The organism is Streptosporangium brasiliense, from assembly GCF_030811595.1.
GTDB lineage: Bacteria > Actinomycetota > Actinomycetes > Streptosporangiales > Streptosporangiaceae > Streptosporangium > Streptosporangium brasiliense.
The window spans coordinates 3579256-3807011 of the sequence record NZ_JAUSRB010000002.1 but is presented as its reverse complement, the minus strand read 5'-3'; the positions used below and the strand labels follow the sequence as shown (position 1 = coordinate 3807011).

The window sequence follows — 227756 nt, the reverse complement described above, 5'->3', positions numbered from 1 at the left end:
CGGGCGCTGCTCAACGGGGTACGGCTGGGCGAGGAGGAGCTGGCCCCCGGCTGGACCGACTACGGCCACCGGACGCGCTATCGGCTGCTGGAGCTCACGGAGCTGCTCGTACCCGGCGGGAACGAGCTGGAGCTGTGGCTCGCTCCCGGCTGGTACGCGGGTCACGTCGCCGGCGGAGGCCCGCGTCGCTACGGCGACCGGCCCGCCGCCAGCGCCCAGGTGCTCGTGCGGGACGACGACGGGGTCCGCCGCGTGCTCGCCACGGACGCGGCCTGGACCCGGCGGGATCTCGGCCGCCCGCGCGCCGACCTGGTGATGGGCGAGACCGTCCAGGCCCCTTCCCCGCAGGTCGGACCCGCCGGGACGACGGCCGCCCCGGAGATCCTGGTGGAGGCCGACCCCGCTCCCCCGGTGCGGGTGATCGGTACGGTGCCCGCCGTGTCCGTGACCGAACCCGCGCCGGGCGTCCAGGTGGCCGACTTCGGGCGGAACGTCGTCGGGCGCGTACGGCTGCGCGTCGACGCGCCGGGCCCGGTACGGATCGTGGTGCGGCACGGGGAGGAGCTGACCGCGACCGGGCGGCTCTACACCGACAACCTGCGCACCGCGGACCAGCGTGACGAGTTCGTCCTCGGCCCCGGCCCGCACGTCGTGGAACCCGCGTTCACCCTGCACGGATTCCGCTACGCGGAGGTCACCGGCTGGCCGGGCGCGCTGACACCGGACGACCTGGAGGCGGTGCTGCTGTCCTCCGCGCTCGCCGTCACCGGCTCGCTGACCGTGAGCGATCCCGCCGTACGGCAGCTCGTCGCCAACATCGGCGCGTCGGCGGACGGCAACCTGGTGAGCGTGCCGACCGACTGCCCGCAGCGCGACGAGCGGACCGGCTGGACGGCCGACATCTCGGTGTTCGGCTCGACGCTCAGCTTCCTGCGGCACACGCAGGCGTTCCTGTCCGGTTGGGTGACGACGCTGATCGACGGGCAGCGGGCCGACGGCGCGGTCCCGCATGTCGCGCCGGTCCTGCCCGAGTACGGATACGACTCCCCCGTGTGGTCCGACGCGCTGGTCGAGGTGCCGTGGCTGCTGTGGCGGCGCTACGGCGACGACCGCACGCTGCTCCGCGCCTACGACCCGATGCGGCGGTGGGCCGACTACTGCCTGGCCCAGACCGAGGACGGCATCAGACCGGGCAGGGCCCTGGGCGACTGGCTGGCCCCCGGCACGGTCGAGACGCCCAAGAGCCTCATCGCCACCGCCGCCCTCGCCCGCAGCCTCCGCCTGGTCGCACACGTGGCCGACGTGCTCGGCGAGCCGCACGCGCCGGAGTACGGCGAGGCGTTCACCCGCGTGTCGGGCGCCTTCCAGCGGGCCTTCCTCAGCGGGCCGAGGCTGCACACCGAGACGCAGACCGGCTACGCCGTCGCCCTCGCCTGGGACCTGGTACCGCCCGAGGACCGGGCCGCGTCGGCGCAGGCGCTGGCCGAGCTGGTCCGCGCCGACGGGCACCGGCTCATGACGGGCTTCGTCGGCACCCCCCTGCTGCTGCCCGTGCTGTCGGAGACCGGCCACCACGACCTGGCGTGCCGGATCTTCAACCAGGAGGGCTATCCGTCCTGGCGCTACCAGCTCCGCGCCGGGGCGACGACCATGTGGGAGCGCTGGGACGCCTGGCACCACCGGCACGGCCTGCAGACGCCGGCCATGAACTCCTTCAACCACTACGCCTACGGCTGCGTGGGCGACTGGCTGTTCCGGCACGTGGCGGGCCTGGGCGACGACCCGCGCGGGACGGGTGGCGGCTTCGGCGAGCTGCTGCTGCGTCCCGGCCCCGTCCCGCTGCTGCGCCAGGCGCACGCCCGCTACGAGAGCGCGTCGGGGACCGTCGAGTCGGGCTGGCGGGCCGGGCCCGACGGGGTCCAGTTCACGTTCGCCGTCCCGGAGGGCGTGACCGCCCGAGCGGTGCTGCCCGTGCGCGGCGCGTGGGACGGGATGACCGTCAACGGCACCTTCCTCATGGGCCTCAGCGAGCAGTTGCCGACCACCAGGCTGGCCGACGGGGGCTGTGCCCTGAACCTGCCGCCGGGCCGCTGGTCGTTCACGGCCCCTGCGGCGGCCACGGCCCACCTGCTCCAGGGGTGGGACGACCTGGGCCGGTGAGCCGGTTGTGAGGCTCGCGGTCACCACTCGTGTCGCTCTCCATCATCGAGTGGTGACTTCGGGTGTGGTGTGTGTCGGCGGGACGGGTGACAGCAGGCCGCCTCCGTCGGTGGTGACCGAGGGTGAACGTGTGGCCTTGGTGGGTGGGCGTCGCGGCGAAGTACCGCGCGGGGCTTGGCGTTGTGAGCGCGGGTGTCCTTGTCGCTCCCGGCGAGCTTCGGAAGTCCTTTTTCGCTCGTCCCGGCCGCCTTTCACGTCGCCGGGACTTCCGTCCGGCGCGCACCGTACGATATCCCGATCCTGCCACTTCTTCCCGCCGCTTCCCATTTGACCTTTTACGCCTCTCGGCGATATTTCAGGAGGGCCGCAAAAGGGGGATGAATGGCGGCCCGCTCTCCTTTCCGCCGGGCCTGGCTAACGTCTTCCCCCGGGTTTGGTGAACCTCCAGCCGCCGGCGCGGTCCGGGCACGGGGCCGCGGACCGGGTGCGGTCCGTCGGGCAGGGGCGGCGGTGGAGATGATCACCGCAGACGTGCGGGTCCTTGCAGGTGTGTGGGCCCCTGTAAGGGTGCGGGTCCTTGCAGGCGTGCGGGCCCTCGCAGCCGTGCCGGTGGCGGAGCCGCCGCGCTCCGATTTTCAGCGAACCAATAACGCTTTTATGCCCGTTAACAACTCCCCGGCCCGCCGACCCGAATTTCGAGTACGACAAAAATGGTCAGCGATATTGTAAGTCCGGCCGCGGCGGCACACACTCGGTGGCAAGGAGGCCTGCCCCAAATTTTGGAGCCACAATGGACCGATCCGTAACTGAAATTCACGGGCGTAGAAAATCGACGCTCCGGCGCCTCGCATCCGCCGCCGTCGCGATGCTCGCCGTGGCGTTCCTCTGCGTACCGCCCGCCAGCGCCCTCGCGCTGCCGACGCCGAAGGATCTGACCGCCTTCCTCGATCTTGAATGCTTCAGGACCAGCCCGTACCAGCCTCCGGCCGCCACGCTCACGCTACGGCACATCAACCCCGTGCTCAGCACCCTGCCGATCGAGACCGTCACCCTCGGCCAGCGTGAGCAGCTGTGCGTGCCGGTCGCCAAGAACACCCAGGTCCCGCCGTCGCCCGCGATCGACTTCATCAAATACATCGACCTGGCCTGCTACAAGATCTCCGGCACCACGGTGACCACGGGCCTCGTGCTCAGCCACCTCAACCCGCTGTTCCAGACCCTGCCGCGCACGCAGATCTCCATGAACACCCCGCAGCAACTGTGCGTGCCGGTCATCAAGAACAACGTGGCCCCACCCCCCGAGGTGCTGTCGCTCGTCCGCCACATCGACCTCAAGTGCTACGGCATCACACCCAACACCCCGTTGAACCAGCAGCTGTCCCTGCGCCAGCTCAACCCCGTCCTGACCCCGATGATCCCCACGCACGGCGCGCAGGTCCTCTACGCCCGCCAGCTGTGCGTCCCGGTGCAGAAGGCCGGCGACAACATCCCGAGTGAGGTGTTCAACATCGTCCGGTGGATCGACCTGGAGAAGTTCGACCTCGCCACCCCGGCCCTGCCCACGGTCTCGCTGACGCTGCGGCACATCAACCCCGTCCTCGCCGGACTCCCGATCGAGCAGGCCGTCCTCAGCGGCGCCAGCCAGCTGGCCCTGCCGGTCGCCAAGAACGGCAACTTCCCCCCGGGCTGACCCCCTGGCCCAGGGCCCTTCCACCGGTGTGACCCGGAGCATGTGACCCGGAGCCCTTCCACCCGTGCCGGTGGAAGGGCTCCGCCGTTCCCACCGACCGTCGGAAGGCGCCCGGTGAGCCGCCCTACCCCGCCGCTACGCCCGGACCCACCGGTTCACCAAGGACACCACCACCACCTGCTGGGACCGGACGGCTTCCAGGTCCGGGAGCGTGACGACAGCACGGTCAGGCGCGAGCCACGTCATCAGACCCGTTGGATCCTGGAAGGCGAACTCGGCGCCGTCGGCCCGGACCTTCGCCCCACGGTGGAAGACGAGTTGCAGCCGATTCCCCGGCTGGAGCCGGAAGGTCACCCGGTCCTCCCCGTCATGGCGGAAGCTCGGGGCGTTCCATTTCACATGCTCGGAAATGTCGCTGTTCGACGCCAAGATCGCCGATCTGAGCTGTTCGACACCCGCCTTCAACGGGTGATCGAGGGCCGCCATGAAGCGGTCGACATCGCCAGATCTGTTCTGCACCTGCCGTTCCTCCCATACAACGTCAAAGATCATGATGCCGCATGCGGCGGCTGTCGGGGGCTCCGGCGGCGTGGTCCAGCGCCGGCGGCGATCTCCGGCGGTGTGGTTCAGCGCCGGCCGCGGAAGGTGCGGCGCAGGTCGTCGACCCAGCCGTCGGGGATCTCCCATGGGATGAAGTGGCCGCCGCTCTCGTGGGTGGTGAGGTTGACGTGGTTGTACCAGTCGGCGCGGTCGCTGGAGAGCCAGCTCTGGATCCGCTGCTCGGCGGTGGTGACGCCGGGCGGGTTCTCGTAGCCGACGAAGGTGATGCCGGTGGGGGCCTCGATGACCGGCCGGTGACGGTGGACCGGGATCCGGACCCGGGTCCGGCGGGACCTCAGGCCCCCTCCGGGGTCAGGGGCTGCGGCGCAGGCGCGCCTTCGGCATCCGGCGGATGACGGCCACTCCGGGCCGCTCTTCCGGGAGTGCCGCGGCCCGGCCCGCGGCCCGCTTCCGGCGCTGGGCGGTGAGCGCGTCCAGCGCCCAGGGGCCGCCGCCGAGCACGGCCAGCATCAGGAACGACCAGGCGAACAGCGCCGCGGGCTCGCCTCCGTTGACGATCGGGAACAGCCCTTTCGGCTGATGGACGACGAAGTAGGCGTAGGCCATCGTCCCGGAGCAGAGCAGCGCGGCGACGCGGGTGGCCAGGCCGAGCAGCACGAGGCTCCCGCCGCCGAATTCGATCACCGCTGCCCACCATCCCGGCCACGCCCCGAACTCCGGCGGCCTGCCGCCGTTCGGACCACCGAGGACGCCGAACAGGCTCGCCGCCCCATGGCAGGCGAACAGCAGTCCGATCACGGTTCGGAACAACGACAGCACGGCGCCACGGACCTGGTCGTGATTCATCGATCTCCTTCGGGCATGAGCTCCTGTGATTGACAACCGTCCGGTCCGGGCGACATCCGGGTCACGTGACCACGCCGACGCGGCGGGACGCAGATCGGCGAGGTCTGTCAGCGCCCGACCGGGCGGCGCGGCACTCCTTTGCTGGGAGGTTGCCAAAAATATAAAGGAAACTTTCCTAACAGTAAACGGTCCGTATGACGATTTTCCGCGACCCCTGTCAGGCCCGCGGGCTCATTCCCGGGAGTGACGCCGGTGATCCCTCCGGCGGCTGACGCGCGCACCGCGGCGCCGTCGTAGGCTCGGCGGACCAACCGGCCGCGGGGCCGGCGGACCGACGTCAGGAGTCCCACAGTGGCGCAGTGGCTGCGGGAGTCGCCGCCGGCCCGGATCGACCTCGCCATCACCATGGCCGTCACCGCGGCGACCGTCGTCCCCCTGCTGCTGCCCGCACCGCGCGCGTGGTGGGTCGTGGCGCTGGCCGTGCTCGCCTCGGTGCCCATACTGTGGCGGCGCAGGGCTCCGATGGCGACGGGGCTGGTGGTCGCGCTGGCCATGAGCGCGATGGTGATGTGGGAGAAGCCGCTGCTGCCGTACGGGCCGATGGTGAGCCTCTACACCATCGCGGCGCTGGGCACGCCCCGGCAGCGCCTGCTGTCGATCCCGGTCGCCGGGCTGATCGCGGCCTTCTCCCTCGTCCTGCCGCAGGAGGGGCCGGAGACCTACCGCTTCCTGGGCACGGCGCTCGTCGCCGCCTACGCCCTGGGGACCGGTGCCCGCGCCCGTCGCGCGCAGGCCGCCGAGCTGGAGGAGCGCGCCCGCAGGCTCGCCCAGGAGCGCGACGCGGCGGCCGCGCGGGAGCGCACCCGCATCGCGCGCGACATGCACGACATCGTGACCCACTCCGTCGGCCTCATGGTGGTGCAGGCCGAGGCGGGACCCGTGGCGATGCGCTCGGACCCGGCGCGCGCCGAGGCGGCCTTCGACGCGATCGGCGAGATCGGCCGCGGGGCGCTGGTACAGCTGCGCGACCTGCTCGGCACGCTGCGCTCGGGAGAGGACGCGGGCAGGGGGCCGCGCCCGGGGGTCGACTCCCTGCCCGAGCTCGTCGACCGGACCGGGCGGACCGGGCTGAAGGTGACGCTGGCCCGCGAGGGTGAGCCGCGCCGGATCTCCGCCGAGGTCGACGTCGCCGCCTACCGGATCGTCCAGGAGGCGCTGACGAACGTGCTGCGCCACTCGGACGCGGGTGCCGTACGGGTCCGGCTGACCTGGACGCGGGCGTCACTGGAGGTCGTGATCGCCGACGACGGCGGCGGCGCCGGGGGCACCGGGGACGGTCACGGGCTGACCGGCATGCGGGAGCGGGCGGCGGCCTGCGGCGGGACCCTGCACGCCGGGCCGGGCCCCGGGGGGTTCGTCGTGTCCGCGGTGCTTCCGGTTAGATGAAGCCCATGCTGCGCGTCCTCATCGTCGACGACCAGGATCTGTTCCGCGGCGGCTTCTCCCTGATCCTCGACGCCCAGCCGGACATCACGGTCGTCGGCGAGGCGGCCGACGGCCTCGCGGCCGTCGCGGCGGCGGCGGAGCTCCAGCCGGACGTCGTGCTCATGGACATCCAGATGCCGGTCATGGACGGGGTGGAGGCGACCGGGCGCATCTGCGCGACGACGTCCGCGAAAGTGCTGGTGCTGACGATGTTCGACCTGGACGAATACGTCTACGACGCGCTGCGGGCCGGGGCGAGCGGCTTCATCCTCAAGGACATCCGCCGCGACGAGCTGGCCCACGCCGTGCGCGTGGTCGCCGCCGGAGAGTCCCTGCTGGCTCCGACGATCACCAGGCGGCTGGTCCAGGACCTGGTCCGGCGGCCCGGCCACGGCGTGGCGCCGCGGCTGGCCGGCCGGCTCGGGGCGCTGACCGAGCGCGAGATCGAGACGCTGCGGCTGGTGGCGGCCGGCAGGTCCAACGCCGAGATCGCCGCCGAGCTGGTCGTCAGCGAGCACACCGTCAAGACACACATCAGCCGCATCCTCACCAAGCTCGACCTGCGCGACCGGGTGCAGGCCGTCGTCTTCGCCTACGAGGCGGGCCTCGTCGTGCCCGGCGCGTAGTCCGCACGGGTGATCCGCCGGATCGATCGCGGCGGCGATGCCCCGCCGCCCACGCCAGGCGGAGCATCGGAGCATGCACTCGAAGACCTGGAGATCCGCCGCCGCGATCGCGGCGGCCGCGCTGTCGGCGCTTCTGTTCTGCTCCGGCAGCGGACTGCACCCCGTGCCGTGGTGCACCTGGCTCGCCCCGCTGCCGGTGCTGGCACTCGCGCCCCGAGTCGGCGCGGGCACGGCTTTCGCCGCCGGGACCGCCGCGTGGCTGGGCGGCACGGCGCCGCTGTGGGACTACGCGCTGAACTCGATCGAGCTACCGCTGCCGGTGGTGGCGGTCTCCTTCGTGGGGACGGCGTCGCTGTTCGGGCTGGCGTCGGTCGCCTTCCGCGCCCTGACGTCGCGCGGCCGCCCGCTGTCGGCGGCCCTCGTCGTCCCCGCGGCCTGGGTCACGGTGGAGTACGCCCTGTCGGTGATCACACCGCACGGCGCGTGGTCGAGCCTGGCCTACACCCAGGCCGACGTCCTGCCCGTGCTGCAGACGGCCTCGGCCGCCGGCGTCTGGGGCATCACGTTCCTCCTCATGGCCGTACCGTCGGGGATCGCCGCGCTGCTCGCCCCGGCCGCGGCCGGACGGCTGCGCCTCGTGGCCGTCCTCGGCTCGGTCCTCGCGGTGGCGCTGGGCTACGGCGGCTGGCAGCTGCGCACCCCGCCCCCCGCGCAGCGGGACACCGTGGCGCTGCTGGCGACCGACCACCCGAACGATTTGATCAGGCTCGGCACGCCGCAGGGCCGTGACCTGGTCCGGCGCTACACGGCCCGCATCGAGGCCCTCGCGGCGGCGGGGGCGCGCGTCGTGGTCACTCCGGAGAAGACGTTCCTCGCCGACGGCGCGGACCTGCGGACCCTGGCCGCTCCGCTGTCCGCGATCACCGCCAGGCACCGGGTCGACGTCATCGCCGGGCTGGTCGTGTCCCGTGGCGGAGAGCTGTACAACGTGGCGCTCGACTTCCCCGCGGGCGGCGGCGCGCCGGTCGAGTACGTCAAGCACCACCTCATCCCGGGTCTGGAGGACGGGCTGCGCACCGGCACCCGGCCGGCCTTCGTCCCCGGCAAGCCGTGGGGCCTGATCATCTGCAAGGACCTGGACTACCCCGGCCTGGTCCGCGACTACCGCAACCGGGGCGCTACCGCCCTGTACGCGCCCGCCTGGGACTTCGACCGTGACGGGTGGCTGCACAGCCGGATGGCGGTCACCCGCGGGGTCGAGAGCGGGCTCAGCGTGGCCCGCGCGCCCCGCGCCGGCCTGCTGGTCCTCAGCGACCCCCAGGGCCGGATCGTGGCCGAGGCGCCGACCGCGGACACGCCGTTCGCGTCGGTCACCGCCGCCCTCCCCGCGCCGGCCGCGCCGACCCTGTACGCCAGATGGGGTGACTGGGCCGCCTGGAGCTGCGCCGTGCTGCTCCTGCTCCTGCTCGGCGCCCTGCTGCGCCGCCCGGCCACCCCGTCCTCAGGTCACGGCAGGCCGGTGGCGGGGTCGACGGCGGCCAGGAACAGGTCGCCGTTGCCGAGCGCGGCGCCGCCGGTGGGTGCGCCATAGGTCAGCCCGGCCACCAGCACCTTCCCTGCCGGGGCCGACGTCGCGTACAGGTCCGGCTCGGCGAACGGGTCGACGCCGTCGTCGCGCGCCGTGCCGAACTGGGCGGCCGCCTGCCGCACGCCGCCGGCCGACAGGCGTACGGCCAGCACGTCGGCGCCGCCCGCCGCCACCCCGATCCGGCCGCGGGTGTAGCCGATCACCTCGACGGCGCCGCCGGGCAGCGCGACCACGGCGGCGCCGGCGTCCGGGGCCGCCGTGGCGACGACCGTGCGCCACTTGCGCCGGTTGCCGGAGGTGTAGGCCACGGCCAGGAGGTCGCCGCCGCTCTCGCCGGTGGCCACCGTGAGCCCGTCCGTGGTGACCGTCACCGCGGCGAGCCGGTCGTCGCCGGTGCCGCCCTCGGCGGACACCCACTGCGGGGTGCCGTCGGTGCCGTATCTGGCGATCCAGCCGTCCAGCCCGCCGAGCGCCGGCGCGCCGGGCAGTCCCGCCGTGGCGCTGCCGACCACGGAGACGCCGGTGCCGTCGGCGGCCACGCCGGTGGCCTTGTCCTCGCCGGCGCCGCCGAGCTGGCGGGTCCAGGTGATCTGCCCGTCGGCGGCGACCCGGACCAGGACGGCGTCCTTGTCACCGCTGTTCGGGCCGGCGAGCGCGCCCTTGGTGTAGCCGGCCAGGTACGCGCCGCCGTCCGGGGCGGCGGCGAGCCCGTAGACGCGGTCGGCGGTGCCGGCCGCGCCGAACTGGGTCAGCCACCGGACGGCGCCGTCGGCGTCCAGCCGCGCCACGAACGCGTCGTCGGTGGTGTTGCCGGGATGGCGGCCGTCCAGGTCGCCCTTGGTGTAGCCGGCGGCCAGCACGCCGCCGTCGGGCAGGGCCGCGACGCCGTACAGGCGCTCGTCGGAGGCGGTGCCGAGCTGTCTCGTCCACCGCGTGGCGCCGTCCGGGCCCCGGCGGATCAGGACCGCGTCCAGCTTGCCCGCGTGCGGCTGCCCGTCGACGGGACCGCCGGCCGCCAGCCCCAGGGTCACCGAGCCGTCGGCCTGCGCCGCGACGCCGCCCGCCCAGTCGGTGCCGGCGGTGCCGTACAGCGGCGCGGGCAGGCCGGTCGGTGGGACGACGCTCAGCGCGGGTCCGAGGTCGGCCATGCCCTGCTCGAAGGCGGGCGCCCAGACGCTCCAGTCGTGGCCGCCGTCCAGGATGCGCATCTGCGCCGAGACGCCCGGCGCCCGCCGTGCCGCGTTGTAGAGCGCTTCGGACTCGAAGTCGAGGTCGTGGCGGGCGTCGGCGGGCCGCGGGTTGGCGTACTCGTCGTCGCCCACCGCGACGAACAGCCGCACGGGCAGCTCGGGGTCCGTGCCGGCCAGCAGGTCGGGGTAGTTGAGCTTGCGATACACCTCGTCGACGAACTTCTCCTCGCCGAGGCCGAACGCGCCGTGGTCGCGGGCCGAGGAGTCGGCCGGCGGCAGCGGCGTGTAGACGGCGGGGCTGAGGACGAGCGCGCCGCCGAAGAGGTCCGGGTGGGCCAGGGTGAGGCGCAGCGCGCCGTAGCCGCCCATGGAGTAGCCGCCGACCATCCGCGCGCCGCGGATCGGCGCGGTGCGGTAGGTGGAGTCGACGTGGCCCACCAGGTCACGGGTCAGCGCGGTCTCCACCGGCCGGCCGGGCTCGTCGGCGCCGGTGTACCGGGAGTCCACGTACCAGCTGCCGCGTCCGCTCCAGGGCGCGTCCGGCATGACCGCGATGAGGGCGGGGATCCGCCCGTCCCGGATCAGCTGGTCCAGCGCGCCCTTGACCCGGGTCCACGCCTGCATCGTGTCGCCCCTGCCGTGCAGCAGGTAGAGCACCGGGTAGCGCCGCGCGCCGTCGCCGTAGCCGTAGGGCAGGTAGACGTTGTACGGGATGGGCCCGCCCATCGCGGCGGAGTACGCGGAGCCCTCGGTGATCGTGCCCGCCCGCTCCTTGCCGACCTGCGCCTGACCAGGAACGGCCAGCAGGGCGACGAGGGCCAGGGCCGTCAGGACACCGAGCCCGCGCCATCGCGTAACGGCCATCGGGTCACTCCTCGATAGTGCTGTAAACGTTTACAACAAGCCGGTCCGGATACGCGGACCCTGAGCTCGTTTCCGGCGAGTGTCTTGGGCCCGCTCCGGCCGTGTCAATAGGGGCGCCCGCGACCCAACCGGCCCGCACCGCCTCCCGGTCCCGGAAACAGCCCGTCCGTGCCACTTGCTGATCCCGCCTTGAAACGATCTGCGTGCACTCCATGGCAGTTGACCTGCGACGTCTCAACATGCGGACAGGCTTTTTCCTACTCTTCAGGTAGGATATTGTGGTTTTTATGACCGGCAGCACCAACCACCGCATGGCGGCGGAGCGCAGAGCGCGTCCGCTCCCGGCGCGGGACGACACCAGCATGCGGCGCCGCCGCACCACGAGCTGTCGGGGCTCCTCCTGTAGCTGAGGCCCCGCGGGTCCCGGAGTCCGGCAGACCGCCGGCCGTCCGCTGCCGCCGCGCCCCTCTCCTCTTCTCGCTTCCCTTCTCTTGTTGCCTGTCTTGCCGCTTCTCTTCTCTCGCTTCTCTTCTCACTCCCACCTCCGATCCCCCTCCCCTCGCGTCCCCGGCACCGCCGGCCGCCGCGTGGCGGTGCCGTACGGCCGACCGCCCGCCCCCGTTCACAAAGGTCTCCTGCTCATGAAGGGCGATAACCCCATGCCATCATCCAGACTGCGGTCCACAGCGATGGCGAGCGCCGCCGTGCTCGCCGCCGTGGGGCTCCTCGGCGCCTGCGGCGGGGAGAGCGCGCCCAGCGGCGCGAAGGCCTCCGGCGGACCGGTGTACGGGGGCACGCTGACATACCTGGAGCACCAGGCACCGACCTGCCTCTACCTGCCGGCCGCGGGCTTCTACCCGAACGGCGGCGTGCTCAACCAGCTCACCGACAAGCTCACCTGGCAGAACCCCAAGACGCTGGAGATCGAGCCGTGGATCGCCACCTCCTGGGAGGTCAACGCCGACGCCACCGAATACACCTTCCACCTCCGCGAGGGCGTGACCTTCAGTGACGGCAGCCCGCTCGACGCGTCGGCCGTCGCCGCGAACTTCGACGTCTACGGCCTCGGCGACCCGGACCTGAAGCTGCCGCCGGCCGAGTTCGTGAACAACTACGACCGCAGCCAGGTCGTCGACCCGCGCACCGTGAAGTTCTTCTTCAAGCAGCCCTCCCCCGGCTTCCTCCAGGGCACCTCGGTCGTCGGCGCCGGCCTCGTGGCCAAGTCGACGATCTCGCGCCCCTACGAGGAGCAGTGCCAGCTCAAGAACATCGTCGGCTCCGGGCCGTTCACCGTGGCCCGCCAGGTCGTCGACAAGGAGATCGACCTGGCCGTCCGTAAGGACTACGACTGGGCGCCGGCGTCCTCGGCGCACCAAGGGCGCGCCTACCTCGACGCGGTCAAGATGATCGTGACGCCGGAGGACAACGTGCGTGTCGGCGCACTGACCTCCGGGCAGGCCGACTATGTGCGCTACGTGCAGGCGTACGACGAGGAGACGGTGAAGAACGCCGGTTTCACCGTCTACGCGGAACCGACCCGGGGCGTCAACAACGGCCTCTACCTGCGGCCGGCCAACAGCATCCTGAGTGACGTCAAGGTCCGCAGGGCGCTGCAGGCCGGCACCGACGCCAAGGAGGTCGTGGACACCCTGTTCACCCCGGGCTACCCGGTCGCGACCTCCGTGCTCAGCCATCTGGCGCAGGGCTACGTCGACCTGTCCGGGAAGCTGGCCTACGACCCGGACAGGGCCAACGCGCTGCTGGAGGAGGCCGGCTGGGCCCGCGGCGCCGGCGGCGTCCGCCGGAAGGACGGGCGGGAGCTGACGCTGGGCGTCTTCGTCTCCGGCCCGCAGCCGCTGTCGAAGCAGACGCTCGAACTGGTCGCCCAGCAGTGGGCCAAGATCGGCGTGAAGCTGGAGATCCGGCCCGCCGACGCCGGCACGCAGGCGGTGGACATCAAGAACGCGGAGAAGACGGCCATCGCGCACTCCATGGTCGGCCGTGCCGACCAGGACGTGATCAAGAGCCACTTCCACACCAAGAACCGCGACGTCATCCTCTCCGACGACCCCAAACTGGACCGCCTGCTGGAGCAGGAGTCCGCGGCCGCCGACAGGACCGCGCGCAACGCGAAGGTCGCCGAGATCCAGCGCTACGTGGTCGACCAGGGCTACGCGATCCCGCTGTTCGAGGAGCCGCAGGTGTACGGCGCCGCGCCGTACGTGCGGGGCGTCACCTTCGAGGCGGTCGCCCGGCCGGTCTTCTACTCGGTCTGGCTGTCGGATCAGACAGGCCGATGACCAGATATCTCCTGCTGCGGACAGGACAGGCGGTCCTGGTGCTGTGGGCCGCCTTCACCGTCAGCTACGTGCTGCTGCAGATCCTGCCGGGCGACTCGATCCTGATCAAGTTCCAGAACCCCGAGCTGGGCCTGTCCCCCGCGCAGATCGCCGAGATCCGCGCCTACTACGGCGACGACGCGCCCGCGATCACCGGCTACCTGCACACGATGCTCGGCTTCCTGCGCGGCGGCTTCGGCTACTCCGTCGACACGGGCACGCCGGTGGTCGAGCGGCTGGCCGAGGCGCTGCCGGAGACGGCCGGGCTGGCCACCGCCGGGTTCACCCTGGCCGTGCTGATCGCCGTGCTGATCGCGTTCGCCGCGAGCCACACCCGGCTGGACTGGGTCCGCGGCGCGCTGCTGGCCGTACCGTCGCTGTGCGTCTCGATCCCCGCCTTCTGGCTCGGCATCCTCCTGATCCAGGTGTTCTCCTTCCGGCTCAAGCTGGTGCCGGTCATCGGGGGCGACGGGGTGCAGCAGCTCATCCTGCCGGTCCTGACCCTGGCCATACCGATCTCGGCGCCGATCGCGCAGGTGCTGGCCCGCAGCCTCGACCAGGTCCAGAGCCAGCCGTTCGTCCCGGTCGTCGCGGCCAAGGGGGCCTCGCGCCGGTGGATCCTGTGGCGGCACGTGGCGCGCAACGCGCTGCCGCCGACGCTGACGATCGCCGGCCTGACCTTCGGCGAGCTCATCGCCGGGTCGGTCGTCACCGAGACGGTCTTCGGCCGCAACGGCGTCGGCCGCCTCACCGAGCAGGCGGTCAACGCGCAGGACACGCCGGTGATGCTGGCCGTCGTCGTGCTCGCGACCGCCGTCTTCGTGCTGGTCAACCTGGTGGTCGACCTGCTCTTCCCGGTGCTCAACCCGCGGCTCAAGGCGAAGGTCGGTGCGGCCGCATGAGGATCGCATCCCGCCGTCCGGACGTGGGCCTGGTGCTCGCCTGGCTCGTGATCGCCGTCGTCGTGCTCTGGGCCGTCGTGCCCGGACTGTTCACCGCGGACGACCCGATCGCGGGCGTCCCGGCGGAGAAACTGCGGGGCCCCGGCCCGGACCACCTGTTCGGCACCGACGCCGTGGGCCGCGACCTGTTCACCCGCGTGGTGTACGGGGCCGTCCACTCCCTGTCCGGGGCGTCTGTCGCGGTCGGGGTCGGCCTGGTGCTGGGCACGCTGCTCGGCCTGCTCGCCGGGTCGACGGGCGGCGTGCTCGACGCGCTCATCATGCGCGGGATCGACGTGCTGCTCTCGGTGCCGGGCCTGCTCCTCGCCCTCACCATGATCATCCTGCTCGGCCCCGGCACCGTCAACGTCGCGATCGCGGTGGGTGTCGGCTCGGTCGCGGCCTTCGCCCGCCTGGTCCGCTCGGAGGTCGTCCGGGTCCGGCGGACCGACTACGTCGAGGCCGCGTTCGGCAGCGGCGGCCGGTTCGCGGCCGTCCTGGGACGCCACGTGCTGCCCAACTCGCTCGGCCCCGTCATCGCGCTCGCCGCCCTGCAGTTCGGCACCGCGATCCTGGCCATCTCCACCCTCGGGTTCCTCGGCTACGGCGCCGAGCCGCCCACCCCTGAGTGGGGACTGCTCGTCTCGGAGGGGCGCAACTACCTGGCGACCTCCTGGTGGCTGACCTCGCTGCCGGGCGCCGTCGTGGTGTCGGTGGTGCTGGCCGCCAGCCGGATCAGCCGATCGATGGGACGGGAGAACCCATGAGCCTGCTCGACGTGCGCGACCTCGCGGTCTCCTACCGGACCGGCCCGCGCGCGCTCCAGGCGGTCGAGGGGATCTCCTTCACCGTCGAACCCGGTGAGGTGGTGGCGGTCGTCGGCGAGTCCGGGTCCGGCAAGTCGACCACGGCGCACGCGATCCTCGGGCTGCTGCCGCCGAACGGGTCCGTCGACTCCGGGCGGATCCTGCTGGACGGCACGGACATCGCCGGCTGGCCGTCGCGCCGGCTGGAGTCGGTGCGGGGCGCCCAGATCGGGCTGATCCCGCAGGATCCGTCCAACTCCCTGAACCCGGTCAAGACCGTCGGCGCCCAGATCGGTGAGGCCCTGCGCATCCACCGGCGCGGCGACCGGCGGGCGATCTCGCGCCGGGTCGTCGAGCTGCTCGCCCGCGTCGGGCTGTCCGATCCGGAGACGCGCGCCCGGCAGTTCCCGCACGAGCTGTCCGGCGGCATGCGCCAGCGGGTGCTCATCGCCATCGCCATCGCGCTCGAACCGCGGCTCATCATCGCCGACGAGCCGACGAGCGCGCTGGACGCCACCGTGCAGCGGCGCATCCTCGACCTCATCGACGGGCTCCGCGCGGAGTCCGGCACGGCGGTGCTGCTGGTGACCCACGACCTCGGTGTCGCGGCGGACCGGTCGGACCGGCTCATCGTCATGAAGGACGGGCGGATCGAGGAGCAGGGCGCGACGGGGGCTGTGACAGCGGCCCCGGAGGCCGGATACACGAGACGGTTGCTGAGCGACGCCCCCGCGCTGTCGGTGCGGGAGTTCCGGGCCCCGCCCCCGGAGACCTCCCCCCGGGAGGCCGCCGTCGTCGTCCGCGACCTGGTCAAGGAGTTCCGCGTCCGGAGACGGCCCTTCCGCGCGGTCGACGGGGTGTCGTTCGAGGTGCCGCGCGGCACGACGCACGCGCTCGTCGGGGAGTCGGGGTCCGGCAAGACGACCACGGCCCGCATGGTCGTGCGGTTCGCCGACCCCACCTCCGGGTCGGTGACGGTCGGCGGGATCGAGACGGCCGGCCTGCGCGGCGACGCGCTGCGCGGGCTCCGCCGCCGCGTCCAGCTCGTCTACCAGAACCCGACCGGCTCGCTCGACCCGCGGCAGCCGGTCGCCGAGATCGTGGAGGAGCCGCTGCGCAACTTCCGGATCGGCGACCGGGCCTCGCGCGGCATCCGGGTGCGCGACCTCCTCGACCGGGTCGCCCTGCCGTCGAGCGTGCTCACCCGCAGGCCGCGGGAGCTGTCCGGCGGCCAGCGGCAGCGCGTGGCCATCGCCCGCGCGCTGGCCGTCGACCCGGAGGTGGTCGTGCTCGACGAGGCGGTCTCCGCGCTCGACGTGAGCGTGCAGGCGCAGATCCTCGACCTGCTCGGAGCGCTCCAGCGCGACCTCGGGCTCACCTACCTGTTCATCTCTCACGACCTGTCCGTGGTGCGGCAGATCTCGCACACCGTGTCGGTCATGAACAAAGGACGCATTGTGGAATCCGGAAACACGCGACAGGTCTTCACCGGCCCGCGGCACGACTACACCCGCGAGCTGCTGGCGGCCATCCCGGGCGCGACCGCGGAGGCGGCAGGATGATCGGCCGCCGGCTCGGTTTCTTCACCCGCCTGCTCGACGACGTGCCGGCCGGTGAGCGCTACCGGCTCGCCGCCGAGCAGATCAGGCACGCCGAGGCCGTCGGGTTCGACACGGCCTGGGTGGCCCAGCACCACTTCGACGAGGCCGAGGGAGGGCTGCCGGCGCCGCTGGTGTTCCTCGCCGACGTGGCGGCGCGGACCAGCCGCATCCGCCTCGGCACCGGCATCATCACGCTGCCCCTGGAGAATCCGGTCCGCGTCGCCGAGGACACGGCCGTGCTCGACCTGCTCTCGGGCGGCCGGCTGGAGGTGGGGGTGGGCAGCGGCGGCACGCCGTCGTCGTTCGCCGCCTTCGGACAGGACAGCGCGGCCCGTTCGGCCACCTACGCCGAACATCTCGCGGTGCTCCTCGACGCCTGGTCGGGGCGTGCCCTCGGCGGGGGCAGCAGGCTCTACCCGCCGGCACCGCGCCTTCCCGGCGCCGTCTGGGAGGCGACCTTCTCGGTGAGCGGCGGGGCCCGCGCCGGCCGGGCCGGCAACGGCCTCATGCTCTCGCGCACCCAGCCGCGCCCCGAGGACGCTCCGCACGCGACACTCGCGGAGATCCAGCGGCCCATCGTGGACGCCTACTACGAGAACCTGCCGTCCGGGGCGACGCCGCGGGTCATGGCCTCGCGGACGGCCTTCGTGGCCGACAGCCGCGCGGAGGCGCTGCGCCACGCCGAGATCGGGCTGGCCCGCGCCGCCCGCCAGTTCAGGGCGGCGGGTTTCCCGGTGCCCGACGGCGGGCTCGACGAGCTCATCCCCGCCTTCGACGTCCATCTGGGGACGCCGCAGGAGGTCATCGCGGGCCTCGGCGCCGACCCGACGCTCGACCGGGTGACCGATCTGGTCTTCCAGGTGCACTCGGTCGACCCGCCGCATCCGCTCATCCTCCGCTCCATCGAGCTGCTCGCGACCGAGGTCGCGCCCGCGCTCGGCTGGGCACCGCATCCCACCACCGCCATCCAGACCGAACCGAGCAGGACATGAGCACCCACACCACCCCGACCGGACCGAGCAGGACATGAGCACCCACACCACCCCGACCGGACCGAGCAGGACATGAGCACCGACATCATCGACCGCCTGGCCGGCATCGCGCCGGGCTCCCCCGTCGACCACCTGCGCGGCCGGCGGCCGGCCGCCCGCGAGAACGCCCAGCGCAGCTACCTCGCGCTCTTCTCCCCGGACTCCCCCGGTGAGGTCACCCAGGCCGAGCGCCACGCGGTCGCGGCGTTCGTGACCGGGCTCCACCGGGACGCCGTGGTCGCGCGCTTCTACGCCGACCGGCTCGCCGAGCACTCGGCGGAGCTGCCGGCCGCGGTCGCGCGGGAGGTCGAGGCCGCCCGGACCACCGGTCCCTACGGCGCCTACCCCGCCGGGGGCCCGCCGGCCGCCGAGAGCGTCGAGGGCCTCGACTACCGGGTGCGCGACCACGCCGCGCTGGGCGGCCGGCTCGCCGCGGCCCTCGAACACGCGCACCTGCTGGTGTTCCGTCCGCGCGAGTCCAGCCCCCAGGCGCTGCGGCGGCTCGTCGACGCCGGCTGGAGCACCTCGGCGATCGTGACGCTCTCGCAGCTCGTCGCCTTCCTCAGCTTCCAGGTGCGCGTGATCGCGGGCCTGCGGCTGCTCGACATCGCCCGGAAGGGACCGAAGCCATGACCGACGCCGTGCTCCAGCACCCCGACATCGACCGCCCGCACGCCTTCACGCAGGAGGAGCTCGGCTGGGTGCCGTGGCTGGCGCCGCTCACCGAGGAGGAGCTGAGCGAGCGCCACTGGGAGGCGCTCGTCGACCGCAGGCGCGCCGCGTCGCCGTACTTCCTGCTGCTCGCCCGCGATCCGGAGATCCTGCGGGCGCGCACGGAGACCGACAACGACATCTTCTACAACACCGACGCCGGGCTGCCCCGCGCGGAGCGCGAACTCGCCGCCGCCGCGACCTCGCGCCACAACGGCTGCGTCTTCTGCGCCTCGGTGCACGCGCGGTTCGCCTCGCACCACTCCAAGCGTCTCGACGACGTGCAGCGCCTGCTGGACGACGGGGTCGACGCCCCCCAGGAGGCGCGCTGGCGCGCCGTCATCGACGCCTCGGTGGCACTGGCGGAGACCCCGGGCGGGCTCACCGCCGAACACCTCGACGCGCTCCGCGCGGCCGGCCTCGACGACCTCGCCATCAGCGACGCGCTCCACGCGGCCGCGTTCTTCAACTGGGCCAACCGGCTCATGCTCTCGCTGGGAGAACCCACCTCGCCCGCGCCGCGGGCCGGCCGGAAGGCGGAACAGTGACCGATCCACACCTGGACCATCTCGTCTACGCGGTGCCCGACCTCCTGGCCGGGGTCGCCGAGTTCGCGGCACGCACCGGGGTCACCCCGGCCGCCGGGGGCAGCCACCCCGGCGGGACCGCCAACTACCTCGTCGGCCTCGGCCCGGACTCCTACCTGGAGATCATCGGCCCGGACCCGGCGGCGGACCCCGCCGGGCGGCCCCGCGCCTTCGGCCTGGAGACCCTCACCGAGGCCCGGCTCGCGGCCTGGGCCGTGCACCCGGACGGCATCGAGGAGACCGTACGGCAGGCGCGCGAGCGCGGGTACGACCCGGGCGAGGTGCAGCCGCTGTCCCGGCTCACCCCGGACGGCACCCTGCTGGCCTGGCGGCTCACCCGCCGGGCGGAGCCGGCGGCGGACGGGCTGGTGCCCTTCCTCATCGACTGGGGCCGTACGTCGCACCCCGCCACGTCCGGCCTGCCGCAGCTCGGTCTCGTCTCCTTCACCGCGACGCATCCCGACCCGGCCGCCGTGCGGCGGGACCTGGCCGCGCTCGGCGTCAGCCTCGACGTGACCGCCGGGCCCGCGGCGACGTTGCAGGCGCGGCTCGACACTCCGCGCGGCCCGCTGACGCTGCGCTGAACCCATCCGCCACGAGAAAGCAGACCATGAGCACTCTCCGCGAATACCTGTCCCACAAGCGCGCGGCGCTGCTGGCCCGGCGGGCGGCGCCCGGGGCCGGCCCGGTGCCGCTGCGCGCCCACGTCACGGCCGAGGGCCGCAGCGGGGTGCGGCGCATCCGGATCCGGGACTTCCAGATCATCAGCGACAGCGGCCCGGACTTCGCCGGGTACGACCTCGGGCCCGGGTCCCCGGAGCTGCAGGCCGGCGTGCTGGGGAGCTGTGTGACGCACATCTTCCTGATCAAGGCGGCCGAGCTGGACGTCCCCATCGACTCGCTCGCGGTCGACGTGCAGGCCGAGTACGATCCCCGCGCCCAGCAGCCGGACAGCACGGACATCCCGGTGTATCCGCAGAACTTCCGCTACGAGGTGCGGCTCTCCTCGCCCGCCTCCGACGAGGAGCTGGCGCGGCTGCACGCCGAGGTGGAACGGGTGTGCCCCATCCTCAACCTGATCCGCAACCCGCAGGAGATCAGCGGCTCGGTGACCCGGGTCGACGCGGCGCCCCGCTGAGCGCCGCGGGAGCGACCGGATGCGGCCGGGGCGCCCCGGCCGCCCGTCGATCTCCCGGGCGGGTGGCCTATCGGCTGCGCCGCAGGAGCATGGGGCCGATGTGCCGGCGGGCGTTCCTCGCGAAGTTCGCGGTGTCGTTGACCCGCGGGAAGGGCTCGTCGGGCACCGGGACCCCGAGGAACCCGCACAGCGGCTCCCACCCCTGGCGGACCTCGAAGACAAGCAGCCGGTCGCCCGGGATCACCGACTTGACCTCCTCGACGTGCGCCTGGAAGGTCTTCAGCGCGTGTCCGGGGTCGCTGCCGTGGCCGCCGAAGACCCGCTTCTCGACCGTCAGGCGGGTCATCTTGGCGAACGCGGCGAAGTCGGTGCCCAGCAGGGACGAAAGCCCCAGCGCCGCCCTGCCGGAGAGCGTGGCGCCCCGGTCGCGCTGCTTGAAGATGGTGGCGTTCATGCTGTCCAGCCAGCGCTCGGGGTCCCGCACGGTGAGGACGACCTTCGCCGCGGGGTAGTGCTCGGCGAGCTCGCGCCAGTAGGCGGCGGACGGCCAGTCCACGCAGGAGTCGTAGCCGTCCAGCAGGTCGTCCCAGCCGACCGGCCGCCCCTCGGCCAGGGCGAGCCACCGGCGGATCTGCTCCGGCCTGCCCATCACCTCCATCATGTGATGGCACGGCCCGAAGCCGAGCCGCTCCAGGGCCGCCTTGAGAGAGAGTGTTCCCGTACGGCCGAAGCCCGCCCCGATGACCCGCATAATCCCTACCTTGTCGGTCGGAAAGTGCTTGATGGCTACACGGGCAATGTTTCACCGACAGCCCGGTCCGGCAAGGGCATCCCCGCCGCCGGCTCCACGGCCCGACGGGGTCCTGGAACGTGGAAACTCCAGGCGCGCGACGTCGGCTCCTACGGCATCGGCACCGCCGACCCCTGGCCGACCGCCTTCCGGTCCGGCCGTCCCACCGGCCGGAGCCCGTGCCGCGGCCCCCGGGTCGCGGCACGGACAGCGGCGACGGCGGCGCGCTCCTGGTGCGACGGCCGGCGGCCGGCCTAGGCGTCGGGGTCGCGACGGCCGGCGGCCGGTGGCCGCCCTCAGACGTCGGGGTCGCGCAGGCCGACGGCGTCGTGCCGCCAGAACGTGTCGGGGTAGACCATGGTCCCGGTCATCCACGGCTCGTAGGCGGGCAGGCGGACCGCCTGGAAGGCGGCTTCGGGGATGCGGAGGGAGGGCCTGCGGAAGCCCAGCCCGGCGCCGGGGCCGAATCCGAAGCGTGCGTAGTAGGCGGGCGGGCCCTCCAGGAACACCACGGGGACCCCCTGCTCGGCCATGATCTCCAGGCCGCGGCGGACCAGGACGGAGCCGATGCCCTGCCCCTGGTGTCCGGGCAGCACGGCGAGCGGGCTGAGCGACTGCGCCTCCACCAGGCGGCGAGGGGCGTCGAGCCAGACGCGGGTGAACATCACGTGGCCGACGATCTCGCCCCCGTGCTCCGCGACAAGCGAGAGTCCCTGGAGCGGGGTGACGGCCGCCCGCAGCGAATCCACCAGTTCGGTCACCACCTTCCCGTGGTCGCCGAAGGCCTGGAGGTGGACATGCCGTACGGCCTGCTGGTCGGCTGCCTGCTCGGTGCGGAGATTCACGCCGGAAGGATAGACAGGCGGCCCTGCCTCCCGCATCCCATTTTGCGCGCCTTGCGGGAGGATCGTCCCGCCGGCCTGCCCCGGGTGTCCGCCGGCCTCTCGGGATCGGAGGAGGCCAGGTCCGGAGGGCGCGGGCCGGGTCCGCGCCCTCCCCGGCCCGCCCGTTCCCGGCGGGCCTGTGAAACAATGTGGTGGATGCGGTTCCATGCCGATCTGCACATCCACTCGAAATACTCCAGGGCCTGCAGCGGTGACAGCGATCTGGAGCACCTGACGTGGTGGGCGCGGCGCAAGGGCGTCACGCTGATGGGCACCGGCGACTTCACCCATCCGCTCTGGTCCGAGCAGTTGCGCGACAAGCTCGTGCCGGCGGAGCCGGGGCTGTTCCGGCTCCGCGAGGACCTGGACCGCGACATCCTCCGCACGCTGCCGTCCGGCCTGGCCTCCGGTCAGGTGCGGTTCATGCTGTCGGTGGAGATCTCGACGGTCTACAAGAGCGGCGGGCGCACCCGCAAGATCCATCACCTGGTCTACATGCCGGACTTCGACGCGGCCGCGGCCTTCAACCGCAGGCTCGGGCAGGTCGGCAACCTGAGCTCGGACGGCCGGCCCATCCTCGGCCTGCACTCCCGCGACCTGCTGGAGATCACCCTGAACAGCGGCGAGGGCGCCTACCTGGTGGCCGCCCACGCCTGGACGCCGTGGTTCGGGGTGTTCGGCTCCAAGTCCGGGTTCGACACGATCGAGGAGTGCTACGGCGACCTCGCCGACCACGTCTTCGCGGTGGAGACCGGGCTGTCCAGCGATCCGGCCATGAACTGGCGGGTCTCCGCCCTCGACCGCTACCGGCTGGTCAGCCACTCCGACGCGCACTCGCCGCCCATGGTCGGCCGCGAGGCCACGGTGTTCGAGACCGACCTTGACTACTTCGCGGTGCTGCGGGCGCTGCGGACCGGCGCCGGGCACGCGGGCACGGTGGAGCTCTTCCCGGAGGAGGGCAGGTATCACGCCGACGGGCACCGCGGGTGCGGCGTCCGGATGGAGCCGCAGGAGACCCGCGAGCACGGCGGGATCTGCCCCGTGTGCGGGAAACCGCTCACGGTCGGCGTGCTGAGCCGGGTCGAGGACCTGGCCGACCGGCCGGAAGGCGTCCGGCCGGCCGGCGCCGCCGGCTTCCGCCGCCTCGTCCCGCTGCCGGAGATCGTGAGCGAGATCCTCGGTGTGGGGCCGAAGAGCAAGAAGGTCCTGCGGGAGATCGACAGGCTCACCGCCGCCCTGGGACCCGAGCTGGCGATACTGGAGGACGTGCCCGTCGACGACATCCGGATCCGCTCGCCGCTGCTCGGCGAGGCCGTCGACCGGCTGCGCCGCGGCGAGGTGATCCGGGAGGCCGGATACGACGGCGAGTACGGGGTGATCCGGCTCTTCGAACCCGGCGAGCTGGAACGGCTGAGCGCGGCCGCCGCCCCCGCGCTCTTCTGACGCCCGGCCCGGCATGGCGTCCTCCGCATGACGATCGTCGATCTCGCCTGCGTGGAACGGGGCGCGCCCGGCGAGCCCCCTCTAATGTTTCGTGGAGATGCAATAGCATTAGCACAATGGACGTCCTGACCGGTGAGCCCCTCGCTCTGGATCTGCTCAACACCCGGGCCAACATGCCCGACGGCGAGTTCGACGTGCTCGCCTCTCCAGACACCTTCCGAGAGTGGCTGCTCGCCCAGGACGGGCGGCTGTCACCGGTGGAGACGGCCGACGACGCCGACCTGGCGGCGGTGCGGGCGCTCCGCGGCCACATCGCCGAGGCCGTCGAGCACGCCCGGCAGGGCGCCGCTCCGCCTCAGACCGCTCTGGACGCGCTCCACGAGGCCCAGCGCGCGGCTCCGCCGTACCGGAGGCTGACGTGGGACGGCGCCGCGCTGACCGCCACCGTGATCAGGGCCGGAGACTCCCGCGCCCGGCTCCTGGCCGAGCTCGCCGAGGCCGCCGTCGACCTTCTCGCCGGTCCGGCGGTCACCAAGGTCCGCGGCTGCGAGGGACCCGGCTGCCGCATGCTGTTCCTCCCGGCCCATCCGCGCCGCCGCTGGTGCTCACCCGCGCTGTGCGGCAACCGCGTCCGCGTCGCCCGTTACTACCAGCGGCACAAGGACTAGCCGGACGGGTGCCCCGCCCCTCACAGGGACGCGCGGCGCATGCCGCGGGTCCCGACGGCGAGACCGGCCAGGGCGACCACCACGGCCGCGGCCACGCCGTAGGGCACCGAGGGGTGAGCGAGGTCCCCGGCGAACAGGGCCCGCTCCGCCTCGACCACGTAGGTCACCGGGTTGGCGCGGGCCATGCCGTACAGCCAGGAGGGGGCGTTCTCCACGGGCAGCAGCACGCCGGACAGGAGCATGAGCGGGAACAGCAGTGTCTGCTGCACGCCGTAGAAGATCGACGGCTGCCTGCGGGCGGCGAGGGCCAGCGCGAAGGAGAACGAGCCCAGCCCGACGCCGAGCACGGCCAGCACGAGCAGCCCGGCCACGGTGCCGAGGAGGTGGGGGCGGAAGCCGAACGGCAGCACCACCACGATGATCAGGGCGGCCTGGGCGAGCAGGGTGACGATCTCCTTCATCGTCCGGCCGACCAGCATCGCGGTCCTGTTCAGCGGGGTGACCAGCATCCGTTCCAGAGAACCGCCCCCGCCCTCTACCAGGAGGTAGTAACCGGCCGACCCCGTGCCGGACAGGCCGAGCATGACCACGATGCCCGGCACGAACCACTGCCAGGGCGAGGTCTGCCCGCCCCCGGGCGTGCCCGGCAGGAGGGGGCCGAACAGGGCGAGGAAGATGAGCGGCTGGATCATGCCGAAGAGGAGGCCGATGGGGTTGCGCAGCTCGGGACGGATCTCCCGGGCGAACACGACGCCGGTGTCGCTGACGATGTTCACCTTCAGGCTCCTTCGGGGGTGTGGGCGCTCTCGCGCAGGCTGCGGCCGGTGAGCGCGAGGAAGACGTCGTCGAGGGTGGGGCGCCCGACCTCGGCGGTGAGCGCCTTCACCCCGGCGGCCTCCAGGGACCGGAGGAACTCCGGCAGTACGGCGGTGCCGCGCCTGACCCGCAGGGACACCGTGTCCCCCTCGGCGGTGACCTCGTGCGCCGTCGGGACCAGCCGGGCGATCCGGCCCGCCCGCTCGGCGTCCGCCCCGTCGCCGGTGGTGACGGTGATGCGGTCGCCGGCCAGGTCGGCCTTCAGGTTCTCCGGGGAGTCGTCGGCGATCACCCGCCCGTGATCGATGATCATTACCCGCTCGGCCATGGAGTCGGCCTCGTCCAGGTAGTGGGTGGTCAGGAAGATCGTCATGCCGGACTCCTCGCGCAGCCGCAGGATGTGCTCCCAGAGGTTGGCGCGGCTGTGCGGGTCCAGGCCGGTGGAGGGCTCGTCCAGGAAGAGCAGTTCGGGCCGGTGGACCAGTCCGAGCGCGACATCGAGACGGCGCCGCTGCCCGCCCGAGAGCGTGCCCGCGGGACGCTTGGCCAGCGTTTCGAGGTTCAGCGCGGCGAGCAGCTCGCCGGCCCGCCGGTGCGACTCCGCCCGGGGCAGCCCGTAGCAGCGCCCCTGGGTCACCAGCTCGTCGTGGACACGGAAGTTCTCCCCCGCGCCGTTGCCCTGGCCGATGTATCCGATCCGCCGGCGCGTCCCGGCCGGATCGGTGAGCACGTCGCATCCGGCGACGGTCGCGCTGCCCGCGCTCGGGGGGAGCAGCGTGGTCAGCATGCGCAGGCTGGTCGACTTGCCCGCGCCGTTCGGGCCGAGGAAGGCGACCAGCTCTCCTTTCTCGACGTCGAGGTCGAGGTCGCGCACGGCCTCGACGGTCTCTCCTTTGACCCGGAAACGCCGGGCCAGTCCACGGGCGTGGATCATCTCTCCTCCAGTGCTCGGATCCGTGTGCGGGCATGCCGAAGACAGGCGCTGCCGCGGGATTGGGTGGGCGCCACGGCCGGAGCCGGGCGCGAAGCTCGAAAAGCTTAGATTCGAATTACGTTAATCTGTCAGGGACCCTGACAATTGGTCCCGCGCCTAGGGTTGGGACGTGCACCCGCCGACCAAGCCGCCCATCCCCTACCTGCTGGCCTACGCCTTCACGCTGGCCTCCCGCCGGGCGGAGGAGGAGCTGCGGCCCCACGAGCTCACCCTGCGGCAGTACGGACTGCTCACGCAGCTCCAGCTCGAACCGGAGCTCACCATGTCCGAGCTGGCCCGCCAGCTGGGCGTCTCGCGCCAGTCCCTGCACGAGATGGTCGGCGAGCTGGAACGGGCCGGTCACCTGGGCCGCCTGCCGGGCTCCTCCGGCCGCACCCGCAGGCTCGCACTGGCCCCGGGCACCGAGCGCCTGCTCGCCCGGACGCGGGAGTCGCTGACCCGGGCGGAGGCCGGCTTCCTCGGCGACATGAGCCCTCCCGAGATCGAGACCCTGCGGGAGCTGTTGCAGCGCCTGCTCGCCCATGCCACCGACGACGAGAGCTGGCTGGCGGGGATGTAGGACACCTTCACCGCCGTGTACCGACGCCCGGGTGAGGAACTCGGTACGGCAGGCCGGCGCCTGGGGCGGGGAGCCCAGTACGGCGGGCCGACGCACGGGGCTGGGAACCCGGTACGGCGGGCCGGTCACGCCGCCACCCGGGCACCGACGCGGGGCCGTGGCCAGGAACGTCGCGGGAGCTCCCCATGATCGACTCCACCCCCGTTGGTTAGTGTTGTGGGGGTGGAGAAACTCGTCCGACGGCCGCTGGGCCGCACTCACCTGACGGTGACGCCGCTCGGTCTCGGCCTGGCCGCGCTCGGCCGCCCCGCCTACATCACGCTCGGACGCGAGGAGGACCTCGGCGACGACCGCGGCGTCGCCACGATGCGGTCGCGGACGTGGGCCGTGCTCGACGCGGCGTGGGCGGAGGGCGTGCGCTACTTCGACACGGCGCGTTCGTACGGCCGCGCGGAGGAGTTCCTCGCCGGTTGGCTGCGCGAGCGGGGGATCGCCCCGGGAGCGGTGACCGTCGGCTCGAAATGGGGATACGCCTATGTGGGCGGCTGGCGGATGGACGCCGAGCACCACGAGGTGAAGGACCTCTCGGCCGAGCAGCTCCGCCGCCAGCTCGACCAGACGCGCGAGCTGCTCGGAGAGCACCTGTCGCTCTACCAGATCCATTCGGCGACGGTGGAGAGCGGGGTGCTCGAGGACGAGGGCGTGCTGGACCGGCTGCGCGCGCTGCGGGCCGAGGGCGTCGCGATCGGGCTCAGCACGACGGGGCCGCGCCAGGCGGACACGGTCACGCGGGCGGTCGAGATCGGGGCGTTCGACACCGTGCAGTCCACCTGGAACCTGCTCGAACGTTCGGCCGGCGCGGCGCTCGCCCGGGCGCACGGGGCGGGGATGGGCGTGATCGTCAAGGAGGGGGTGGCGAACGGGCGGCTGACCGCCCGCGCGGCGCCCGCCGAGCTGGCGTCGGCCGCGCGCGATCGGGGGGTAACGCCCGACGCGCTCGCCCTCGCGGCCGTGCTGGCACAGCCGTGGGCCGGGGTGGTGCTGAGCGGCGCGGTCTCGGCCGGGCAGCTCCGCAGCAACCTGGGCGCGGCCGAGGTGGGCTGGGACGCCGAGCTCGACGGGCGGCTGGCCGGCCTGGCCGAGGACCCCGAGACCTACTGGGCCGGGCGCGGCACACTGGCCTGGGGCTGAACACCCGGGGCCGGAGCGTGCCGGGCACGGCACACCGGCCCGAGGCCGGAGCGTGCGGGACCGGAGCGTGCCGGGCGGGTACACCGAACTGGGGCTGAACGCCCGGGGCCGGAGCGTGCGGGGCGGAGGGCGTGCGGCGGTGCGGCTCGCATAGGGTCGAAACATGCGGGGCAGGACAGGGCACGCGACGCCCTGCCTTCTTGCCGAACACGCCTGCAGGTGAAACGTTCGGAAGTGGCCCTGCCGTCGAGCCTTGGGGGTGCCTCCCGGCCATGGACAACCAGATCACCCACCACAGCGACCACACCGGCGACGATCTGCCGAGGCTGCCGTTCGCGCGGAACAACCCGCTGGAGGTGCCGCGGATGTACCGCGCGCTGCGGGCCGTCAGGCCGGTGACCCGGGTCCGCACCCAGGCGGGCGACATCGCCTGGCTGGTCTCCGGCTACGAGGAGGCCAGGCAGGCCTTCGCCGACCCGCGTCTCGGCCGCTCGGCCCCCGACCCGGAACGCGCCGCCCGGATCTCCGGCTCGGTGCTGCTCGGCGGCCCGCGCGGCGACATCGAGACCGAGAAGGCCGAGCACGACCGGATGCGCCGGATGCTCGCCCCGGCCTTCTCCGCCCGCCGGATGAGCGCCCTCGAACCACACGTCCAGCAGCTCGTCGACGGCCTGCTGGACCACATGGCCGAGCTGCCGCCCCCGGTGGACCTGCGCCAGGAGTTCTCCCTGCCGCTGCCCGTGCTGGTGATCTGCGAGCTGCTCGGCGTGCCGTACGGCGACCGCGGGCACTTCAGGAAGCTGGCCGACGAGATGACGGATCTGAGCGATCCGGACCGCGCGGAGGCGGCGCTGAACGAGCTGGCCGACTACACCCGCGGCATCCTGGTCGAGAAGCGGGCCAACCCCGCCGACGACGTGTTCTCCGACATGGCCACCATGGAGGCGCCCGATGAGGAGATCGCCACCCTCGCCGCGGGGCTGCTGTTCGCCGGCCACGAGACGACGGTCAACCGGATCGACTACGGCGTGCTGCTGCTGCTGGCCAACCCGGCGCAGCGCGACGCCCTGATCGCCGATCCGTCGCTGACGGCCCCGGCCGTCGAGGAGATCCTGCGGATGGCGGCGCCGGGCAACCACGGCCTGCCGCGTTACGCCCACGAGGACCTGAGCATCGGCGGCGTGGCGATCAAGCGCGGCGAGGCGGTGCTCATCGCCACGACGGCGGCCAACCGCGACGAGCGGACCTTCCCCGACCCCGACCGTTTCGACATCGGCCGTCCGCTCGGCGACCCGCAGCTCGCCTTCGGCTACGCGGCCCGCTACTGCATCGGGGCGAGCCTCGCCCGGGTGGAGCTCCGGTCGGTGTTCGGCACCCTGTTCCGGCGCTTCCCCACCCTGGCGCTCGCCGTCCCCGCCGAGGAGCTGGTCGAGCGCGAGGCCTCCCTCACCGGGGGGTTCACCCGCATCCCGGTCACGTGGTAGCGGCCGGGTGAGCCCACCGCCCCGGCCGGACGTCCTTCCGGCCGGGGCGCGACCGGACGTCCTTGCCGGGGCGCGACCGGCCGTCCTTCCGGGTGGGGCACGGCCGGGCGCCCGGACGTGGTGGGAGCCGGCGCCCCCGGTCAGGCGTTGCTGGCCGCCCTCCTGGTGTTCAGCTGGTCGAAGCCGACCGCGACGAGGATGAGCACGCCGATGGCGATCTGGAGGTAGAAGGCGTTGATCGCCAGGAGGTTCCCACCGTTGTTGAGGACTCCCATGATCAACGCTCCGGTGGCCGCGCCGAGGGCGCTGCCCTTGGCGCCGAACAGGCTGGCACCGCCGATGACGCAGGCGGCGATCGCGTTGAGCTCGAAGCCCGTCCCGGCGGTGGGGATGCCCGCGCCCAGCCTGGACGCCAGCAGCACTCCACCGAGACCCGCGAGCATGCCCGAGATCGCGTAGACCGAGATCGTGACCATGCGCACCGGCACACCCGCGAGGCGGGCGGACTCGGGGTTGGAGCCGACCGCGTAGATGTACCGGCCGAAGACGGTCCGGGAGAGCACGAACCACATCACACCCGTCACCAGGGCGGCGATGAGGAGGAGGTTGGGGATGCCCAGGATCGTGCCGTTGGCGATCTCCTGGAATCCGGCCGGCAGGCCCTGGATGGTCTGGGCGTCGGTGGTGACCAGGACGATCCCTCGGGCGATGCCGAGCATGCCCAGGGTCGCGATGAACGGTGGCAGCTTCGCGTAGGTCACCAGCAGGCCGTTGACGATCCCGAGCGCGGTGCCGATCGCGACCCCGACCAGGAACGCCGGCCAGATCGGCATGCCGGCGACCAGGAGCTGCGCGGTGGTCGCGCCGGACAGGCCGAGGACCGAACCGACCGACAGGTCGATCCCGGCCGTCAGGATGACCACGAGCTGGCCGACCGCGATGATCCCGAAGATGGCGACCTGCCGGGCGAGGTTGGCCAGGTTGTTGGCGGTGAGGAACTCGTCGCTGGCGAGGGTGAGGGCGCCGACCGCCACGAGCAGCACGACGAGTCCGCCGCTCTCCCGTCCCGCGATGTCCCCCAGCGTGATGACCCGTCGTGGGGGCTCGACCTCCGGCTTCCGTCCCGGTTCCGGCTCCCTGGCCCTGGGCACCGCCTCCGGCCCCAGCCCCTCACCGGTCGGCGGCCGGCTGGTGATCGTGGTGGTGGCGATCGGTTCCCGCCAGATCAGCTTGGGCATCTCGGCTCACCTCTCCTGTCCTGGATCGTCTGGGGCCGGCGGGCCCGTGGCTCCCGCGCCCTCCGAGGTCGTCGGGGCCGTCGCCCCCGGCCTCGGAGTCCCTTCACCGGAGGCCGGGGCCCCCTCGCGGGGCGCCGGACCCGCCGCCCCGATCACCGGAGCCCCCTCAGGCCCGGCCGGAGCCTCACCACCCCGGGACACCGGAGCCGTCTCCCCCGGCCGCGGGGCCCCCTCGCGGGGCGCCGGGGCCCCCGTGCGGGGCGCCGGGATCTCCTCCCGGAGCAGCGGCTCGGCGCCTCTGCCGCCGCCGCTCGCCAGGCGGAGCACGTCCTCCTCGGTGGCTGTCCCGGGAAGCTCGCCCGCGACCGCGCCGTCTCGCAGCACGAGGATGCGGTCGGCGAGGCCGAGCAGCTCCGGGAGGTACGACGAGACCACGATGATGCCCAGCCCCTTGGCGGCCAGGTCCCCGATCACCGTGTAGAGCTCGCCCTTGGCGCCGACGTCGATCCCCTTGGTCGGCTCGTCGAAGATCAGTACCTTCGGCTTGGTGAGCAGCCAGCGGGCGAGCAGGACCTTCTGCTGATTGCCGCCCGACAGCGTCGAGACCGGCTGCTCGTAGGAACCGGCTCGCAGCCGCAGGCTGTCGAGCAGCCGGTCGGCCTCCTCGACCTGCTCCTGGCCGGGGAGCAGGCCGCGCCGGGAGCCGCTGCGCAGGCTGGCGATGGTGACGTTCTCCCGGATCGACAATTCCGGCAGCAGCCCGAGCACCTTGCGGTCCTCGGTGAGCAGCCCCACCCCGGCGTTCATCATCGTGCGCGGCCCGGACGGTTTCACGGGCTTGCCCATCACCTCCAGCTCCCCCGCCACGATGGGGGCGGCGCCGAAGATGGACAGCAGCAGCCCGCTGCGCCCCGATCCCAGCAGGCCCCCGATGCCGAGGATCTCCCCGGCTCCGACGTGTAGGTCGATGCTCGGCGAGTTCTCGAAGCGGCGCAGTCCCCGCACCCGCAGCGCGGGCGTCCCGGCCTTGCGGTGGGTCTCCGGGTAGAGCGAGCTGATCTCCCGCCCGACCATCGCGGTGATCAGCTTGTCCTCGTCGTAGTCGCTGATCGGCCCCGCCTCGGACAGGCTCCCGTCCCGCAGGACGGTCACCCAGTCGCCGATCTCGAACATCTCCTCAAGCCGGTGGGTCACGTAGAGCATCGCTATGCCGCGCTCGCGCAGCCGCAGGATGTGTTCGAGCAGCCGCTCCGACTCCGCCTCGGTCAGCGCCGTGGTCGGCTCGTCGAACACGATCACCTTGACGGAGTCCGCGGTCAGCACTTTGGCGATCTCCACGAGCTGGCGGGTGGCCGCCGGGAGCCGTTCCACGATGGCCTCCGGGCTGAGGTCCGCCAGGCCGACCTCGTCGAGGGCCTCCCGGGCGCGGACGCGCAGCCGGTTCCTGGCGATGACCCCGCTACGTGCCGGGAGACGGCCCATGAACAGGTTCTCCGCGACCGACAGGTGCGGCAGGAGGCTGAGCTCCTGGTAGACGGCCTGGACGCCGGCCGCGCGCACCGAGGCCGGCGTCGGGGCGGTGACCGACCGGCCGTCGATCTCGTAGGAGCCGCTGTCGCGACGCAGCGCGCCCGTCAGCACCCGGATCAGGGTCGACTTCCCCGCGCCGTTCTCCCCGGCCAGGCAGTTCACCTGACCGGGGACCAGGCGGAGCGATACGTCGGTGAGCGCCTGCACGGGGCCGAAGGCCTTGGAGACGCCGTGCAGTTCGACGACGGGCTCTTTCATCATTCCGCCTTCATCTCCGTCACTCCGCCTTCATCGTCGGCGGGTTGAGCAGCAGCTTCACGTCGGGCTCGTTCATGTTCCGCTTGTCCGCGACGACCGCTCCGGGGTCGATGTCACGCGGCGGGACGCGGCCGACCGTGGCCATTCCGGCCGCCAGGACACCCTGGTATCCGAAGAAGTAGGGGTTCTGCACCACCAGCGCGTCGATGGTGCCGGCGGCCAGCGCGGCGTTCTCCTGCGGGTCGGAGTCGAACGCCACGACGGGCACGGTGTCGGTGACCTTGTTGTCCTGGATCGCCCGGGCCGCGCCGACCCCCGAGGTGTTGTTGTCGGCGAACACTCCCGCCAGCTCAGGGTTGGCGGTCAGCGCGTCGTTGACCTGGGAGGCGGCGGTGTTGATGTCGTTGTTGTTGTAGCGCTGCAGTGCCACCTTGACCTGTGGGCAGTTGTTCGCCAACCCCTGCTTGAAGCCGGAGTCCCGGGCGACCAGCGACTGGATGCCCGCCACGGAGGACTCGATCATGACACTGCCGCTCGTCTTGTTCTGCGCCTTGAGCAGCTCGCACATGCGCTTGCCGGCCTGTGTCCCGGCCTTGACGTTGTCGGTGCCGATGAACCCCTCCGAGGGGGTGGTCACGCGGCTGTCCACGGTGATGACCTTGAGGCCCGCCTTGCGCGCCCGGTCGATCGCCGAGTTCAGGGCGCTGGAGGAGTTGGGCGCGATGACGAGACCGTCGACGCCCCGGGAGATGGAGTTCTCGACCAGTTGCACCTGCTGGTCGATGTTCGTCTCCGAGGTGGGACCGAAGGTGCTCACCTTGAGGCCGAAGTCCCCGCCGGACTGCTTCGCCCCGGCGATCATCGTCTGCCAGAACGAGGAGTCGCTGGCCTTGATGATCACGTCGATCTTCTTGCCGCCGGCCGCTCCGGCCGCACCTCCGCCCGACGCCTGGCTGGCCGAGCTCGTCGCCCGGCCTCCCACCACTCCGAGCACCAGCGCCACCAGCGCGATGGCCGCGACGAGCGAGAGGGAGAAGACGATGCGTGAGCGAGCCATAACGACCTCCTGAAAACCACTCAGGGGGGATGCCGGCAGGCGTCTCAGGCGGCTGCCGCTATAGATCTACGGATGACGGACGGGTGCCGACGGCGCTGGGGGGAGGCACCTGAAGGATTTTTTCGTTCAGTAGAGACACGTGATGGTCGGTTGCTTCCAGCAAAGCCCCGGAAGTGTTGCGCTGGAAACTAACAGGGGGAAAAGAAGTCATTACCTTCCCGCCCGTGCTCGACGAGTCCGCCTCCGGGCGACGGCGCCGGACAGGAGATAACGTCAGGGATGACAGAACCACGGGAATCGGGCCCGCCGTTCTCCGGACGGACCGTATGGACGCAGGGTCTCAGCACTCCGCTCCGCGAGTTCCTGCGCACCGAGACCGGCAGCGCCATGGTCCTGCTCGTCGCCACGCTGGCCGCCCTGGCCTGGGCCAACATCGGCCCGGCGTCGTACGGGACTGTCTGGCGGATGCCGGTCTCCATCCACCTCGGCGGCTTCGAGGTGTCGCAGGACCTGCGCGGATGGGTGAACAGCGGGCTGATGACGTTCTTCTTCTTCGTCGTCGGGCTTGAGGCGCGCCGCGAGTTCGACATGGGAGAGCTGCGCGACCGGCGGCGGCTCGTGCTGCCGCTCGCCGCCGGCGTCGGCGGGATGGCCGTGCCCGTCGCGATCTATCTCACCGTCAACGCGGGCAGCCCCTCCGCGCACGGTTGGGGTGCGGCGATGTCGACGGACACGGCGTTCGCCCTCGGCATGCTCGCGCTGTTCGGGTCCCGCTTCCCGGCACGGCTGCGCACCTACCTGCTCACGGTCACCGTCGTCGACGACCTCGTCGCGCTCGGAGTCATCACGATCTTCTACAGCGAGCGGATCACGCTGCCGGCGCTGCTGGCCGCGATCGGGATCTTCGGCGTGATCCTGCTCGTCCGCGCCGCCGGCGTGCGCCGCGGCCTCCCCTACGCGCTGCTCGGCGTGGCGGCGTGGGCCGCGCTCTTCAAGTCCGGTGTCGAGCCCATCGTCATCGGCCTGGCCATGGGGCTGCTGACCTACGCCTCGCCGGTCGCGCGCGGCGACCTGGAGCACGCGACGGACCTCTTCCGGCTCTTCCGGGAGCAGCCGACACCGGAGCTGGCGCGCTCGGCCAGCATGGGGCTCGCCTCGACGATCTCACCGAACGAGCGTCTGCAGCAGCTCTACCACCCGGGGGTGAGCTATCTGGTCGTACCGCTCTTCGCGCTGTCGAACGCGGGGGTCACGATCAGCGGCGACTTCCTGGCGCGGGCGCTCACCTCGCCGATCACCATCGGGATCCTGCTGGCCTACCTGGTGGGCAAGCCGGTCGGGATCATCGGATCCTCGTGGCTGGTGACGTGGCTGAGCCGCGGCCGCGTGCGCCCGCCCGTCGGCTGGGCCTCCGTCACGGCCGCCGGCACGATCGCCGGCATCGGCTTCACCGTGTCCCTGCTGATCGCCACTCTCGCCTTCGACGGTCCGCAGCTGGAGGAGGCGAAGCTCGGCATCCTCACCGCGGCGCTCTGCGCGCCCCTCATGACATGGGTCGTCTACCGCGTGACCGCGCTGCTGCCCAAACGGCGCCGGATCCGGGCACTGCTGGGCACCTCCGAGAGCATCGTCGACCTCGCCGCGCCCGTCGACCCGGACCGCGACCACCTGCGCGGCCCCAGGCAGGCGCCGGTGACCGTGGTCGAGTACGGGGACTTCGAGTGCCCCTACTGCGGCCAGGCGGAGCCGGTCATCCGCGAGCTGCTCACCGACCTCGGCGACGTCCGTTACGTCTGGCGGCATCTCCCGCTGCGCGACGTGCACCCCGGTGCCCAGCTCGCCGCGGAGGCGGCGGAGGCCGCGGCCGAGCAGGGGGCGTTCTGGGAGATGCACGACCTCCTGCTCGGCAACCAGAACGACCTCCGGGTCCGCGACCTGATCCGCTACGCCGAGGAGCTCGGCCTCGACGTCGAGCGGTTCCGCGACAGCCTCCGCGGCCACGCCGGCGCCGGCCGGGTCGCCGAGGACATCGACTCCGCCGACCTGAGCGGCGTGTCGGGCACGCCGACGTTCTTCATCAACGGACGGCGGCACCACGGCGCCTACGACATCGCCACCCTCACCTCCGCCGTGCGGGCCGCCCGTGCGCGCGCGGCCCTGAAGTCGTGACCCCAGGGCCGCGCGCCCCTCTCCTCAGGGCCCGGCCGGCCCGTCCTTCTCAGGACAGGTCGACCCAGTCGAGGGTCCGGTTGACCGCCTTCTTCCAGCCGGCGTAGCCGACGGCCCGCTGCTCGTCGGACCACTCCGGCTGCCAGCGCCGGTCCTCGTTCCAGTTCTGCTTGAGCTCGTCGGTCGACTTCCAGAAGCCGACGGCCAGCCCCGCCGCGTAGGCGGCGCCCAGCGCGGTCGTCTCGGCCACGACCGGCTTGGACACCGGCACCCCCAGGACGTCGGCCTGGATCTGCATGCACAGGTCGTTGGCGGTGACGCCGCCGTCGACCCGCAGGACGTCGAGGGCGACGCCGGAATCCTGCCGCATCGCCTCGACGACGTCGCGGCTCTGGTAGCAGATCGCCTCCAGGGTGGCCCGCGCGATGTGGGCGTTGGTGTTGAACCGCGACAGCCCGACGATCGCGCCCCGCGCGTCCGAACGCCAGTAGGGAGCGAACAGCCCCGAGAAGGCCGGCACGAAATACACCCCGCCGTTGTCGTCGACCTGCCGGGCCAGCGCCTCGCTCTCGGCCGCGCCGGAGATGATGCCGAGCTGGTCACGGAGCCACTGCACCGCCGAGCCGGTCACCGCGATCGACCCCTCCAGCGCGTACACCGGTCGGTCGGCGCCGAACTGGTAGCAGACCGTGGTCAGCAGGCCGTTCTTCGACCGCACCAGCTCATGACCGGTGTTCAGCAGCAGGAAGTTACCGGTGCCGTAGGTGTTCTTGGCCTCCCCCACCTCGAAGCAGACCTGCCCCACGGTCGCCGCCTGCTGGTCGCCGAGGTCACCGGAGATCGCGACCTCTCCGCCCAGCGGGCCGGTGCGCCTGGTCGTGCCGTACAGATCCGGGTTGGAGGAGGGTTTGATGGCCGGCAGCATCCGGCGGGGGATGCCGAAGAAGGACAGCAGTTCATCGTCCCAGTCGAGGGTCTCCAGGTTCATCAGCATGGTGCGGCTGGCGTTGGTCGGGTCGGTGACGTGCACGCCGCCGTCGGTCCCCCCGGTGAAGTTCCACAGCAGCCAGGTGTCGGTGTTGCCGAAGATCGCCTCGCCGTCCTCGGCGGCCCGGCGCACCCCCTCGACGTTCTCCAGGATCCATTGGATCTTGCCGGCCGAGAAGTAGGTCGCCGGCGGCAGCCCGGCCTTGCGGCGGATGACGTCGCCCCGGCCGTCGCGGTCCAGCGCGGCGGCGATCCGGTCGGTGCGGGTGTCCTGCCAGACGATGGCGTTGTAGTAGGGCCGGCCGGTGACCCGGTTCCACACCACCGTGGTCTCGCGCTGGTTGGTGATGCCCAGCGCCACCAGGTCGGCGGCGGTCAGGTCGGCCCTGGCCATCGTCGTCTCGATCACCGCCCGGGTCCGCTCCCAGATCTCCAGCGGGTTGTGCTCCACCCAGCCGGCCTGCGGCAGGATCTGCTCGTGTTCGAGCTGGTAGCGGGCGATCTCGTTGCCACCGTGATCGAAGATCATGAAACGGGTGCTCGTGGTTCCCTGGTCGACGGCTCCGACGAAGTCAGCCATGGAGTGATGTCTCCTTCAAGGATCTGCTCTGGGGGGCGGCTTTCAGGCGGTCTCGTAGTCGGCCGGCGACGGCACCCGGCCCGCCTCGGGCTCCTCCGCGGGCGGCAGGAAGCGGGCCACCACGGCCTGGTAGAGTCCCGCGCCGATCAGTCCGCCGATCACCGGTGCCACGATAGGCACCCAGAAGTAGAGCTGGCCATACTGATCGCGCCAGGCCGTCCCGTAGCCGGTGAGGAAGGAGGCCAGGCGGGGTCCGAAGTCACGGGCCGGGTTGATGGCGTAGCCGGCGTTGGTGCCCCAGGCCATGCCGATCGCCACGACGATCAGGCCGACCACGAAGGGCGCCAGGTTCGCCGCCGGCGGCGAGTTGCGCACGTCGGAGACGGCGAGGATGAGCAGGAGCAGGATCGCGGTGCCGATCACCTGGTCGCGGAAGGCGCCCCAGGTGCCGACGGGCAGGGTCCCGTTGCCGGGCAGGGTGGAGAAGACGCCCTGGGTCTTGATGGTGAGCCCGGGGTCGGCCGCGGTGAGCACCTCGGAGTAGTTCCACCGCACGATCAGCGCCGCCACGAACGCGCCCGCGGTCTGCGCCAGCGAGTAGGGCAGGACCTTGCGCCAGGGGAAGCCCTTGAAGGCCGCCAGCGCGACCGTGACGGCCGGGTTGAGGTGCGCCCCGCTGATCCGGGCCGCCACGTAGACGCCCAGGGTGACGCCCAGGCCCCAGGCCCACGCGATGCTGTCGTGATCGCCGATGCCGGCCGCGACGACCTGCGCCACGACGCCCACCCCGAACAGGATCAGGATCAGCGTGCCCGCGAACTCGGCGGCCAGTTCGCCGAGCAGTCCCCTGGCTTTCAGTCGTTCCGCCATGTGTCCTCCTCACGGTGCCGTGTTACGTCACAAGCCCGCGTCCGGTCCCCGTGGGGGCCGGGCTGCCGACGGACGGCTCCCCGTGGGGGCCGGACCGCCGGCGGACGGCCGCGGAGGGAGTCGCCAGGAAGGGGCGGTCCTCTCGGCTGATCGGGACGCTAGGCGCGGAACGGGACCGGGTCAACGGCAGGCTGACGACAATGTCGAACACTGGTCAGGAATGCGAGTCGATAGTAATATCGGCGGGCTGCGCGCAGCGCTCGATGCCCGGCGGCGCCGGGAGAGCGGAGACCGTCTCTCGATGGGGGCCGACATTGCCGAACGACAGCCGTCCCGCCCGTCACCGATCACATGCCCGGCTCAGTCCAGTCGATTGAGCGCGGGGCGGCCATCCTGCGGCTGCTCGCCCGGAGCCCCGGCCGGCTGGGCATCGGCGAGATCGCCAGTTCCCTGGGCCTGGCCAGGAGCACCGCCCACGGCATCGTGCGCACCCTCCAGCGCGTCGGCTTCGTGGAGCAGGACGAGGCGACGGCCAAATACCAGCTCGGCGCGGCCCTGCTCCATCTCGGCACCAGCTACCTCGACGTCAACGAGCTGCGCTCGCGCGCGATCAACTGGGCCGACGCCCTGGCCGCGCGGAGCGGTGAGGCGGTCAGGATCGGGACGGTCCTCGACGGCCAGGTCCTGGTGGTGCACCACGTCTTCCGCCCCGACGACACCCTCCAGACGCTCGACGTCGGGTCGCTGCTGCCCATGCACGCCACGGCACTGGGCAAGGTGCTGCTCGCCTACGACGCCGGGGTGGCCTCGGCCCTGCAGGCCGGCGGCCTGGAGGCCCGCACCCGCCGGACCATCACCACGCCCCGGGCGCTGTCCCGGGCGCTGTCCCGGACGCGGGAGGTGGGCTGGGTCACCGAGGTCGAGGAGATGACCGTGGGAGAGGCGGGTGTCGCGGCGCCGATCCGGGGTTACGGCGGCCTGGTGGTGGGGGCCATCGGGATCTCCGGCGCGGTGGAGCGGATCTGCGACACCAAGGGGCAGCCGAACCCGGTTCTGGTGACTTATGTTCGAGACGCGGCCCGTGCCGTGTCCCGGGATCTCGGGGCGTCCCGGTGCTGACCGCCCCGCAGCCACCGAGGTTCAGGTGAGGACCCCATGGTCACGCGCTACGTGATGTCCATCGATCAGGGCACGACGTCGACGCGGTGCATCCTCTTCGACCAGCGGGGCCATCTCGTCTCGGTGACCCAGCGCGAGCACCGGCAGCACTTCCCCCGGCCGGGCTGGGTCGAGCACGACGCCGTCGAGATCTGGCGCAATCTGGAGCGCATCGGGCCCGAGGCGCTCGCCCAGGCCGGCGTCGGTCCGGAGCAGGTGGTGGCCGTCGGCATCGCCAACCAGCGGGAGACGACCGTCCTGTGGGACAGGCGGACCGGCGTCCCCGTCGGCCGGGCCGTCGTGTGGCAGGACACGCGGACCGACGCCCTGGTGGAGGAGTTCTCCCGCCGGCCGGGCGCGGAGGCCGTGCCGGAGCGCTGCGGCCTGCCGCTCGCCGCCTACTTCTCCGCGCCGCGCATCCGCTGGCTCCTCGACCGCACGCCGGGCCTGCGGGAGCGCGCCGAGCGCGGCGAGGTGCTCTTCGGGACGATGGAGAGCTGGCTCATCTGGAACCTGACCGGCGGGCCCGACGGCGGTGTCCACGTCACCGACGTCACCAACGCCAGCCGCACCCTGCTGATGGACCTGACCACCCTGGAGTGGGACGACGGGCTCCTGGCCTTCTTCGGCGTCCCGCGCCGGATGCTGCCGCGGATCCGGCCCTCGACGGAGACGTACGGCACCGCCCGGCGGGTGTTCCCCGGCGTGCGGATCGCCGCCGCGCTCGGCGACCAGCAGGCGGCGCTGTTCGGGCAGACCTGCTTCGCCTCCGGCGAGGCCAAGTGCACCTACGGCACGGGCGGCTTCCTGCTGCTCAACACCGGCACCGTGCCGGTCCGCTCGGGCCACGGCCTGCTGACGACCGTCGGCTACCAGATCGGCGGAGAGCCGGCGGTGTACGCACTGGAGGGGCCGATCGCGGTGACCGGCGCGCTCGTGCAGTGGTTCCGCGACGGGCTCGGCCTCATCAGCAGCGCGCCGGAGATCGAGACCCTGGCCCGGAGCGTGCAGGACAACGGGGGCTGCTACATCGTCCCGGCGTTCGCCGGGCTCTTCGCGCCGCACTGGCGCAGCGAGGCCCGGGGGGTCATCGTGGGGCTGACCTCCTACGTCACCAAGGGGCACCTGGCACGGGCCGTGCTGGAGGCGACCGCGTGGCAGACCCGCGAGGTGGTCGACGCCATGAACGCCGACTCGGGCCTGACGTTGCGGGCGCTCAAGGTCGACGGCGGCATGACCACCGACAACCTTCTCATGCAGATCATCGCCAACGTGCTGGACGTGCCCGTCGTGCGTCCCATGGCGGTGGAGACGGTCTCCCTCGGCGCGGCCTACGCGGCCGGTCTCGCCGTCGGATACTGGGCGGACCTCGAAGGGCTCCGGCGCAACTGGCACCGGGCCGGGCAGTGGAGCCCGCGCATGGATCCGCGGCTGCGCACCATGGAGCACGACAACTGGCGGCGCGCCGTCGAACGCGCCCTGGGCTGGGTCAGGCCGGTGCCCGGCCACCGCTGACCGCCCCGGCCCCCGGCAGCGGGACACGTCGCCGACCGCCGCGGGACTTTCCACCTGCCCCCCTGCGCCACCGGCCCGCGGCCGCGCCCCGCCGGCCTCGGGGCCCGCGGGCTCCGTGGTCCGGCAGGGCGCGGCCCGGCAAGGGGACGTCGGGCCCTGGGTGAGGGGACGCCGTGGCCCTACAGGAGGACGCGGGCCGCGTAGGTGACCTCGGCGAGCGTCTGCTGGCCGGAGGTGTTGGGGTGGAAGTAGTCCCAGCGGCTCAGCTGGGACAGCGTGAACGGGTGGCCGAAGACGGCGCCGCCGTCGTAGCGGCAGGTGATCTGCTCGGCGCAGACCCTGGCCAGCGCCGCGTTGTAGTCGGCCACCCGCTGGCGCACCCGGTCACGCCTGTCGATGTCGGCCTGGTCGGTGGAGCGGGGCCTGGCCAGCATCGACTGGCAGATACCGAAGGTGGACCAGGCGGTGCGGGCCGAGGAGCTGTCCTTGCCGACCTCCCAGAGCCGCTTGATGTCGGGGATGCTGGAGACGAAGATCGCCGCTTCGGGCAGGCCGGTGGCGAGCGTCTGCAGCGCCGTACGGAACCTGGCCTCGAAATCGGCCACCGAGGTCATCCCCGCCTCCGACGACGTGCAGGCGTCGTTGGCCCCGATCAGGATCGTGACGTAGTCGACTCCCTGGGAGACCGCCTGCTGGGCCTGTCCCGCCATGTCGGCGACCTTGGCGCCCGACCGGCCGTCGTTGTGGGCGACCAGGTCGGGGCTGTCGGCCCGCAGGCGCCGGTAGTGGCTGTTGACGGCCGAGTCGGACCCGGTGGACCAGGACCTGGAGGGACAGTCGAGGTAGAAGCCGCAGGCGTTGAAGCCGCGGGTGATGGAGTCGCCCATCGAGGCCATGGCGCCGGGGACCGTCGAGGTGTCGGCCAGGGCCGTCGCCGGGAGGGAGACGAGGGTGAGCGCTGCGATGAGGGCGAGGATTCGGCGGGGGACCTTCAAGCTTGCCTCCAGGGGTTGTCCCCCGATCGGCTCCGTTGCTCAGAATGTCGGCCCGTTCCGCCGCATTTACAAGAACGCATTACACGTTAATGACTCAATGGTAAGGATCACCCCCGCCGGGGTCACTCCCCCCGCATCTCCGCGAGCGCCGTCTCGAAGGCGTCCATCTCCCGCTCGATGCGGCCGGGCCCCGCCGAGGGCAGCCACGGCAGCACGGCGGCGACTCCGGCCTTCTCGCACTCCTCCAGCACCGCGGGGTCGGAGGGGACCGACATCATCACCACCCGCACCGCCCGGCCGGCCTCCTCCGCCCGCTGGAACAGCTCCCGTACGCGCTCCAGGACGCCGGGCCCGTAGTTCGGCAGCCAGCCGTCGCCGTAGGACAGCACCCGGTCGAAGACCCGGGGGCCGGTGCCGCCGACCAGCACCGGCGGGCCGGGCCGCTGGGCCGGCTTGGGCCATGACCAGATCGGGTCGAACGACATGAAATCGCCGTGGTAGTCGGCCTCGTCGCGGGCCCAGATCTCCCGCACCGCCTCGACGTGCTCCTTCATCACCGCGAACCGGCGCGCCGGGTCGACCCCGTGGTTACGGATCTCCGGCTCCAGCCAGCCCGCCCCCACGCCGAAGACGAACCGCCCACCGGTGAGGGCGTCGACGCTCGCCACCGACTTCGCGAGGCTGATCGGGTGGTGCTGGGGGACCAGGCAGACCCCGGTCCCCACGCGCAGCCGCGTCGTGGCCAGGCCGGCGGCGGTGCACGCCACGAACGGGTCGTAGGTGTGCCAGTACTTGCGGGGCAGCGTGCCCCCGTCGGGGCGTTCGGGCGGCGGACCCGCCGGGATGTGGGTGTGCTCGCTGAACAGCAGCATCGAGTGGCCACGCTGCTCGATCAGCAGGGCGAGCCGGGCCGGGTCGACCGCGTCATGTGTCGCGAAGTAGCCAAAGCCGGTGTCCATCGCCCCAACATATCCCGGCGTGACCGCGCGTCCCGGACGACACTCGGTCCCCTCCGCACCCCCGGTGACCTGGCGTCACACGGCCGCGCCGGAGGTCCGCGGAGCGGCGTCGTGGGCAGTCCGATGCTGGGACCGCCCGCCGGACGACCTGGTGCTCTATTAGGGTCTTTGGGCATTTGTCCCCTCATCATGGAGCCTCTCCCCCATGACCACCGCGCTCCGGGCCGCACTGGCCTTCGCTCTGCTCGCCGGTTTCTACGTGCTGGTCGGGCTCGTCCTGGCGGCCGCCGTGCTCTTCGACGTCTGGCTGTTCATCGACTTCCACGCCGCCGGACTGAAGGTCGCCGCGCTGCTGACCCTCGCGGCCGGCGCGCTCGTCCAGGCGCTGTGGATGGTCAGCCGCAGGAAGGAGGACGAGCAGCCCGGCGTGGCGGTCGCCCGGGAGCACGAGCCCGAGCTGTGGCGGACGGTCGAGGAGCTGGCCCGGCGCGTGCAGACCTCCCCGCCCGACGAGATCCGCCTCGTCGCCGAGGTGAACGCCGCGGTCTCCGAGGACACCCGCCTCCTCGGCCTGCGCGCGACCAGGCGCCGCATGTACATCGGCCTGCCGCTGCTGCAGACCCTCACCGTCGACGAGACGCGGGCGGTGCTCGGCCACGAGCTGGGCCACTACAGCGGCGCCCACACCCGTCTCGGCGCGCCCGTCTACCGCGGCCGGGTCGCGCTGGTCGCGGCCGTCCAGGGGCTGGGCAGGCACCCCTTCGTGCAGCGGCTGTTCTCCTTCTACGCCAAGCTCTACCTGCGCGTCTCACAGGCCGTCTCGCGCCGCCAGGAGCTGGAGGCCGACGAGTTCGCGGTCGCGATCGCGGGCCGGGAGGCGATGTCGGGCGCGCTGCACAAGATCCACAGAACGGCGCTGGCCTGGGACCTGTTCATGGAGCGCTACATGTCCCTCGCGGGGGCGGGCGGGAACCGTCCCGGCGAGGTGCTGGCGGGTTTCCGGGCGCTGCTCGACGACCCGGCCAGGCAGGCCGAGCTGGCCAGGGCCGGCGAGCAGCCCGAGGAGACCTCCCCCTACGACTCCCACCCCAGCCTGCGGGAGCGCCTGGCGGCGATCGCCCTGCTGCCCGAGCCGGGGCACCCGGCCGACCCCAGGCCGGCGACGGCACTCCTGCTCGACCCGGCGGTCGCCACGGGCGCCGTCGAGCGGACCATCTGGAGCCCCGAGGCGCTGTCCGCGCTGCGGCCGGTGTCCTGGGAGGAGCTGGTCGCGCACGGGATGTACACCGTCCGCAACGCCGAGGCGCTGCACGACCTGTCCGTCGCCGGCCAGCGGGTCATGGGGACTCCCCGGCCCTACCTCGACGCCGCCTTCGAGGCGCTCGCCCGGGGACGGCACGCCGAGCTGGAGGCCGAGCTGCGGCGGCTCGGCTGGAACCCCTCGGACACGCTGCTGGCGGGGGTGCTGGGGCAGGCCCTGGAGGCGACGCTGATCCAGCACGGCCAGGCCCGGTGGACGCTCTCCTGGTCGTCCCCCTCACGGCTGCTGTTCGAGGACGGCGAGGAGGTCACGGTGACCCGGTACGCGGCCAAGGTGGTCTCCGACCCCTCGGAGGTGCCCGGCATGCGCGCGTGGCTGGCGGAGCAGGGCGTCACCCCGGACTACGCCCCCGCCTGACGGCACACCGACTTGAACAATCGTCTTAAACACTTGTGTTGCACAAGCGTCTCATGCTGATGTACCGTCATGCTCGGACACGGGACCGAACACCTGCCGAGGAGCCCCCATGCGGAACAAGAACGTCCTGATCTCAGGCGCCGGCGTCGCGGGCGTCACGCTGGCCTACTGGCTGCGCCGCCACGGCTTCACGCCCACGGTGGTGGAGCGGGCTCCCGCGCTCCGGGAGGGCGGCTACAAGATCGACATTCGCGGTGCGGCGCTGGAGGTGGTCGAGCGCATGGGCGTCATGGACGAGATCCGGCGCGAGCGCACCGACGTGCGGGGCGGATCGATCGTCACCGCCACCGGCAGGCGGGTGGCGAGCATGGACGGCGACACGTTCGGCGGGCGCGAGGGTGAGGACGCCGAGATCCTGCGCGGCGACCTGACCCGCATCCTGGCCGACCTGACCGACGGCGGGGTCGAATACCTCTTCGGCGACTCCATCGCCTCGGTCACCGACACCGGCGACGGGGTCGAGGTCACCTTCGACAGCGGCCTCAGGCGCGCCTTCGACCTGGTGGTGGGCGCCGACGGGCTGCACTCCACCACCCGCGCGCTGGTCTTCGGCCCCGAGGAGCGGTTCGTCCGCGACCTCGGCTACTACATCTCGATCTTCAGTGTCCCCAACCACCTGGACCTCGACCGCTGGGAGCTCACCTACGTCGCCCCCCGCCGGACCGCGCTGACCTACAGCACGGCCAAGGACGCCGGGGCCAAGGCCATGTTCCTGTTCGCCTCCGAGCCGCTGGAGCACGACCACCGCGACCGCGCCGGGCAGCAGCGGCTCGTGGCCGAGGCCTACGCCGGGCAGGGCTGGGAGGTCCCGCGCCTGATCGACGGCATGGACCAGGCGCCCGACTTCTACTTCGACTCGCTCAGCCAGGTCCACATGGACCGTTGGTCCAAGGGACGGACGGCCCTGGTCGGGGACGCCGCCTACTGCGCCTCTCCCGCCTCGGGGCAGGGCACGAGCCTGGCCCTGGTCGGCGCCTACGTCCTGGCGGGCGAGCTGGCCGCGGCCGGCGGCGACCACCGGGCCGGATTCGACGGCTACGAGCGGCGGATGCGGCACTTCGCCGAGCAGAACCAGAACCTCGGGCCGGCCAACGTCAAGCGGATGGTGATGGGGAGCAGGGCCCAGGTCTGGCTGTCGCTGAAGATGCTCTCGCTGATGAACCGGATGCCGGGCAAGGAGCGCATGATGGCCAAGGTCGTCGAGCCGATCCACCGGGCGGCCACCGCCATCACCCTTGAGGACTACTGACGGCTTGAGGACTACTGACGGCGCCGTCGAGGCCCCGCGGGGTGCCGCCCGCCGCCGAAGGGCCACGGCGGGAACGGCCACGGGCCCGGAGACCACGGCGGGACCGGCTGCGGAGACGGAGCCCGACGGGGCCCGGCCGTGGGCACGGAGGCCGTAGCAAGGGCGGCGACAGGCACGGATGCCGCAGCAAGGTCGGCCACAGAAGTGTAAACAGCCACCAATCATCACAAATACGGTCGATACACTCGGCCCCGTGAGGGATGATCATTCAGTGCCCGCCGGCATCGACACCACCACTCCGCATGCGGCGCGCGTATACGACTACGTCCTGGGCGGCAAGAACAACTACGCCACCGACCGCGAGTACGCGGACATGCTCGTGGCCCAGGCCCCCGACTATCCTCCGCTGGCCCGGGCGAACCGGCTGTTCCTGAGCCGGGTGGTCGAGTTCATGGCCCGGTCCGGCATCCGCCAGTTCATCGATCTGGGCACCGGCATCCCGACCTCGCCCAACGTTCACGAGATCGCCCGCGGGATCGACCCGGCGGCGCGGGTGGTCTACGTCGACAACGACCCCATCGTGTCGGTGCACAACGACGCGCTCCTGGCCACCGACGACCGTGTGGTCTCCATCCGCGCGGACCTGCGGGACACCGATGACATCATCGCCCACCCGGAGCTCGGCCGGCTCATCGACTTCGCCGAGCCGGTCGGGGTGCTGTTCGTGGCGGTGCTCCAGTTCTTCCCCGGCCCGGAGGAGCCGGTGAGGATCGTCGGCCGCTTCCGCGAGCGCATGGCGGAGGGGAGCATGCTGGCCATCTCCCAGCCGAGCGCCGAGGGGGACCCCCAGGCCGTCGCGCGGGCGCGGGCGGCGATGGCGGGCGGCCCGCTCACGATCGACTTCCGGCGCCACGAGGAGATCCTGCCGTTCTTCGACGGATTCGACCTGGTCGAGCCTGGCCTGGTCGACGTGACGCGGTGGCGGCCCCGCATGGACGCGCCGTCCACGCGGATGATCGTGCTCGGCGGCGTCGGCAGCAGGACGGCCTGACGCCCCGCCCGGCCCGGCGGCCCGGCTCGGCCCGGCGGCCCCGCCCCGTTTCGCCCGGCCCGGCTCAGCCCAGGGGCCCAGCAGCCCGGCGGCCGGCTGGGCCCGGGGGCCAGCAGCCCGGGGGCCGGCGGCCCGGCTCAGCCCGGCAGCTCCGCGCGCAGGTCGCGCAGGAACCTCTTGCTGTCGGAGACGGAGTACGCCTGGACGCACAGGCGGTCCATGACCTGCATGTAGTGGTCGGTCTCCTCAAGCTTGTCGACGTAGAGGGCGCTGGTGAGCTGCTCCATGTAGACGACGTCGGGCAGGTCGCGTTCGGGGAAGCGCAGGATGGAGAACGGCCCGCCCGCCGCCGCGTGACCGCCCCGGTGGAACGGCATGATCTGCAGTCTCACGTTGGGCAGCTCGGTGAGCTCCAGCAGGTGGTCGACCTGCGCGCGCAGCACCTGCTCGCCGCCGATGGGGCGGCGCAGCACGGCCTCGTCCATCACGGCCCAGAGCGTCGGCGCGTCCGGCCGGGTGAGGCGCTCCTGCCGGGCCATCCGGAGGGCGACACGGCGGTCGACCTCCTCGGCCGACGCGCCGCCGTGCACGAGCATGATGACCGCCCGGGCGTAGCCGGGGCTCTGCATGAGACCGGGGACGAACTGGACCTCGTAGGTCCGCACGATCGAGGCGGCCTCCTCCAGTCCGACGTAGACCTCGAACCAGCTCGGGAGCAGGTCGCCGTATCTGTGCCACCAGCCCGGGGCGTTGGCCTGGCGGGCCAGGTCGAGCATCGGCTCCCGGTCGCCGGGGGCGGTCACCCCGTACAGGGTCAGCAGGTCGGCGACATCGCGCTCCTTGAAGCCGACCCGCCCCAGCTCCAGCCTGCTGATCTTGGCGTGAGAGGCGCGGATGGCGTATCCGGCGTCCTCCCGGGAGATGCCCCGGGCCGTGCGCAGCCGCCGGAGCTGGGCACCCAGCAGGATCCGCAGGATGGTGGGGCCGCCACCGGGCCCGCCACCGACTCCGGTGAGGACGCCACCACGCGCCACGCCGCCTTCGGCATGCTCCGTGCTCATGCTCACTCCCCGATGGCCTGTCGAACAGCTCGGCCGTTCCGCGTTTCTCGCTGATAATCCGGACAATTACCTTCTAACGCACACGTTGGGCGGTCACTCCCGTGAGCACGTGAGGCGAATTCAGCATTTTACGACAGCCGTCCGCGTCAGAGGAACGCCCTCCCGGCGGCCCCACACCTCCCACCGGGTGTTCCGGCCGGACCGCGCAACCGGGACACCCGCAGGCGTCCCGCGATCGACGGGAATCCAGGATTCCCGCAAACAAATTTAAGCATATTTATGGGTGAAAACCAGAGCGAAATAACTGTCACTGACTTGGCAGACCGGAAAACTACCTGTCATTGACGGCAGTCATGGGCGATCCTGTCGCCAGGCGGCGCAGCGCACCATGGCCGGAAGGGGAACTCGCGTGGAAATTCATTCGGGTGAGAGAGCCCTTCTGCGCGACATCGTGATCGCCGGACTCAGGCGGGCGGGGGCTCATGGCTGGTCGGTCGACGACGGGGAATTCTGGTGCGGGGTCACCCCGGACGGTTATCCGATGCCTCCGCAGGGGTGGAAGCTGCACCTGTCGGCGACGATGCTCTCCGCCCCCGTCGTGCTGTCCCGCGCCGCCCCGGTGCTCATCGAGGCGGGCTGCGCGTTCAAGTTCCCCACGCGCCTGAGCGGTTACTGGGACCTCCTCACCCCGCACTGCCCCCGCGCCCACGCGGGGAAGTTCGTCACCGCCTATCCGCTCGACGACGACGGGTCGGCACGGCTGGCCGCCCTCCTCGACGAGGCCACCTTGGGGCTCCCCGGCCCGGCGATCCTCACCGACCGTCCCTACCGGGTGGGGGGAATCGTGCACTACCGCTACGGCGCCTTCGGCGGGCACCGGGTGCTCGGCAACGACGGGTTCTACGAGGTCCGTCTGCGCGCGCCGGGCGGCGAACTGGTCCGCGACGAGCGGCTGCCGCGGTTCTCGCCGCCGCCCTTCGCGACCTCCCCTTTCGCGACGCCCGCTCCTTCCGCGACGTCCGCTCCTTTGACGGCGGCCCCTCCTTCCGCGACGCCCGCTCCTTCTGCGTTGCCCGCTTCTTTGACGGCGGCCCTTCCTTTTGCGGCGCCCTCTCCTTTGACGGCGGCCGCGCCCGCGACGCCCCCTTCCGAGCCGTCCCCTCCCTCGGCGCGGCCGTCCGCCGTCGTGCTGAAGGGCCGCTACGTCGTCCGCGAGGCCGTACGGCACGCCAACCGGGGCGGCGTCTACCTCGCAGAGGACACCGAGACCGGCGCGGAGGTCGTCGTCAAGGAGGGACGTCCCCACGCCTGCTCCGACCTGAGCGGCAGGGACGCCCGGGACCGCGTGGCGGCCGAGCGGTCCTGCCTGGAGGCCCTCGCCGTCACGGGCGTCGTGCCGGCCGTGGTCGACCTCTTCGAGCAGGGAGGACACGTCTTCCTCGCCGAGGAGCTCGTGCCCGGGATCACGCTGCGGCGGTGGTCGCAGGAGCGCGCCAGCCCCCTGGGCCGGAGCGGTTTCGGGAACGGGGCGGCGGAGGTCCTGCCCGTCGTCCGCCGCCTCGTCGAGGGGGTCCGGGCCGTTCACCGCCATGGCTACGTCCTGAGCGACCTCTCACCGGACAACGTGATGCTCCTGCCCGGCGGCGACATCCGCCTCGTCGACCTCGAACACGCGGTCCCGCCGGGGAGCGTCGTCATGGTGGGCGGGACCCCTGGCTACCTGGCGCCGGAGCTGTCGCCCCACAGCGGCAGGTTCCGGCCCGCTCCGGACGGCTCCGCCGATCTCTACGCCCTCGGCGCGACGGCATACTTCCTCGCGGTCGGCGCCGACCCGGCGCTCGCGGAGGACGACGTCACGGGACCGGCACGCGGACGGCGCGTCCTGTGCCACGTCGCCGAGGCCGCCGCCGCCAACCCCACGCTGGCCCTGCTGCGCCCGCTCGTGGCGGGGCTGATGGGCGAGCCGGAGCGGCGCTGGTCACTCGACAGGTGCGAGGAGTTCCTGGACGCGCTGGAGCCCGGCCGCCCGCCCGCCCCCACCGAAGAACCTGGCGGCCCGCCCGCCCCCGCCCCCGCGCCGGAGCCGGGCGGCCCGTCCGACCCCGCCGAGGAGCCGGACCGGGTGCCGTCGAGGTCCGGCGACCTCGTCGCCGGCGGACTCGCGCGCCTGGTGGAGACGGCCGACACCCGCGACGGCAGCCCCTCTCCGTGGCCGAACGTCGTCGACGGGGTCGAGGCGGACCCGTGTTCGGTGAACGGGGGCGCGGCGGGGATCCTCGCCGTCCTGACGCTCGCCTCGCTCACCGGGCACGGCGCCTCGCCCACCGGAGCCGGGAGCGGGGGCGGGGGCGGGAACGGCCTCGACCGTACGGCCGCCGCCGCCGCCCGATGGCTCCGCGACCGCCTCACCGGCGAGGACCTCTGGCCTCCCGGCCTGTATTTCGGCCGGTCGGGGGCCGTCTGGGCGCTCTACGACGCGGCGGAGGCCGGCGGCGACGACGGGATGAGGGAGTTCGCCCTGTGGGCGGCGGGCCGGCTGCCGACGGATCACCCGAACCCCGACGTGACGCACGGCCTGGCCGGCTGCGGCATGGCGCTTCTCCACCTCGCGCTCCGGTCCGGGGAGCCCGCGCTCCGAGAGCGGGCCGCGGAGGCGTTCGAGAACCTCCACCGCGCGCGGTCCTACCGGGACGGGCGCCCCAGGTGGACCACCCCGGAGTCGTTCGACTCCGGCCTCGTCGGTGCGGGCCACCTCGGCTTCGCGCACGGCATCGCGGGCGTCGGCACGGCGCTGCTCTACGCGGGCGCCGCCCTGGGCCGCCCGGAGTGGACGGCGAGCGCGCGCGAGGTCGCCGACACCCTTTACGAGCACGCCGACCTCGACGGCGACACCGCGTGGTGGCCGGTCTTGTCGGACGCGCCGGAGACGGTCCGCCCGCGCCGGCCCCACTGGTGCAGCGGGTCGTCGGGGATCGGCTCCTTCCTCATCCGCTACTGGAGCGTCACCGGTGACCCGGTCGCGCTGCTGCTGGCGGAGAGGGCCGCGGTCGCGGTCCACCGCACCCGGTGGCAGACGGGTCCGGTGCCGTGCCACGGCCTCCCCGGCGAGGGGGAGTTCCTTCTCGACATGGCCGACTTCACGGCCGACGACCGCTACCACCGGTGGGCGGAGGACCTGGCCGGTTGCCTGGAGGCCAGGGCCGTGCACCGCTTCGGCAGGCTCCTGGTCCCCGGCCCGGGTTCCACGGTCACCCCCACGTTCCTCGGCGGTACGGCGGGCGTCGTCGCCTTCCTCATCCGGCTCCGTCACCGGCGCGCGCGGCTGTGGATGCTCGACGACGTCATGGCGGCCGGCCGGGATCACCCCTCCCGGACCCGCCGCCCTCCCCCGGGAGGCGGCGGCTCCACCGCGACGGTGCCGCGCCCGGCGCGGCCGTGGAACCCGTGAAGGGAGGTGAGAGACCATGTCCTTCGACGTTCAGGACCTCCAGGGCCTGGAGGAGCGTGAGCCGGCCGCCACCGAGGCGGCCCGGCTGACGAACTGCCGTATCCATCTCTTCTGCACCGACAACTGAGACGCTTCCGCACCGACAACCGAGATCAGGGCCCTGCCCGCCCGCACCGGACGGGCAGGGCTCCCCGTGATCGCTCCCGGCCGCGCCGGAGACCAGATCACGGTCAAGGCGGCCGCCGGAGTTTTTAGCATCCTTATGAGGACGGCACGCAACGTCCATAGGAGAATGGGAGCGGATGTCCTGTATGGGCGGAATGTCGGTTCCTGCCCACACATCGAGAGGATGCACCGATGGTTGCCATCGACATTCCGACCTGGGCCGCCCGCATGCGCGCCTGGCGGCGTGGCCGCCTGTGGAGCCGGCAGGACCTCAGCAGGCAGCTGACCGACGTCGCCGACGACACGGCCCGGGACCGGCTGCCCAGCCAGGAGAGGCTCACGGAGATGATCCGCGCCTGGGAGGCCGGAGAGCAGCGGCCCGACGAGCTGTACTCGGAGCTGTTCTGCCGGGCGTTCGGCATGAACGAGGCGGAGCTGTTCAGCGGCGAGGCGGCGGGCACGACCCTCTGGCACCACCTGACCGGCATCCCGCTGATGGCGGGGACGTTCTCGGCCGAGGACGAGGAGCGCACCGGCCGGGCGATCGAGGACCCCCGGCGGACCGACGAGCAGACCGCGGCCTACTTCCGGACCGTCCTGCGCGCGTACTCGCGGCCGGACCTGCGCCCGGCCCGCACGATCAACGCCCTGTCCCCTGTCTTCGCCACGATCGACGCGCTGCACCGCGAGGCCAGGTCGGACATCCGCCAGTCGCTGCTCCTGCTCAGCTCACAGGACGCCGAACTGATCAGCCGCATGCACTACGAGGGCGGCAACCTCGCCGAGGCGCTGGCCTGGTCGGACCGCGCCCTGCTGGCGGCGCACCAGGCCGGGGACGAACGGCTGGTGGCCTACACGCTCGCCCGCCGGGCCGGCCTGCAAGACACCCGGGGCAACCCCGAGCAGGTGATCGACCTCGCCGTCGCCGCCCGCGAGCACGTGCTCTCCCCGCCGCCGCTGGAGGCGATGGCCCGCCGGCACGAGGCGCAGGGCCACGCCATGGCCGGGGCCGAGGACATGTGTCACCGCCGCCTGGAGGAGTCGGCGGAGGCGCCCCAGGAGAGTCCGAAGGACGACGTTCCCATCACGTTCGACTACCCCGCCTGGGTCCACAACGCCCTGGCCGCCGGATGCCTCATCCAGCTCCACCATCCGGCCGACGCGATAGAGATCCTGGAGCGGGACCTCTCGGAGGCTCCGTCGAACTACCTCACGGCCTACAACATGGCCTGTCTCGCCCACGCCTACGCCGACGCGCACGAGGGCGAGCGCTCGGCCGGAGTCGCCCGCCAGGCCCTGACCATGTCGCGTCAGACCGGTGCGGGCCGGGCCCTTGAGGAGCTCCGCCTCATCCGGGACGACCTCTACCGGTGGTCGCACCCGCACCGCACCCACACCCGCGCCCGCGTGGGTGTCGGCGGCTGAGGGGGACGCGTCCCGCCGTCCCGCCCGCCACCCCGTGACGGCGGCCGGACGCCCGGACCGCGCGGGCGGGCGCGGACCAGGACCGTAGAGGCGCGCGGGGCCAGGTCGTAAGTGTACAAATGAGCAGGGGCGAAGATCCGTCCCCGCGGGAGCCCGGTGCCGCCGGGCCCGCGGGCTCGCGCGAGTCCGCGGGCTCCCGCGCGAGCCCGCCGCCGCTCGACGCCGAAGGAGCATGAGTGCCCGCGCACTACTCACTCACCGAGACCGAACACGCGGTCAACCAACGCCTCGGACCGATCCCCGTCCACCGCGAAGCCCTCGCCGCCGTCTCCAACCTCTACCGCGCCGCCACCGCCGTCCGCCAGCACCTCGAGAACTCCGCCCTCCGCACCGCCGACCTCACCTGGAGCGCCTTCGTCGTCCTCTGGGTCATCTGGATCTGGGAGGAGATCGAAACCCGCCACGCCGCCGCCGAGGCCGGCATCTCCAAAGGCACCCTCACCGGCATCATCAAAACCCTCGAATCCCGCGGCCTCGCCCAACGCAGTCAGCACCCCGGCGACGGCCGCCTCGCCCTCCTACGCCTCACCCCTCAGGGCCGCGCCCTCATGGAAACCCTCTTCCCCGCCTTCAACGACGAAGAAGCCTTCGTCGTCGCCCCCCTCGACCCCGGCGAGACCCGCCACCTCGCCGACACCCTCCGCCGCGTCATCACCCACCTCGAACAGCACGGCGGACAACGCCGCGACACCCTCCACGCCCAGACCCCCCTCCCCCCACGCCGCGGCGGCCGCCGCCGCGCCCGATAACCCCACCGACCCCGACGGCCCGGCCCGGAGGCGGGGCGGGCGGGCCCGGGGGCCGGTACGGGTTCAGTACGACTGGAGTTCGAGGAGGTTGCCGTCCGGGTCCCGTAGATGCGCGGTCCGCATGCCAGGGCCCCATTCCGGGCGGTCGGCGGGCGGCGCGACCGAGTGCCCGCCGTGGCGCAGGCACAGGTCGAAGCCGGCGTCCACATCGCCGACGCGGCTGACCAGCATGGCCCGGTCCTGGACCGCCGCCTCGGCCGGCAGGCCGGCGGTGCCGGTCACCGCGGCCATCGCCGCGCGGTCGAACAGCATGAGCACGCCCTCGGCGCCGACGTCCCAGCTCGCGTACGGCCCGCTCTCGGCACCCCGCGTGCGCCTGGCCCCGATCAGCTCCGGCAGCACCGCGTCGTAGAACCGGAAGCAGTCGGCGAACCGGCCCACCAGCAGGCGCGGGTGAAGCGCGTCCATCACGTCCCCCTATTCATGGGTGATAACCAATCATTGGTTTGACCCTACAATAAGGGTATGGACGAGACACCGCCCACCCTGACCGCGCTGACGACCTACCTGCTGTCGAAGGTGGGCAAAGCCGCGCGGACCCGGCTCACCGGGCAGCTCGGGGACAGGGGCCTGCGCCTGTGGCACATGGCGGTGCTAGCCGCGCTGGCGGACTTCGGCCCGCACGTCCAGCGCGACCTCGCCGCACGGCTGGACATCGACCCCAGCGACGTGGTCAAGGTGATCGACGAGCTGACCGCGGCCGGCTACGCCGAGCGGACCCGCGACCCCGCGGACCGCAGGCGCGTCCGCGTGACGGTCACCCCCGCCGGCCGCGCCGCGCTGACCTCGCTCACCGCCGAGGCCACCGCCGTCCGCGACACCGTGCTGGCACCTCTCGACGAGCGGGAGCGCGCCCTGCTGCACGACCTGCTGCTGCGCGTGTACGCGGACCTGACGGAGCGACCTGACCCGGCCACGCGCCGATGACCTCCGGACCGGGCGGACCATCATGCGCACCGCCGCGGCCAATTCGAAGACCCTGTCGGGGGCCGGGCTCGGGGGCCGGGGGCCGGGCTCCGGGGGCCGGGAGTCAGGGGCTCTGGGGCGGCCGGAACACCCCGGCGCGGGCGGCGGCCAGGGCCGCGGCGGCGGCGCGGTCGGCGACGGCCTCGTCCACCGGCTCGCCGCTGACGAACAGCCGGTAGTACAGCGGCGCGACGGCGGTGCGGACCAGGTCGGCGGCGTCGATGCCCCCGGGCAGTTCGCCGCGCTCGACCGCCCGGGTGACGATGACCGCCGACTGCTCGTGGCGGGCGGCGAAGAACGCGCACAGCGCCCCGGCCACGACCGGGTTGCGCGCGGAGGCCGTGATGAACGCGGTGGAGACCGGCCCCGTCTCGGGATCGGCGAACCCGGTCAGCACCAGGCGGGCGAGCTCCCGCAGGTCCCCTTCGATCGTGCCGGTGTCGGGGACCGGCCACGGCTCCCCGCCCGCCAGGTCGAGGGCGTCGGCGGCGAGCCCCTCCACGCTGCCCCAGCGCCGGTAGACCGTGGTCTTGTGCACGCCGGCGCGCAGGGCGACGCCCTCCACGGTCAGCCCCTCGTATCCCTTCTCCGCCAGCTCGGCGAGGGTGGCTCCGCGCACGGCCTCGCGCACCCGCGCGGTGCGCCCGCCGGGCCGTACGTTCCCGGCCGAGGTCATGGCCGCCTCCAGTTGCGTTGGTTCGGGGGCATCGGGCATACTCCAGCTTAATACAACTCAGTAGCATTAAGAATGAGATGAGGGAGCGCAGCAGTCATGGGCCTGCCACCGAGCACCGCGACGACCTGTTCACACCATGTTTCGGAGGCCCGTTCTGTCCACCCAGCTCACCCTTCGGGGAGTTTCCAAGGCGTACGGCGAGCAGCCGGTTCTTGACCACGTCTCCTTCACCGTCAGGCCCGGCGAGCGCGTCGGGATCGTCGGGGAGAACGGTTCGGGCAAGTCCACCCTGCTACGGCTGATCGCCGGCGTCGAGAAGGCCGACGACGGCGAGGTCACCGTCTCCGCCGCCGGCGGGGTCGGGCACCTCGGCCAGACCCTCGGCCTGCCCGCCGGCCAGACCGTCCGGCATGCCGTCGACGCCGCCCTCACGGAGTTGCGCGCCATGGAACGGCGGATGCGCGCCCTGGAGGACGACCTCACCGAGGACCGGCTCGCCGAGTACGGCGAGCTGCTGAGCGCCTACGAGGCGCGCGGCGGCTACGAGGCGGACGCCCGCGTGGACAAGGCGCTGCACGGCCTCGGGCTCGGCCACATCGGCCGCGACCGCCCGCTGGGCAGCCTGTCCGGCGGCGAGCAGGCCCGGCTCGGCCTGGCCTGCCTGCTGGCTGCCTCCCCCGAGATCCTGCTGCTCGACGAGCCGACCAACCACCTCGACGGGGCCTCGACGGCCTGGCTGGAGGAGCGGCTGCGGGCGCACCGGGGCACGGTGGTCGCGGTGTCGCACGACCGGTTCTTCCTCGACCGGGTGGTCACCTCGATCCTGGAGGTCGAAGGCGGCGGGATCACCCGGTTCGGCGGCGGTTACCGCGGGTTCCTGGCCGAGCAGGCCGCGGCCCGGCGGCGCTGGGAGCAGGCCTACGCCGACTGGTGCGAGGAGATCAAGGAGGTGGAGACCTTCGCGGCGACCACCGCGCACCGCGTCGCGCACGGCCGGGCCATGAAGGACGGCAACAAGATGGCCTACGACCGCGCCGGGGGCCGGGTGCAGAGCTCGGTCGCCGGCCGGGTCCGCCAGGCCCAGGAACGCCTGCGCCGGCTCCGGGACAGCCCGGTGCCCCAGCCGCCGGAGCCCCTGCGCTTCACGGGCCTGTTCCGGCGCGGCACGGCCGCCGGACCGGTCGCCGAGCTGCGGGCCGTACGGGTGGGAGCGCGGCTGGCCGTCGAGTCCTTCGACGTCGGGCCGGGGCAGCGGCTGCTGGTCCACGGCGTCAACGGCGCGGGCAAGTCCACCTTCCTGCGCGTCCTCGCCGGCGACCTCCGCCCCGACGGCGGCACCGTACGGCACTGCGGGCGGATCGGCTACCTACCGCAGGAGTCGTCCCTGACGCGCCCGGAGCGGAGCGTCCTGGCCGCGTTCGCCGAGGGCCGGCCGGGCTGTCCCGAGGAGCACCGCGCGCGGCTGCTGTCGATGGGCCTGTTCCGGCCCGAGGACCTCCGGACGCCGGCCGGGGCGCTGTCGGTCGGCCAGCGGCGGCGGCTCGCCCTGGCCAGGCTGCTGACCACCGAGGCCGACCTGCTGCTGCTCGACGAGCCGACCAACCACCTCTCACTCACCCTGGTGGAGGAGCTGGAGGAGGCCCTCGCCGGCTACCGGGGAGCCCTCGTCGTCGTCTCCCACGACCGGGCGCTGCGCGGCCGCTTCACCGGCACCGAGATCGAGATGCGCGACGGCCGCCTGCTCTGACGCGTACCGGCCCCACCGTCCGGCCCGGCGGGATCCCCCCGGGCGGCCCCGGCCTCCGGCGCCGGGACGAAGACCAGAAAACGAAGGAGAACCCCATGTCACGCAGCTCGACCTTCTCCGTCGAGGAGCTCCAGGTGTCCGGCCGAGACGCCGGGCCGTACGGGATCACCGCCGGGCCGGACGGAGCCCTGTGGTTCACGATGGTCCATCACGGCCGGATCGGCCGGATGACCCCCGGCGGGGAGCTCACCTCCCACCAGCTCGACCCGGCCTCGTGCGGGCCGACGGTCATCGCCTCCGGCCCCGACGGCGCCCTGTGGTTCACCGAGTACCAGAGCCACCGGATCGGCCGGATCACCACCGACGGGCGGATCGGCTCGTACCCACTGCCGTCGCCGGACGCCGGGCCGTTCGGGATCGCGGCGGGGACCGACGGCGCGATGTGGTTCACCGAGACCAACGCCGGCCGGATCGGCCGGATCACCACCGACGGGGCGGTCACGGAGTTCCCGCTCCCGGTCTCCGGGGCGTTCCCGTCCGCGATCGCGGCCGGAGCCGACGGCGCGATGTGGTTCACGATGAACCAGGCGGACGCGATCGGCCGGATCGGCATGGACGGCGGCGTCACGGTCCACCCGCTGCCGACCGCCGGCGCCGCCCCCGTGGGCATCGCCGCCGGAGCCGGCGGCACGATGTGGTTCGTCGAGATCGGCGCCGGCCAGATCGGGCGGATCGGGCCGGACGGGCGGATCGACGAGTTCCCGCTCCCCGACCGCGGGGCGCGCCCCCACGCCGTCGCCGTCGACCGGCACGGCGACTGCTGGTTCACCGAGTGGGGCGCCAACCGCATCGGGCGGATCACCGCCGACGGCCGGATCGACGGGTACGACCTGCCGACCCCGGCGTCGGAGCCGCACGGCATCGCGGTCGGGCCGGACGGGGCCGTGTGGGCGGCGCTGGAGATCGGCGCACTCGCCCGGCTCACCGCCTCCGTCACGGACTGAGGCGCGTTCCCCACCGGGCCGGGGCGCCGTCGGCCCCGGGCCGGCGCGCCCCCGGCCTCAGCCCCGCCAGCGCCGCCGCCCCCGCGACCGCGAGCGCCGCGGCGCTCACCGCCAGGAGAGCCCCGGAGGTCACGGTGAGGTCGGCCGGCGCGAGCCCCCGCGCGGCCTGGAGCACGCTCACCGCGACGAGCCCGCCGTACCCGGCCGTGGCCAGGGCGACCAGCCGGGTCCGGACCTGTTCCGTCCAGGCGGTCCGCGCCAGCAGCGCGGCGAGCACGGGCAGCACCTGAAGGGCGTGCAGGGTGACCGCGTGCGGCACCTTGAGCTGTCCCGCCGCGCCGAAGACGGACAGGTCGGTCGCCTGGGGCGGCAGCCCGATGGCCCTTCCGTTGGCGATCAGCGCCGCGCCGGACAGCAGGCTGAGCAGCAGGACGGCCAGGCCCGCGCGGATCGCCAGGCGCATGCTCGGCGGCGCGTCCAGACCGCGGAAGGCGAGGACGGCGATGACGAGGATCGGCGGGATCAGGCCCACGATCGCGAATCCGGCGAGGGCGGCGGAGACCGCCGTGTCGGCCGGGGTGGTGAAGTTCAGGTGGGAGGGCACGCCGCGCCAGCGCTGGAGGGAGATCAGCGCGACCTCGGCGAAGCTGGCCGCGGCGAGCACGCCGAGCAGCGCCCCGGCCCTGCGGGGGACGGGCCGGAGTCTGCCGGTGACCCAGACCAGCGCGGCCAGCGTCACCCCGAAGGAGAACCCGAACAGGATCGGCTTGCGCCACGAGACAGGCCCCGTCCAGCCGCCGCCGTCGACGGCGTAGACGGCCAGATGGACGGCGCTGCCGGCGAGCAGCAGCGCCGCGACGGCGTAACCGGACCGTTGATGAGCACGCATGGCTCCAAGCCTCCGGCACGGACGCCGGCCGGCCATCCTCCACCGGAAGGCCGTCGGCCTACATCGGGCGGAGTAGCGGCCGGGAACCGGCGCTTGCGGCGGGGCGGAGCGGCCGGGGACCGGCGCTTCTGGAGTCGGGGCCCACTGCCGGGGTATGGACACCGGATGAGCATTCAAGACGAACTCCACCAGGTCGAAGAGGAGATAGCGAGGCTGCGCGCCGAGGCCGCCGAGCTGCGCAGACAGGTCGGCGAGATCGGTCCGACGGACGCCGCCGAGCGGTCGGCGATGATCAACATGGCCGACGAGCAGGAGGGCCTGGCCGACGAGCTGGAGGGCCGGCGCGAGGGTCTGCTGAAACAGGCCGGCGGCACGGCCACGTAGACCCCGGGCCGGAGGGCCGGGGCCGCGCCCCCACGGGTCCGGGCCGCGTACCCGGGCCCGTCCTGCCGCCGGTCCGAGGTGAGACGGCGGCCTGCTTTTACGACATTCGGTTACACACAACACCAAGGGGTAACGATAGGAACGAACCATCATCAGGGGGGATGAAATGATCAGCATGCTTCACAAGATGGGCGTCCGGTCGGGCATGATGTACACGGCCGGCCTCGCGTCGATCGGCCTGTCCTTCGCGACGTGGCTGACCTCCAGGGAAGTCGAGAGTGCCGGCCTGGACCGGGCGGACCGGTGGGGGATCTTCATCGGCCAGTGGGCACCGACCTTCTTCGCGCTGGGCATCGCGCTGCGGATCGAGGAGACGCACGCCACCGACACCCGGGCGGTGGGCGGGGAGACGCTCGAGGAGACCTACGGCGAGACCAGGATGCCCTCGCGCGCCGGGGTCTAGCCGGCGGGCGGGTGGCCCGGGGACCGACCGGGAAGCAGGCAGGTGAGTGCGGGCCGCGTTCCGGGGGGACGCGGCCCGCCCGCGTACCGGGCGACGGCACACGCCTCCGACCGGACCGGCTCCCGGCCGGACCGCTCCTGCCCGGCCGGTCTCACGGGCGCCTGACGATCGCCGGATGCCGCGGGTCGTCGACGCGGACGACGACGTCGGCGACACCGCCCGGCCCGACCTCCCGCTCGTAGCGCGCGTAGGCGGGCAGTGTCCACCGCCATTCCGGGGCGGTCCGCCGGGCGAGCGCGCCCGGTGAGAGCCACAGGTGCACGGCCAGGTCGAACGGCAGCCCCCGGCCCAGCAGCAGGGCACCGTCCAGCAGGAGCACCCCGCCCCGCGGCACGGTGACGTAGGAGGCGCGGGTGGCCCGGTCGGCGGCGCTGTCCCAGAGCGTGGGCAGGACCTTCCCCGAGCGGCCGGGATCGAGCGGGCCGAGCACCTCTCGGACCAGGGCTCCGTGGTCGAGCCAGTCACCGTAGAAGGCGTCCGGGTCGGTCCGGCCGTACTCCAGGCGCAGTGACGCCGGACGCAGGAAGTCACCGGAGGACACCCGGAGGACCTCGCGACCACGGAGGCGGAGCGGATCCACCAGCGCGTCCCCGAGCCACTCGGGCCGCGCCGCCGGAGCACCGTCGAGCGCCACCCGCACCCATGAGTCCGGAGGGGCCGAGGCGATCCGGCCGGCGAGCTCCTCGACCAGCAGCGGCGGCGAGATAGGCCGTATGTCCATACGGACATCCTTCACCGGAGCGCGGGTCGACCGCGCGGGCTCCCCGGCCTCCGGTGCGTCCGGGGACGGCACGGCACCGCCACGATCCAGTCAAAGTCAGTCGTTATCCACCCCAAAAGTTCGCACACCGTGTTGTCGTCTTGTCACTGGCGGTAACGATCCATGTGGATCGTACCGGCTTGACCGTGACTGGGCACCGGCCTCCCGATCGTGCCCGTCCGGGAGGACGCGCGCTCGGGGAGCAGACGTGACCTTCGCGTCTCGTCGTCACCACGATCACGGCAGGCCACCTATGGAGACAGTGCGTCAGGAGAACTTCGATGATCAAACGCGGTAAACCCACCAAGAACGGCCAGGTCAAGCTCACCTTCACCGTGCCGGCCGATCAGCCCCTGGGCGGGATCTCGCTGGTCGGGGACTTCAACGACTGGGACCCCTACGCCCACCCGATGCAGCGCAAGGACAACGGCACCTACCAGGTGAGCCTCACCGTCCCGTCGCAGCAGCCCATCCGCTTCCGCTACCTCGCCGACGGCGGAGTGTGGTTCGACGACGCCGACGCCGACCACCACGACGAGCACGGCGGACGCCTGCACCCGGCGGGTGGAAACCTCGCGACGCCCATCATGTAGAACACGGCGGCACGACCGCTCGCGGCCCCGCGGGCCGCGTCACAGGAAGGAGTCCCGCCGTCGCCACGAGCGCCATCCGCTGGGGCGGCCTCCCCCCTCCTGTCCCGCCCCGGCCCGGCCCTCCGCCCGGCGGGCCCCGCGATCCTGTACGGGCCCCGGCGGAGAGCCGCCGGGCCGATCCCCGATCTCCGGTCACCGGCCGTCACCGGCGGTGCCGAGACCGTTCACCACAAGGGCGAGCACGGCGCCGTAGACCGCGTGGCCGGCGGCCATGACCGCCGGGCGCCCCGGCCTGTCACCGGAGATCGGCGGCAGAATGCCCAGGCGCGGCACCCACCCCTGGTAGCTGACGAGCCAGATGGCCAGCCCGTAGGCGACGCCGAGGGCGACCGGCGGGCGCCGCCGCCCGCAGGTCAGGGCGTACAGGGCACCGCAGGCCGCGCCGAAGCCGAAGTGGGTGATCGCGCCCAGCGCCCCCTCACCCCGCTTGGGCCGGTGCCTGTGGCCGGGCAGGAAGGCGCGGGCGATCCGTTTGGGCGGCTGGTCCGGCATCAGGCCGGCCCGGTCTCCGGCGAGCATCACCGCGCTCATCACCGCGGTGGCGAGCACGCCGCCGGCGGCTCCGTTCACGAGGTCACGTGTCACGATCTCACCTCCTGTACGGATTTCCGTACCCGGTTACCGGGATATATGCGCGGCGGGCGCCGCCTACCGGGCGTCGCCGAGCGCACCGAGGGTGTCGCGGGCGAGCTGCAGCTCCTCGCGCGGCCGCACCACCAGCACGGGCACCGCGGCCCCCCGCGCGCTCACCGCCCCGTCGGCGTCCAGGTCGGCCCGGACGGGCGGCTCGACGCCGAGGAGCCCGAGCCTGCGGCAGACGGCCTCGCGGACCTCCGGCTGGTCCCAGCCGATCTCCCCGGTGAACACCAGCGCGTCGAGCCGGCCCAGGCTCGTCGCGGCGGCGGCGATCTCGCGGGCCACCCGGTGGGCGAACACCTCCAGGGCCAGGGCGGAGGCGTGGTCCCCGGCGTTCACCAGGTCTCTCGTGTCACCGGACCTGCCGTCCGAGAGCCCGAGCAGCCCGGAGCGGTGTTCCAGCCCCTCACGCAGCTCTTCGAGGGAGAGCCGGGAGCCCGACAGCAGCCACAGCAGCATGCCGGGATCGACGCTGCCCGACCGCTTGCTCATCGGGACGCCCTCAAGCGGCGTGAACCCCATGGAGGTGTCCACGCTGCGGCCCTGCCGGACCGCGCACACCGAGGAGCCCCCGCCGAGATGGGTGAGCACCAGGTGCAAGGTCTCGGCGGGCCGCCCCAGCAGCCGCGACGCCCGGCCCAGGGTCCAGGCGTAGGACAGCCCGTGGAAGCCGTAGCGCCGCAGGCCGTACCGGCTCCTCCACTCCGGCGGCAGCGGGTAGGTGGCGGCCGGCTCGGGCAGGTCGGCGTGGAAGGCGGTGTCCGGGCAGAGCACGTGCGGGATCCCCGGCAGCCGCCGCCGGCAGATCTCGACGAGCGCGAGCGCGGGCGGCACGTGCAGCGGGGCGAGGTCGGCGCACTCGCGCACCGCGGCCAGGACCTCGTCGTCGACGACCGCCGGGCGCCGTACGGCGTCGCCGCCGTGCACGAGGCGGTGTCCGGCCGCCACCGGCCCGTGCTCGGGCGCGGCGTCGAGGAAGTCCGACAGCGTCCGTTCGGCCTCGGCCGGGTCGGGGCTCTTCTCACTGTGCGAGGTGCGCAGGACCCGGCCGTTCTGGACGAGGTGGAGCTGGAGGCTCGACGACCCCGCGTTGACGGTGAGCACCGCCGGATCGGTGGTTCCCATGGTCTCCCGGTGCCCCCGGTGACATGGGGCAAACGGCCCGCCCGGCCAGGGATCCCCGGCGGCCCGCCGGCCTCCCGGCCGGCGCGGGGCCCGACCGTCCCGGATTGAACTATATAAGTTCTCGCTCATACAATGGCGCCATGCACGCGTTCGACGTTCTCGGCGATCCGGTGCGGCGCCGGATCCTGGAGCTGCTCGCCGACGGCGAGCTGTCGGCCGGCGAGATCGGCGCCGTCGTGCAGGAGGAGTTCGGGATCTCCCAGCCGGGGGTCTCACAGCACCTGCGCGTGCTGCGCGACAACGGGTTCGCGACCGTCCGCGCCCAGGGCACCCGGCGCCTGTACGCCGTCGACCCCGCCCCCTTGCGGGAGGTCGACCTCTGGCTGGAGCGCTACCGCCGGTTCTGGGAGCGGAGCCTGGACGCCCTCGGCACCGAGCTCGCCCGGGGAAGGCGCGAGCGCCGGACGCGGAGCGCCGCGGAGGCGGGCCCCCCGGACGGCACACCCAGGACGGAGGACCGGGAAGACATGTGACCGGCGTCGCCGGCTTCCGCAACGGGACCCACCGCGAGATCGACGGCCGCCGGATCCCGGCGGGCGAGGCCCGCACCGCGGTGATACGGCGCAGCTACGACGCGCCGATCGAGGATGTCCGGGACGCCCGCACCGATCCGGACCGGCTGATCCGGGCCGCGTCCCCTGACCCCGGCGTTCACGCCGACCCGTTGAACTGTCCTGAGCCACGGGCGTACGGTGGTGATAGTGGTTTCCGTCTTTGCACGGCTCCCCACAAGGGCGCTGTCTCCAACAGCCGTAGACAGCGGGGCAACATGACTCGACTTTCCGTCACGGTGAGCGACCATCCACATTTCTCCGTGGTCTCGCTCGCCGGTGATCTAGACAAATTATCGGCCCCACAGCTTGAGGAGGCACTCGCGGGACTGCTGACGCGAGGACACGTCCGGATCATCATCGACACGGCGGACCTGGGTTTCTGCGACTCCACAGGGGTCTGGGCGCTGCTGACGAGCATGCGTCGCACCTACGAGCAGAACGGCTGGCTCCGGCTGGCCGGCGTCCACGGATTCCTGGCCCGCCTCCTGGAGCTGACCCGGCTGAGCGAGGCGTTCCCCATCGACCCGGATGTGAGCGAGTCCCTGCGGCGGGCCTCCGAGGGGAGCCTGTCGGCCTTCCGGTGAGCGCCGGCGGGCCCCGCCTCCCCCGGAGATCCGCCGAGGCGGCACGGCGCCCCGCCGCCCGGCGGGGGGTGGCGTCGGCCGCCCGCGCCGCCCCCGCCGGCGCGTCCTCCTCACGGTCCCGGCGCTCCGGCGTCACGCGGACCGCAGGCCGCCCTCACCCTCCGTGCGGGTACGGCTGCGCACGATAGAGCACGGCGTTGATCCCGAGTGCCGCCGCGGCGTCGATGTTGTCGGCCCGGTCGTCGAGGAAGGTGACCTCGCCGGGGGCCGCGCCGAGCCCGTCGAGGACTTTCTCGAAGATGGCGGCGTCGGGCTTGGCCAGGGCCAGGCGGCAGCTGTAGAAGCGGTGGGCGAACATCGTGGCCCAGGGGGCGTGGTCGATGGCCGCCGCCAGCGGCTCGGGGGCGTTGGACAGCAGCGCGAGCCGGTGGCGGCCGGTGAGCTCGCCGAGCATGTCGAGGCTGGCGGGGTTGAGGTGGGACCAACTCGCGACGTCGGCCGCGTTGAGCTCGGCCACGACGGGGTCGGCGGCGGCCAGCTCCCGGCCGAGGACGTTCCCCCAGTAGAGGTGGGGGTCCTGGCCGCGGTCGTAGAGGTCCCGGTGACGCCAGTAGCGGTCGCGGAAGGCCTCGGGGTCCTGGCCCGCGACGGCGGCCATCGCCGCCACCTCCTCGGCCGGCTGCGCCAGGGAGATCACCTCGCCGTAGTCCAGCAGCATCCAGGTGGTCACGGATTCCTCCAGGTCGGTCCGGTGCGGGGCGGTCACGGTTTCTCCCAGGTCGGTCCGGTACGAGCGGGCGGCGGGTGCGGGGTCCGGCGCCCCGGCCGTACCGAGCCTGGAGGGGCGGCGGCCATGCTCAGCCGTTCCGCAAACATTTCACGTTCATTCGAACATCTTCGATGTTCATCCGCAAGCGGGAGCCGCGCCGGATGCCCTCGCCAGGCTCAGCGCCTCCGGTCACGCCGCCGAGCGGCCAGCCACAACAGGACCATCGGGACCAGCGCGCCCACGGCCGCCCCGGTGAGCAGACCCAGGACGGTGTCGAGGCCGCCCTCGGATCCGGTGAGCTCCTCTCCGGCGGAGCGCAGCAGCGACACCAGGGCCACCGCCGCCAGCACCAGCGTGGCGGCGACGAGGGCGTAGAACTTCGGGCTGAAGAAGAGGCTGCGTCCGGGAGCCTGCGGCGGCGCGGCCAGCTCGGCGGCCGGTCCCACACTGGCGGCCTTGGGCCGCTTGAAATACTCGAAACGCACCCACGTGCCGCACGGCTCCCAGCCGTCGGGGGCGAGCAGGTCGAGCAGGCTCTGCCGGCGGCCGGGCGGGACCAGCTCTCTCCGGTATTCCCACTGCTGGGGGTGCTCGGGGTCGCGGACGCTGACGAACAGGCCCTTCGCGTCGACCCTGTCGACCTCCCAGCCCTGCGCGCCGTACTCGTTGAGCATCTTGACGTCGTGGAACAGGTCGGCGGTCCAGCGCCAGGTGCGGGCGCCCGCGGCGGGCCCGGCGGGCGGGGCCGGGGGGACGGCCAGCTCCCGGGCCAGCTCGGCCACCGGGCCGAACTCCTCCTCGGGGGCGCCGCCGCTCTCGGCGAGGTAGCCGGCGAGGTCGTCGAGCGTGGCCCTGACCCGGTCGGCCGGTGTGCCCGCCTCGGCCAGCAGCACGGCGAGCTCGCCGAAGTAGCCGCCGCCCGCCTCCCCGGGACGGCCGCTCCCGGTGGCCTCGTCGACATGGCCGCTCATCGGGGCTCCTCCCCCTGTGAACCCGCGGGCTGAAGAGCCTCGGCGCGGCCCCTGGCCAGTACGGCGCGCACCGACTCGTCGAAGCCCAGCCAGAGCCCGCCCTGCTCGGCAAGCGTCTGCCTGCCCTGGTCGGTGAGCCGGTAGTAGCGGCGGCCGGGCCCGCGCTCGGTCACCCGGAACTCGGCGGTGACCAGCCCCGCCTCCTCCAACCGGTTGAGCACCGGATAGAGGGTGCCGCCCTTGATCTGACCGAGGCCCGACTCGGCGAGGTCTTTGGCGATCTCGTAGCCATAGTTCTCGCCGGCCGTCAGGCTGGCGAGAACCAGCAGGTCGAGCACGCCTTTGAGCCAGCTCGCTCGTCGATCGCTCGTCATGGTAGCGATCCTACCTAGACCGCATGCCCGACTAGCTCGCGTCGCGGCCGCGGGGTGAGCACCAGGCCGCGGAGGTCGATCAGCGCGTGCAGCAGGATCGGCAGGAGCAGGCTGTCGGTCCTCAGGTAGAGCGAGGTCAGGCTAAATCCGATCAGGGTGACCATGAGCATGCCGCGCCAGCCCTGGTAGAGGTGGCCGAGGACGAACACCGCCAGCGCGCCGAAGGCCGCGCCCCCCTCGCTCAGGCCGAACGCGTGCGTGCCGACCGCGATGAGCAGGCCCCGGTAGACGATCTCCTCGGTGACGCCGGCGGTCACCGACAGGCCGGCGGCGTACCAGCGCTCGGCCGGGGTTCGCGGCAGCAGGTGGTGGAAGGCCTGCTGACCGGGGACGGGCCTGCCCTTGGCGGCCAGCCACCTGAGGACGAGCACTCCGGCCGTGGCGGCGACCAGGAAGCCGGCGACCGTACCGAGGGTGTCGTCCAGCGGCTCCTTGATCGCCAGGCCGACGCCCGCGGCGTCGAGACCCGGCTCCACGGCGACGATGAGCAGCGCCACGGCGGCCAGCGCCCACAGCTCGGCACTCCAGAGCGTGAACATCCGGCGGTAGACCGTGGGGTCCTGGTCGCGGGTCCGGGCCAGTCTGTCGTAGGTGCGCTTGCCGAGCAGGGGGCTGACGACGGCCAGATAGCCGATCAGGACGGCCGTCAGGACGAACGACAGAGGGGTGAACGACACGGGGGACCTCCATCGGTGCTGTGCTACCTAGACGGTAGAACAAGCTAGTTAGGAATACAACCTAGATGGCGATCCCGTCGCCCTCGCAGGCGCCCGGGGACGTGACGGCGCACACTCCGGTGAGCGATCGGACCAAGTGTCGGATCGAGGGACGAGGCGGGCGCGGCGGACTCTCCACGCCAGCACTTGCGTGGCTAACTTTGTTAGCCTAAAGTCGTGGCTAACAAAGTTAGCCACGGAGGAACAAGTGCTCAAGAAGATCCTGCTCATCGCCGTCGCCCTGCTCGTCGCCGTCCCCGCGGGCCTGTACGCCTGGACGCTCGCGGCCCCCCACAAGATCCGCACCGAGATCGAGATCAACGCTTCGCCGGAGCGGGTGTGGCAGGTGCTGACCGACTTCGGCTCCTATCCGCAGTGGAACCCGTTCATCGTGAGCGCGGAGGGACAGGCACGTGTCGGCGCGGTGCTCACCAACCAGCTCTCCGACCAGGGCGAGATCACCACTTTCAGCCCCACGGTCCTGGCCGCCACCCCCGGGCGGGAGCTGCGCTGGATCGGCCGGTTCGGGGTGCCGGGGATCGTGGACGGCGAGCACTACTTCCGCATCGAGGACCTCGGCGCCGGACGCAGCCGGCTGACGCAGGGCGAGACGTTCACCGGCGCGCTCGTGCCGCTGGCCGGCGGCGCCCTGGAGGTGGCCGACAACTTCGCGGCGATGAACACGGCGCTGAAGGCCCGCGCTGAGAAGATGCCCTGATGAGCACCCAGCCGGAACTGACCCCCCTCACCCCCCGGGCGGCGGAGATCGTCACGGTCGCCCGAGAGCTGCTGGAGGAGGAGGGACGCGACGCCCTCACCATGCGCGCCCTGGCCGACCGGCTCGGCATCCGGGCCCCGTCGCTCTACAAGCACCTGCCCGACAAGGCCGCCGTCGAGGCCGCGCTCATGGAGCGGGGGTTCGCCGAGATAGGGACGGCCCTCTACGCGGCGCTCCAGGCGGCCCTCGGCTCGGCGCCCCGAGGGGAGCCGGTCGACGCGGTGCTCCGCGCCTACCGGCGCACCGCCCTGGCCCATCCCAACCTCTACCGCCTGGCGACCTCGGGACCGCTCCCCCGGCAGCGGCTCGCCCCCGGCCTGGAGGAGTGGGCGGGCACCCCCTTCTTCCTGGCCGCCGGCGAGCCGTACCTGGCCCAGGCGCTGTGGTCCTTCGCCCACGGGATGGTGATCCTGGAGCTCGACGGCCGCTACCCCGACGGCTCCGACCTCGACCGGACCTGGGCGGAAGGGGCCCACGCCTTCACCTCGCGTCCGGCCCGATGAGCTCCGCCGGCGCGTCCTGCCACCGGATCATGCGGGGCCGTGGGACACTCCCTCCGGGACCGGAGTCACGTTCTGGCAGGCCAGGACGTATGCCACTGCTGATCCAGCGAGAAACGGGCATCGGGACCGGTCCCGTGGAACCTATGGTCTCCGGGGGGAACCGAGGATGTCTCGCGTCCGTATCACCATGGACAACGCCGCCCTGCGCGAGGTGGCCGCGCACACCGCCGCGGGCAGGGAGCCACGTCTCGACGCCCGGACCACCCAGGTGGTGGGGCGGATCGGCGCCGGGCACGGCGGCAGGCCGGTCGAGGAGGTGGAGGAGGCCCTGCGGGCGGCCCTGCTGCAGCTCCCCGGGGTCCAGCAGTTCGACGGAGCGCAGATCGGCAGGTGGGCCAGGCGCATCAGCCTGCGGCAGGATCCGCTGGCCGAGCCGTAGCCGGACCTCAGGCGCGCAGGACGGTGAGCCGGACGGTGGATCCGGCCGGACCGTGCAGGATCTCCACCTTGTCGCACATCTGACGCATCAGCCAGAGCCCGTAGCCGCGGCGGGACCCGACCGGGGGCGCGGTCGTGCCGGCCTCGGCGTCGGTGAGCAGCCCCGCCCGGTCACTGATCTCCGCCACGATCCGGTCGGCGGCACGCAGCAGGGTGACGGTGCCCGCGGTGCCGGCGTGGTCGAGCACGTTGTTGGCGGCCTCGCTGATGGCGAGGATGAAGTTCATCTCCCGCAGCTCGTCGAACGCCTCCGGCTCCAGGAACCGGCGGGCCAGCCGCCGGAGCCCGGCGAGATCGCCGACGATCGGGAAGGACACCTTCCCGTCCGCGGCCGCCCGCGCGCCGTCCGGCGCGACCTGCGCGCCGTCCAGGGTCATGTGCACGCCGTCCGAGGCCGCCCGCGCGCCGTCCAGTGCGACCTGCGCCCCGTCCGCGGTCGCCCGCGCGCCGTCCAGGGTCACCTGCGCGCCATCCGCGGCGGCTCGGGGGCCCTCCTCCGCCGCCTGCGTGCCCTCCGGGGCCGCCCGTACGCCCTCCTGGGCCGCCTCAGCCACGAGATTCTTCGACAATCCGGACGACCTGGTCGAGGGCGGAGATCCGGAAGAGCGCCCGCAGGTGCTCGCTGACGTCGGCGAGGACCAGCTCGGTGCCCCGCCCCGCCGCTTCGGCGTGGGCGTCGAGCAGGGCGACGATCCCCGACGAGTCGCAGAACTGCACGTGTGTCATCTGGATCACCAGTCTGCCGGGCGGGTGGGCGAGACATTCCCCCACCGCGGTGGACAGCGCCTCCGCCGCGTCGCGATCGAGGTCGCCGACCGGGATGAGCAAGAACGAGCCGTCGGTGTCCGCCCGCTTCTCCAGCCGAATGGCCATGTCCTCACCACAGGGTCAGTTGTGCACCAGGTATCGTCAGATTACCTGAAAAGCCAGGAGTGAGATGCGGCAGGAACCCCCCTTCGGTGGCGGAGAGATGGGCGAGCGGATCCGAGGGCACGACTGGGGGGCGACTCCCCTGGGGCCGATGGATCAGTGGCCGGCCCCCCTCAGAGGCGCCGTCGACATCGCACTCTCCTCCGGCATGCAGATCGTCCTGTTCTGGGGGCCGGAATACATCGCCCTCTACAACGACCCCTACATCCCCACCATCGGCGCCAAGCACCCGGCGGCCCTCGGCCGACCGGCCGTGGAGAACTGGGCGGAGACCTGGGACGTCCTGCGCCCGCTGCTCGACCGGGTGCGCGAGACGGGCGAACCCTTCTGGGCCCCGGACCACCCCTTCCGGCTGATCCGGCACGGCTTTCTCGAACAGACCTACTTCGACGTCTCCTACGGCCCGATACGGCTGGCCGACGGGTCCTCCGGCGGGGTGCTGTGCCTGGTCAGCGAGACGACCGGCCGGGTGCTGGGCGAGCGCAGGCTGCGCACGCTGAGCCAGGTCGGCGCGGCGACGAGCGGGATGGGCACGCGGCAGGAGGTGGCACAGGCCGTCGTCTCCGCCCTCGCCGAGGCACGCGACGACGTGCCGTCGGCCCTGCTGTACCTCCCCGGCGACGACGGGGACCTGCGGCTCACCGGGCCGCACGGCGCGGCTCCGGCACGGATCGCCGCCGACGACGACCTGCTGCGCTCCGTGGCCGGCGGGGACGCCGTCACGGAGCTGCCCGGCGGGCGTTTCGGCTCCTGCGGCCCGGTGGTCGCGCTGCCCCTCACCTCGGGAGCCGACCTGCTGGGCGTGCTCGTGTGCGGGGTCAACCCGATGTTGCAACTGCGCGGGCCGTACCAGGAGTTCTTCGAGGTGCTCGCGGCGAGCGTGTCGCGGGCGCTGTCCGCCGCCGAGGCCCACGAGCGGGAGCGCGACCAGACGCGGGCGCTCGCGGAGCTCGACAACGCCAAGTCCGCGTTCTTCGCCAACATCAGCCACGAGCTGCGCACCCCGCTGACCCTGATCCTCGGCCCCCTGCAGGAGCTGCTCGACGACCCCTCCCTCGGCTCCGAGCAGCGGGTCGCCCTCCACGCGGCCCACCGCAACGCGATGCGGCTGCTCACGCTGGTCAACGACGTGCTCGACTTCACCAGCGTCGACTCCGGCTGGACCCGCGCCCGCTACCAGCCGACCGATCTGGCCGCGCAGACCGCCGAGCTGGCCGGGGTGTTCCGCTCGTCGATGGAGAGCGTCGGGCTGACCCTCCGCGTGGAGGGCGACCCGCTGCCGGAGCCGGTCCACCTCGACCGGCGCATGTGGGAGCGGATCGTCTTCAACCTGCTCTCCAACGCGTTGAAGCACACCTTCACCGGCGGCGTCACCGTCGGCGTCCGGGACGGCGAGGGCCATGCCGTGGTCACGGTCTCCGACACCGGCGTCGGCATACCCGGCCACGAGATGGTCAGCCTCTTCGAACGCTTCCACCGGGTCAGCGGGTCGCCGTCGCGCAGCCACGAGGGGACGGGCATCGGCCTGGCCCTCGTGCGCGAGCTGGTCACCCTCCACGGCGGCCGGATCGGGGCCGACAGCCGTGTCGGTAAGGGGACGACCTTCACGATCACCCTGCCGTACGGCTCGGCGCACCTGCCCCAGGACCAGATCGTCGAGGCGAGCGCACCGTACGGACCGGCGCCGGGCGAGACACCGTGGCTGCCGATCCCGGACGAGCCGCCGGTCCGTGGCCCGGCGGCCGGGACCGCGGCCCGGGGCACCGCGGACGAGGCCGGTCGAGACACCACGGACAGGACAGCGGGCCAGGGCACCGCGGGCGAGGCCGCAGCTCGGGGCAGCGCGGGCGAGGCCACGGCCCGGGGTACGGCGGGCGAGACCGCGTACCCCGTCCCGGCGGCCGGGGCCGTGCCGGAGCCCGCCGCGGACCATCCCGCTCTGGAGCGGATCCTCGTCGCCGACGACAACGCCGACCTGCGCGACTATCTCGTCCGCCTGCTCAGCCCGCACTGGGTGGTGACGGCGGTCGCCGACGGCGCCGCCGCGCTGAACGCCGCCCGGGAGCAGCCCCCCGACCTGGTCATCGCCGATGTGATGATGCCCGGCATGGACGGGCTGGAGCTGGTGCGCAGGCTACGCGGCGACCCCGACACCCGGAGTGTGTCGATCATGCTGCTGTCGGCGCGGGCCGGCAAGGAGGAGTCCCTGACGGGGCTCACCGCGGGGGCCGACGAATACCTGGTGAAGCCGTTCTCCGCCCGGGAGCTGCTCACCCGGGTGCGCGGCGTGCTGCGGCTGGCCGCCACCCGGTCGCGGCACAACCGCCAGCTGCGCGAGCTGACCGAGGCCGCGCTCGCGATCAACGAGGCGCCGTCGGCGCGCGAGGTGCTGGCGCTCACCGAGAGATACGGCCGGCTGCTGGCCGACTCCCCGGCCGCGGAGGTGGCGCTCACCTCCGGCGGCGACCTCCGGATCGAGCCGCCGAGCGGCACCGCCTCCGGCGACGGCGCCGACGACACGGTGCTCCGGCAGCTCGCCCAGCTCACCGTCGCGCGCCTGGAGAACCTGGAGCAGCTTGAGCTGGAGCACCGGATCGCGACCACGCTGCAGCTCGCCCTGCTGCCCGAGGTCCCCGACATCACCGGCGTGGAGATCGTCGGCCGCTACCTGCCGGGCAACGACGAGGCCGGCGTCGGCGGCGACTGGTACGACGTCATCCGCGTCTCCGACGACGAGGTGGTGCTGGTGATCGGCGACATCGTCGGCAAGGGGGTGAAGGCCGCCGCCACCATGGGCCGGATGCGCAACGCGCTGCGGGCCTACGCCCTGGAGGACCCCGACCCCGGCCGGACCCTCAGCCGCCTCAACCGGATGACGGCCAGCCGCCACGACCGCATGCACGGAACCGTCCTGTGCGTACGGCTGTCGCTGCCGACCGGGCGCCTGCACTACTCCAGCGCGGGCCACCCACCCGTCCTGGTCTGCCGGGCGGACGGGGAGGCCGGCTATCTCGACGGCGCGACGGCCCCGCTGATCGGGGCCGTGCCGTCCGTGGTCTTCTCCACGGCCGAGGCCCGCCTGGACCGGGGCGACCGGCTGCTCCTCTACACCGACGGCATCGTCGAGAAGCGGTCGGCGGACATCTTCGCCGGCATGGCCAGGCTCCGCTCCGAGATGGCGAGGGCGGCCGGTCTCGGCCTCGACGCCCAGTTGGAGTCGCTGCTCAACCTGATCGACCGCGAGGACAACCGCGACGACGTGGCCCTGCTCGGCTTCGCCCTCGCCTGAGCGTTGCCGGGTCCGGTCCCGCTACACGGTCCGGATCAGTCCCGCTACACGGTCCGGATCAGTCCCGCTACACGGTCCGGATCAGTCCTGCGACATGATCCAGGTCAGTCCCGCGACACGATCCGGATGAACTCCTCGAAGGAGAGGCGCCCGTCGCCGTCGGCGTCGGCGTCACGGTTCAGCGACCCGATGGCCTCGGCGGGCAGGTCGGGGAAGTGCTCGCCGAACTCCTTCTCCGTGATGAAGCCGTCGCCGTCGCCGTCGATGGCGGCGAACGCCTGCCTCAGCTCCGTCAACCGCTCACCGGTGGGCTCTGCCGACATGCTGGTCCGCCTTCCTCGACGACCTGTGAACGCCCCGCGTCCGATCAGCTGACAACTTACGGGAGCCCCCGCCCACCCGGCCACTCCGGGCCCCCGCCGGGCCCACCGGCCCCTTCCCGCCGACCCCTTCCGCAGTCCTTACGCAGGGCCTTCCCGCGGCGGGCGGGTGCTCCGCCGCGCCGGAGCACCTACCCCGCGAGCCTAGACTTCCCACCATGATTCGTCCCGCGACACCGGATGACGTTCCGGCGATCATCGACATGATCCGTGAGCTGGCGGAGTACGAGCGGGCGCTCGACGAGGTCGAGACCACCGCGGAGCAGCTCCACGACGCGCTCTTCGGCCCCGCCCCCGCCGCGTTCTGCCACATCGCCACCGACGGGGAGCAGGCGGCGGGGTTCGCGCTCTGGTTCGTCACCTACTCCACCTGGCTGGGCAAGCACGGGATATACCTCGAAGACCTCTACGTCCGCCCGGGTCACCGGGGTCAGGGGTACGGCAAGCAGCTGCTGGCCGAGCTCGCCCGCATCTGCGTGGAGCGCGGTTACGGCCGGTTCGAGTGGTCGGTTCTCGACTGGAACACCCCGAGCATCGCCTTCTACCGGGCACTGGGCGCGGAGCCGCTCGACGAATGGGACAAATACCGGCTCACGGGAGCGGCGCTCGAAAAACTCGCCGCGACGGAGAGCCTGGGATAAGCCGGATGCGGGCGCGAGTCCGCACCGCCCACGGAGACGTCAAAGAGGCCAGCTCGACACCGGTCGGGCCGGCCTTTTCCGTTGTCGGGACATGCCCGCCCGGTCCGCGGCGCGCGGCCGCCGCCGGCCGTGAATCTTTCATCCGCCCGCCCTCCCCCGTGCCCTTCCGAACTGCGCGGACGCCCTCCGCCGGGCCGGGGGGAGAGCGGGCCGTTTACACCTCGGGAACGGCGACCTAGAGTCCGTTTCGCGTGAGCGCCTCACCGCCATTGATCAGCAATCCGTCCTCCTCCGAAAGGGAGGGTAGTTCTGTGAGTAAATGGCGAAGTATCGCTGTCGCCAGCGCGGTCGCGTTCATGTCCGCGCTGCTCGCCGTCGTTCTCGTGCCCGTTCCGGCCTCGGCGCACGGAGCCATGATGGTGCCGGGCAGCCGCACCTACCTCTGCTGGCAGGACGGCCTGTCGACGACGGGTCAGATCATCCCCATCAACCCCGCCTGCGAGGCGGCGGTGGCCCAGAGCGGGGCCAACTCCCTCTACAACTGGTTCAGCCTGCTCCGCTCCGACGGTGCGGGGCGGACCCGGGGATTCATCCCCGACGGCCAGGTGTGCAGCGGCGGCAATCCCGGCTACAGCGGGTTCGACCTGCCGAACGCCGACTGGCCGGTGACCCACCTGACCTCCGGGGCCGGGATCCAGTTCAAATACAACAAGTGGGCCGCCCACCCCGGCTGGTTCTACCTGTACGTCACCAAGGACGGCTGGAACCCCAACCGGGCGCTCACCTGGGACGACCTTGAGTCCCAGCCCTTCCACACCGCCGACCACCCGCAGAGCGTCGGCTCCCCGGGCACCAACGACGCCCACTACTACTGGAACGCCACGCTGCCCTCGGGCAAGTCCGGCCGCCACATCATCTACTCGGTCTGGAAGCGCTCCGACTCCAACGAGACGTTCTACAACTGCTCCGACGTCGTCTTCGACGGCGGCAACGGAGAGGTGACCGGCGTCGGCCGGCCGGGGCCCACCCCCAATCCGACGCCCACCCCCACGCCCACGCCGACGCCGACCGTCACGGGAGGGCCGGGCAGCGGGTGCGCCGCCACCTACCGGACCGTCAACTCCTGGTCGGGCGGGTTCCAGGCCGAGGTGACCGTGACCAACCGTGGCTCCTCCGCCCTCAACGGCTGGACGGTGAACTGGACGCTCGGCAGCGGCAGCGCCGTCAACAACCTGTGGAACGCCACCTACACCACGTCCGGGTCCGCCGTCACCGCCAAGAACGCCGACTGGAACCGGACCCTGGCGCCCAACGGCTCGACCACGTTCGGGTTCACCGGCGTCGGGACCAGCGGCTCGCCTGCCCTCACCTGCACCAGCCCCTAGGAACGCGGGGTCTCGGCCGGTCGCCGTAGGGCACCGGCCGAGGCCGCCGCCGGCCGCTCCGAGCCGCCGGCCTCTCTGAAAGGAACCCCGTGACGTCCGGGAACAGGATCGCGTCACTGCTGGGACCGGCGTCGACGGGGGCCGTGGCGGCCCTGGTCGCGGCCGCCTGCGTCGGCGGGACGCCGACGGCCCGGCACACCGCCGCCCATCCGGCGGCTACCGCTGCCGGCTGCTCGGCCACGGTCACCCTCGTCGAGTCATGGCCGGGCGGCTACCGGGGCGCGGCGACGATCAGCAACTCCGGCGGCCGGCCGATGAAGGACTGGTACATCCAGTGGGTCATGCCCCGGGGCGCGACGCTCACCCAGGCGTGGAACGGCACTCACATGCAGAGCGGCCCCGTCGCGATGATCCACGCGCCGGCCGGGAAGCCCGCGCTGCCGCCGGGGGCCACGGTCTCCGGCATCGGCTTCGTGGGCGCCGCCGCCTCGCCCCCGGCCTTCACCGAGATCACCTGCGGCTGAGGGCGTCGGCGGGCCCCCCGCCGACCGCCCCACCCGCCGTGCCGGCGTGTGGGCAGGACGCCGGGAGCCTGCCGTCTCGCGGGACGGCGGGCTCCCGGTGTCGGATGGGGCCGCGCCGGCGGGCGCGGGCCGGCGGGCGCACGTGTCAGCGCTTCCCGTACCGCTGGTTGAAGCGCTCCACCCGGCCGGCGGTGTCGAGCACCCGGCCGCGTCCGGTGTAGAAGGGGTGGCTGGCGGAGGAGACGTCGACGTCGACCAGCGGGTAGACGTTGCCGTCCTCCCATTCGACGGTCTTGTCGCTGGTCATGGTCGAGCGGGTGAGGAAGGCGGTGCCCGCGCTCGGGTCGCGGAAGACGACCGGGCGGTAGTCGGGGTGGATGCCCTGCTTCATGGTCATCGGTCCTCTCGGAACGTCACGTGCTTGCGGATGATCGGGTCGTACTTGGCGAGCGTGAGGCGGTCGGGGTCGTTCCGCCGGTTCTTGCGGGTCACGTAGGTGTAGCCGGTGCCCGCGGACGACCGCAGTCTGGTCACGGGGCGCAGCTCGTTCCTGGCCAAGCTCGGCTCCTCTCTGTTCGACACGCTGTGCAGCGATGCCGATAACCGTTTTCATCACCGCGGTATTCCCCCGGGCGAACACCGCCGGATTCCGCGGCGAACACCGCCGTGGCCGCCCTCCCGGGGACCCGGCTCCTCACGGCTCCGGGAGGGCGGCCACGGTGCTCGGGGAGCCCGCGGGCCGGCCTCGCCCGCCCGCGTCGGCCGGGATAACGCCCGCGTCGGCCCGGATGAATGGTTCGAAGCACCGGACGGCGGCCTGGCAGGGACCTTTCTTGGCTGTATTGACCGGTTATCGAATGGAGCGATTCCCGCTGACTGGGAAACTCCTGCGGTTACGGCCGATGGAACCGTCCGAAACGGAATCCCTGTGGCACTGGAACAGCGGTCCCGACATAATGCGCTGAATCAGCGACGGCTGTCCGGATCCGCCGGCCCAGGTCGCCGGGCGCCGCGAGGCACACGCGGCCGACTCCTACGACAGCGTTCTCCTGGGATCGAGACACTGGAGGAGAGGCGGCTCATCGGACACGGCCGGCGGGTGGGCACGGCCCGGCGGGCACCGCTCAGCAGACGGGCGGGACCCCGCCCACCCGGTGCAGGGCGTCGAGATAGCCCCCGCCGGCGTCGACCCTGGTGGTGTCGGCAAGCCTGTGCCGGACGCACGTGCTCTCCCACACGGCCTTGGAGCTGATCTCCTGGAGGCGGAGCCGTCCCTTGCGGGTGATCCCCCTCGCGTGGCCGACGTACATGACGTCCGGATCGACCCTCTCGATGTGGAGGCCGAGCAGCGGGAAGCCGGCGCCGAGCGTCTCGATCAGGCCCGCGGTCGAGTCGAGGTCGACCCCGGGCAGGGGGCGGGCCCGCTCGCCGGCCGATCGCAGGGCCCGGTGCGTGAAGTCCGAGCCCGCCCAGCCCGCCCCGGAGGCGGACTCGACGTCGCGCAGCCGTACGGCCGCGTAGCCGTCGAGCCGGAGCTCGCAGGAGATCTCCTGGAGGAGCACCCACGTGCGCCCGACGCCGATGACATAGCCGCTCAGCCGGTCGGCTCCCTTGATGGCGCGGCGCACCCTGACGGGGCGTCCCGCCCCCAGCGCCCTCCGCAGATCCTTCCTGATGCCCATGAAGAAGGATTGTCCCGGTCCATGACCGCTTTTCTCACCTGAATTTCGCGCGCCGAAAACACGTTGCGCCGCCGGAGGCGGACCGGCCATTCTCAACTCATCGGACCATGTTCGGAGAACGCACATGAACGAGCGGATGAGCATGCGGGAAAAAACTCGCACGTGACGATTGGCGACGTCACGCGCGGGCCGCCCGGGAAATCTCCCGGAGCGGCCGTCCGCATTCTCGGCGGGTGAGGGCGCTGGTGTGCCCGGCGGTTTCATAAGCCGCAATGGGCGGGTTCGATCCCCGCACCCGCCACCCCGGCCGCTCGGCTCCCTGTCCGGCCCCGTGCCCGGTCACGGCGGTGGCCGGGCCACCGGCGCGGCATCGGATGCCGCGGGCGACCCGGCCACCGGGGACCACACTCCGGTGGACTACCTCAGGCCGGCGTCGACGGCGCTGGTCAGGGAGCCGGGGTCACCGGACATCTCCCAGATCATCACGCCGAGCAGGCCCTTGCTCCGCAGCCACGCGGTCTTCTTGCCGATCGACCACGCGTCGTCGAAGGTCCACCACTGGCCTCCGTTGCCGGTGTAGCAGTAGGTCGCGACCGCCTGCTCGTCATGCTTGACGGTGCATCCCGGCACACTGGCCATCAGGTTGGCGTATCCGCGGGTGCCCGCCTCGTCGGTGAACTGGCCGGGCGCCGCGCCGGTGGCCGACTGCCACTCGCCGGACTTGCCGCCGTCGGCGACGCCCTGCCAGCCGCGCCCGTAGTAGGCGAGGCCAACGGTGATCTTGCGCGGGTTCACCCCGGCCTGCAGATAGACGTCGACCGCGTTCTCGACGCTGAAGTGGAAGGAGTACGGGTCGTCGGTGTCGGCGTACAGGTTGCCCTGGTGCCCGGTCCGGTTCGGCTCCCAGGAGTTGTCGCTGCCCGAGCCGTGGAAGTCGTAGCCCTGGACGTTGAAGATGTCCAGGGACTTGGCGACCTCCGGCAGGTCCCAGCCGGCGGCGATCTTCGCCGGGTCGGCCGGGGTGAACGCGGTGAGCTGGTAGCGCTTGCCGGTCTCCTGGGTCAGCGCGTCGAGCTGCCTGCGGAACTCGGCGATCAGCAGCGTGTTGTTCGCCTTGTCGTTGGCGCCGATGTGGTTGCCGGCGTGTCCCTCGGCACCGGGCCACTCCCAGTCGAGGTCGATGCCGTCGAAGATCCCGGCGGCGCTGCCCGGACCGCCCGCGGCGTTGTAGACCGGCAGGTTGCCCTTGATGTACATGTCGATGCAGGAGCTCACGAACTTCTTCCGGGAGGCGTCGGTGGCCGCCACGTCGGAGAAATACTTCGAGTAGGTCCAGCCGCCGAGCGAGATCAGCACCTTCAGGTTCGGATACTTCGCCTTGAGCTTGCGGAGCTGGTTGTAGTTGCCGCGCAGCTTCTCCCAGCCGGTGTCGGCGACGCCGTCCACCGACTGCCCCGCGCTCATCGGCCTGCCGTAGTCGGCGTCCGCGTCGCCCGCCCCGTCACCCTGGTTCGGGTCCTGGGGGTTGGCCGTGGTGCCCTTGGTGACACCGTGCAGGCAGGTCAGGTTCACCGGGTCGATGTTGCCGAAGGCGTAGTTGAGGTGGGTCAGCTTCGCCGCGACACCGGTCGTGTCGAGGTTGCGCACGAAGTACTGGCGGCCGTAGATGCCCCACTGCACGAAGTAGCCGACCCGGGCGTAGCCGCTGCCGACGATGTCGTCGGTGCTCACCTTCAACGCGTTGCTCGCGGCCGAGAGGTTGTCGTACAGGTCGCGGGCCTTGACGGTGAAGGTGTATTCGGTGGACGGCGACAGCCCGCTCACCGTGGCGGAGGTGTCGGTGACCGCCGCCACCAGGTTCGCGCCGGCGTAGACCTCGTAGCCGGCGATGCCCTTGTTGTCGGTCGAGGCCCCCCACGCGAGGGAGACGCTGGAGGAGGTCTTTCCGGTGCTGCGCAGGTTGGCGGGCGCGGTGGGCGGCTGGGTGTCGTCGCCGGCGTTGTTGGTCGTCACCTTCAGCGCCGCGCTGGCCGGGGAGAGGGTCCCTTTCCTGTCCTTGGTCTTGACGGTGAAGGTGTATTCGGTGTTCGGGGTCAGGCCGGTGAGGGTCGCGGCCGTCCCGGTGACCGTCGTGGCCAGGGTGGCGCCGTTGTAGACCTGGTAGCCGACGATCGGGAGGCTCCCCGGGGTCGCCGCGTCCCACGCCAGCGACACGGTCTTGGTGGTCTTGACCGGCGAGCGCAGGTTCCCCGGCGCGGCCGGCGCCGTGTCGGCCGAACCGTCACATCTGACGTCGTTGACCCGGCAGTTCTCCGGCTCGGCGGAGGCGCTGAGCCGGAAGGAGGGGCTGTAGGGCTCGGTGGACCCGCGCGCGGCCACCGTCGTGTTGTAGTGGGCCGGGCTCAGCGTGACCTGGCGCCCGCTCTGGCTCAGCGAGGCGTTCTCCGCGCCGCTCGCGGTGACCCCGGCCGGCAGGTCGAACGTGATCGACCAGCCGTTGAGCGCGGTGTCGGTGTTGTTGCTGACCACGAACTTGCCCTGCGTCCCGCTGCCCGAGTAGGCGGCGGTGAGGGGCGCGTCCGGCGGCGGCGGGTCGCCGCTGCCGTCGCAGTTGGCGTTGTTGATCGTGCAGCTCGTCGGCTGGACCCCCGAGCTGAGGGTGAACGTGGGACTGTACGGCTCGGTGTTCCCGTTCGCCCGCACGGTGTTGATGTAGAAGGCCGGGGTCAGCTTGACCCGCGTCCCGCTCTGGGTGGTGGTGGCGTTCTGGGCACCGCTGACGGTGACCCCGGCCGGCAGGTCGAACGTGATCGACCATCCGGTCACCGGCGTGGTGCCGGGATTGCTCACCACGAACTTGCCCTGATTGCCGGTCAGGGTGAAGGCGGCCGTCAGTCGGGTGGCGGCGTTGGCGGGAGCGCTGATGGCGGCGAGGGCGGTCGCCAGGACGAGAGCCAGCAGCACAGCGGCGGTTCGGCGCATGCGGGAACTCTTTCTTAAAGGAAAGTTTCCTAACAATTACGCGGATCGTAAACCTGCCCTCCCGTGTCGGCAAGGCCCAAAACGGCGCACTTCCCGCTCCCGCACGGCCGGCACGGGCGACCTCCGCGACACCACCCGAAGAGGGAAATGACGTCACACGGGTTGCCATGACGTCAAAATGACGTCATAGTGATGCGTATGGACGTCACGCCCTTCGTCGAGAACCTCCGCCGCGCACTGGCCGCGTCGGCGGCGGTCGCCGACCCCGAGACCCGGGCCGCCGTGGAGAACCTCACGACGGCACTCGACTCCGCCGTCAGGCTCACGCTCATCGACGCGCTCTCCGCCGCGGCCGACGAGGTCACCCGAGAGCTCGCGCCAGGCTCCGTCGAGGTGCGGATCCGCAACCGCGAGCCCGAGTTCGTGGTGACGCCGCCCCCGGCGGCCGATGTCTTCACCTCGCCGTTCCCGCCCATGCCGCCCGGCCCGCCATCCCCGCCCGCTCCCCCGGAGCCGCCCCTGCCGCCCGGTGAGGCGGGCACCGCACGCGTCACGCTGCGGCTGCCCGAGTCGCTCAAGGGCCGGATCGAGGAGGCCGCGGGGCAGGAGGGCGTCTCCGTCAACGCCTGGCTCGTCAGGGCCGTGTCGGCCGCCCTGTCCGAGACCCCCCGCACGCCCCGCCCGCCCTCCACCGGAAAGCGCATCAGCGGCTGGGTCCACTGACCTGGCCACCCCTCACACCCTCACAGAACCTCACGCACCCCGCAAGGGAGATCTCGCCATGCCCGCATTCCAGACCCCCGCCCCCATCACGCTCCGGGTGGACTTCGCCTCGGGCGACCTGGACATCACGGCCGCGCCCCGCACCGACACCGTGGTCGAAGTACGGCCGGCCAACCCGTCCAGGTCCATCGACGTGGAGTACGCCGAGGAGACCCGTGTCGAACACGCCGGCGGCACGGTCTCCGTCGAGGCTCCCCGGCGGTTCCTGTCGCTGGGCCGTACCCCCAGGCTGAAGATCGTCGTCGGTCTGCCGGAGGGCTCACGGGTCGACTTCACCACCGCCTCGGCCGACGCCCGGATGACCGGGCCCCTGGGCGAGGTCTCGGCCGACACCGCCTCCGGTGACGTGCGGATCGACCACTGCGCCGGTCTTGCCGTCAAGACGGCGAGCGGTGACGTCATCTGTGACGTCACCGCGGGCGGCGCGCAGGTGAGGACCGCGTCCGGAGACGTCGGCCTGCGGGAGGTGCGCGACGGGGCATCGGTCACCACCTCCTCCGGCAAGGCCGACCTCGGCGTGGTCGGCGGCGCCGCCACCGTCAAGACGGCCTCCGGAGCCGTCCGGATCCGGCAGGCCGGTGACTCCCTCCAGGTGAAGAGCGCCTCGGCCGACGTCACCGTCGACTCGGTCGCCCACGGGGGCGTCTGGGTCAACACCGCGTCGGGCGACGTCGTGATCGGCATCCCCACCGGGACCAGCGCGTGGCTCGACGTCTCCTCGATCTCCGGCAGGGTCGGCTCCTCCCTCGAACAGTCCGACCAGCCCACCGACGACGGGGCGAAGGCCGAGATCCACGTCAAGACCGTGTCCGGCGACATCGCCATCACCCGCGCCCGCCCGTGAGAAATCCACTGTCCGTGAGACGCCCGTAAGGAGATCCATGATGAACGACATGCAGGTCTGCACCCTCATCCACACGCGGCACGCCGAGATGCTCGCCGAGGCGGAGGCCCTGCGCCGCGTGCCGAAGCACCCCGGCCCCTCGCGCCGATGGGCCGCCCAGGTCCTCCACGGGCTCGCCGACCGGATCAGCCCGGCACCGGCCCGCGGATACGACCACCGCCCCGCCCCCCACAGGCCGACCGCCGCCTGAGCGTCCCCCGCACCCGGCCGTCACCTGGCCCCCTCCCGAGAACTCGCGGCCCGCACCCGGCCGCCGTCGTCCTGTTCCGGTCTGCCTCCATCGTCCGTAACGCCTGACCTGTATCTCCGGACAGCCCGATGTCGGGGCGACGCGGTAGCTTGGTGGCTGCTCACCACGGCCGCCCATCACAGCTGCCACCACGAGGGAAGAGAGATCGTGACGACGTCTATTCATCAGCGGATCGCCGAAGAGCTGGGTGTGCGCGAACGGCAGGTGCAGGCGGCCGTGGAACTGCTCGACGGCGGGGCCACCGTGCCGTTCATCGCCCGCTACCGCAAGGAAGCCACCGAGATGCTCGACGACGCGCAGCTGCGCACGCTCGAGGAGCGGCTCCGCTACCTGCGTGAGCTGGAGGAGCGGCGCGCCGCGATCCTGGAGTCGATCCGCGGCCAGGGCAAGCTCGACGACGCCCTCGCCGCGCAGATCGCGGCGGCCGACTCCAAGGCCCGGCTGGAGGACATCTACCTCCCCTACAAGCCCAAGCGGCGGACCAAGGCGCAGATCGCCAGGGAGGCCGGGCTCGGACCGCTCGCCGAGGGCCTGCTCGCCGACCCGTCGGTCGACCCGCAGGCCGCCGCGGCGGCGTTCGTCGGCGAGGGGGTGGCCGACGCGGCCGCCGCGCTCGACGGGGCCCGGGCGATCCTGGTCGAGCGGTTCGGCGAGGACGCCGACCTGGTCGGGGAGCTGCGCGAGCGGATGTGGGGCAAGGGGCGCCTGGTCGCTGCGGTCCGCGAGGGCAAGGAGGAGGAGGGGGCCAAGTTCTCCGACTACTTCGACTTCGCCGAGCCGTTCACCAAGCTGCCCTCCCACCGGATCCTGGCGATGTTCCGGGGGGAGAAGGAGGAGATCCTCACCCTCACCCTGGAGCCGGAGGAGGAGCCCACCGGCACCTACGAGGGGCGCATCGCCCACCGCTTCGGCATCTCCGACCAGGGGCGCCCGGCCGACAAGTGGCTGGCCGACACCGTCCGCTGGGCCTGGCGCACCCGCATCCTCGTCCACCTCGGCATCGACCTGCGGATGCGCATGTGGCAGGCCGCCGAGGACGAGGCGGTGCGCGTGTTCGCCGCCAACCTTCGCGACCTGCTGCTCGCCGCCCCCGCGGGGACCCGCGCGACCATGGGGCTCGACCCGGGTCTGCGCACCGGGGTGAAGGTCGCGGTAGTGGACGCCACCGGGAAGGTGCTGGCCACCGACACGATCTACCCCCACGAGCCGCGCCGCCAGTGGGACCAGTCGCTGGCCACGCTGGCCACGCTGGCCAAGAGACACGGCGTGGAGCTGGTCTCGATCGGCAACGGCACCGCGTCGAGAGAGACCGACAAGCTGGCGGGCGAGCTGGTGAAGCTGGTCCCCGGGCTCACCAAGATCGTGGTGTCGGAGGCCGGCGCCTCGGTCTACTCCGCCTCCGCCTTCGCCTCCCAGGAGCTGCCCGGCATGGACGTGTCCCTGCGCGGCGCGGTGTCGATCGCGCGCCGGCTCCAGGACCCGCTGGCCGAGCTCGTCAAGATCGACCCCAAGTCGATCGGCGTCGGCCAATACCAGCACGACCTCGCCGAGACCAAGCTCTCGCGCTCGCTCGACGCGGTGGTCGAGGACTGCGTGAACGCCGTCGGCGTCGACGTCAACACCGCCTCGGCGCCGCTGCTGACCCGGGTCTCGGGCATCGGCTCCGGCCTCGCCGAGAACATCGTCCAGCACCGCGACGCCAACGGCCCGTTCCGCTCCCGCAAGGCGCTGAAGGACGTGGCCAGGCTCGGTCCCAAGGCATTCGAGCAGTGCGCGGGCTTCCTGCGCATCCCCGGCGGCGACGACCCGCTCGACGCCTCCAGCGTGCACCCCGAGGCCTACCCCGTGGTCCGCCGGATCCTGTCGGCCACCGGCGGCGGCATCAAGGAGCTGATCGGCAACGGCACGGCGCTGCGGGCCCTGCGGCCGCAGGATTTCGTCGACGACACCTTCGGTCTGCCGACCGTCACCGACATCCTGTCGGAGCTGGAGAAGCCCGGCCGCGACCCCCGCCCGGCCTTCAAGACCGCGACCTTCAAGGAGGGCGTGGAGAAGATCTCCGATCTCAAGGCCGGCATGCTGCTGGAGGGCGTGGTCACCAACGTCGCCGCCTTCGGCGCGTTCGTCGACGTCGGCGTGCACCAGGACGGCCTGGTCCACGTCTCGGCCCTGTCGCACAACTTCGTCAAGGACCCCCGCGAGGTGGTCAAGCCCGGTGACATCGTCCGGGTGAAGGTGCTCGACGTCGACATCCCCCGCAAGCGCATCTCGCTCACCCTGCGGCTGGAGGACGAGCCCGCCAAGGGCTCCGGCCGGCGCGACCAGCAGGGCGGCGAGCGGCGTGACAACGGCCGGCGGGGCGGCCAGCAGCAGGGACGCGGTGGCCAGCAGCAGGGACGGGGCGGCCAGCGGCAGGACCGCGGCCAGCAGCGCGGCGCGCCCAGTGGCGCGATGGCCGACGCGCTGCGCCGCGCCGGACTCGACGGCTCCGGCGGCAACCGCTAGTGCGGTGACCGCACGCCTTCACCGCGTCCGGTCTCCCCAGGGCGCCGGTACGGCGGGCGGTGACGCCGAGCGGGTCAGTGACGCCGGGCGGGTCGGCACCGGCAGGCGCCGGTGCGGCGGGCGGGGCGGTCTCGGCGGACGGTGACGCCGGGCGGGTCGGCACCGGCAGGCGCCGGTGCGGCGGGCGGGGCGGTAGACGTTCCCGGTCGCCGGAGCGGCGATACCGGCCACGAGGGGGCGGCAGCAGGGCTCGATCAACGGCGGAGACCTCCGATGTGGTGGAGGGTCTGGGTTCCACACCACATCGGAGGTCTCCGTGTCCCGCCGCCACGCCCGCCCGACGGTTCACCGCAGACCACTGCCGGCCGGGCGGGTCAGAGCGGCAAGGGGTCAGCGGCGGCGGAGCAGGGGCATGGCGGCCAGGACGAGGCCGACGGCCAGTGTGGCCAGGCCGATCCAGAACCACTCCTTGGCTCCGCTCATGAAGCTGCCGCCCACGTATCCGAGGCCCTGGAGCGTCCAGGTGCCGCCCATGAGGATGAGCAGGGCGCCGAGCCCGATCGGGAGCCAGATTCTCATCGCGCACCCGCCCGACGGGAGCGGAGATCGTCGGACGGGGCGGTCCCGGCCACGTGCTGGACCGCCTGGCAGTTGACGTGTGGCACCGAGCCTCCTGAAGCTGTCGTCCGTTGCCGGTCAGGCGCTGGCGAGGCACAGCCTCAGCCGGTCCTGCCGGTGCCGGCCGATCCGGTCGGCCGGTCCGTGATATTCGTCGATGCTGGCAGGACCGGCATTACCCGCACAACCGGCACTATCCATAGATACAGCCAGCGATCCCATGGATACGGACTTCCGGCCCCGCCGGTCAGGAGAAGTCGGCGGCGAGCAGCCCGAACAGCGCCTCGTCGACGAAGGACCCGGCCACCCAGGCATGATCTCGGAGCGTGCCCTCGCGCCGGAAGCCGACCTTCTCCGCCGAGGCGATCATGGCGGTGTTGGTGGCGAGCGTCTCCAGCCCCAGCCGGTGCAGGCCACGGATCCGGAAAGCGTAGTCGCACAGCACCCGCAGCACGTCGGGGGCGTACCCCCGCCCTCGGGCCTCGGGCAGCAGCGTGATCCCCAGGTGGCCGTTGCGGTTGAGGGTGTCGATCCCCCAGACCAGGCAGGAGCCGAGCAGGTCGCCCTCGGAGAGCGACTCGACGGCGAAGCCGACATTGGCGGGATCGGGCTCCCGCCGCTCGTATCGGGCGATGGCCCGGTCGACCGGCTCGGGGACCCACGGCCCCGCCGTGGAGCTGACCGCCGTGTCCACGTCGTCGTGCAACCGGTGCAGCGCGACCAGATCGTCTTTCGTCACGGCCCTGAGCAGAACCCTGTCTCCACGGAGCATAAGTGGAACCCTAACGCCGGACGGCGTGCAACCGGTCGTCAAGCGGTCCGCAGGCACCCTCCGTTACCCATGGCGAGCACCGCACACGAGACGATCGGGAAGCTCGATGAACCGCACCACGACGAAACTGCTCTGGGTGGCGCCGCTGCCGCTCGCCATCGCCGGCATGCTGGCGGCCACGAGCGGTGTCGGCCTCTGGGGGGTGGGGGTCTTCGTCGTCTGCCTGGGCGGTTTCGTCGCCATGGGATTTCTCGTCTCGGACGCCTCGGGCGACTCCCATCTCCTGCGGACCGGCGTGCCCGCCAGCGCGCTGATCACCGCCATGGACACCACCGGCTGGCAGGTCAACGGCCGGCACGTGGTGGTCTTCGGCCTGCGCGTCACCCCGGCGTCGGGCGTGCCGTACGAGGTGCCGGAGCACCGGCAGCAGGTCCCGCCGATCCTGCTGGGCGGGGTGCTGCCGGGGATGACCGTGCGGGTCCGCACGGATCCGGCCGACCCGCAGAGGCTGTGCGTCGACTGGTCGGTGCTGCCGGTCCACGACGGGACAGGGCACGACGGGACAGGACACGACGGGACAGGACACGCCACGGCGGGACACGCCTGAACAGGCAGAGGCTGTGCGTTGACTGGTCGGTGCCGCCGGTCCACGGCAGGGCAGGACATGCCACGGCAGGGCACGCCTGAACCGCTCGCGGCTCTCGGGGCGGCAGGCGATGAGCCGCCGGCGGCGGCGTGCAGGTCTCCTCCGGCGGCCGGCAGGGCAGCAAGCTCGGCCCGGACCGCGCCGACCCGGCCGCCTTCGCCGGCGCCGTACGGCAGGTCATCGACGCCGGCGGGGCGGCGCGGGACCGCGGCCAGGGATCAGAGCAGACGCCTGATGTCGCCGTAGGCCCGGTAGAAGCCGCCGCGCTCCGAGAAGCGCACACCCTCGACGAGATAGCGGGCCCCCGCCTCACGCACCCCCTTGGGGAACTGGACGTTGCGCCGCGTGTCGTAGCCCTCGCTGATCACTCGCACCCGGAGCCGCTCACCCTCCTGGACGCACTCCACGACCACACCGCGGTCGGCGCCGGAGACGGCCTCCAGCGTCACGCTCTCCAGCGCCGCGGTCGGTTCCACCACGGCCAGACCGGCCGCCGCCTTGACGTCCAGCGGCTCGGGGACGGTGCCGTCCTGGGCCGCCCTGATCGCCTCCTCCGTGGCGTCGATGCAGGCCAGGGTGCCGTCGGTGGTCACGATGTAGAGGCGGTCGTCGAGGTATTGCATGGAGAAGGCCGAGCCGCAGCCGGTGGCCAGCTTCCACAGGCGCTCGCCGTTCCGGTCGAAGCAGTAGACCGAGGAGTGGTTGTCCCCGGCGAAGACGTAACGGCCGTCGGGCGCGGTGGCGCAGGAGAAGACGGTGGCGTCGCAGCGGTAGACCCCCTGGCTCGCGCCGTCGGACTTGCGGAGCCGGTGCACGGTGCCGCGGGCCGTACCGGCGTAAACCGAGTCAGTCTCCTGCCAGCCGAACAGCACCGCGCCGTTGAGCGACGTCTCCCAGACCGGCGCGCCGTCGGCGGCGTCGTAGCGGGCCACGCCGGTGGAGTGCCCGTGGTAGACGGCCTCGTCGTCGCAGCGGACCATCCAGGCCGAGTCGCCCCGTCCCTTCCGGGCCCACTGGAACTCGTCCTCGTGGTCGATGGTGGTGATCCGGCCGGCCCGGTCGGAGACGCCCAGCACGCCGTCGTGGATGTCCAGCCAGTAGATGTCGACGTCTTCGGCGATCTCGTAGGCGAGCCGGGGCACCTTCCCGCTGAGGTCGTAGACCTTGCCGTCGTCGGCGCCCGCGTAGATCCAGAAGTCGTCGGCGACGATGCACTTCACACCGTCGGGCAGCCGGAAGCGGCCGGTGACGGTGCCGGTGTGGGTGACGGTGTAGACGTCGCCGTTCTGGTTGCCGACCCAGCAGCGCTCGGAGTCGACGAAGATCCCGAACGCCGCCGCGCCGCTGGCGAAGCGCCACAGTACCGGTGCCTGGGTGGCGGTGGAACGGACGCTCACCGTGCTGCGCCGGGTGACCGCCCGGCGCTGGCGGACCCCGCGCACCGCGGGCGCGTATCCCCTGCGGACCTTCTCGCCGATCTTCTTCGCCGCCGCCGCCTCGGCCTTCTCCGGGGTGGTGAAGGCCGACACCTTGGACTGCCCCGGCTCACCGATCCGGCCGTAACTGATCGTCACCTGGAGCCCGTCGAGCACGACCTCGTAGAACTTGTGCGAGCTGCCGCCGTCCTCGGACAGCTCCAGGTACGTGCTCCGTGCCGTCATGCCACACCTCTCCGTTGTCGACTTTCCGCGGAGCGTACGGCAGCCGGGCGACAAAACGGGGGAACAGCGACAGAACGGGGAGTGAGACCTGAAGCGCCGCCCAGCAGGAGGGGATACCGCGCCCTCACGGGCCCGCGGACATTCAGCTCCCGGGCGGCGGGCCCGCCGGGGACGGACCCTCAGGTGACGGGTCCTCAGGTGACGGGTCCCCGGACACCGGTCCCCCGGCCGGCGGGCCCACGGCCTCGTGTCCTGGATATCCCGGATGTCCCGGTCGGCGCCGGGCCTCGTCCTCCTGGCGGTGATGGATCAGCGCGACGGCGACCGAGGTCACCGGGGCGGCCAGGAAGGCGCCGACGATCCCGGCGAGGACGCTGCCCAGCGCGATGACGATCAGGATGACCGCGCTGGGCAGCTCCAGCGCCCGGCCGTAGATCTGCGGCGCGAGCACGTGTCCCTCCAACTGCTGGACCAGCACGGTGACCGCGACCACGATCAGCGCCACCAGCCAGCCCTTGGCCACGAAGGCCACGACCGCCGCCAGCAGACCCGCCGTGAACGCGCCCACGACCGGCAGGAACGCCCCGGCGAACGTCAGCACGGCCAGCGGCAGGGCGATCGGCACACGCAGGATCCACAGCGCGACCCCGATGAAGAACCCGTCGACCAGGCCGACGATCGCCACCCCCCGGATGTAACGGCTGACGACGTCGAAGATCACCGTGCCGCTCTCACGCAGGGTCGGCCTGACCCCGCTGGGGGCCAGGCCGGTGATCCACGCGAAGAGCCGGTCGCCGCTGTGCACGAAGTAGATCGACAGGATCATGGCCAGCACCAGGCCGACCAGGATCTCCCCCACGGTGCGCGCGCCCGCCAGGGCACCGTGGGCGATCTCTCCGCCCTGCCGGCTCAGATACTGCCTGACCTGCTCGGACAGTCGGGAGATCGTCTTTTCGTCCAGGCCGAGGGTCGACGCCAGCGACTGCAGGTCGCCGCCCGCCTTGCCGAAGCTCCGCTGCAGCTCGGCCACGCCGGCGACGGTGGGCGGCACGAGCAGCGCGACGAGCGCCGCCAGGATGAGGAACCCGCCGAGGCAGACGGCGGTGGTGGCGAGCCCCCGGCCCATCCCGCGCCTCCTGAGCCACCGGTAGGGCGGGAGCAGGAGGGTGGTGATGGCCAGCCCGAGGATGATGGGGATGACCACCGCCTGGACCACGTAGAGGACCCACAGGATCACGGCGACCAGGGCGATGACCCCGAGCGCCCGCCACGCCGTGTCGCCCGCCCGCCACAGCCTCCCGCCGTCCCCGGCGGGGCCGATGCGCTCCCCCATGCTGGCCCCCTTCCCCACGGGGATCACCAGCAACCCTGCTGAGCTGGGCGGACGCGGGCCCGGCGGAGCCCTCAGCCGTGTGGCGCGGGTCCGATGACGGCCCCTCCCACCGGCGTCCCGGCGGTCAGGCCGGGACCCGTCCACGGCCGTCCCCCAGATCAGGGAACCGGCGGTGGACACCTCGCCGCGGGCGGCGGGGGTCCGGCCGGAGCCGGGATCGGACCGGAGCGCGGCGGCAGACCCGCACACGCCCGGCGCGCTCACCCCGCCGGCGGCCCAGCGCGGTACGCGCCCCTCGCGCGTCCCCGGCCGGGCCGGCCACGCGCCGCCGGTCACGGTGGAGGCGGGGAGGGCGGGCGGCGGCCAGGACCGGGCGACGGCCCCGGCCGCGGCCGTACCCGGCCGCCGCCACCATGCCGAGCAGGGCCAGCACCGCCACCTCCAGGACCACCACCATCCGCTGGGTGACCCCCGCGGGGATGTCGTCGTTGGTCAGGTCGATGCCGGCCATCCGCACGACGTACGGCAGGACCACCAGGACCAGCACGCCCAGGCAGGCCAGGCTCAGTAGCCGCACCGGCCGCGCATGGCGGCTCGCGGCGTGCCGCCGGGCCAGTATCAGGCCCGCCACCGGCATCGTCAGGAAGGCCACGAACGCCGCGTACCGGTGGATGCCACCCGACATCGACAGCGGCACCCCGGGCTCGTCGGTGGGGAAGGCGCCGATCAGCAGCATGCACAGACCCCAGATACCGACCAGCAGCGCGGCCCCGCGGTCCTCGCCGCGCCGGAACAGCGCGGTGCCGAAGGCCGCCGCGCCCGCGGCGAAGAACGTGAGCGAGACGGGCAGCAGCCAGCCGTCCGGCTCGAACGCGTACTCGCTGATCACCGTGTGCACCGGATCGAGGCCGGTGGCCACGTGCAGCCCGAACATCGCCACGGCCCCGGCGCCGATCGCCGCGTAGCCGCCCAGGATCATCCTGGATCCAGATAAAGCCTGACTCCCCATGGCTCAACCATGGCGACGGGCCGTTGTCCGGAGTACCAGAAATGATCCCCAGTCGCCCCTGAGCGATCCCGGAGGGACCCCGGGGCGAGGTGGTGCCCGCATCAGGGGGGACGGCTCCGGAACAACCGCCGTGAGCTGGGGAAACAGTGCGGAAGGTAGTGCCTGCCCCCTCAGGGTCGTGACTCCGGGGGGACCCCGCTTGACTTCGAGCGCGCTCTAAGGAGGAAGGTGGTCTCCATGGGGATCACCATCCAGGAGGCCTCGCGCAAGTCGGGGCTGAGCGCGCACACGCTGCGCTATTACGAACGCATCGGGCTCATCCACCAGGTGGACCGGGACCCGAGCGGGCACCGCGCCTACACCGCGCCCGACCTGGACTGGCTCGAATTCCTCACCAAACTGCGCGCGACCGGCATGCCGATCGCGGACATGTGCCGCTACGCCGAGCTGCGCAGGCAGGGTCCGGAGACCTTCGCCGAGCGGCGGCGGATGCTGGAGATCCACCGTGACCGCGTCAGGACGCAGATCGCGCAGCTCACCGAGGACCTCGGCGTCCTCGACTACAAGATCGACTTTTACAACGCGCTGGAGGGCCAATGAACAGGCGCCGTCTCGGTCAGGGAGGTCCGGAGGTCTCGGCCATCGGACTCGGCTGCATGGGAATGTCGGAGTTCTACGGCACGGCCGACGAGGCCGAGTCCATCGAGGTCATCCACCGTGCCCTCGACCTGGGGGTGAATTTCCTCGACACCGCCGACATGTACGGCAGGGGCCACAACGAGGAGCTGGTCGGCCGGGCGGTCAGGGACCGCAGGGACGAGGTGGTGCTGGCCACCAAGTTCGGCATCGTCCGGGGTGAGGACCCGGCCCGCCGCGGCATCGACGGCAGCCCCGCCTATGTGAAGAAGGCCGCCGACGCCTCGCTCCAGCGGCTGGGCGTGGACCACATCGACCTCTACTACCTGCACCGGCGTGACCCGAACGTGCCCATCGAGGAGACGGTCGGCGCGATGGCCGAGCTGGTCGCCGAGGGCAAGGTCGGCCGGATCGGCCTGTCGGAGGTGAGCGCCGAGACGCTGCGCAAGGCGCACGCCACCCACCCGATCGCCGCCCTGCAGAGTGAATACTCGCTGTTCACCAGGGGCCTGGAGGAGGAGATCCTGCCGACCGCCCGGGAGCTGGGCATCGCGCTGGTGGCCTATTCGCCGATCAGCCGGGGGCTGCTCGGCGGCGCGCTGGCCCCGGCCGAGGAACTGCCCGACGACGACTTCCGCAAGAACCTGCCCCGCTTCACCGGGGCGAACGGGGCGCGTAACGAGGAGCTCGTCGGCGAGGTCCGCAGGATCGCCGACGAGGTGGGCTGCACTCCGGCCCAGCTCTCCCTGGCCTGGCTGTTGACCCGGGGCGAGGACGTCATCCCGATCCCGGGGACCAAGCGGCTGCGCTACCTGGAGGAGAACGCGGCGGCGGCCGACGTCACGCTGACCCCCGGTCAGCTCGCCGAGCTCGACGCCGCCGTGCCGGCGGGGGCCGCCCTCGGCGACCGCTACCCGGACATGTCCTCCGTCGAGCGCTGACCCGCGCGGGGGCCGAGCCCCGGGCGGGACCGGCTCCCGCGCCGGGGTGCCGCCGGGCCGGGGCTCGGCCGTCCCCAGGGCCGACCGGGGAGCAGCCGCCCCCAGGGCCGACCGGGGAGCGGCCGTCCCCGGGGCCGTCAGGGTCGGCTCGGGGCTGTTATCCGCCTCAAGGCGGATTTCACCGCCCGGGTGCCCGCTCTACCCTCACCTCATGAGCCAACGCCCGCCCCCCACCGCGATCGACTGGCTGATCGCGGTGGTCATGGCGCTGTTCGCGGTCGCCGAGGAGGTCGGCGACCGCGCCTTCGTGGCGGACCGCCCGCATCCCGGCTGGTGGATCGTGGTCGCCGCCGCCTCGGTGCTGGTCCTCCTGCGCCGGCGCGCGCCCGCCACCGTGACGTACGTCTACTCGCTGGCGGCCGTCGCGGCGTTCGCCTACTCCGGTGAGTCCGCGTCGGCCTGGCAGTTCTGCGCCCAGCTCCTGCTGCTGTTCACCCTGCTCAGCGAGGTGCCGCCACGAGATCCGCGGGCTGTCGCCGGGCTGGCCGTGACGGCGCTGTTCGTCGGCGCGATGATGTTCGCGCCCCCCGGGCCTCCGGGGCCGGGGGACGCGGCGGTCGCGCTGGTGATGACCTCCATCACCGGCGGGGCGGGCGTCGCCGTACGGCGTCACCGGCAGCTGGCGTTCCACGCGCAGGAGCGCGGCGAGCTGCTCGCCCGGGAGGCGGTGAGCAAGGAGCGGACCAGGATCGCGCGCGAGCTGCACGACGTCGTCGCGCACAGCGTCAGCGTGATGGTCATGCAGGCGGGGGCCGCGCGGCTGATGCTCCGGCCCGACCAGGTCACCGAGCGCGAGGCGCTGAACGTGGTGGAGGAGACGGGCCGGGAGGCGGTGGAGGAACTGCGCCGCATGCTCGGGCTGCTCCGCACCGGCCGCGAGGGCGACGGATTGGCGCCGCAGCCGAGCCTGGCCCGGCTGGACGACCTGGTCGAGCAGATGCGCACGGCCGGTCTCGACGTCAGGCTGAGCGTCGAGGGCGAGCCGGTGCCGCTCCCGGCGGGGCTGGACCTGTCGGCCTACCGGATCGTCCAGGCGGCGCTGGCCAACACCCTCCGGCACGCGGGCCCCACGGGGGTGGAGGTGACGGTCGCCTACCGGCCCCGGGCGCTGTCCTTGGAGATCCTCGACGAGGGACCCCGGGCGGGCCGTACCGGGTCCGCGGGCGAGCCGGGGCACGGGCTGATCGGCATGCGCGAGCGGGTCGCGCTCTTCCACGGCCGGCTGTCGGCCGGACCGCTGCCCGGCGGCGGGTACGGCGTGCGGGTCACACTCCCGCTGGTCGCGCGGATCAGGCCGGGCGAGGTGGTCGCATGAGCGCCCCCGTCCCCGTCTCCGTTCCCTCCCCCTCAGACCGTGTCCCTTCAGACCGTGTCCTCCCGGGCCGTGCCCCTCAGACCGCGTCCCCTCAGACCGCGCCGACCCGTAAGGATGCCGTGACCGCCGGGCGACCTCGGATGGTTACCGTACGGTCACATGCACAGTAAGCAGCTCGCCATCGTCGGCGTGGCCACACTGACGGCCCTGGCCGTCCCGGCAGTGGCGCACGCCTCCCCCGACACGTCGGTGACGGTGACCGTGATGGGCACCTCTGACCTGCACGGTAACACCCTGAACTGGGACTACTTCAAGAACGCCGAGTTCACCGACAGCAAGGGCAACGACGTCGGCCTGGCCAAGGTCTCGACGCTGGTGAACAAGATCCGTGCCGAGCGCGGCGCGGATCGGACCTTGCTGTTCGACTCCGGCGACACCATCCAGGGCACGCCGCTGGCCTACTACTACGCCAAGATGGAGCCGGTCAACGAGACGGGCCGGCTCCACCCGATGGCCCGCGCGATGAACGCCATCGGATACGACGCGGTGACCCTGGGCAACCACGAGTTCAACTACGGGCTCCCGCTGCTGGCCACCTGGGTCAGGCAGATGAAGGCCCCGGTGCTCGGCGCCAACGCCGTCCACGACAGGTCGGGACTGCCCGCCTACCAGCCGTTCACCATCAAGACGATGCGGATCAAGGGCGAGAGGCCGGTCCGGGTCGGCGTGCTCGGCCTGACCAACCCGGGCGTGGCGATCTGGGACAAGGCCAACGTCGAGGGCCGGCTCCGCTTCACCGACCTGGTGCAGAGCGCCAGGAAGTGGGTCCCGGTCATCCGCGGTCTGGGCGCGGACGTGGTCGTGGTCACCGCGCACGCGGGCGACAGCGGGATGTCCTCCTACGGCGGCGACCTGCCCGTCGAGAACGCCTCGGCCATGGTCGCCGAGGAGGTGCCGGGCATCGACGCGGTGCTGTTCGGGCACGCGCACAACGAGGTGGCGCAGCGGTACGTCACCAACAAGGCCACCGGCCGACAGGTGCTGCTCACCGAGCCCAGCAAGTGGGGCCAGCGGCTGAGCGTGATCGACTTCCGGCTCACCAAGCAGCGCGGCCGGTGGACGGTGACCGGCAAGTCCTCCACCACGCTGAACACCAACACGGTGGACGAGGACCCGAAGATCGTCGCGCTCATGAAGGAGCAGCACGACACCACGGTCAAATACGTCAACACGGTGGTGGCCCAGTCCAAGGAGGAGCTGTCGGCGGCCGAGTCGCCGTACAAGGACACCCCGATCCTGGACTACATCCAGAAGGTCCAGACCGAGACGGTCAAGAAGGCGCTGGAGGGCACGGCGGACGCCGGGCTGCCGGTGCTGTCGATCGCCGCGCCGTTCAGCAGGAGCGCGACCTTCCCGGCCGGGCCGGTGAGCGTGCGGGACATGGCGGGCCTGTACATCTACGACAACACGCTGATGGCCGTGAAGCTCACCGGGGCCCAGCTCAAGGACTATCTGGAGTATTCGGCCAGGTACTACAACCAGCTGGCGCCGGAGGCCCCGGTCGATCTCGCCGCGCTGACCAACGCCAACGGCACCCCCGACTACAACTACGACCAGCTGTCCGGCGTCAGCTACGACGTCGACGTCGCCAAGCCGGTCGGTCAGCGGATCGCCGGACTGTCCCACCAGGGGCAGCCGGTCGCCGCCGACCAGCAGTTCGTGGTCGCGGTCAACAACTACCGCCAGTCCGGCGGCGGCGGCTTCCCGCACGTGACGACCGCCCCGGTGGTCTACAACGCGCAGGTGGAGATCCGCCAGGCGCTGATCGACCACGCCACGGCGACCGGGGTCATCGACCCCGCCGGGTTCGCCGAGGCCGGCTGGCGGCTGACCCGCGACGGCAAGCCGCTGTTCTGACGGCAGGGTGCTGTTCTGACGGCAGGGCGCGCCGCGGCCGCGGCGCGCTCCGGGGCGGCCGGGGACCGGCCGCCCCTGCTAGGCGGAGCGGGTGGGTCCCTGTGCCGCGGCGCCCTGGTGGACCGGCTCGGCGGACTCGACCGCCTCGACGGACTCGTGGACCCGGTCGCGGCGGTACTCGCGGAACGAGTAGGCGATCGCGCCGGCCCAGATGAGGGCGATGGCGATGTAGACGGCCGCCTGGACACCGCCGGAGGCGCCGATCCAGTCGCTGCGCAGCAGGGTCCGCACGTTGGTGAGGACGATCAGGCCGCCGACGGCGGAACCCAGGATGCGCGGCGGGATGTGGCGGACGAGCCAGGCCGCGATGGGGGCGGCGACGACACCGCCGAGCAGCAGGACGGCCACCCAGGCGGGGTCGATGTTCTCCGAGCCGATACCGAGGAGGAATCCGGCGCTGGCGGCGATGGCGACGAGGAACTCGCTCGCGTCGATGGATCCGATCACCTTGCGCGGCGCCAGGCGCCCGCTGGCCAGGATCGCCGGGGTGCCGATCGGCCCCCAGCCGCCACCGCCGGTGGAGTCGACGAATCCGGCGAGCAGGCCGAGCGGGGCGAGGAACCGCTTGCGCAGCGGCTTGCCCAGGTTGCCGCGCGGCAGGCCGGAGACGGTGAAACGGACCAGGACGTAGGCGCCCAGGGTCAGCAGGATGATCGACATGACCGGGGCGGCGGCCTCGGTGGACAGGCTCGACAGGAAGGTGGCGCCGGCGAAGGCGCCGGCGGCGCCCGGGATGCCGACCTTCCCCACGACCTTCCAGTCGATGTTGCCGAAGCGCCAGTGTGAGATGCCGGACGCGAGGGTGGTCCCGATCTCGGCGAGGTGGACGGTGGCCGACGCGGCCGCGGGGTTGGTGCCGACGGCCAGGAGCAGCGTCGTCGAGGTGACGCCGTAGGCCATGCCCAGGCTCCCGTCCACCAGTTGTGCCGCGAACCCCACGAGACCCAGGAGTATGAGCGCGCGCACAAGACCTCCTTCCCATTTTTCCGACTTGACTAGTAGGAAAAATGGTGAATGCGGAAACGGGATGCGTCAAGTGAATGTGAGACAGCCCATCTCGGGATCCGGGCGGCTCCGCGGCCCCGCCGCCCGCGTGGAGATCAGTCCGGCGGCGGGAAGGGGTGGAAGAAGACGGTCTCCCCCTCCCCCTGCAGGCGGACGTCGAACCGGTAGGACCGCTCCCCCGTCGGCGAGGCGATCAAGGTGGCGCGCCGTACCGGGTCGAGCCCGGCCGGCGGCGGCGTGCCGCCGGCCGGATAGACGCGGGTCCAGACCGGCTTGAGCAGGCCCCGGGCGAAGACCAGGAGCGGGATGTAGGTGTCCGGCCTGGCGGTGCGGAACCGGTAGGAGCCGTCGGCCCCGGTCGGGCAGCGGCCGAACAGGCCCGGCTGGCAGATCTCCAGCAGCGCGTCGGGCACCGGCTCGCCCGCGCCGTCCAGGACGCGGCCGTGCAGCTCGATCGCGTCCGGATGGTCCTCGGGCACCGCGAAGGGCCCCTCGGCGTACGGCAGGGCGTGGGCGAAGAACGGGCCCACCGTCTGCGACGGGGTCAGGGGCGGCATCAGTCCTCCTCGAAGGGGGTCGTGCCCAGCACGACGTCCCAGCGGTAGCCGAGCGCCCACTCGGGCTCGGTGGTGTCCAGGTCGAAGGCGCAGACGAGCCGTCCGCGGTCCTCCGGCCGGGGCACCGACCGGAAGATCGGGTCGTGGGCGGACAGCGGGTCGCCGGGGAAGTACATCTGGGTGATCAGCCGCTGGGTGAACGCGGTGCCGAACACCGAGAAGTGGATGTGCGCCGGCCGCCAGGCGTTGGGGTGGTTGCGCCAGGGGTAGGCGCCCGGCTTGATCGTGACGAACCGGTATCGGCCGTCGGCGTCGGTCAGGCAGCGGCCGAAGCCGGTGAAGTTGGGATCGAGCGGGGCCGGGTGCAGGTCCAGCGGGTGGGCGTACCTGCCGGTGGCGTTGGCCTGCCAGATCTCCACCAGCGTGTTGGGCACCGCCCGGCCCCGGCCGTCGAGGACGCGGCCGGTGACGATGATGCGCTCGCCGATCGGCTCCCCCTCGTGCTGCCTGGTCAGGTCGTGGTCCAGCGGCCCGACCGCCTGGTGGCCGTAGACCGGGTCGAGCAGCTCCGCCGCCTCGGGGTCGGCGGCGGGCCGTACCGGCGGATGCGCGGGGGCGCGCAGCACGGTGCTGCGGTAGGCGGGAGTGAGGTGGTGCGGGTGCGGGTCGTCAGTCACGGGGTGCTCCGGAGTCGAAGGGCAGGCCGACGTAGTTCTCCGCGAGCGTGGTGGCCGCGGCCTCCGAGGAGGTGACGTAGTCGAGGTGGGAGGTCTGCAGGCGCCTGCCGTAGGCGTCGTCGCTGTCGAAGGTGTGCAGCAGCGTGGTCATCCACCAGGAGAAGTGCTGCGCCCGCCAGACCCTCCGCAGGCAGGTGTCGGAGTAGGCGTCCAGCAGCTCGGTGGAGCCGCTCCCGTAGAAGGCGGCCAGGGCCTCGGCCAGCACCCGGACGTCGGCGACGGCCAGGTTGAGACCCTTGGCCCCGGTCGGCGGCACGATGTGGGCGGCGTCCCCGGCGAGGTAGAGCCTGCCGTGGCGCATCGGCTCGGCGACGAACGAGCGCATCGCGGACAGGTCTCTGGAGATGATCGGCCCCTCGGTCAGCGCGAACCCCGGGACCGTCTCCAGGCGCGCCCGCAGCTCCGTCCAGATCCGGCTGTCCGGCCAGTCGTCCAGCGAGGCGTCCGGCGGGACCTGGAGGTAGAAGCGGCTGATCTCCGGCGAGCGCATGCTGTGCAGCGCGAAGCCCCGCTCGCTGCGGGAGTAGATCAGCTCCTCGGCCGACGGCGGGACCTGGGCGAGGATGCCGAGCCAGGCGAACGGATAGTCCCGCTGGAAGATCGACAGGACCCCGTCGGGGATGGAGGGCCGGCTGACCCCGTGGAACCCGTCGCAGCCCGCGATGACGTCGCAGTCGAGGCGCCGGCCCAGGAAGGTCAGGTAGGGGTCGGCCGCGAGGGAGTGCAGGGCGACGTCCGGGACGTCGAAGAGGATCTTCCCGCCGTCGGCCAGCCGCCGGGCGATCAGGTCCTTGACGACCTCCTGCTGGCCGTAGACGGTGATGGCCCGGCCCGGGACGAGCCGCTCGAACGGGATCCGGTGCCCGGCCCCGCCGTAGCGCAGCTCGATGCCGTGGTGCGGCAGCCCCTCGGCGCGCATCCGCCCGCCGACGCCCGCCTCGTCGAGCACGTCCACCGTGCCCTGCTCCAGCACGCCGGCCCGCACGCGCTGTTCGACGTACTCCCTGCTGCGTGACTCCAGCACCACCGAGTCGATGCCCCGCAGATGGAGGAGATGGGACAGCAGCAGCCCGGCGGGGCCCGCTCCGACGATCCCGACCTGAGTGCGCATGGGCCGAGCATTCCCCACCGCCGCGACCTCCGCGCCCCGGTCTTCCGCTCAGCGGAAGACGCCGGAGAGTGCGGTCGAGCCGTCCGGAAGTCATTGACAAAATTAAATTTTACGTACAAGATTGTTTTTGCGATGAGAGAAGTCCTGTACCTGGAACAGATCGAGCAGGCCGAGGCCCTGCTCAAACCGCAGCGCGTCGAGGTGCTGCGGCAGCTCGCCGAGCCGCGCACCTGCACCGAGGTCGCGGCCCGGCTCGGTCAGACCCCGCAGCGGGTCTACTACCACGTCAAACGCCTGGTCGACGCCGGTCTGGTCGAGCAGGTGTCCGAGCGCAGAGTGCGCGGCATCCACGAAGGCATCTACCAGGCCGGGGCCCGCGCCTACTGGCTGTCGCCCCGCCTGGTCGGCCGGATCGGCCTGCGCAGGGCGCAGGACGAACTGAGCCTGGGCTACCTGCTCGACCTCATGGAGGAGGTCCAGGCCGACATCGCCGCGCTCGACCGGACGGCACCGGAGCTGCCGTCCGTCGGCGTCTCCGGAGAGATCCACGTGCCGCCGGAGCGCCGCCAGGAGTTCCTGAACGACCTGCAGACCGCGCTGCGGGACATTTTCACCCGCTACGGCGGCGCCGAAGGCGACGCCTTCAAGCTCGCCGTCGCCTGCTACCCCAAAGGAGAGCCCCGTGAGTGAGCCGATGACCCTGCACGCCCGTGTCGCCGCCTCCGCCAAGGAGGTCCACCGCGCCCTGACCGACCCCGCGGCGCTGCGCGTCTGGCTGGCCGAGCACGCCGAGGTCGACCTGCCGCACCGCTACGCGTTCTGGGGCCGCCACACTCCTGAGGGCCAGGAGCCCCACCAACGCCTCCTGCACGTCGACGACCACACCCTGCGCTTCGCCTGGCTGCTGGACGGCGAGGAGACCGCCGTCGAGTTCCGCCTGACGGAGGAGAGCCCGGAGTCGACCGTCATCACGCTGTCGCAGACCCATTTCGACTTCCAGCACGTCGTCACCGGCGCCAGCATCCGGGGCGTGCTGCAGACCTTCTGGGCGCTGGCCGTCGCCAACCTGGTCGACCACCTCGAAGGCCGCCCCCTCACCCCGATGTGCGACTTCACCTCCGCGCGGCTCCGGGAAGAGGTCATCATCGACGCGTCGCGGGAGGCGGTCTACGACTCCCTCGTCGACTCCGGCAAGGTCAGCCGCTGGTTCGGCTTCCCCATCGAGATCGAGCCCCACGTCGGCGGGCGCTTCGCCATGGGCGGCTTCGAGGCAGGCCAGGCCGCGAAGATCATCGACCTCGACCCCGGCCGCACGCTGTCGGTCGACTGGGCCGACTACGGCGTCACCACCTGGGAGCTGGAGGACTCCGGCGGCGGGACCCGGCTCACCTTCGTGCAGAGCGGCTTCAGCACCGGGCAGGCGCCCTACGCCACCTGGATGGGCTGGCTCAGCGGCATCGCCGAGCTGCGCCGCTTCCACGAGCTGGCCGACTGGCGCCCGATCTGGCTGGACGCCCCGGAAGGGGCGGCCGCCGAGGAGGCCACCGTTCGGTGACGCCCCGCGGAGCGATCCCAGCCGCACTCCAGCCGCGCTCCGGTCACACTCCTGCCACACTCCTGCCGCGCTCCTGCCGCGCTCCTGCCGCTCGCCGCAGCGGTGGCGGGCGAGCGGGCGGGACGGGCCGGCGTGACCGGCGCCGAGGCCGGCCGACGCCCCCGGGCCGGGGGCATGGCATCGCTCCCCCCTCCGACTCCCAGAAAGTTCAGTGAAGACGCTTCACATCCAGCGACAGTGATCACACCGTCCATGTCGGTCGATCACCGTGACCCGGGAAGGACCCCCGAGATGCGCAAGATCATCGCCTCCACCTACAGCACGCTCGACGGCTTCATCGACAACCCGCACCTGTGGTCCATGCAGCACAACAGCGACGACGCGATGGCCTACGCCTTCGCCATGACCACCGGGTGCGACGCGCTGCTGCTGGGCCGCACCACCTACGAGGGCATGGCCCAGGCCTGGCCGAACATGGGCGGCAACCCCTACGCCGACCACGTCAACGGCATCACCAAATACGTCGTCGCCTCCCAGCCGGTCGAGACCGGCGCCTGGGCCCCCACGGTCGTGATCCCCGGAGACGACCTGGCCGCCCAGGTCACCAAGCTCAAGGAGCAGGACGGCAAGGACATCCTGATCTGGGGCAACGGCCGGCTCACCGACGACCTCGCCCGGCACGGCCTGCTGGACGAATACCGCGTCTGGATCTACCCCGTCATCAAGGGCGAGGGCGAGCCCCTGTTCCGCCCCGGCAGCGCCACCCCCGTCGAACTGGCCGACAGCACCACCTTCGACTCCGGTGTCGTCGTCCTCACCTACCGGACGGCCGGCGCCTGAGCAGGCCGGGACGGCCACCACCCGGGCCGGTGGTGGCCGCCGCCCCAGGGCGCCGCCCCGAAGGAACCGCCCCAGAGCTTTGCCCCAAGAAGCCGCCCCTCGGAGAGCCGCCCCTCGAAGGGTCACCCCCGAAGGGCCACCCCTCGGAGGGGCTCCGCGACGAGCTCGCCGCCCCTACCGCCGGCGCGACACCGTGGCCAGGTCGCGGGAGAGCGCACCGGCGGCGGTCAGCACCGCGGGGGCCAGCCGCCGCAGGTCGGCGCTGTGCCGCCAGGCCACCAGCGACAGCGCCGCCACCACCCGGTCGCCGGGCCCACGCACCGGCACCGCGACCGAGCAGGTGCCCAGCGACATCTCCTCCTGGGTGCAGGCGACGCCGGTCCGCTGGATCTCCCGCAGCTCGGCCCGGAGCCGCACCGGATCCACCACCGTGCTGGGCGTGTGCGCGGTGAGCCCACCGGCCAGCACCCGCTCCACGGTCTCGGGTCCGGCGAAGGCCAGCAGCACCTTGCCGACGGCGGTGGCGTGCAGCGGCAGCTCTCCCGCCACCCGCGAGACGATCGGCACGGACGTGGGCCCGCGCAGCCGCTCCACATACAGCGCCCGATCGCCGCGGAGCACGGCGAGCTGCACGTTCTCCCGGGTGGCGGCGTAGAGGTCCTCCATGTACGGCAGGGCCAGCTCGCGCAGCTCGCGCGGCTCGGCCGCCTGGGCGCCGATCTGCCACAACCGCATCCCGACCCGGTAGGACCCGTCGGGCAGCCGCTCCACGAAACCCCCGTCGGTCAGCTCCCTGACCAGCCGGTGCCCGGTGGCCGGCGGCAGCTCGGCCCGGCGGCAGATCTCGGTGAGGGTCAATCGCGCGTCTCCGGGCAGGAACGCGCCCAGGATGGCCATGACCTTCCCGGTGACCGTCGGCGCCCGCACGTCCCTCAGCCTAGGCGTGAGGCGAGGATCCCGGCACGGGCGAGCTGCACCTGGCGGGCTTTCTTCGCCGCGTAGCCCAGCAGCGGGCCGTTCCAGGCGTGCACCACGAGCGTGTCCTCGACCTCGGTCCCGCCGTCCTTCCCGGCGAGGGCGAAGCGGTAGTCCAGCCGCACCCCGCCGGGACTGTTCACCTTCCCCTCCACGGTCTGCGGCGTGCTGCGCAGCGTCACCTTGATCAGGTTGTCGTAGTTGACCAGGCCGAGGAACCTGAAGCGCTCGACCGAGGTGTAGCGGGTCTCCTCTCCGTCCTGCTGGATGTCCTTGACCGCGACGACCAGCGGGGAGAGCCCGACATAGCTCTGCGGCTGGCTCAGGTGCGCGCGGAGCGCCTCCGGAGTGTTGCGGACGTGGAAGGTATGGCGAAGTGTTGCCTTCGGCACCGTTCTGCCCCCGTTCAAGATTTTTTACTGGGAGACACTAACGGGTTCGGCCATGTACCACCGGGCATGTTGCTCACCTCGTGTGAGGGAATCGAGTCTTCGGGGCAGTTCGCGGCGGGAGAAGGGGTCGGCTCCGGCGTTGCGGATGTGGATGCCCACGGCGTACATGTCCCGGACCTCCATGAGGGTGGAGTATCCCGGCCACGAGCGCAGGTCGCTGCCGTAGGCGTCGGCGAAGGCGTCCACGTCCGCGGCCGTCAGGCCGAAGCGGCGCTGGCCGTGGTAGGTGTGGACCAGGTCCCACTCGCGCGGCCCGACCGCGACGCCGTCCCAGTCGCAGAGCACCACGTGCCCGTCGGTGCAGCGCAGCAGGTTGTCGATCCAGGCGTCGCCGTGCAGCAGCACCGGGGAGCCGTCCATGCCCAGGCCCGCCCAGCGCTCGGTCAGCTCCGCGATGCGGTCGCGCAGCCAGGCCCGCTGGCAGGCGGTGAGCTCCTCGGAGCGGTCCACGGCGCGGCGCACCTCCGACAGCGGGTCGGCGAACCGCTTCAGCGCCACCGGCGGCACCGGCAGCAGGTGCAGACTGCGCAGGATCTCGCCCAGCTCCGTGGTGGTGGGACGGCCGCTGGCCGGGACGTAGTGCCAGAACGTGACGACCCTTCCGTCGTGGACCACGGGCTGCTCGGAGATCTCGTCGGCCGGGCGCACCGCGGGGAAGCCCTGCTGGGCCAGCCAGCGGGCCACCGCGAGCACGACCGGCAGGCGGGTCAGCGCGTTGGGCGCGGTGGCGATCCGGACCACGATCTCGCTGCGCAGCTTGAAGACGGCGTTGCTGCGCACCCGCAGCAGCTCGGCGTCCCTGTGGTCGATCCCGAGGTCCTCGCAGACTTCGCGCAGGACCGTGAACGCCTCCTCCGCGAGCGGGCCCATCAGCTGACCGGCGTGGCGTCGGCGAGCAGTTCGCTCAGGCGGCGCACCGCCACCGCCTTGTGCCGGCCGGGCGGCACCTCCGTCAGCAGCGCCCGGGCACGGTTGACCACGATGGAGGTGCGGTGCTCCGGCGGCACCTGGAGCAGGGCCTTCTGGGCCAGATGGCAGGCGTCCTCGACCTTGCCGCCGCGGATCAGGTGCGCGGCCTGGTCGAGCAGGATGAGCACCGGGTCGATGGCGTAGGGGCCGGAGGGGCCGGGCGTCCAGTCGACGTCCTCGCCCAGCTCGATCAGAGTGCCGATCCGGTAGAACTGCAGCCGCCGCTCCGAGAAGCGGAAGGCCAGGTGGTCGTGGCCCTCCGGGGGCATCCTGGCGAAGATCCGCTCGGCCTCCGCCAGCGCGATCCTGGCGGCCTTGTGCTCGCCCATCCTGGCCAGCGCCCGCGCCTCCGCCGCCGCGCCGAGCGCCGCCGGGGAGCTGGGCGCGCTCCCGGCGAGCATCCGGGCCTCGCGGGCGAGCCGTACGGTCTCGGCCAGGTCGCCGTAGTAATAGGGGAGCATCGCCTGCTGCGCCCGGACCAGGGCGCGCAGCCGCAGATCGCCCATGTCGTCGGAGGCGGTGCGGGCGGTGCCGTACCAGGCGTGCGCCTGACGGGTGTCGCCGAGCTTCATCAGCGCGTCGGCCGACAGCAGCGCGAGCATCACGGTGGCGTTGAGCAGGCGGCGCTGGGCCATCGCGGGCTGGCGGGCGGCCGAGAGCGTCCGCACGTCCGACAGCTCCAGCATCAGCCGGTAGAGCATCGGCAGCGGGGCGCTGGTGATGTATTCGCGGCGGTAGCGCAGCACCTGCTCGTCGAGCCGGTCGAGCTGCTCCTCGGAGACGGTGGCGACGGCGAGCGTGCGGTCCAGGTCCTGGCGGGTCCGCTCGACCTCGGCGAGCAGCCGTCCGCTCATCGCGAACCGCGAGCCGAGCAGCGCGTGGTGGAACAGCGCGCGGCGCTCCATGTCGTCGTCGATCCGCTCCTCCGCCTGGTACGGCGAGCGGCCCTCGGCGCCGGAGACGACCACGATCTTGACCCCGCCGTCGTCCTCGCAGTAGTCGCCGGCCAGGCCGAGCCGTACCGCGTTGGCCCGGTAGAGCCGCGCCAGCAGGTCGATGGTCTGCGGCCGGGGCCTGGCCCGGTTGTTCTCCCAGGCGTTGAGCAGGTCGATGCTGGCCCGCGCCGCGCCGAGCCCCTGGCGCTCGCACAGCTCCTCCAGCTCCTGGACCGACTGCCTGGCCGACCATCCCCGGGCCAGCCGGTGCGCCTTGAGCAGGCTCACCCCGCAGCAGCCGTGGATGGCCTGGGTGGTCTGCCAGAGCGTCCACTGGCGGGCCTCGGCCTGCCCGCGCCAGCGACGCGCACACGCGGGCGAATGCTCACCTCGGGCCACGGCGCCTCCCGGTCGCTGTTCACACAAGATTAACGAGAGCGCACCACAGCGTAAGCGTGCCTGTGCATTGCATTCCCTTTATCCGCGGGTTTTCCACGGAACATCGGTGAGTTTCCGGTCTATTCCACTGATCCCCACCCCGGTCTGAAGCGGGGCCGATTGCCTGACCTGCCGTAAAACCGCACTCTGCTGGAAAGCCCCCATCGCCCGCCAGGAGTGATCCGGATGACGGCAGAGCACGGCGAGGCCGTCGACCATCTACGACGGCTAGCCGCCCAACTGGAGGCGCACTCGTTCCAGGTGCGTCTGAAAGCTCCCGCGGGGCTCTTCCCCCGCCTTCACGTGATCAATCCGATGGTCCCGGCCAGGACGGAGGACGTCCTCGCCGCCCACGAGGCGGACGGCGAATGGTGGTTCTGGCTGTCCTGGGCCGGACGCATCGGACATGCCGAAGATGTCGCCACGGCTGCGGAACGTGTGGCTAGTGTGCTTCATGTGATACGCAGATAGGTGATTCTTGGGCTTCACATGGGTAGCACCCGTTGATCAAGCCCAGAAGGGAGCGCGACCGTGAAAAGGATTCAGGTCATCCAACGTCCGCGTCCACCGCGTGAGCCGGCCCCGCTCGACCTGCGGAGCCCCTCAGGCAGGCAACTGCCTTTCTGACAGCCGGGACAGGCCGACGGCGGAGAGTCGACCGGCGCTCCCCGCCGGACACCCCCACCGCCGGTCCCCGAGCCCGCCCCCGCGAGGGAGCCCGGCACCCGCGCCGCGGAGACCACCCGCGCCGCGGAGACCGGGATCTCGCGCTGCAAGGAGCGAGATCACTCCCTGCAAGAGGCCGTCAAGCGGCCTGCAGGCATCCCGGCGGACCTTGTCTCCATGACCGACACCCCGTTCACCGCAAGTGTCAGCGTGGTGGTCCCCGCTCTGAACGAAGCCGCCAACCTGCCACACGTCTTCGCGACCCTGCCCGCCTGGATCGACGAGGTCGTCCTCGTCGACGGCAACTCCACCGACGACACCGTCGCCGTCGCCAGAGCCCTCCGTCCCGGCCTGCGCGTCGTCACCCAGACCCGCCGGGGCAAGGGCAACGCCCTCACCGAGGGGTTCGCCGCCGCCACCGGCGACATCATCGTCATGATCGACGCCGACGGGTCCACCGACGGCCGGGAGATCATCGCCTTCGTGACCACGCTGGTCGAGGGCGCCGACTTCGCCAAGGGCTCCCGTTACGCCCCCGGAGGCGGCTCCGACGACATCAGCCCCACCCGCTCGCTCGGCAACCGGATGCTCACCCTGGTGACCAACCTGCTGTACGGCACCCGCTACACCGACCTGTGCTATGGCTACAACGCGTTCTGGGCACGCCATCTCGGCGCCCTCGCCCTCGACTGCGACGGTTTCGAGATCGAGACCCTGATGAACGTCCGCGCCGCCCGGGCCGGCCTCGTGATCCGCGAGGTCCCCAGCCACGAGCGCTGCCGCATCCACGGTGTCAGCAACCTGCACGCCGTACGGGACGGCCTGCGGGTGCTCCGGACCATCCTGCGCGAACGCGCCCGCCGTACGGCCCGGTCCGTCGCGGTCCCGTCCGCCGCGATCCCGTCCACCCCGGCCGCGTCCGCCATGCTCCCGCCCGCCCCGGCCGCGTCCGCCGGGCCCGCGCGGATGCCCCTGCCGGCACCGCCGGAACGGAATGTGCCAGTCTTGGATCATGCGCTACATAGTGGTGGGGGCCGGGGCCGTCGGCGGGACCATCGGAGGAAGGCTGTTCCAGAGCGGGCATGACGTGGTGCTCGTCGCCCGCGGCGCGCACTATGACGCGCTCAGGCGCGACGGCCTGCGCCTGGCCACCCCCGCTTCCACCGAGACGCTCGACATCCCGGCCGCCTCCGGACCGGTCCGGCTCCGCGACGACGACGTGCTGATCCTCGCGGTCAAGTCACAGGACACGGTCGCCGCGCTGGACCCCTGGCCGCGGCACCTGCCCGTGGTGTGCGCGCAGAACGGGGTGGCCAACGAGCGGATGGCCCTGCGGCGGTTCGACCACGTGTACGGCATGTGCGTCTGGCTGCCCTCCTCCCATCTCGAACCCGGCGCCGTGACCGCCTACGGCGCTCCCATGTCCGGCATGCTGCAGCTCGGGCTCTACCCCGGGGGCACCGACGAGCTGTCCGAGCAGCTCGCCGCCGACCTCCGCAAGAGCTTCTTCGCCGGATCCGCCGTACCCGATGTGATGCGGTGGAAGTACGCCAAGCTGCTGGGCAACCTGGGCAACGCCTACGAGGCGCTCTGCGGCCACGCACCCGGCCACGAGCCGATCCTGGAACGGGTGACGGCCGAGGGCAGGGCGGTCCTCAACGCGGCCGGCATCGCCTACGCCTCCCCCGACGAGGAGGCCGCCAGGCGCGGCGACCAGGTGCGGACCGAGCCGGTCGGAGGGGACCCGCGAGGCGGCGGCTCGTCCTGGCAGAGCCTGGCCAGGGGCAGCGGCACGATCGAGGCCGACTACCTCAACGGCGAGATCGTTCTGCTCGGCAGGGAGCTGGGCATCCCCACACCGGCCAACGAGGTGCTCCGCCGCGAGGCCAACCGCTCAGCCCGCGAGCGGCTCCTCCCGGGCTCGATGTCCCCCCAGACCCTGGCCGGACTGATCGACGCCCACGCCGCCGCCTCCGGCGCCCGCTGACGGCGCCGGCCACCCGATCGACGCGCTGAGCTGATCACACGAACTTCGACACCGGGTGCTCCCGCAGGACGCCGTCCACGTGGACGTACCGGCTGCAGTTTTGGCCCATAAGCTCTTGACCATCTGTTCCGTAGGTCCCCAAACGCTGTCCAGAGTCGTTCAGATCAGTTCACCGTGCAGGTCGTCGACGATCCGGCTGTTCAAATCAGGCCAGCTCAGTCCAAGGTCGTACGGCCCGTTGGGTCCCAGGTTGGCTCCCAGAGCCGGAGCACCGACGGTTTTACAGTGAGCCGCAGTTCCTCACTGCACTGCGCCTCTGACCTCGTCACACGGTCCTTGTCTCAACGTTGCCAGAGAAGATCATCCCGCGTATATCCCGCGGTAAACCGTCGCGCTCTCTGCATACCATCGTGGGCATGCCGGCCTGGGAAGGATGCACCGACGCGGATATCAGTGCCATCCTCCAGGCTCACGGCCTCAGCCATATGCCTCAAGTCTATGAGGGCTGGCTTCGGCAGTACGGCCGCGGCCCGGGACGCAACCCGATCTTTCATAAGCAAGGCGGCATCGCTTACATGCCCGAGGTCCTCGAAAATTCCGCTGAAGCAAGAGCCATCGTGGCCGGCATGCCCACCTCGTACGGACTGCCGCCTAACGCCCTGGTGGTGTCGACATGGCAGGGCTACATGTTCGAGTTCGTCGTGATCGACGAAGGTGACGACCCTCCGCTTCTCGTCTACATCGAGGGCGAAGATGTCGCTCAACAGCAAGGAAGCCGACCGCTGTCGAATTGGCTAGCCAACCTTCTCCGAACAGAGAACAGCCAAGGCTGTCCGTGACGACCAGTTTGGAAGATCGCGGCGCGCGACACCGCTACCTGCTGCGTTCCAGGCCAGGAGCGCTCTCGCCTTGCCCATGAGCCCCCGCGACTCCCCCTTGGTAACCCTCCTGACGGGCACGGCGCCGACATCTCACCCAAACCGCATTAGCAGCTCTGATCCTGCCGGTCCCGATCGGTTCAACCTGGGCCAACAGGGCTCGACCTGGCGGGTGTCGGTGAACACGGTCGCGGCCCGGATGGCCGCACTCGGCATGGCGGCCCGCGTGCGGCGCCTGCCCCGGTCGCTGACCCGGCAGGGCAAACGGCCGGCGGCGCCGGATCTGGTGCGCCGCCAGTTCGATGCGGTCGCCGCGGATGTGCTGTGGTGCGGCGACGTCACCGAGATCGTCACCGGTGAGGGCAAGCTGTACCTGGCGACGGTGGAGGATCTGTTCTCGCGGCGTCTGCTCGGTTATGCCATGTCCGCCCATCACGATGCCGCCCTGACGGTCGCCTCGTTGCAGATGGCCGCGGTCATGCGGGGCGGAAACATCGATGGGGTGATCTTCCACTCCGATCGCGGCGGTGAGTACACCGCCGCCCGGTTCCAGGCTGCCTGCCGCCACTGGGGTGTGGTGCAGTCGATGGGCCGGGCCGGCTGTGCGCTGGACAACGCCCCGGCCGAGTCGTTCAACTCCACCCTCAAGGTCGAGTTCGCCTACCGGCACCGGTTCGCCACCCGGGCCGAGGCACGGCTGAAGATCGCAACCTGGATCGCCGGTTTCTACAACACCCGCCGTCGGCACGGCGCCCTCCGCGGGCTATCGCCGATCGTCCATGAACAGCAGATCACGGCCGCCCGAGCGGCCACCACGATGAGATATCAGCAGCTCATCGCTGCATAGAAAGTCTCCACGGTTTCAGGGGATTGCCATGAGTGGCCGCGGTTGACCCCTCGGTACCCTCTTAATGGCACGACGATCAACAGATGAGGTGTTGCGGATGGCGTTTACCTTCGCCGATGTTGCCTGGCTGGCCGAAGACGACGAGCTGGGCGATCTGTGGTGCCTGACCTTCGTGCGTGGAGTCAGCGAGGTGCAGGCGCTTCGCCGACTGGGTGCCGACCAGGAGAGCATCCGGCCACTCACCTATGACGAGTTGATAGACGATGGCCTCTTTCCTGAGACGGTGCTTGCGGGGAGGGTGGGCGACTGGACGGTGCTCATTGAGGAGAGCGGGTGGACGTGCACGGAAGCCGACAAGGCACAGGCCCTCTCGGCCGGGACCGTGGCCGTGGCGGTGCTGCGGCACGACTACGCATCCGACGACTTCGTCTACGCGGTGGACGGGGAGTTGGTCACGTGCTTCAATCCCAAGATTCCCGAATGGCGGCACGGGAGTGATCCCGATCGGCTCAACGACCTGATGAGGCAGGCGGGCCTTGATCCCGACGACGTACCCGCAACCGGTGCTGAGGCACCGTCGTCCGCGTCCGGAGCACTTCTCCTCGCAGCCGGGTTGACCGGCGTGGTGCTGACTCCGGAGGTCGTCAAAGGGCCGCTCATGAGTGGCGTCGTTGGCTGATCCGTCCACGATGCCACGTCCGACGGCCAGCCTGGAGGCCGGCACCACATTCCGCTGCCCGGAATCTGCCCGCGCTGCAGCACGGCTCGAACTCAAAATCTGCGGATTAGAAGATCGGCCTTGAGCTGTTCCGGACGGTTCAATGCAGGTCAGCGGGCCTGCGCGGTCCATCCTGAACGGCGCTGAACGCCCCTGTATTGCAACCCGAAGTGCAACCCTGGGCCCAATGAGCCGGGCTGAGATGACCGCCGACGCTACCAGACCCTCATCTCTTTAATTCGAGCAGCCCCATCTTCGCTGAGAAGGAAGAAGTGTGCAGCCTCTGGGCCAGGAAAGCGGCTGTCTTCGTCCAGTGGGATGGTGAGGATGGCATCTCCGAAGTCGAGCGAGATGTGCTCGTCGGCCCTGAAGTTGACGGATTGAACTTTCCTTTCGATGAGAGCGCACAGGGCGTCTCGTGATCCTGGCTGAGGGAAGACCCAAGCCTGGGAGTCTTTCTGTATACGGGGTTCAGTCAATGCCGTAAGCTTCGCCTCGTTGAAGTGGAACTCGACGTAGTCCATCACGAACGCGACCGTGTACAGCTCCCTTCCGACGAGTTCGATGGGCTCGTCTGAGCCGACAACAAGGATAGGTTCGACTGGATCATGGGTCATTCGCCCATTCTCCGGGAATCGAACCCGCCGTGTCAGCTTGGGAAGTCTCTAACGCGCCTGGCCGCTGAGCTGGCGAAGTGCTGACCTGCGGGGGAGCGCTTCGGCTACCCGTGCTTCTCCGTAAGTCCCCCTTGATCCCCCTCCTGACGGGCACGCAACGGGCACGGGGAACGTCTACTCTCGTCGCCTTGGTGCTCGGTGGACCGGGGCTGAGGCACGAAGCCCTGGTCCTTCGATCGCCCCCTGCCCTGAGCGGAGATCAGCCGTCATCAGGCGATCGTGAGGGTAGTACCGGCTTTGACCCGCACTACCCGTGTGAAAAGATTCAGATGGGTGATCTTGTGATGGGCTTTCTGCCCGCTTCGAAACCGTTGATGGAGAGCAGGGCAGATGCGGGTATGGCATCGGTGGTCGGCGGCTGCGCTGCTCGCAACCTTCCCCTCCGTCATGGCCTGGGTCGGCAGCGACCTCATCGCAAGCACCGGGCTCTTCTACTACGACATCCGCGTCTGGCATGGAATCGGAATCCACCCCTTGGCGCAGGGACTCGGCGTCGGATACCTCGGTTCCACGGGCATTGACGTCGTACAGGTGCTGGCGGACATCGAAGTGATCATGCTGGCCCTCGCCCTGCCCGTACCCATGGTGGGAGTGGCCGCTCTACTCCGGCGACGGTGGCGATACCGCACCACCCTGGTTGTGGCCGTTGTGCTGGGCATCCTCGCAGCGGTCAACATCGCCGCCAACATTGTCGGCCCCTGGTCGGACCTGACCCAGTGCCCGCCGACCGAGCTCACGGATATACCTGAGGACTACTCCTGCTACATAAACAACAGAGGCGTTTGGGTCCCGCCCCTCCTCTACGGCCTCGCGTATGCCTTCGCCGCCTACATTCTGATCACTCTTCGCGGTCGTGCGCTTGCCGATGCACCTCGCAGTCCTGACAGCCAGGACCATGCTTCCGCCAGCACCTGACATTGCATCTGCGTTCCGTCTGGCGATCGGTTGATAGCGATGCGGGTGATCCCGTGTGGCGGCGTGTCGCAAGGGTCGGCGAGTTCGTTGGTTACGGCGATCGCCCGGTGCGGCTACGGTCCGCGGCGCCGCCGGCCGGGACCGGCGTCCACGCCGCACGCCCGGACGGCGTGCGGCAGAGGGCCGGGTACGGCGGCGCGCCGCGCCGCCGCTTGATACCTATGAGATTAATTCGGTAACTGTCTAGGAGCGCAACAGACCGACCGTCCGCCCTCCAGACGGACCAGTCGCCCTGCTGAGCTGACGGAGACCGTGCTGAGGCGCGTATGGGCGGTAGCGCGGACGCGTCGGTGTGTGGGGACGTTGCTGTCAGGGTCGCTGCCACCTCAGCCATGGTCACCCGGTGCCGGGGCCCGACGAAGGAGGGCCTCTCGGCGTCGATCACCCCAGCTACGGTTGGCGAGTGGCGAACTGAGCGATCCCTACCTTCTTCTTGGGCCGTCCGAACCGGTCGTAGGGTTCTGACACCCAGGGGTGCCGGGTGTGGCTTTGAGCGATCTGCCGTCCGTGGCTTGTGACGATTGGCCGCCCGGCACCCGGGACGACTCGGCCGCTGATTGAGAATTGCGAGTTCATCGCTGTGTAGGGATGCGCCGGCGAGGTCGTCCGCGGGACCGCAAGAACGATCGAAGGAGGGACGACGGTGCAGCGGGTGTGGGCCGGGGTGGACATCGGCAAGACTCATCACCACGCGGTGGTGATCGACTCGGAGGGCAAGCGGCTATTGTCGCGGCGGGTGGCCAACGATGAAGGCGCCCTGACTGCGCTGTTCGCCGAGGTCACTGCGCTGGCCGAGGAGGCGGTGTGGGCTGTTGACATCATGACCGGCGGGGCGGCGCTGCTGCTGGCGGTGCTTCTCGATCACGGTCAGCAGGTGCGCTACATCTCCAGCACCATGGTCAACCGGGCTGCCGATGGCTACCGAGGAGCGGGCAAGACAGACGCCAAGGACGCCGCGATCATCGCCGACCAGGCCCGGATGCGGCAGGACCTGACCGTGCTGCGCCCCGGACCCGAACTGATCGCCGAGCTGCGGATGCTGGTGGCCCGCCGCCAGGACCTGGTGGCCGACCGCACGCGCGCAGTCAACCGGCTGCGCGATCAGCTCTTGGCCATCTGCCCGGCCCTGGAACGCGCGCTGGAGGTGACCAACAAGGGACCGTTGATCCTGCTTACCGGCTATCAGACCCCTGCGGCCATCTGCGCGGTGGGCCAGGACCGTCTGGAGGAGTGGCTGCGCGCAGCCGGCGTGCGCCGCGGCGCGAGCGAGTTGGCCGCGCGAGTATTCCAGGCGGCATCTTCCCAGACCGTCACCGTGCCGGGCGAGCAGATGGCCGCCCTGCTGGTGGCCCAGCTCGCTACGGAGCTGATCAGGCTCAATGCGCTGATCGACGACGTCGATGCCCTCATCGCCGACCGGTTCGGCCGCCACGAACTGGCCGAGATCATCGTCAGCATGCCCGGCATCGGTGTCCTGCTCGGCGCCGAGTTCCTGGCTGCCACCGGCGGCGACATGACCGCCTTCGCCTCACCGGACCGCCTGGCCGGCTATGCCGGGCTCGCCCCCGTTCCCCGCGACTCCGGACGCATCAGTGGCAACCTGCACCGGCCACGGCGCTACAACCGCGCCCTGAACCGGGTCTTCTACACCTCGGCCCTGATCAGCGTCCGATGGCACTCCGACTCGCAGGCCTTCTATGAGCGCAAACGCGCCGAGGGCAAGCTTCACACCCAAGCCGTGCTGGCTTTGGCCCGGCGACGGGTCAACGTGGTGTGGGCGCTCATCCGTGACCGACGATGCTACGAGGCAACCCCGCCGCTTCCTCAAGCGGCATAGCCGACCACCTTGACAACTTCATTGAGAATCGTCACGGTCCTGATCACTTCGATGCGAACAAGGGCTCCGGGCAGTCTTCAAGGTCGTCGCTCATCAACGTCACAGAAATCTGCATCTAGATTGACAGCGGAGACCCTCGATAATCTGGCATGCCTCACGACCACAAAATGGGCATCCAGATGACGGAGGGCCTGTGAGAGATTTCGACAATAAGCGCTCGGCCGCAATAGCCAGATCCACGCTCGCCGCCCTGTTCGCATTAATCATGCTCTCCGGCTGTGGCGACCTATGGTTCCATGAGACGTTCAAGGTTGACCGGGCCGCCGTCAAAGAAGTTCGCAATTTGGGCAGAGTGATATTACAGGCCCAATCAAATTGGACATGGAAGAGCACTACGCAAATTGACGAAATCCTACTGATGGACGTAGGAGCTTCGACTTTTGAAGCATCGCAGGATGTAGCATACGAGCGATTGCGCCATCTCGGATGGTCTGAACGTGGAAATTACAGCCTAGAATCGCACAAGTGGGGCCACGTAGCCGTTTCGTTTGATTCGCTAAATAGCTTAGACGCGTACGGCTCCCTGGCGCATCCTATACGGAGCGCGGTTCGGGCGGACCCGGCAAAACCTACTGCGCTTATGCTTGTTATTCTCGCCCCCCTGAATTAAACCTCCGCCCACCACAGCAATCAACTGAAGAGAAAAATCGACGGCCTCTCACGAAAAACACTCGCTATATGATTGCCTCGTATCTGTCGACTCACGGCATGGCGTAGTGGGACAGCAGTGCTGATCCGGCCAATTGCCAGTCCGACTGCCTCGCCAAGATTAGGTAGGCGCGTGGGCTGTGCTGGCCGTGACCGGCCGAAGAGCCGCAGCGCGGCCAGCGATGCCCGACGCGCGCAGGCCGCCGCAGGCGGGCTGCCTTGACCATGTAGAGAAGATTGTCGCGGTTCGAGATCAAGTTATCTGAGACGAGCACTCGGGACACGGGTTGACCGAGGACAGGGAACGACATCCGTCCATGTCAGGACAGGAACAGCGATCCAGCCGAGTGGAACCAGCGATCACAATGTCAGAAGAAGATCTTCGAAGAAAGGGTGCCTGAACGCACCTGCTACGGGCAGCGGGTGTCGGCGGAGGTGAGCAGGTCCAGACGGATATCGGTCTTGGGCAGGTAGTAGCGCGGCGGCAGGCCGGTCTCGAACAGGATTCGCGGGCTGTGGGAGTCGGCGACGGTCACGCCGCCGACCTCGACACGGACGTGGCGGGAGGAGGGCAGCACGTCCACCCGGGTGTAGGGGTCATGGGCATGGACGTAGACCTCCTCGTCCTCCTCGAACCAGGCGTCGGCCGCCTTCCATTCGAACCGCACGTGCCCGCGCAGCTCCTCGATCAGCGAGTCCGGATAGGCCGGCGCCGCGCCGGCCACCCCCTCGACGTCGTAGAGCACCGCCTCGCCCCGGCTGGGCGAGTGCGCGCCGCGGCCGTTGGGCTCCAGCTCGACGGCGACGTCCACATGGGGGAAGTAGTAGGCAGGACGACCCGTACCCTCTTGGCGGCCCGCTCGATGCGGACCCGCCCACGCGTGATCGGCTCCATACCCCACGCCAACCCCGCACGGCGGACGCCTCTTCCAGGCGGACCGGGGCCGGGCCGGGAAGCGGCCGGCCGCCGTGTCGCGGTTCACCGTGGCTCTTCGCATCGGGTGTGCATGCCGGAGTCCTGAAGCACGGGCCACGACATGTCGACATGTCCTGGATACGCGGAGGGGAGGACCTGACGCTCGACAACCCCGGATTCCGCGACCAGGTCGCGGAGCTCGCCGGCGGCGGGGAGCTCGGGGGTGCGGACCGGCTTGTGGGTCTGCGCCCGGACCCGTCGGGACAGCCGCGGGTGACCGTCAGCGTGGGGGGACCGCGTCGACCAGTCGCCTGACCGCCTCGAGGTCACCGGTCACCGTGAGCACGCCGTCGCCGATCGCCGAGGCCAGCGAACGTTCGTGGCTCAGCACGGACTGCAGCGCGAGGTGGTCGCTCTCAAGGCATGCGTCAGCCGGGCCGGACGCCTGGCCGCGCGCGACGGTGACGAGTTCGCCGTCGGCGACCTCGACGCGGTAGACGTCGCGCTCCAGGGCGATCCGGTACGTCGCGGTCCACGGCGCGTCCGGCTGCGGCACGAAGAAGGCGCGCAGGCCGAGCAGTACGGTGTCGGCGCTGATCCCTCCGGTCAGCGGCACGACCGGTGAGCGCATGCCCCAGGTCCGCAGCGCCGCGAACACCGGCTCCAGCTCGGCGCCCCATTCGGTGAGCTCATACGTCCTGCTGGCCGCCGGCGGTGGCAGCGTACGCCTGCGCAGCACGCCGACCGCCTCCAGGTCACGCAGCCGCTGTGCGAGCACGCTGGGGCCGAGTCCGGGCAGGGCGGCCTGCAGGTCAGCGTAGCGGCGCGGCCCGAGGCGCAGCTCGCGCACCACCAGCAGCGCCCAGCGCTCGCCGATCATGTCGAGCGCGTGGGCGATGGGGCACGCCTGCCCGTACGTCCGCTTCCCGGCCTTCTCCGCGGCCTGCCCGGAGGTCTTCTCAGGGCTCTTCGCGCTTGCCATCGCCACCTCGTCCGTAGCCGACCAACTTGCACTACGAAAATAGTAGCATCTACTTCGATTATCGAAGTATGGTTACGGCGAGACACACTCGTCCCCGGCCGAGGAGGCACCTCATGCACGACAGCCAGCCGACCACGGGCCCGTCCCAATCCACCCCCCAGGAGACGGTGCACGCCAACGGCGTCGACCTGGCCGTACAGGCCTTCGGCGACCCGGCCGCCCCCGCGATCCTGCTCATCTCGGGCGCGGAGGCGTCGATGGACTGGTGGGACGACGACTTCACCGCCCGACTCGCCGCGTCCGGCCGTTACGTGATCCGCTACGACACCCGCGACACCGGCCGCTCCACGACGTTCCCGGTCGGCGCGCCGACGTACACGCAGAACGACCTGCTCGCCGACGCGGTCGGCGTGCTCGACGCGTACGGCCTGGCCGCGGCGCACATCGTGGGTATCTCGATGGGCGGGGGTCTGGCGCAGCTGTTCGGCATCGAGCACCCGGAACGGGTCCTGTCACTCACCTTGATGTCCACCAGCCCCGGCGGGCCCGGCGGTCCGGACAATCCCGACCTGCCGCCGATGAGCGAGCCGTTGGCCAAGATGTTCGAGGAGCCGGCCCCCGGCCCCGACTGGTCCGACCGCGACGCGGTCATCGCGTACTTCCTCGCCGCCGAGCACGCCTTCTCCGGCACGATCCCGGTCGACGAGGACCACGTACGCCGCACCGCCGGGCGCGCTTTCGATCGCAGCCCGGTCCCGGCCGCCGCGTCGAACCACTGGATGATCGAGGGCAGCGGGCCGATCCGCTCCCGCCTCGGCGAGATCACCGCACCGACCCTGGTCCTGCACGGCACCGAGGACCCGCTCTTCCCCTACGGGCACGCCGAGGCACTGGCCCGCGAGATCCCCGGGTCCTCGCTGGTCCCGCTGCCCGGCATGGGCCACCAGATGCCGCCGCGCCAGGTGTGGGACACGGTCATCCCGGCGATCGTCGGGCACACCGAGCTCGGCGTGCGGTGACCGGCCGCGGGTGCGACCCCTGATCCCCGGCCCGACCGCCGCCCGGCGCGCACGGCGCCGCAGACGGTGATCACATGGGTCCGTAGCGGGTCTCGCCGTGGTGGTATATGGCGCGGACACCCCATCCGCCGGAGGCGTGCGTGGCCGCCTCGATCATGGGGCGGTCCCCGTCCTCAGGCGCCCAGCAGACAGGTGTATGGCTGGCGCCTTCGCTCAACGGATACACATAGGCCACACCAACCGTTTCGGCAGGTTCACCCTGTTTTTCACAGATCGAGTAGCTCGCCGCGTACCAGTTCGCGCCACCCGTACAGGGCGTGGGGCCGTCTGCCTCAAGTCCCCGAGTGCCACCGCAGTCCCTGATGGAATCACGCCAGACGGAGTCACATGTCGCGGTCTGCCGGAAGATGCCGTCCCCGAGATCCCGCAGGCAGTTGATTCTCATGTTGAGCCCGAACGCGCACTCGTTCGGAGAGAGATCCTCACCCGCGCACACGAGATACTTGTCGAGAAGATCGGAGCAGCCGACCCTCAACGTTTGGCACAGACCGAGGACCTCGATATATGTCGAGCAGAACGCGTCGTCGCCCCGCCCGTCGTCGCGACACTCGTAGTAGGCGTCCCGCGCCTTCACGCAGTCGAAGTCGGCGGCCGGATCGAAATGGCCCGGACAGCGTGACAGCTCTCTTTCACCCGCGGCGCACACCTCGTCGGACCTGCTGGGAGTCCCCGTCCGGCACGCCAGATAGGAGTCGAACGACCTGGCGCAGTCCTCTCCGCCACGGAAGGGGGCCCGCTCCCCGAATCTGCATTCAATACGGACGATCAACGCCTGCTGGCACAACGTGGCGGAGGTTTTCACCGGATGACGCTTGACACAGGCTCCGTATCCCGGAGCTTTCGACCGGCAGTCCAGTCCTCTCGGCCCCTTACCTTTCGGACAGAGATCGTCGGCCGCGACACGCGAACCATCGCCGCCCAGTAGATGCCAGGACGGCTGCGACCGCGGGATCTTCGGAGGCGCCGCGCCCGTGGAGCAACCGGCCAGGAAGACGACGGCCATGAGTGCCGTCAGCACACCCCGGACCCACCACCCCGCTGCGACCACGCACCCTCCTGATCGGTCCATGCCCGGCATCGGCCCGCAGGCGCCGATCAACTCTGCCGGATCGTCCCCGTCGGCGGCAAGATGCGCCGTGACGCCCTGCACGTGATGACAGGTCGTTGGCTTGGCGGCATCGCGGAATCAGCGCCGACAGTTCGGCGTGGCACGCCTCCCACGGTCCTACCGGCGCCCTGGGTCCGGGCCGAGGTCACCGGGCTGTGTCAGGCCGCTCTCGTAGGCCAGGATGACCAGTTGGACGCGGTCGCGCACGTCCAGCTTGGCGATGGCCCTGGTGATGTGGGTCTTGGCGGTGAGCGGGCTGATGACGAGGCGTCCGGCGATCTCGTCGTTGGACAGGCCGAGCGCGACGAGCCGGACCACCTCCAGCTCCCGGGCGGTGAGGGCGGCCAGCCGCCGCCCGGCACCGGGAACGCCGGGAGCGAGGTCCCGCCGGTGGGCGAACCGCTCGACGACGCGGCGGGTGACGCCCGGGGACAGCAGCGCGTCCCCGCCGGCGACCACGGCGACCGCGCGGCGCAGCTCGGCCGGTTCGACCTCCTTGGTGAGGAAGCCGCTGGCTCCGGCGCCCAGCGCGGCGAAGACGTGCTCGTCGGTGTCGAAGGTGGTCAGGATGATGACGCAGCAGCCGGGGACGGCGGGGTCGGTGACGATGCGGCGGGTGGCGGCGATGCCGTCGGTGCCGGGCATGCGGATGTCCATGAGGACGACGTCGGGGCGGGTGCTCGCGGCCAGCCGTACGGCCTCCTCGCCGTCAGCGGCCTCACCGACGACGGTGACGTCCCGGGAGCGGGCCAGGAGGCTGCGGAAACCGGCCCGCACGAGTGCCTGGTCGTCGGCGAGGAGCACCTTGATCGTCACAGTGACGAGCCTGCCACAGGGATGTCGGCCTTCACGGCGAAGCCTCCGGGGACCGGGCCGACGGTGAGCGCGCCCCCGAGGGCGCCCACCCGTCCGCGCATGCCGGCCAGGCCGTGCCCCTCGGGGACGCCCGCGCCGCCGTCGCCCCCGTGGCCGTTGTCGGCGATCTCGACGGTGACCGAGCGCGGCCGGTAGTCGATCGTCACCTCGGCCTTGACCGCCCCGGAGTGCTTGAGCGTGTTGGCCAGGGCCTCCTGGACGACACGGTAGACGGCGACGGCGGAGGCGGCGGGGACGGCCGAGGGGTCGCCGCGCTCGTCGAAGATCACTTCCAGCCCGGTGGCTCGGGCATCGGCGATGAGCGTGCCGAGGGAGGCGAGGTCGGGCTGGGGCGCGGTACTGCCGGGCCCCTCGCGCAGGACGTCGATGAGGGAGGTGAGGTCGGCCATCGCCCGGCCCCTGACGTCCTGGGCCAGGCGCAGCGCGGCGGCGGCCTCGGCCGGCTCCTCCTGGAGTGCGTCGGCGGCGACGTTGAGGTGGACGCCGACGACGGCCAGGGTGTGGGCGACGATGTCGTGCACCTCGCGTGAGACGCGCAGCCGTTCCTCGGCGGCGCGGGCGCGGGCGTCGGCCTCGCGCAGCCGCTCGCGCCGGCGCAGCGAGGCGGCGTAGGCGAGTCCCGCGGCGATGAGTGCCGCCAGCAGCAGCCCCTCGCCGGTGACGTGGATGACGTAGCGGACCACGTTCCTGTCGAGGACCCACCGGAAGTCGACGGCGGAGTAGACGAGCTGGGCGACGCCGACGGCGGCCACCCAGCGCACGCGGGAGGTGGCGGCGGCGGTGAAGTAGGCGACCGACGCCGGCCAGATCCAGCCGGCGGGGGATTCCCGGGCGAGGTGGTAGACGAAGATCGCGGCGATCGACAGCAGCAGCACGGCCATCGGCCGGCGGCGCCGCAGGAGCAGCAGAGCGCCGAGGAACAGGGCGAGGGGGATCGTGCCCTGCCAGGGTGAGCGCACCCCGGTGGCGAGGGCGACAGCGACGAAGAAGACCGCGGTGAGGGCGGCGAGCACGAGGTCGACGATCGTGGCGGAGTGGCGGACGGAAGCGGGTGCGCGTTGCGGGGACGGTTCGGCCATGCGGGGTCCTTCCTCGGGGAGAAGCGGTGACCGGGAGACCGGTTACCGGGAGACCGGTGACCGGGAGACCGGTTACCGGGAGAACGGTTACCGGAAGACCAGTGACCGGAAGACCGGTGACCGGGAGAACGGTGACCGGAAGACCAGTGACCGGGAGAACGGTGACCGGGAGAGCGGTGATCTCACGCTAGGGCGGGCCGCGTCCGGGCCGCGTCGTCCGTCGGCCGTCATCCGGGCCTGCACCGTCCGAGGTACGGGCTGCACCGGAGGAAGTATGTTGGGCTCCGGTGCGCCCGCGCCCTCGCGCCCGTCCCCGCCCTGATCACCTCACGCGCCGTCGGCCCGACCTCTCCACTATCGTGGAAATATCGCCGCTATAGTGGAGAGCGTGGAAGACGACGGAGTTCTCTCCAGCGGCCTGTCGATGGCCGAGCTGGGCTCGCGGATCCGGGCCGAGCGCCGCTCCCGCGGGCTGTCCATCGAACGGCTGGCCGAGTCGAGCGGGATCAGCCGGAGCATGGTGTCGGAGGTCGAGCGGGGGGCCAAGACCCCGAGCGTGCTCGTCCTGGACCGGCTGGCCACGGCGCTGGGCACCTCGATCGCGCGGCTGCTGGACGAGCCCGGGCGCCAGACGCCGCGGGTGCTCCGCCGGGCCGAGCAGCGCGTGCTGCGCGACCCGTCCGGATGGGAGCGGCGCATCCTGTCTCCCGTGCTGCCGGAGGTGGAGTTCGAGTTCATGCGGACGACCATCGGCCCGGGCGTCGACGCCGGGGAGTTCGCCCCGCACGCGCCGGGATCGCGGGAATACGTGGCCGTCGAGTCCGGCCGGCTGCGGCTCACGCTCAACGACCGGCCGCATGCCCTGCACGCCGGGGATTCGGCCTACTACCCGGGTGACTGCCGCCACGCCTTCGCCAACGACGGCGACACCGACTGTGTGTACTACCTGGCCATGGAGTTGGGCGGCCCCTCGGCCGCGCACCACGGTCCGCGAAAGGGGATGCTCGATGGATGAGCTGCGCCAGGCCGCCGGGAAGGCGGCCGACCTCATGGCCGACCACCTCGGGCACGTCCGCCAGGAGCCGGTCTGGCGGCCGGTGCCGGCCGACGACCGCCTCTGGCTGACCGCCCAGCGGCTGCCCGAGACCGGCCGGGGGCTGGAGGAGCTGGTGGAGGACGTGCGCGGCCGGGTGATGCGCCACCCGATGGGCAACGGGCATCCCCGGTTCTTCGGCTGGGTCAACTCCCCGCCCTCCCCGGCGGGCGTGCTCGTCGAGCCGCTGGCCGCCGCCCTGAATCCGAGCTGCGCGGGCGGCGAGCACGCCGGCCCCCTGCTGGAGCGCACCGTCGTGCGCTGGCTGGCCGACCTCGTCGGCTACCCCCATCCGCCGGGCGGCGGGCTGCTGACCAGCGGAGCGTCCATGGCCACCATCGTCTGCCTGGCCACCGCCCGGCAGCGGGCGGCACGCCAGGACGGATGGGACGCGCGCGAGGAAGGGCTGTCCGGGCGGGCGCCGATGGTCCTGTACGTCTCGGCCGAAGGGCACAGCTGCCTGCGCAAGGCCGCCGAGCTGCTCGGGCTGGGGGCGCGGCAGGTGCGCACGGTGCCGGTCGACGGCGCCTACCGCATGGACGTCCGCGCGCTCCGGTCGATGATCGCCGAGGACCTGTCGGCGGGCCTGCGGCCGTTCTGCGTGGCCGCGAGCGCGGGCACCGTCAACACCGGCGCCGTCGACCCGCTCGACGAGATCGCCGACGTCGCCGCCGAGAACCGGCTGTGGTTCCACATCGACGGCGCCTACGGCGCGCTCGGCGTCCTGGCCGACGGCGCCGCCCCCGGCTACGCGGGGATGGACAGGGCGGACTCGCTGGCGCTGGATCCGCACAAGTGGCTCGGTGTCCCGGTGGGCTGCGGGTGCGCGCTGCTGCGCGACCCGTCGGCGGCCCGTGACGCCTTCAGCCTGGTGCCCGCCTACCTGCAGGACGACAACGCCGACGAGCTCGGCTGGTTCTCCGAGTACGGGACGGAGCAGACACGCCCCTTCCGGGCGCTGAAGACCTGGGCGACGATGTCACATCTCGGCCGGCAGGGCATCACCCGGCTCGTGAACCACACGGTGGGGCTCGCCCGCACCCTGGCCGTCATGGTCGACGACGCCGGCGACTTCGACCTCCTCGCCCCTGTCACCACCTCCATCACCGCGTTCCGGTACCGCCCGGCGCCGGAGGTCACCGGCGACCGGCTCGACGCGCTCAACCGCGCCATCCCCACCGCCGTCCAGCGGCGGGGCAACGCCTTCCTCACCGGCACCCGTCTGGGCACGGACGACGCCCTGCGCGCCTGCGTCCTCCATCCGGACACCACCGAGGAGGACCTGGCCGTCCTGCTCGACGAGATCCGCGCGGCCGCGGAAGAGATCGCCTGGTGACCGCCCGCGTGCTGGTGCGCGACCTCGGCGGGGTGGCCCGCCGGCACGGATGGCACGCTGTCCGGTTCCGCACGCCGGACACCCTGACCGACACGCTCGGCGAGCACGCCGCGCCGGAGCCGCCCCCCGCCTGATCACGCGGGACGGCCCGGGTCGCTCAGCGGCCGAGCCGTACGGTGACCGTCTGCGAGCCGCCACCCCGGTCCGCCAGCCGCCCGAAGGCGAGCGTCAGCCCCGACCCGGTCTCGGCGCCCGTCAGGAGCGGGTGGCCGTGGAGCACCTCGGCCACCGGCCGGTCCCAGGTCACGGTCAGCCCGCTCAGCTCGCGCCGGGGGTCCGACACGGTCAGCGTGGCGGTGCCGTCGGCGCGCTCCCTGACGAGGACCGCACACGGGGCGGAGGCGGCCAGGCCGCCGACGGCCCCGTCGTTCCAGAAGTTGACGGCGGTGATCCCGAGCGACGGGACCTGGACGCCCTGCCGGCGGGCGGTGTTGGCGAGCACGCGCGCCCAGCCGGGATCGGCGGCGCGGGCCCGGGTCTCCGCCAGGCTCGCCCCCGGCAGGAGCAGGTAGACGTAACCGGCCGAGGCGGGGTCGACACCGTGGTCGAGCCAGAGAGTCACGTAGCCGCGGGTCACCGGGTCCGGGCCGCCGGTGCGCTCCTCGCGCAGCGTGCGCAGGCGGGCGCAGGGCAGGACGTAGCCGCCGTGCCCCTCCAGGTGCGCCCAGCCCTCGGTGCCGTCCACGGTGAGAGGCGCGTCGGTCCTGCGGTTGTCCACGATGGTCTCGACCGGCACGCCGTCCCCGCCGGTGATCCCGGCGCCCAGGCAGACCACCGCGTCGTCGAGGAAGAACCACGACTTGAAGGCCTCCATCGTGCTCCCGAAGCCGTTCAGGTGCTGGCCGACCGTCGCGTAGGTGCCGTCGGTGGCGCCGCCTACCCAGCGGCCCGGCGGGCAGGTGTCGCCCCACTCCTCACCGGCGCCGTCGGCCAGCCGCCGGGTGGAGACGGTCGTGCCCGGCAGACGGTAGGGGTCGACGGTGGCCCAGAAGGCGTCGGAATACTGGTCGCCGTGGCCCTCGCCCCACCAGTAGAGCATCCCCGATCCGGTGTGCCAGCCGCGCAGGTTCTCGCCGTTGCCGTACTCGTAGTGGCCGATCCGGTAGGAGGCCATGCTGAGCCCCGCGCACCAGCCCGGCCTGCGATGGACGGCGCGGGCGCTCATCGCCATCAGCCGGTGCCCGGTGGGTTCGTCGGCCGCTGGGATCGCGTCGTCGTCCAGGATCGCGGCGAGACGGGCGTGGAACCCCAGATCGCTGCCCTCGGCCGCCTTGAGCATGGGCTTGCAGGTGTTCCGCAGCGCCCACCCCTTGACCATGGCCTGCCAGCGGGTCCGCTCGGCGGCGGAGGCCGCCTCCCCCAGCAGCAGGATCGAGGAGGCGATCTCCCGTCCCCTCCTGTGGTCACCGTACGGCTGCCTGCCGATCCCGCGGCCGCTGACGAGGTCCATGCAGAAGCCGTCGTGGACGACCGGCGCGAACGACCTCTCGACGGCGTCGAGAACGATCTGCCTGGCCGGGTCGGTGATCTCCCACGGCGAGCCGCGCAGCACCGCGAACAGCGTCGCGAGCCCGGACAGCAGCACCGCTCCGTATCCGCCCTGGTAGGGGACGGAGGTGTGCTGGAGGAACGAGCCGTCCCGGTAGAGCCCGTCGCCCTCGTGGACGTAGGGGAAGACCGGGGAGAGCGCCGAGGCGGCCAGCGCGGCCTTGCCCGGGTCGGATCCGAGGACGGCGCGCAGCAGCGTCACCGTGCACAGGTCCACCCGGTTGGCCCCGGTGCTGGTGCCGCTGTAGTCGTCCAGGCGGCACTCGGGCAGGAAGTGGTCCACCGCGTCCCGCAGTGCCCTGCTCTGCCGCTCGGCCAGGTGGGGACCGATCAGCACGGCCGCGTCGAGGAGCTTCTTGGGGGCGCCGATCTGCCAGTCCCACCAGTTGCCGGCCGGGTCCGCGCCCGCGGCGTACACGTGCCGCCGGTAGTGGTCGACGCCGGTGGCGACGGCCGCGGCCAGGCCCACGTCGCCGGTCAGGCCGGTCCCCGGCAGGGCGTAGGCGCGGGCCATGGTCCGCAGCCGCGCCGGGGTGCCGGTGAAGGAGGGGAACGCCAGGTCGGGCCAGAGCGAGGCGCCGGTCGGCGCCATGGCGTCCCGGTAGCCGGCCGCCGCCGCCCCCAGCCCCGCCAGCCGGGTCAGGTACGGCTCGGCCGCCGGGTCGAACCCCGACCCGGCCGTCACGTCCCGCCAGCGGCGGCGCAGCAGGGCGAAGGGATCGTCTCCCGCGGGCGCGGCATGCCCCGGGATCAGCGCGCCGGCCGTGGCGACACCGCTGAGCTGGAGAAATATCCGCCGGGAATATCCATTCACGCGTCGATTATCACGTGAAGATCCAGAGCCTCGTCACCGGTTTCCCCGCCGGACCGGACCGCCCTCCGGCCTGACCCGACCCGGAGGTCTCCGGCCTCCTCGGGGACAGGGGCGCCGCCGGACACGGACACTAGAATCTGATTCTGTGAAAGACAACAGTGCGTTCTTCGTCCTCAAGAACGACGTGCTCGTCCCCGCCCCCCATGCCCGCAGTCCCTGGTCACCGGACATGCTGCACGGCCGGCTGCTCGGCGGCCTGGCCGCGAGGGCGATCGAGGCGGAGCACGGCGATCCGGATCTCCACTTCGCCCGGCTGACCGTCGACCTGTTCCGCAACAGCCCGCTCCTGCCGCTGAGCGTGGACACGGTCAGGGTGCGGGAGGGCCGCAGGATCCGGGTGGCCGACGCCACCGTGCGGAGCGAGCAGGGCGTGGTCGCACGGGCCAGTGCCGTGCTCCTGCGCGGGAGCGGGCAGCCGGCGGGCGAGACGTGGTCCACCCCGGCCTGGGACGCGCCCTCCCCCGCGGAGCTCGGCCCGCCCCCGCCGGACGCCGTGGCGCTGCCGTTCGACCTCTGGCGGCTGACCGACTGGACCGAGGCCGGCCCCAACCGGGTCTGGCTCAGGGAGACCCACCCGCTGGTCGAGGGCGAGGCGGTGTCGCCGTTCGTGCGCGCTGCGCTGGTCGCCGACTTCGCCAGCCCGCTGAGCAACTCCGGTACGGCGGGCCTGCACTTCATCAACGCCGACTACACCCTCACCCTCAGCCGCCCGCCGGTCGGCGAGGAGCTGGGCATGGAGTCGAGCGGCCATCTGAGCGGCGGAGGCATCGCGACCGGCCACTGCACGCTGCACGACGCCTCGGGCCCGGTCGGCTACTGCCTGGTGACCGCCGTGGTCAACCCGGGAAGCGTCCTCGGCCGCCCAGAAGCGGGCTGAGGACGTGGAGCCGGCCGCCGCCCACCCGCCCCGGCCGCGCCGCCGGTCGAGCCCCTGGAGCACCGGACGGGCGGCCCCCGGATCCGGCACACCCGCCGGCCGCGCCGCCTAGTCTGGAGCCGTGCGGGGATTACTGCTGCGTCTGTCGACTCTGGACGCCGACGCGGAGAGTGCCGTCCGCGTCATCGCCTACTTCGACTCACTGGTGCAGAACCACGCGAGCGTCCCGGTGCTCCTGCAGGCGACGGCACGGCTGACGCAGTGCCCCGTGGGTCTCGTCGACGCGGTCACGGGCAGGCGGCTGCGGGTCTCCCCCGGTGGGAACCCCGAGCGGTCCGGGGCTCCTCCCGAGTCGGCGGCCGACCGCCCGCTCGGCTCGTCCCTCGGCGCCGTGTGGATGGAGCGCGGGGGCCGGGCCCACGGGCTCGACGAGATCGTGCTGGAGCGCTTCGCCGTGGCGGCGGAGATCACACTTGAGCGGGCCGCCGCCCTGGCGCAGACGGGCAACGATCCGGCCCTGGTGGAGCTGGCCCTGTCGGCCGACGCCTGCGAGGCCGAGCGGGCACGGGCGCTGCGCCTGCTCGGCTTCGGGCCCGCCGCCCGGCTCCAGGTGCTCGCCGCTCCGGCCGGCGACGGGGACGCCCTCGCCGCCCACCTGCGCGCCACCGACCACCACGTCCGGACGGCCACGGTGGGCGACATCGCGGCGGTGCTGGTGAGCCCCTGCGTGGACGGGCTCCCCGGGACGTGGCGCGTCGGCGTCGGGCCGTCGGTGAACGGGACGGACGTCGCCGCCTCCTGGGCCGGCGCGCGGACCGCGCTGCGCTTCACCGGCCCGCACCCCGCGGACCGGGTGGTGAGCTGGGCCGATCTCGGAGCGCTCGCCCTGTTCGCGACCCACGTGCCGGACGAGGCCATCTCCGGCCTCGCCGACGTGCGCGCCGTCGAGGAGCTCTCCCGCCGGCCGTACGGCGCGGAGGCGCTGGACGCGGTGCGGGCCCTGTGCGCCGAGGGGTCGGTGCGCCGGGCGGCCGCCGCCGTGCACCTGCACCACAGCTCGCTGGCGGCGCGCCTCGCGCGCGCCGAGGCCGTTCTCGGCTTCTCCCTGGCCGGCCCCGCCGGACGCCTCCGGGCGCACCTGGCCCTCCAACTCGTACGGCTGCGCGCGGATGTCAGCGGAGCAGGGCCCGGCGGAGCGCCACCATCCGCTCGGCGACGGCCCGGCGGCTGATCTCCACGTCGGGCAGCACCATGTCGAAGCCGTGGAAGGCTCCCGGATACAGGTGGAACTCGGTGGAGACGCCCGCCCGCACCAGCCGCTGGGCGTAGTCGATGCACTCGTCCCTGAAGACCTCCAGCTCGCCGACGTCGACGTAGGCCGGCGGCAGGCCCGACAGGTCGGTCGCCCTGGCGGGCGCGGCGTACGGCGACACCCCGTCGGTGCCGGCGTCGTCGCCCAGCAGCGAGGCCCAGCCGAGGAGGTTGGCGGCCCTGTCCCAGACCACCGCCTCGGTGAACTCCTGGCTGGACGGCGTGGTGTTGCGGTCGTCGAGCATCGGGCAGATCAGCAGTTGGAAGGCCAGCGCGGGACCGCCCCGGTCGCGGGCCAGCAGCACGGTCCCCGCGGCGAGGCCGCCTCCGGCGCTGACCCCGGCCACCGCGAGGCGCTCGGGATCGATGCCGAGCTCGGCGGCGTTCTTGGCGGTCCAGAGCAGACCGGCGTAGCAGTCCTCCACCGGCGCCGGGTGCGGGTGCTCCGGCGCGAGGCGGTATTCGACCGAGACGACCACGCACCCCACCTGGACGGCGTAGTCCACCAGCCACGGGTCCTCCGCCTCCAGGTTGCCGAACATCATGCCGCCGCCGTGGATCCAGTAGATCCCCGGGACCGCTCCCCGCTGCCCGGCAGGACGGTAGATCCGCAGCCGGAGGTCGGGAGCGCCCTCCGGGCCCGGCACCGTCCGGTCCTCGATCGCCACCTGTCCGTCCAGCTCCAGGGGGGCCATCGCCGCGAACGCCGCCTCCACCTGGACGCGGAGACCGGGCACGTCCTCCGGCCGCATGCCACGCAGGTCGGACACCGGGAGCGGGCCCGCCGCGAGGGCCTCGGCCAGTCCGGGATCGATGTTCGGATGAAGCGCCATGTCACTCACCTCTGGATTGGTCACCTACGGGAAGACGGCGTGCCGTACGCGCGATCGGTCTTGCCCAGAGCATGCGTGAGCCCAGGGCCGTCCCACAACCGCAACATGGCCGCGATGAGCGGGCACTTGACCGCCAGTCGGCGGCCGTCCACCCCTACCCGGCCGGCGCGGGCCGGGAGGCCCCCTCTCCGGGCCAGTGGGTGGCCGTCCCCGGTCGGTGGGTGGCCGTCCCTGATCGGTGGGTGACCGTCCCCGGTCGGTGGGCGGCCGGACGGTCAGACCTCTGCCTCGGCCTCCGCGAGGGGACGGCCGCTCCGGCCCGCCGCGGGGCGCAGGGCCCCGGCGAGGAGGGCCCCCGTCAGGGTGACGGCCGCCAGGAGGCCGAACGTGGTGGGCAACGAGGTCGCGTCGGCTATCCAGCCGATCACGGCGGGGGCCACGAGCCCGGACAGATAGGTGATCGTCGCGACCCCCGCGATCCCCAGGCTGGGCATCGCGGTGGCGTTGCCCCCGGCGGTGAAGCACAGCGGCACGACCACCGCCACGCCCAGTCCGACCAGGGCGAAGCCGATGATCCCCAGCAGCGGCGTGCGGGCCGCGACGATCACGATCCCGCCGCCGGTGGCGATCAGGCCGCCGGCGCGGACGGTCACGACCGGTCCGAGCCTGCGGACGATCAGGTCTCCGGACAGCCGGGTGACCGCCATGGCCAGCGCGAAGATCGCGTAGCTGGCGGCGGCGACACCGGGACCGGCGCCGGTGACGTCCTTGACGTAGACGGCGGCCCAGTTCACGCTGGCGCCCTCGGCGATGGTGGCGCAGAACCCGACGGCCCCGATGGCGAGGATCGCCCGCGGGGGCACGGCGAACCGGGGTGGCGCCTGCTCACCGGGCTCGGGCCGGGTGTCGAGCAGGCCGCGGCCGGCCACGGCGCCGACGGCCAGGAGCACCAGCGCCGCGACCGAGTGGTGGACGCGCGCGTCGAGCCCGGCCTGTGCCGCGGCCACCCCGATCCCCGCGCCGGTCAGGCTGCCCACGCTCCATATGCCGTGCAGGCCGGAGATGATCGAGCGCTCCAGGCGCCGTTCGACGAGCACTCCCTGGGCGTTCATCGCGACGTCGCTCATGCCGGCCGCCGCGCCGTAGACGAGGAACGCGGCGCACAGCCAGGGCAGGCCGGGAGAGAGCGTGGGGAGGGCCAGCGCCGCGCAGAACAGGGCGATCAGGACCCGGGTGGCGGCGCGCCCCCCATAGTGGTGGACCAGGCGCCCGGCCATCGGCATGGCGACGAAGGCGCCCAGGGCGGAGGAGAACAGGGCCACGCCCAGGGCGGCGGGCCCCAGTTGGAGATGCTCCTGCAGCCACGGGATGCGGGTCGCCAGGTTTCCCGAGACCACGCCGTGGGTGGCGAACACCGCCGAGATCGCGATGCGCGCACGTTGATTGTCGCTGTGCATGATGCTAGAAATTAACAGGAAGGCTCCCTGATTAAAAGAGGACAGATGAAGACCGCGACCCCGCAGATGGCCCGGGCGATCAACGACCGCCTCGCCCTCGACCTGCTGCTGGAACACGGCGCCCTGACCGCTCCCCAGCTACGCGCGCTCACCGGCCTGTCCCGCCCGACGGTGTCGGACCTCATCGAGCGCCTGCAGGTGAACGGGCTGATCTCGGTCGTCGGCGAGAGCGGCGGGGACCGGCGGGGGCCCAACGCCCGCGTCTACGGCATCGTCGCCGACCGCGCCCACGTGGCCGGGGTCGACGTGCGGCGCGACATGGTCAACGTGACCGTCGCCGACATCACCGGCCGGACCCTCGGCTCCGCCACCCACCCGCTGGCGGGCACGGGCCCGTCCGAGGCCGGACGCCCCGCGGGGGCGGCGTCCGCCGCGGAGGGCGGGCGCTCCGGGGAGCCCGGCGACGACCTGGTCAAGATCATCACCCGGACCGTCGCGGAGGCGGCGGGCGGCCGGAAGGTGCACGCGGTCGTCGTGGGCGCCCCGGGAATGGTGAACCCGCGGAGCGGGGAGCTGGCCACCGGCAACGGCGTGCCCGGCTGGCGGCCGAACCTGCTGCAGGCTCTGCGCCACCGGATCGACGCGCAGGTCACCCTGGAGAACGAGGTCAACCTCGCCGCCGTCGCCGAGCACCGCTCCGGATCCGCCCGGGGACGCAAGGACTCCGTCCTGCTCTGGCTGGACGACGGTGTGGGCGCGGCGGTCACCCTCGACGGAAGGCTGCGCCGGGGAGCCTCGGGGGCCGCGGGCGAGGTCGGCACCCTCGGCCTGCGGGGCGGGGCGTTCTGCGATCTGGTGAGCGCCGAGTTCATCGCCGGGCTCGACGACGACTCCCTCGCGGCGAGGATCGCCGAGGGGGCCTTCGCCTCGGTGGCGGTCCTGGACCCCGGGCTCGTCATCCTGGGCGGGAAGACGGGCCGCTCCGGCGGAGACGCGCTGGCCGCGCGGGTCAGCGAGCACCTGGCCGCGCTCTCCCCCGTCCCGACCCAGGTCCGCGCGAGCACGGTGGAGGGCAACGCGATCCTTCACGGGGCCCTGTTCACGGCCCTGTCCATCGCCCATCGGGACCTCTTCGGCGAGGTGCCCGCCTAGCGGGCCGGCGGACCGTCACGCCGGTGCGGGATCCGATCCCTCAGGAGACGCGGATCGCCCGGCGCGGGGTGCGCCCGGCCGTACGGGGCCCGGCTGTGGGTGCGCTTGGCCGTACGGGGCCCGGCCACACGGGGGCCTGGCCCGCGATCTCCGGTGCGCCCCTAAGACCTGCTCACCGCGTCGCACCACGAACGATCATCATGCAGCCGGTTTCCGAAGGCGGCTCGATCGACATGCGGCCGGCGCGCAGCGAAGGCGAGTTGGCCGCCGCGGCGCCGGCGTCGGGAAGGGCGCCCTTGCGGCCCTCACTCACCGCCGGCCATAGACGGGCCCGTGACGCGGGTCGGTGACGATCAGCAGGAACTGCTGAGCCACTCGCGAGGGGGTTCGGTTGAGATTCGTCACGTCAGGAGGGTGCGCCAGCGCTCGGCCGACTCGACCATGTCCAGGCTGACGCGTTCCAGGAAGGCCGCCGCCTTGGCCAGTCGTTGCCCCACGGGGCTGTCGGGTGCGTAGGTCTCGGCTGTCGCCATCGTGGCCCGCGCTGTTTCGATGGTCTGCCGGCGGCTGGTCACGATGGAGTGGTACCAGGCGTCGTCGTCGATCATGTAGATGTCGCGACGCCGCCGCGGGTCGCGTTCGCGCCGGACGTACCCGTGCTGGAGCAGGTAGTTCACAGCCACGGAGACGGTGGCCGGGCTGATCTTGAGCCTGCGGGTCAGTTCGGCCGCGGTGCGCCTGCCGTCCTCGGACAGCAGCAGGTCGAGGTGCACGCGGGCGGCCATCGTCGGCATCCCCGCTCCGACTGCCATCTCGAGGAGTTCTTCCTCCATGGTGCCGCTCGGCGGTGTGTCCGCGCGCGGGGGTGCCGGTGTGCCGCGCCGTGCCCGCCGGATGGTCGCCTGGTGCGCCTGCTGGGGCTGGTAGCCGCCGGGGCCGCCGTTGCGGGCGATCTCCCGGGTGATCGTTGAGGTTGGCCGCTCAAGCCGTCTGGCGATCTCTCCGTAGGAGAGCTTGTCGGCGAGTCCGGCCGCGATGCGCTCGCGGTCCCGCTGGGTCAATCGTCCTCCTGGCATGCCGCCAGTATTGTCTTCGCCGCCAGTCATTGCAACACATCCTTGCATTCAGGTCCAGCGTCATTGCTCTAATTTATAGCCTTCTACCTGGATACATGCGTTTCTTGCGGTTGACGTTATTTCGAATGCAACATAGCTTTCGAGTTACATAAAATACGTACTATCGCGAAGCGAGGAACCACCATGAGCACATCCCTCCATGCGGTCACGAACAACAGCGCCCGGACGCTGCGGGCCTCCCGGCGAGTGCCGGTCATGACGGCGCTGGCGGCGGCGCTGCTGGCCGGGGCGGCCGCACCAGGGGCGGCCGCCGCCGACAGCAGGGCGGTGGCGAAGGCCGCCGCCAGGCAGGACCGCCCGGAGTTGCAACAGGCCATCCAGGCGTTCGTCGATGCCGATCTGGCCGCCGGGGTGCAGATGCGCGTAAATGACGAACGGGGCGAGTGGATCGGCAGTGCCGGGGTGCGCAAGCTGGGCTCAAGCGTGAAACCGCCCACGAACGGGTTGTTCCGGGCGGGCAGCGTCACCAAGAACTTCATCGCGACCGTGGTGCTGCAACTCGTGGCCGAGGGCAAGGTCGGACTGGACAAGCCGGTGGCCGACCACCTGCCCCAATTCAAGCTGGACCGGGAGATCACGGTGCGGATGCTGTTGCAGCACACCAGCGGGCTGTACGCCTACACCGGCGAGTTCCGTCCTGACGGGTCGGTCGAGCCGGGGATCCCCGCGACGGGCAAGGACTGGGTGGGCAACCGGTTCAAGACCTACCAGCCGGAGGAACTGGTGCGGTTCGCGCTGTCCAAGGGGCCGCGGTTCAAGCCGGGGAAGGGCTGGAGCTACTCCAACACCAACTACACGCTGGCCCAGATCCTTATCGAGAAGGTCAGCGGCCGCTCGATCGCCGAGGAGATGAAGCGGCGGATCCTGCGGCCGCTCGGGCTGCGGCACACGGTGCTGCCGGGCACCACGAACATCCCTGGGCCGCACGCCCATGGCTACTACCGCTACGAGGAGGTCCCCGGCCAGTGGAAGGTGATCGACGTCTCCCGCCAGAACCCCTCCATGACGGCAGGCGCCGGTGACATCATCTCGACCACCAAAGACCTGCACACATTCTTCTCCGCACTGAACAGCGGCAAGCTCATCCCCGCCCGGCTACTGACAGAGATGCGCGAACCGCACCCCAGCAGCGCCGGCGTCTTCGGCAGCTATGGCCTCGGGCTGTACGTGCAGAAGCTGGACCCGGACTGCGGCGTCGTCTTCAACCACAACGGCAGCGCCACGGCGGGCTACTCGGCGCTGATGTACAGCACGCCCGACGGCAAGAAGACCCTGACCGCCTCGGTGACCACCGGGGACCGCGCAGGCGACGTGGCGGCGTTCCCCAAGCTGCTGGACAACCTTCTCAAGGAGGTGTTCTGCGGTGGGAAGGCCACGGACTGACGGGGCCAAGCCGACTTGGCCGTGGTGGGCATAGCCGTAGCCTTCACGGCCGAGGGTCCCTCAGCTTCGAGCGGTACCACAGGTGAACAGGACAAGGCCCGCCGGCTGAACCTGGTCGAAGGCTGGTGGCGGCTGCTACGCCGGGCCGCATTCGCCGGGCAGACCTTCGCCGACGCCACCGAGATCGCCCTCGCCACCGCCCAGCTCAACTCCCATGCCCGGCCCTGGATCTGGGGACGACCCTCGCCACAGCCACGGACCCCGCACCGCAAGTTCGTCTACCTACTCCAAGGAACGCAGCCTCAGGCGGCCTCAAGCGCCTCGGCGACGGAGGGGAACACCTCGAACACCTGGGTCAGGCCGGCGAGGTTGAGCCGTCGCGCGAGGTTCCCCTGGATGCCGGTGATGATGAACCGGACTCCCTCGACCTGGCCGTGGTGGCGCGCCTGGAGCAGCTCGCCTATCCCCGAGGAGTCGCAGAAGGTGAGGTCCGAGAGGTCGAGGATGAGGGTCGGCGACTGCAGGGCCTTCCACGCCCGATCCATCTCCGCCCGTAACATCGGGGTGTGATAGTGGTCCAGCTCACCGCTGGCCTGCACGACGAGCGTCGTGCCGTGCAGCCCGGACGTGGCGGTGAAACTCGACTCCGGTTCTTTTCCCACGAACATGATCAACCCTCTACCCCGGCCTCTCCCAGCCATCCAACTTTCCCACATGGGACAAATGCCTCTGCCGGGCCGGGCGCGCGGGCTCCCCGTCCCCGCACCGCGCCCCGGCCTGCCGGAGCTCGGCCCCCGGTGGCGGACGCGCTGACCACACCCTCCGTCGTGCCCGGCGACACCCCACCCTGAGCCTGCGGGATCTCCGCTCCACGGCAGCCCGCGTGCCTGCGAGGACCGGAGCCTCTCTTCTCCCTCACCTGTCTGAGGTGCCCAGGACACACGGGACTATTCCGGCACCGACCTGTGATCCCGGCGACAGGTCTCCGGGGCGGACGGGCGGGCACACTGGGAGGATGGCCGGGATGGGAAAGCCGTGGCTGGCGGCGGTCGCGCTCATCGGGATGTCTCTTGCGGCCGGGTGCGGCCCGGACCGCACGGCGGCGCCCGCGCCGGGGACGGCTCCCACGCTCTCGCGGAGCCCCACGCCCCCGCGGACCCCGGCGCTCTCGCGGACCCCCGCGCCGGGCCGCACGGGATCCGTGAGCCCCGCGCCGAGCGGCACGGCCACGGGGCCGGTCACCGCCTCGGCCGCGTGGGCCACCGCCGAGGGCGCCGAGCTGCCGGGGAGCTCCGCGCTGCTCGACGTGGCGGCGACCGGGCCCCGTGACGCCTGGGCCGTCGGGTTCAAGAACAGCGCCGAGGACCGGGAGGGCACGCCCGCCGCGCTCCGGTGGGACGGGAGCCGCTGGCGCGAGGTGCCGCTGGCGGGGGACGACCTCTACCGCCTTGAGGGGGTCAGCGCGGCCGGGCCGGATGACGTGTGGGTGGTGGGCAACGGCGGGAGCGCCTCCGCCGCGCACTGGGACGGGCGGCACTGGGCCTGGGAGAGACCCTTCGGGGTGGCGGACGACTACCGGATGGCGGATGTCGCGACGGCCGGCGGCACGGCGTGGTTCGCCGCGAACGGCCCGTCGAAGGCGGTGGTCCTGGAGTGGGCCGGCGGGGGCTTCCGCAACGTGCTGAGCACCGGCGGCGCCCTCAGGGCGGTCACCGCCAAGGACGGGCACGTCTGGGTGGCCGGTTCGAGCGAGCGGAACACACCGCTGATCTTGCACGGCACCGCCGCCGGCGGGTGGGAGACCGCTCGGACGCCCGAGATCCCCGGGGGCCGGCTCAACCGGGTCTGGCAGATCTCGCCGTCCGAGGTGTGGGCGGTCGGGGAGGTCGTCACCGGTCCCGGCGAGCGCGTGGGACAGCCACTGGTCCTGCGCTGGGACGGGTCGAGCTGGAGCCGGGTGGAGGTGCCGGTCCGCCTCTGCGCCCTGCACGGCGTCACCGCCTCCGGGCCGGGCGACCTGTGGATCAGCGGGGTCGACGCCGACCACTCGGGGCAGGTGCTCTTCCTCCGCTTCGACGGCGTGAGGTGGTCGCGCGAGTATGGTCCGCTGCTGCGGGCCCACGACGACGACCAGCAGTATGCGGAGACCGACGACGTCAACCGCACCGGCATCGCCCGGGTGCCGGGCACCGGGGCGCTGTGGACGGTGGGGTCGGTCGGCGTCGGCGACGACGAGGAGGACTTCGTGCTCCGGCGCTGAGGCCACCGGACCTCCCGCCGGCCCACGGCGCGGCCGTCGGGAGAGGCGCGTAACTGTCGGTGGGCTGGCGTAGTCTCTCTCAAACTCCAACAAAAAGGAGTAAGAGATGAAAAGGGTCCGAATCGTCCATACGCCCCGCCCGCCCCGTAAGCCCGCCCCGCTCGACCTGCGCACGCCCTCAGGACGGACTCTCCCCTTCTGAGACGCCCCCGGGACCACCGTCCCCTCCCAGCAGGAACAGCCGGTTCACGGACCAGAGAACCGCACCCACGGCCACCAGCACGCCCGCGCGGAGGTAGACGTCGCCATCGCGGCCCGTGACCGGCAGCACCAGAACCAGGCAGACCAGCGCGCCCACCACGGGCATCCAGCTCGGCGCCCGGTAGTGGTCGTGCTCCACGCGGTCCTTACGGAGGACCAGCACGGCCACGTTGACCAGGGTGAACACGCACAGCAGCAGGAGCACCGTCGTGTCGGCGAGGCTGCTCACGTCGCCGGTGGCGACCAGCACCGCCGCGATGCCCACGGTGAACACGATGGCCACCCACGGGGTGGACCTCGTGGGGTGGACCGCCGCGAAGACCTTCGGCACGATCCCCTCGCGCGCCATGCCGTACATCAGGCGTGAGGCCATGAGCATGTTGATCAGCGCGGTGTTGCCCACCGCGAGCAGCGCGATGAGCGCGAACAGCTTGGGTGGGAAGGCCGACCCCGCGACCTTGACGACCTCCAGCAGCGGGCCGGAGGAGTCCGTCAGCGTCTCGCTGTCGACCAGCATGGTCGCGGTGAACGCCACCGCCATGTAGATCGTCGCGGCCACGACCAGGCCCCCGAAGAGCGCCCGGGGATAGTCGCGCTGCGGGTCCTTGGACTCCTCGGCGAGGTTGACCGAGTCCTCGAAGCCGAGCAGCGCGTAGAAGGCCAGGGCGGTGCCGCCCAGGACGCCGAGGAACGCGCCGTTGGCCGGGTGGAACGACAGGGCCCGGGCGGGCTCGCCGTCTCCGAACAGCAGCGCGTGGACCCCGATCGCGATGACGACCAGCAGACCGAACGCCTCGATGACCGTCAGGACGACGTTGACCTTGACGGACTCGGAGATCCCGGCGAAGTTCACCAGCGTCACGAGGCCCAGGAAGATGAACGCGCCGACGACCACCGGCAGCGTGACGAACTCGCCCAGGTATCGGCCGCCGAACGCCCGGGCCGCGGCGCTCGCCGAGGTGATCCCGCTCATCAGCACGGCGAAGGCCACGACAAACGTGACAAAAGGAATATTGAACGCTTTATTTGCATACAGCGCAGCTCCGGCGGCCTGCGGATATTTCCCGACAAGCTCGGCATAGGCGGACGCCGTCAGCGCGGCCAGCACGAAGGCGATGAGGAAGGGCAGCCACAGCGCCCCGCCGACATAGCCGGCCACCTTCCCGACCAGGGCGTATATCCCCGCGCCGAGGATGTCGCCTACCACGAACAGCAGCAGGGCCCTGCGTCCGATCACCCGCTTGAGCGAGTGCTGGGGTGGACCAGAACCAATGATCGCCTCAGCCATGCACTTCCCTTACCCAATGCGACGAGAGAATCACCCTCCGTAATGTTGGTCTGTTTCTGTTAGCGGCATGAAAGTGATCCGCAAGGATGGCTCCCTAACGTCTCATCCGTCACAAGAAGCAATGAAAGGCAGAAATGCGTAGCCCCCTCTTCTCCCGCCGGATCGCCGCCACCCTCGCGGGAGCCGCTCTCATCTCCCTCACCGCCGCCTGCGGTGGGTCCGGCAACGCCGCACTCTGCACCGAGGCGACGAAGCTGATGACCGACTACAGCTCGTCCGTGGCCTCCTTCGGCACCGACCTCGGCAAGTACAACGAGGCGAACCAGAAGCTCGCCGACAGCCTCAAGGCCCTGGCCGGCAAGGCCGACGGCGAGCTGGCCTCGGCGCTCAACGACTTCTCCGCCACCTGGGCCTCCTTCAAGATCGACGAGAAGGACCCGGCCGCGTCCGCCGCGGCCCTCCAGGACATCGGCAAGAAGACCCAGGAGGCGGCCGCCAAGTTCGGCAGCGCCTGCGCCTAGCGGAGCCCGTGCCTCCTCGGAAGAGGAGGCACTCTTGGCACGGCCGTCGCTCCGCCTGCGGGGGGCAGCGCGGCGCGACGGCCGTGCCGGACGTCCTCGGAGCCCCTGCCGCCGCACGGCAGGGGCTCCGCCACGTCTCGCCCCCTCCCGTACGGCCCGCCGGCCGCGGCCGGGTCAGCCCCGGCCCGTGCGGGCCTGCTCGTAGCACTCCTCGAAGCCCTGCAGCACCGCCGGCCACGAACTGCGGACGGGCTCGGTCTCGCGGTTGTGCGCCGCGATCGACTCGCGCAGCTCACGGTCGCCGGCCAGGCCGGCCACCGACGCGACCAGGTCCTCGAAGCTCCGTCCGAGCAGCCCCTCCTTGCCCGGACGCACGAAGTCGGCCACCCCGCTCTGGGTCCGCGCGACCACCGGGACCCCGGCCGCCCTGGCCTCCAGTGCGGCCAGTCCGAAGGACTCCCGGGGCGCCGGGGCGACGAACACGTCCGCCGAGGCGAGCAGCTCGCGGATCCGGTCGCGGCTGTAGCGGCCGGGCAGCGAGACCCAGCCGCTCATCCCGTTGGCGCGCAGGTAACGCTCCATCTGCGAGCGCGCCGGGCCGTCCCCGACGACGGTCGCCCGCAGCGGCGTCTCCTGCGGCACCTGGGCGCGGGCCTCCTTCAACAGCCTGAGCAGCCGGACCGGCTGCTTGCGGGGCGCCAGCCGTCCCACGGCCACGATGTGCACCGTCCCGTCGCCGGGCTCGCGCCGTACCGGGTCGGCCGAGCGCCAGCCGGAGACGTCGAGGCCGTTGGAGACCACGTGCACCGGCACCCCGCGGCCGGCCACCGCGCGGATCGGCCGGGCCGCGGCCTCGCTCACCGCGGTGCCCACCAGCCCCCAGCGGTGCCACTCGAACAGCAGCCGCAGCCCCCGGTAGAGGCCCCGGGTGACCGGATCCCACATGCTGTGCACGGTCACGACCACCGGCAGCCCCATGCGCACGGCCGCGCGGACGCCCATCCAGGCGAACGGCGAGACCGCGCCGGTGTGCACGTGCACCACGTCGGGGCGCCGCGCCCTCATCAACCGCAGCAGGTGGCCCACCCCGAACGGATGGACGGGCAGGTCGAAGGGGAGTCTCGCGACGATCCGGTGCACCCCGGCCAGGGGCTCGCCCGGGGTCGCGGTCGCCACCTCGACATCGTGGCCCGCCTCCCTCTGCATCCGGACCAGATCGCCGACCTGCACCTCGATGCCGCCGAGGCGCGGCAGGTAACAGTCACTGACGTGGAGGATCCTCACCGTGCCAGCGTAGCCCCGCGTGAGATCATGCCTGCATGCCCGCGGCAAACGGGCCCGGACCACCCGAACGGAGCGAACCGCGATCGACGCCGTCAAGACAGCCGTGTTCTTCCATGCCCATCCCGACGACGAAGCCCTGCTCACCGCGGGCACCATGGCGATGCTCGCCGCCGAGGGGCACCGGGTGGTCCTCGTCGTGGCGACCTCCGGGGAGCGCGGCCAGGCCGACCTCGACCCCGGCGAGGCGCTGGGCGCCGCGCGCATCGCCGAGCTGTACAGATCGGCGGCGGCGCTCGGCTGCGCCCGGGTGGTGAACCTCGGCTACGGCGACTCCGGGCTGGCCCCCGGCGGCGGGATCGCCGAGGACCGGCCGGACAACGCGTTCATCGACGCCGACGCCGAGGAGGCCGCCCGGCGGCTCGCGGCGATCCTCACCGAGGAGAAGGCCGACCTGCTGACGACCTACGACCCGGCCGGGGGCTACGGGCACCCCGACCACGTCCAGGTGCACCGGGTCGGCGGCCGGGCCGCCGAGATCGCGGGCACCCCGATCGTGCTGGAGGCCACGGTCAACCGCGACCCCCTGCTCAAGGGGCTCCGCCTGATCCGCAGGTTCTATCCCCAGCTGGACGTCCGCGCCTTCGAGCGGGCCTACTCCCCCGGCGAGGCGATCACCCACCGGGTCGGCGTGCGCCGCTTCGCCCGCCAGAAGCGGGCGAGCATGGCCGCCCACGCCTCGCAGGCCACCGGCGCGGACACCCGCACGCTGGGCGTGATGCTCAAAGTCCCCCAGCCCCTCTACCGTCTCGTCTTCGGCACCGAGTGGTACGTCCGGCGCGGCCTGCCGCCCGGCACGAGACTGAGACATCCGTTCGAAGTTCCTCCCAAAGGATGAGCCGGGGACCGGCAAACTGGGTTGGGGGGGTTACATGAAGAACAAGTGGGTCCAAATCGGACTTTCGGTCGCATCTCTGGCGCTGGCCGCCACGCTCGTGCGCTTCCTGCCGCAGATCGTGGAGGCGCTGACCGGCAAGCACGTCTCCTGGACGCAGATCGGCGCCCAGTTCTCCCGGTTGAGCTGGGAGATGGTCGCCCTGATGGCCGTCGTCTGGCTGGCGAGCCTGATGGCCTACACGTTCGTGCTGACCGCCTCCCTGCCGGGCCTGTCCCATTCGCAGGCCCTGACACTGAACGCGGCCGGCAGCGCGGTGAGCAACCTGCTCCCCTTCGGCGGCGCGGCCGGGGTGGCCATGACGATCGCCATGACCAAGGGCTGGGGGTTCCCGCTGCGGGCCGTCGTGGTCTCCACGCTCTCCAGCGGCATCTGGAACACCCTGTTCCGGTTCGTCCTGCCCGCGGTGGGGATCGTGGCCCTGCTGGTCAGCGGGCAACAGCTCAGCCCGGCCGTGACCAGAGCGGGCTGGGTGGGCTCGCTGTCCATCCTCGCCCTGGTCGCCGTGGTGGCCGCCGCGCTTTACTGGGACCGCGCCGCCGCCGCGCTCGGCCGCGCCCTCGACGCCGCCGCGCGGCCGCTGCCCCGCGGCATCCGCCCCGCCGAGCACACCCTCTCCCACGCGCTGGAGAAGCTGCGCGCCGACACCTCCGAGGTCGTACGGCACCGCTGGCCGGGGCTGACCCTGGGGATGGTCTTCTTCCTCGGGCTGCAGTGGCTGCTCCTGGTCTGCTGCCTGCACGCCACCGGTGCCTACCCGGGGGCGGCGCAGACGATCGCCGTGTTCGCCCTGTCCAGGGTGCTGACCACCGCCCTGGTGACCCCGAGCGGGGCCGGGATCATGGAGGCCGGGACCGTCGGCGCGCTGGTCTTCTTCGGGGCGCCGCTGGATTCCGCAACGGCCGCTGCGCTGCTTTTCGGCTTCTGGACCTACACTATCGAAATCCCCTTCGGCGGCCTGGCGCTCGGCGCGTGGGCGCTTCTGCGCCGGCGTGAGAACGCCGCTCCGGCCCCCGCGAAGGAGCCGATCAGCCGCTAGATTGGGAAATACCTTGTGCGCGATTCGAAGGCCCGCATAGCGTGGCGGCTGACATGGTGGCGTTCCGGGTTCTCGGTCCGGTCGAGGCGCATTCCGACGATGACGGGCTCGACCTAGGCGGGCTGCGGCAGCGTGCCGTCCTCGCCCGATTGCTGGTGGCACGCGGGCAGGTCGTGCCCGTCGACTCCCTCCTCTACGACCTGTGGGACGACGACGCCGCCAAGGGGGCGCAGTCCGGCCTCCAGGTCTACATCTCCCGTCTGCGCCGGGTCCTGGAGCCCGGCCGTCCGCGCGGGGGACCCAACCGGCTGCTGGTGACGGTCGCCTCCGGCTACGCGCTGCGGGTCGCCCCCGACCAGGTCGACGCCCTCCGCTTCGAGGCGCTGGTCCGCACGGCCGGAGAGCACCTGGAGGGTGACGACCCCTCCTCGGCGCGGGTCCGCCTGGAGAAGGCCCTGGGGCTGTGGCGCGGCACCCCTTACTCCGACTTCGCCGACCAGCCGTGGGTCGAGGCCGAGGTCAACCGGCTGGCCGAGCTGCGCCTGGTCGCCCGTGAGCGGCACGCCGACAGCGGCCTGCGCCTGGGCATGCCCGCCGAGGCGGTGCCCGACCTGGAGGCGCTGACCACCGAGCACCCGCTCCGCGAGGAGGGCTGGCGGCTGCTCGCCCTCGGCCTCTACCGGTGCGGACGGCAGGGCGACGCGCTGGCCGCGCTGCGCAGGGCCCGCACGATCCTCGCCGACGAGCTGGGCATCGACCCGGGACCGGCGCTGCGCAAGCTGGAGTCCGACATCCTGGCCCAGGACCCCGGCCTGCAGCTCGCCGCCCCGCCGCCTGGCCGCCAGCGCCCCCAGGTGCCGGCCGACACCTGGCCGCCCCGGCCCACGGCGGCGCCGGTGGAGCTGCCGCCGCTGGAGCCCGAGCCGTTCGTCGGCCGCGACGCCGAGCTGAACCGGCTGACCACCGCCGCGGCCCGGACCGGCCGCTTCACCGTCGCGGTGATCAGCGGCGACGCGGGGGCGGGCAAGACGACGCTGGTCCGCCAGCTCACCAAACGGCTCTCCGACGACGGCTGGGGCACCTCCTCCGGAGCCTGCCCCGACAGCAGCGCCACCCCTCCCGGCTGGGCCTGGGTGGAGATCCTGCGCACCCTGGTGAACGCGGCCGGGCCCGGCGAATACGCCCCGCTGCTGGCCCCGCTGCTGGACGACGCGGCCCCGGCGCCCGACGACGACCAGGTCTCCGGCGGTTTCCGGCTGCACCGGGCGGTGGGCGGCTATCTGGCGGCCGTCGCCAAGGACACCCCGATCCTGCTGACGCTGGAGGATCTGCACTGGGCCGACGACCAGACCCTGGCGCTGCTGCGCGCGCTGCCGAGCCTGCTGGCCACCAGCCGGGTGCTGCTGGTGGTCACCTGCCGTGACAGCGAGCTGAGCGACCAGCAGGCCGACGTGCTGGCCGCGCTGGCCCGGCTCGGACCGGTCCGGGTGGGCCTGACGGGCCTGGACCCCAAGGCGGTGGCCGAGCTGGTCCGGGCGACCTGCGTGCGCGAGGTCGACGAGGACGCGGTCAGCAGCATCGTCGAGCGGACCGGCGGCAACCCCTTCTTCGTCCGCGAGACCGTGCGCCTGCTCGACGCCGAGGCCGTGAGCGACCGCGCGACGGCCGCCGAGGTGCTCTCCGGGGTGCCCTCCGGCGTCCGCGACGTGCTGCGGCGGCGGATCTCGCGGCTGCCCGCGGCGGCCCAGCAGATCCTGCTGCAGGCCGCGGTGATCGGCCGCGACGTCGACGTGGACGTGCTGGTCGACGTGACGGGCGACGAGGACGCGGTGGTCGACGCGGTGGAGGCGGCGCTGCTCGCCGGGCTGGTCACCGAGCCGGGCCCCGGCATGCTCCGCTTCGACCACGACCTGGTCCGCGACACCCTTTACTCCGACGCCTCCCGGCTGCGCCGCTCCCGGCTGCACGCCTCGGTGGCCGCGGTGATCGAGCGCCGGAACCCCGGCGACGTGGCCGCGCTCGCCCACCACTACGACGCGGCCGGCACCGCCGAAACGGCCATCAAGGCGGTGCACTACGCCGGGCTCGCGGCCGAGCAGGCCGAGCGCCGTTTCGCCCACCGGGAGGCGGCCTCGCTGTGGGAGCAGGCGATCGCCGCCTTCGACCGGTCCGGCATCACCCACACTCCCGACAGCACCAGAGAACGCCTGCTGCTGACGCTCAACCTGATCAAGGCGCTGGCGCTCTGCGGCGACATGGCCGCGGCCCGCAGGCGGCGGCGCGAGGCGATGGACGCGGCTCTGCCGCTGGGCAATCTGGAGCTCACGGCCCGGGTGGCGGCCTCCCTGGCCGTGCCGCACAAGGGCATGGCGCGCGACTTCACCCGCACCGCCTGGGAGATCGTCGACGTCGCCGAGCAGGCGCTGGTCGAGCTGCCGGCCGCCGAGCAGTCACTGCGGGCGAGCCTGCTGGCCACGCTCGCCCTGGAGCTGGAGGGCTCGGCCACCCGCCGGGGCGAGCAGGCGTCGCTGGAGGCCGAGGAGCTGGCCCGGCGGAGCGGCGACCCCGCCCTGCTGGCGACCGCGCTGAGCGGCCGGCTGCGCCAGTCCTACGGCATCACCCCGGTCGGTGAGCGCGAGGTCATCGGCCGGGAGCTGCTGGAGGTGGGCAAGACGACCGGCCAGGTCTCGGTCCAGGCCCTGGCCCATCTCGTGCTGATGGAGTGCGCGGCCGCCTCCGGGGCGTTCGCCGACGCCGACGCGCACGTGGCCGCCGCCGAGCGGCTGGCCAGGCAGTACGGCCTGCCCGCGCCGGCGGCCGTCGGCGCCTGGTACGCCGGGCAGCGCCTGATGATCGCCGGTGACTTCGCCGGCGCGGAGCGCGCCTACCGCGACGCCGCCCGGCTGACGGCCAGGGCTGGCATGCTGGAGGGCCGCCAGGACCTGCCGCTGATCACCGCCTTCTGCCTGCACCTGGTCAACGGCCGGGCCGCCGAAATGGTGGAGCCCCTGGCGGAGGCCCACCAGCGCGGGGCCAAGTGGACCCTCGACGCCTACGCGGTGGCCCTGGCCTCGGCCGGGCACATGCGCGACGCGCGGGCGGTCATCGCGGTCAAGACCCCGGTCCGTCCCGACTTCCTCTACGAGCTGGCGATGATCTGGCGGGCCCTGGCGGGCATGCTGCTGGACGACCGGGAGCGGATGGTCGAGGCATATGACACGCTGAAGCCGTTCGCCGAGCGGATCGCGGGGGCCGGCACCGGCGTGGTGGCGCTGTGGCCGGTCGCCCTGACCCTCGGTGACCTGGCCCTGCGGCTGGGCTTCACCGACGCGGTGAGATCCCACTACGACCAGGCCCTCGCGGTGGCCCAGCGGGTCGGCGTGCCCCGGTGGGTCGAGGCGGCGCAGCGCTCACTCAGCAGCTGACGAGAAACTTCTCGCCGAGCAGCCGGGTGCGGCCGGAGACCGACAGCTCGGCGCGGTACCAACCGGGGTTGTCGACGATGCTGGGCCGCCACTCGGCGGTCCGGCTCCGGCCGGCGAAGCCGGAGTTCGCGGCGAGGTAGGTCTGCCAGCTCCGGGTGCCCGCGCTCCAGCGCCGCAGGCGCCAGCTGTAGGAGACGGAGCCGCCGGGGCGGGGGTTGTCGATCACGCTCTGGATCAGATACGGCCGGTCGCACGACCGGGGCGCGGCGAGCGCGCTGACAGCGATCGTGCCGGCGGCCGGCTCCGCGACCGTGACGGCCGGCACCGCCTCCGAGGACAGGGTCACCGCCCGCGCCGGCGCCGCCGCGCCCGCCTGGACCTGGGCGGAGGCGTTGTCGGCCGCCTCCACTCCCGCGTAGGCTCCGGCGAAGGCCAACGTGGCCACCAGCAGCTTCACGACGCTCGCGGTCCCGCTCGCCACCACCGGCGCCACACTGCTACCCGGACTCATGACAGACACCTTTCTCTCGTCACTACAGGTGTATGCCGCGATGGTTGATCTCCGCTTGACGTCCGCTTGCAGGGGATCCGCGTTACCGGCTCAGGTAAGCCTGTCCTAATATCAAATGCGGCAGCCCGAGCGGAGTGGTGGTGATGTTCCAGATGCGATCGCCTGTGACGGGCATCCCTGACCCCACGTCCGCCTCCGTCCTGAACATGCCGCTGTGGCTCTGGGTCCTGTTGGGCGGGATCGCCCTGTTCGGCGTGTTCCAGGTCTACTACTGGGTCGGCTACAAGCTCGGCCCCAGGATCTACGCCTCCCGCCTGGGCCGGAAGGTCGGCGAGGCGAACATCCTCAAGGTGGAGAACGCCGTCCGGAAGTGGGGCGCGCTCGCCGTCTACGGCTGTTTCTGGGTGCCCGGCCTGCGGCACACGCTGCCCTGGGTGGCCGGGGTGCTGCGGATCTCCTACCCCTGGTACGCCGTGGCCAGCGCGCTCGGCTGCCTGACCTGGGTCCCGGTGACGTCCTTCGGCCTCTACTCGGTGATCTGGGGCTGGCTGAGACTGGCCGCCGAGTCGCCACTCCTGGCGGGCGCCGCCGCCGTGGTGGTGATCATCGTGGCCGCCGCCCTCGTCCGCCGTCGTCGCCGCCGCAGGGCGGCCCGGCGCGCGGAGGACAGCCTGCCCGTCGGGTGAACCACCGGGATCACCCGGTGTGCCCGGCGGTCGCGCGGACCGGCCGCGCCGTCCCGCCGATCCGGCGGCCATGACCGGGTGGGCCACCGGCGCCGCCCGGCCTGCCCGGCCAGCACGGCCATGCGGGAGAGCGCGCCGTCCGGCCTGCCCGGCAGGCGCACATGTCAACGTTTCGATAGCAGGACTCCCGGGATCCGCATATTGACGGTCGGCTCTGTCACCATGTCTCCCATGCAAACCGGGGGAATACGCCTCATCGTCTGCGCCACAGTGGCCGCTGCCGCCACCGGGCTCCTCACGCCCGTCACACCCGCCCACGCCGGCCAGACCGTTCAGCGGTCGGCCCGGCCGGCCACCGCCCACCGGGCCGCCCCGACGGTCTCGGCGCGGGCCGCCTACCTGGTCGACACCGGCACCGGAACGGTCCACTTCAGCAAACAGGCGGCCAGGCGGATGCCGGTGGCCAGCCTGACGAAGATCATGACGGCCTACGTCGTGCTGCGCGAGGCCGGGCTGAACGACACGGTCACCGTCAACGCGGGAGACGTGCGGCACGCGGCGACCAACGACGCCACCTCCGCGGCGCTGCGCGCCGGTGAGCGCCTGACCGTCAGGGAGCTGCTCTACGGGGCGATGCTCCCCTCCGGGGCGGACGCCACCCACGCGCTGGCGCGCGTCTACGGGCCGGGCGAGCGCAGGTTCGTGGCCAAGATGAACGCGGCCGCCCGCTCCCTGGGCCTGTCCGGCACCCGTTACGGCAACTCCGACGGGCTGCCCGAGCCGAGTCCCGGTTACTCCACCGCCCAGGACCAGGCCCGGCTGGCCGAGGCCGCGCTCGCCGATCCGGTGCTGCGGACCATCGCCGCCACCAGGCGCTACGTCGTGCGCAAGTCGAAGGTGCACCGGGCCCACGTCTGGACCAACACCAACAAGCTGCTCGGCAAGGAGCCCGGCGCCCTGGGCGTCAAGACCGGCTACACCCGGGCGGCCGGCTACTGCCTGTCGTTCGCGGTCGACCGCGACGGCCGCCGGATGATCGGCGTCGTTCTCGGCGACTCCAGCGCCGAGCGGCGCTTCCGGACCGCCGGCCGGTTGCTGAAGTGGGCCGATGACCAGATGGCGGGCGAGGGCGACAGCCGCGAAGACGTCTAGCGGGCCGCCGCGGTTCAGGGTGCGCCCGGGCCGTCAGGTGTCCTCGAAGCGGACCTCCAGGGTCGCGGCGTCCGGTTCCACCGAGCCCAGCAGGGCCTCGCCCTCCTGGGTCAGCTCGGAGACCGCGGTCCCGGACAGGGGCTCGAAGGGGGTCATCCGCAGGACGGCTGCCCCGCGTCTGCGCTCCACCTGCCAGGTGCCGCGCACCGAGCCGTCCCAGAGGAAGGTGGCCCGCACGCGGAGGTTCCTGGTCGTGACGCGCCCGCGGTGCTCCTCGGCCATCAGCCGGGTGCGGTCGGCGTGGGCGAGCACCAGGTTGTCGAAGTCCGGCAGGAACCGCGCGGGCGCCGGGACGTCCTCGTCCGGGCGCGGGGCGTCGGGAAGGTCGAACAGCTCGCGGCCCCGCTCGTCGCGGAAGACGCGCAGCCGCGGGCGCAGGCCGTCCAGCACGGCGCGCAGCCCCTTGACCCCGGACCAGGTCTGCGCGTCGGCGGCGGTGGCAGGGCCGAAGGCCGCCAGATAGCGCAGCACCAGCTCCTCGACCGGCCGGCCCGCCGGCTCCGGGCCCAGCCACACGTCCGCCGGCGTGAAGTCCGCCACCGGCGGGAACCCCCAGCGGTCCTCGGTGGGGACCATGACAATCGGCAGCTGGGTCCGTACGGCGTAGCCGAGCCCACGCTCGTCGGCCTCGGGGAACTCCTCCTGGAGCAGGGCGCGCAGCGTGGTGAAGTCACGGGGCCGCTCCCGGAGGAGCGCGTGGGCGACGGGGATCAGCCTGTCGAGGTCCAGCCCGGCGAACAGCTCGCCGCGGCCGGTCACCGCGGCGGCGAGCGCCGGCCGCAGCGTCGGCCGGAACGCCGCGTAGTCGGCCGCGCTCACCAGGTGCAGCGTGGCGCGCATCATCGTGGCCCGCACGACGCGGCGCTCGTGCAGGGCCCGGTGCAGGTCCTCCCGGTGGAATCCCTCCACCCGCGTCCACAGGCCGGTGAAGGGATGCCTGGCCTCCTGCGCCTGCATGCCGCCGAGCCGTTCCACCGCCGTGACGACGTCGACTCTCTCCCGCTGGAGCAGCATCTGGCGGGCCAGCGTCGCGCGGTTGAGGCGCCGGGTCGTGAGGATCTCCATGCGCTCATGCTGGCAGCCGTACCTGACACCTGATGGCAGGTACGCGCGACTGGAGGGCGGATCCCCACCGGCACGGACGCCCCGGCGGCACCCTGGCTACGGCTCGGTACGGCCGGCACCGGGGCGCAGGAGCGAGTAGAGGACCTGGTCGTTCCAGCGCCCGCCGCGCCACTGCGCCTCGCGGATGACGCCCTCCCGCTGGAACCCGGCCTTCTCCAGCGCGCGCTGCTCGCCCAGGTTCCGGAGGTCGGTGAAGGCCTGGATCCGGTGGGCGCGGGTGTGCTCGAACAGGTAGGCGGCGAGCTGCCGCTGCGCCTCGGTCCCGATGCCGCGTCCCTGGAAGCTCGGCCGCAGGCCGATGGCGATCTCCCAGCACCACGAGGTGAGCGGCCGCCCCCAGGACGCCTTGAACCACTCGACGCGCCCGGCCACCTCCTCGCCGGAGCAGACGGTCAGCGTGCCCTGGTCATCGCTCAGCAGGCCCGTCTCGGCGAACGCGCGCCGCTCCCTGCCCGGGGTGCGGTGGCCGAACCACTGGTAGGGTCCCGTGCCCTCCGGGCTGTAGAACTCCTCTTCGAAGATCGTCAGGTCCTTCTCGATCACGGGACGCAACGTTACGCGGGACACAGCGGGGTCCTCCTTGACCGGGATCAGCGGGGTGTGAAGTCTGGCGTCACGCCGGAACCGGCGCACCTGGAGCTCCGTGGGGCGGGCCGGCCGGACCGCCGCGCATCAGGCCGTGGCAGGCGATGGCGGCGGCGGCCACCACGTTGAGGGAGTCGACACCCAGGTCCATCGCCGCCGGGCTCATCGGGATGCAGACCGGTCGGTCGGCCTCGTGCAGCCAGCGGGAGGACAGCCCGTCCCCCTCCGACCCCAGCAGCAGGGCGACCCGGTCGGCCATGGCGACCCCGTCGATGGGCGCGGCGGACTGGTCCGGGGTCAGCGCCAGCGTCTGGAAGCCCGCCGCGCGGAGCTCCTCCAGGCCGTCGTACCAGTTGGCCATCCGCGCGTACGGGATCGCGAAGACCGCGCCCATCGACACCTTGACCGACCTCCGGTAGAGGGGGTCGGCGCAGCGGGGCGACAGGATCACGGCCTCGACGCCCAGTGCGGCGGCGCACCGGAAGATCGCCCCGACGTTGCCGTGGTCGACGAGGTCCTCGAGGACGAGAACGCGCCGGGAGGCTCCGCGCAGGATCTCCCGCACCGCGGGCAGCTCGCGCCGCTCCATCGCGGCGAGCGCGCCCCGGTGCACCGGGAAGCCGGCGATCTTCTCCATGACGTCGTCGTCCACCACGTAGACCCGGTCGCCGAGCCCGTCGAGCAGGTCGGCGAGCGGGTCGGCCCAGCGCCGGGTCAGCAGCACCGACCGCACCGGGTAACCGGCCGCGACGGCCCGGCGGATCACCTTCTCCCCTTCGGCGATGAACAGGCCGTGCTCGGCCTCCAGGCTCTTGCGCAGCTCGACGTCGCGCAGGTTGGCGTAGTCGGCGAGGCGGGGATCCGAGACGTTAAACACCTTCGAATACTGCCATGAGCCGCCTGAGCTGCCACATTCCCGCGTAGAGGAGCAGCAGGGCACCGCAGCCGGCCACCACTCCCGCCCCCACCCTGGTGACCGTCTCGGCCAGTCCGTGGGGCGGGAAGGCCAGCGGCCAGAGCGCCCCGCCCAGCAGGGTGGCGAGGACGGCCGCCAGCAGGACGCCGTAGCGGGTCCGGCCGGAGAGCAGGAGGCGCTCCGGCGGCGCCTGCGGCGGCATCCGGGTCAGCCCGCGCAGGGCCCACCAGGCCACGGCGGCCAGGCCGCCGACGGTGGACAGGTACTGCAGCAGGCGGAAGACCGGCAGGAGCCCGGCCACCCGCGCGTCCAGCCAGTCCCAGCCCCAGAAGGCCGAGCTGTAATGGTGGGTGAAGGAGTCCCACAGCTTGTGGGTGAAGGCGCCGACGACACCGCCGGCGATCACGGCGGGCAGCTGCCGCAGGCCGTACTCGCCGGGGAACAGCGCGGCGACGCGTCCGGAGAGCCCCGGCGGGAGCAGCGCGGTCAGCGGGTCGCGGAGCAGGCCGTGGAAGAGCGCGAGCAGCACGACGACGGCGAGCGGGTCGATCGTGAGGACGCCCCGGGTGGAGTGCCAGAACGCGTAGTCGGGCAGGAAGGGGAGGAAGATCGGCAGGTCGGGCGCCATCGTGCCCAGGGCGAGGGCCCAGGGGTCCAGCACCCGGCGCGCCCGCGCCGAGGAGAGCAGCGGCAGCACCGCGGCGATGTGGCTGGGCGTGAACGGCACGGACTTCCCCCCGAGAAACTGGGCGTGCTCCCTCCGGGAGACGGCGCCGCCCTGGCCGGGAGACTACGCGGTTCCGGCCGGCACCGAGCGCCTGTGGCTTCACGCTGCCGATCACACATGGTGACGTGTATGTTGCTTACCGTTGCGGCAGGGGGATCCGGGAGGCGTCGTGGCTGACCAGATGGTGCTGGCACGGCCCGCGGGGGGCGACGAGTGGCTGCGCGACGCCCGCAGGGCACGTGCGCTCTCCCTGGTCACCCTGGCCTGGCTGGGCGCCGAGAGCGTGCTCGGCCTCGCCGCCGGGCTGGGCTCGCACTCCGTCGCGCTCATCGGCTGGGGCACGTCGTCGCTGGTGGAGGCGGCGGCCAGCCTGGTCGTGGTCTGGCGGTTCACCGGATCGCGGACCCACTCGGCCGGAGCCGAGGACCGGGCCCGCAAGGCGGTGGCGGTCAGCTTCTGGCTGCTCGCCCCCTACCTGCTGGTCCATGTGGCGCACGACCTCGACGCCGGGCACCGGGCGGTGCCCAGCCCGCTGGGCATCGCGGTGACGGCGGCCGCCCTGGTCGGCATGCCGCTGCTGGGCCGGGCCAAACGGCGCCTCGGCGCCCGGCTGCACTCGGCGGCGACCACGGGTGAGGGGACCCAGAACCTGCTGTGCGCGCTGATGGCCGCGGGGGTGCTGGCCGGTCTGGCGCTGAACGGCGCCGGGTGGTGGTGGGCCGATCCCGCCGTGGCGGTGCTGCTGGCGGCGGTGGCCGTGCGGGAGGGCCGGAGGGCCTGGCGCGGGCATTCCTGCTGCCACTGAGCTGGGCTTTCACGCAGAGATCACAGACGTTAGTTACTGTCGCGTAGGGTGATATCCGCACCGTGAGGGGTGTTTTGCCACGGTAAGTGTTCCCAGTACAGTTCCGTGAATGTTGCGGAGAAACTCCCGGTAGGGTGACCCGCTAACTTCAGGACATCGACACCGAAGAAGGCATCGTGGGCGGACGTCACCGGTCGGATGAACTAGAGGACGGCTATGCCTCCCACCAGGAACCGCCCAGACGGCGCCGTGGCGGGCGCGGCCAGGTGCTGGTCCCGCTGGCCGGATCCGTCGCCCTCGCGGTGCTCCTCGGTGTCGCCGCCTTTGTGATCATCAACCGGGACCGGGGATGCGCCGGCGAGCGGGTCGCGCTGCGGGTCACCGCCTCCCCCGACATCCAGCCCGCCGTGTCCCGGATCGCCGAGCGCTTCAACAAGGCCGGCCACGACGTCGACGGCGGGTGCGCCGACGTCACGGTGGCCGAGGGCGTCCCGGCGACGGTGGCCTCCGGGCTGGCCGGCGGCAAGGCGGCGGCGATGGACGTGTGGATCCCGGACTCCGGGCTGTGGGTGACCAACCTGCGGGCCAAACACCCGCAGGCGCCCGCCGCCGGCGCCTCCGTGGCCCACTCCCCCATCGTCATGGTGGCCTCCGGCTCGGTGGTTCCGAACCTGAAGAAGAGCTTCGGCGAGGCGAGCTGGAGCGGCATGATCAACGCCGCCAACGTGGCCAACGTCGAGGGTCCGGGCCGCAAGGTGCGCGTGCTCGCGCCCGACCCCTCCTTCAACGCCGCCGGGCTCGGCGCCCTGCTGGCCGCCTCCGGTGTGGCCAGGGCCTCGGGCGCAGGTCAGGCGCAACTGGTCGGAGCGCTCAAGACGCTGTCCGGGTCGGCGGTCCGCGACCAGGACGCGCTGCTGTCCAGCCTCGGCGTCAAGGGCACCCGGGCCCCGCTCGGCATCGCCTCGGAGCAGGGCGTCTGGGCGTTCAACACCACCAAGAAGCCCGAGGTCCCGGCGGTGCCGCTCTATCCGGCCGAGGGCACCCTCAACCTCGACTACCCCATGGTGATCACCACCGAGGACGCCACGGTCCGCAAGGCCGCCGAAGCCTTCCAGAAGGAGTTCGGCACCGAGGCCGCCCGGAAGACACTTCACGACCTGGGCTTCCGGACCCCGGACGGCAAGGGCGGCGCGGCGGTCGCCGACGGCGGCTTCCAGGCCAAGGCCCCCAAGACGCTGCGGACGCCCGACGCCAAGACGGTCGCGCGGATGTCGCAGTCGTGGTCCCGGCTGAACCTCGGCACGCGGCTGCTGGCGCTGCTGGACGTCTCCGGCACGATGGCGCTGCCGGTCCCCGGGACCGGCTCGGACCGGATGCGCGTGATCTCCAAGATCGCCATGGAGGGCATGCGGCTGTTCCCGGCCAAGAGCGAGATCGGGGTGTGGGAATACTCGACCCACCTCACCGCGCAGGGCGTGGACTACCGCAGGACGGTCCCGGTCGGACCGCTGACGGAGAACATCAACGGTGTGCTCCGCAAGGACCTGCTCGCCCAGAAGCTCGCCACGATCCAGGCCAAGCCCACCGGCGACACCGGCCTGAACGACACCCTCAAGGCCGCCTACGGGCAGATGACCAAGGAATATCAGGGCGACAAGATCAACACAGTGCTGATCCTCACCGACGGCGCCGGCAACGACGACCCGGAGGGCATCTCCAACGAGGAGATCCTGCAGTACCTGAAGAAGACCTACAACCCGGAGAAGCCGGTCAGCATCCTGCTCATCGCCTTCGGCCCGGACGCGGCCAAGGGCAAGAAGCAGATGGACGCGCTGGCCAAGTCGACCGGTGGCGAGGCGTTCATCGCCCGGGACATCCTCCAGGTCCGCAAGTTCTTCCTGGAGGGCATGGAGCGCCGTCTCTGCGCGCCCAACTGCTGATCTCCTTCCCGTACGGCCGGCGTCACACGGGCCCCACCTGTCGCAGTTTTACCAGTTCATACCGTGTCGGCATGGTATCGACCGGTTAGGACAACCCGCCACGGACAGGTGGCGTCCTACGCGTGTGGGGTCTCGGGCATGGCCCGTGAACGCGTACCCGTCTCGCGGGGAGGAATGTCCGTGCCCGGATGGCCGGCCGTCGGCCGAACCGACGATCAGCGACTTGTGGGGGCACTCCGGCGTGCCGACACCACGGCGCCCGCAAAGCTCTACGACTCCTATGCCGAACGTCTCAACGACTACGCCCACTCGCTGCTGGGCGAGCGGGCCGGCGCGGCCGACGCCGTACACGACGCCCTGGTCACCGCCTGCGGACGCGTGGAGCGGCTGCGCGAGCCGGGCCGGCTGCGCCCGTGGCTGTACGCGCTGGTCCGGACCCGGTGCGCGGCCGGGGCGCGCGGCCCGGCGCCGACGCCGGTGCTCGACGACCACGACACCCCCGACGACCCCGAACTGGCCGCGCTGGTGCACGAGGCGCTGGCCGAGCTGAGCGGGCAGGAGCGCGAGGTCCTGGAGCTGTCGCTGCGCCACGATCTCAGCGCCGGCGAGGTCGGCACGGTGCTCGGGCTGACCTCCCGGCAGGCCGCCGCCCGGCTCGGCCGGGCCCGCGAGCACCTGGAGAACTCGGCCGCCGCCGTGGTCCTGGCCAGGGTCGGCCGGGCGCACTGCCCGGACCTGTCGGCGATGGTCGACTCGTGGGAGGGACCGCTCACCACGATGCTGCGCAGGCGGCTGTCCGGTCACATCGGCCGCTGCGAGGTCTGCCTGGAACGGCGGGACCGGCACGTCTCGGCCGGACGGCTGCTCGACATGGTGCCGGTCGCCTTCCCGCCGCTCTCCCTGCGCCGCCGGGTCGTCGAGACCTGCGTCAACCCCGACCTCGCCGGGGTGCGCGCCTCCGTCGTCGAGGCGGGTGACCGTTTCGACCGGGCCGGGTTCCCGGTCGCGGCCGAGCGGCGCGCCAAGTCCTCCCGGCGGCCCAGGGCGAGGCGCGCCGGGGCGGGACGGGCGCGCGAGGAGGGCACCCGACCGCTGCCGGCCCTGGACACGCCGGACAGACCGCGGACGGTGACCGGACGGCGGGGCACGGCCCCGGACACCCGCGACCACCGGCAGGCGGCCGAGCCCCGGCGGCGCGCACCCGCCCGGCGGACACCGCCCCTCGTCGCGGCCGCCGCGTGCGTGCTGGCCGCCGCCGTGGTCATGATCGTGACAACCGGGCAGGACCTGACCGGCGGACCGGCGCAGCGGGCCGAGGCCGCGCCGGAGCGGGGACCCGCGTTGATCACGCTGGAGCCGGGCCCGGCGCCGGGCCCGGCGGAGCCCTCGCCGGTTGATCCGGCCTCCCTCCCGGAGCCGACCCCGGCTCCGGGCAGGACCGCGGAGGCCGTCAAGACCAGGACACCGCCCCCCATGCCCACACCCGGCCCGGCCCGGCGGGCGGCGACCCGGCGCCCGGTCCCCGACCGGCCGCGCGCCACCCGCACGCCCGCCCCGCCGCCCCCGGCCGGGCGGCTGGCCGTCTCGTGTCCCACCGACATCGGGGAGGGCGCGGGGCAGATCCGGCTCTCGGCGCGCGAGGCCCCGATCTCCTGGTCGGCGACCACCTCGGGCGGGCTGGACGTCCACCCCCGGCAGGGGCGGCTCAAGGCCGGGGCCCGGGCCGTGATCTGGGTCACCGCCGCCGACCCCGCGGAGGGCGGCACGGGGCGGGTCGCGTTCAAGGCCGCCGGGGGCGGCTCCAGCTGCGCGATCTCCTGGGAGGGTCCCGGACCCGAGGAGTCGGATCCGCCCGGCGACCCCGCTCCGCTGCCGACGCCGGCGCCGACCCCCTCCACGGCGCCCAGTGCGGAACCGGAGAAAACATGATCATTTACTCCGGGTCGGAGGGCTCCTGACTTAACTTTGCAATCCGGTAAACCATGGGCTGCCGCCATGCGTCGGCATTGACTCGCATGCGGAGTGGTTGGTCACATGAATATGCGATCAGCTATTCGATCATCAGCCGGGAGCCGGGGATGCCGACAGGCCGCAAGGTGCTCAAATGGGCGATCAGCCTTGCGTGCGCCACGGGTGCCGCGAGCGCACTCGCCGACATCGAGACCCCACTACGGATGATCTTTACCCCGCTGTTCCTTTTATCGGTCCCCGGGGTCGCCGCGGTAGGACTGTTGCGTGATCGTGACCCTCTTACTGCAATATCAATTGGGGTGGCGGCAAGTCTTCTCGCAAACGTTCTCCTTGCCGCAGCGATGCTGTCTTTTGAATCATGGTCGCCCCGTGCCGGAGTGGCGACGATCGCGGTGCTCGGCGGCTTCACATATGTATTGCGCCTGGTGCACCGGGGAAGCGGAAACCTGCAGACCGAACAGGGGGCCGGGTCAGGGTGAAGATCACTGTTGTGCGCCCGCGGGATCTCGGCGCGGCCGAGTCCCTCCGATGGCGCGAGCTCCAGAGAGCCTCCCCCGGCCTCGACAACCCCTTCCTCTCGGTCGAGTTCACCATGGCCATGGGGGCGCTGCGCGACTACGTGAGGGTCGCGGTGGTCGAAGACGGCGGCGAGATCACCGGCTTCTTCCCCCACGAACGGCACGGCTTCGGCCTCGGCAGACCGCTGGGCGGCTACCTCACCACCTGCCACGGGCTGATCTCGGTCCCCGAGCTGAAGCTCGACCCGCGGGAGCTGCTCCGCGCCTGCGGGCTGTCGGCCATCGACTTCGACCACCTGGTCGCCGGCCAGCCCACCTTCGCCCCCTACGAGACCGACGTACGGCCGGCCCCCGTCATGGATCTCAGCGGCGGTTTCGAGGCCTACGTCGAGCGGGTGCGCGCCGGTTCGGCGAAGAACTACAAGACCGTCCGCTACAAGGAGCGCAAGCTCGGCCGCGAGCAGGGCGAGGTCCGCCTCGAATGGGCCTGCGCCGACGCCGGGACGCTGCGCACGGTCATGAACTGGAAGTCGGACCAGTACCGCCGGACCGGACGGGTCGACCGCTTCGCCCAGCCCTGGATCGTGCGGCTCGCCGAAGAGCTGCACTCGCGGCGATCCGACGACTTCGCCGGCGTGCTCACCATGCTCTACGCCGGAGACACCCCCGTCGCCGGGCACTTCGGGCTGCGTACGGCGGACACCCTGGTGGGCTGGTTCCCCGCCTACGACCCCTCCTTCGCGCGCTACTCCCCCGGGATCATCCACCACCTGCACATGGCCGAACACGCCGCGGGCGCGGGGCTGCGCCGGGTGGACATGGGCAAGGGGGGACGCGAATACAAGGAATGGCTCAGAACCGATGCCCTGATGGTCGCAGAGGCCCGCATTTCGCGCCCCTCTCCCGTGGCCGCCGTCCAGTGGGTGGGCCGGGTCCCCGTCAACAGACTCCGCACCGCCGTAGTGGACAACCCCTCCCTTTTCCGGGCCGCCGACCGGCTGCTCAAGAGTTACGGCAGAGCGAGATCCCTCCTCCTGCCTCGTCCCACCACAGAACAGTCAACCAAGGCACAATAGCCACCTTTTTCCCAGCACCCACCTCATTCCCTGTAAGCGCTTTTCCGACATCCTTCACTCCCGACCCACACCCTTCACTCTCCCGACGCAAGGCATCCCTCGATCACAGTCGCGCCGTTCTCACCTCACGCCGGGAGCGGTCGCAACGGAAGGACAGAAGGAATATCCGCCATCATGAATCCCGACACCGTCAGACAGAACGGTAAGCAGCTCGGCGTGTTACGTTCCATGCCGCCTCTTGAGCGGTTCACCCCGCTCACCCCTCACATGGCCATTTCCCCGACCGTCAGCGTCGTCGTGCCCGCGATGAACGAGGCGGAGAACCTCCCGCACGTCTTCGCCACGCTCCCGCAGTGGATAGACGAGATCATCCTCGTCGACGGCAACTCGGTGGACGACACCGTCGCCGTCGCCAGGAGGCTCCGGCCCAACGTGCGGATCGTCACCCAGACCGGCAAGGGCAAGGGCGACGCGCTCGCCGCCGGCTTCGCCGCGTGCACCGGGGACATCATCGTGATGATCGACGCCGACGGATCCACCGACGGCCGCGAGATCATCCACTTCGTCGGCGCCCTGGTCACCGGGGCGGACTTCGTCAAGGGATCCCGCTACGCCGCCGGCGGGGGCAGCGACGACCTGACCTTCAGCCGCCGGGCCGGCAACAAGGTCCTCACCACGCTGGTGAACCTGATCTACGGCACCCGCTACAGCGACCTGTGCTACGGCTACAACGCCTTCTGGGCCCGTCACCTGAAGGCGCTCGACCTCGACTGCGAGGGCTTCGAGGTCGAGACGCTGATGAACATCCGCGCCGCCAAGGCCGGGCTCCGCGTCCATGAGGTGCCCAGCCACGAGCGGTGCCGCATCCACGGCGAGAGCAATCTGCGCGCGGTCCGCGACGGGTTGCGCGTGCTCAGGACCATCATCCGGGAGTGGCGCCAGCGGCCGGCCGCGCCGGTCCCGGAGCCCCAGGCCACGCCGGCGGCGGATCAGGGCGCGGCGTAGCCATGAGGAGCAGCGTCGTCATATGCGTCTACACCGAGGAGCGCTGGGAGGACATCCGGGCGGCCGTCGCGTCGGTCGAGGGCCAGCGGCGCAGGCCGTACGAGATCATCCTGGTCGTCGACCACAACCCGGACCTGCACCTGAGGCTCAAGCAGGAGTATCCCGGCATGACCGTGGTGGCGAACACGCACGAGAAGGGACTGTCCGGCGGCAAGAACACCGGTGCGGCGACCGCCTCGGGCGACATCGTGGCCTATCTCGACGATGACGCGGTCGCGGAGCCTGGCTGGCTGGAGGCTTTGGAGGAGGGCTTCCAGGACCCGACCATCGTGGGGGTGGGCGGGCTGACCAGGCCGCTGTGGGCCACCGGGCACCGTCCCCGGTGGCTGCCGCACGAGTTCGACTGGACCGTGGGGTGCGCCTACCGGGGCATGCCCACCCGGCGGGCCCGGATCCGCAACGTCATGGGCGGCAACGCCGCCTTCCGCAGGGAGGCCGTCGGCGAGATCGGCGGCTTCCACACCGGGATGGGCCGCAGCGTGCAGGGGCGCCGGAGCCGCCCGCTCGGGTGCGAGGAGACCGAGTTCTGCATCCGGCTGTCGCAGCGCCGCCCCGGCTCGGTGATGCTGTTCGAGCCGGACGCGGTGATCGGGCACAAGGTCTCCGCGCAGCGGGCGGGGTTCGCCTACTTCAGGTCGCGCTGCTACGCCGAGGGGCTGTCCAAGGCCCTGGTCGCCTCAAGCGTCGGCGCCGGCGACGGGCTGTCGAGCGAACGGGCGTACGTGATGAGGACCCTCCCGCTGGGCGTGCTGCGCGGCGTCGGCGAGGCGCTCCGGGGCGACCTGCCGGGCCTCGGCCGGGCCTCGGCCATCGTCGCCGGCCTGGCCTGCACCGCCTGGGGCTACGCGGTGGGCACGGCGCGGCTGAAGCTGGGGCGATCATGATCCGTGTCCCGATCCTGATGTACCACTCGGTGAACGACCACCCGAACGACGAGACCCGGCCGCTGGCGGTCTCGCCGGGACGGTTCGCCGAGCAGCTCGGCATGCTCCGCGACCGGGGCTTCACCCCGATGACCCTGTCGGACCTGGTCGCGGGGATGCACCGGACGGCGGCGATGCCCGACCGGCCCGTCGCGATCACCTTCGACGACGGATACGCCGACTTCCACAGCCAGGCGCTGCCGATCCTGGCGCGCTTCGGCTGGCCGGCCACGGTCTTCGTGACCAGCGGCTGGGTCCAGGACTCCGGCCCCGTCGCGGCCGGGCGGCGGCCGGCCCCCATGCTGACCTGGAGCCAGGTGCGCGAGGCGGTCTCCTGCGGCATGGAGGTCGGCGGCCACAGCCACAGCCACCCACAACTCGACCAGCTCCCGGACCGGGAGCTCCGCAACGAGCTGCGCACGAACAAGGCCCTGCTCGAAGACCGGCTCGGCCGTCCGGTGGCCACCATGGCCTACCCCTACGGATACTCCAGCGCACGGGTCCGCCGAGAGGTGCGCAGGGCCGGCTACTGGACCGCCTGCGCGGTGGCCAACGACGCCTTCCGCGAGGGCGACGACCTGCTGGCGCTGCCCCGCCTGACGGTCACCGAGCAGACCTCCATGACCAAGTTCGGCAGCGCGGTCGCCGGACACCGGCTCCCGGTGCTCTACCTGCGTGAACGGGCTCTCACCAAGGGATACGCGCTGGTGCGGCGGACACGTTACGGGCTACGACGGATTCTCTCGACACACACGCCGGGACGGGTAACGGACGGTGACTGACACGGGTCTGTCCGGCGGGACGGCACGAGGGCGGCAGGAGCGGCGGCGGCAGCGGCGCCAGAGCCTGCGCCGAGGCCGGCGGCAGGACCGGCGGGGAGCGCCGCGGAGCCTGTGGAACCGGCTGCCCAGAGACCTGAACGACCCCCTGCTGCGCAACGCCTACTCGCTGATCGTCAACGCGGGGGCCGCCGGAGTGCTCGGCCTGGCCTACTGGACGGTCGCGGTGCGCTTCTACAGCGAGAGCGACTACGGCCGCTCCTCCGCGCTGATCGCCGCGATGCGCCTGCTCGCGGCGCTGACCGCGTTCGGGTTCGTCGGCGCGCTGACCCGTTTCCTGCCCGAGGGCGGCCGGGCGACCGGACGCCTGATCGGCTCCACCTATCTGGTGGGCGGCGGCGCGGCGGTCGTCGCCACCGTGTTCTTCCTGTCCACGCTCGACATGTGGGGCCCCAACTTCAGCGGGCTGGCCGGCCCCGGCCTGGCCGGCTGGTTCCTGCTGTCGGTCTTCCTGTGGTGCGTGTTCACCGTCCAGGACGTGGTGCTCACCGCGCTGGGCAAGGCCACGTGGGTGCCCCTGATCGGGATAGCCGTCGGGGTGACCAAGATCGCGTTGCTGGCCGTGCTGGCCCCGGCCTTCCCCGGCACCGGGATCTTCCTGGCCTGGACGATCCCGGTGGCCGTCACGGTCGTCCCGGTCAGCATCGCGATCTTCGGCAGGCTGGCCCCGCTGGCCGCCGCGCGCAGCGCCCACCGCGCCCCGCCCCGGTCCGGCCGCATCGGCCGCTTCCTCGCCGGCGACTTCCCCGGCACGCTGTTCATCCTGGCCAGCGTCTATCTCATGCCGGTGCTGGTGTTCGCGGGAGTCGACGCGCGGACGGCCGGCTACTACGCCGCGGCGGTCACGCTCGTCGGCGTCTTCGACATGCTGGCGGTCAACATGGCCATCTCGCTGACCATCGAGGGGTCGGGAGATCCCGCGCTGCTGGCCGGTAAGTGCGTGCTGGCGCTCCGGCGGACCATGATGCTCCTGGTCCCCGTGGTGCTGGTGGCCGCGCTGGCCGCGCCGCTCATCCTCCGGCTCGGCTGGGGCCCGTCGTTCGCCGAGCACGGCGCCAACGTGCTGCGGCTGCTCGCCCTGGCGTCGATCCCGCACGCGGTCATCGAGATCTATCTGGGGGTGCTCCGCGCCCGCAGCAGGGCGCGGACCCTGCTCGTGCTCCAGGCGCTGCTGTGCGTCCTGGTCGTGGGGCTGTCGTTCCTCCTCTTCCAGAGACATGGCATCACCGGCGTGGGCCTCGGCACCCTCGCGGCCCAGGTGATCGTCATGCTCGTCGTCGGCCCGGGCCTGGTCAAGGTGGTGCGCGGGGCGCGGACGCCGGCCGTCGAGAGGTCACCGGACGAGACTCCGACGCTGGTGATGATGATCGTCGACGCGCATCCCACCCTGGCCGCCAGGCCCGCCAGGAGGGCAACCGCCGAGGCGGCGGAGCCCGCCCGGCCCGGCCTGCCGTGGCCGGTGCGGGCGGGGCGGTGGCTGCCCCCGCTGATCACCGTGGAGGGCCTGGCGGTCGTCGCGCTCGCCGCCGCGGACGGCGGGCCGCCGGTCCTGCCCAGGGCCGTCGCGACGGCCCTCGGCGCCGGGCTGGTGATCGTGGCCTCCGTCGCGGAGCTGGCCATGCGGCGCAGGCGGGTGGTGCTGTGGGCGCAGCTCGTCGCGGTGACCCTGTGCCTGCACGGGACGGAGGCCATGGCCGGCTCGGCCGGGAGCCTCGCCGGGAGGGTGACACAGATCATGGCCACCGGGAAGGCCGCCGGCGGGGACTGGCTCCTCGCCCTGCCCGCCTTCCTCGCCCGCGCCATGGGGCTCACCGATCCCACCCCGCTGCTGGTGTGGGCACCTGTCGCCGCCGCCGTGGCGGCGCTCGCCCCGGCGCTGCTGGCCGCCAGGGCCGTCCACCGTGACGAGCGGTTCCACTGGCCGGCGGCGATGCTGGTGACGGTCGGACTCTGGCTGGCGCCGGCCGAGCGCGTCCAGATCTCCCTGCTCTGCCTGCTCGGCCTCTGCGCGCTCGCCCTGACCCTGGCGGCGGCGCGCGGGGCACGGCGGCGTCCCGAGAAGGCCGCGGCCGACGACGGCCGGACGATGAGAACGGCGGCCTAGATGGATGTGATCACCGACGACCTGACGGCCAGACGACGAGAACGGCAGCCTAGATGGATGTGACCACCGACGACCTGGCCGACCTGGCGTTCTGGACACAGCCCCCGCAGGCCCGGCTCGCGGTCTTCGCCCGGCTGCGGGAGCTTCCGGCACCGAGGTTCTTCGCCGAGCGCCGCGTGCCGTTCCTCCGCTCGGGCACCGGTTTCCACGCCCTGGTCAGACACGCGGACGTGGTGGAGGCCAGCAGGCGTCCCGCGGTGTTCAGCAGCGAGCCCTCGGTGTCGAGCCCGCAGCCTCCCGGGTGGGTGCGGCACGTCTTCGGCGAGGCGATGGTCGACATGGACGACCCCCGCCACGCCCGGCTCCGGCGGATCGTGGCCCGCGCGTTCACCCCCCGGATGCTGGCCAAACTGGAGGAGGACCTGCGCAGGACCAGCGCGGAGATCGTCGACGACGTGCTCGCGCACCGCCCCCGCGACTTCGTCGGGGCCGTGGCCGCCCGGCTGCCCATCAACGTCATCTGCGACATGATGGGCATCCCCGGCGATCTCCGGGGTGAGGTGCACCGGCACGTCGACACCTCCACGGAATACTCCGGGGTCCGCTCCGACCTGGTGCGGGCGCTGCGCATGGGGGTGCGCAACGCCTCGGCCCTGATGAGCCTGCAGCGCCTGGTGATCCGCCTCGGGCGGCGGCGCCGGAACGAGCCGTCCGACGACCTGGTCTCCGCCCTGGTCCACGCGAACGTCGACGGTGAGCGGCTGACCGCGCGGGAGCTGGGCTCGTTCTTCACCCTGCTCCTCGTGGCGGGCAACGAGACCACCCGCAACGCGATCGCCCACGGTCTCCATCTGCTCTCCGCCCACCCCGGGCAGCGGGAGCTGCTGCTGTCCGACTACGACCGGCACATCCCCACGGCGATCGAGGAGATCGTCCGCCACGCGACGCCGATCATGCAGTTCCGCCGTACGGTCACCGAGGACTGCGACCTGAACGGCCACGCCTTCCGGCGCGGGGACCGGGTCGCGCTGCTGTATGTCTCGGCCAACCGCGACGGGTCGGTCTTCACCGATCCGGACGCCTTCGACATCACCCGCTCGCCCAACCCGCACGTGGGGTTCGGCGGCCCGGGCCCGCATTTCTGCCTCGGCGCCCACCTGGCCAGGCGCGAACTCAACGTGATCTTCCACGAGCTGTTCACCCGGCTCCCCGGCATCCGGGCCGTGGGCGACCCCGAATACCTGCCCTCCAATTTCGACAACGGCATCCAGCGCCTGGGCTTCGACTTCTGAAGGACCGCCCCTCCCGCGAGCCGGAAACCCCGCCCCGACGAAAGGACCCACCGTGGACGACTGGCCGGCGATCACCGTGGTGATTCCGACCCGCAACCGCACCGGACTGCTCAAGGAGACGATCGCCTCGATCCTCGGCCAGGACTATCCGGGCGACCTGACCTGTGTCACCGTCTTCGACCAGAGCCCGCCGGACGGATCGTTCGCCGCCGACACCCCGGGCCGCCGCGTCGTGGTGACCGCCAACACCCGCAGCCCCGGGATCGCCGGGGCCCGCAACACCGGCGTGCTGCTGGACGACGGCGAGCTGGTGGCCTTCTGCGACGACACCGACCTGTGGCTGCCGCACAAGCTGCGCTCTCAGGTGACCGCGCTCAGGGCCGGCGGCCACTTCGCGACGTGCGGGATCGAGCTGTTCAACGACGAGACCACCTTCGCCAGGGCGGTGCCCACCCCGACGGTGACCCTGCGGGACCTGCTGCGCAGGCAGCTCCCCTCGATGCATCCCTCCACCTACCTGATGCGCCGCGAGGCGCTGGTCGACGGTTTCGGGCTGGTCAGCGAGGAACTGCCCGGCGGGTACGGCGAGGACTACGAGCTGCTGCTGCGGGCCGCCCGGATCGGGCCGATCACCAACCTGACCGCCACGGGCGTGCGGGTCAGGCTGCACAGCTCCTCCTACTTCTCCTTCGTGGAGTCCAGCGAGACCATCTCCTCGGCGCTCCGCTGGATGCTGGAACGCCATCCGGATCTCGCGGCGACGCCGGGCGGCTACGCCCAGGTCGCCGGGAAGATCGCCTTCGCCGAGGCCGCCCTGGGGCGCAGCGCCCAGGCCCTGCGCTGGATCGGCCGGACCGTACGGCGGCGCCCCTGGGAGCCCCGCGCCTACCTGGCGCTGGCCGTCACCGCGGGGGTGCCCGCCCGCGCGATCGTCGGCCGGCTGCAGCGGATGGGTCGCGGCATATGAGGATCGACGTCATCCGGCCGGGAGAGCTCGGCACGGCCGAGATCAGCGCCTGGCGCGCGATGCAGCGCGCCACCCCGCGCCTGGCCAACCCCTTCCTCAGCCCCGACTTCGCGATCGCGATGGGCGAGGTCAGCGCCGAGGCCAGGGTCGCGGTCATCTCCGAGGCGAGCGGGCCGACCGGGTTCTTCCCCTTCGAACGGCATCCCGGCGGGACGGGCACCGCCCTGGGCGCCTGGGTGTCGCTCTGCCAGGGGGTGGTCCACGCGCCCGGCGCGGAGTTCGACGCGCGGGCGCTGCTGACGGGCTGCGGGCTGCACGTGTGGGAGTTCGGCTGCATGGTCGACGGGCAGCCGTGGTTCCAGCCGTTCGAGACCCTGCGCCAGGAGGCGGTCGTCCTCGACCTCGCGGACGGCTATCCGGCCTACGTGGAGGGGCTGCGCGAGCGTTCCCCCAAGTTCCTCAAGTCCACCCTCTACAAGGAGCGCAAGCTCGGTCGCGACATCGGCGAGCTCACCTTCGACCTCGCGGTCCGCGACGAGGAGTCGTTCCGGCTGCTGCGGCGCTGGAAGTCGGAGCAGTATCTGCGGATGGGCCGCCAGGACCGGTTCGGCAGCCCGTGGGTGGTGGAGCTCGCCGAGCGGCTGCACGCGGTCGACACCGGCGACTTCGCGGGGCCCCTGTCCATGCTCTACTGCGACGGCAGGCCGGTCGCGGGCCACTTCGGCCTGCGCTCGGACACGGTCCTGGTCGGCTGGTTCCCCGCCTACGACCCGGCCTTCGCCCGATATTCCCCCGGCCTGATCCAGCATCTGAGGATGGCCGAGGCGGCCGCGGCGGCCGGGATCCGGTCGATGGACCTGGGGATCGGGACCGGCTCCGAGTACAAGGAGGCACTGCGCAGCCGGGGTGAGCCGGTGGCGGAGGGCTGCGTGCGGCGGCGGTCGGCCGGCGCGGCGGCGCACTGGCTGCGCAGCGCACCGGTCCGGCGGGTGCGGCGGTTCATCCTCGACAGCCCGGTCCTGTACGGCGCGGCCGACCGCGCCATGAAGCGCTACGGCCACCTGCGGACCCGGATGAGGGCCCGGTAAGCCCTGCGCCGGGGGGAGGGGCCCGCGAGCGCGTGCCGCCGCGGCCTCCCCGGTCGCCCTACCCCGCACTGATCGTGTCGCCACGCCGCTGACCAGGCCAAACGCGTACGCGACCACCGATCCGGGGCGGGGGGCGTAATGTCACAGACAGCGATCTTCCTGTGACGCCGACATTTTTCCCTTATGCGGACCATAGCCATCGATCGCCACGATTCTTGAGAAAAATTAATTTAAAATTCGAGCAAGTGATAAGTCGCGATCCATGTTGGCCACAACCGGTCCGCCGGCACCAAACGCCTGGATGATCACATGACTATGCCCGGTAAGAGAAGGCACGCCCGGACGGGCGGCAGATCCTCGACGTCGCGATGGATCCTCATCGGCCTGGCCGGCGTCCTCGTGGTCGCGGTGGGCGTCTACGTGTACACCTCCCCCGGCCGGCAGACCACGGCCGACCGGCCGCCGGTGGTGCCCGGCGCCCAGAACCCACCCGATTCGTGCGCCCCGACCACCGGGCTCGTGCCGCCCTGCGGGGCCTGGTGGGGGATGCACGTGCCACCGGGCCGCGACCGCAAGCTGGTCCCCGACGTGACCGCCATGGAGCAGAAGATCGGCCGCAAGCTCGACATCACCATTAGCTATCACGACATGTCCAACAGCGACGCCGGACGGTTCTTCCGGGGCGACGAGAGCGAGCTGGGCACCGACCGCATCCTGTTCCTCGGCTGGGAGTCGAGCATCTGGGACGAGAACCTCGACATCGCCTGGCGCGACATCGCGGCCGGACACTACGACCAGGCGATCGCCGACCAGGCCGCCCGGGTGAAGAGCTACGGCAGGCCCGTCCTGGTCGGCTTCGACGGGGAGAAGGACCGCGACGAGAGCGGGCAGACCTCCACCGAGTACATCGCGGCCTACAAGCGCATCGTCGACGGCTTCCGGCAGGCCGGCGCGACCAACGCGCTCTGGGTCTGGGGCGTCACCGGCTACTACCCGTTCCGGGACCGGTGGAAGGCCTACTACCCGGGTGACGACTACGTCGACTGGATCAGCTACGACCCCTACAACTTCGCGACCTGCCGCGGCGCCGACTGGCAGGACTTCAAGGAGACCGTAGGGCCGACCTACGAGTGGTTCCAGCAGAACGGCTTCGCCGACAAGCCCCTGATCCTCGCCGAATACGGGACCGAGAGCCACCGGAGCGACACCTCGGCGCGCGCCGACTGGTACCGCGACATCCCCGAGGCGATGAAGACGATGCCCAACCTCAAGGCGATCATCCAGTGGAACAACACCGACGCCGACAAGTGCGACTTCTCACTCACCGGCCCCGGCGTGCTGGAGGCGTTCGCCGAGGCCGGTAAGGATCCCTATTTCCGGCAGCCCCTGGCCATCCGGCAGCCCCTGGCCGGACAGCCCGCCGGCTGACGGGGGATCACGGCGCCGAGGCCCGTCCGCCCTGCGCCGGCGCCGAGGCGGGGACGAAGAGGAACACCTGGTCGGCGCCGCCGGTGCAGTTGTGCTGGACCAGCTCGGCCCCGACGTCCACGTCGGCCACCCCGCCCAGGACGCCGAGGCACATGCCGCTGTGCACGGGCCGGACCGTGAAGCCCCCGGACACCCGCGCATCGGCCGGCTCCAGGAGGAAACGCTGGTTGGCGGCCCTGGTGCAGTTCGACGGCCCGACCAGGGCCTCGCCGTAGACGGGGGCCCCGCTCTTGGCGGGCTTGCCGTCGGAGGGCTGGTCGACCGTCAGACAGCCGACGCCCTGGACGGGGTGGTGCCACTCGATCTGGTAGACGTCACGGCCCACGGCCGCCACGTAGGTGTCGGGGGACAGGCCCTGGCAGGAGCGCTGGACGGCCAGCTCCCGGTCGGTGCGGCGGTTACGCTCGCGTCCCTCTCCCAGGCACAGGTCACGGTCGGCGACGTGGGAGGGGACGATCCGGTACCAGCCGTCGGCGAGCACGGACCCCGGGAAGGTGGAACGCGTGGCCTCCGCCGTCGGAGAACCGGGCGCGGAGGTCCCCGCGGCCGCCGCCATCACCGCGACGCCGATCACGACCAGTGCCGCGACGGCCCCCGCCACCGCGACCATGGGCCGCCGCCACGACCTCGCCCCCGGAGCGGCGGATGCCGGACCGGTGGAGACCCGAGCGTCAGGCCCCGGACCGTCGGGCCCGGACTCGTCGGGGACCTGGCCGGTGGAGACCGGATCGCTGGAGGACAGACCGATGGAGACCGGAGCGACGGGGGACGGACCGGCCCGGTCCGGCCCCGGGGAGATCGGATCGGCGAGATCCGGACCGGTGGGGACCGGAGCGGCCGGGCCCGGGCCGGCCGGAGCCCACCCGACAAGGACCGAGCCGGCGGATGCCGAATCAACGGAGCCCGCATTAGGAGGGGGCGTATTAGAGGAGGTCGTATTAGGGTAATTCGGTCGCACAGAATCTGAATCAACGGGATACCGCCCGACGGAATCCAGGGCGGCGGAATCCAGGGCGACGGAATCCAGGGCGGTGGAGAAAGCGCCCGGAGAAACGGACTCGGCGGCCTCGGATTCAGCGGGAACCGATCCGGCGGAGCCGGAGTCGAGGGAATCAGATCCAGTACGGCCGGACAGAGCGGAATCCGTTTCCGCGGAGCCCGCCCCGACGGAATCGGCCCCGAAGAGGTCGGAACCAGCGGAGACCGATCCCACCGAACCCGCCTCGGAGAGACCAGGTTCCACGGAGCCGGCCCCAGGAAGGTCCGCCCCCGCAGAGCCCGCCCTGGGAAGACCGGATCCCGTAGAGGCCGCCCCGGAGAGACCAGATTCCACGGAGCCGGCCCCAGGAAGGTCCGCCCCCGCAGAGCCCGCCCCGGAGGGGCCGGGATCCTGCCGCGGATCGGCGGGGAGGGGGGCGTAGGCCTCCTCGACGGGCAGAGGCGGCCGTGGGGCGGCGGAGGCGGCGAGATGCCTGCGGACGGCGACCCAGTGAGCGACGACCGTCTCATCCACCCCGCAGGCCCGGACGAAGGCGGCGACCAGCTCTTCTCGCGGCAGTGCCGCCCGGCTGAGCGCCCCGACCGCCGTGCTGGGGGGAAGGACGTCGCCGGACGCCTCCGCCTTGGCCGCGAGCTGCCGGTAGCTCAGGCCCGACCAGCGCCGCAGCCGCCCCAGCGCCATGACGAATCCCGCTGGATCCGTGGCGTCGTCCGGCCCGGGAGGGGTGCCGATCATGTACGACAACGCGGCCTCCCCGGTCACCGACGACGCTTGACCAGCGGAACACTAACCCCCATCGGTGACAAAATGCCACCCTCCAGGTCAACGCGGAGTCCTCAGGATCTCCACGCCGGCCCGGAGGGCGTCAAGGTTCGCCTGCCGGCTACGTGCCGTCCTTGCCGGGGCCGCTCACTGGTCCCGGCGGGTGGTGTAGACGAACTCCCCGAGGTTGAATCCGGACTCCAGCCCGCCGTCGGCGTCCCACTGGTAGTGCACGCCCAGGTAGACCCGGCTGCGCGCGTTCTCCTCCGCGGCGGCGGCGAAGCTGGTGAAGGTGCGCTCCCTCACCGTGGCGTAGGGGTCTTCGGTACGGACGGTGAAGGTGAGGTCGTGGCCGAACCACCGCTGCATGACCCCGGCCCACGCTCCCCCGAAGGTGGCGTGCCCGGAGATGTAGGCGGGGAAGGGCGGTGAGAAGGGAACGCCGTCCCGGTTCTTCGACAGGGGCACCCACGCCGGGTCGGCCACGGTCGCCGCGTTGTTGTCGGTGTCGGCGCCCCGGACGGCGGACTGGGGCCGCCAGAGGTCGATCGGGGTGGCGTACTTCGCGTCCCAGGCCACGATCGAGGCATCGGCCAGTGCCATGGAGATGAGGTTGAACAGCTCGGCGTTCTCGCTCTGTTTGAGTCCTTTCAGCTTCGAGATCTCGATGCTGGTGGCGAGCAGCTGCCCCGGCGGCTTGTAGGTGCCGTCGAGGTCGTTGGCCCAGAAGTGCGCCACCTGGGTCTGCGCCGCGGTGCGGGTCGTGGGGGTCGTCGGCCCCCCGGATCCGAGCAGCTTGACCTCATTGACCTGGGCCGCGTACTGCGGGCTGCGGAGAAGCTGGTCGTAGGAGGTGAACCCGGCCGGGAGCGGCGGCCGGAACTGGGTGCCCGACGTCATGGCGAACGGCTTGAGCTGCCCGAGATTCGGGTCGAGCGCGCCGTCCGCGCCGGTCGGGCGCCAGGACCCCGGGACCCCGTCCAGGGCGTAGGTGGGTGAGAAGGCGGGCTCGTCCCCCGAGCGTTCCGCGATCATCAGGTTGGCGATCTTCGTCCCGTCGACCTTGCCGCCCTCGATGCGGGCGGGATCGACCCAGGAGGGGATCTGGTCGGTCGCCTCCTGCAGCGCCGACGTGAAGTCGAAGCCCGGGAAGACATTCGTCAGGACGCCGTGCGCGGCGGCGTCCATGGTCGCCTCGATGGAGTCGTCCGGATGCTGCTGCGTGATCCGGGGGAGGTAGGTCCTCGGCGCAGCCGGCCAGTTCGCGTCGTGCATGGCGATGTTCATCATCGCCGCGGCCCGTGCCAACCGCCCCGGAGACGCCTTCTCCTTCACGCTGGCACGGAACGCCTTCAGCAGAACGTTGTTCCAGTGAAGAACGTGATCGAACGAAGACGCCTGCGGCGGTGGCCCCGTGACTGCCGCAGTCGCCGTCTGCGGCACCGCCGTCGTCGCCCATGCGGCGGCGAACGTGGCGGCGAGCAGGATCCCGGCACGCCTTCGAGTGAACGATCTTTTCAAATGCGACCTCCACACTGTGGCCTCGATGACGACATGAGGCCAAATAGCGAGAAACAAGATGGATGGTGAGCGATAAACGGAAGGCCGCACAAGATCGACGCTGTTCCGAACAGTTCGGAACAGCGCCGGAACATCCAGGCCGTGGCCCTGTCAGGCAGGGGGCGGAGAAGAATCCCGCGGAGTAAAGTCAGGGCCAGGCATTCGCATCGACCGGCTCAGGAAAGGGTGCGCGTGGAGGGCAGGGAGGCCGGAGAGGTAATCGACGATTCGACCACCCGCCCGATGAGAAGACCGGCCCCTGGCCGGATCCCACCCCCCGAAGACGGCCCGGCCCCACCCCCCGCCCCGGTCCCACCCCTCGGAGACGGATCAACCCCCGGATCACCCCCCGAAGACGGATCGACCCCCACCCCGGTCCCGTCGCCCCCCACCCCGATCCCGCCCCCCGGAGACGGATCAACCCCCGCCCCGGTCCCGCTCTCGGAAGACCCCGCCCCGGTCCCGCTCTCGGAAGGCGGCCGTCCGGCGAGGAGCTCCGAGCGCTCGGCGGGGACCGGAGACCCGGCCGACGGCGAGCCGACCACGGTGATCGCGGCTCTCGCCGAGCTCCGGGCTGCCGGCCACTCCGCCGAGTCCGGGCAGCCCGACGTCTCCGAGAACACCCGGGATCTCCGCGCACCGGAGAGAGCCGGAGCACGGGCGGAGGCCGACGGCTCCCCGCCCCAGCCCGACGACACGCTCACCCAACCCGACGGCTCCCCGCCCCAGTCCGACGACACCCAGCCCGGCGGCACGGTGACCGGGCCGCGGCCCGCCGAGGACATCTCGGCCGTCATCACCTGGCGCGTCCCGGCCCGCGACGAGGAGCCGCACGCCACCGAGGGCACCACCGGCCCGTCCCTGTCGGCCGTCATCGTCAGCGACTCCCCCGGCGCGGGGCCCCGCCTGTCCTCCCTCGTCACGGCGTTACGCGCCCAGCGGCCGGCTCCGGAGGAGATCGTGCTGGCCGTCGACCACTGTCCCGAGCTGGCCGCCTGGGCCGAGGCCACGCTCGACGGCGTCGTGGTCGTGCACAGCGAGGAGGCCGTCGGCCCGGCTGGAGCACGCAACCTGGGGCTGGCGAGCGCGCGAGGAGACGTGGTCGCCTTCCTCGGCGACGACTCCTTCCCCGCGCCCGGCTGGTCGGAGTCGCTGCGGGCCGCCTACGCCGACGACCGCGTCATCGGGGTGCGCGGCAGAGTCGCGGTGGGCTGGAGCACGGGGAAGCCCGACTGGTACCCCGCCGAGCTGGCGTGGGTGCTGGGGGTGCCGTGCACCGGCTCGCCCGCCGAGGCGGCCCCGATCGACGACCTGTACGGCGGCGCCCTGTCCTTCCGCCGCGAGGCGCTGGCCGAGGCGGGCGGCTTCCGGGAGACGGACGGCTCGGCCGAGAGGGGTGAGCGCCGGCCCGGCGACGCCGCGGCCGGACCACCGGGCGGGACCGCGATCGAGCTGCGCTCCCGGCTGCGGGAGCTGCGACCGGGCGCGGAGCTGCTCCACCAGCCCTCGGCGGTCGTGCGGCTGAACGTGCCGGCACACCGGGCCCGGCTGTCCTACTTCCTGGCCCGGTGCGCGGCCGAGGGCCGGTCGCAGGCCGGCGTCCGGCGGCGGACCGAGGGGCGGGAAGGGCTGAGAGCCCATCTGGCCCCGGTCAGGAGGGCGCTGCCCAGGGCGGTCTTCCGCGCCGTCACCTTCACCGGGCCTGCCGACGTCAAGGGCTGGAAGGCCCTGCTGGTCATGCTCCTGGGCCTGGCCGCGACCGGCCTCGGCTACGCGGCCGGACGGCTGCGCACGACGCGGACCGACGGGACCGCCCGGCGGGCGAGCCTCTGGACGCGCCTGTTCGCCCGTACGGCGCTGCCGGCCGCCGTCGTGCTCTGGGGATTCTCGCTCCGCCGGGTCGACCTCGACCGGATGACCGACCTGGGGCTGCTCACCGTGCTGCCCGCCACGTTCTGGGGGGCGATCGTGGTCCTGGTCGCCGGGTTCGTCACCCTGCTCGGCGACCGGCGGGCCCTCGAACTCTGGCACGCGGGATACGCGCTCGCGCTGATCGCCGTGCTGCACGCGACACCCGCCCTGCTCTATCCGTCACTGCGCTACTCGTGGGCCTGGAAGCACGTCTCGGTCATCGACTACCTGATCCGGCACGGCGCGACCGACCCGGAGACAGGGCCGCTGTCGGCCTATCACCAGTGGCCCGGATTCTTCTCCTTCTTCTCCCTGATGACGGAGGCGGCCGGGCTGGACGACGCGCTGGGCATCGCCGTCTGGGGGCCGGCGGCCTTCAACGCCGCGCTGCTGCTGCCGCTGCTGCTGCTCTTCCGGACGGTGACGCGCAACCGCCAGCTGGTCTGGGGCGCGGTGTGGGTCTACTTCTCCTGCTCCTGGGTCGGACAGGACTACTTCTCCCCCCAGGCCACCACCCTGGTCCTGTATCTCACCGTGCTCGCGGTCGTGGTCAGGCGCTTCCGGCGAGGGCCGATCAAGGCGGGCGGCGATCCGCGGGGACTGACCGCGGATCCACCGCCCGTCACCGGCACCTCCACCCGCCTGCTCTGGACGTGCGTACTGTCCGTCCCGATCATCGCGATCGCCTCGTCCCACCAGCTCACGCCGCTGGTGCTGACGGTCGGTCTGGTCGCCCTGTTCCTGCTGCGGCGGCACCGCAATCTGGGCATCCTGCTCGTCACCGGCCTGACCGTGGCGGCGTGGGACGCGGTGGCCGCCTGGCAGCTCCTGGAGAGCAGGTTCAGCGACATCATCGATTCGCTCGGCGACGCCGGCGGCAACCTGGACGACGGGTTCATCACTCTCGGCTCGGCGGCCCCTGGGCAGGTGATCGTCGCCTACGCCGACCGCGCCCTCTCCGGCGGGGTGTGGCTGCTGGCCGTCGCCGGCGCCCTCGCGCGCCGCGGCTGGCTCAGGCGTTCGGGCCTGCCACTGCTCATGATCGGGCTGAGCCCGCTGCTGTTCCTCGCCGCGGGGAGTTACGGCGGCGAGATCATCTTCCGCGTCTACCTGTTCACGCTGCCGCTGACGGCGTTCCTGGCCGCGGCGCTGTTGCTGCCCTCCCGCCGGGCCTGGTCCCGCGCGCTGGTCCTGACCCCGGTCCTGCTGCTCATGGTCGCGGGCTTCTTCTTCGGCAACTACGGCAAGGAGCAGTCGAACTACTTCACCGCCGACGAGGTCCGGCTGGTCCGGGAGGTCCACCGGGTGGCGCCGCCCGGCTCGCTGATCGTGGCGCCCACGTTCTTCCTCCCCGGGGCCTACGACTACTACGAGCGGTACGAGCACACCTGGCTGGATGAGCTGCCGCCGTCGCGCACCGCCGTACGGGGCCTGCCGGAGCATGTCCCCACCCTGCCGGAGTTGGTCGGCGATCCGCTGCCGTCACTGGTCGGCCTCATGTCGAAGGTGCCGCCGGGGGCCAAGTCGTATCTGGTGCTCAACCGCGTGCAGAAGAGCGCCACCGAGACCGCGGGAATCTTCCCCCGGGGGACGGTCGACCGGCTGGGCCGGGAGGTCGCCGCGTCGGACCGCTTCAGGGTGCTGATCCGCAACTCCGGCGGCGTCGTCTACGAACTCGTCCCGAGGAAGCCATGAGCCTCTTACGCCTGCTGCTGCTCGCCGCCTCCGGGTGGCTCGTCCTCCTCGTGACAGAGGTCCCGGGCGCCGGGCCGGTGCGGGTCGCCGTCTCGGTGGTCTACCTGCTCACCTGCCCGGGCGCCGCCGTGCTGGCCCTGTTCCGCCCCCTGCTCGGCCGCCGCGACCACGCGGGAGACGCCCTGGAGAGCATGGCGCTCACGGTGGCCCTCAGCGTCTCGACCGGCGTGATCGTGAGTGAGGCGTTCTTCCTGAGCGGCAGGTTCACGATGCCCGCCGCGGTGACGGCACTGGCCGGCGTCACCTCGGCCGCGGCCCTGGGCGCGCTGTTCACCACATGGCTCGCCACACGGCTCACCGCACGGCGTGCCCGGCGCGACCGCATCGAGTATCGCGCCGGGCAGGGCCCGGCCCGCTCACCGGACGCCGCCTAGATGACTGGATGACCGGTCAAGGGGACCCGCGGGCGCCGCACCGGGACCTCCCCGGGGCCGGGTCCTAGCGTCCGTCGAGTGCCCGGTGGGCCCGGGCGATCAGGGTGGGCACGGAGGCGCCGATGTGCTCGAAGCCCTCGCCGACGGTCTTGCCCTGCATGAACCGGGCGTGGATGCCCTCCACGATGACCGCCAGCTTGAAGTTTCCGAACGCCACGTAGAAGTCCAGGTCGGACAGGTCCGTCCCGGACGCCCGCGCGTAGTGCTCGGCGAACTCCTTGGTGTCGAGGAAACCCGGGGTGAGCGTGATGTCGCCGGCCAGCGGGATGGAGGAGCGCTCGGTGTCCCCCGGGTCCTGCCAGTAGGTCAGGGTGAGGCCGAGGTCGGCGATCGGGTCTCCCAGGGTCGACATCTCCCAGTCGACCACCGCCCTGATCTCGGGGCCGGCCTCCGGCGCGAGCCGTACCAGCGTGTTGTCGAGGCGGTAGTCCCCGTGCACGAGGGCGGCCGGGGAGCTGCCGGGGAGGCGCCGGCGCAGGCGTTCGGCGAGCCGGTCGTACTCGGGGAGCTCACGGGTCTTCGAGCGCGTCCACTGCTGGCCCCACCGTTCGAGCTGGCGGGCCAGGTAGCCGTCGGGACGGCCGAAGTCGCCCAGGCCGACCGCGCCGTAGTCCACGGCGTGGATGGCCGCGAGAACCTCGGCGAGCCGCTCCGACAGCGCCCTGGCCTGGGCGGGCGACAGCCGCGCCTCGTCACGGCTGCGGACGGCCTCGCCTTCGACGTGCCCCATCAGGTAGAAGGGCGCTCCGATCACGTCCTCGTCGGCGCAGAGCGCGACCGGCTCGGGCACCGGCACCTCCGTCTCCGCCAGCGCCGAGATGACCCGCCACTCCCTGCGCATGTCGTGGGCGGTGGGCAGCACGTGGCCGAGCGGGGGGCGGCGCAGCACCAGGGGCCGGGCCTGTGTCTCGACCCGGTAGGTCAGGTTGGACCTGCCGCCGGAGATGAGTGAGACGCCGGTGGGCTCCCCCACCTCGGCGACGTTGGCGGCCATCCAGGCGACCAGGTGGGGCCAGTTGATACCAGGCGTGCTCATAGCCCACCATTAGAACGCCATTCGGCTCCGTCCGCCAGCCAGGGCCCGAGCAGTTCGGCGATCACCGCGACCCCCCGCCTGACGTCGGCCAGCGAGGCGGAGCCGTACCCGAGCACCAGCCCGTGCCTGTGCACATCGCCGTGATGGTGGCGGACGGCCGTCGAGTCCAGCAGCACGCCGCGCTCCGCGGCCTCCTTCAGCAGGGACGGGACGACCGCGGCCGGCAGCTCCACCATGACGTGCAGTCCCGCGGTGTCACCGGTGACCAGGGAACCGAGGACGTCCACGACGGCGGCGCGGCGGCGGGCGTACTCCAGCCGCATGCGGCGCAGGTGGCGGTCCAGGTCGCCCCGTTCCAGCATGATCGCCACCGCCTGCTGGGCCGGGCCGCTGGTGCGGTCGCCCAGATTTTCACGGGTCCTGGCGACGGCGGCGAGCAGGTCCGGCTCGGCGACCAGCCAGCCGACGCCGATGTCGGGGGCGAGGGACTTGGAGAGCGTGCCGAGCAGGACCACCCGCTCCGGGTCGAGACCGTGCAGCGCGGGCAGCGGGGCGACGTCGTAGCGGAACTCCGCGTCGTAGTCGTCCTCCACGATGATCGCGCCGGTACGGCGGGCCCAGGCGAGGAGGCGTTCCCTGCGCGGGACGGGCAGGCGTCCCCCGAGGGGGTACTGGTGGGCCGGGGTGGTGTAGAGGACGCGCAGGTCGTCGGGGAGCCCCTCGACGACGACACCGTCCTCGTCGACCGGGCAGGGCACGATCTCGGCGCCCCGCGCGGCGAAGACGTTCCTGGCGACGCGGTAGCCGGGGTCCTCGACGCCCGCCCGGGCGCCGGCGCGCACCAGCGTGGCGGCCACGAGGTCGAGGCCGTTGCCGGTGCCCCGGGTGACCATGATGTTCTCCGGTCCGACGGCGATCGCCCGGGTCCTGCGCAGATGCTCGGCCAGGGCCCGGCGGAGCCTGGGCAGGCCGTAGGGGTCGGGGCTGTCCCCCGGCGGCAGGTCGGCCGCCCTCCGCCAGGCCCTGCGCCAGGCCGCCTCGTCGTAGTCACGGACCCAGGGCCGGCCGGGCCGTAGGTCGATCACCTGCCCGCCGTGCCCGCGCGCGGCCGCCGGGAGCGGCACGGCCGGGGCGCCGGACGGCGCGGGGCCGTCACCGTCCCCGGCGCGGGCCTCCTGGGCGCCGGGGCTGCGCCGGGGGGCGGCCGGCGTGTGGATGACCAGGTCCGCCACGTAGGTGCCGGAGCCGTGCCGGCCGTCGAGCCACCCCTCGGCGTAGAGCTGCTGGTATGCCTCGGTGACGACGGTGCGGCTGATGGACAGCTGGCGGGCCAGGGCACGGGTGGAGGGCAGGCGCTCGCCGGACTTGAGGGTGCCCTCGCGCATGGCGGTGCGGAGCCGGTCGCCGAGCTGGACGGTGAGGGCTACGGAAGCCTGACGGTCCACCGAGACGGGCAGGTCAACAGGGGTACGCGGCAAAGTGGTCTCCCAGAAGCGGCAAGAAGTGGACATGTTCTCGATATCCACTTCTCCCTAGATTAGAGCCATGCTCTCTACGACTCCCCGCACCGCCCTCGGCCGTTCGAAGGATCGGGCCCGGACCGACCGCGATGACCTGTACGCGGTGCTGGACGCTGGACTGGTCTGCCACCTGGGCGTCGTGGTCGGCGGCTCCCCGATGGTCGTCCCCACCGGCTACGGCCGGATCGACGACACCCTCTACCTGCACGGATCGACCGGCTCCAGCTCCCTGCGCGGCACCGGCGAGGTCTGCGTCACGGTGACCCACCTGGACGGCATCGTGCTGGCCCGCTCGGTCTTCCACCACTCGGTCAACTACCGCTCCGCCATGATCTACGGCCGCCCCCGCCTCGTCGAGGACGACGAGGAGCGCCTGGCCGGCCTGCGCGCGATCACCGAGCAGCTCGCCCCCGGCCAGTGGGACGTCGCGCGCCCGCCGAGCAGGAAGGAGCTCGCCGCGACCGCCGTGCTCGCCCTCTCCCTGGCCGAGGCGTCGGTGAAGGTGCGGCAGGGGCCGCCGGTCGACGACGAGGAGGACTACGCGCTGCCCGTCTGGGCCGGGGTCCTGCCGCTCCACTCGTCGTGGGGCGCCCCCGAGACCGACCCGGCGATGATCGTGGATGTGGACGTTCCCACGCACATCGCCTCCCGAACCATATCCATTCGGTAAGCCTTTCCCGGCAAACCGGGCCCGCCGGACGCACGTCTCACAGGGAGGACCTTCACCCGGAACGCTGGAGGCCGCGATGACGGTCAGTGGATGGCACCTGCCCGGCTACACCGAGCTGCGAGAGCTCGGCGCGGGCGGCGGTGGCCGGGTGATGCTCGCCCGGCACGACGAGTCAGGCGTCCAGGTCGCGATCAAATACCTGGCCGAGCGGCTCAGGGCGGATCCGGACTTCCTGGCCCGGTTCCGGGCCGAGGCCAGGCTCCTGGTGGAGCTGGCCGACGCCAACGTGGTCCGGATCTACGAATACGTCGAGGCGGCCCGGGGCGCCGCCATCGTCATGGAGGCCGTCAACGCCGTCTCCCTGCGGGAGATGCTCCGCGAGCACGGCTCCACCGGGCCGGAGGCGGCCCTCGCCGTGCTCAAGGGCTCGCTCATGGGGCTGGCCGCCGCCCATCTGGCCGGTCTGGTGCACCGGGACTACAAGCCGGAGAACGTGCTCGTCCAGGCCGACGGCGCCAGCAAGCTCGTCGACTTCGGCATCGCCGTGCACGCGGGCGAGGTGGACCTCCCGGCGGGCACCCCGCCCTACATGGCGCCCGAGCAGTGGGTGAGCGGCGCCGCCTCCCCCGCCACGGACGTATACGCCGCGACGGCGGTCTTCTTCGAGTGCCTGACCGGCCGCCGGCCGTACCGGGCCATCGACCGGACGGTGCTGATGCACCAGCACCACAGCGCGCCGATCCCGGTGGGAGAGGTCCCGGAGCCGCTCAGGGAGCTGGTGGCCAGGGGGCTGGCCAAGGACCCGACGGACCGGCCGGCCACCGCCGCCGGATTCGTGGCCGAGCTGGAGGCCGTGGCCGTCGCCGCCTACGGCGAGGACTGGGAGGAGCGGGGCAGGGGCCGGCTGGCGGCGCTGGCCCTGCTGCTGCCGCTGCTGTTCCGGCTCCACGCCCCCGATCCGACCGCCGGGACCACGCTCTTCCGCACCGTGCTCGGCACGCTGCGCCGCAGGGCCACGGGGATCGCGGTCGGGGCGGGGCTGGTGGTGGTCGCGGGTGGTGTCGGCGCGTACGTGCTGGCCGGCGGGCGGGCACCGGAGGTCCAGCGGATCGAGATCGCCGCCGCCGAGCCCTCGCCGTCCCCCGAGCCGTCGAGTGAGCCGTCGAGCCCGGCGGCCTTCTCGCCGCCGCCCTCTCCCTCCGCGTCCCCGCCGGCGTCCACCGGGGAGGGTGGGCCCACTTCCGGGCCGTCCACCCCCGGACCCCAGGTCTCCCCGACCGCCACCGGACCGGTGGGGCCGCCGGTCCGGACGCCCAGGCCCACCCCCACAGCCACCAGGACCCCGTCCCCGAGGCCGTCCCGCACCCCGACGCCGACGCCGACGATCACCCCCACCCCCACGCCTACACCCACGATCACCCCCACTCCCACCCCGACCCCGACGATCACCCCCACCCCCGCGCCGCCCAGGCCGGAGGTACGGCGGGTGGACGTGCTGCGGGCCGGCGTCGACGCGCGGGGCGCGGCCGTGGTCACGGTCGCCGTCGACACCGGCAACCGCGGGCAGGTGCGCCTGCGCGTGGCCTTCCGGGTGGGCCGGGCGGTCCAGCGGGCGGTCGTGCCGCTGTCCGGGGCGACGAGCTACACCCGGACGGTCAGGTTCGCCTTCCCGAGGGTGCCCTGCGGGTCCACCTGGAGCGTGACGGCGACGAGCGTCCCGCCGGGCGGCTCCGGCGACGCGAGCGGCCGGACCGCCCCGTGCGCCGAGCCCACGCCCAGCCCGACGCCGACCGCCGAACCACCGCAGACCCCCGAGCCGCCGGACCCGCCGACGCAGACCCCCGGCCCGGCCGGGGAGCCGGAGGAAGGGCCGGGGGAAGGGGCTGGGGAGAGCGCCGGACCGGCCTCCAGGACGGCGCGCACGGCCACCCGGACCGCCCCCGCTCCGGAGACCTCTTCGGCGGGGCCGGCCGGACCGTCCGCCGACCCCGTCCCGCCGGATAACCCCTGATCATTACGGCCGCATGCCGCTGTTTAGTGATTAATGAGCAGAAATTGATGATCTATCGCTAAGCTACGGTCCGTCTTTTATGGGTGGGGGCCCAGACATCTGAGGAGACCGTTATGTACGGCACGCCATCAGCCTGGCGAGTCCCCGGTTATACCGAGATTCGCGAGTTGGGTGCGGGCGCCGCCGGGCGCGTGGTCATGGCACGGCACGACGCCGATGACATCCTGGTAGCGATCAAATACCTGTCCGACGAGCTCAGGAGCGACGTCGGCTTCGTGGCGCGGTTCCGGCACGAGGCACGGGTGCTCAACACCCTGGACAGCCCGCATGCCGTCCGGCTGTACGACTACGTCGAGACCGGCGAGGGCGCGGCCATCGTCATGGAGCTCGTGGACGGCGTCGCCCTGCGCGCGATCCTCCGCTCGGAGGGGCCGACCGGCCCCGAGGCCGCGCTGCTCGTGCTCAAGGGCGCCCTCCTCGGGCTGGCGACCGCGCACACGGCCGGCATCGTGCACCGTGACTTCAAGCCAGAGAACGTGATGGTCGAGACCGACGGCACGAGCAGGCTCGTCGACTTCGGCATCGCGGTCCGCTCCGGTGACGGGGACACCCCCGCGGGCACGCCGCCCTACATGGCCCCCGAACAGTGGGCGGGCGCCCCGGCCGGGCCGTCCACCGACGTCTATGCCGCCACCGTCGTGTTCTTCGAGTGCCTGACGGGCACCCGACCCTTCCGTGCGACGAACATCGCCGCACTGGCCAGGCAGCACCAGAGCACGCCCCCGCCTGTCGAGGAGGTGCCACCGGCCCTGCAGGGGCTGGTGGACCGGGGCCTGGCCAAGCACCCGGCGGACCGGCCGCCGACCGCCACCGCCTTCCTCACCGAGCTGGAGGCGGTCGCCGCCGACGCCTACGGCCCGGACTGGCAGGAGCGCGGCCGCCGCCGCCTCGCCGGGCTCGTCGGGATCATGGCCTCGCTGCTCCCGCTGGAGCTCCAGCGGCCCGAGACCAGCACCTCGCTGGCCGAGACGGAGCTCGGCGGGCGTGAGGCGGACTCCGCCTCCGACAGGACGTCGGTGCTCAGCAAGACCAGCGCCAAGATCCTGATCGGCATCGGGTGCATCGCGGTGATCAGCGGGGTGAGCGCGGTGCTGGTCAACTCCGGTGACAGCGTCCCGGTCCGGGCGCAGAGCTCGGCCGCCACGCAGCCCTCGGACCCCTTCTCGGACCCGGTGGAGTCGGTCATCCCGGCCGATGAGACCGACGAGCCCGACGAGCCCCTGCAGGAGCCGTCGAAGAAACCGTCGCAGGAGCCGTCGGCGACACCCACGCCCACGCCCACGTCGGCGCCGACCGGGAGCCCCGCCGCCGGCCCGCCGTCGGCCACGCCCACCGCGCGGCCCTCGGCGACGCCCACGCCGTCGGCGACCCGGACCAGGAGACCGACCAGGAAGCCGACCAGGTCGCCCTCGCCGACTCCCACGGCAGAGGAGAGCTCCACCCTCGACAGCTCCGGCGACCGTCCGTCCAGGACCCCGTCGGCGAAGCCGACTCCCACGCAGACGGCCGCCCCCACGCAGACGGCCAGGCCCACCCAGACCACCAAGCCGACGCAGACCACCAAGCCGACGCAGAGCGCCACGGCCACCACCTCGACCCAGCCGAGCCCCTCCAACACCTCCACCGACACCGAGCCGACGGGCGGGGGGAGCCCCACCGGCAGCGGGGGGCCGCCGAGCCTGACCTCCTCGCCCACGCCCCCGGTCGAGACGGTCCCCTCGGCCCTTCTCGCCTTCGGCCTGGTGACGAGCGGCGCGGTGCCGTTCACACTGGCGGTGAAGCGGAGGGTGGCCGGCCGGCACCGGAGGCGGCGGTAGATGGCGGGACGGACACGATCATGAATGCCGACCGGAGGGGTCTGGCCGGATTCCGGCTGACCCACCGGACCTGGACCGGCGAGCTGGGGACCTGGTCGTCAGCGGTCGCCGCCGACGGGCGGCCGGGGAGCGCGCTCAGTTTGGATCCGCGGCTGGTCGCCGATCCGGCGGTGCGTGACCGCCTGGTCGCGGCCGTCGTCGCCGACCGCAGGCTGGCCCAGGGCGGCCTGACCGGGCTGGTCCCGGTCGCCGACCTGGTCGCGGCGGAGGGCGAGGTCTGGCTGCTCACCGCGGAGCCGGCCAGCCCGGCGGTGACCGACCTGCTGACCGAGACGTCCGGCGTCCCGCGGCCCGACGCGGGCGCCGCCGCCACCGTCCTGGTGGAGACGGCGCAGACGCTGCTGGCCCTGCACGCCGCCGGGCTCGCCCACGGGGCACTGCACCCCGGCAACGTGGTGATCGCCGCGGACGGGTCCGCGCTGCTCGCCGAACGGGGTCTGGCCGACGCGATATACGGCCGTCCCCCCTCCCCGGAGCGTGACGTCGCGGCCTGGGCCTCGCTCGCCCGGGGACTGGCCGCGAACTGGGCCGCGCCCTCACCGCGGGCGGCCGAGCTGTTCGAGCGGGCGGCGGCGACGGCCTCCACCCACGGGCTCGCCCCGGCCCGCGACGCCGTGCTCGCCGGGCGTGACCTGCTGCCGCCGGGCTTCACCACCCACGACAGGCTGGTGGAGACCCTGCACCGGTGGTCGGCGCACGACGCGCGGACCCGGGGCGGGCAGCCGGTGGCGGCACCGGCCGTTCCGGACGAGGGCGACATCGTCACGCTGCTGCGCACTCCACGGACCGGCGAGAGCCGTACCGAGGATGTGGTCATGCGGTTCGGTCCCGGGGTGCCCGTGGAGACCACGGCCGCGCAGCTCTGGCGGGCCGGCCGGGAGCAGCCGACCGAGCCCCCCTCCGGCAAGCTCCGGGTGCTGGGCGCCCCGGCCAGGCGGCGGCGGCGCCGTGCGGCCCTGTCCTCGGTGGCGCTCGCGCTGATGCTGGTGGCCGCCCTGGCGGCCTGGCTGCTCCGTTCCTCGACGGTCCCGCTGGAGGTGACGGGCCTGGAGGTGGTCGCGCCGAAGAAGACGCAGGGATGCGGCGCGACCGTCAAGATCAAGGGCCTGCTGACCACCAACGGCTCGGCCGGGGAGATCCGCTATGAGTGGAAGCGGAGCGACCGCAAGGAGACGATCGAGCAGACCGACACCGTGGCGTCCGGGAAGACCTCGCACGAGGTGATCCTCCAGTGGGTGGTCAAGGGCGAGGGAAGTTTCAAGGGGACGGCCACTCTCCGGCTGCTCTCCCCGTTGCCCGGAGGCAAGAAGCTCCAGGACAAGGCGGCCTTCACCTTCAGGTGTTGACATATGACCATCAAGGTCAGCAATGCGCGACAAACCGGTTCTTACTACTCTGGCGGCCATGACCACGCAGACCCCCTCCGGCTGGTATCCCGACCCCTACGGTTCACCACAGTTGCGATGGTGGGACGGCAACCAGTGGACTGACGCCACCCACCCGACGGACGCCGCCGGGCAGGCCGCGCACCAGGCACCGCAGAGCGGGCCGTCGCCTCAGCCGGCGGGACCGCCACCGGGGTCCACGGGGCCGTGGAACCAGCCCCCCGCGCAGCAGCAGCCGCAGGGGCCGTGGAACCAACCTCCCGCGCAGCAGCAGCCGCAGGGGCCGTGGAATCAGCCCTCCGCCCAGCCGCAGGGGCCGGGGGCGCCCGAGGCCGGGCAGCCGCGCTGGGACGCCGGGACCACGATGCGGCTGCCCGCCGGGGAGTACGGCCTCCCGGCCGGCACGTCGCCGCGCAAGAGCAGCCCCTGGCCGTGGATCCTGGGCAGCGGCGGAGCGGTGATCGTGCTCATCGGGATCGTGGTCGCCGCCATGTTCCTGGTGAGCCCCGGGCGCAGGCCGGTCGCGAGCGAGCCCAGCCCGGCCCCGACGGTGACGTCGCAGGAGCCGACCTCCGAGCCGACACCCGAGCCGTCGCCTTCGCCGTCGCAGGAGGACCCGGACCGCGCCACCGAGCTGCCCCAGCCACAGGACGGACGCCTCAAGGACCCGGTGACCGGCCTGTCCTACGAGTTCCCCGGCTCACCGTGGGAGGTGCCCGACAGCGTCGGCGGCGGCCCGCTCGGGTTCACGTGGTCCAGCGCGGCCGTGGCCACCTCCCAGGAGAACTACGACGGCCAGGGCAACAACTGGCTCGGCAACATCTTCGCCGGCGAGCTTCCCGACAAGTTCGGCTACGACGGGGTCCAGAGCATGCAGGCGACCGCCGCGACCCTGCTGCACGCGACCGAGGAGACCTTCTACAGCCCCAGCCACCAGCGCAAGATCGTGCAGAACAAGGCCCTCAAGATCGACGGCAAGGACGCCTGGCTGCTCATGTTCGACCTGGACTTCTCCAAGGAGTCGGAGGCCAACGGCTGGAAGTGGAAGAAGGAACGGGGGGCCTTCGTGATCGTGGACCGGGGGGCGGGCGCGCGTCCGGGGCTGGTGTACGTGTCCGCGCCCGACAATCTGGACGTTTCACTGGCCAACCGAGTCGTCGACTCGCTCAAGCTCTCCTGAAGGGAGTACTACCCTGAAGGCTATGAGTGACCTGCTGGTCTGGATCGACTGTGAGATGACCGGGCTCGACCTCGGCCGTGACGCGCTTGTCGAGGTGGCCTGCGTGGTCACCGACGGTGAGCTGAATCAGCTGGACGAGGGCGTCGACGTGGTCATCAAGCCTCCGCCCGAGGCGCTGGAGCAGATGTCGGAGGTGGTCCGGGAGATGCACACCGCCTCCGGGCTGCTCGACGTGCTGGGCGGCGGCGTCACGCTGGCCGAGGCCGAGGCCATGGTGCTCGACTACATCAAGAGCCACATCCCGGATCCGAAGAAGGCGCCGCTGTGCGGCAACTCCATCTCCACCGACCGCTCCTTCATCGCGCGCGACATGCCCGCCGTGGACATGTTCCTGCACTACCGCATGATCGACGTGTCGTCGGTGAAGGAGCTCGCCCGCCGGTGGTACCCACGGGTCTACTTCGCCGCCCCCGAGAAGCAGGGCGGTCACCGGGCTCTGGCCGACATCACCGAGAGCATCCGCGAGCTGCGCTACTACCGCGCGGCGGTCTTCGTGGCCCAGCCCGGCCCCGACTCCCTCACCGCCCGCAAGCTGGCCGAGGGCGTCTCCAGCCCCGTCACCTGAGCACGTGCGGAACGGAGTGCGAAAAGACTCCTGAAAACCGCTACACTTTCCATGTGCTGCTGCGGCGGACATGGTGGGCGTAGCTCAGTTGGCAGAGCGCCAGGTTGTGGTCCTGGATGCCGGGGGTTCAAGTCCCCTCGCTCACCCCAGAGGAACGGCCGGTCCTACAGGACCGGCCGTTCTGTTTTTCTCACTTTCGACTTACCCACCAAAGATGGATATTGCGGGTTATGCTCGCTGCTATCGCTACGCCGTAAGACCGGGGGTTCGGCGACCTGACCGTGTTGCTGCCACGGAGGCCGTATGAGAGTCGACGACGCCCCGTTCGACGCAGAGCCCAGAGTCGAGACGGGCTTGAGCAGGCGCGAGACCGAAGTCATGGAGCTGATCGCCACAGGACGCTCCAACGGGCAGATCGCCCAGCACCTGTTCCTCAGCGAGAAGACCGTGAAGAACCACGTGAACCGGATCTACGCCAAGCTCGGCGCGGACTCCCGGGTGACCGCGATCGGCCTCTGGCTGGGACGGGCCGCCCGCGAGGATCCCCCGCGCCGGTGAGCGGGGCGGACCCCGAGCGGGATCCGGTCCACCGCCGAGGTCCGCGTACGTGTCCGGGTCGATGATGATCTCCCTACGGAGTCCCTGGTCATCCATGACGGGATCACGGGTGCGCCTACGGCCACCGGCCGGAGGCGGGGCCTGCCCGTCTAGGCCGACAGCTGCAGGTCCTGTGAGGCCTCCAGGGCCCGGCCGATGGCGGCCGCCCCCTCCGCCAGTTCCTCGGGGGTGACCGACAGGGCGGGCCGGAGCCGTACCGACCGCTCGCCGCAGGGCAGGACGAGCACGCCCTCCTCACGCCTGAGCCGGGTCACCAGGCGGTCACGCTCGGCCGGATCCAGCAGGTCGAAGGCGCACATGAGGCCACGGCCCCGGGCGTTCTCCACCACCTCCGGGAAGCGGGCCTGGAGCTTCAGCAGCGAGGTGAGGAGGCCGTGGCCGAGCTCTCCGGCCCGCGCGATCAGGTCGTCGCGTTCGACGATCTCCAGTATCCGGCGGGAGCGGACCATGTCGACCAGGCCGCCGCCCCAGGTGGAGTTGATCCGGCCGCTGACCTGGAACACGTTGTCCGGCACCAGGTCGACCCGGCGGCCCGCCATGACCCCGCCGACCTGGATCTTCTTGGCGAAGGCCACGATGTCGGGACGGAGGCCGAGCTGCTGGTGGGCCCAGGGGGTGCCGGTGATCCCGGCGCCGGTCTGCACCTCGTCCATGACGAACAGCGCGTCGTTGTCGTGGCAGAGCTCCTCCATGGCCCGCAGGAACTCGGCCCGCATGTGGTTGTCGCCGCCCTCGCCCTGGATGGGCTCGGCGATGAAGCAGGCGATGTCGTGCGGGTGCCGCTCGAATGCCGCCCGCGCCTGGGCCAGCGCCCGCTCCTCGGCCGCCTCGACGCCGCCGAAGTGGACGGCGGGCACCTCGATGCGGGGCCAGCCGAACGTCGGGAAGCGGTCGGTCTTGACCGGGTCGGTGTTGGTCAGTGAGAGGGTGTAGCCGCTGCGGCCGTGGAAGGCGCGGGTGAGGTGGAGCACCTTGGTGCCGAGTTCCGGGGGGCGGCCGGCTGCCTCGTTGCGCCGGCTCTTCCAGTCGAAGGCGCACTTCAGGGCGTTCTCGACGGCCAGCGCGCCGCCCTCCACGAAGAACAGGTGCGGCAGTTCGGGGTCGCCGAGGACCCGGTTGAAGGTCTCGATGAAGTCGGCGAGGTGGCTGGTGTAGAGGTCGGAGTTGGCGGGCTTGTTCGCGGCGATCCGGCCGAGCAGGGCGAGGAAGTCCGGGTCGTCGTCGAACGGGTTCACACCCAGCGGCGCCGAGGCGAAGAAGGTGTAGAAGTCCAGGTAGCTCCGGCCGGTGCGGGCGTCGACGAGCCGGGATCCCCGGCTCCGTTCGAGGTCCAGCACCAGCCGGTAGCCGTCGACGAGTAGATGACGAGCGAGACGGCCGTGCACGTCCATGTCCCCTCCACAGTGAGTCGGACAGATGATTCCCCGCCAACAGGGCATCTATATGGAGACATTACGCACATGGGCCGATTTTTGTGAAGATTCTCCAGTGACTACGTGACATGCGGCTTCCCTGACGGTGACTACACGACACGCGGGTTCCCCGACGGGCCCGCCCGGTGCGCGCCGAGCGACTTGACCCTGAAGGCCAGCGCGATCAGGGCGATGCCGTACACGATGGCCATGGTGCCGATGAGCCAGACGACGGCCAGCGCGCCCGAGCCCGGCCAGACGCACAGCAGGATGCCGAACAGCACCGACACCACGCCGCTGACAATGAACATCCACTCCCCCTCCATGGCCTTGCGCAGCCGGATCGCCGCCACGATCTCGAGGAGACCGGTGACGATCGCCCAGCCCGCGATGACGTACAGCAGCGCCAGCGCGGTCATCCCCGGCCGGGCGAAGGCCAGGACGCCGGCCAGGATGCTGACGACGCCATAGACGATCATCCATATCCGGGAGCCGCCGCGCCCGGAGCTGAACAGCGCGAACACGCCGTTGACCAAGGCATACGCGCCGAAGACGATGACCAGGGCGTAGATTGTGATCCCCGGCCAGACGATCGCCAGCAGACCGAACAGGATCGCGCACAGGCCCCGGACCAGATGCACCCACCAGGTGCGAGCCAGCTCTTCCATGTGCCCTCCTCGTGTGATCCATTCCTTTCCAGAAGATCGCCAACCCGAGACCTCAAAACGGTCAAATCGGGGATATCGTGCGTTCAGATCACGCAATCGCCAGGAGGAGTGCCGTGTCCCTTCGCGAGTCCGCCGCCGACATGCGAGATGAGCTGGTCCGTCTCCGCCACGCCCTGCACCGGCAGCCCGAGATCGGCCTCGACCTGCCCCGGACCCAGGAGAAGGTGCTGGCCGCCCTGTCGGGCCTGCCCCTGGAGGTACGGCTCGGCGAGCGGCTCAGCTCGGTCACGGCCGTGCTGCGCGGCGCCCGGCCGGGCCCGACCGTGCTGCTCCGGGGCGACATGGACGCCCTGCCGGTCTCCGAGCGCAGCGGCGCGGAGGTGACCTCGCAGGTGGACGGCCGGATGCACGCGTGCGGCCACGACCTGCACACCACCATGCTGGCCGGGGCGGCCCACCTGCTGTCGGCCCGGCGGGACCAGCTCGCCGGGAATGTGATCTTCATGTTCCAGCCGGGCGAGGAGGGGCAGGGCGGCGCGAAGATCATGATCGACGAGGGCGTGCTGGACGCGGCCGGCGAGCGCCCGGTCGCCGCCTACGCCCTGCACGTCATCAGCGCGGCGCTCCCCCAGGGGGTGTTCATCACCAAGGGCGGCCCCATGATGGCCGCCGCCGACAAGTTCGTCGTGACCGTGCGCGGCGCGGGCGGCCACGGCTCGGCGCCGCACCGGGCCAAGGACCCGATCCCCGTCGCGTGCGAGATGGTCACCGCGCTGCAGACCATGGTGACGCGGGGGTTCGACGTGTTCGACCCGGTGGTCGTCACCGTCGGCAGCTTCCACGCCGGCACCACCGACAACGTGATCCCGGACGAGGCCCGGTTCGAGGCGACGATCCGGTCGTTCTCCAGGACCTCACACGAGCGGATCCAGGAGCGGGTGGTGACCCTGGTCAAGGGGATCGCCGCCGCCTACGGGCTGGAGGTGGAGGCCGACTACCAGGTGAGCTACCCGGTCACGGTCAACAACGGCGCCGAGGCCGACTTCGTCGGCGCGACCATCCGCGAGGTGTACGGCGAGCAGCGCTTCGTCGAGGCCCCCCAGCCGTTCACCGGATCGGAGGACTTCTCCTTCGTCGCCGACCGGATTCCTTCGGCGTTCGTGGCGCTCGGCGCGTGCCCCTCGGACACCGACGCGGGCAAGGCCGCCTACAACCACTCCCCCGAGGCGCGCTTCGACGACGCCGTACTGCCCGACGGCGCCGCGCTCTACGCGGAGCTCGCGGTGCGCCGTCTCGGGCTCGTCCCGCTCTGCCCGCCGCAGTGACCCGGCCCGCCGGGCCAGGGCGCCCGGCGCGTCACACCGCCGCGTAGACCACCAGTGACACCGCCACGTACTGGACCAGGTAGGCGGCGACGGTGAGGGCGTGGAAGACCTCGTGGAAGCCGAACCAGCGGGGGGAGGGGTCGGGGCGGCGCAGGCCGTACACGACCCCTCCCGCCGTGTAGAGCAGCCCGCCCACGAAGACCAGGACCACCGCGGCCACCCCCGCGCCCGCCACCAGCTGGGGCAGCACGAAGACGGCCGTCCAGCCGAGGCCGATGTAGAGCGCGGTGGACAGCCAGCGGGGGGCGCCGGTCCACAGCACCCGGAACAGCACCCCGGCGACCGCGCCGGTCCAGATCACGCCGAGGACCGCCGCCCTGGCGGGGCCGTCCAGGGCGAGCATCGCGAACGGCGTGTAGGTCCCGGCGATGATGAGGTAGATGTTGGCGTGGTCCAGGCGCCGCAGCACCTCCCCGAGGCGCGGGGAGAGCGCGCCCCGGTGGTAGGTGGCCGAGATGCCGAAGAGCAGGCCCGAGGTGATCGCGTAGATCGCGGCGGCGAGCCGCGCCTGCAGCGTGGGGCCCAGCGCCACCAGGACGAATCCGGCGATGAGCGCGACGGGCAGGGCTCCGGCGTGCAGCCAGCCGCGGAGGCGTGGCTTGATCGACTCTGGGAGCGTGAGCCTCTCGGGAGCAGTCGTGGTCATAAACCTACGGTAGCGTAACTTACTTCACCGTAGGTTGTGATCTGTCCTACAGAACCGGCTCCCCCGACGCGCGGACAGCCCCGCCGGGCAGCCTCAGAGCGCCCGCAGGAAGCGCGCCGCGATGGGCGCGGCCGCCTCCGCGCCGCTCCCGCCGTTCTTCACCAGGACGGCGAAGGCGGTCTTGCCGTGGTAGCCGATGAACCAGGCGTGCTCCCGTCCGCCCCCTCCCACCTCGGCGGTCCCCGTCTTGCCCGCCGTACCGGCCGGGAAGGGGACGGCCGAGGCGGTGCCGGCCGTCACGACCTCCCGCATCATCGTGCGCAGGCCCGCGGCCACGCCCGGCGGCAGCGGGACCGCCTCGCCGGTCCGCGCCGGCAGCCTCGCCATGACCGGCTGGTGCCAGGCGCCGTCCCGCACGGCGGCGGCGGCCAGGGCCATGCAGAGCGGGCTGGCCACCACGGAGTTCTGGCCGATGGCGTCGGAGCGGAGCCCGTCGAGGTCCGTGTGCGGTCTGATCTCGCCGCAGACCCCGGGGCCCTTGAGGTCCTTGTTGAACCCGAACAGCTCGGCGGCCCGCACCAGGCCGCCGTCGGACAGCAGGCGGATCGACTGCTCGACAAAGGTCGTGTTGCAGGAGGCCGCGAAGGCGCCGCTCAGCGTGAGGGCCCCGGGGATGCCGGATCCTCCCGCGTTGGTGACCTCCTGGCCGTTCGGGGGCGTGTAGGTCGCCGGGCACGTCACCGGCGAGTCCGGGGTGAGGCCGCCGGCGAGCAGCGCGGCGGCGGTGACCACTTTGAAGGTCGAGCCCGGCGGGTAGCGGCCGCGGATGGCGGCCTGGCCGCCCAGCTCCCGGCCCAGCCGGTCGGCGACCGCGAGCACCTCGCCGGTGTCGGTCCGGACGGCGACGATCGCCGCGGGCCGGTCCACGCCGTCCAGCGCCCGGGCCGCCGCGGCCTGGACCGGCCGGGAGAAGGTGGTGCGGACCTTTTCGACGGACGGCGGCGCGAACGCCGTCAGCTCCTGTGCCGTCCCGTCCGCCTGGACCGCCTCCAGGACGTAGCCGCTGTCGGTCTCGTCCAGGTCGGCCCCGAGCATGTCGAGGTAGCTCTCGGCCCCGCTGTCGCGCGGGAAGCGCGCGCCGGAGCGGGTGACCAGCTCGGCCGCGGGCGCCGGGGTCTCCCTGAGCCGGATCCGCCCGCCGTCCTTCAGCGCCGGGTGGAGCGTCTCCGGCGCCCAGAGCACCCTCCACCGCCCCTCCCGCAGGGCCAGCCGCAGTGTCGAGGAGAACGGCCAGGCCCCGAGGTCCTTGATCTCCCTGACTCCCTGGAAGGGCAGCTCGGCCGACCGGTCCCCCTGCCGCCGCAACGTGCCCGGCGTCAGGTCCAGCGTCTCGATCTCCAGATCCCGGGCGAAGGCGCGGTGCCGCTCGGCGAAGTCGACGGGCCGGTCGGCGACCAGGCGGCCCATCGCGCCGATGTCGCTGTTCTCCCAGGCCGTCAGGTAGGCCAGCGCCGTCTCCTCAGGACCGGCCACCTTGCGGCCCTCCGCCTCCCTCGGGCGGACCAGCACGTAGACGCCGGCGGCGATGACGGTGAGAACGACGATGATGAGTGTGAGGACCGCTCGACTACGCATACGGTTTCTCCCAAGGGTGTCCCCCGGGTTGTTGTATATCAGAGGAAAGAGGATCAAAGGTGATGGTCAGGCGGGAACCGCGAGGGCCGATGCCGGGCCGTTATCCGGTGACCTTCGGCGAGGTGGAGCTCCTGGGGGATCTCGACCGGCCCTCCGGTTGGGTGATCTCCAAGGACGGCGTGCCCCAGTCCTACGTGGACCTGGAGGATCCGACCTACCTCGACTTCGAATACGTCCGGCTGATGGCCACCGTGATCGACCTCCTCGACGAGGGCCCGCTCGACGCCGTGCACGTGGGGGGCTGCGCCTGCACCCTGCCCCGTTACGTGGCGGCGACCCGCCCGGGGTCGCGGCAGACCGTCGCCGAGCCGGACGGCGGCCTCGTGCAGCTCGTCAGGGACCAGCTCAGGCTGAAGTCGGTGCCGCGGCTCAAGGTGAAGATCCTTGACGGCCGTACGGCGACCGCCGGGCTCCAGGACGGCTCGGCCGACCTGGTCGTGCTGGACGCCTTCAGCGGCGCCACGATGCCGCTCGACCTGGCCACCTCCGAATACATGGGCGACGTCGCCCGCGTCCTGCGCCCCGCCGGGACCCTGCTGGTCAACATCGCCGACGGCAAGGGCCTGGCCTTCGCGCGCCGGGTGCTCGCCACCGTGGGCCGCGTCTTCCCCCACATGGCCCTGCTCGCCGACCCCGGCGTCATGCGGGGGCGCCGCTTCGGCAACCTCATCGTCGCCGCCTCCCGCACCGGCCTGCCCCTCACCGCCCTGTCCCGCCGGGCCGCCGGGGGCCTCACCCAGGCCCGGTGCGTCTACGGGGACGACCTGACCAGGTTCATCGCCGGAGCACCCCCGCTCAATGACGGCGACCCCGTCGTCGTGCCCGTCCCGCCGCCGGCGGTGTTCGGCTGAGCGCGGGCGGACCGCACGGCCGTCAGCCGGGCGCCGGCACCCAGGCGCGCAGGCGCGTGCCCTCTCCCGGCCTGGCGGTCAGCTCCAGTCCCCCGCCGAGCGCGGCCATCCGGTCGGCCAGCGGGCCCAGCCCCCCGCGGCCGGTCAGCGCCGGGTCGAAGCCCTTCCCGTCGTCCGAGACGACCGCCTGAAGCCGCCCGCCGGCCTGCGTCAGCCGTACCTCGATCCGGGAGGCCGCGGCGTGCTTGAGCGCGTTGGCGATCGCCTCGCTCACCGCGAAGTAGACCGCGCCCTCAATCTCGTCGGGGAAGCGCCGTGCCCGCAGCGCCGCGTCGGCGGCCACCGTCGTCGCCACCGGCAGGCGCGAGCAGCGCTCCTCGACCGCCTCCACCAGGCCGCCCTGGCTGAGCACGGACGGGTGGATGCCCGCCGCGAGCTCCCGCAGGTCGGTGAGGGTCTGCCGGGCCTGCTCGCGCAGGAGCGCCAGGCTGTCGGGACCGCCGCCCGTCGCCCGGGCCAGCTCCAGCCCCGCGATCAGCGCCACGAGCTGCTGCTGGACCCCGTCGTGGATGTTGCGCTCGATCCGCCGCCGCTCGGCCTCCTCGGCGTTGACCAGCCGGGCCGCCAGCCCCGCGCTCTGGATCGCCAGCCCGATCGGCACCGCCAGCGCCCGCAGGAGGCGCCGGTCCTCAGTGGTGAAGCGTCCCACCGTCCTGGGGCCGCACGCGATGCGCCCCAGCCCGGCCGGCACGGTGAGCACGGCCTCGCCGTCCTCCTCCCCCGCCACCACCCGCGTGCCGTCGGCGAGCTCGACGGCGGCCCACCGGACCTCCAGCCCGGCCTGCACGGCCCCGGCCAGCCTGCCGAGCTGCTCCACCGGCTCCGCCTCCTCCAGCGCCGGGCCGAGCTCGGTCAGCAGCTCGTCCACCGTGGGCCGCAGGTCGAAGACCAGGAAGAGCCGGGAGCCCCTGATCCCCACCCTGACGTCGAGGAGGTTGTGCCGGAAGACCGCCGCCGCGATCACGGCGGGCATCGCGGCCATGGCGCTGAAGACGCCCACCCAGACGGCCGGGCTGAGTTCCCCCGCCCCGAAGAAGAAGGGAGTCATCAGCACGAACCCGCCCAGGGTGCCCACGGTCCCGGCGACCATCCAGCGGAGCCGGCGGCGCTCGGTGGAGGCGCTCCGCCGCCAGCGGACGATCAGGGAGGTCAGTACGGCCAGCCCCACCAGGAAGGTCACGACCTGTCCCAGGCCGCCCACGGCGGCGACGACCAGCCCGGCCGGCCCGCTGAGCCCGAGCGGGTTGCCGCCCGGGAAGATGGCGTAGACCTCGTCAGGAGACAGGAGGATGCTCAGCCAGTGCGCGGTGACGGCCGCCGCGGCGATCCAGGCGACGGGCCGCCAGCGGCGCGAGGGCAGGCGCCCGTCGGGGAACATGATGGGGATGAAGACCCAGGACAGCCCGTAGAAAACGGTGAACAGCGAGGCGAGCACGGCGGCGACGCCGGCCAGCGGGCCCTGGCCGATGTCCTCCCGCATCAGGAGGCTGGTGCCGAACGCGCCGAGGCCCAGACAGTCCGCGGCGGCCAGCAGCAGCCAGCCGTAGACGTTGTCGGGGCGCCGGTCCGCGACGAGCCAGCCGATCGCGGGCAGGGTCAGGCACACCACGATGAACAGCCACTGGCTGAACGGCGCGGGCAGCCCGGTCTCCAGCAGCCCGCCCGCGACGATCGCGGCCGCGGCCACCGCGGCCGCCGCCGCGGCGAGCACACGGGAGGAGGTCGCGGCAGTCATGAAAGGGAGCGTGACCTGCCGCAGAAGTCTCCGTCTATGGGGTTGTCCGCACATCCGTTGCAGTTTGCCGCACCCCGTGGGACGGAGGGTGGCCGGGTGTCGCGGCCGCGCGGCCCTGCCTAGTTTGGGATCAAGGCCACCGGAGAGGTGGTGACGTCCCCGGTCCGACAAGGAGCTTTCCGTGCGACTTCCGTTCAGACAGGCACGCATCCTCGCCCTCGCCCTCGCCACCGCGGCCGCACCACTGGCGGTGCTCGCGGCCGGCGGGCAGGCCGCGGCGGCCGTCCCCGCCGCGCCGGCGGTCGCCGCGGCTCCGGTGATCCCCGACAGCCCGGCCGGCCGGCAGCTGAGCTGGTTCCTCGACGCCGTGCCCAGGGCGCCCATCGCCGAGAGCGAGCTGCGCGACCACCTCAGCGCGGAGTTCCTCAAGACGGTCCCACCCGCCGACTTCAACGCCTTCACCGCGCAGCTCAAGGGGCTCACGCTGGAGAAGCTGACCACCGTCAAGCCCGACCTCCTGGTCGGACCGGTGACCGTCGCCGGGCAGAAGTTCGTCCTCACGCTGGCCGTGGACGGCGACGGGAAGATCGGCTCCCTGCGGGTCGCCCCCCAGAACGTGCCCGTCCCCCCGGTCCCCGGGAGCTGGACCGAGCTCGACGCCCGGCTGCGCAAGGTCGCCCCCGAGGTCGGCTTCCTCGCCGCCGAGATCGACTCCCGGGGCCGATGCAAGATCGTCCACTCCGTGGCGCCGGACCGGCCCCGGCCGCTGGGCTCGATGTTCAAGTTCTACGTGCTGGGCGCGGTGGCCGAGAAGATCCGCGACGGCAAGCTGAGCTGGGACGGCAAGCTCACCATCAAGCCCGAGTGGAAGAGCCCGAGCCAGGGAGGCCTGTTCGAGCGTCCCGACAACAGCACCACCACGGTCCACGAGGCCGCGAAACTGATGATCTCGATCAGCGACAACACCGCCACCGACATCCTCATCCACACCGTCGGGCGCAAGGCCGTCGAGGCCAAGGTGCGGCAGTGGTCCGGTCACGCCAAGCTGAACATCCCCTTCCTCACCACCCGGGAGCTGTTCCTGCTCAAGGGGGTGAACTATCCGGAGCAGGCCAGGTCCTACCTCGCGCTCAGCCCCGCGAAGAAGCTCGCCTACCTGGAGGGAACGGTCGCCAAGCAGTCGCTGTCGGACATCAAGTACTGGACCAAGCCCCGTGAGATCGACACGCTGGAGTGGTTCGGCTCCCCGCGCGACGTCTGCCGCGCCTACGCCGGCCTGACCGCGCTGAACTCCAAGCGGCTGCACGAGACGCTGTCGGCCAACGACGGCAGCCTCGGTCTCGACCCCAAGAAGTGGTCGGCGACCTGGTTCAAGGGCGGCTCCGAGCTCGGCGTGCTGGACCTGGGCTACCTCGCCCGTCCCGCCGGGAAGTCCGGGAAGTCCTACGTCGTCACCACGCTGACCAGCGACCCCCGGACGGTGATCGACGAGAGCACCGCCGCACCGGAGCTCATCTCGCTGAGCCGGGGCGCGTTCGCCCTGTTCAGGACCCGATGATCCGGTGACCGCCGGGGCCTGACCCGGCCGGCTCCGAGGCCGTGGCGCGCTCCGCGCCACGGCCTCGTCCCCTGCGGAATAGTTGAAGAATCAACTGAGTTGATACCAGCGAATCTCGCAGGAAGGAGCCCGACATGCCCGCCGTGACCGTAGAGAACCCGTTGACCCTGCCCCGGCTGACCCAGCCGCTCGACGCCGTGCGCGAGCGCGAGGTGCTGGCCGTGACCACCGCGCCCAGCGGATTCGAGGGCGAGGGCTTCCCGGTGCGCAAGGCGCTGGCGACGATCAAGCCCCAGTATCTCGACCCGTTCATCATGATGGACCAGATGGGCGAGGTGGAGTACGCGCCGGGCGAGCCCAAGGGCACTCCCTGGCACCCGCACCGGGGCTTCGAGACCGTCACCTACATGATCGACGGCGTGATGGACCACGCCGACTCCCATGGCGGCGGCGGCACGATCTCCGACGGCGACACGCAGTGGATGACCGCCGGCGGGGGCATCCTGCACAAGGAGGCTCCCCCGGAGTGGCTGGTCGCCAAGGGCGGCCTGTTCCACGGCATCCAGCTCTGGGTCAACCTGCCGGGCAGCCAGAAGATGGTCGCGCCCAACTATCAGGACATCGGCAGGTCCAACGTCGTCCTGCTCAGCAGCCACGACGGCGGGGCGCTGGTCCGCCTGATCGCCGGCGAGGTCGGCGGCTTCACCGGCCCCGGCAGCACCAGGACGCCGATCACCCTGCTGCACGCCTCCCTCAGCCCCGGCTCCCGCCTCACGCTGCCCTGGCGCAAGGACTTCAACGCCCTCGCCTACGTCCTGTCCGGACGGGGCTCGGTCGGCGCCGACCGGCAGCCCATCGAGTCGGGCCAGCTGGCGGTCTTCGACGGCTTCGGCACCCTGCCGGGCCTCGGCACCGACGGTGAGACCATCACCGTCTCGGCGTCGGCGACCCAGGAGAGCCGCAGCCCCAACCTGGAGGTCATCGTGCTGGGCGGCCGCCCGATCGGCGAGCCGGTCGCGCACTACGGCCCGTTCGTGATGAACACCCAGGAGGAGCTGGTCAAGGCCTTCGAGGACTACCAGGCCGGCCGCCTGGGCACCATCCCCGCCGCTCACGCCTGAGCGGCGGCCAGGTCGAGGAAGAGACACGGGCGGAGATCACAGGAGTCCGTGATAGAGCCTCAACGCGTCGTCCAGCGCGTCCAGCTCGTCGTCCTCCAGAATTCCCACCCACTGCGTGAGCTTGGCGATGTCCACCGCCAGCATCTGCTCAAGCAGGATCCGGCATTTGCGGCCGTCGACCTCCGCCCGGGCGAGTCAAGCTCGCCCGGGCGGAGGTGGACGTGGGCGCCACCGTCACGACCGACCCGATGAAACTCGTGGCGGTCACCACGACCGCGTATCGCCGTCCCTGCTGGGTGTGGTCCTGAGAGCGAGGGGGAAGAGTCACATGGAAGATGGACCCCTTACGAAGCAAGGTAGCGGGCCCACTCCCTGATCCGCTCGGCCTCTTCCCGCTCGGCGGGATCGCTGGCGATCTCGGCCGACTCCTTCCGCATCCGCTCCTGCATGGTGGTGAACCACGCGAGGTGGATGGCCTTGCGGACGACCTCCGAGATCGACTCGCCCATCTCCTCGGCAACCTGCTCGAGCTCTCTGCGCGTCTTGTCATCGAGACGCACCGTGACCGTCGTCATGCCGCCAATGTAACTCGAATTGTCATACGCGGCCGGTCACGCCTGAGCGGCGGCCAGGTCGAGGAAGAGGGCGGAGGACCAGCCGAAGCCGCTGGTCGCGCGGGCCGCGCGGGCGCCGGTGAGCGGGTTCCAGTATTCGTACAGGCCGCCACCGGCGTTCACCATCTCCAGGGTCCGCCTGGTCAGCTCGTCGGCGACCTCGGCGTGGCCCGAGCGGCGCAGACCCTCGATCAACAGGTAGTTGACGTTGAGCCAGACCGGGCCGCGCCACATGGCGTCGGGGTCGAAGGCCGGGTCGTCGAAGGCGACCGTGGGCACCGGGCGCTCGGCCCAGAAAGCCGGGGAGAGCAGGTCGGCCACCAGCCGCCCGGCGATCTCCTCGGGGAGGCGGCCGGTGAACAGCGGCATCAGCTCCAGCGGGGTCCGGGTGGCCACCTCCACCTCGCCCGCCCGTGCCCCCGCCGCCCCGGCGTCACCGGCGGCGTTCCCCGGCGCGCGGACCTGTCCGCCGGACCTCTCCGGGGTCCCCGCCTCCGCGGCGACCTCCGCTGACGGCGCCGCCGTACGGCGGGCCGCCTTCGACAGGGTCACGAAGCGGCTGCCGTTCCAGCGCCTGGCCACCAGCAGCTCGACGTGCTCGGCCGCCCGCTCCCGCCAGAGCCGCGCCTCCCCGGTACGGCCCAGCGCCTCGGCGATGTCGCCCAGCCGGTCGGCCTGCAGGGCCAGGTAGGAGTTGAGGTCCGGGGGTTCGGCCCGGGGACCGTGGTCCCAGATCGGGCTGTCGTCCAGACCTGACGAGTAGGGATGGAGATATTCGGCCAGCCCGTCGCCGTCGGGGTCGGAGACGGTCAGCCACCACTCGTGCGAGCGGGCGATCGGCCCGTAGACCTCGGCGAGGAAGTCCAGGTCCGGGGCCACCTCGTGGATCTTCCAGACGGCCCAGGCCGTCAGCGGGGGCTTGGTGACCGGGACGACGCCGCCGATCGGCTCGGCGGCCCCTTCCGGACGCTCCGGCTCCTCCCCCCGTGCCCCGTCGGCCGGCTCGGCTCCGTCGGCCGGCCGAGCGGGATCTCCGGCCCCGTCGGAGCCCTCCCCGCCCGCCTGGCCGACGTGCTGGGCCAGGCGGATGTGGTCGGAGCGGGGCAGGTCGGTGGTCTCGGCGAGCACGCCCAGGTCGTGGACCACGTCGGGGATGAGGCCGTCGGGACGCTGGTGGTCGAGCAGGATGCGGATCTGGTCACGGGCCAGCTCGGGATCGGCGTGGCGCAGGGCGACGGCGTGGAAGTAGGAGTCCCAGTTCCAGATGCCGACATATCCGTACTTGGATGGGACAACGCCCTCCCGGCCGCCCGCGGAGCCGATGGGCAGCAGGTTCACGCCGAGCGTCCACCACGCCTGCTCGGCCCGCTCCCGCAGCCCCTCCGGCACGGCCGGCATCCGGCCGGACCACTCCCGCCAGCGACGCGCGGCGCTCTCCAGCAGGGCGGCGCCGTCGTACGGGCGCGCCTCCCCCACCAGCACGCGGGCTCCGTCGATCTCCACCGCGCCGCCGTCCCAGACCGCGCGGGCCCCCGAACCGGTCAGCACCAGCGTCTCGGCGTCGGCGAAGACCAGGTCCACGCCTCCCTCGAAGGAGATGCGGTCGGCGCGCGCCTGCCGTACGGGCAGCTCCGCACCGCCGGAGAACACCCGCAGACCGGTGAGCACGGTCGTCTCCGACAGCCGTGTCTCGTACTCGGCGCGGGCGATCCAGAGCGAGCCGTCATCGGCGGCCATCACCAGCAGCCGGGAGCCGCGCTCGGTGAAGGGCCGCTCGCGAAGGTCGAGCATTGTCAGCGTCCTCCCAGGCCGGACATGGCCATGCTGTTGAGGATGCGCCGCTGGCCGATCAGGAAGGCGATCATCATCGGGATGACCGAGATGGCCGAGGCGGCGAGGATGAGGTTGTAGTCGGTGGCGCCGTGCTGCCCGGCGAACTGGCTGACCAGCAGCGGCACGGTGGCCAGCTCAGGCGAGTTCAGGAAGATCAGCGGGAAGAAGAAGCTGTTCCAGCTCGCCAGGAAGACGATGATGCCGAGCGCGCCCATGCCGGGCCTGACGTTGGGCAGCACGACCCGCCAGAAGATCGTCCAGCGGCCGGCACCGTCGAGGCGGGCGGCCTCCTCCAGCTCGATCGGGACCGCCCGGATGAACTGCCGCAGCAGGAAGACCGCGAAGGGATTGACGAAGCCGGGCACGATCAGCGCCAGGTGGGAGTCGATCCAGCCCAGCTTCGACAGCATCAGGTAGAGCGGGACGATGATCACCTGCTGCGGCACCATCTGGGTCGCCAGGAACAGGCCGAACAGCAGGCCGGAGCCGCGGAAGCGGATCCTGGCGAAGGCGTAGGCGGCCATCGCGGAGGTGACCAGGGTGAGGACCACGTTGACGACCGCGATGTAGAAGCTGTTCCAGTAGGCCTGGGCGAAGGGCAGCGCGCCGAACGCGTCGGGATAGTTCTGCGCCCGCCAGGGGGCGGGCAGCCAGTCGAGCGGCGAATTGATCATCTGGTGCGCGCCCTTGAACGACGTCAGCAGCATCCAGACGAACGGGAACAGCATCACCAGCCCGCCGGCGGCGAGCGCGGCGTGCAGGGCGACCTGGCCCAGCCGGCGAGGGACGGGGACGCGGGAGGGTCCGGGGATCACAGCCATCGACGCCTCCCCTTAGGAGTCGTAGTGGACGAAGCGCTTCTGCACTCCGAACTGGACGAGGGTGACGAGCAGCGTCAGCGCCAGCAGGATCAGCGCGGCGGCGCTGCTCATGCCGAACTCGAAGTCCTTGAAGCCCAGGTCGTAGACCTGGTAGACGATCGTGCGGGCGCCGTCGTTGTGGTCGGGGTTGACCAGCACGTAGATCTGGTCGAACGCCTGGAAGGAGCTGATCACCGCGACCACGGTGGAGAAGAAGATGGTCGGGGAGATCATCGGCAGCGTCACCGACCGGAAGATCCGGACCGGGCCGGCACCGTCGATGCGGGCGGCCTCCGTCAGCGACGGCGGGATGGTCTGCAGCCCGGCCAGGAAGATCACGACGTTGAGGCCGAGCGAGGACCAGACGGTCACGACCGCGATGGCCACGATGACCCAGCCCGGGTCGTCCAGCCAGTTGGGCAAGGTGATCCCGAACCAGTCGTGGACGGTGCTGTTGAGCACGCCGTAGTCGCCGCTGGCCAGGATGACCTGCCACATCACGGCCACCGCGACCGAGCTGGTGACCACCGGCAGGAAGTAGACGACCCGGTAGAAGGTCTTGCCCCTGACGTTGTTCAGCGCGATCGCGACGAGCAGCGCGAGCGCCAGGCCCACCGGGACGGTCAGGACGGCGAGCTTGACGGTGTTCCAGACGGCCGTGCCGAAGTCGGGGTCGGAGAGCTGGGCGGCGAAGTTGTCGAAGCCGACCCAGGACATCTCGCCGAGCCCGTCCCACTTCATGAACGCGAGCGCGATCGCGAACCCGAGCGGGAGGACCAGGAAGGCGAGCAGGCCGAGGACCTGCGGGGCGAGGAAGAGCGCGGCCCACCAGCCGTCCCGGCTCCGCACGCGCGTCGTCGCGCGCGCGGGCCGGGGTTTCGCGGCAGGGCGCGCCGAGGTGACGGCGCCCACAGCCGCTATCCGATCTTGCCGTCGACGAGGGACTGGAGCTCGGTCATCCCCTGCTCGAAGGCGACCTTGCCGGTCCAGACCTTCAGCAGGTGGTCGTTGATGTCCTTGGTGAGGCCGGGCACCGCGACCTCGTCGGAGTAGTTGGCGAAGCCGGTGTCACGGACGTCCAGGAAGGTCTGGGCGTGCGCGGGGTAGCCGCCCTCCAGCACGACCTGCTCGGCTCCCTTGATCGAGGGGACCGCGCCGCCGTTCTTGAGGCGCAGGAGCTGGCCCTCCTTGCTGACGAACTCGGTCAGGAAGGTGAAGGCCTCCTTGGCGTTCTTGGAGTCCTTGTTGAGCGCCAGGTAGGAGGCCGCGACCGCGCCGGACATCGGCTGGCCGGTCTCCGACGGGAACGGCACGATGTCGTAGTTGGGCAGGTCGCCGCCCTTCTTGACCACGTCGATCATCCACCGGCCGCCGGCGAAGAACCCGGCCTTGCTCCGGATGAACTGGGTGTTGGCGCCGTTGCTGGCGGGCAGCACGTCGGCCGACAGGAAGGTCTTGTCGGCGTAGCCCTTGGCCAGGGTCTGCAGGGCCTCGCGCGACTTGGGGTCGGTGGTGGCGACGAACTTGCCGCCGTCCCAGACCTTGCCGCCGAAACCGCTGATGACGCTGTAGGTCGAGCCGTACCAGTTCCAGAAGATCGAGCCGGCCTTGCCCGCCGCCTTGAGCTTGGCGTTCATCTCGAGGTATTTGGCCATGGTCCACTTGCCGGCCGCGTTCAGCTCGGCCGGGTCCTCGGTGATCCCGGCCTCCTTGAGCGCCTTCTTGCCGTACCAGAGCACCTCGGGGTTGGTGTCGTTCGGGACGCCGTAGATCTGGCCGTCCTTCTTGGCCCCGCCGTAGACGCCGTCGAAGAAGTCCTCGGGCTTGCTCTTGCTGTCCGCGCCGGCGAGCTTGTCGTTGAGCGGGGCGAGCACCCCGGCGGCGACGAACTTTCCGACGTTGTCGTCACCGACGAAGAAGACGTCGGGCGCGGTCTTGGAGGTGAGCTGGGTCAGGAGCTTGGGGTGGTAGTCCTCGTACTTGGGGACCGTCTCCATCTTCAGCACGATGTTCGGGTGGCGCTTCATGAAGTCGTCGTTGAAGCCCTTGTAGAGCGCGACGTCCTCGGCCGAGCCCCAGGTCGACCACCGGATGGTGACCTTCCCGCCGGCGGCCGGGCCGCCGGTGGCCGCGCCGCCGCCGCTCCCGCTGCAGGCGGCGGTGACAGTGGCGGTCAGGGCCAAGGCCGCTGCGGCCAGGGCTTTCTTGGAGATGGGGAAAGACACGGTGTGCCTCCTGGGGGTGGGGTTTTCGGGGGGTGGGTTAGGCGAGTCCGCCACCGTCGACGACCAGGGCCGCGCCGGTGACGTAGCTGGCGGCGTCACTCGCCAGGAAGAGGACGGCCTGGGCGATCTCGTCGGGACTGCCCGCGCGGCCCATCGGGCGGTCGGCGGCGTCGGCGGCGAAGGCGGCCCAGTCCTCCGAGAGCTGGCGGGCCTCCTCGCGGAGCATCGGGGTGTCGGTGTCGCCGGGGTTGACCGAGTTGACGCGGATGCCGGCCTTGGCGTGGTCGATGGCCAGGGCGCGGGTCATGTTGACCACGGCGGCCTTGGAGGCGCAGTAGGAGATGGCGTTGCCGCCGCCCTTGAGGCCCCAGCCGGAGCCGGTGTTCACGATCGAGCCGCCGTCCTTCATGGCGGGGATCGCGTGCTTGCACATGAGGAAGACCGAGCGGACGTTGACCGCCATGACCCGGTCCCACTCGTCGGCCGTGATGTCCAGGGCGGTGGTCCGGCGGATGATCCCGGCGTTGTTGAACAGCACGTGCAGGCCGCCGAAGGTCTCCACCGCGGTCCGCACGGCGCGCGCGCAGTCCTCCTCAGCGGCCACGTCCGCCGTGACCGGCACGGCCCTGCCGCCCTCGGCCTCGATCTCCCCGGCCACCTCCGCGGCACCGGGGCCGTCGAGGTCGGCGACCACGACGGCCGCGCCCTGGCGGGCGAACAGCAGCGCGGTGGCCCGGCCGATGCCGGAGGCACCGCCGGTGACGATGGCGACCTTGTCAGTCAGGGTGGTCATGCCGGGAACTCCTCAGTCGCGGAACGGATCCGGTACATCGCGCTCTCGCGATATCCGGTGATGACGGAGACGTGGCCGCCGACCAGGGCGTCCGCCTCCGGGTCTCCGGTGTCGGCCAGCAGCGGGCGCCCGCCGAGGCCGGCGAGCTTCTGCTGGGTGGCCAGGACGGTCAGCCCTCCGGAGGCCATGATCTTTTTCAGTACGGCGGGGCTGATCTGCTGGTTGCCCCGGCCGAGCACGAACCCCTGGCCCCCGATCACCGAGACGACGGCGTGGGTCTCGCCCCCGCCGGCGAGGTCGAGAAGCTCCCGCTCGGTCACGTCGGCGGCGACCAGCTCGCCGTCCTGGACCACGTCCACGCCGAGCAGCGTGGTGGCCAGGCCGAGCCGGCGGCCGACGGCCATGGTGGTGGCGCCGGGGCCGAGGACGTAGCGGACGCCGGGCCGCATCCGGGCCACGACCTCCCGGGCGATGCTCTCGGCCGACCCGGGGGCGGCCGAGGACGACCCGACCTTGCGGCCCGACAACCGCGCCCTGGCGGCGGGCACACGCAGGGTGCCGTAGAGCCGGGGACCGACCCGGCCCCGCCGGTAGGTCTCCTCGTCGAGGTCAACCACCTCGGCCTCGGCCGTCCGCCCGTCGAACTCGGCGGCCGTCGCCCCCGCCGTGGCGGGGCTGAGCGCGAAGCAGCCGGAGTAGACCTTCACCCCCGCCGGGACGCCGAGCACCGGGCAGGACGGCGAGCCGTCGAGCACGTCCCTGGCGGTGCCGTCGCCTCCGGCGAACAGCAGCAGGTCGATGTCCTTCATGGCCTCGACGGCCGCCACCGTGTCCCGCGAGGACGACGGGTCGCCGGGGACGAGCCGCAGCAGCTCCGGGACCGCCCCGGCCGCCCGCGCGCTGTCCTCGCCCATCGACCCCGCGACGGTGCGGATCCGCGTGCCGGGACGCCGGGCCAGCAGGGTCCGCACGGCCTGCGCCGCGCGGTCGCCGGCCCCGGGGCGGGACCCCCGGGCCAGCGCCTCCCGCTGGACGTCGGCACCGTCGCTGCCCTTGAGACCGGCCGGTCCGCCGATCCCCGCGACCGGGTTGACGATCAGCCCGACCGTGAGGACCTCTCCGCCCGTGGGCACGGGCGCCGCCGGGGCGGCGGGAGACGGGGCGGAGGCCGCCGGTCCCGGGAGGGCCCGGGACGCGTCGGGGGACATCGGCCGGTCAGCGGTCATGCCAGGTGCTTACGGGTGTAGGCGCGCCAGGTGGGCGACCACTGCTTGGGGTCGTCCAGTGACGTCTGATCGATCTTGTGGACCGTCTGGTTGTAGGGGGCTCCCTTGACGTGCTCGGGGTCGCGGCGGGCCTCGTCGGCGACGTGGGCGAGGATCGCGGCGTACTCGTCGAGGTCCTCCTTGGAGTACGACTCCGTCGGCTCCAGGGTGAAGGGCTCGGGGACCAGGTAGGGGTGGTGGCTGGTCCAGTAGTGCACGCCGAAGTCCGCGGCGCGGACGCCGATCTCCTCCGAGTGCACGCCCGTCTCCTCGAACAGCCCCTGCCAGGAGTAGCGGACCTGCTCCAGGCGCTTCTCGCCCCAGGGCGCCGAGGCGCCGGGGATGCTCAGGATCTTGTGCATCAGGTAGTTGTTGTTGAGCACCGCGGTCTCGGCGACCTCGCGCAGGCCCTCGGCTCCCAGCGCCATGACCCAGGCGTAGGCGCGGACCACGTTCGGGGTGACGCCGAGGAAGGGGCGCATCTTGCCGACCGACTGCGGGCGGTCGGCGTCGAGGTGATACCTCGACCCGTCGAACTCCACGGTCGGGCCGGGCAGGAACGGCGCGAGCCGCTCGGAGACGCCGCTCGCCCCGCCCGCCGGACCGCCGCACGCGTGCGGGGTGGAGAAGGTCTTGTGCAGGTTGAAGTGGCACAGGTCGAACCCGGCGTCGGCGGCGCGGGTGATGCCCAGGATGCCGTTGGCGTTGGCCTGGTCGTAGCAGGCCAGGCCGCCGGCCCCGTGCACCAGGGAGACGAACTCCTCGATGCGCGGGTTGAAGATGCCCGTGTCCTCGGGATTGGTGATCATCAGGGCCGCGGTGCGCGGGCCGACGGCGGCGCGCAGGGCCTCGATGTCGGGGTAGCCGTTCTCGTCGGGCATCAACGTGATGACCTCGTACCCGGCGGTCTTGGCGCAGGCCGCGTTGGACGGGTGGGAGAACATCGTGGTGATGACCTGGTCCCGCTGCCGCCCCTCGCCGCGCGAGGCGTGGTAGGCGCGGATCATCGCGATGTTGGCGTAGATCGCCGCCGACCCGGAGGCGGGCTGGAGCGAGACTCGGTGCATCCCGGAGATCTCGGCCAGGATCTTCTCCAGCCGCCAGTAGACCTCCAGGACGCCCTGCACGGTGTCGTCGGGCTGGAGCGGGTGGAGCTCGGCCACCTTGGGGTCGTTGACGAAGCGGTCGTTGACCTTGGGGCTGTACTTCATGGTGCAGGTGCCCTGGCCGACCGCGATGGCCTGGTCGACGCCCAGGTTCTCCTGCGACAGCCGGACGTAGTGCCGCAGCACGTGCAGCTGCGACATCTCGGGCAGCTTGGGCGGCTCGGCCCGCCGTACCGAGGCGGGCAGCTCCACCGCGGGCACCCCCGCGGCCGGTACGGCGATGCCCCGGCGGCCGGGACGCGACTGCTCGAAGATGATCGGCTCGTCCCAGCGAGCCTGGTGGAAGCGGCGCAGCGGCGGCTTGGGCGCCACCGGCAGCTCCGCGAACGACTCTCCCGCGTGCCCGCTCACGCCAGTTCCTCCTGTACGGCTGCCGCCAGCCGGTCGATGTCGTCCTTGGAGTGCCGCTCGGTCACGCAGACCAGCAGCGTGCGGTCGTCCAGCCGGACGCCGCCGAAGATGCCGCGCTCGCGCAGCGCGGCCAGGAGCCCGTCGGAGGAGGGCACCTCGATCGCGAACTCGCGGAAGTGGACGGCGTCGGGGTGGAGCACCCGGGCTCCGGCGTCCGCGACGCGGTCCATCGCGTAGCGGGTGCGAGCCAGGACCGTCTCGCCGAGCTCGCGCATGCCCTCGGGCCCCATCAGCGCGAGGTAGACCCCGGCGGTGATGCCCCACAGGGCGGCCGCGGTGCCCACCCATTCCTTGCCCTCCTCGCGGTGGGCGAAGGAGGTCCGGTCGTAGAAGACGTCGCCGAAGCCGTACTCGCCGGGCACCGCGGTGGGCGCGATGCCGAACAGCCGCGAGGGGATCTCGGCGACCAGGCGCTCCTCGTCGCGGGTGGCGATGTATCCGGCGTGGCCGCCGCCGTAGCTCTGGTGCATGCCGAGCGACTGGATGTCCCCGCAGGCGATGTCCGCGCCGTAGGCGGCGGGCGGGGCGAGCACGCCCAGCGAGATCGGGTCGGCCGAGACGACCAGGAGCGCGCCGACGCCGTGCGCGAGGTCGGCGAGCTCGCGGCCCCGCGTCTCCACGACGCCGTAGACGTTCGGGGTCTCCAGGTAGATCGCGGCGAAGGTCTCGTCGATCTCCACGTCACCGATCTCGCCGCCCGCCCCGACCGGGGCGATGACGAGCTCGACGTCGTGGTCGAGGAAGTCGCGCAGCTTGCTCATCTTGTCGGCGCTGACGGCCCCGCTGAGCAGCACCTTGGAGCGGCCGGTGTAGCGGACCGCCATCCTGATGGCGGTCCCGGCCGCCTGGTAGCCGTCGTAGGTCGGGACGTTGACGACGTCCATCTCCAGCAGCTCGGCCATCATGCTGACGTACTCGAACATGGCCTGGAAGCGGCCGTGGTCCTCATACGGCTCGCCCGCGTAGGCGGTGAGGAACTCGCCGCGCCCGTTGACCTCGTCGCAGACGGCCGGGACGTGGTGCGGGTAGCAGCCGTGGCCGAGGAAGCTGAGCACCTCGGTGGTGTCGGTGTTGCGCGCCAGCAGCCCGCGCATGTGCGCGACCAGCTCGTGCTCGGAGGCCATCGGCTCGGGCAGGTCCAGCGGCCGGTCGAGGCGGAGGCCGGCCGGGATGACCGCGTAGAGGTCCTCGACGCTCGCGGCGCCGATGGCGGCGAGCATCTCGGCCCGCACGCCTGGTTCGGCGTTCGGGATGTAGGGGTGTGTCACCGTTCTCCTTCGGTTGGCTCGGCACCGGTGCGCAGCACCACGGCGTCGCGGGGCGGGATGTCGATCCGGCCGCTCAGGTGGCGGCCGGTGAGCAGGTCGGTCCCCGGCTCCCGCAGGTCGACCGGGGCGGGGGCCGTCGAGTGGTTGAGCAGGAAGAGGTAGCGGCCCCGGCGGGTGGCCTCCACGCCGTGCGGCACCTCGGCCACCGGCTGGACGCCCGCGGCCGCCAGGACCTCCGACAGGACCGGGGTGACGTCGTCGAGCAGGCAGCTCAGGTAGGTCGCCCGCCCCCGCCTGGTGATCGCCGCCTGGCCGTCCAGGTCGCCGCCCTCGTAGCGGGCGAGCACCTCGGCGTCCTCGACGCGCAGCCACTCGGCCCAGGTCCGTGCCGGTACGGCCGGCGCCCCGCCGTCCCCGGTCCCGAACCGCACCCGCTGGAGCTGTCCGTCGGGGAGCGGCCAGAACTCGTCCACCGTCAGGCCGAGCAGCTCCCGCAGCGGGCCGGGGGCGCCGCCGTCGTGGATCTGGTCGGCCGGGTCGACGACGCCGCTGAACGGGCCGACGACGAGGTGGCCGCCGAACGCGGCCAGCCACTCGGCCTGCTCCGGGGTGCACATGTAGAGGTTGGGGGCGATCACCACGCGGTAGCCGGACAGGTCGCGGCCCATCGGGACGAGGTCGACCGCGATGCCGCGGGCGTGCATCGGCCCGTACCAGGACTGCAGGAGCTCCTTGAGCCTGAGCCGGTTGGAGGGCATCGACTCGGGGGCCTCCAGGCCCCACCAGCTGTCCCAGTCGAGGAGCAGCGCCACGTCGGCGCGCGTCTGCGACCCGGCGATCTCGGCCAGGCGTCCGAGGTCGGCGCCCAGCCGCAGCGTGTCCTGCCAGCCGCGCGAGGCGGTGCCGCCATGCGGCAGCAGCGCGGAGTGGAACTTCTCCGGACCGTACTTGGCCTGCCGCCACTGGAAGAACATCGCGCCGTCGGCCCCGTGGGCCAGGGCCTGGAGGCTGTGCAGGCGCATCATGCCCGGCGGCTTGGGCGCGTTGACCTCGCGCCAGCTCACCGCGCTCGACGCCTGCTCCAGCAGGATCCACGGCTGCCGTCTCAGCGACCGCATCAGGTCGTAGCTGAGCGCGACCGCCACGTGCGAGGCGGGGTCGGCGGGGTCGGGGTAGGCGTCGTCGCTGACGATGTCCTCGGCCTCGGCCCATTTCCAGTAGTCCAGGCCGTGCAGGATGCTCATGAAGTTGGTGGTCACCGGGATGTCCGGGGTGACCTCGCGGAGCACGGCCTTCTCCAGCTCGAAGCACTCCAGCAGCGCGTCGGAGCAGAAGCGCCGCCAGTCGAGGACCTGGGCCGGATTGACCGGTCCCGGAGCCTTACGGGGCGGGTTGACCTGGTCGAACGCGGTGTAGTGCTGGCCCCAGCAGGAGGTGCCCCAGGCGGCGTTCAGGCCCTGGACCGATCCATACCGCGCCTGGAGCCAGCGCCGGAAGTGCCGGGCGGACTCCTCGCAGAAGCATTCGAGGGTGTGGTCGGCGTACTCGTTGCCGATGTGCCACATGGCCAGCGCCGGGTGGTCGGCGTAGCGCTCGGCCATCGCCCGTGCCAGCCGTACCGTGGCCTCGCGGAAGACCGGCGAGCTGGGGCAGTAGCTCTGGCGGGAGCCGAAGTCCAGGCGCGTGCCTCCCGCGTCCACCGGGAGCACCTCGGGGTGCTCGCGCACCAGCCAGGGCGGCGGGGTCGCGGTGGCGGTGGCCAGGTCGGCGGCCACACCGTGCTCGTGGAGCAGGTCGAGGATCCGGTCCAGCCAGCCGAAGTCGTACTCCCCGGGGCTCGGTTCGAGGCGGGACCAGGAGAAGACCGCGACGGTCGCCATGTTCACCCCGGCCTCGGCCATCAGCCTGGCGTCCTCGTCCCAGACGTGCTCCGGCCACTGCTCGGGGTTGTAGTCACCGCCGAACAGCAGACCGGAAACCCTGGTCAGACCCACCCGTAACTCCGATCTATGACATGTAATATTTTGAATGCAGAATTCATAGTGCAGTATTTTGCATCACGTCAAGTGGGTACGCTTGGCTCAAGATCAACCCAAGGAGTGTCATGCCGATCGAGCGGCGCCCCCTCCGCGAGCAGATCCGCGAGGAGCTCATGCTCCGGCTCGACCGGGGCGACTTCGCCGCGGGGACCGACATCAACGAGGCGGCCCTCGCCGGTGAGCTGGGGGTCAGCCGCACCCCGCTGCGCGAGGCACTGATCACGCTCGCCGGCGAGGGCGTGCTGGAGAGCAACCAGGGCCGGGGGTTCCGGTTCGCACCGGTCAGCCGCAAGGAGTTCCGTGAGCTGTGCGCCATCGTGGCGGCCCTGGAGGCGCTCGCCCTGGAGAGCTCGGACCCGGCTTATCTGAGGAGGATCGCCCCGGAGCTGCTCGCGCTCGCCCAGGACTTCTCGGCCGACGTCGCCGAGCGGCAGGACATCGAGCGCCACGACGACGAATGGCACGACCTGCTGCTCAGCGGCTGCGCCAACGAGCGGCTACTCGACCTGATCACCAGCGTCAAGGCGGGCATGCGCCGCTACGCCCACCTGATGACCGGGGAGAGCACCCCGATGGAACGCGCCGCCGAGGAGCACTGCCGGGTGGCCGAGCGCCTGATCGACGGCGACCTGGAGGGCGCGGCGGCGGCCCTCAGGGACAACTGGATCAACGGCATGGAGCGGATGATGTCCCGCATCCCCTGACACCACAGCACCTCCGGGGCGGTCCCCGCACGTCCCGGGGGGGGAGGACACGGCACCTCCGGGGCGGGTCCGCGACGTCCCCTGACACCACAGCACCTCCGGAACGGTCCCCGCGCGTCCCAGGAGGACACGGCCCCTCCAGGGCGGCTCCCGCGGCGTCCCCGGGAGGGCATGGCGCGGCTCCCGCGCCGCGCCGGCCAACTATAGCTAGCGCTTGGTGAGGGTGACGCAGGCGACGCGGGGGCCGGCGGTGCCCGCCTCGGCCCCCTTCCTCCTGGTCCGCTGCGCGTGGATCACCAGGGAACCGGGCAGCCGGTCGGAGGCGAACGCCCAGTCCTGCTTGGCGGTGGCGGTGGCGCCGCCCTCGGCGTCGGTGGTGAAGTCGAGCCACACCTCGTTGTCGGCGCTGGCGTGGCTGTGGGCGTGCTGGTAGTGCGGACCGGCGTCCTCGGGACTGGCGCCGCACGGGTTGACGTGCAGGTGCGCGCCGTAGGTCCGGTTGGGCAGCAGGCCGCCGACCGTGAGCGTGGAGGTGGCGAGCACCGCCCCCGACTCGGACATGACCCGCGCCGAGGCGCCGGGGGGCGCCAGCTTGATGTCGTAGGCGATCGCCGAGGCCTTCGGCACCGGCACGGTGAGCGTGCCGCCCCCGGAGAGCCGGATCCCGGTGGCGCTGGGCACGTGTCCGGCCGGGTGGGGCTGGGGCACGGCCTCCTGCCCGGCACAGGCCACGCTCAGCAGACCGACGGCGGCGAGAGCCACGAGGATGCGCATCGAACATCTCCTTGACCAGGCAGGGCAGGACAGGCACCCACTCTAACGAGTAATCGACTGATCACATACGGTATTCGCCACTCTCGTCCCGCGCGTCCACACCTCTCGCCGCCGGACACGGACCCCTCCGGCCCGCCGACCGGGCCGGCCGTCCGGCCCGCACCGCCACGACCTGGACGGTCAACGCCCACGGGACCGCCTTCGACGACCTGCCTCCGTGACGTGACGGACAGAGCCCACTCCCTGTCACGACCACGTCTGGCCGCTCTCGTCGACCAGGCGCCGCCTCCCGACCCCCGCAGGGCGATCCGGACGGGGTCTACTTGCCGGCCGCCGGTGGAGCCGGGGTGTCGCCGTAGGACTCCAGCAGGGTGGCCAGTGTCGCCGCCAGGTGCCGGCAGTCGTCGGGGCCGAGGGCCCGCAGCAGGCGGGCATCGTAGGCCGCACGCACGGGCAGGATGAGGTCGACGAGCTCCAGGCCGCGTTCGGTGAGGCGGATCTTGACCGAGCGGCGGTCGCTCTCGTCGCGGGTGCGGGTGACCAGGCCCTTTTCGTGCATCCGGTCCACCCGCAGGGTGATCGCACCGGTGGTGACCAGAGAGGTCTTGAGGAACGCGCCCGCGCTCATCGCATACGGCGCGCCCGACCGCCGCAGCGTGGACAGCACGTCGAACTCGCCGGGCTCGAGGTCGTATCCGGCCAGGAACTCCTTGATCTCCCTGTCCCACATGCGGGAGATGCGCATGATCCGGCCGACGACGCTGATCGGCCAGCTGTCGATGTCGGGCCGCTCACGGCTCCACTGCTCCAGCATCGCGGCCACCGCGTCGGCCATGGGCCCTCCCGAGAATTAGGTGATCGCTCATTAAATTGTCACTCACACAAGCGCTGATTATCTTAGCGCTCACATTATGAGAGCTGACTCAATGAGTGATGGTCTGTCATGCCTTTCACCACAGCCCACGGCACCCGCGTCCACCACGAGGTCGACGGCCACGGCCCGGGCCTCGTCCTAGTACACGGCACCGGCGGCGACGCCGAGGAGGTATTCGGCAACGTCGTCGACCACTTCACCCGGACCAGAACCGTCGCGCGCCCCAACTTCAGCGGCAGCGGCCAGACCACCGACGACGGTGCCGAGCTGACCCGCGACTTCATCGACGGCGCCGCCGTACCGCGCGCGTAGACCTTCGCCCACTCCGACCCAGGCCGACGCCTCATGCCCCGCCGGGCATCAAGATCCTTGATCATGATGACAGGGCGGGGTCGGGAACCCGAAGACCGTACGGCCCCGCCGCCCTCGGGGGGCGGGGCCGTACGGTCCCCGGGGCCGCTCAGGTGTGCGCGGCGGCGATCTCGTCGATACGGGCGGCGAGGGTGAAGTCCAGCTCGGTCAGGCCGCCGGCGTCGTGGGTGGAGAGGGCCAGGTGGAGGTTGCGCCAGCGGATGTCGATGTCGGGATGGTGGTTGAGCTTCTCGGCCTCGACGGCGATCTCGTCGACGATGCGGATCGCGGCCGGGAAGTCGGGGGCGTTGATCGTCCGGCGGATCTCGTCGCCCTCGCGCCGCCATTCGGGCACGTCGGCCAGTCTCCGGTCCACCGCGGAGTCGTCAAGCAGGTCCATCGGTCCAGGACACCACGTCGGCGGCGAACACGCCAATCCGGGGCAGCCTGCTGGCCCGGCGGGCCATGGCCATGATGCCCCGGGCCATGGACGGGGCGTGGCCGCCGTGGTCGAGGACCCGCTCCAGCTCCGGCAGGAGGTCGGGCAGCCGGGCCAGGCTCCAGTCGTGCCAGGGCGACAGGAGGGTGCCGCCGCTGTCGGGATCCTCGGCGCGGTAGGCGGCCAGGATCGGGCACTCGCCGTGAACGCGGCGGAGCCATGTCTCGATGTCGGCGTTGAGGGCCGCGATCCGGGAGGGGGCGGCGTAGAGCCAGCCGTCCTCGCCGACCCGGTCGGCCTCACCCCCGGCGGCGGGGTAGGCGCGGACCACCGCGCCGTGCAGGGACAGGCCGCTGGCCACCATGAGCTGGCGCCCTTCGCACCAGTCGACCGCTCCCCGCAGCGGGGCCGGGACGCCGCCGACGATGGCCGCGCGCTGGGAGCTCGTGGGTTCGCGGGCGAAGCGGACGTGCACTTCGGCCCACATGTAGTAGTTGGCCTCCCCCGCCCCGAAGAACGGGAAGGGGAAGGCCGGTGGTTCCAGGTCGACCATGGAGGGGGCTCCGGGGGGTTGGGGGCGGGTTCCGACTAAGGACGACTCCCCAGTGCCCCTCCGGGATTACCGGCCGAGTGCGATTATTTGACGGCGCCGGAGGTGAGACCCGACTGGATCTGGCGCTGGAAGATGATGTAGATGATCATCACCGGGATGATGGTCATGCTCAGCGCGGCGAACAGGCCTGGCCAGTCGGCCTCGTAGCCGGCGCTGGTGGAGATGTTCGCGATGCCCTGGGTGATCAGCCACTTGTTCTCGACGTTGCCCGACAGCAGCACGATCGGCAGGAGATACTGGTTCCACTGACCCAGGACGTTGAAGATCGTGATGCTGACCAGGCCGGGCCTGGCCATCGGCACCATGATCTGGAAGAACGTCCGGGTGTGGGAGCAGCCGTCCATCATCGCCGCCTCGGCCACCGAGGTGGGCAGCGTCTTGAAGAACGCCGACAGGAAGAAGACGGTGAACGGCAGCGAGTAGGCGGTGTAGACCAGGATCACGCCGAGGTGGGTGTCGATCAGGCCGAGGTTCTTCACCACGAAGAACAGCGGGACCAGGGCGAGGAAGACCGGGAAGGTCATGCCGGAGACGAACAGGAAGTAGATCGCCCGGTTGCCGGGGAAGGCGTAACGCGCCAGCACGTAGGCGGCCATCGAGCCCAGCAGCATGGTCGCGGCCGTGCTGCACACCACCACGAAGACGGTGTTGATCATGTACTGGCCGATGTGGGCCTTCTCCCAGGCCCGCCCCCAGGCGTCCCAGCCGAGGGAGGCCGGCAGCGTGATGGGGTCGCCGAAGATCTCGGCGTTGGTCTTGAAGGAGGCCAGGAACGTCCACAGGATCGGGCCGATGATCAGGATCGCCCAGATCAGCAGCGCGACATGGGACAGGGCGCCGAAAGCGCCCAGCGGGTTCTTGCGCCGCTTCGGCCTGCCGTGCATGGCGCCCGACCGGGTGGCCGGCTTGTACGCCGTTTCCGCAGCCATCAGAACTCGATCCTCTCGCGCCGGGTCACGCGCAGGGTGAGCGCCGCGAACGTGATGGTCATGAAGAACAGCGCCACGCCCATCGCCGACGCGTAGCCGAACTTGGAGAAGTTGAACGCCGTCCGCCAGATCTCCAGCGGGAGCACCGTCGTGGAGTTGTCGGGTCCGCCGCGGTCGACCGAGAGCACCTGGACCAGGGCGAAGCAGTCGAAGGCGGCGATGCCCAGGTAGACCCAGGCGACCTGCATGGTGTCCCACAGCAGCGGGAGGGTGATTTTGAAGAAGAGGGTGAAGCGGCCCGCGCCGTCCAGCGCGGCGGCCTCGAACACGTCCTTCGGGATGGAGGACATGCCCGCCGAGAACAGGACCACGTAGAAGCCGACGGCCTGCCAGACCACCACGCCCATGATCGCCCACAGGGCGAGGTCCGGCTCGATGAGCCAGCCGACCGGGTCGATGCCGACCTTGCCGAGCAGGCCGTTGATCACGCCGGTCTCGTCCGGGCGGTAGATCGTCTGAAAGAGGACGCCGACGATGGCGACGGCGAGGACCTGGGGCATGAAGAAGATCACCCGATAGACCTTCGAACCCCAGATCCCGGTCATCTGACCGCCCCGCTGCCCGCCGCTCAGGTTGAGCAGGAAGGAGAAGAACAGGGCGATCACGATGGTGACCAGCGGCATGACAAGCAGAAGGAGCCCGTGGTGACGCACCGCGGCCCAGAAGACCTCGTCGTCCAGCAGCCGGGAGAAGTTCTCCAGGCCGACGAACTGAGGATTCGCCGAGATGCCCTTCCAGTTGGTCAGCGCGATGTAGAAAGCCTGGACGTACGGGCTGATCACGAAGACCACGTAGAGGATCACCGGCGCGGCGAGAAAGCCGACGATGAACGGATACCTGCCATGCCGCATCGGTGCCTACACCGTCCGGTTCTGCTTGGTGATGGAGGAGTCGGCCTTGGTCTTGTCGGCGGCCTTCTGCATCTTGTCGCAGAACTCGTCAGCGGAGATGCGGCCGAACATGAGCGCGTTGGTCTGCTTGCGCAGCTCGGTCTCGAACTCCTTGTACCAGTTCTCGAAGCTGCTGAAGGTGACGATGTTGGAGCCGGCCGCGGTCTGCGCGGCGCTGAGGCTCGCGTTGCCCGGGGTCAGGTCCAGGCCGTCGGCGGCACCGGTCACGACGGTGATGTTGCCGGACTTCTCGGTGAAGCCGCGCGCGCCCTCCTTGGAGAGCATGATGCGCAGGTACTCCAGGCCACCCTTGGGGTTCTTGGCCTTGGCGGGGACGATGTACGCCTCGCCGGCGGCGGCGCGGATGGCCTCGAAGGGCATCTTGTCGGCCGCGGTGACGCTGGGGGTGGGCGTCAGCGCGTACTTGAACTCCTTGGGAGTCTGGCTCTTCTGCTCGTTCTCCAGCCAGGAGCCCGACGGGTAGAGGGCGATCTTGCCCTGGTTCTGCCGGGTCTGCACGTCGGTGTGGATCAGGCCCTCGAAGGACTTGTCCATGTATTTGCCGATCTCGGCCCAGGCGGCGGCGGCCTGCTTGACCGAGTCGCGCTTCCAGACGCCGTCGGCGAGGTTGTCGATGTCGATCAGGAGCTGGTTGCCCTCGATCTTGGCGGCGGAGATGAGGATCATCCAGTAGGCGTAGTAGGAGGCGTTCTTGCCCGCGTACGCGAACGGGACGACCCCGGCGGCCTTGGCCTTCTCGCAGAACGCCTTGAACTCCTCGAAGGTCTTCGGCGGGGTCCAGCCGTTCTTCTCGAACAGGGCGGAGTCGTACCAGAGGCCGTAGGCCGAGAAGACGTAGTTCATGAGGTACGGCTTGCCGGCGATGAGGCCCGACTCGACGGTGCCCGGCGCGACCATGTCGCGCACCTTCTTGTTCGGGTCGTCGATGGAGGGGGCGTCCCACAGCTCGGTGAGCTCCAGCAGCTGGCCCTCCTGCTGCAGGGCGCCGTTGTCCATGAGGTCGGTGCCGGAGTTGGCGATCATGTCCGGGACGTCGCCGCCGGCGAAGCGCGGCTGCAGGGTCTGCGCGATCTGCTGGGTGGCCACGTGCTTGACCGTGGCCTTGGGGAACGCCTTCTTGTACAGCGGCTCGTGGACCTCGGTCGCGTAGCTGTCGCCGAGACCGCCCTTGAAGATGACGACCTCAAGGGGGGCGTCGGCGGCGACGCCGAACGGGTTGGCCGCCGAGACCGCACCCCCCGAGGACGGGGCGGCGGAGGTGGTGGCCGCGGGGGCGGAGCCGCCACCGGTGGCGCATGCGGTGAGGAGCCCGGCGCCGGGGCCGGCGACCAGAGCGGTCAGACCGATCCGGCGGAGCATCTGCCGCCGGGTGATATCTCCGGGCGTACCGGCCGAGTTGGACATCGCAACCCTCCTGAGCGGGGGATCAGTTAGGAAAGTTTCCTAAACGTTTGCCCGAAGGTATGTACCTCTGAAGTCCACCGTCAAGAGGTCCCAGCCGGTCTAGACCGAGCCGTAATGTCCTCGCGACATATCCGGTAGCAATCAAACGCCAAAGGAGCCCATTCCCCTGACAGATCGGCACACATTACCCCATATGCCCAGCGTGACCATTGACTTAGGACATGTCGGGGAGTAAAGGATCAGATCCTCCCTCCGACCACATAACGGCAACCGGTCTAGACCAGATGATGAAGGTTTGCCGCCTACTACCGCAACCCCCTACTTTTGCTGACATGTTGCTGGCGGAGCAGCGTCGTCTGCTGTGTGAATACGGCCGCAGGGCCGCCGAGACCGGACTGGTGGTCGGCACTGCCGGAAACCTGAGCGCGCGCGCCGGCGATCTGATCGCGGTGACGCCCAGCGGGGTCTCCCTCGACCGGCTCGAACCGGAGGCCTGTCCGGTGATCGACGTCGAGGGACACCTGGTGGAGGGGGAACTGCAGCCGTCCTCGGAGACGCCCATGCATCTGGCCGTCTACACGACCACCGACGCCGGGGCGATCGTGCACACCCACTCCACCTTCGGCACCGTGGTCGCCACGACCATGACCGAGCTGCCGCCGATCCACTACAACACGCTGCTGCTCGGCGGGGCCGTCAGGGTCGCCGACTACGCCACCTACGGCACCCCGGAGCTGGCGGCCAACGTCAGGGCCGCCCTCAAGGACAGGCGGGCCGCGCTGCTGGCCAACCACGGCGGGGTCACCGTCGGCGGCGACCTGCACGCGGCCTTCGAGGCGACCCGGCTGCTGGAGTGGCTCTGCGAGGTCTACGTGCGGGCCAAGGCCGTCGGGGAGCCCCGGGTGCTCACCGAGGAGCAGCTCTCCGCGGTGGTCCAGCGGGCCTTCTCCCCTCCCCGATTCCCCCGTCGCGAGGACTGATTCGATGCCCCTCCAGCTCACCGGCGCCCCCGGCGACCCGGACCTGATCCGCCTGCCCTGGGACGTCCCGCTCGAACAGTGGCCGGAGCACCACCTGGTCTCGCTGCCGCGCGGCATCTCCCGGCACGTGGTGCGCTTCGCCCGGCTCTCCGGCAAGGTCTACGCGATCAAGGAGATCAGCGAGTACTACGCCAAGCGCGAGTATCGCCTGCTGTGGGACCTCAACCGGCTGGACACGCCCTCGGTGGAGCCGGTGGCCGTGGTCACCGGGCGGACCGGCGCGGACGGTGAGCCGCTCGACTCCGCGCTGATCACCCAGCACCTGCAGTTCTCCCTGCCCTACCGGGCGGTCATGTCGGGGACGGTCCGCCCCGAAACGCTCAACCGGCTGCTCGACGCGCTGGCCGTACTCCTGGTCCGGCTGCACCTGAGCGGTTTCTACTGGGGCGACTGCTCACTGTCGAACGTGCTGTTCCGCCGCGACGCCGGCTCCTTCGCCGCGTATCTGGTCGACGCCGAGACCGGGGAGCTCCACCCCATGATCAGCGAGGGCCAGCGGCTGTACGACATCGACGTCGCGCACACCAACATCTTCGGCGAGATGCTCGACCTGGAGGCGGGCGGCCTGCTCCATCCCTCCATCGATCCCGAGGAGGTCGCCGACTCGGTCTGCTCGCGCTACCGCGGGCTCTGGAGCGAGCTCACCTCCGACGAGATCATCGAGGAGGTCGACTGGCACATGATCGACCAGCGGATCCGCCGGCTGAACTCGCTCGGCTTCGACGTCGCCGAGATGATGGTCCGCCGCAAGGCGGGCACGGGCCGGTTGATCGTCCGCCCCAAGGTCGTCGACGCCGGCCACCACCAGCGCAGGCTGCTCAGGCTCACCGGCCTGGACGTGGAGGAGAACCAGGCCAGGCGGCTGCTCAACGACCTCGACTCCTTCCGGGTGTCCTACGGCCTGCGCCACGAGGACGAGGCGATCGTGGCCCACCGGTGGCTGGCGGAGGTCTTCCACCCCACGGTGGAGGCCGTCCCGCAGGAGCTGCGGCACAAGCTGGAGCCGGCCCAGCTCTTCCACGAGGTGCTCGACCACCGCTGGTACATGTCCGAGGCGGCCGGCAACGACGTCGGTCTCCCCGCCGCCGTGGACTCTTATGTGAAGAATGTTCTTATTTACAAACCGGACGAGCAGGCGCTTATCGCCGAGGATTGACGGGGGCTTTCTCCCTCGGGTTATAGATCCTTATACCTGGATATCAAATCCTTCATCTCCCCACCTATCAGTTCTAATCGGGGCACTTTGGGCTCCAGGTGGTATCCCTACGCTGACCGGGCGACGTCGTGTAGTCGTTGGCGAGGGAGAGCCCGTGCTCGGAATCGAAGACTGCCTGGCTGAGGTCATGGCCATCCCTGGCGCGCTGGACGCGATCCTGGTCGACCAGACCAGCGGGATGGCCGTCGCGGTCGGCGGCGGGAGCCGTCACACCGACGCGGAGAAGTCGGCCGCGGGGTTGAACGAGACCCTGCGGGCGACCCTGGACGGGCTCGCCGCGACTTCTCCCAGCGGGACGGTCCGGATCAGCGACATGATTATAAGCACGGATAACGGACACCATTTACTGAGACCGCTGGAAACGGTTTTCGACGGTCCTCTGGTGATTTACGTCCGGCTCGATCTGGAGCGCTCGAATCTCGCCCTGGCCCGCCACCGACTCCAGGCGCTCGCCGGCCGCCTGATAACCACGTGACGCCATGGCGACCGTGGAGAGCGTACTCAGCGGGCTCGCCGAGGAGCGTGCCACCGGCGCGCTGCGGCTGGGCAAGGCGGGGATGTTCTACCTCACCGGCGGCCGGGTGACCTACGCCGAGAGCCCGGCGGCCCCCCGGGCGGAGGACCTGCTGGCCGCCGGCCGGAGGGTCTCCGCCCTCGCCGTACGGCAGGCCAGACAGGCCGCCACCGAGGACCTGCGGGGCGGCGAACTGCTGGTCGCCCAGGGCGTGCTCACCCGGGGCGAGCTGGAGTTCTGTGTGCTGAGCGCGGTGCTCGACGCCGTGTACTTCCTGTTCGACGCCACCGGGCAGCGGCCGAGGTTCCGGCCGGGCGACCGGCACTGGCTCGGACCCCAGTGGTACTTCGACGTGACCGGGCTGCTCCAGGAGTGCCGGCGAAGGAGGGCACAGTTGGACCAGGCATGGCCGTCCGCCGAGCTGGACTCGCTCCCGGTCGTCCCGGTGGGCCGCATCCCCGCCCAGCGGGTGGTGCTGACCTCGCTCCAGTGGGAGGTACTGGTCGGCGCCGACTCGGCGGCGACCCCCTGCGACCTGGCGCGCAGGCTCGGCCGCCCGGCCTACTCGGTGCTGCTCGCCGTACGGCAGCTGGCCGCGGCCGGGCTGCTGCACATCCCGCAGGCCGGACCCGCCGGACCCGCCGGACCCGCCGCGCCCGGCCCGCTGCCCCGGCGCCCGAAAGGCGGCACCGGGCAGGCCGGCGACCCCCCGGCCGCCCCGGCGGCACCGCGCCCCCAGCCGGCGGGCGCGGCGCGGCCGGCCACGCCGCTCCCCCGGACGACGGGCGACCCCACCGACGTGAACCTGCTCATCCGGCTCAGAGACGCATTGGAGGCACTCACTTGACCCCCTCCCCGCCCCGCAGGACGGGACATCCACGCCGCAGGTGCTCGGTGAGCTTGTTCCGATGCCTATAAGGCTGCGGACGCTGAAGCTGATCGGAAGGAGGACGCCCGTGGAAGCGCGTGACGAGGTGCGCCGGGAGGCGGCGCTGCTACGTGACGAGATACGCCGGGAGATGGCGCTGCTGCGGGAGCGCATGACGGACGTGAACGGAAGCATCGCGTGCAGCGTGGACGGCCTGACGATAGCCAGCGATCTCAACGGCGACGTCGAGCAGATCGGCGCGCTGTCGTCGGCGATGCTGGCCCTCAGCCGCCGGATGACGGACATGGCCGGCAAGGGCGCCTTCGAGGAGACGTTGATCTCGGGCACCAACGGCTACGCGGCCTTCTACGCCGCGGGCCCAGAAATCGTCCTCACAGTTCTCGCCCGCCCGGGGACCAATCTCGGGCTGCTGCGACTGGAGGGCCGCAAGACGGCGGCGAACCTGGCCGCCATCACGTCCCGCATATCGATATCCCAGTGATCGGAGAAGACATGGGCAACATGGACATCTCTCTCAAGGAGATGATGGCGATCGACGGTGCCCTCGGCGCGGTGGTCGTGGACTACAACAGCGGCATGGCCCTCGGCGCCCTCGGCGGCTCCAAGGACCTGGACCTCCAGATCGCCGCGGCCGGCAACACCGAGGTCGTCAAGGCCAAGATGCGGACCATGGAGTCGCTGGGCCTCAAGGACGGCATCGAGGACATCCTCATCACGCTCAGCGGCCAGTACCACGTGATCCGCCCGGTCAGCGGCCGGGGCGGCAAGGGGCTCTTCCTCTATCTGGCGCTGGACCGCAGCCGGGCCAACCTGGCGCTCGCGCGGCACAACATGCGCGGCATCGAGGAGAAGCTCGAAATCTGATCCTCCGGTACGGCTTGCGCCCCGGGAGGCGCGGGCCGTACCGGAGCTCAACGCTCGGCGGCGGAGGTGAGCTCGTCGATCGCGGCGACGAACTCGGGCCAGAGCGGGCGCGGCAGGTCGTGGCCCATGCCGGGAAAGGTGATCAGCCTGGCCCCGGGGACCGCCTCGGCCGTGGCGACCCCGCCGGGCAGCGGCACGAGCTGGTCGTCCTCGCCGTGCATCACGAGGGTGGGCACCGTGATGTTCTTCAGCAGCGGCGCGCGGTCACCGGAGGCGATGATCCCGGCGAGCTGCCTGGCCGTCCCCGCCGGGTCGTAGCAGCGGTCGTAGCTCAGCCCGGCCAGCCGGGCGATCCGCTCGCGGTCGAGCGGGTAGCCCGGCGAGCCGATGACCTCCCAGGTCAGCAGCGACTGCCGGATGGCCGCCTCGCGGTCGAGCGAGACGGGCGCCATGAGCGCCGCCATCGCGGCCTCGGTGGGCGGGGCGGCGTGCACGCTGGGGGTGGACATGATGGAGGTGAGGCTGCGCACCCGGTGCGGGGAGCGGATCGCCAGCGTCTGGGCGATCATGCCGCCCATCGAGGCGCCGACCACGTGGGCGGACTCCCACCCGAGCGCGTCGAGCAGCCCGGCGGCGTCGTCGGCCATGTCGCCCAGCAGGTAGGGGGGCTGCCCGTCGCCGCCGAAGGCGGGCACGGCGGCGCCGTGGAGGTGGGTGGACTCCCCGGCGTCCCGGTTGTCGAAGCGGACCACGTGGTGCCCGCGGTCGGCGAGCAGCTCGCAGAGCCCCTCGTCCCAGTGGATGCGCTGGGCGCCGAGCCCCATGATCATAAGGAGCGGGCGGCCTCCGGGCGCGCCGAAGGTGTCGTAGGCGAGCTCGATGCCGTTCGCCCGGGCGCGCCGGGTCATGGCGCTCCCGCCGCACCGGTCACACCGGATGCCATGCTGGTCATGCCGGACAGAATGTCATTCTGTGGAAATGAGAGCAAGAGCGGACGCCCGGTGTGGGCGTCCGCTCCTGTCTTCGCGGGAGGCGAGCTTCTGCGGGGGCGAGTCTCGCTGGGGAGGCGAGCCTCGGGGTTACTTGTTGACCACCTGCGGCGGGGTGGCCGGGTTGTTGTCGATCCGGCCCCACGCGCCCGCGGAGAACGGCACGGGCTGGTTCTTCTTGCCCGGGCCGCTGCCCCACTTGGTGATGACGTAGTCGACCTTGATGTGGCCCATGCCACCGTTGCCGTCCACACCGAGCGTGTCGGAGTTGAACGTGCCGCCGGTCAGGTCGGCGAAGGTCTTGGCGTCGAGGTCGATCATGACACCGCTGCTGGAGGGCACGCCGGGGCCGCGGTCGCCGACGAAGAACTTGGCCTTCTTGCCCTTGTAGACGACGTAACCCTCGGTCATCAGCGGCCAGCTCGGGCTGGCGATCATGCCCTTCTGCATCGGCTTGCCGCTTGCGGGCAGGCCGGTGTCCCCGGCGCGGCCGGAGGAGTCGTCCCAGAAGTAGGAGGCCTTGGTCGAGCCCTTCAGGAGGACGACCTCGGAGCCGGAGCCGGAGCCGGAGCCGGGGGTGGAGGCGCCGGTGTCGGCCGCTGCGGGGAGAGCCGAGACGACGGCCGAGGAGGTCAGGACACTCGCACCGAGGAGGGCGGCGGCCACGAAACGGTTCTTACGCATACCAAGGGAGAAACGCATGAGGTAAAAAGACTCTTTCGCGAGGGAACGGGGAGGCGCGTGCGCCGTGAAGAGGCGCAGGCGGATACGCGCTCACAGGACAGAAGAGGCGTAGCAAGCTGTGCTGGCGCTACGCGGAGCGCGGCGGGGGGCCGCGTTCGGACGCGGCGAGGAAGTCTTAGAGGGCCGGCACCAACGGGGTGGACGCCGGCGGCAAGAGGGCGTGGTGCCCCATGTGGTGATCTCCTCTCCATCTCGTCTACCGGGTTAGCTGACGGATTCGGGCGGTGGAGTTGCCCTACCGCCGCACGTTCGCGGCGGATTCACCCCAAGAAGTGGGTCCCCGGTTCCCGTGACCCTGAGGGCCTCCGGGATTCGACGTCGGCCGGCCGCTCCTTCTATTGAAGGGCAGGTCGCCAACCGATCACGAATAGGACACTACCCCCCATTCAGGGGCAAAGCAAAACAAAACCCATGGAAACCCCAGAAGATCTACCTCAACAGCCAAGAAAAGGCCATTGGTCAAGCCTTGACCGTGCCTACCGGGAACGCCGACCCCATTGGAACTGTTAGGAGAGTTACTTAACGGCTTATCGGTGATCAAGCCGTTGAGCTGGGGATACACCCCTTCTCCCGGCTGAATGCGGCCCCTCGGCGGACAGGGGCGGGATCTCCCTCGCCATGGCCGCGGCCGGCGTGCCGGCCCTTTATCGGCGGCCCTCATTACCTCCGCACACGCCTATGAGTCGATGAAAACACCCATCAGCCGGGCCTGTGCCCGCTCCCCGGAAGATCCAGGAATGCCCGTCCCCATCCCGGGCAAAGCCGCGGTCATGGCATCCATCCGCCGCAGGACCGGGACGAGGTCGGCACCGCCGACGCCGGCGGCGGGAAAAGGCCACCGGTCCCAGCCCGGTCAACGGCTCCCACACCCACCGTCCACGGGCTTCTCCCAACCTCCGGGCTCCCGGCGTCCCGGCGGATCCGGCGGGCGGCCCGGGTCCGCCGTCCGGGTGAGCGCCGCCCGGGACCCGCGGCCGTAGGCGATGCCGACAGTAATGTGGGCCCGTGCTGATCGCCCTCGGTTGCGCGGTGCTCCTCACGGTCCTTTACGCACTGGCGGTGTACGGCACGGCCGGGCCGGCGGCGATCGGAGCGGTCGCCGCCGCGCCGGCCGTCACCCTCGTGGCCGTCATGCACGGCGGGAGTCTCCAGGACTCCGTCGGAGCGGGAGGGCTCACGGCGGGCGGCGCCGCGATGGCGTGGGCCACCGGGCGTTCCCACCGCCGCCGCAGGGCCGACCGTGCGGCGCTCGCCGCCTACCGGGCCGCCGCCGAGGCCGTGCCCCGGCTGGCTGCCATCACCGAACGCGACCGCCTCGCCGCCGAACTCCACGACGTGGCCGCCCACCGGCTCACCGGGATCGTGGTCGCCTCGGCCGCCGCCCTCCGCCTCGACGACCCGGTCCGCGCCGCCGAGGCCGTCACCCACGCCGCCGACGCGGGCCGCCAGGCCGTGGCCGAACTCGACCGCCTCTGCGCCCTGGACCGCCGCGGCCGTGCCCTCGCCCTCGGCGACATCGACACCCTCCTCGTCGGCCGTCCCGGCGTGACCTACCACCGCACGGTCGCCACCGCGCCGCCCGAACTCGCCGCGGTCGCCTTCCGCGTGGTCCGCGAGGCTCTGACGAACGCGATGCGCTACGCCACCGGCGCCGCCGTCCACGTCCGGGTGGAAGCCGTCCACGACATCTCGGCGACACCGGCCGCCACCGGCTCGGTGCCCGCTCCGGCCACCGGCCCGGGGATCGCATCCGTCGTCGCCGGCCCCCCGGCGGCGGAGGCCGCCACCGGCCGGCTGGTGGTGACGGTCACCGACGACGGCGGCCCGGCGACCGTCTCCGGCCTGGGCACGGGCACCGGCCTCGCCACCCTGCGCCGGGCCGTCGGCGCCCTCGGCGGCACCCTGCACGCCGGCCCGCGCCTCGACCCGGGCAGCAGCCCAGACAGCGACCCGCGCACCGGCCGGTGCCCCGGCCCGGTCAGCGGCCCGCGCACCGGCCGGAGTGCCGGTCCCCTCCCACATCGCGCCCCGCCGTACGGACCCGCGTCCGCGCCGGAGACGGCGCGGACTCCCCCGCCGCCCCGCGGCTGGACGGTCCAGGCCCGCCTCCCGCTCACGGCCGCCCCCTCCCCCTCCCCCGCCCTCGGCCGCCCCCGCCCGTTCCCCCTGCTCCGCCATGACGACAGCCGACGGGACGCCCACCGGCACGGCCGTGCGGCGGGCTGGCGGGGAACGGCGGCGCTGGACTGGGCCCTGGTGGTACTGGCCGTGGCGCTGCCCGCCGGAGCCGGGCTGCTCCACGCGGAGGCGCCTGAGCCGTTCGCGACCCCGGCGTCCGGAGCGCTGCTGTCGGTCCTGCTCGTACTGCACGCCCTGCCGCTGAGGTGGCGTCGCGAGCTGCCCTGGCCGAGTCTGGCCGCGGCGCAGTCGGTGCTGTCGGCCTGGCTGTGGTGCGACGCGGCCGGGTGGACCGCGCCGGAGTCGGCGCAGCTGGTGCTGTTGTGCTGGTGGGTGGAGCTGACTTTGATCTACAGCGTCGGCGCGTACGGCGGGCGCGGCTGGCCGGCCCCGCTCGCGGTGGCGGCCCTGGGCGCCTACCCCCTGGTCGACGGCTTGACGGGGCCGCCGGTAGCCGTCTGGGCGACGCTCACGGCGGCGTTGGCCGTCCCCACCGTCGCGGTGTGGGCCGCGGGCGTGTCCGTCGGCGGGCGGCGGCGCCGGCTGCGGGACGCCGCGGCGCTGGAGCGCGACCGGCTCGACCGGGACGCGGCGGCGGCGGCCCGGGCCGAGCGGGACCGGATCGCCGCCGGGCTGCGCCGTACCGCCAGATCGCGGGCCGAGTCGGCGGTCAGGGCGGCCGACGAGCGGCGCCTCGACACCGTCCTGACCGAGGCCAGGGCCGGTCTCACCGCGCTGCGCGAACTCCTCGGCGAGCTGCGCGACGATCCCGCCGACGACGCCCTTCCCCCCGTCATCGCCGCGATCTCCGCCCTGGCCGCCAGGAGCCACGCCGCCGTCCGTTACACGGGGACGCGCCGGCCGATGCCCGCCACCGTCGAGGTCGCCGCCTACCGGATCGCCGAAGCCATGCTGCCCGGCGGCGTGAACGGCATGAGCGGCACGAGCGGCGTGAACGGCGTGACGGTGACCGTGGCCTACCTTCCGGACGGCCTGGCGCTGTCCGGCCCGGCCGAGGCCCGGAAGGTGCGCGCCACGGCCGACGCCGCAGGCGGTACGGTCACCGAGACGGAGGACGGGGTGCGGGTGTGGCTGCCGGAGGTGAGGCCGGCGTGATCCGGGTGACGGTCGCCGACGACCAGGCGGTGGTCCGGGTGGGGATCACCGCGGTGCTCGACGCCGAAGCGGACATCACCGTCGTCGGCCAGGCCGCCGACGGCGGGACGGCCGTGGCCCAGGCGGCGTCCCTGCTGCCCGACGTGGCCGTCCTGGACATCAGGATGCCCGGCCTCGACGGGCTCGCGGCCACGGCCCGGATCACGGCGGAGGTCCCGGGCGTGAAGGTGGTGGTGCTCACCACCTTCGGCCTGGATGAGTACGTGTTCGCGGCGCTACGCGCGGGAGCCGCCGGGTTCCTGCTGAAGGACGCCGACCCCGAACGGGTCATCGACGCGGTCCGGGTGGTCGCCAGGGGTGACGCGCTGCTCGACCCCGGGGTGACCCGGCGGCTGCTCGACCGCTTCGCCGCCGACGCCGGCCCGGCCGACACCGCCCGCGTCGCTGGTCTCACCCCCCGCGAGACCCAGGTTCTCCTGCACGTCGCCCGGGGCCTGTCCAACGCCGAGATCGCCGTCTCCCTGGGGATCAGCCCGGCCACGGTCAAGGACCATGTCGCGCGGATCCTCGCCCAGCTCGGGGTCCGCGACCGCGTCCAGGCCACGATCGCCGCCTACGAGGCCGGACTGGTCCGTCCTGGGATGCGGTGACCCCGCCTCCCACGACGTCCCGGGGGACCCCGCCTCCCACGACGTCCCGACCGCACCGGCGCGACGCGGCCTTCAGGCCGGGCGCCGGGCTCCGGGCGTCGAGCGTCGGACGCTGGGCGCCGGGCTTCGGGCGCTGGGCGCCGGACGTGGGGCGTCGGGCTCCCGACGTCGGCGGGACGGGCCCGTCCGGACGGCTGTCCGGTCCGAGGACGAGGACGGGGCCCGCCGGCGGTATCCGTCCCCCGGGCGAGAGGACCCCCGCCGCGCGGCGGGGGTGGGGACGGTCCTGAAGGAGGGCGATCACCGCGTTCCCCGCTCCTAGCGTGAGAGCCATGGAAGACGAGCCCCCTCCCCCGCCGCCCCTCCCCTCCGCCGCCGTCCCCGGCCACCACGCCGCTGTACCCGTCCCCTCGATGCCCGCCGCTTCCGTCCCCTCGATGCCCGCCACTTCCGCCACTTCCGCCGCTTCCGCCACCTCCGGACCCGCCGCCACCGCGGTCCCGGACTCCGCCCCCGTCGGAGCGCGTCCGACCGGCTCCCGCCGTCCGGCTCTCGTGCGCCGCCTGGCGGGAGGCGCCCTGCTGCCGGTCGCCGCGGTCGTGGCCGTGGCCGTGGGCGGGGCCGCCTTCTTCGGGGGCGCCGCCGTCACGGCGGTGATCCCGCTCCTCTGCGCGGCGGCACTCGGCGCGACGCTCGTCACCGGGTTCCCGCTGATCCGGATCGCCCTGGCCCTGCTGGTGATCCGCCGTCCAGGACCCGCCGCGGCGGCCTTGGCCGGATCGGTCGCCCTCGCCGTCGCGGCGACCGCGGCGGTCACCGTGTTCCGGCCGATGCCCGGGGGCCCGGCGGCCCCGGCCCCGGCCGGCGTCGCCTTCTGGGACCTGCCCACCGGCTCCAGGATCGCCTACACCGTGACCAGGGCGGCCGAGCCCCGCCCCACGCCGGTGATCTTCCTGCACGGCGGTCCGGGCACGCCCGGCGAGGGCGCCCCCGACGCGGCCCGCGCCCTGGCCGACCGCGGCTTCGACGTCTACGCCTACGACCAGGTCGGGGCGGGCCGGTCCACCCGGCTGGCCGATGTCACCGGCTACACCGTCGCCCGGCACGTGGCCGACCTCGAAGCCATCCGGCACGTCCTGGGGGCCGACAGGCTCATCCTCGTCGGCCGATCCTGGGGCGGCTCGCTCACCGCGCGCTACCTGGCCGCCCACCCCGAGCACGTGGCCAAGGCGGTCTTCGTCTCCCCCGGACCGCTCTGGGAGGGCGCCTACCCGGACCACGACACCGGCGACCCGTGGAGCGGGCTCCCGCCCGCGCAGACCCGCCTGCGGGACGAGCTGACCGACACCCCGAGGATGATCGTCCACAGCGTGTTGATGGGCGTCAACCCGGACGCCGCCCACGCGCTGGTGCCCGACGACGAGGCCGACCCGTGGTTCCGGCGTGTCTTGCTGACCGGCAAGGACGCCACCCGGTGCCCGGGCGCTCCGGCGGCCCCTGTCCACGACAACCGTCCCGGCTTCTACGTCAACCAGCTCACCTCGGCCGATGCCGAACGGGCCGCCGATCCCCGCCCCGCGCTGCGCGCGGTCGAGGTCCCGGCGCTGATCCTGCGGGGCGAGTGCGACTATCTGAAGCCCGAGGTGGCCGAGGACTACCGGCGCGTCCTGCGGGGCTCCACGCTCGTCCGCCTCGCGGGAGCGGGCCATTCCATCACCACCGAGCAGCCCCGCTATCTCCCGCTGCTGCGGGACTTCCTGCTCCGATGATCAGTCCCACCAGAACGACCAGGCGTTCCGGCCCCTGATCTGCTCGGCGTAGTCGGTCAGCGTCCCGGCGCTGTAGATGACGCTGTCGGGGCAGAAGGTCCAGTGCTCGGCGGCGA

Annotated in this window: 207 protein-coding genes, 2 tRNA genes, 2 pseudogenes and 1 riboswitch (2 of these 212 only partly in view); of the genes and pseudogenes, 117 read left to right on the top strand and 94 right to left on the bottom strand. The window is 72.0% G+C overall.

Features of this window, described 5'->3' with window-relative positions; translation table 11 throughout:
• Both J2S55_RS26180 and J2S55_RS26175 read left to right on the top strand, forming a co-directional pair.
• On the top strand, positions 1-2160 hold the 3' portion of the coding sequence (locus J2S55_RS26180) for a family 78 glycoside hydrolase catalytic domain (RefSeq protein ID WP_306866011.1). Its footprint begins 444 nt before the window's first position; 2160 of the gene's 2604 nt are visible here — the last part of the coding sequence; the start codon falls outside the window, past its left edge; its stop codon occupies positions 2158-2160.
• Positions 2161-2950: 790 nt separating this feature from the next.
• Positions 2951-3850 (top strand): hypothetical protein, encoded by a 900-nt coding sequence (locus J2S55_RS26175; protein ID WP_306866009.1) that lies wholly within the window; start codon positions 2951-2953, stop codon positions 3848-3850.
• A 135-nt stretch (positions 3851-3985) separates the two neighbouring features.
• Here the strand turns inward: J2S55_RS26175 and J2S55_RS26170 are convergent, their stop codons facing one another.
• On the bottom strand, positions 3986-4537 hold the full coding sequence (locus J2S55_RS26170) for a DUF1801 domain-containing protein (protein ID WP_306866007.1): 552 nt from the start codon (positions 4535-4537) through the stop codon (positions 3986-3988).
• A 225-nt stretch (positions 4538-4762) separates the two neighbouring features.
• Positions 4763-5257: a DoxX family protein gene (locus J2S55_RS26165; RefSeq protein ID WP_306866005.1), complete on the bottom strand. Its 495-nt coding sequence runs from the start codon at positions 5255-5257 to the stop codon at positions 4763-4765.
• 351 nt (positions 5258-5608) lie between these two features.
• Here J2S55_RS26165 and J2S55_RS26160 point away from each other — a divergent pair, with 351 nt between their 5' ends.
• The 3 genes from J2S55_RS26160 (at position 5609) to J2S55_RS26150 (ending at position 8959) form a co-directional block, all read left to right on the top strand.
• Entirely contained in the window at positions 5609-6703 is a 1095-nt protein-coding gene (locus J2S55_RS26160) for a sensor histidine kinase (RefSeq protein WP_306866002.1), read from the top strand.
• A gap of 5 nt (positions 6704-6708) precedes the next feature.
• A complete protein-coding gene (locus J2S55_RS26155; RefSeq protein ID WP_306865999.1) occupies positions 6709-7368 on the top strand; it encodes a response regulator in 660 nt (219 codons plus the stop codon).
• 73 nt (positions 7369-7441) lie between these two features.
• Positions 7442-8959, top strand: coding sequence for a nitrilase-related carbon-nitrogen hydrolase (locus J2S55_RS26150; RefSeq protein ID WP_306865996.1), 1518 nt, complete (start codon positions 7442-7444; stop codon positions 8957-8959).
• On the opposite strand, the gene J2S55_RS26145 is transcribed toward J2S55_RS26150, so the two are convergent.
• On the bottom strand, positions 8875-11010 hold the full coding sequence (locus J2S55_RS26145; protein ID WP_306865993.1) for an alpha/beta hydrolase-fold protein: 2136 nt from the start codon (positions 11008-11010) through the stop codon (positions 8875-8877). The genes J2S55_RS26150 and J2S55_RS26145 overlap by 85 nt on opposite strands.
• A gap of 689 nt (positions 11011-11699) precedes the next feature.
• Here J2S55_RS26145 and J2S55_RS26140 point away from each other — a divergent pair.
• The 9 genes from J2S55_RS26140 (at position 11700) to J2S55_RS26100 (ending at position 20164) form a co-directional block, all read left to right on the top strand.
• Positions 11700-13310, top strand: a complete 1611-nt coding sequence (locus tag J2S55_RS26140; RefSeq protein ID WP_306865990.1) for a TIGR04028 family ABC transporter substrate-binding protein — start codon at positions 11700-11702, stop codon at positions 13308-13310.
• Complete coding sequence (locus tag J2S55_RS26135; RefSeq protein ID WP_306865988.1) at positions 13307-14251, top strand: ABC transporter permease; 945 nt, start codon at positions 13307-13309, stop codon at positions 14249-14251. The genes J2S55_RS26140 and J2S55_RS26135 overlap by 4 nt, the downstream gene beginning before the upstream one ends.
• Entirely contained in the window at positions 14248-15057 is an 810-nt protein-coding gene (locus J2S55_RS26130) for an ABC transporter permease (RefSeq protein WP_306865986.1), read from the top strand. Before J2S55_RS26135 ends, J2S55_RS26130 begins: the two co-directional genes overlap by 4 nt.
• On the top strand, positions 15054-16658 hold the full coding sequence (locus J2S55_RS26125) for a dipeptide ABC transporter ATP-binding protein (protein WP_306865984.1): 1605 nt from the start codon (positions 15054-15056) through the stop codon (positions 16656-16658). Before J2S55_RS26130 ends, J2S55_RS26125 begins: the two co-directional genes overlap by 4 nt.
• Entirely contained in the window at positions 16655-17689 is a 1035-nt protein-coding gene (locus tag J2S55_RS26120; protein WP_306865982.1) for a putative FMN-dependent luciferase-like monooxygenase, read from the top strand. Before J2S55_RS26125 ends, J2S55_RS26120 begins: the two co-directional genes overlap by 4 nt.
• A 72-nt stretch (positions 17690-17761) precedes the next feature.
• Positions 17762-18361, top strand: coding sequence for a CMD domain protein (locus J2S55_RS26115; protein ID WP_306865981.1), 600 nt, complete (start codon positions 17762-17764; stop codon positions 18359-18361).
• Positions 18358-18987, top strand: a complete 630-nt coding sequence (locus J2S55_RS26110) for an alkylhydroperoxidase domain protein (protein WP_306865979.1) — start codon at positions 18358-18360, stop codon at positions 18985-18987. Before J2S55_RS26115 ends, J2S55_RS26110 begins: the two co-directional genes overlap by 4 nt.
• A complete protein-coding gene (locus J2S55_RS26105) occupies positions 18984-19610 on the top strand; it encodes a VOC family protein (protein WP_306865977.1) in 627 nt (208 codons plus the stop codon). Before J2S55_RS26110 ends, J2S55_RS26105 begins: the two co-directional genes overlap by 4 nt.
• Before the next feature lie 26 nt (positions 19611-19636).
• The gene (locus tag J2S55_RS26100) at positions 19637-20164 is read left to right on the top strand and encodes an OsmC family protein (RefSeq protein WP_306865973.1); all 528 of its coding nucleotides are present in this window, start codon (positions 19637-19639) and stop codon (positions 20162-20164) included.
• A 67-nt stretch (positions 20165-20231) separates the two neighbouring features.
• Here the strand turns inward: J2S55_RS26100 and J2S55_RS26095 are convergent, their stop codons facing one another.
• Complete coding sequence (locus J2S55_RS26095) at positions 20232-20915, bottom strand: sulfotransferase family protein (RefSeq protein WP_306865970.1); 684 nt, start codon at positions 20913-20915, stop codon at positions 20232-20234.
• A gap of 335 nt (positions 20916-21250) precedes the next feature.
• The gene (locus tag J2S55_RS26090; RefSeq protein WP_306865967.1) at positions 21251-21799 is read right to left on the bottom strand and encodes a GNAT family N-acetyltransferase; all 549 of its coding nucleotides are present in this window, start codon (positions 21797-21799) and stop codon (positions 21251-21253) included.
• A gap of 195 nt (positions 21800-21994) precedes the next feature.
• Between J2S55_RS26090 and J2S55_RS26085 the strand changes: the two genes are divergently transcribed.
• Together J2S55_RS26085 and J2S55_RS26080 are read left to right on the top strand one after the other, a co-directional pair.
• Complete coding sequence (locus J2S55_RS26085) at positions 21995-23281, top strand: endonuclease Q family protein (RefSeq protein WP_306865964.1); 1287 nt, start codon at positions 21995-21997, stop codon at positions 23279-23281.
• 116 nt (positions 23282-23397) lie between these two features.
• Entirely contained in the window at positions 23398-23949 is a 552-nt protein-coding gene (locus J2S55_RS26080; RefSeq protein WP_306865963.1) for a CGNR zinc finger domain-containing protein, read from the top strand.
• A gap of 20 nt (positions 23950-23969) precedes the next feature.
• On the opposite strand, the gene J2S55_RS26075 is transcribed toward J2S55_RS26080, so the two are convergent.
• Positions 23970-24725: an ABC transporter permease gene (locus J2S55_RS26075; RefSeq protein ID WP_306865960.1), complete on the bottom strand. Its 756-nt coding sequence runs from the start codon at positions 24723-24725 to the stop codon at positions 23970-23972.
• 2 nt (positions 24726-24727) lie between these two features.
• Positions 24728-25699 (bottom strand): ATP-binding cassette domain-containing protein, encoded by a 972-nt coding sequence (locus J2S55_RS26070; RefSeq protein WP_306865957.1) that lies wholly within the window; start codon positions 25697-25699, stop codon positions 24728-24730.
• Between the two features lie 169 nt (positions 25700-25868).
• Here J2S55_RS26070 and J2S55_RS26065 point away from each other — a divergent pair, with 169 nt between their 5' ends.
• The 3 genes from J2S55_RS26065 (at position 25869) to J2S55_RS26055 (ending at position 28993) form a co-directional block, all read left to right on the top strand.
• Positions 25869-26318, top strand: a complete 450-nt coding sequence (locus J2S55_RS26065; RefSeq protein WP_306865954.1) for a MarR family winged helix-turn-helix transcriptional regulator — start codon at positions 25869-25871, stop codon at positions 26316-26318.
• Positions 26319-26540: 222 nt separating this feature from the next.
• Positions 26541-27509: an aldo/keto reductase gene (locus J2S55_RS26060; protein ID WP_306865952.1), complete on the top strand. Its 969-nt coding sequence runs from the start codon at positions 26541-26543 to the stop codon at positions 27507-27509.
• A 272-nt stretch (positions 27510-27781) separates the two neighbouring features.
• Complete coding sequence (locus tag J2S55_RS26055; RefSeq protein ID WP_306865949.1) at positions 27782-28993, top strand: cytochrome P450; 1212 nt, start codon at positions 27782-27784, stop codon at positions 28991-28993.
• Between the two features lie 140 nt (positions 28994-29133).
• Here J2S55_RS26055 and J2S55_RS26050 read toward each other — a convergent pair whose 3' ends face one another.
• Genes J2S55_RS26050 through J2S55_RS26040 form a run of 3 tightly spaced genes read right to left on the bottom strand, consistent with a single transcriptional unit; the run spans position 29134 to position 33076 of the window.
• Complete coding sequence (locus J2S55_RS26050) at positions 29134-30231, bottom strand: ABC transporter permease (RefSeq protein WP_306865948.1); 1098 nt, start codon at positions 30229-30231, stop codon at positions 29134-29136.
• Between the two features lie 6 nt (positions 30232-30237).
• Positions 30238-32022, bottom strand: coding sequence for a sugar ABC transporter ATP-binding protein (locus J2S55_RS26045; protein ID WP_306865946.1), 1785 nt, complete (start codon positions 32020-32022; stop codon positions 30238-30240).
• 16 nt (positions 32023-32038) lie between these two features.
• Positions 32039-33076: an ABC transporter substrate-binding protein gene (locus J2S55_RS26040; protein ID WP_306865944.1), complete on the bottom strand. Its 1038-nt coding sequence runs from the start codon at positions 33074-33076 to the stop codon at positions 32039-32041.
• 279 nt (positions 33077-33355) lie between these two features.
• Here J2S55_RS26040 and nhaA point away from each other — a divergent pair, with 279 nt between their 5' ends.
• Positions 33356-35245 (top strand): Na+/H+ antiporter NhaA, encoded by a 1890-nt coding sequence (gene nhaA / locus J2S55_RS26035; protein ID WP_306865942.1) that lies wholly within the window; start codon positions 33356-33358, stop codon positions 35243-35245.
• Positions 35246-35294: 49 nt separating this feature from the next.
• On the opposite strand, the gene glpK (J2S55_RS26030) is transcribed toward nhaA, so the two are convergent.
• The gene (gene glpK, locus J2S55_RS26030; RefSeq protein WP_306865940.1) at positions 35295-36812 is read right to left on the bottom strand and encodes a glycerol kinase GlpK; all 1518 of its coding nucleotides are present in this window, start codon (positions 36810-36812) and stop codon (positions 35295-35297) included.
• A gap of 42 nt (positions 36813-36854) precedes the next feature.
• A complete protein-coding gene (locus J2S55_RS26025) occupies positions 36855-37682 on the bottom strand; it encodes an MIP/aquaporin family protein (RefSeq protein ID WP_306865938.1) in 828 nt (275 codons plus the stop codon).
• A 351-nt stretch (positions 37683-38033) separates the two neighbouring features.
• On the opposite strand from J2S55_RS26025, the gene J2S55_RS26020 reads away from it, so the two are divergent.
• Together J2S55_RS26020 and glpK (J2S55_RS26015) are read left to right on the top strand one after the other, a co-directional pair.
• A complete protein-coding gene (locus J2S55_RS26020; RefSeq protein WP_306865936.1) occupies positions 38034-38801 on the top strand; it encodes an IclR family transcriptional regulator in 768 nt (255 codons plus the stop codon).
• Between the two features lie 36 nt (positions 38802-38837).
• Positions 38838-40355, top strand: coding sequence for a glycerol kinase GlpK (gene glpK, locus J2S55_RS26015; protein ID WP_306865934.1), 1518 nt, complete (start codon positions 38838-38840; stop codon positions 40353-40355).
• A 179-nt stretch (positions 40356-40534) separates the two neighbouring features.
• Here glpK (J2S55_RS26015) and J2S55_RS26010 read toward each other — a convergent pair whose 3' ends face one another.
• The gene (locus tag J2S55_RS26010) at positions 40535-41350 is read right to left on the bottom strand and encodes an SGNH/GDSL hydrolase family protein (protein WP_306865932.1); all 816 of its coding nucleotides are present in this window, start codon (positions 41348-41350) and stop codon (positions 40535-40537) included.
• A gap of 122 nt (positions 41351-41472) precedes the next feature.
• The gene (locus J2S55_RS26005) at positions 41473-42309 is read right to left on the bottom strand and encodes an LLM class F420-dependent oxidoreductase (protein ID WP_306865930.1); all 837 of its coding nucleotides are present in this window, start codon (positions 42307-42309) and stop codon (positions 41473-41475) included.
• 205 nt (positions 42310-42514) lie between these two features.
• On the opposite strand from J2S55_RS26005, the gene J2S55_RS26000 reads away from it, so the two are divergent.
• From J2S55_RS26000 to J2S55_RS25990, 3 genes are all read left to right on the top strand, one after another.
• The gene (locus tag J2S55_RS26000) at positions 42515-43987 is read left to right on the top strand and encodes a M48 family metallopeptidase (RefSeq protein WP_306865928.1); all 1473 of its coding nucleotides are present in this window, start codon (positions 42515-42517) and stop codon (positions 43985-43987) included.
• Between the two features lie 109 nt (positions 43988-44096).
• Complete coding sequence (locus tag J2S55_RS25995) at positions 44097-45296, top strand: FAD-dependent monooxygenase (RefSeq protein WP_306865925.1); 1200 nt, start codon at positions 44097-44099, stop codon at positions 45294-45296.
• A gap of 253 nt (positions 45297-45549) precedes the next feature.
• The gene (locus J2S55_RS25990; RefSeq protein ID WP_306865923.1) at positions 45550-46347 is read left to right on the top strand and encodes an SAM-dependent methyltransferase; all 798 of its coding nucleotides are present in this window, start codon (positions 45550-45552) and stop codon (positions 46345-46347) included.
• Between the two features lie 137 nt (positions 46348-46484).
• Here the strand turns inward: J2S55_RS25990 and J2S55_RS25985 are convergent, their stop codons facing one another.
• Positions 46485-47408: a Sco1979 family transcriptional regulator gene (locus tag J2S55_RS25985; RefSeq protein WP_306865921.1), complete on the bottom strand. Its 924-nt coding sequence runs from the start codon at positions 47406-47408 to the stop codon at positions 46485-46487.
• 409 nt (positions 47409-47817) lie between these two features.
• On the opposite strand from J2S55_RS25985, the gene lanL reads away from it, so the two are divergent.
• The 3 genes from lanL to J2S55_RS25970 all read left to right on the top strand — a co-directional run bounded on the left by lanL (position 47818) and on the right by J2S55_RS25970 (position 53255).
• Positions 47818-50856, top strand: a complete 3039-nt coding sequence (gene lanL / locus J2S55_RS25980) for a class IV lanthionine synthetase LanL (RefSeq protein ID WP_306865918.1) — start codon at positions 47818-47820, stop codon at positions 50854-50856.
• 357 nt (positions 50857-51213) lie between these two features.
• Complete coding sequence (locus J2S55_RS25975) at positions 51214-52446, top strand: NsdA family TPR-like regulatory protein (protein WP_306865916.1); 1233 nt, start codon at positions 51214-51216, stop codon at positions 52444-52446.
• A gap of 236 nt (positions 52447-52682) precedes the next feature.
• On the top strand, positions 52683-53255 hold the full coding sequence (locus J2S55_RS25970; protein WP_306865914.1) for a MarR family winged helix-turn-helix transcriptional regulator: 573 nt from the start codon (positions 52683-52685) through the stop codon (positions 53253-53255).
• 63 nt (positions 53256-53318) lie between these two features.
• On the opposite strand, the gene J2S55_RS25965 is transcribed toward J2S55_RS25970, so the two are convergent.
• Positions 53319-53723, bottom strand: a complete 405-nt coding sequence (locus tag J2S55_RS25965) for a VOC family protein (RefSeq protein WP_306865913.1) — start codon at positions 53721-53723, stop codon at positions 53319-53321.
• A gap of 57 nt (positions 53724-53780) precedes the next feature.
• Between J2S55_RS25965 and J2S55_RS25960 the strand changes: the two genes are divergently transcribed.
• Positions 53781-54242 (top strand): MarR family winged helix-turn-helix transcriptional regulator, encoded by a 462-nt coding sequence (locus tag J2S55_RS25960; RefSeq protein ID WP_306865912.1) that lies wholly within the window; start codon positions 53781-53783, stop codon positions 54240-54242.
• Between the two features lie 103 nt (positions 54243-54345).
• Here the strand turns inward: J2S55_RS25960 and J2S55_RS25955 are convergent, their stop codons facing one another.
• Positions 54346-54957, bottom strand: a complete 612-nt coding sequence (locus J2S55_RS25955) for a TetR/AcrR family transcriptional regulator (RefSeq protein ID WP_306865911.1) — start codon at positions 54955-54957, stop codon at positions 54346-54348.
• Between the two features lie 136 nt (positions 54958-55093).
• Here J2S55_RS25955 and abc-f point away from each other — a divergent pair, with 136 nt between their 5' ends.
• On the top strand, positions 55094-56704 hold the full coding sequence (gene abc-f / locus J2S55_RS25950) for a ribosomal protection-like ABC-F family protein (protein WP_306865910.1): 1611 nt from the start codon (positions 55094-55096) through the stop codon (positions 56702-56704).
• Positions 56705-56799: 95 nt separating this feature from the next.
• Entirely contained in the window at positions 56800-57708 is a 909-nt protein-coding gene (locus J2S55_RS25945) for a Vgb family protein (RefSeq protein ID WP_306865908.1), read from the top strand.
• Here J2S55_RS25945 and J2S55_RS25940 read toward each other — a convergent pair.
• Positions 57698-58597 carry a hypothetical protein gene (locus J2S55_RS25940; RefSeq protein ID WP_306865906.1) on the bottom strand — a complete coding sequence of 300 codons (900 nt, stop codon included), beginning with the start codon at positions 58595-58597 and terminating at the stop codon, positions 57698-57700. The genes J2S55_RS25945 and J2S55_RS25940 overlap by 11 nt on opposite strands.
• A 165-nt stretch (positions 58598-58762) precedes the next feature.
• On the opposite strand from J2S55_RS25940, the gene J2S55_RS25935 reads away from it, so the two are divergent.
• On the top strand, positions 58763-58981 hold the full coding sequence (locus J2S55_RS25935; RefSeq protein WP_306865904.1) for a hypothetical protein: 219 nt from the start codon (positions 58763-58765) through the stop codon (positions 58979-58981).
• A 166-nt stretch (positions 58982-59147) separates the two neighbouring features.
• Positions 59148-59444, top strand: a complete 297-nt coding sequence (locus J2S55_RS25930; RefSeq protein WP_306865902.1) for a hypothetical protein — start codon at positions 59148-59150, stop codon at positions 59442-59444.
• Between the two features lie 151 nt (positions 59445-59595).
• Here the strand turns inward: J2S55_RS25930 and J2S55_RS25925 are convergent, their stop codons facing one another.
• The gene (locus tag J2S55_RS25925; protein ID WP_306865900.1) at positions 59596-60225 is read right to left on the bottom strand and encodes a nucleoside/nucleotide kinase family protein; all 630 of its coding nucleotides are present in this window, start codon (positions 60223-60225) and stop codon (positions 59596-59598) included.
• A gap of 320 nt (positions 60226-60545) precedes the next feature.
• On the opposite strand from J2S55_RS25925, the gene J2S55_RS25920 reads away from it, so the two are divergent.
• Entirely contained in the window at positions 60546-60857 is a 312-nt protein-coding gene (locus tag J2S55_RS25920; RefSeq protein WP_306865898.1) for an isoamylase early set domain-containing protein, read from the top strand.
• Between the two features lie 192 nt (positions 60858-61049).
• Here J2S55_RS25920 and J2S55_RS25915 read toward each other — a convergent pair whose 3' ends face one another.
• Both J2S55_RS25915 and J2S55_RS25910 read right to left on the bottom strand, forming a co-directional pair.
• Positions 61050-61502, bottom strand: coding sequence for a DUF6789 family protein (locus tag J2S55_RS25915; RefSeq protein WP_306865896.1), 453 nt, complete (start codon positions 61500-61502; stop codon positions 61050-61052).
• 63 nt (positions 61503-61565) lie between these two features.
• Entirely contained in the window at positions 61566-62678 is a 1113-nt protein-coding gene (locus J2S55_RS25910; protein WP_306865894.1) for an acetate/propionate family kinase, read from the bottom strand.
• Positions 62679-62818: 140 nt separating this feature from the next.
• Here J2S55_RS25910 and J2S55_RS25905 point away from each other — a divergent pair, with 140 nt between their 5' ends.
• Both J2S55_RS25905 and J2S55_RS25900 read left to right on the top strand, forming a co-directional pair.
• The gene (locus tag J2S55_RS25905) at positions 62819-63211 is read left to right on the top strand and encodes an ArsR/SmtB family transcription factor (protein ID WP_306865892.1); all 393 of its coding nucleotides are present in this window, start codon (positions 62819-62821) and stop codon (positions 63209-63211) included.
• Positions 63208-63876, top strand: coding sequence for an anti-sigma factor antagonist (locus J2S55_RS25900; protein WP_306865890.1), 669 nt, complete (start codon positions 63208-63210; stop codon positions 63874-63876). The genes J2S55_RS25905 and J2S55_RS25900 overlap by 4 nt, the downstream gene beginning before the upstream one ends.
• Before the next feature lie 154 nt (positions 63877-64030).
• On the opposite strand, the gene J2S55_RS25895 is transcribed toward J2S55_RS25900, so the two are convergent.
• From J2S55_RS25895 to J2S55_RS25880, 4 genes are all read right to left on the bottom strand, one after another.
• On the bottom strand, positions 64031-64642 hold the full coding sequence (locus J2S55_RS25895) for an HAD-IA family hydrolase (protein ID WP_306865888.1): 612 nt from the start codon (positions 64640-64642) through the stop codon (positions 64031-64033).
• 179 nt (positions 64643-64821) lie between these two features.
• Positions 64822-65616 (bottom strand): hypothetical protein, encoded by a 795-nt coding sequence (locus J2S55_RS25890; RefSeq protein WP_306865886.1) that lies wholly within the window; start codon positions 65614-65616, stop codon positions 64822-64824.
• A complete protein-coding gene (locus J2S55_RS25885; protein WP_306865884.1) occupies positions 65613-65990 on the bottom strand; it encodes a PadR family transcriptional regulator in 378 nt (125 codons plus the stop codon). Before J2S55_RS25885 ends, J2S55_RS25890 begins: the two co-directional genes overlap by 4 nt.
• A gap of 14 nt (positions 65991-66004) precedes the next feature.
• A complete protein-coding gene (locus J2S55_RS25880) occupies positions 66005-66727 on the bottom strand; it encodes a CPBP family intramembrane glutamic endopeptidase (RefSeq protein WP_306865882.1) in 723 nt (240 codons plus the stop codon).
• A 247-nt stretch (positions 66728-66974) separates the two neighbouring features.
• Here J2S55_RS25880 and J2S55_RS25875 point away from each other — a divergent pair, with 247 nt between their 5' ends.
• The 3 genes from J2S55_RS25875 to J2S55_RS25865 all read left to right on the top strand — a co-directional run bounded on the left by J2S55_RS25875 (position 66975) and on the right by J2S55_RS25865 (position 68486).
• Positions 66975-67484, top strand: a complete 510-nt coding sequence (locus J2S55_RS25875) for an SRPBCC domain-containing protein (protein WP_306865880.1) — start codon at positions 66975-66977, stop codon at positions 67482-67484.
• The gene (locus tag J2S55_RS25870) at positions 67484-68047 is read left to right on the top strand and encodes a TetR/AcrR family transcriptional regulator (protein ID WP_306865877.1); all 564 of its coding nucleotides are present in this window, start codon (positions 67484-67486) and stop codon (positions 68045-68047) included. The genes J2S55_RS25875 and J2S55_RS25870 overlap by 1 nt, the downstream gene beginning before the upstream one ends.
• Positions 68048-68213: 166 nt before the next feature.
• Positions 68214-68486: a hypothetical protein gene (locus J2S55_RS25865; protein ID WP_306865875.1), complete on the top strand. Its 273-nt coding sequence runs from the start codon at positions 68214-68216 to the stop codon at positions 68484-68486.
• Between the two features lie 7 nt (positions 68487-68493).
• Here the strand turns inward: J2S55_RS25865 and J2S55_RS25860 are convergent, their stop codons facing one another.
• Together J2S55_RS25860 and J2S55_RS25855 are read right to left on the bottom strand one after the other, a co-directional pair.
• Positions 68494-69099 carry an ATP-binding protein gene (locus tag J2S55_RS25860; RefSeq protein ID WP_306865874.1) on the bottom strand — a complete coding sequence of 202 codons (606 nt, stop codon included), beginning with the start codon at positions 69097-69099 and terminating at the stop codon, positions 68494-68496.
• The gene (locus tag J2S55_RS25855; RefSeq protein ID WP_306865872.1) at positions 69092-69418 is read right to left on the bottom strand and encodes an STAS domain-containing protein; all 327 of its coding nucleotides are present in this window, start codon (positions 69416-69418) and stop codon (positions 69092-69094) included. Before J2S55_RS25855 ends, J2S55_RS25860 begins: the two co-directional genes overlap by 8 nt.
• A gap of 148 nt (positions 69419-69566) precedes the next feature.
• On the opposite strand from J2S55_RS25855, the gene J2S55_RS25850 reads away from it, so the two are divergent.
• Positions 69567-72764: a SpoIIE family protein phosphatase gene (locus tag J2S55_RS25850; RefSeq protein ID WP_306865870.1), complete on the top strand. Its 3198-nt coding sequence runs from the start codon at positions 69567-69569 to the stop codon at positions 72762-72764.
• A gap of 104 nt (positions 72765-72868) precedes the next feature.
• Here the strand turns inward: J2S55_RS25850 and J2S55_RS25845 are convergent, their stop codons facing one another.
• Positions 72869-73087: an EF-hand domain-containing protein gene (locus J2S55_RS25845; RefSeq protein ID WP_306865868.1), complete on the bottom strand. Its 219-nt coding sequence runs from the start codon at positions 73085-73087 to the stop codon at positions 72869-72871.
• Positions 73088-73302: 215 nt separating this feature from the next.
• On the opposite strand from J2S55_RS25845, the gene J2S55_RS25840 reads away from it, so the two are divergent.
• The 3 genes from J2S55_RS25840 to J2S55_RS25830 all read left to right on the top strand — a co-directional run bounded on the left by J2S55_RS25840 (position 73303) and on the right by J2S55_RS25830 (position 75694).
• Positions 73303-73785: a GNAT family N-acetyltransferase gene (locus J2S55_RS25840; RefSeq protein ID WP_306865866.1), complete on the top strand. Its 483-nt coding sequence runs from the start codon at positions 73303-73305 to the stop codon at positions 73783-73785.
• Positions 73786-74096: 311 nt separating this feature from the next.
• Complete coding sequence (locus J2S55_RS25835) at positions 74097-75170, top strand: lytic polysaccharide monooxygenase auxiliary activity family 9 protein (RefSeq protein ID WP_306865864.1); 1074 nt, start codon at positions 74097-74099, stop codon at positions 75168-75170.
• Between the two features lie 89 nt (positions 75171-75259).
• Positions 75260-75694, top strand: coding sequence for a cellulose binding domain-containing protein (locus J2S55_RS25830; protein WP_306865862.1), 435 nt, complete (start codon positions 75260-75262; stop codon positions 75692-75694).
• Between the two features lie 145 nt (positions 75695-75839).
• Here the strand turns inward: J2S55_RS25830 and J2S55_RS25825 are convergent, their stop codons facing one another.
• From J2S55_RS25825 to J2S55_RS25815, 3 genes are all read right to left on the bottom strand, one after another.
• Entirely contained in the window at positions 75840-76085 is a 246-nt protein-coding gene (locus J2S55_RS25825) for a type B 50S ribosomal protein L31 (protein WP_306875571.1), read from the bottom strand.
• 2 nt (positions 76086-76087) lie between these two features.
• Positions 76088-76252, bottom strand: coding sequence for a 50S ribosomal protein L33 (rpmG, locus tag J2S55_RS25820; protein ID WP_306865860.1), 165 nt, complete (start codon positions 76250-76252; stop codon positions 76088-76090).
• Positions 76253-76818: 566 nt separating this feature from the next.
• On the bottom strand, positions 76819-77376 hold the full coding sequence (locus J2S55_RS25815) for a hypothetical protein (protein WP_306865859.1): 558 nt from the start codon (positions 77374-77376) through the stop codon (positions 76819-76821).
• A gap of 228 nt (positions 77377-77604) precedes the next feature.
• On the opposite strand from J2S55_RS25815, the gene J2S55_RS25810 reads away from it, so the two are divergent.
• A tRNA-Met gene (locus J2S55_RS25810) sits at positions 77605-77677 on the top strand.
• 116 nt (positions 77678-77793) lie between these two features.
• On the opposite strand, the gene J2S55_RS25805 is transcribed toward J2S55_RS25810, so the two are convergent.
• Positions 77794-80358 carry a glycosyl hydrolase family 18 protein gene (locus J2S55_RS25805; protein ID WP_306865857.1) on the bottom strand — a complete coding sequence of 855 codons (2565 nt, stop codon included), beginning with the start codon at positions 80356-80358 and terminating at the stop codon, positions 77794-77796.
• Between the two features lie 198 nt (positions 80359-80556).
• Between J2S55_RS25805 and J2S55_RS25800 the strand changes: the two genes are divergently transcribed.
• The 4 genes from J2S55_RS25800 to J2S55_RS25785 all read left to right on the top strand — a co-directional run bounded on the left by J2S55_RS25800 (position 80557) and on the right by J2S55_RS25785 (position 84800).
• Positions 80557-81081 carry a toxin-antitoxin system HicB family antitoxin gene (locus tag J2S55_RS25800; protein ID WP_306865855.1) on the top strand — a complete coding sequence of 175 codons (525 nt, stop codon included), beginning with the start codon at positions 80557-80559 and terminating at the stop codon, positions 81079-81081.
• Positions 81082-81139: 58 nt separating this feature from the next.
• On the top strand, positions 81140-81985 hold the full coding sequence (locus tag J2S55_RS25795) for a DUF4097 family beta strand repeat-containing protein (protein ID WP_306865853.1): 846 nt from the start codon (positions 81140-81142) through the stop codon (positions 81983-81985).
• Positions 81986-82022: 37 nt separating this feature from the next.
• Positions 82023-82235: a hypothetical protein gene (locus tag J2S55_RS25790; RefSeq protein WP_306865851.1), complete on the top strand. Its 213-nt coding sequence runs from the start codon at positions 82023-82025 to the stop codon at positions 82233-82235.
• 207 nt (positions 82236-82442) lie between these two features.
• Complete coding sequence (locus J2S55_RS25785; RefSeq protein ID WP_306865849.1) at positions 82443-84800, top strand: Tex family protein; 2358 nt, start codon at positions 82443-82445, stop codon at positions 84798-84800.
• A 390-nt stretch (positions 84801-85190) separates the two neighbouring features.
• Here the strand turns inward: J2S55_RS25785 and J2S55_RS25780 are convergent, their stop codons facing one another.
• Both J2S55_RS25780 and J2S55_RS25775 read right to left on the bottom strand, forming a co-directional pair.
• Positions 85191-85379 (bottom strand): hypothetical protein, encoded by a 189-nt coding sequence (locus J2S55_RS25780; RefSeq protein WP_306865847.1) that lies wholly within the window; start codon positions 85377-85379, stop codon positions 85191-85193.
• A 286-nt stretch (positions 85380-85665) separates the two neighbouring features.
• Positions 85666-86190 (bottom strand): GNAT family N-acetyltransferase, encoded by a 525-nt coding sequence (locus J2S55_RS25775; RefSeq protein WP_306865845.1) that lies wholly within the window; start codon positions 86188-86190, stop codon positions 85666-85668.
• A gap of 106 nt (positions 86191-86296) precedes the next feature.
• Here J2S55_RS25775 and J2S55_RS25770 point away from each other — a divergent pair, with 106 nt between their 5' ends.
• Positions 86297-86797, top strand: coding sequence for a DUF3592 domain-containing protein (locus J2S55_RS25770; RefSeq protein WP_306865843.1), 501 nt, complete (start codon positions 86297-86299; stop codon positions 86795-86797).
• A gap of 257 nt (positions 86798-87054) precedes the next feature.
• Here J2S55_RS25770 and J2S55_RS25765 read toward each other — a convergent pair whose 3' ends face one another.
• The 4 genes and pseudogenes from J2S55_RS25765 to J2S55_RS48365 all read right to left on the bottom strand — a co-directional run.
• Positions 87055-88497: a WGR domain-containing protein gene (locus tag J2S55_RS25765; RefSeq protein WP_306865842.1), complete on the bottom strand. Its 1443-nt coding sequence runs from the start codon at positions 88495-88497 to the stop codon at positions 87055-87057.
• Positions 88498-88639: 142 nt separating this feature from the next.
• Positions 88640-89830 carry an AI-2E family transporter gene (locus J2S55_RS25760; RefSeq protein ID WP_306865840.1) on the bottom strand — a complete coding sequence of 397 codons (1191 nt, stop codon included), beginning with the start codon at positions 89828-89830 and terminating at the stop codon, positions 88640-88642.
• 168 nt (positions 89831-89998) lie between these two features.
• A pseudogene (locus J2S55_RS48370) lies at positions 89999-90166 on the bottom strand (YnfA family protein); the annotation flags it as partial.
• Between the two features lie 91 nt (positions 90167-90257).
• Positions 90258-90764: pseudogene (locus J2S55_RS48365) on the bottom strand (DUF998 domain-containing protein); the annotation flags it as partial.
• A gap of 312 nt (positions 90765-91076) precedes the next feature.
• On the opposite strand from J2S55_RS48365, the gene J2S55_RS25750 reads away from it, so the two are divergent.
• The 4 genes from J2S55_RS25750 to J2S55_RS25735 all read left to right on the top strand — a co-directional run bounded on the left by J2S55_RS25750 (position 91077) and on the right by J2S55_RS25735 (position 95708).
• Positions 91077-91439, top strand: a complete 363-nt coding sequence (locus J2S55_RS25750) for a MerR family transcriptional regulator (protein ID WP_306865836.1) — start codon at positions 91077-91079, stop codon at positions 91437-91439.
• Positions 91436-92416, top strand: coding sequence for an aldo/keto reductase (locus tag J2S55_RS25745; protein WP_306865834.1), 981 nt, complete (start codon positions 91436-91438; stop codon positions 92414-92416). Before J2S55_RS25750 ends, J2S55_RS25745 begins: the two co-directional genes overlap by 4 nt.
• Positions 92417-92627: 211 nt before the next feature.
• Positions 92628-93791: a sensor histidine kinase gene (locus tag J2S55_RS25740; protein ID WP_306865832.1), complete on the top strand. Its 1164-nt coding sequence runs from the start codon at positions 92628-92630 to the stop codon at positions 93789-93791.
• A gap of 159 nt (positions 93792-93950) precedes the next feature.
• Positions 93951-95708, top strand: coding sequence for a bifunctional metallophosphatase/5'-nucleotidase (locus tag J2S55_RS25735; RefSeq protein WP_306865830.1), 1758 nt, complete (start codon positions 93951-93953; stop codon positions 95706-95708).
• Between the two features lie 78 nt (positions 95709-95786).
• Here J2S55_RS25735 and J2S55_RS25730 read toward each other — a convergent pair whose 3' ends face one another.
• The 4 genes from J2S55_RS25730 to J2S55_RS25715 form a co-directional block, all read right to left on the bottom strand.
• Positions 95787-96734 (bottom strand): sulfite exporter TauE/SafE family protein, encoded by a 948-nt coding sequence (locus J2S55_RS25730; RefSeq protein ID WP_306865828.1) that lies wholly within the window; start codon positions 96732-96734, stop codon positions 95787-95789.
• A 134-nt stretch (positions 96735-96868) separates the two neighbouring features.
• Entirely contained in the window at positions 96869-97330 is a 462-nt protein-coding gene (locus J2S55_RS25725) for a peptidase associated/transthyretin-like domain-containing protein (RefSeq protein WP_306865826.1), read from the bottom strand.
• Positions 97330-98007: a protocatechuate 3,4-dioxygenase subunit beta gene (gene pcaH / locus J2S55_RS25720; RefSeq protein ID WP_306865824.1), complete on the bottom strand. Its 678-nt coding sequence runs from the start codon at positions 98005-98007 to the stop codon at positions 97330-97332. Before pcaH ends, J2S55_RS25725 begins: the two co-directional genes overlap by 1 nt.
• Positions 98000-99178, bottom strand: coding sequence for a 4-hydroxybenzoate 3-monooxygenase (locus tag J2S55_RS25715; protein WP_306865822.1), 1179 nt, complete (start codon positions 99176-99178; stop codon positions 98000-98002). The genes pcaH and J2S55_RS25715 overlap by 8 nt, the downstream gene beginning before the upstream one ends.
• 132 nt (positions 99179-99310) lie before the next feature.
• Here J2S55_RS25715 and J2S55_RS25710 point away from each other — a divergent pair, with 132 nt between their 5' ends.
• The 3 genes from J2S55_RS25710 (at position 99311) to J2S55_RS25700 (ending at position 101573) form a co-directional block, all read left to right on the top strand.
• Positions 99311-99868 (top strand): helix-turn-helix domain-containing protein, encoded by a 558-nt coding sequence (locus J2S55_RS25710; RefSeq protein ID WP_306865820.1) that lies wholly within the window; start codon positions 99311-99313, stop codon positions 99866-99868.
• A complete protein-coding gene (locus J2S55_RS25705; RefSeq protein WP_306865818.1) occupies positions 99861-100733 on the top strand; it encodes an SRPBCC family protein in 873 nt (290 codons plus the stop codon). The genes J2S55_RS25710 and J2S55_RS25705 overlap by 8 nt, the downstream gene beginning before the upstream one ends.
• Before the next feature lie 291 nt (positions 100734-101024).
• Positions 101025-101573, top strand: coding sequence for a dihydrofolate reductase family protein (locus tag J2S55_RS25700; protein WP_306865816.1), 549 nt, complete (start codon positions 101025-101027; stop codon positions 101571-101573).
• A 174-nt stretch (positions 101574-101747) separates the two neighbouring features.
• Here the strand turns inward: J2S55_RS25700 and J2S55_RS25695 are convergent, their stop codons facing one another.
• The 4 genes from J2S55_RS25695 to J2S55_RS25680 are packed head-to-tail and all read right to left on the bottom strand — an operon-like array spanning position 101748 to position 105303.
• Positions 101748-102500 (bottom strand): IclR family transcriptional regulator, encoded by a 753-nt coding sequence (locus tag J2S55_RS25695; RefSeq protein ID WP_306865813.1) that lies wholly within the window; start codon positions 102498-102500, stop codon positions 101748-101750.
• A gap of 5 nt (positions 102501-102505) precedes the next feature.
• The gene (locus J2S55_RS25690) at positions 102506-102940 is read right to left on the bottom strand and encodes an SRPBCC family protein (RefSeq protein WP_306865812.1); all 435 of its coding nucleotides are present in this window, start codon (positions 102938-102940) and stop codon (positions 102506-102508) included.
• Positions 102941-102964: 24 nt separating this feature from the next.
• Positions 102965-103870: a phosphotransferase enzyme family protein gene (locus J2S55_RS25685; RefSeq protein ID WP_306865810.1), complete on the bottom strand. Its 906-nt coding sequence runs from the start codon at positions 103868-103870 to the stop codon at positions 102965-102967.
• Positions 103870-105303: a helix-turn-helix domain-containing protein gene (locus J2S55_RS25680; protein WP_306865808.1), complete on the bottom strand. Its 1434-nt coding sequence runs from the start codon at positions 105301-105303 to the stop codon at positions 103870-103872. Before J2S55_RS25680 ends, J2S55_RS25685 begins: the two co-directional genes overlap by 1 nt.
• A 225-nt stretch (positions 105304-105528) precedes the next feature.
• Between J2S55_RS25680 and J2S55_RS25675 the strand changes: the two genes are divergently transcribed.
• The 6 genes from J2S55_RS25675 to J2S55_RS25650 all read left to right on the top strand — a co-directional run bounded on the left by J2S55_RS25675 (position 105529) and on the right by J2S55_RS25650 (position 110399).
• Complete coding sequence (locus J2S55_RS25675; RefSeq protein ID WP_306865806.1) at positions 105529-105813, top strand: hypothetical protein; 285 nt, start codon at positions 105529-105531, stop codon at positions 105811-105813.
• Positions 105814-106185: 372 nt separating this feature from the next.
• Positions 106186-107094, top strand: a complete 909-nt coding sequence (locus J2S55_RS25670) for a glycosyltransferase family 2 protein (RefSeq protein WP_306865804.1) — start codon at positions 106186-106188, stop codon at positions 107092-107094.
• Entirely contained in the window at positions 107021-107995 is a 975-nt protein-coding gene (locus J2S55_RS25665) for a ketopantoate reductase family protein (RefSeq protein ID WP_306865803.1), read from the top strand. Before J2S55_RS25670 ends, J2S55_RS25665 begins: the two co-directional genes overlap by 74 nt.
• 416 nt (positions 107996-108411) lie before the next feature.
• Positions 108412-108834 carry a hypothetical protein gene (locus J2S55_RS25660; protein ID WP_306865801.1) on the top strand — a complete coding sequence of 141 codons (423 nt, stop codon included), beginning with the start codon at positions 108412-108414 and terminating at the stop codon, positions 108832-108834.
• A 76-nt stretch (positions 108835-108910) separates the two neighbouring features.
• Positions 108911-109720, top strand: a complete 810-nt coding sequence (locus tag J2S55_RS25655; protein ID WP_306865799.1) for an IS3 family transposase — start codon at positions 108911-108913, stop codon at positions 109718-109720.
• A 97-nt stretch (positions 109721-109817) separates the two neighbouring features.
• On the top strand, positions 109818-110399 hold the full coding sequence (locus J2S55_RS25650) for a DUF6461 domain-containing protein (protein ID WP_306865797.1): 582 nt from the start codon (positions 109818-109820) through the stop codon (positions 110397-110399).
• 254 nt (positions 110400-110653) lie between these two features.
• On the opposite strand, the gene J2S55_RS25645 is transcribed toward J2S55_RS25650, so the two are convergent.
• The gene (locus J2S55_RS25645; RefSeq protein ID WP_306865795.1) at positions 110654-111055 is read right to left on the bottom strand and encodes a hypothetical protein; all 402 of its coding nucleotides are present in this window, start codon (positions 111053-111055) and stop codon (positions 110654-110656) included.
• Between the two features lie 390 nt (positions 111056-111445).
• On the opposite strand from J2S55_RS25645, the gene J2S55_RS25640 reads away from it, so the two are divergent.
• Both J2S55_RS25640 and J2S55_RS25635 read left to right on the top strand, forming a co-directional pair.
• Positions 111446-112030, top strand: coding sequence for a hypothetical protein (locus tag J2S55_RS25640; RefSeq protein ID WP_306865793.1), 585 nt, complete (start codon positions 111446-111448; stop codon positions 112028-112030).
• 703 nt (positions 112031-112733) lie between these two features.
• Positions 112734-113927, top strand: coding sequence for an IS110 family RNA-guided transposase (locus tag J2S55_RS25635; protein ID WP_306865791.1), 1194 nt, complete (start codon positions 112734-112736; stop codon positions 113925-113927).
• A 1118-nt stretch (positions 113928-115045) separates the two neighbouring features.
• On the opposite strand, the gene J2S55_RS25630 is transcribed toward J2S55_RS25635, so the two are convergent.
• Both J2S55_RS25630 and J2S55_RS25625 read right to left on the bottom strand, forming a co-directional pair.
• On the bottom strand, positions 115046-115633 hold the full coding sequence (locus tag J2S55_RS25630; protein ID WP_306865789.1) for a DUF427 domain-containing protein: 588 nt from the start codon (positions 115631-115633) through the stop codon (positions 115046-115048).
• 198 nt (positions 115634-115831) lie between these two features.
• Entirely contained in the window at positions 115832-116533 is a 702-nt protein-coding gene (locus J2S55_RS25625; protein WP_306865787.1) for a winged helix-turn-helix transcriptional regulator, read from the bottom strand.
• 113 nt (positions 116534-116646) lie between these two features.
• Between J2S55_RS25625 and J2S55_RS25620 the strand changes: the two genes are divergently transcribed.
• A complete protein-coding gene (locus tag J2S55_RS25620; protein ID WP_306865785.1) occupies positions 116647-117552 on the top strand; it encodes an alpha/beta fold hydrolase in 906 nt (301 codons plus the stop codon).
• A gap of 70 nt (positions 117553-117622) precedes the next feature.
• Here J2S55_RS25620 and J2S55_RS25615 read toward each other — a convergent pair whose 3' ends face one another.
• From J2S55_RS25615 to J2S55_RS25605, 3 genes are all read right to left on the bottom strand, one after another.
• Entirely contained in the window at positions 117623-118414 is a 792-nt protein-coding gene (locus J2S55_RS25615; RefSeq protein ID WP_306865783.1) for a hypothetical protein, read from the bottom strand.
• A 423-nt stretch (positions 118415-118837) separates the two neighbouring features.
• The gene (locus J2S55_RS25610; RefSeq protein ID WP_306865780.1) at positions 118838-119536 is read right to left on the bottom strand and encodes a response regulator transcription factor; all 699 of its coding nucleotides are present in this window, start codon (positions 119534-119536) and stop codon (positions 118838-118840) included.
• The gene (locus J2S55_RS25605; protein ID WP_306865778.1) at positions 119533-120675 is read right to left on the bottom strand and encodes a sensor histidine kinase; all 1143 of its coding nucleotides are present in this window, start codon (positions 120673-120675) and stop codon (positions 119533-119535) included. The genes J2S55_RS25610 and J2S55_RS25605 overlap by 4 nt, the downstream gene beginning before the upstream one ends.
• Before the next feature lie 388 nt (positions 120676-121063).
• Here J2S55_RS25605 and J2S55_RS25600 point away from each other — a divergent pair, with 388 nt between their 5' ends.
• From J2S55_RS25600 to J2S55_RS25590, 3 genes are read left to right on the top strand one after another with little or no spacing between them, the layout of a single operon-like run.
• Complete coding sequence (locus tag J2S55_RS25600) at positions 121064-121690, top strand: helix-turn-helix domain-containing protein (RefSeq protein ID WP_306865776.1); 627 nt, start codon at positions 121064-121066, stop codon at positions 121688-121690.
• The gene (locus tag J2S55_RS25595; RefSeq protein ID WP_306865774.1) at positions 121683-123104 is read left to right on the top strand and encodes a pyridoxal phosphate-dependent decarboxylase family protein; all 1422 of its coding nucleotides are present in this window, start codon (positions 121683-121685) and stop codon (positions 123102-123104) included. The genes J2S55_RS25600 and J2S55_RS25595 overlap by 8 nt, the downstream gene beginning before the upstream one ends.
• On the top strand, positions 123101-123238 hold the full coding sequence (locus J2S55_RS25590) for a hypothetical protein (RefSeq protein ID WP_306865772.1): 138 nt from the start codon (positions 123101-123103) through the stop codon (positions 123236-123238). The genes J2S55_RS25595 and J2S55_RS25590 overlap by 4 nt, the downstream gene beginning before the upstream one ends.
• 23 nt (positions 123239-123261) lie before the next feature.
• Here the strand turns inward: J2S55_RS25590 and J2S55_RS25585 are convergent, their stop codons facing one another.
• Positions 123262-125526 (bottom strand): polysaccharide lyase 8 family protein, encoded by a 2265-nt coding sequence (locus J2S55_RS25585; protein WP_306865770.1) that lies wholly within the window; start codon positions 125524-125526, stop codon positions 123262-123264.
• Positions 125527-125671: 145 nt separating this feature from the next.
• Here J2S55_RS25585 and J2S55_RS25580 point away from each other — a divergent pair, with 145 nt between their 5' ends.
• Positions 125672-126463: a thioesterase family protein gene (locus J2S55_RS25580; protein ID WP_306865768.1), complete on the top strand. Its 792-nt coding sequence runs from the start codon at positions 125672-125674 to the stop codon at positions 126461-126463.
• 121 nt (positions 126464-126584) lie between these two features.
• A complete protein-coding gene (locus J2S55_RS25575; protein WP_306865765.1) occupies positions 126585-127694 on the top strand; it encodes a helix-turn-helix domain-containing protein in 1110 nt (369 codons plus the stop codon).
• On the opposite strand, the gene J2S55_RS25570 is transcribed toward J2S55_RS25575, so the two are convergent.
• Together J2S55_RS25570 and J2S55_RS25565 are read right to left on the bottom strand one after the other, a co-directional pair.
• Positions 127636-128607, bottom strand: a complete 972-nt coding sequence (locus J2S55_RS25570) for an alpha/beta hydrolase (protein ID WP_306865763.1) — start codon at positions 128605-128607, stop codon at positions 127636-127638. The two genes, J2S55_RS25575 and J2S55_RS25570, sit on opposite strands and share 59 nt — an antisense overlap.
• A gap of 275 nt (positions 128608-128882) precedes the next feature.
• Entirely contained in the window at positions 128883-130064 is a 1182-nt protein-coding gene (locus J2S55_RS25565) for an MFS transporter (RefSeq protein ID WP_306865761.1), read from the bottom strand.
• A gap of 45 nt (positions 130065-130109) precedes the next feature.
• On the opposite strand from J2S55_RS25565, the gene J2S55_RS25560 reads away from it, so the two are divergent.
• A complete protein-coding gene (locus J2S55_RS25560) occupies positions 130110-131216 on the top strand; it encodes an ROK family transcriptional regulator (protein WP_306865759.1) in 1107 nt (368 codons plus the stop codon).
• 401 nt (positions 131217-131617) lie between these two features.
• On the opposite strand, the gene J2S55_RS48360 is transcribed toward J2S55_RS25560, so the two are convergent.
• Complete coding sequence (locus J2S55_RS48360; protein ID WP_370879699.1) at positions 131618-132277, bottom strand: MarR family transcriptional regulator; 660 nt, start codon at positions 132275-132277, stop codon at positions 131618-131620.
• 198 nt (positions 132278-132475) lie between these two features.
• Here J2S55_RS48360 and J2S55_RS25545 point away from each other — a divergent pair, with 198 nt between their 5' ends.
• Positions 132476-133735 (top strand): serine hydrolase domain-containing protein, encoded by a 1260-nt coding sequence (locus tag J2S55_RS25545; RefSeq protein ID WP_306865757.1) that lies wholly within the window; start codon positions 132476-132478, stop codon positions 133733-133735.
• A 302-nt stretch (positions 133736-134037) separates the two neighbouring features.
• Here the strand turns inward: J2S55_RS25545 and J2S55_RS25540 are convergent, their stop codons facing one another.
• Positions 134038-134403 carry an STAS domain-containing protein gene (locus tag J2S55_RS25540; RefSeq protein WP_306865756.1) on the bottom strand — a complete coding sequence of 122 codons (366 nt, stop codon included), beginning with the start codon at positions 134401-134403 and terminating at the stop codon, positions 134038-134040.
• Positions 134404-134759: 356 nt separating this feature from the next.
• Here J2S55_RS25540 and J2S55_RS25535 point away from each other — a divergent pair, with 356 nt between their 5' ends.
• Complete coding sequence (locus J2S55_RS25535; RefSeq protein ID WP_306865754.1) at positions 134760-135995, top strand: hypothetical protein; 1236 nt, start codon at positions 134760-134762, stop codon at positions 135993-135995.
• A gap of 178 nt (positions 135996-136173) precedes the next feature.
• On the opposite strand, the gene J2S55_RS25530 is transcribed toward J2S55_RS25535, so the two are convergent.
• On the bottom strand, positions 136174-137544 hold the full coding sequence (locus tag J2S55_RS25530; protein WP_306865753.1) for an APC family permease: 1371 nt from the start codon (positions 137542-137544) through the stop codon (positions 136174-136176).
• Between the two features lie 134 nt (positions 137545-137678).
• Here J2S55_RS25530 and J2S55_RS25525 point away from each other — a divergent pair, with 134 nt between their 5' ends.
• Positions 137679-138065, top strand: a complete 387-nt coding sequence (locus tag J2S55_RS25525; protein ID WP_306865751.1) for a DUF8711 family protein — start codon at positions 137679-137681, stop codon at positions 138063-138065.
• Between the two features lie 174 nt (positions 138066-138239).
• Here J2S55_RS25525 and J2S55_RS25520 read toward each other — a convergent pair whose 3' ends face one another.
• The gene (locus J2S55_RS25520; protein ID WP_306865749.1) at positions 138240-139349 is read right to left on the bottom strand and encodes a glycosyltransferase family 4 protein; all 1110 of its coding nucleotides are present in this window, start codon (positions 139347-139349) and stop codon (positions 138240-138242) included.
• A gap of 19 nt (positions 139350-139368) precedes the next feature.
• Between J2S55_RS25520 and J2S55_RS25515 the strand changes: the two genes are divergently transcribed.
• Genes J2S55_RS25515 through J2S55_RS25505 form a run of 3 tightly spaced genes read left to right on the top strand, consistent with a single transcriptional unit; the run spans position 139369 to position 144765 of the window.
• The gene (locus J2S55_RS25515; RefSeq protein WP_306865747.1) at positions 139369-140244 is read left to right on the top strand and encodes a PIG-L family deacetylase; all 876 of its coding nucleotides are present in this window, start codon (positions 139369-139371) and stop codon (positions 140242-140244) included.
• A 34-nt stretch (positions 140245-140278) separates the two neighbouring features.
• A complete protein-coding gene (locus J2S55_RS25510; RefSeq protein WP_306865746.1) occupies positions 140279-141340 on the top strand; it encodes a lysylphosphatidylglycerol synthase transmembrane domain-containing protein in 1062 nt (353 codons plus the stop codon).
• 53 nt (positions 141341-141393) lie between these two features.
• The gene (locus tag J2S55_RS25505) at positions 141394-144765 is read left to right on the top strand and encodes an ATP-binding protein (RefSeq protein WP_306865743.1); all 3372 of its coding nucleotides are present in this window, start codon (positions 141394-141396) and stop codon (positions 144763-144765) included.
• Here J2S55_RS25505 and J2S55_RS25500 read toward each other — a convergent pair.
• Complete coding sequence (locus tag J2S55_RS25500; RefSeq protein WP_306865741.1) at positions 144755-145276, bottom strand: hypothetical protein; 522 nt, start codon at positions 145274-145276, stop codon at positions 144755-144757. The two genes, J2S55_RS25505 and J2S55_RS25500, sit on opposite strands and share 11 nt — an antisense overlap.
• A 152-nt stretch (positions 145277-145428) precedes the next feature.
• Between J2S55_RS25500 and J2S55_RS25495 the strand changes: the two genes are divergently transcribed.
• On the top strand, positions 145429-145962 hold the full coding sequence (locus tag J2S55_RS25495; protein ID WP_306865739.1) for a DedA family protein: 534 nt from the start codon (positions 145429-145431) through the stop codon (positions 145960-145962).
• A gap of 231 nt (positions 145963-146193) precedes the next feature.
• The gene (locus J2S55_RS25490; protein ID WP_306865737.1) at positions 146194-147114 is read left to right on the top strand and encodes a D-alanyl-D-alanine carboxypeptidase family protein; all 921 of its coding nucleotides are present in this window, start codon (positions 146194-146196) and stop codon (positions 147112-147114) included.
• 33 nt (positions 147115-147147) lie between these two features.
• On the opposite strand, the gene J2S55_RS25485 is transcribed toward J2S55_RS25490, so the two are convergent.
• The 4 genes from J2S55_RS25485 to J2S55_RS25470 form a co-directional block, all read right to left on the bottom strand.
• Positions 147148-148239 (bottom strand): winged helix DNA-binding domain-containing protein, encoded by a 1092-nt coding sequence (locus J2S55_RS25485; RefSeq protein ID WP_306865735.1) that lies wholly within the window; start codon positions 148237-148239, stop codon positions 147148-147150.
• Positions 148240-148335: 96 nt separating this feature from the next.
• Entirely contained in the window at positions 148336-148866 is a 531-nt protein-coding gene (locus tag J2S55_RS25480) for a GNAT family N-acetyltransferase (protein ID WP_306865733.1), read from the bottom strand.
• 46 nt (positions 148867-148912) lie between these two features.
• Positions 148913-149761 carry a TrmH family RNA methyltransferase gene (locus J2S55_RS25475; protein ID WP_306865731.1) on the bottom strand — a complete coding sequence of 283 codons (849 nt, stop codon included), beginning with the start codon at positions 149759-149761 and terminating at the stop codon, positions 148913-148915.
• Positions 149754-150527 carry a DUF4184 family protein gene (locus tag J2S55_RS25470; RefSeq protein ID WP_306865729.1) on the bottom strand — a complete coding sequence of 258 codons (774 nt, stop codon included), beginning with the start codon at positions 150525-150527 and terminating at the stop codon, positions 149754-149756. The genes J2S55_RS25475 and J2S55_RS25470 overlap by 8 nt, the downstream gene beginning before the upstream one ends.
• A gap of 169 nt (positions 150528-150696) precedes the next feature.
• Between J2S55_RS25470 and J2S55_RS25465 the strand changes: the two genes are divergently transcribed.
• From J2S55_RS25465 to J2S55_RS25405, 13 genes are all read left to right on the top strand, one after another.
• Complete coding sequence (locus J2S55_RS25465; RefSeq protein ID WP_306865727.1) at positions 150697-151332, top strand: cation efflux transmembrane domain-containing protein; 636 nt, start codon at positions 150697-150699, stop codon at positions 151330-151332.
• A 176-nt stretch (positions 151333-151508) separates the two neighbouring features.
• Positions 151509-153272, top strand: coding sequence for a substrate-binding and VWA domain-containing protein (locus tag J2S55_RS25460; RefSeq protein WP_306865725.1), 1764 nt, complete (start codon positions 151509-151511; stop codon positions 153270-153272).
• A gap of 180 nt (positions 153273-153452) precedes the next feature.
• Positions 153453-155201 carry an RNA polymerase sigma factor gene (locus J2S55_RS25455; RefSeq protein ID WP_306865724.1) on the top strand — a complete coding sequence of 583 codons (1749 nt, stop codon included), beginning with the start codon at positions 153453-153455 and terminating at the stop codon, positions 155199-155201.
• Positions 155202-155254: 53 nt separating this feature from the next.
• Entirely contained in the window at positions 155255-155722 is a 468-nt protein-coding gene (locus J2S55_RS25450) for a hypothetical protein (RefSeq protein WP_306865722.1), read from the top strand.
• Complete coding sequence (locus J2S55_RS25445; protein ID WP_306865720.1) at positions 155719-156837, top strand: GNAT family N-acetyltransferase; 1119 nt, start codon at positions 155719-155721, stop codon at positions 156835-156837. The genes J2S55_RS25450 and J2S55_RS25445 overlap by 4 nt, the downstream gene beginning before the upstream one ends.
• 174 nt (positions 156838-157011) lie before the next feature.
• Positions 157012-157842, top strand: a complete 831-nt coding sequence (locus tag J2S55_RS25440) for a glycosyltransferase family 2 protein (protein WP_306865717.1) — start codon at positions 157012-157014, stop codon at positions 157840-157842.
• 2 nt (positions 157843-157844) lie between these two features.
• Entirely contained in the window at positions 157845-158786 is a 942-nt protein-coding gene (locus J2S55_RS25435) for a glycosyltransferase family 2 protein (RefSeq protein WP_306865715.1), read from the top strand.
• Positions 158783-159607: a polysaccharide deacetylase family protein gene (locus J2S55_RS25430; protein WP_306865713.1), complete on the top strand. Its 825-nt coding sequence runs from the start codon at positions 158783-158785 to the stop codon at positions 159605-159607. The genes J2S55_RS25435 and J2S55_RS25430 overlap by 4 nt, the downstream gene beginning before the upstream one ends.
• Entirely contained in the window at positions 159600-161768 is a 2169-nt protein-coding gene (locus tag J2S55_RS25425; RefSeq protein ID WP_306865711.1) for a lipopolysaccharide biosynthesis protein, read from the top strand. The genes J2S55_RS25430 and J2S55_RS25425 overlap by 8 nt, the downstream gene beginning before the upstream one ends.
• Before the next feature lie 53 nt (positions 161769-161821).
• A complete protein-coding gene (locus J2S55_RS25420) occupies positions 161822-163060 on the top strand; it encodes a cytochrome P450 (protein ID WP_306865709.1) in 1239 nt (412 codons plus the stop codon).
• Positions 163061-163112: 52 nt separating this feature from the next.
• A complete protein-coding gene (locus J2S55_RS25415; RefSeq protein ID WP_306865708.1) occupies positions 163113-164027 on the top strand; it encodes a glycosyltransferase family 2 protein in 915 nt (304 codons plus the stop codon).
• Complete coding sequence (locus J2S55_RS25410; protein WP_306865706.1) at positions 164024-165115, top strand: GNAT family N-acetyltransferase; 1092 nt, start codon at positions 164024-164026, stop codon at positions 165113-165115. Before J2S55_RS25415 ends, J2S55_RS25410 begins: the two co-directional genes overlap by 4 nt.
• A gap of 315 nt (positions 165116-165430) precedes the next feature.
• Complete coding sequence (locus J2S55_RS25405; protein WP_306865704.1) at positions 165431-166543, top strand: glycoside hydrolase family 26 protein; 1113 nt, start codon at positions 165431-165433, stop codon at positions 166541-166543.
• Between the two features lie 7 nt (positions 166544-166550).
• Here J2S55_RS25405 and J2S55_RS25400 read toward each other — a convergent pair whose 3' ends face one another.
• Both J2S55_RS25400 and J2S55_RS25395 read right to left on the bottom strand, forming a co-directional pair.
• Positions 166551-167213: an RICIN domain-containing protein gene (locus tag J2S55_RS25400; RefSeq protein ID WP_306865702.1), complete on the bottom strand. Its 663-nt coding sequence runs from the start codon at positions 167211-167213 to the stop codon at positions 166551-166553.
• 1299 nt (positions 167214-168512) lie between these two features.
• Positions 168513-169700 carry a vanadium-dependent haloperoxidase gene (locus tag J2S55_RS25395; protein ID WP_306865700.1) on the bottom strand — a complete coding sequence of 396 codons (1188 nt, stop codon included), beginning with the start codon at positions 169698-169700 and terminating at the stop codon, positions 168513-168515.
• A gap of 771 nt (positions 169701-170471) precedes the next feature.
• Between J2S55_RS25395 and J2S55_RS25390 the strand changes: the two genes are divergently transcribed.
• Positions 170472-173531, top strand: a complete 3060-nt coding sequence (locus tag J2S55_RS25390) for a glycosyltransferase (RefSeq protein WP_306865698.1) — start codon at positions 170472-170474, stop codon at positions 173529-173531.
• Entirely contained in the window at positions 173528-173965 is a 438-nt protein-coding gene (locus tag J2S55_RS25385; RefSeq protein ID WP_306865696.1) for a hypothetical protein, read from the top strand. Before J2S55_RS25390 ends, J2S55_RS25385 begins: the two co-directional genes overlap by 4 nt.
• Positions 173966-174029: 64 nt before the next feature.
• On the opposite strand, the gene J2S55_RS25380 is transcribed toward J2S55_RS25385, so the two are convergent.
• Both J2S55_RS25380 and pdxR read right to left on the bottom strand, forming a co-directional pair.
• Positions 174030-175061 carry a phosphotransferase family protein gene (locus J2S55_RS25380; protein ID WP_306865694.1) on the bottom strand — a complete coding sequence of 344 codons (1032 nt, stop codon included), beginning with the start codon at positions 175059-175061 and terminating at the stop codon, positions 174030-174032.
• Positions 175058-176539, bottom strand: coding sequence for a MocR-like pyridoxine biosynthesis transcription factor PdxR (gene pdxR / locus J2S55_RS25375; RefSeq protein WP_306865692.1), 1482 nt, complete (start codon positions 176537-176539; stop codon positions 175058-175060). The genes J2S55_RS25380 and pdxR overlap by 4 nt, the downstream gene beginning before the upstream one ends.
• A 67-nt stretch (positions 176540-176606) precedes the next feature.
• On the opposite strand from pdxR, the gene J2S55_RS25370 reads away from it, so the two are divergent.
• From J2S55_RS25370 to J2S55_RS25335, 8 genes are all read left to right on the top strand, one after another.
• Positions 176607-177251, top strand: a complete 645-nt coding sequence (locus J2S55_RS25370) for a pyridoxamine 5'-phosphate oxidase family protein (RefSeq protein WP_306865690.1) — start codon at positions 176607-176609, stop codon at positions 177249-177251.
• A 76-nt stretch (positions 177252-177327) separates the two neighbouring features.
• A complete protein-coding gene (locus J2S55_RS25365) occupies positions 177328-179262 on the top strand; it encodes a serine/threonine-protein kinase (RefSeq protein WP_306865688.1) in 1935 nt (644 codons plus the stop codon).
• 113 nt (positions 179263-179375) lie between these two features.
• Positions 179376-181139 carry a serine/threonine protein kinase gene (locus J2S55_RS25360; protein ID WP_306865686.1) on the top strand — a complete coding sequence of 588 codons (1764 nt, stop codon included), beginning with the start codon at positions 179376-179378 and terminating at the stop codon, positions 181137-181139.
• A 20-nt stretch (positions 181140-181159) separates the two neighbouring features.
• Positions 181160-182545 carry a protein kinase family protein gene (locus J2S55_RS25355; protein WP_306865684.1) on the top strand — a complete coding sequence of 462 codons (1386 nt, stop codon included), beginning with the start codon at positions 181160-181162 and terminating at the stop codon, positions 182543-182545.
• 58 nt (positions 182546-182603) lie between these two features.
• A complete protein-coding gene (locus J2S55_RS25350; RefSeq protein ID WP_306865682.1) occupies positions 182604-183764 on the top strand; it encodes a DUF2510 domain-containing protein in 1161 nt (386 codons plus the stop codon).
• Positions 183765-183786: 22 nt separating this feature from the next.
• Positions 183787-184389 (top strand): oligoribonuclease, encoded by a 603-nt coding sequence (gene orn, locus J2S55_RS25345; RefSeq protein ID WP_306865680.1) that lies wholly within the window; start codon positions 183787-183789, stop codon positions 184387-184389.
• Positions 184390-184462: 73 nt separating this feature from the next.
• Positions 184463-184538, top strand: a tRNA-His gene (locus J2S55_RS25340).
• A 154-nt stretch (positions 184539-184692) separates the two neighbouring features.
• Positions 184693-184947, top strand: a complete 255-nt coding sequence (locus J2S55_RS25335) for a helix-turn-helix domain-containing protein (protein WP_306865679.1) — start codon at positions 184693-184695, stop codon at positions 184945-184947.
• A gap of 149 nt (positions 184948-185096) precedes the next feature.
• Here J2S55_RS25335 and lat read toward each other — a convergent pair whose 3' ends face one another.
• On the bottom strand, positions 185097-186398 hold the full coding sequence (gene lat / locus J2S55_RS25330) for an L-lysine 6-transaminase (RefSeq protein WP_306865677.1): 1302 nt from the start codon (positions 186396-186398) through the stop codon (positions 185097-185099).
• Positions 186399-186529: 131 nt separating this feature from the next.
• Positions 186530-187087 carry an HdeD family acid-resistance protein gene (locus J2S55_RS25325; RefSeq protein WP_306865675.1) on the bottom strand — a complete coding sequence of 186 codons (558 nt, stop codon included), beginning with the start codon at positions 187085-187087 and terminating at the stop codon, positions 186530-186532.
• Between the two features lie 113 nt (positions 187088-187200).
• Between J2S55_RS25325 and J2S55_RS25320 the strand changes: the two genes are divergently transcribed.
• A complete protein-coding gene (locus tag J2S55_RS25320; protein ID WP_306865673.1) occupies positions 187201-188412 on the top strand; it encodes a M20 metallopeptidase family protein in 1212 nt (403 codons plus the stop codon).
• A 31-nt stretch (positions 188413-188443) separates the two neighbouring features.
• Here the strand turns inward: J2S55_RS25320 and trhA are convergent, their stop codons facing one another.
• Both trhA and J2S55_RS25310 read right to left on the bottom strand, forming a co-directional pair.
• A complete protein-coding gene (trhA, locus tag J2S55_RS25315; RefSeq protein ID WP_306865671.1) occupies positions 188444-189118 on the bottom strand; it encodes a PAQR family membrane homeostasis protein TrhA in 675 nt (224 codons plus the stop codon).
• Positions 189119-189211: 93 nt separating this feature from the next.
• A complete protein-coding gene (locus J2S55_RS25310) occupies positions 189212-190753 on the bottom strand; it encodes a penicillin-binding transpeptidase domain-containing protein (RefSeq protein ID WP_306865669.1) in 1542 nt (513 codons plus the stop codon).
• Between the two features lie 89 nt (positions 190754-190842).
• Between J2S55_RS25310 and J2S55_RS25305 the strand changes: the two genes are divergently transcribed.
• On the top strand, positions 190843-191664 hold the full coding sequence (locus J2S55_RS25305) for a spermidine synthase (RefSeq protein WP_306875567.1): 822 nt from the start codon (positions 190843-190845) through the stop codon (positions 191662-191664).
• 22 nt (positions 191665-191686) lie between these two features.
• Here the strand turns inward: J2S55_RS25305 and J2S55_RS25300 are convergent, their stop codons facing one another.
• Positions 191687-193459, bottom strand: coding sequence for a sensor histidine kinase (locus tag J2S55_RS25300; protein WP_306865667.1), 1773 nt, complete (start codon positions 193457-193459; stop codon positions 191687-191689).
• A 181-nt stretch (positions 193460-193640) separates the two neighbouring features.
• Here J2S55_RS25300 and J2S55_RS25295 point away from each other — a divergent pair, with 181 nt between their 5' ends.
• The gene (locus J2S55_RS25295; protein ID WP_306865665.1) at positions 193641-195017 is read left to right on the top strand and encodes a serine hydrolase; all 1377 of its coding nucleotides are present in this window, start codon (positions 193641-193643) and stop codon (positions 195015-195017) included.
• A 134-nt stretch (positions 195018-195151) separates the two neighbouring features.
• A complete protein-coding gene (locus J2S55_RS25290) occupies positions 195152-196138 on the top strand; it encodes a pirin family protein (protein ID WP_306865663.1) in 987 nt (328 codons plus the stop codon).
• A 148-nt stretch (positions 196139-196286) separates the two neighbouring features.
• On the opposite strand, the gene J2S55_RS48355 is transcribed toward J2S55_RS25290, so the two are convergent.
• The 11 genes from J2S55_RS48355 to J2S55_RS25240 form a co-directional block, all read right to left on the bottom strand.
• Positions 196287-196493, bottom strand: coding sequence for a type II toxin-antitoxin system PemK/MazF family toxin (locus J2S55_RS48355; RefSeq protein WP_370879698.1), 207 nt, complete (start codon positions 196491-196493; stop codon positions 196287-196289).
• Positions 196483-196713 carry a ribbon-helix-helix protein, CopG family gene (locus J2S55_RS25285; RefSeq protein ID WP_306865661.1) on the bottom strand — a complete coding sequence of 77 codons (231 nt, stop codon included), beginning with the start codon at positions 196711-196713 and terminating at the stop codon, positions 196483-196485. Before J2S55_RS25285 ends, J2S55_RS48355 begins: the two co-directional genes overlap by 11 nt.
• Positions 196714-196749: 36 nt before the next feature.
• A complete protein-coding gene (locus J2S55_RS25280; protein ID WP_306865659.1) occupies positions 196750-198543 on the bottom strand; it encodes an amylo-alpha-1,6-glucosidase in 1794 nt (597 codons plus the stop codon).
• A 2-nt stretch (positions 198544-198545) separates the two neighbouring features.
• The gene (locus J2S55_RS25275; RefSeq protein ID WP_306865656.1) at positions 198546-199406 is read right to left on the bottom strand and encodes a carbohydrate ABC transporter permease; all 861 of its coding nucleotides are present in this window, start codon (positions 199404-199406) and stop codon (positions 198546-198548) included.
• 12 nt (positions 199407-199418) lie between these two features.
• Positions 199419-200294: a carbohydrate ABC transporter permease gene (locus tag J2S55_RS25270; protein ID WP_306865654.1), complete on the bottom strand. Its 876-nt coding sequence runs from the start codon at positions 200292-200294 to the stop codon at positions 199419-199421.
• 68 nt (positions 200295-200362) lie between these two features.
• Positions 200363-201670 (bottom strand): ABC transporter substrate-binding protein, encoded by a 1308-nt coding sequence (locus J2S55_RS25265; RefSeq protein ID WP_306865652.1) that lies wholly within the window; start codon positions 201668-201670, stop codon positions 200363-200365.
• A gap of 37 nt (positions 201671-201707) precedes the next feature.
• On the bottom strand, positions 201708-202463 hold the full coding sequence (locus J2S55_RS25260) for an SDR family NAD(P)-dependent oxidoreductase (RefSeq protein WP_306865650.1): 756 nt from the start codon (positions 202461-202463) through the stop codon (positions 201708-201710).
• Positions 202460-203689, bottom strand: a complete 1230-nt coding sequence (locus tag J2S55_RS25255) for an ATP-NAD kinase family protein (RefSeq protein WP_306865649.1) — start codon at positions 203687-203689, stop codon at positions 202460-202462. The genes J2S55_RS25260 and J2S55_RS25255 overlap by 4 nt, the downstream gene beginning before the upstream one ends.
• The gene (gene gcvPB / locus J2S55_RS25250; RefSeq protein WP_306865647.1) at positions 203686-205245 is read right to left on the bottom strand and encodes an aminomethyl-transferring glycine dehydrogenase subunit GcvPB; all 1560 of its coding nucleotides are present in this window, start codon (positions 205243-205245) and stop codon (positions 203686-203688) included. The genes J2S55_RS25255 and gcvPB overlap by 4 nt, the downstream gene beginning before the upstream one ends.
• A complete protein-coding gene (gene gcvPA, locus J2S55_RS25245; protein WP_306865645.1) occupies positions 205242-206573 on the bottom strand; it encodes an aminomethyl-transferring glycine dehydrogenase subunit GcvPA in 1332 nt (443 codons plus the stop codon). Before gcvPA ends, gcvPB begins: the two co-directional genes overlap by 4 nt.
• Positions 206570-208567, bottom strand: coding sequence for a beta-galactosidase (locus J2S55_RS25240; protein ID WP_306865643.1), 1998 nt, complete (start codon positions 208565-208567; stop codon positions 206570-206572). The genes gcvPA and J2S55_RS25240 overlap by 4 nt, the downstream gene beginning before the upstream one ends.
• A gap of 110 nt (positions 208568-208677) precedes the next feature.
• Between J2S55_RS25240 and J2S55_RS25235 the strand changes: the two genes are divergently transcribed.
• The gene (locus tag J2S55_RS25235; RefSeq protein WP_306865641.1) at positions 208678-209316 is read left to right on the top strand and encodes a GntR family transcriptional regulator; all 639 of its coding nucleotides are present in this window, start codon (positions 208678-208680) and stop codon (positions 209314-209316) included.
• A 207-nt stretch (positions 209317-209523) separates the two neighbouring features.
• Here J2S55_RS25235 and J2S55_RS25230 read toward each other — a convergent pair whose 3' ends face one another.
• Entirely contained in the window at positions 209524-210090 is a 567-nt protein-coding gene (locus J2S55_RS25230) for a superoxide dismutase family protein (RefSeq protein WP_306865639.1), read from the bottom strand.
• A 319-nt stretch (positions 210091-210409) separates the two neighbouring features.
• Positions 210410-210925 (bottom strand): MarR family winged helix-turn-helix transcriptional regulator, encoded by a 516-nt coding sequence (locus J2S55_RS25225; protein WP_306865636.1) that lies wholly within the window; start codon positions 210923-210925, stop codon positions 210410-210412.
• Between the two features lie 108 nt (positions 210926-211033).
• Between J2S55_RS25225 and J2S55_RS25220 the strand changes: the two genes are divergently transcribed.
• A complete protein-coding gene (locus J2S55_RS25220) occupies positions 211034-211276 on the top strand; it encodes an alpha/beta fold hydrolase (protein ID WP_306865634.1) in 243 nt (80 codons plus the stop codon).
• Between the two features lie 148 nt (positions 211277-211424).
• Here the strand turns inward: J2S55_RS25220 and J2S55_RS25215 are convergent, their stop codons facing one another.
• From J2S55_RS25215 to ngcE, 5 genes are all read right to left on the bottom strand, one after another.
• A complete protein-coding gene (locus J2S55_RS25215) occupies positions 211425-211715 on the bottom strand; it encodes a 4a-hydroxytetrahydrobiopterin dehydratase (RefSeq protein WP_306865632.1) in 291 nt (96 codons plus the stop codon).
• The gene (locus J2S55_RS25210; RefSeq protein WP_306865630.1) at positions 211702-212307 is read right to left on the bottom strand and encodes a hypothetical protein; all 606 of its coding nucleotides are present in this window, start codon (positions 212305-212307) and stop codon (positions 211702-211704) included. Before J2S55_RS25210 ends, J2S55_RS25215 begins: the two co-directional genes overlap by 14 nt.
• A gap of 83 nt (positions 212308-212390) precedes the next feature.
• Positions 212391-213296, bottom strand: coding sequence for a carbohydrate ABC transporter permease (locus J2S55_RS25205; protein ID WP_306865628.1), 906 nt, complete (start codon positions 213294-213296; stop codon positions 212391-212393).
• On the bottom strand, positions 213296-214207 hold the full coding sequence (locus J2S55_RS25200) for a carbohydrate ABC transporter permease (RefSeq protein ID WP_306865626.1): 912 nt from the start codon (positions 214205-214207) through the stop codon (positions 213296-213298). The genes J2S55_RS25205 and J2S55_RS25200 overlap by 1 nt, the downstream gene beginning before the upstream one ends.
• Positions 214208-214213: 6 nt before the next feature.
• The gene (gene ngcE, locus J2S55_RS25195; protein WP_306865624.1) at positions 214214-215671 is read right to left on the bottom strand and encodes an N-acetylglucosamine/diacetylchitobiose ABC transporter substrate-binding protein; all 1458 of its coding nucleotides are present in this window, start codon (positions 215669-215671) and stop codon (positions 214214-214216) included.
• 332 nt (positions 215672-216003) lie between these two features.
• On the opposite strand from ngcE, the gene J2S55_RS25190 reads away from it, so the two are divergent.
• The 6 genes from J2S55_RS25190 to J2S55_RS25165 all read left to right on the top strand — a co-directional run bounded on the left by J2S55_RS25190 (position 216004) and on the right by J2S55_RS25165 (position 220194).
• Entirely contained in the window at positions 216004-216651 is a 648-nt protein-coding gene (locus J2S55_RS25190; protein ID WP_306865622.1) for a class II aldolase/adducin family protein, read from the top strand.
• 4 nt (positions 216652-216655) lie between these two features.
• Positions 216656-217867 (top strand): DUF4032 domain-containing protein, encoded by a 1212-nt coding sequence (locus J2S55_RS25185; RefSeq protein ID WP_306865620.1) that lies wholly within the window; start codon positions 216656-216658, stop codon positions 217865-217867.
• Between the two features lie 154 nt (positions 217868-218021).
• Complete coding sequence (locus tag J2S55_RS25180) at positions 218022-218402, top strand: roadblock/LC7 domain-containing protein (protein ID WP_306865619.1); 381 nt, start codon at positions 218022-218024, stop codon at positions 218400-218402.
• Between the two features lie 13 nt (positions 218403-218415).
• The gene (locus tag J2S55_RS25175; protein WP_306865617.1) at positions 218416-219288 is read left to right on the top strand and encodes a DUF4388 domain-containing protein; all 873 of its coding nucleotides are present in this window, start codon (positions 218416-218418) and stop codon (positions 219286-219288) included.
• A 109-nt stretch (positions 219289-219397) separates the two neighbouring features.
• The gene (locus J2S55_RS25170) at positions 219398-219811 is read left to right on the top strand and encodes a roadblock/LC7 domain-containing protein (RefSeq protein ID WP_306865615.1); all 414 of its coding nucleotides are present in this window, start codon (positions 219398-219400) and stop codon (positions 219809-219811) included.
• Positions 219812-219822: 11 nt separating this feature from the next.
• On the top strand, positions 219823-220194 hold the full coding sequence (locus tag J2S55_RS25165) for a hypothetical protein (protein ID WP_306875565.1): 372 nt from the start codon (positions 219823-219825) through the stop codon (positions 220192-220194).
• A gap of 47 nt (positions 220195-220241) precedes the next feature.
• On the opposite strand, the gene J2S55_RS25160 is transcribed toward J2S55_RS25165, so the two are convergent.
• Both J2S55_RS25160 and J2S55_RS25155 read right to left on the bottom strand, forming a co-directional pair.
• A complete protein-coding gene (locus J2S55_RS25160) occupies positions 220242-221102 on the bottom strand; it encodes an alpha/beta fold hydrolase (protein WP_306865612.1) in 861 nt (286 codons plus the stop codon).
• A 171-nt stretch (positions 221103-221273) separates the two neighbouring features.
• Entirely contained in the window at positions 221274-221867 is a 594-nt protein-coding gene (locus J2S55_RS25155; RefSeq protein WP_306865610.1) for a hypothetical protein, read from the bottom strand.
• 238 nt (positions 221868-222105) lie between these two features.
• A riboswitch (cyclic di-AMP (ydaO/yuaA leader) is annotated at positions 222106-222255 on the bottom strand.
• 677 nt (positions 222256-222932) lie between these two features.
• On the opposite strand from J2S55_RS25155, the gene J2S55_RS25150 reads away from it, so the two are divergent.
• The 3 genes from J2S55_RS25150 to J2S55_RS25140 all read left to right on the top strand — a co-directional run bounded on the left by J2S55_RS25150 (position 222933) and on the right by J2S55_RS25140 (position 227640).
• Entirely contained in the window at positions 222933-225221 is a 2289-nt protein-coding gene (locus tag J2S55_RS25150) for an ATP-binding protein (RefSeq protein WP_306865608.1), read from the top strand.
• The gene (locus J2S55_RS25145; protein WP_306865607.1) at positions 225218-225871 is read left to right on the top strand and encodes a response regulator; all 654 of its coding nucleotides are present in this window, start codon (positions 225218-225220) and stop codon (positions 225869-225871) included. Before J2S55_RS25150 ends, J2S55_RS25145 begins: the two co-directional genes overlap by 4 nt.
• 332 nt (positions 225872-226203) lie before the next feature.
• Complete coding sequence (locus J2S55_RS25140; protein ID WP_306865605.1) at positions 226204-227640, top strand: alpha/beta fold hydrolase; 1437 nt, start codon at positions 226204-226206, stop codon at positions 227638-227640.
• Here J2S55_RS25140 and J2S55_RS25135 read toward each other — a convergent pair whose 3' ends face one another.
• Positions 227641-227756, bottom strand: partial view of a DUF4253 domain-containing protein gene (locus J2S55_RS25135; RefSeq protein ID WP_306865602.1) — the end only. The gene runs 679 nt beyond the window's last position; the window shows 116 of its 795 coding nt (coding positions 680-795); the start codon falls outside the window, past its right edge; its stop codon occupies positions 227641-227643. It abuts the gene before it with no gap.

Coding starts and splice junctions, on each gene's coding strand:
- J2S55_RS25685 (WP_306865810.1), bottom strand. CDS start 103,870: ATGGGCCCGCTCGCGGAGGAGGCGTTCACGGTCCTGCGCGAAGTCTGC.
- J2S55_RS26175 (WP_306866009.1), top strand. CDS start 2,951: ATGGACCGATCCGTAACTGAAATTCACGGGCGTAGAAAATCGACGCTC.
- J2S55_RS25960 (WP_306865912.1), top strand. CDS start 53,781: ATGGACGAGACACCGCCCACCCTGACCGCGCTGACGACCTACCTGCTG.
- J2S55_RS25665 (WP_306865803.1), top strand. CDS start 107,021: ATGCGCTACATAGTGGTGGGGGCCGGGGCCGTCGGCGGGACCATCGGA.
- J2S55_RS25510 (WP_306865746.1), top strand. CDS start 140,279: ATGAAGAACAAGTGGGTCCAAATCGGACTTTCGGTCGCATCTCTGGCG.
- J2S55_RS25310 (WP_306865669.1), bottom strand. CDS start 190,753: ATGCGTAGTCGAGCGGTCCTCACACTCATCATCGTCGTTCTCACCGTC.
- J2S55_RS25525 (WP_306865751.1), top strand. CDS start 137,679: ATGCGTAGCCCCCTCTTCTCCCGCCGGATCGCCGCCACCCTCGCGGGA.
- J2S55_RS25910 (WP_306865894.1), bottom strand. CDS start 62,678: ATGGGAACCACCGATCCGGCGGTGCTCACCGTCAACGCGGGGTCGTCG.
- J2S55_RS26140 (WP_306865990.1), top strand. CDS start 11,700: ATGGCGAGCGCCGCCGTGCTCGCCGCCGTGGGGCTCCTCGGCGCCTGC.
- J2S55_RS25420 (WP_306865709.1), top strand. CDS start 161,822: ATGGATGTGACCACCGACGACCTGGCCGACCTGGCGTTCTGGACACAG.
- J2S55_RS25710 (WP_306865820.1), top strand. CDS start 99,311: ATGAGAGAAGTCCTGTACCTGGAACAGATCGAGCAGGCCGAGGCCCTG.
- J2S55_RS25355 (WP_306865684.1), top strand. CDS start 181,160: ATGAATGCCGACCGGAGGGGTCTGGCCGGATTCCGGCTGACCCACCGG.
- J2S55_RS25485 (WP_306865735.1), bottom strand. CDS start 148,239: ATGGAGATCCTCACGACCCGGCGCCTCAACCGCGCGACGCTGGCCCGC.
- J2S55_RS25675 (WP_306865806.1), top strand. CDS start 105,529: ATGACGGCAGAGCACGGCGAGGCCGTCGACCATCTACGACGGCTAGCC.
- J2S55_RS25565 (WP_306865761.1), bottom strand. CDS start 130,064: ATGCACAGCGACAATCAACGTGCGCGCATCGCGATCTCGGCGGTGTTC.
- ngcE (WP_306865624.1), bottom strand. CDS start 215,671: ATGTCCAACTCGGCCGGTACGCCCGGAGATATCACCCGGCGGCAGATG.
- lat (WP_306865677.1), bottom strand. CDS start 186,398: ATGGACGTGCACGGCCGTCTCGCTCGTCATCTACTCGTCGACGGCTAC.
- J2S55_RS25140 (WP_306865605.1), top strand. CDS start 226,204: ATGGAAGACGAGCCCCCTCCCCCGCCGCCCCTCCCCTCCGCCGCCGTC.
- J2S55_RS26000 (WP_306865928.1), top strand. CDS start 42,515: ATGACCACCGCGCTCCGGGCCGCACTGGCCTTCGCTCTGCTCGCCGGT.
- J2S55_RS25160 (WP_306865612.1), bottom strand. CDS start 221,102: ATGACCCGGCGCGCCCGGGCGAACGGCATCGAGCTCGCCTACGACACC.
- J2S55_RS25190 (WP_306865622.1), top strand. CDS start 216,004: ATGTTGCTGGCGGAGCAGCGTCGTCTGCTGTGTGAATACGGCCGCAGG.
- J2S55_RS25715 (WP_306865822.1), bottom strand. CDS start 99,178: ATGCGCACTCAGGTCGGGATCGTCGGAGCGGGCCCCGCCGGGCTGCTG.
- J2S55_RS25300 (WP_306865667.1), bottom strand. CDS start 193,459: ATGACTGCCGCGACCTCCTCCCGTGTGCTCGCCGCGGCGGCGGCCGCG.
- J2S55_RS26005 (WP_306865930.1), bottom strand. CDS start 42,309: ATGGACACCGGCTTTGGCTACTTCGCGACACATGACGCGGTCGACCCG.
- J2S55_RS26155 (WP_306865999.1), top strand. CDS start 6,709: ATGCTGCGCGTCCTCATCGTCGACGACCAGGATCTGTTCCGCGGCGGC.
- J2S55_RS25410 (WP_306865706.1), top strand. CDS start 164,024: ATGAGGATCGACGTCATCCGGCCGGGAGAGCTCGGCACGGCCGAGATC.
- J2S55_RS25560 (WP_306865759.1), top strand. CDS start 130,110: ATGAAGACCGCGACCCCGCAGATGGCCCGGGCGATCAACGACCGCCTC.
- J2S55_RS26165 (WP_306866005.1), bottom strand. CDS start 5,257: ATGAATCACGACCAGGTCCGTGGCGCCGTGCTGTCGTTGTTCCGAACC.
- J2S55_RS25185 (WP_306865620.1), top strand. CDS start 216,656: ATGCCCCTCCAGCTCACCGGCGCCCCCGGCGACCCGGACCTGATCCGC.
- glpK (WP_306865934.1), top strand. CDS start 38,838: ATGGTCACGCGCTACGTGATGTCCATCGATCAGGGCACGACGTCGACG.
- J2S55_RS25655 (WP_306865799.1), top strand. CDS start 108,911: ATGAGCCCCCGCGACTCCCCCTTGGTAACCCTCCTGACGGGCACGGCG.
- J2S55_RS25975 (WP_306865916.1), top strand. CDS start 51,214: ATGGTTGCCATCGACATTCCGACCTGGGCCGCCCGCATGCGCGCCTGG.
- J2S55_RS25450 (WP_306865722.1), top strand. CDS start 155,255: ATGGGCTGCCGCCATGCGTCGGCATTGACTCGCATGCGGAGTGGTTGG.
- J2S55_RS25440 (WP_306865717.1), top strand. CDS start 157,012: ATGAATCCCGACACCGTCAGACAGAACGGTAAGCAGCTCGGCGTGTTA.
- J2S55_RS25650 (WP_306865797.1), top strand. CDS start 109,818: ATGGCGTTTACCTTCGCCGATGTTGCCTGGCTGGCCGAAGACGACGAG.
- J2S55_RS25595 (WP_306865774.1), top strand. CDS start 121,683: ATGGATGAGCTGCGCCAGGCCGCCGGGAAGGCGGCCGACCTCATGGCC.
- J2S55_RS25155 (WP_306865610.1), bottom strand. CDS start 221,867: ATGCGTAAGAACCGTTTCGTGGCCGCCGCCCTCCTCGGTGCGAGTGTC.
- J2S55_RS25640 (WP_306865793.1), top strand. CDS start 111,446: ATGCGGGTATGGCATCGGTGGTCGGCGGCTGCGCTGCTCGCAACCTTC.
- J2S55_RS25620 (WP_306865785.1), top strand. CDS start 116,647: ATGCACGACAGCCAGCCGACCACGGGCCCGTCCCAATCCACCCCCCAG.
- glpK (WP_306865940.1), bottom strand. CDS start 36,812: ATGGCTGACTTCGTCGGAGCCGTCGACCAGGGAACCACGAGCACCCGT.
- J2S55_RS25760 (WP_306865840.1), bottom strand. CDS start 89,830: ATGGGGGAGCGCATCGGCCCCGCCGGGGACGGCGGGAGGCTGTGGCGG.
- J2S55_RS25235 (WP_306865641.1), top strand. CDS start 208,678: ATGCCGATCGAGCGGCGCCCCCTCCGCGAGCAGATCCGCGAGGAGCTC.
- J2S55_RS25540 (WP_306865756.1), bottom strand. CDS start 134,403: ATGTTCGTGGGAAAAGAACCGGAGTCGAGTTTCACCGCCACGTCCGGG.
- J2S55_RS25745 (WP_306865834.1), top strand. CDS start 91,436: ATGAACAGGCGCCGTCTCGGTCAGGGAGGTCCGGAGGTCTCGGCCATC.
- J2S55_RS25865 (WP_306865875.1), top strand. CDS start 68,214: ATGTCTCGCGTCCGTATCACCATGGACAACGCCGCCCTGCGCGAGGTG.
- J2S55_RS25360 (WP_306865686.1), top strand. CDS start 179,376: ATGTACGGCACGCCATCAGCCTGGCGAGTCCCCGGTTATACCGAGATT.
- J2S55_RS25930 (WP_306865902.1), top strand. CDS start 59,148: ATGATCAGCATGCTTCACAAGATGGGCGTCCGGTCGGGCATGATGTAC.
- J2S55_RS25505 (WP_306865743.1), top strand. CDS start 141,394: ATGGTGGCGTTCCGGGTTCTCGGTCCGGTCGAGGCGCATTCCGACGAT.
- J2S55_RS25790 (WP_306865851.1), top strand. CDS start 82,023: ATGATGAACGACATGCAGGTCTGCACCCTCATCCACACGCGGCACGCC.
- orn (WP_306865680.1), top strand. CDS start 183,787: ATGAGTGACCTGCTGGTCTGGATCGACTGTGAGATGACCGGGCTCGAC.
- nhaA (WP_306865942.1), top strand. CDS start 33,356: ATGACAGAACCACGGGAATCGGGCCCGCCGTTCTCCGGACGGACCGTA.
- J2S55_RS25765 (WP_306865842.1), bottom strand. CDS start 88,497: ATGACGGCACGGAGCACGTACCTGGAGCTGTCCGAGGACGGCGGCAGC.
- J2S55_RS25735 (WP_306865830.1), top strand. CDS start 93,951: ATGCACAGTAAGCAGCTCGCCATCGTCGGCGTGGCCACACTGACGGCC.
- J2S55_RS25435 (WP_306865715.1), top strand. CDS start 157,845: ATGAGGAGCAGCGTCGTCATATGCGTCTACACCGAGGAGCGCTGGGAG.
- J2S55_RS25220 (WP_306865634.1), top strand. CDS start 211,034: ATGCCTTTCACCACAGCCCACGGCACCCGCGTCCACCACGAGGTCGAC.
- J2S55_RS25965 (WP_306865913.1), bottom strand. CDS start 53,723: ATGGACGCGCTTCACCCGCGCCTGCTGGTGGGCCGGTTCGCCGACTGC.
- J2S55_RS26130 (WP_306865986.1), top strand. CDS start 14,248: ATGAGGATCGCATCCCGCCGTCCGGACGTGGGCCTGGTGCTCGCCTGG.
- J2S55_RS25290 (WP_306865663.1), top strand. CDS start 195,152: ATGCCCGCCGTGACCGTAGAGAACCCGTTGACCCTGCCCCGGCTGACC.
- J2S55_RS25775 (WP_306865845.1), bottom strand. CDS start 86,190: ATGCTCCGTGGAGACAGGGTTCTGCTCAGGGCCGTGACGAAAGACGAT.
- J2S55_RS26110 (WP_306865979.1), top strand. CDS start 18,358: ATGACCGACGCCGTGCTCCAGCACCCCGACATCGACCGCCCGCACGCC.
- J2S55_RS25700 (WP_306865816.1), top strand. CDS start 101,025: ATGCGCAAGATCATCGCCTCCACCTACAGCACGCTCGACGGCTTCATC.
- J2S55_RS25280 (WP_306865659.1), bottom strand. CDS start 198,543: ATGCTCGACCTTCGCGAGCGGCCCTTCACCGAGCGCGGCTCCCGGCTG.
- J2S55_RS26055 (WP_306865949.1), top strand. CDS start 27,782: ATGGACAACCAGATCACCCACCACAGCGACCACACCGGCGACGATCTG.
- J2S55_RS25800 (WP_306865855.1), top strand. CDS start 80,557: ATGGACGTCACGCCCTTCGTCGAGAACCTCCGCCGCGCACTGGCCGCG.
- J2S55_RS26020 (WP_306865936.1), top strand. CDS start 38,034: ATGCCCGGCTCAGTCCAGTCGATTGAGCGCGGGGCGGCCATCCTGCGG.
- J2S55_RS25780 (WP_306865847.1), bottom strand. CDS start 85,379: ATGAGAATCTGGCTCCCGATCGGGCTCGGCGCCCTGCTCATCCTCATG.
- J2S55_RS25670 (WP_306865804.1), top strand. CDS start 106,186: ATGACCGACACCCCGTTCACCGCAAGTGTCAGCGTGGTGGTCCCCGCT.
- J2S55_RS26125 (WP_306865984.1), top strand. CDS start 15,054: ATGAGCCTGCTCGACGTGCGCGACCTCGCGGTCTCCTACCGGACCGGC.
- J2S55_RS25495 (WP_306865739.1), top strand. CDS start 145,429: ATGCGATCGCCTGTGACGGGCATCCCTGACCCCACGTCCGCCTCCGTC.
- J2S55_RS25490 (WP_306865737.1), top strand. CDS start 146,194: ATGCAAACCGGGGGAATACGCCTCATCGTCTGCGCCACAGTGGCCGCT.
- J2S55_RS25365 (WP_306865688.1), top strand. CDS start 177,328: ATGACGGTCAGTGGATGGCACCTGCCCGGCTACACCGAGCTGCGAGAG.
- J2S55_RS25205 (WP_306865628.1), bottom strand. CDS start 213,296: ATGGCTGCGGAAACGGCGTACAAGCCGGCCACCCGGTCGGGCGCCATG.
- J2S55_RS25230 (WP_306865639.1), bottom strand. CDS start 210,090: ATGCGCATCCTCGTGGCTCTCGCCGCCGTCGGTCTGCTGAGCGTGGCC.
- J2S55_RS25545 (WP_306865757.1), top strand. CDS start 132,476: ATGAGCACATCCCTCCATGCGGTCACGAACAACAGCGCCCGGACGCTG.
- J2S55_RS25215 (WP_306865632.1), bottom strand. CDS start 211,715: ATGGACCTGCTTGACGACTCCGCGGTGGACCGGAGACTGGCCGACGTG.
- J2S55_RS25405 (WP_306865704.1), top strand. CDS start 165,431: ATGCCCGGTAAGAGAAGGCACGCCCGGACGGGCGGCAGATCCTCGACG.
- J2S55_RS25570 (WP_306865763.1), bottom strand. CDS start 128,607: ATGGCGCTTCATCCGAACATCGATCCCGGACTGGCCGAGGCCCTCGCG.
- J2S55_RS25385 (WP_306865696.1), top strand. CDS start 173,528: ATGAGCCTCTTACGCCTGCTGCTGCTCGCCGCCTCCGGGTGGCTCGTC.
- J2S55_RS25955 (WP_306865911.1), bottom strand. CDS start 54,957: ATGACCTCGGCCGGGAACGTACGGCCCGGCGGGCGCACCGCGCGGGTG.
- J2S55_RS25770 (WP_306865843.1), top strand. CDS start 86,297: ATGAACCGCACCACGACGAAACTGCTCTGGGTGGCGCCGCTGCCGCTC.
- J2S55_RS25430 (WP_306865713.1), top strand. CDS start 158,783: ATGATCCGTGTCCCGATCCTGATGTACCACTCGGTGAACGACCACCCG.
- J2S55_RS25905 (WP_306865892.1), top strand. CDS start 62,819: ATGCACGCGTTCGACGTTCTCGGCGATCCGGTGCGGCGCCGGATCCTG.
- J2S55_RS25870 (WP_306865877.1), top strand. CDS start 67,484: ATGAGCACCCAGCCGGAACTGACCCCCCTCACCCCCCGGGCGGCGGAG.
- trhA (WP_306865671.1), bottom strand. CDS start 189,118: ATGACCACGACTGCTCCCGAGAGGCTCACGCTCCCAGAGTCGATCAAG.
- J2S55_RS25630 (WP_306865789.1), bottom strand. CDS start 115,633: ATGCGAAGAGCCACGGTGAACCGCGACACGGCGGCCGGCCGCTTCCCG.
- J2S55_RS25935 (WP_306865904.1), top strand. CDS start 58,763: ATGAGCATTCAAGACGAACTCCACCAGGTCGAAGAGGAGATAGCGAGG.
- J2S55_RS25335 (WP_306865679.1), top strand. CDS start 184,693: ATGAGAGTCGACGACGCCCCGTTCGACGCAGAGCCCAGAGTCGAGACG.
- J2S55_RS25530 (WP_306865753.1), bottom strand. CDS start 137,544: ATGGCTGAGGCGATCATTGGTTCTGGTCCACCCCAGCACTCGCTCAAG.
- J2S55_RS25725 (WP_306865826.1), bottom strand. CDS start 97,330: ATGCCGCCCCTGACCCCGTCGCAGACGGTGGGCCCGTTCTTCGCCCAC.
- J2S55_RS25750 (WP_306865836.1), top strand. CDS start 91,077: ATGGGGATCACCATCCAGGAGGCCTCGCGCAAGTCGGGGCTGAGCGCG.
- J2S55_RS25500 (WP_306865741.1), bottom strand. CDS start 145,276: ATGAGTCCGGGTAGCAGTGTGGCGCCGGTGGTGGCGAGCGGGACCGCG.
- J2S55_RS25840 (WP_306865866.1), top strand. CDS start 73,303: ATGATTCGTCCCGCGACACCGGATGACGTTCCGGCGATCATCGACATG.
- J2S55_RS25660 (WP_306865801.1), top strand. CDS start 108,412: ATGCCGGCCTGGGAAGGATGCACCGACGCGGATATCAGTGCCATCCTC.
- J2S55_RS25380 (WP_306865694.1), bottom strand. CDS start 175,061: ATGAGCACGCCTGGTATCAACTGGCCCCACCTGGTCGCCTGGATGGCC.
- J2S55_RS25850 (WP_306865870.1), top strand. CDS start 69,567: ATGGATCAGTGGCCGGCCCCCCTCAGAGGCGCCGTCGACATCGCACTC.
- J2S55_RS26150 (WP_306865996.1), top strand. CDS start 7,442: ATGCACTCGAAGACCTGGAGATCCGCCGCCGCGATCGCGGCGGCCGCG.
- J2S55_RS26040 (WP_306865944.1), bottom strand. CDS start 33,076: ATGGCTCGCTCACGCATCGTCTTCTCCCTCTCGCTCGTCGCGGCCATC.
- J2S55_RS25945 (WP_306865908.1), top strand. CDS start 56,800: ATGTCACGCAGCTCGACCTTCTCCGTCGAGGAGCTCCAGGTGTCCGGC.
- J2S55_RS25645 (WP_306865795.1), bottom strand. CDS start 111,055: ATGACCCATGATCCAGTCGAACCTATCCTTGTTGTCGGCTCAGACGAG.
- J2S55_RS26135 (WP_306865988.1), top strand. CDS start 13,307: ATGACCAGATATCTCCTGCTGCGGACAGGACAGGCGGTCCTGGTGCTG.
- J2S55_RS26170 (WP_306866007.1), bottom strand. CDS start 4,537: ATGGGAGATCCCCGACGGCTGGGTCGACGACCTGCGCCGCACCTTCCG.
- J2S55_RS26050 (WP_306865948.1), bottom strand. CDS start 30,231: ATGCCCAAGCTGATCTGGCGGGAACCGATCGCCACCACCACGATCACC.
- J2S55_RS25855 (WP_306865872.1), bottom strand. CDS start 69,418: ATGGCCATTCGGCTGGAGAAGCGGGCGGACACCGACGGCTCGTTCTTG.
- J2S55_RS25890 (WP_306865886.1), bottom strand. CDS start 65,616: ATGAGCGGCCATGTCGACGAGGCCACCGGGAGCGGCCGTCCCGGGGAG.
- J2S55_RS25805 (WP_306865857.1), bottom strand. CDS start 80,358: ATGCGCCGAACCGCCGCTGTGCTGCTGGCTCTCGTCCTGGCGACCGCC.
- J2S55_RS25370 (WP_306865690.1), top strand. CDS start 176,607: ATGCTCTCTACGACTCCCCGCACCGCCCTCGGCCGTTCGAAGGATCGG.
- J2S55_RS26045 (WP_306865946.1), bottom strand. CDS start 32,022: ATGATGAAAGAGCCCGTCGTCGAACTGCACGGCGTCTCCAAGGCCTTC.
- J2S55_RS25210 (WP_306865630.1), bottom strand. CDS start 212,307: ATGGTCGACCTGGAACCACCGGCCTTCCCCTTCCCGTTCTTCGGGGCG.
- J2S55_RS25625 (WP_306865787.1), bottom strand. CDS start 116,533: ATGGCAAGCGCGAAGAGCCCTGAGAAGACCTCCGGGCAGGCCGCGGAG.
- J2S55_RS25605 (WP_306865778.1), bottom strand. CDS start 120,675: ATGGCCGAACCGTCCCCGCAACGCGCACCCGCTTCCGTCCGCCACTCC.
- J2S55_RS25260 (WP_306865650.1), bottom strand. CDS start 202,463: ATGACCACCCTGACTGACAAGGTCGCCATCGTCACCGGCGGTGCCTCC.
- J2S55_RS26070 (WP_306865957.1), bottom strand. CDS start 25,699: ATGATCCACGCCCGTGGACTGGCCCGGCGTTTCCGGGTCAAAGGAGAG.
- J2S55_RS25825 (WP_306875571.1), bottom strand. CDS start 76,085: ATGAAGCAGGGCATCCACCCCGACTACCGCCCGGTCGTCTTCCGCGAC.
- abc-f (WP_306865910.1), top strand. CDS start 55,094: ATGTTTCGGAGGCCCGTTCTGTCCACCCAGCTCACCCTTCGGGGAGTT.
- J2S55_RS25740 (WP_306865832.1), top strand. CDS start 92,628: ATGAGCCAACGCCCGCCCCCCACCGCGATCGACTGGCTGATCGCGGTG.
- J2S55_RS25985 (WP_306865921.1), bottom strand. CDS start 47,408: ATGAGCACGGAGCATGCCGAAGGCGGCGTGGCGCGTGGTGGCGTCCTC.
- J2S55_RS25225 (WP_306865636.1), bottom strand. CDS start 210,925: ATGGCCGACGCGGTGGCCGCGATGCTGGAGCAGTGGAGCCGTGAGCGG.
- J2S55_RS25795 (WP_306865853.1), top strand. CDS start 81,140: ATGCCCGCATTCCAGACCCCCGCCCCCATCACGCTCCGGGTGGACTTC.
- J2S55_RS25165 (WP_306875565.1), top strand. CDS start 219,823: ATGGGCAACATGGACATCTCTCTCAAGGAGATGATGGCGATCGACGGT.
- J2S55_RS25275 (WP_306865656.1), bottom strand. CDS start 199,406: ATGGCTGTGATCCCCGGACCCTCCCGCGTCCCCGTCCCTCGCCGGCTG.
- J2S55_RS26080 (WP_306865963.1), top strand. CDS start 23,398: ATGGACGTCCTGACCGGTGAGCCCCTCGCTCTGGATCTGCTCAACACC.
- J2S55_RS25255 (WP_306865649.1), bottom strand. CDS start 203,689: ATGACCGCTGACCGGCCGATGTCCCCCGACGCGTCCCGGGCCCTCCCG.
- J2S55_RS25305 (WP_306875567.1), top strand. CDS start 190,843: ATGCCGGGCCGTTATCCGGTGACCTTCGGCGAGGTGGAGCTCCTGGGG.
- J2S55_RS26100 (WP_306865973.1), top strand. CDS start 19,637: ATGAGCACTCTCCGCGAATACCTGTCCCACAAGCGCGCGGCGCTGCTG.
- J2S55_RS25940 (WP_306865906.1), bottom strand. CDS start 58,597: ATGCGTGCTCATCAACGGTCCGGTTACGCCGTCGCGGCGCTGCTGCTC.
- J2S55_RS26115 (WP_306865981.1), top strand. CDS start 17,762: ATGAGCACCGACATCATCGACCGCCTGGCCGGCATCGCGCCGGGCTCC.
- J2S55_RS25885 (WP_306865884.1), bottom strand. CDS start 65,990: ATGACGAGCGATCGACGAGCGAGCTGGCTCAAAGGCGTGCTCGACCTG.
- J2S55_RS25845 (WP_306865868.1), bottom strand. CDS start 73,087: ATGTCGGCAGAGCCCACCGGTGAGCGGTTGACGGAGCTGAGGCAGGCG.
- J2S55_RS25285 (WP_306865661.1), bottom strand. CDS start 196,713: ATGACGACGGTCACGGTGCGTCTCGATGACAAGACGCGCAGAGAGCTC.
- J2S55_RS26095 (WP_306865970.1), bottom strand. CDS start 20,915: ATGCGGGTCATCGGGGCGGGCTTCGGCCGTACGGGAACACTCTCTCTC.
- J2S55_RS25925 (WP_306865900.1), bottom strand. CDS start 60,225: ATGGACATACGGCCTATCTCGCCGCCGCTGCTGGTCGAGGAGCTCGCC.
- J2S55_RS25200 (WP_306865626.1), bottom strand. CDS start 214,207: ATGCGGCATGGCAGGTATCCGTTCATCGTCGGCTTTCTCGCCGCGCCG.
- J2S55_RS25815 (WP_306865859.1), bottom strand. CDS start 77,376: ATGGGCATCAGGAAGGATCTGCGGAGGGCGCTGGGGGCGGGACGCCCC.
- J2S55_RS25400 (WP_306865702.1), bottom strand. CDS start 167,213: ATGGTCGCGGTGGCGGGGGCCGTCGCGGCACTGGTCGTGATCGGCGTC.
- J2S55_RS25920 (WP_306865898.1), top strand. CDS start 60,546: ATGATCAAACGCGGTAAACCCACCAAGAACGGCCAGGTCAAGCTCACC.
- J2S55_RS25325 (WP_306865675.1), bottom strand. CDS start 187,087: ATGGAAGAGCTGGCTCGCACCTGGTGGGTGCATCTGGTCCGGGGCCTG.
- J2S55_RS26085 (WP_306865964.1), top strand. CDS start 21,995: ATGCGGTTCCATGCCGATCTGCACATCCACTCGAAATACTCCAGGGCC.
- J2S55_RS25995 (WP_306865925.1), top strand. CDS start 44,097: ATGCGGAACAAGAACGTCCTGATCTCAGGCGCCGGCGTCGCGGGCGTC.
- J2S55_RS26145 (WP_306865993.1), bottom strand. CDS start 11,010: ATGGCCGTTACGCGATGGCGCGGGCTCGGTGTCCTGACGGCCCTGGCC.
- J2S55_RS25350 (WP_306865682.1), top strand. CDS start 182,604: ATGACCACGCAGACCCCCTCCGGCTGGTATCCCGACCCCTACGGTTCA.
- J2S55_RS26120 (WP_306865982.1), top strand. CDS start 16,655: ATGATCGGCCGCCGGCTCGGTTTCTTCACCCGCCTGCTCGACGACGTG.
- J2S55_RS25535 (WP_306865754.1), top strand. CDS start 134,760: ATGGGAAAGCCGTGGCTGGCGGCGGTCGCGCTCATCGGGATGTCTCTT.
- J2S55_RS26025 (WP_306865938.1), bottom strand. CDS start 37,682: ATGGCGGAACGACTGAAAGCCAGGGGACTGCTCGGCGAACTGGCCGCC.